The sequence below is a fragment of the Agrobacterium sp. CG674 genome, assembly GCF_053521645.1.
Window position 1 is genome coordinate 1 of the sequence record NZ_JBNWDZ010000001.1, and the last position, 229,027, is coordinate 229,027.

Sequence of the window (229,027 nt, forward strand, 5' to 3'; positions counted from 1 at the left end):
GCACCCGTTCCCATTCCGAACACGGCCGTGAAACGCCCCAGCGCCAATGGTACTCCGTCTTAAGACGCGGGAGAGTAGGTCGCTGCCAGGTCTGCAAAACGCAACGCATCATAAAAACAGTCTTCTCAACACACTCCTTCGGCCCAGCCGATACAAAGGGCCGCGCAAGCGGCCTTTATGCATTTAAGCGCACTGCTCATAAGGCACTTGTTCAGCCCTCTGAGTTCTAACAACGGTATTTTGCCAACGCAAAAACCGGACCAAGACGACATTTTGCCCTAGGCAAAAGTCGGGTAGAGACGCAAACTCAAAGAGTTTGCTCTGGCGGTTTTTGCAAACGCAAAAACCTGGTAACGCGGGGTGGAGCAGCCCGGTAGCTCGTCAGGCTCATAACCTGAAGGCCGCAGGTTCAAATCCTGCCCCCGCAACCAAAAACCATCCCAGATAATCAAAATCAGAACCAGACAAATTCCACGCAGACAGATTGGTCTCATCGGCTATTATGCGCGGACTAAAACCAATCAGCTCAGCCGCCGAAGTAAGCCCAGAGAGGTTTATTTCTTCTCAACATCAACGGGCACTTATGGGGCAGGTACGCCCACGAAGTCCCATACGCATTTACGACATAGACCGTGACTCAGCTCACAAAGAGACGGCGGACCACGCCCGCCGCATCCTATGAAACTTCCCCGGCTTACGCCGTCAGCACAACTTTGATGCATTCATCCTTCTTGTCACGGAAGGTTTCGTAGAGTGCAGGTCCGTCTTGGAGCTTTGCCCGGTGGGTAATGATGAAGCTTGGATCGATCTCGCCTTCTTCAATACGGCGCAGCAGGTCTTGCGCATAGCGGTTCACATGGGTTTGGCCGGTGCGAATGGTCAGCCCTTTGTTCATCGCGGCACCGAATGGGATTTTATCGAGCATTCCGCCATAAACGCCCGGAACTGATACGATCCCACCCGGTCTGCAGGCCATGATCGCGGTGCGCAGGACATGTGGACGGTCGGTTCCAAGGAAGGTGGCTGCCTTCACCTTGTCGATAACAGCGTCGAAGGATGCGGTAGCGTGGGATTCAGCACCGACTGCATCGATACACTTATCGGCGCCATGACCACCCGTCATATCCTTGATGAAATCGGGAATCGTTCCATCAATCTGGTCGTAGTTGATGATCTCAGCCCCTGCCGCTTGCGCCAGCGCCAGACGCTCCGGCACGTTATCGATGGCGATGACGCGTTCCGCACCCTGCATGAAGGCGCTTTTGATGCAGAACTGGCCAACCGGGCCGCAGCCCCAGATCGCAACGATGTCGGTGGGCTCGATTTCACAATTTGCCGCAGCCATCCATCCCGTGGGGAAGATGTCGCCCAGAAAAAGCGCCTGCTCGTCGGTCATGCCGTTCGGTATGATGATGGGTGAGACATCTGCATAGGGTACGCGTACGAACTCTGCCTGACCACCTGGGATGCCGCCAGTCAGATGAGAGTAACCAAACAGGCCGGCAGTCTGGTAGCCGAAGGCCTTGATGCCGTTTTCCGGTTTGGGGTTGGATCGTTCACACACGGACCAGTTGCCTTTGCGGCACTGAATGCATTCGCCACAGGAAATGGTGAAGGGCACCACCACCCGGTCGCCAACTTTCAGATTCTTGTTGTCGCGGCCAACGTCCACGACTTCACCCATGAATTCATGGCCCAGAATGTCGCCTTTTTCCATGAACGGAATATATCCATCCATCAGATGCAGGTCAGAGCCGCATATGGCGCAGGCGGTCATTTTGATGATGACATCGCGCCCGTCCTGGAGTTGCGGTTCGGGAACGCTGTCGCAACGAATGTCGCCTTTGCCGTGCCAGCAGAGAGCTTTCATGGTTCTTTCCTCGTCATTGTCGGTTTCGATGCCGCGTCGCGCGCTGTCTTAGCAATAGCAGGCGTTGCGCTGGTGTTAGCGTCCGAACCGAAGTGGAGGGCAGAAGTTCCGTTGGCCCTTGAACGTTATGGCAAAGGCGGGCGCCAGCCTCAGGAAGGCTGGCGGTTCTGTTTGCGAAAGCGCGGCTTTTTGATGAGCTTTGAGAGCCTGCCCCGCTTTTGATGGCGCTGCATGAGGCCGATATCACTGACCAGCTTTGCGCCACCCTCGCGTTTTTCCAAGGTGATCTTGCGGGTGTGAAACGCTTCAAGCTCGACGCGGTGCGCAACGCTGAGAACGGTCGCGTCGGGAAGCTCTTCGATCAGCATGGCCATGATCTTGTCCTGCGTCTTGTCATCAAGCGCTGATGTCGCCTCATCCAGCACAATGATATTTGGCTTGTGGAGCAGAAGCCGGGCGAAGGCGAGGCGCTGCTTTTCACCGCCCGACAAGGTGTGGTCCCATGGAGCCTCTTCCTCCATCTTTTCACCCAGTTCGCCAAGACCAACCTTGTCCAGTGCAATCTGGATTTCCTCCTCGCCCCAGCTATCGGCGGGGCGGGGATAGGAGACGGCACGGCGAAGAGTGCCGGTCGGAATGTAAGGCTTTTGCGGCAGCATGAAGAGCTGATGCTCGGGATGAAAATCAACACGCCCACCGCCCCAAGGCCAGAGGCCGGCAATGGCCCGCACCAGCGTGCTCTTGCCAGAGCCGGATTCACCGGCCACCAGAACCCGCTCGCCCGGCTGGATCTGCACTTCGGTCTCCTTCACCACCGCCGTGCCATCTCCCAGCGAAACCGAGAGGTCGCTGAGGCTGAGCATCGTATTGTCAGTGGTTTCGCCGCGCTGGATGCGCCCGACCGTATCGCTCTTTTCCGCCTGCTCGAGACCATCGAGAGACATCATCAGCGATGCGACACGGCGTGCGCAGGCGTTCCAGTCTGCCAGACGTGGATAGTTGTCGACCAGCCAGCCAAACGCGCCCTGCACAATGGTGAAGGCGGATGCGGCCTGCATGACTTGGCCGAGCGACATGCTTCCATCCAGAAACTTCGGCGCACAGAGCAGTACCGGCACCACAGGCGCAATTAGCATGGAACTGTGGGACACGAGGGAGGTGCGCATATACTGGTTGGACAACAGCCGCCACTGCGTCCTGACGTTGAAAAACCGGCGGTCGAGGTCATCGCGTTCCTCTTCCTCACCGCCTAGCAGGGCAATGCTCTCACCATTTTCACGCACCCGCGTCAGCGTATAGCGAAACTCCGCCTCAACCTGGTTTTTGGTTTCGGAAACCTTGACGAAATTGCGCCCGATAAACGCAATCGCACTCGAGGTGATGATGGCATAGACTACAGCGGCGATGACGAGGAATCCGGGTATCGTGACGCTCGAGCCAGCTATCTGCAACGTCAGCGCGCCGCCGATGGTCCACAAGACGACGATGAATGTCGAAGCCGAAACAAAGGCGGAAATGACACCTGCGGTGAAATCAACAGGTGCCTCGGTGGCAATGCGCATATCTTCGGAAATGCGCGCTTCCGGGTTCTGGTGGTCGCCATCAATCAGGTTCAGCTGGTAGTAACGGCCACTGGCAAGCCAGCGCCCGGTCAGCCCCTTCGTCAGCCAGGAGCGCCAGCGCCTTTGCATGCGCATGCGCACATAGACCTGCGAACTCACCAACGCCACGCTGCCCAGAACGAGAAATGGAAAGATCGAGCCGAGCGAATAGACGCCGTCTGCGTTGCGCTGCTCAATCGCGTCGAAAAGCCCACGGTTCCAGACATTGATACCATATTGAAAACCGACATTGATGCCGATCATGACCAGAAGCCCGATGGACAACGGCCATGCCAGGCGGTCACCTTGCCGGCCCCAGAAGCCACGCGCACTGATCCAGAAGCGTTTGAGAAGGAAGGCCTTGCGGGCCTCTTCCACTTCTTCGGGCGTCATATCGTGATGGGTAATGGAGGCGTCCGAAGACACTGAGGGATCAGAAACCATTCTCACTCCTGGTCAAATGTGAGGGCGACGTGGGGAGCAAAAAATGTTCCCGCTATCAACGGCGCGGCCCCGATCTGGTTCCAGCTTTATAATGGTTTTCAGATGTAAGAATGAGGCGCAGACGCGTAACGTCTGGGCCTGACAATCATGCTTTACTGATTGCGCGCTTCCAGGCGGCGCTTGTCGCGCTCCACATAGTCGAAGCCGAACTGCGTCAGGCGAAACTGGCGCTTTTGAAATTCACCGCGAATGGAAATGTAGCCTTGCTCTTCGGCTTCGCCCAATGTCTTGAGGCTGGTGCCTTTGGGCGGCGTTTGCCATTCCATGCCTTTGGCGCTGTGTAGCAGAACCATTATCTTTATAATCTGAGTCTCTCCATCGTCAAAAAATGCTCGCCGACGCTATCGGGCGCATAGATACACAAACTCCGGCGGGCAGCCTGTGCGCACCGGAGCTTGTTGTCGCAAGTGAATGCGTTACTTCTTTTTGGTCGAGCTTTCGCTGGCCTTGACCTGAGAGCCGAGCGTTGGCGCGGCTGCTGGAGCAACCTTGTCCTTCTTCGGCTTTCTGACTTCTTTGTTGCTGCGGACCTGACCCTTAGCCATGGAATGTCTCCTTGTTTGTCTTGCAGATTAGCGATGATGTGGATGGTAAAGGCAAGACATTTTTGATCGCAAACGCACTCCGGCGCCATTCTCGGGTGACTATGCCTGTTTGTGCGGGTGCAGCACGCCAAGCTCGCGCCATTGCCGCCCGTCGCGCTCGATAAGCTCTTGCGCACATTTCGGCCCCATGCTGCCCGGCTCATATGCTTCGGGATGCCCTTGCTTGGCCCAGAGATCGAGGAAGGGTTGAACCACGGCCCAGCCGGCTTCGATGCCATCGGCCCGCTGAAACAGTGTCTGGTCGCCGACAAACAATTCGTAGAGCAGCGATTCGTAGCCGGTCGTTTTGCCGATATCGAACCGGTCCGCATAGCGAAAGTCGAGCGACACCGGCACGGTATCGACGGTCTGGCCCGGTGATTTGATCGACATTTCCAGGCTGAGACCCTCATCCGGCTGAACCTGAATGACGAGCCGGTTCGGCGGTAGTTTCGGTCTGGAATCCGACTGTCGAAACTGGGTGAAGGGGACATTCTTGAAGGTCACGACAATTTCTGTGTCGCGGGCTGTCATCGCCTTGCCGGTGCGCAGGTAAAAGGGAACGCCCGCCCAGCGCCACGTATCGGCATAGATTTTCAGCGCGACGAAGGTTTCCGTGCTGGAGCCCGGTGCGACATCCCTAGTGTCCTGATAGGCCGGAATGGAAACGCCGTTCAACGTGCCTGCGGTGTAGACACCGCGTGCGGAATGGCTTGGCGCTTCCTCCTCCGTATAGACCCGCAAGGCCGCTAGCAGCTTGCTTTTCTCATTGCGGATGGCCTCCGCATCGAAACTGTTCGGTGGCTCCATCGCGACCATGGCCAGAAGCTGGAAAAGATGGTTCGGGATCATGTCGCGAAGAGCGCCAGTGGCATCATAGAACTTGCCGCGCGTGCCCACATCCACGGTTTCGGCGGCGGTAATCTGCACATGGTCGATGTAATTGCTGTTCCACAGCGCCTCGATCATCATATTGGCAAATCGCGCCGTCATCAGGTTCTGGACGGTCTCCTTGCCGAGGAAGTGGTCGAGGCGATAGACCTGTTTTTCGGCGACGATGCCCAGAATTTTCGCATTGAGCGCGCGGGCCGAGGCAAGGTCTGTCCCGAAAGGCTTCTCGATGGCGATACGCCTGAAAGCGTCGTCCTTCTCGGTCACCATCCCATGTTGACCTAGCTTCTCGACGATTGTGCCGAAGAACTGCGGCGGAACGGCCAGATAAAAGGCGGCATTTCCCGTTTCAGACTGGGCAAGCCTGCGGGCGATTTCGACAAAGACCTCGTCTTTGGTAAAGTCGCCGCTGATATAGGAAATGCGTTTCTTCAGTCGCAGCCATGCCTGATCGGCGGAAACGGGCTCGTCACCCCCAAGTCCCGCGAGAAAACCATCCAGCTTTTCAACCAGCACCGCATCGTCGCCGGGCTCTATGCCCACGCCGATAATGTGAAGGTCATCCGCCACCAGTCCGCTGCGGGTGAGGTTGATGAGCGCAGGCACCAGAAGGCGGCGCGTCAGATCGCCAGTGGCACCGAAGATGACAAGTGTAACCGGAGGGGCAGGTGCAGCGTCCAAAGCAATGTCTCCAACTGTCTGAATTGGCCCTGAACTTAGAACATCCTTCGGACCGGATTATGTCTGGTTCCAGCTCCTGATGACCGGTTCACTCAGATCGTGCTCGTACCCAAGAATACTGATGCTGGTCGTATCGAGAACGAAAAACAGACCCGCTTCGGGGCCTAAGCCAAGCCATCTGGCCGCCAGCACGCGCAAGAAGTGGGAGCTGGAAAAAATCAGCACATCGCCGGCGACAGCTCTGATCTTTTCGATGACTGCATCGGCTCTCAGCGCCACATCCGCGCCCGTTTCTCCGTTAGGGCATCCATCACGAAAGAGGTTCCAGCCGGGTTGTTGCTTGTGAATATCCGGCGTGGTCATGCCTTCATATTGTCCGTAATCCCATTCGGCCAGATTGTCGTCGATCTCTGCGCGGGAGCCATAGCCCGCGAGTTCGCAGGTCTTGCGGGCGCGCTGGGATGGGCTGGTCAAAACCGCATCGAAGGCAAGGGGCGGCAGGCGTTCCACCAGCCACGACGCTGCGGCCTCGCCTTTCTCCGTCAGGGGAATGTCGCTGCGCCCGGTATGCCGACCGGATTTCGACCATTCCGTCTCGCCATGCCTGACGAGGAAAATCTGCGGAAATTTCTTGTTCATCGATTTGGCCTCATAGGATACCCAATTCCTGCCGCAGCTTCCTGGTCAGTCCTGCCGCAACAAGTTGGTAGGACCGCTGGATATAATGTTCCAGCTCTTCCTGCCCGAGCGGAGAGTGGTCGGAAATGGAAATCCATTTGCGCTTGGCAAAATAGGGTGCCTGGGCGATGCCCTCGAGCGAGGTCAGGATCTCAAAGCTCTCTTCGGTGCATTTGAGAACGAGACGCCAGTTTTCGCGCTGCCCCAGAACAGCAAAGACCTTGTCTCCAACCTTTGCGACACGGGAATCCCACTGATCGACAAAGCCGACGCCGGGCCAAGCCGCAAGGATCGCGTCGAAGGAGCTGCGCTCGAAAAAGCTCATTCCGCTTTGTCCGAGATCATGGTCGCAATCATCGACGCAAGCCGTTTTGCCACCTCTGCCTTGTCGAGATCGGGCCATGGCTCGATGCCATCTTGGGAAATGATCTTCACGCTGTTGCGGTCCCCGCCCATGATGCCGGTGGAGGCCGAGACGTCATTGGCAACGATGATATCAGCACCCTTGCGCGCAAGCTTGGCGCGGCCATTGGTTTCCACATCCTGCGTTTCCGCCGCAAAGCCGACGACGATTGCAGGCCTTTGCGCATGGTGGCCAAGGGTTTTGAGAATATCCGGGTTTTCGGTGAGCTGCAGGGCAGGCGGCTCATCGCCGGGCTGTTTCTTGATCTTCTGGTCTCCAGCTGTTGCCACACGCCAGTCGGCAACGGCGGCAACCATCACCGCGATGTCACAAGGCAGCGCCGAAAGCACCGCATCCAGCATCTCCTGCGCCCGCTCCACATGGACCGTCACGACACCTGCGGGATCGGGAAGCGTGACCGGGCCAGAGATCAGCGTGACCTCTGCCCCAAGCTCCGCCAGTGCGGCTGCAATGGCATGTCCCTGCTTGCCGGAAGAACGGTTGGCGATGTAGCGCACCGGATCGATCGGCTCATGCGTCGGGCCTGATGTGACGATGGCCTTCTTTCCCGAAAGCGGCTTCGGCCCATCATACAGCGCCTTCTCGACAGCCTCGACAATCTGCAAGGGTTCCGCCATGCGGCCAAGGCCCACCTCGTTCTTTTCCGCCATTTCTCCAGCCATGGGGCCGATGAAGGCAATGCCATCAGCCTCAAGCGTCGCGATATTGCGCTGCGTTGCCTTGGCGGCCCACATTTTGGGGTTCATGGCGGGGGCTACCAGCACCTTGCGGTCGGTGGCCAGCAGAATGGTGGAGGCCAGATCATCGGCCAGACCATGGACCATTTTCGCCATCAAATCGGCAGTGGCAGGGGCCACGACAATCAGATCGCAATCCCGCGCCAGCCGGATATGGCCAACATCCTGCTCATCCTGACGTGAGAACAGCTCGGTAAAGACGTGGGTGGCCGAGAGCGCGCCAACGGCAAGCGGCGTCACGAATTGCTGCGCACCTGATGTCATCACAGGTGTCACCCGCGCACCGCGCTCTTTCAGACGGCGGATGAGATCAAGGCTCTTATAGGCCGCGATGCCACCTGAGATGATGAGAAGAATATGCTTGCCCGAAAGTGTCATGATGCCGACCAGTATCCTGTTTGGGACGGAGCCTAAGCCCTTGGCTTTCAAAGTGCAATCGCAGCGGACGCGGTTGCACGTTCACGCGGCGCTGTGCGCCCGTGGCATTCTGTTCAACCCGGAGAGGCCACGCAAATGCGGTAGGTGTCTAGGCCAAGGTATTGCAGGTAGTGCCGCATCTGCGTGGGCCTGCCGCTGTTGCTGGAGACCGGATCGTGAATGATCCGGTCTCCAAGCTTTTGAGGTGCATCCGGCAAGCCGTCCTGCCCTGCCACCGAAAGCCGTGAATGGTCTTTCGGGTCGAGGTGGTCCAGCCAGCCGGTCATGTCATCGCATTCTGATGCCTGCCCGCACGTCTGCGTCCATCCACCAGCCTCCCGCCCGCGTCCATGTCTCGCGAAAACATGGCGCGTCGGAAGTGGGGAGATTGTAGGCATGGGTCCGCTCGTCATTGAGAAAGCGTTTGGACGTTTTTTTGTTATTTTTGCATTTTTTGAACAAGCATCTGATTTTGCTCAGATGTTTTGCATTTCCGGCTCTTAGCCGATGCGCGTTGCCACCACGGGTGCGGCGATAAAGGGCTGATCCGAACAGCCGAGCGCATCGAGCACCCGAGCTCTTGCGCGTTCTGCATCTTCGCTTGAGGCTGCGTGTACGGTGGCAATCGGCTGGCCTTTTTCGACCTTGGTGCCGAGCGGCAGAATATGGGACAGGCCCACCCGGTGATCGATGGCGTCACCGGGATGGCGGCGGCCACCGCCGAGTTCGACTACGACCATACCAAGATCGCGTGTCTTCCACGAAGACAACGATCCGGCGTCCGGTGCGTGAACAGGCAGAATATGGGGCGCGGGATTGAGATAAGCGTGAGGCCGGTCAACGAAATCAGCGGGACCGCCAAGTGCTGCGATCATCTGCCCGAATCGCTCCATGGCATGACCGCTGTTTAACGCCTGCCGCGCCTGCCGCTCGCCTTCAGCAAGGCTGGAGGCGAGGCCCGATTGCACCAGCATTTCTGCCGCGAAGGCAAAGACTGTCGTATCGATGCGGGTCCCGGCTTTCTCGCCGCGCAGAAAATCGAGGCAATGGATGATTTCAAGCGCGTTACCGGCGGTATCGGCCAGAGGCTCGTTCATATCGGTGATGAGGGCGGATGTCTTCACGCCTGCGCCATTGGCGACCTCGACCAGAGACCGCGCCAATCGCTCGGCTTCATCAACGCTTTGCATGAAGGCGCCATTGCCGAATTTGACGTCCAGAACCAGCGTTTCCAGGCCAGCGGCGAGTTTCTTCGACAGGATAGAGGCGGTAATCAGCGGGATGGAATCCACCGTCGCGGTCACGTCGCGGATAGCATAGAGCCGCTTGTCGGCGGGGGCGAGATCGCCCGTCTGGCCGATAATGGCGCAGCCGACATCCCGGACTGTGCGGCGGAAGAGAGCCTCGTCAGGCATGATATCATAGCCTGCTATGGATTCGAGCTTATCCAGCGTGCCGCCGGTGTGGCCAAGGCCCTTGCCCGAAATCATCGGCACCGCAAGCCCACAGGCAGCAACGATGGGGGCCAGCATCAGCGAGACATTATCGCCGACGCCGCCGGTGGAATGCTTGTCGGCAATGGGTTTGCCGATATCGGCAAAGGACAAAACATCGCCGCTATCGCGCATGGCAAGCGTCAGTGCCACGGTTTCATCCCGGCTCATGCCGCGAAAGAACACGGCCATGGCGAAGGCTGCGGCCTGTCCTTCCGAGATCGTGGCCTTGGAAAGCCCAGCGATGAAAGCGGAAATCTCATCCGCCGTCAGCACTTCACCGTCCCGTTTGCGGCGGATGATTTCCTGCGGAATCATGGGCGGCTCAATATCCGCTGGATGCCTTGGAGGGTTCACCACCGGCCATCACGTTCAAAATATCGTCCAGAACGCCGGATGCGCCGAAACGGAAAGTGGATGGCATGGCCCAGTTGGGCCGCATGATGGTTTCTGCCAAGCGCAGATAAAGCGTCGCATCTTCCACGGTGCCGATGCCGCCAGCGGGCTTGAAGCCGACATTCTTCCTGCTGTCGCGGATGGCCTGCAACATGATATCCGCAGCCTCAAGCGTGGCATTGATGGACACCTTGCCAGTGGATGTCTTGATGAAATCAGCACCCTCGACAATGGCGATCTCGGATGCGCGGCGGATCAGTACCTTGTCCTTCAATTCACCGGTTTCAAGGATAACCTTGAGCAGTGCAGGGGATGGGCATGCGTTGCGAACGGCTGAGACCATCTCGCTGACGGCATTTTCATCGCCTGCTATGAATTTTTTGTAGGGAATGACCAGATCGATTTCATCTGCGCCATCGGCAATCGCACGCTCGGTCTCGGCAACAACTGTTGCGACATCGAGGTCACCGGACGGGAAGTTGACGACGGTTGCGATGCGCACCGATGTGTCTTTTCCAAAGGCGGCACGGGCCTGTGCCACAAAGCGCGGCCAGATGCAGATGGCGGCTGTGGTGCCATAGGGCGTATGGGCCTTCTGGCACAGCGCAGCGATCTGCTCCGGCGTGCAATCTTCCTTCAGATTGGTGAGGTCCAGCAAGGACAGGGCGAGAGCGGCGGCTTCGCGCGGGCGCTGAAGTTCCATGCTCAATTTCCTCCTGAAATCATTTCCGTTAAAATCGCGGCCAATCGCTTGCCGCCAATGGGTGCCATGTCTTTGGTTTCTTCATGGCTCAGTTCGGCACCGGTCATGCCGGCACCGTAATTGGTAATAACGGAAGCGGCGGCGATGCGCATCCCGAAAAAGCGCGCAAGGATAACTTCCGGCACGGTGGACATGCCGACGGCATCCGCACCCAGCGTGCGGGCCATGCGGATTTCCGCTGGTGTTTCAAAGCTTGGGCCCGAAAACCACATATAGACGCCTGAGAACAGCGGAACGCCCGCGCGGATGGCAGAATTGCGCATCGCAATCGATAGATCTGCATCGTATGCGTTGGTCATGCCCACGAAGCGGCGGTCGCTGTCTTCGCCAATCAGCGGGTTCATGCCGGAATAGTTGATGTGATCGGTGATCTGCATGACCGAGCCGGGTGGCATATCCTGCCGCACGGAACCTGCCGCATTGGTAAGAATGAGCGACTGCACGCCAATGCCGCAGAGAGCCTCGATGGCCGGGCGCATGGCGCTGGCATCACCCTGCTCATAATAATGGACGCGACCCGCCAGCATGATGACAGGCTGGCCACCCAGATATCCCGCCACCAGTTCGCCCGCGTGGCCGGAAACCGCACTTTCGGGAAAGCCGGGAATTTCGGCATAGGGAATGTGGATGGCGTCCGTCACCTCATCCACCAGCGAGCCGAGGCCGGAGCCAAGCACGATGGCGGTGCGTGGCATCAAGCCGTTCAGCCGGTCAACGAGAACATCGATGATCGCGTGGTCCATCAGGCAAGCTCTGTCTTGAAGCTGAAGGGCAAAAGCTCGTCCATGGTCATGACCTTCTGCACGCCAGCCTCGTCACAGAGATAGATTTTGGTGTCAGCAGACGCAAATTCCGCGATTTTCTGGCGGCAACCGCCGCAGGGCGGGCAAAGCGCCAGCTTTTCGGCAATCACGGCGATTTCAGTGATCTTCCGGGCCCCGCCCATGACCATGGCGCTTATGGCGGAAGGTTCCGCGCACCAGCCCTGCGGGAAGGACAGGTTCTCGATATTCGCGCCCTTGTAGATCTTGCCGTCTTCGGCGCGGATGGCCGCACCGACGGGGAACTTCGAATAGGGTGCGTGGGCAAAGGCCATGGCCTCGCGGGCTGCCTCGAACAATTCGTGCGACATGGTTTAACGCTCCTTCGAATAGGCAACGCCGCCAGCCTTTGGCGGCTTGGCAACGCCGATGAAACCGGCCAGCAGAATGCAGGTGAGAATGTAAGGCATCGCCTGGAAAATCTGCACCGGTACTTCACCGATGCCGGGAATGGCCTTGCCCTGCATGAAGTTTGCGACCGCATCCAGAAAACCGAACAGCAGGCAGGCGAACATGACCGGAACTGGCTTCCACTTGGCAAAGACTAGGGCAGCAAGCGCGATGTAACCCTTGCCTGCAGACATGTTGGCAATGAAGGCGGCTGACTGTGCCACGGCAAGATACGTCCCTGCAAAGCCGCAGAGAAAACCTGCGACCATGACGGCGCGAAAGCGCATCCAGGTGACGGAAATGCCTGCGGTATCGACCGCACCGGGATTTTCACCCACGGCGCGCAGGCGCAGACCGAAACGGGTGCGGTAAAGAACCCACCAGGAAAGCGGCACCGCGATGAAGGCGATATAGGTCAGGATGTTGTTACCGGAGATGACATTTGCGTAGAGCGGGCCAATGAAGGGAATTTCCCGCATGGCATCCACGCCCGGCAGAATGATCGGCGTGAAACGGCCTTCGCCCGGGATCTGCGGCGTGCGGCCGCCCTGGCCGAACCAGGCCTGCCCGAGAACGACCGTCAGACCGGCCGCGACGAAATTGAGCGCCACACCTGAGACGATCTGGTTGCCCCGGTTGGTGATGACGGCAAAGCCGTGCACCAGTGAGAAGAAGATCGACACACCGATACCGGCGGCAAGACCTGCCCACGGGTCGGCGGTCAGATAGGCGACGCAGGCGGATGCAAAGGCCGCCGCCAGCATCTTGCCTTCAAGGCCAATGTCGAACACGCCTGCGCGTTCGGAAAACAGACCGGCAAGGGCTGTGAACAACAGCGGAATGGTCAGGCGAACGGTCGAACCGAGAATGCTGACCAGCATATCGAAGGTGTCCATGGGCCTTACCTCTTCACGAATTGTTGGTAGATGCGCACCAGCGCGGGGCGGTACATATATTCGAGCGCGCCTGCAAAGAGGATAACGAGACCCTGAATGACGACGATCATCTCGCGGGTGATATTGGGCATCTCAAACGAAAGATCCGCGCCACCCTGATAGAGAATCCCGAACAAAAGGGCTGCAAAGACGATTCCGACCGGGTGGCTTCGCCCCATGAGGGACACGGCAATGCCGACGAAACCGGCACCGCCGACAAACTCCACCTGCAACCGTGCCGATGCGCCCATGACCGGGTTCAGCGCCATCATGCCCGCCAAGCCACCTGAGATGAGCATGGCGATGATGACGGTGCGGGAATAGGGAATGCCCGCATAGGAGGCGGCAGACGGGCTGATGCCGAGCGTGCGCATTTCATAACCCAGCTTGGTGCGCCAGATGAGCACCCAGACGAGGAATGCGGCGACCAGCGCGATGATGAAGGACACGTTGAACGGTGCCGGACCGAGCTTCAACCCGAACATCGCCATCAACCAGTCCAGCTTCGGCAATTGGCCACCGGGCAGGAATGTACGGGTTTCAGGCGCCATCTTGCCGGGAACGATGAAGACGTTGACCAGCAGGTACACCATCAGCGCGGCTGCGATGAAGTTGAACATGATGGTGGTGATGACCACGTGGCTGCCGCGCTTGGCCTGAAGCCAGCCGGGAATGAACGCCCACGCCGCACCAAACAGCGCAGCACCGATAATGGCAAAGGGCATGGTGACATACCACGGCACGTAACGATCCAGCGCCAGCGCCACCAGAGCAGCGCCGAGACCGCCAATATAGGCCTGTCCTTCCGAGCCGATGTTGAAGAGGCCAGCGTGGAAGGCAACGGCGACCGAAAGGCCGGTAAAGATGAAGCTGGTGGTGTAAAACAGCGTGAAACCAATGGCATCACCCCGGCCGAGCGCACCTTCGACCAGAAGTCGCAGGGCGGCGAACGGGTCTTCACCGATGCCCCAGACCACCAGGCCGGAGATGAACAAAGCGGTGGCGAGGTTGAGCAACGGCAGAAGGCCGTAGGACATCCAGTTGGGAAGAGGGACGGAAGCTGTACTCATGAGCTTTAAAGCCTTTGCCTTATGCGGCGATGCCGGCCATCATCAGGCCAAGCGTCTGTTCTTCGGCTTCCGCCGTTTTTTCTCCGACGATCCGACCTGCGAACATGACCAGAATACGGTCTGACAGGGAACGGATTTCATCAAGCTCGACCGATACGAGCAAAATGGCCTTGCCCGCATCCCGCATCTCGATGATGCGGCGGTGAATGAACTCGATGGCCCCGATATCCACACCGCGTGTCGGCTGGCCGATGATCAGCATCTTCGGGTCGCGCTCGATTTCGCGCGCAACGACGATCTTCTGCTGGTTGCCACCGGAAAAGTTGGCGGTCTTCAAATTCGCATTGGGTGGACGGATGTCGTATTTTTCGATCTTCTCGATGGCGTCCTTGCGGATGGCTTCCGGGTTGAGGAACATGCCCTTGCCGTAGCGGTCATCGCGGTGATAGCCGAGAATGGAGTTCTCATATTCCTCGAATTTCAGAACCAGCCCCATATGGTGGCGGTCTTCGGGAATATGTGCGAGGCCCAGCTTGCGCAGGATGGCGGGATCGACCTTGTCCACCGTCTTGCCGCCCATCAGGATCTCGCCGGAATGGGGCTTGCGAATGCCCGCAATGGCTTCCAGCAATTCCGACTGGCCATTGCCGGCCACACCGGCAATGCCGACGATTTCACCGGCGCGCACATCGAAGGAGACATTGTCGACCATGGTCACGCCACGGCTGTCTTTGACGGTGAGATTGCGGACGGAAAACAGAACTTCGCCCGGATTGGCTTCACCTTTTTCCACCCGCAGAAGCACGCGGCGACCGACCATGAGTTCGGCCAGTTCCTCAACCGTCGTTTCAGAGGTCTTGCGTGTCGCCACCATCTCGCCGCGGCGCATGACCGAAACGTCATCGGTAATGGCCATGATTTCGCGCAGCTTGTGGGTGATGAGGATGACGGTCTTGCCCTGATCGCGCAACACGCCGAGGATCTTGAACAAGTGATCAGCTTCGGCTGGCGTCAACACGCCTGTCGGCTCATCAAGAATGAGAATTTCTGCGCCGCGATACATAGCCTTCAATATTTCGACGCGCTGCTGCAGGCCAACCGGCAAATCCTCGATGATCGCATCGGGATCGACTTCCAGCCCATAGTCGTTTTCCAGCCGCTTCAGCTCCTTGCGGGTGGCAGCCGTGCCCTTGGCCAGCAATGCGCCGCCTTCGGCTCCCAGCATGATGTTTTCCAGAACCGAGAAGTTCTCGACCAGCATGAAATGCTGATGCACCATGCCGATGCCGGCATCGATAGCCGCCTGGCTGTCTTTGATGTTGACGGCTTTGCCATCAATGCGGATTTCACCGGAATCGGCGGAATAGAAGCCGTAAAGGATCGACATCAATGTCGATTTCCCAGCTCCGTTTTCCCCGATGATGCCATGGATCGTACCCTTGGCAACGGTGAGATTGATATTCTTGTTGGCGTGCACGGTGCCGAATTTTTTATCGATACCGACAAGCTCGATTGCAGGTTCCATCGTCAACCCAACGTCTCCGGAGGCTGGATATGAAAAGGGCGCAACGCGAGATCCGCGATGCGCCCCTTGTCATAAAATCACATCACTTTGGGCAAGAATTGTCGGACATGTAGTCGTGAACCTTGACGGTACCGGCAACGATGTCAGCCTTCGCCTTATCGACGGCAGCCATCATTTCCGGCGTGATCAGCGCCTTGTTGTTGTCGTCAAGCGCGTAGGCAACGCCATCTTCCTTGACGCCGAGCGAGGTCACGCCAGCGGTGAACTTGTCGTCCTTGGTGTCCTTGAAGGCGTTGTAAACGGCCAGATCGACGCGCTTGACCATGGAGGTCAGAACAGAGCCGGGGTGCAGGTGGTTCTGGTTTGAGTCCACGCCGATGGAGTATTTCTTGTTATCGGCAGCTGTCTGAAGCACGCCAAGGCCTGTTGCACCGGCTGCCGCGTAAACAACGTCAGCACCCTGATCGAGCTGGTTCTTCGTCAGCTCACCACCGCGCACCGGGTCGTTCCAGGCCGCTCCGGTCGTGCCGGTCATGTTCTGGAACACTTCGATCTTGGCGTTGGCAGCCTTGGCACCCTGGGCGTAGCCGCAGGCGAATTTGCGGATCAACGGAATGTCCATGCCGCCGATGAAGCCGACCTTGCCGGTCTTGGATGCCATGCCGGCCAGAAGACCAACGAGGTAAGAACCTTCTTCTTCCTTGTAGACGACGGAGCGCACATTTGGCAGCTCAACGACGGAGTCAACAATGACGAACTTGGTATCAGGGAACTCGGCTGCAACCTTTTCCATGGCCGATGTCCACGCGAAGGATACGGCGACAACCGGGTTGAACCCGCGGCTGGCGAAGTTGCGAATGGCCTGCTCACCCTGCGTGTCGCTGGTTGGCTCGAAATCGCGGAATTCGGTGCCGGTTTCAGCCTTGAACTTCTCGGCGCCCGCGGCAGCGGCTTCGTTGAACGACTTGTCGAATTTACCGCCCGTGCCATAGACCAGCGCAGGCTTGATGTCCGCAGCCAAAGCGGAAGCCGACATCGCAGCCAGCGCGAAAAGCGTCAGAAGGGATTTTTTCATTGTGCAGCCCTGTTGTTACAGTTTGGTTTTTTAAAGGGTCCTCCCGCAAACCCGGTTACGGGCATGTCTGCGGAACTGCCAGCCTTTTCTAGACTGTGCGCGAGGATACTTGCATGCCTGCAAGAAAAATTCATCCGGTTTTTTTGACCCGATGGAAAAACCGTTAACTGCTGTTCTTTTGAGCCTGTGCAACAGGCATCTGCAAAAAAGAAAAGCGCGCCTCAGGCCGGTGAGAGCCTGAGAACGCGCTTTTGAAGATATGTTAGACAGGTCTATCAGCCGATGTTGCAGCTGACGCCTGTTCCGCGAAGGCCGCAATAGCCGCCGGGATTCTTGGCCAGATATTGCTGATGATAATCTTCGGCATAATAGAAGATATCCAGCGGCTCGATTTCGCTCGTGATCACTTGGGAATGGCCCGCTGCCTTCAAGGCTTGCTGGAACGTGTCGCGCGCCGCCCTGGCCTGCGCCAGTTGCGCGTCGCTGGTTGTATAGATCACGGAGCGGTAGGTCGTGCCGATATCATTGCCCTGGCGCATGCCCTGGGTGGGGTCGTGCTCCTCAAAGAATGTCTTCAAAAGCGCAGCCAACGATACTTTTGCAGGATCGTAGACCACTTTTACGACTTCCGCGTGGCCGGTGAGCCCCGTGGTCGTTTCCTCATAATGCGGATTGCGGGTGATGCCACCGGAATAACCCGCAGCCGTGACCCACACGCCCGGCGTCTGCCAGAACAGGCGTTCCGCACCCCAGAAGCAGCCCATGCCGAGATAGACCGTTTCCAGATGGTCGGGGTAGGGGCCCTTTAACGGGTTGCCATTGACGAAGTGGTGCTCATTGACCTTTACCTCCGCATCGCGACCGGGATAGGCGGTCTCAGGCGTCGGCATCACGGTCTTCTTGGAACTGCTATTCAATCCGAACATTGCATTCTCCTTGCGGCCGTAGGGGCCGCGCTCTGGTTTCTGCATTCATGGTCGTGACGATGACCGCATTTAAGCGGAAAAGCGGCCCAATGCCCGGCGCTTGCTATATCCCGCCATCCAGAACAGGAGGGAAAGGGCAAGAAAAACCGCAAAGGCCGGAACAATCGAGAGGCCGTTTTCCAGCCACCGCCACGCTTCGGGATGAATATAGTGATCGAAACCGGCCTGTACCATGGCAAGTGAGGAAGGAAAATACTGGAACCAGGCATCGCGGGTGCTCAACAGATCGACGGAAGAGGTCGAAACCGAGCGGATCGAATCATAGACGCCAATGCTCACCGCTGCCGCAAGACACAGAAGACTGATGAGCCGAAAAATCGATTTCACGAAAAAAACCTCTGCCGATGGCTTTGCGCGGCTGCGCGGATCAAATCTGTTCCATACAAGCCTGTTCCCCCACTGGATAAAGGTGCCAAACCCCCTTTGCAATCACGCCAATCGCATCTAATTGCCCGGCAAATAAAAAAACTCACGAATTTGGGTTGATCCGCGCGAATTCATCGGTATATATCGCGCCGTTCCAGTGATTTGCAGTTTTCCAAACATGCAGACGTTTATTAGGACAGGTGGCCGAGTGGTTTAAGGCGCACGCCTGGAACGCGTGTGTGCGTGAAAGCGTACCGTGGGTTCGAATCCCACCCTGTCCGCCACCCTCTCGGGTATATAGCTGATTTTCCTGTAAAGTTTTTGACGAGCCAAAACTGGCCCGCCAGTCTCTGCTTAGAACGCGACAATCGCCGCACCCATTCTCTCGTTCGGCGGAACGTCGGTGCTTTGAGCCGATCTGCTACGTTTGAGGCTTAAAAGCTGCCATCTGTCGAACCGCCTTCCGTCGTAACGAGGATTGCCGCAGGTGGTGACGCGTGACGCGAGGCAGGCGCACGCCATCTTCGCAATACCGGTCTGTGGAGCTGTTTACAAGAATGCACGGCTGTGCAAATGTTACGCATCGTATTTTTGGATGACGCTGATGCTCAACGACAAGGCGGATTTCTGCAGACAAATCATCATTCGCGCGGGCGAACTGGTGATGCATGGTTTTGGGCAGGCCCGATCTGTGCAGATGAAGGGCCGCCAAGACTATCTGACTGAGTTCGACGGGCGCTGCGAAGAGTTCCTGCGCCAAGCGATTGCCGAAGCCTATCCGGACGATGGTTTCTTTGGCGAGGAGGGTGGCGGCGGCGACGCGGCCACACTCTGGGTCGTCGATCCGATCGATGGCACGGCCAATTTTGCCCGCAACATCCCGCATTTCTGTATCGCAATCGCCTATGTCGAAAAAGGGCGGACCGAATTCGGCGCGATCTACAATCCGGTGCTGCGTGAACTTCACTTCGCCCGGCGCGGCCTTGGCGCAACACTCAATGGGCGGCCGATTCATGTATCCAGCGTTGCTGCAGCAGAGGCTGCAACGGTGGAGCTTGGGTGGTCTTCGCGCATTGAAAAGCAGGACTATCTTGGTGTGATGGATGGTTTGCTTGAGTTCGGCTTCAACGTTCGCCGAGCAGGCTCCGGCGCACTGGGGCTGGCTTACGTCGCGGACGGACGCAATGAAGCCTATGTCGAGCGCCACATGAATTCCTGGGATTGCATGGCTGGATTGCTGATGGTCGAAGAGGCAGGCGGGAGGGTCTGCTTATTTGAAGGTCGCGAAAAGATCCTGCACGGTGGTCCTGTGCTGGCATGTGTTCCGGACCTTGCCGAACCAATCAGCGATATTATGCGGATACCACTTGCCACGTCTCGGGAGGAGGCGCGTTAAGGCACCTTCTGTCATGTCAGGAAAGGTGTCATAAAATCGTTGCACGGCTGTGCAATGTTCATTGGTATTGGAGGGACCGATGGAAGGCTACCTGAATATATCGCAGACCCGCGTGCGCTACGGTGAGAACGAGATTCTGAAGGGGATCGATCTATCCGTGCGCAAGGGCGAGTTCGTCGCTCTGCTCGGCTCGTCCGGTTGTGGCAAAACAACGTTGTTGCGAACCGTTGCGGGCTTCAACACGCCTACCCAAGGCACAATTTCCATTGGCGGCCGCGACGTTACGCGCCAGCCGCCAGACAAGCGTGGCATGGCGCTGGTGTTTCAGTCCTATGCGCTCTGGCCGCATATGACGGTCGATCAGAATATCGGCTATGGTCTCAAGTTGCGTCGCGTCGAGCCGAAATTGGCTCGCCAGCGCATCGACGAGATGAAGGCCCTTCTCGGACTGCAGGCGTTAGGCAACCGCAAGCCCGCCGAACTTTCCGGCGGCCAGCGCCAGCGAGTAGCACTTGGCCGTGCACTGGCCATCAATCCGGACATCTTGCTGCTCGACGAGCCGCTTTCCAACCTCGACGCGCGCATCCGCCTCACTGTTCGTCACGAAATCAGTGCGTTGCAGCGCCGGCTGGGCATCACCGCCGTGCACGTTACCCACGACCGTGAGGAAGCCATGGTCATGGCCGATCGCATCGTCATCATGAATGGCGGCGAGATCGCCCAGGCTGGCACCCCGCACGAGGTTTACAACCAGCCGAACTCGGACTTTGTGGCGGCTTTCATGGGCGCAGAAAACATCGTCGAGCTCGACGTCGAGGTTTCCGGCAATAGCATTTGCATCGCAGAAGGCCGGAACAACCACAAAGCCGTGATCAACCGCGGCGATCGACGGCTTGCTTCGGGGCCCGCGATTGCCCGTTTCCGCAGCGAAACGTTGCGGATGACCGCGGCGGACGCTGCGTCTGGTTCGGAGCGGGATGGCCTTGTGTTGACCGGTAAGGTTGCGCAGGTCAGCTATCCCGGCGGGCTCTGGCGCCATGTCGTCCATCTCGGCGAAACCAGCCTGATTGTGGATGCCACCACGCGCTTCGAAGAGGGCGCGCCCGTCGAAATCACGGTGCCCGAACTTGCACTCTATATCTTCCCGCACCCGTAATCGCGTGAAGTGGGAGCCCTTGAGGGCTCCTGCAAGACCCTTTCCCTGCCTCGCATACGCTTTGAATGTCTGTAATTACCTCGAAAAGGACTGATGACATGAAAACCCTCGCCTATTCCCTACTGGCCCTCGGGCTGACAACCTCGCCGCTCATGGCTGAAGAGCTGACCGTCATGACGGCTGGTGACCAGAACATGGTCGACTACGTCAACGACTATCTGGGTCCGCTGTTTGAAAAGCAGAACCCCGGCGTCACTGTTCGCGCCGTTGGCACAGGCCCCGGTGATGCCGGATCGCAGAAAATCCTGGAGCGCTTTGACGCGCAGGCTGGCGCCAACGTTGCAACCTGGGATGCCGACATTGCCGTGGTGCATGAAAAGTTCGTTGGTCCGATGGTCGAGAAAAAGTATCTTGCAAAGTACCGAGACAAGATCGAGAGCGGCAAGCTGGTGACGCGCGAGAATGCCAAGATGGCGCTCGGCACCAATGTCGATGGTTATGTCATGCCGATGTTCAACAGCCAGACGGCCCTTGCCTACAACCCGGCGCTGGTTGCAACGCCGCCGAAGAGCTACGAGGAACTCGTTGCCTGGGCCAAGGAACACCCCAAGCAGTTCGGCTATAACGGTATCAAGGGCGGCGCCTCCGGCGTCAGCTTCGTCATGGGCTGGATCTACGCCTTTGCAGGTGACGGCGACAAGCTGCAGCAGGGGCCATTCGAGGCAAGTGAAGCCGAAAAGTGGGCACCTGCCTTTGCCAAGCTCAAGGATTTCACCACGAATGCAACGTTGACGCCCGGCAATGCCGGGACGTTGGATATGCTGAGCCGCGGCGAAATTGCCATCGGCCCGGTCTGGGTGGACATGTTCTATAGCTGGAAGGCCACCGGCAAGCTGCCGCCGGACATGAAGCTGGTTCTTCCTTCCCCCGGCATGCCCGGCCAGCCGATGCATTACACCATTCCGGAAAAGGCGCCTCACAAGGAGCTAGCTGAAAAGTTCGTCAACCTGGCCACCAGCCCTGAAGTCCAGGCCAAGGGCATTGTCGAGCGCTTCAACTGGTATCCGGGCATTGACGCGCAGCACGTTCAGGCCAAGCTCGAAAAGGCAACCTGGGAAAAGCTCTTCACCGATATCGGCCCGGCCGACCTCGCCAAGAACGGCAAGGCCTTCCCGATCGCACCCTACAACAAGGCGATTCTCGAAGCGTACGAGCGCCAGGTTGGCAACTGATCGAAGACCTGCCGGGCGACGTGAAATCGCCGCCCGGCAATCTTGCTGCCAGAAATGGCAAAACCTGATTGAAACACGAATTCGGTGAAACCCATGCCGATCCCGCTTCTCGGACTTTTGCTGGTCATGCCAGCACTGGTCATCGTGCTGCTTCTCTTCATCGTGCCTCTGGTGAGTTCCATCGCCGGGGCTTTTGCGGTGGACGGCAAGTTCGGCTTTGCCAATTTTCAAAAGGCATTCGAACTCTACAGTGGCGATATTGCCTTCACGATTGTGATCGTCAGTCTATCTGCGATATTGATCGGGCTTCTGTCCGTCGCGATCGGCGGGTATCTGACGCTTGGCTCCAACCCTCGCGCAGTGGCGATCCTGCGTTGGCTCTACCGCTGGCCACTTTTCGTGCCGTTCATCGTCGTTGGCCAGATTCTGAGAACCTTTCTCGCCAAGAACGGATTGATGAACAGCCTTCTCATGCAGGCGGATATTCTAACACCCATGCAGACGACCAGCTTTCTCGATTGGCGCGGCATTGTCATTGCATTCGTCTGGAAGCAAACGCCCTTTGTTACCTTGCTACTGGCTGGCGCGATGGCCTCGCTCGACCGCTCCATGATCGAGTCCGCTCGCAATCTGGGCGCAAGCCGTTTGCGTATTCTTATCGAAATCATCCTGCCGCAGGTACTTCCCACCCTGCTCGTGGGGCTCATTCTGAGCTTTGTCACTATGATGTCGGTTCTCTCCGTGCCGCTGATGATCAACGCGCAATCGCCCACCATGATCACGGCCAGCATGGCCTTCCGCATCAACGCCTATGGAGATTATGGCGTCGCCAATGCACTTGGTGTGATCTCGCTCTTGACGACCAGCCTCGTGGGATGGGTCTATCTACGCCAGACGATGAGGGAACATCGATGAATACGACCATGATTGACCTCAAGTGGATACCCCGCGCCATTGGCCTGGGGCTCCTTGCCTTCGCCATCTTCGGCCCATTGACCAATCTTGTACTCTGGGCCGTGGCGGAGAAATGGTATTTCCCCCATGCGCTACCTCTGCAATACGGCTTTTCCTACTGGGTGAGCGTCTTTTCGCCGCGCGGCAATGCCACGACGTCGCTGACCATGAGCGTGATCATTGCCTGCCTCACCGTCATCTTCTCGATTGGCCTTGCTATCCCTGCGGGCTATGCGCTGGCGCGGCTAAAACTGCCGTTCCGTGGTGCCATCCTGCTTATACTTCTGATCCCACAGGCGTTTCCGAACCTGCCGGTCTATGTGAATATCGCTCGTCTTTTCTATCAGCTGGGGTTGAACGGCACTGTCGTCGGCGTCGTCCTCGTCCATGTCACGCATGGCCTCGTCTACGCGGTATGGATCGCTACGGCGGCTTTTTCTGCTATCGACCGCGAGCTTGAGGAAGCGGCGCGCTCCATGGGTGCCTCGGCGTTCAAAACCTTTTGCGATATCACGCTGCCAATCGCAGCCCCAGGCCTGCTGGCAAGCGCCATCTTCGTCTTTCTGGAATCGCTCGACGAATTTACCGGCACCTATTTCGTCGGTGCACCCGATATTTCTACCCTGCCGCTGCTGCTCTACACCGCAGGCTCGGGTGGAAACTACCAGATCGCCTCGATCACCGCGCTGATCCTGCTGGTTCCGTCCATCGTCTTCATGATGTTCATCGAACGGTTTCTAAAGGCGGATGTGCTTTCGAAGGTGGGGCGCTGATGCGGGAGAAAGAAGATACGGAAATCTCAGGCCTGCCACGCTATATCAGCGCCCATGAGGTGGCCGAGCGCGCTGGCGTCTCCCGTTCCGCTGTCTCGCGTACCTTTACCCACGGCGCCAGCGTTTCTGTGGCAACGCGCGAGAAAGTCATGCGTGCCGCTGAGGAGTTGGGTTATCAGGTCAACGATCTGGCGCGCGGGCTTCTCGCCAACCGCAGCCAGTTGGTCGGCATGATCGCCTCCGATACCGAAACGCCTTTCCGCTCGCTGCAGATCTCGACGCTCTCCCGTCTGCTCATTGAAAGCGGTCGCATGCCGGTTCTCATTGCCACAGATAGCACTGCGAGAGGGCAGGCGTCTCACGCCAATCTGCTGCGCTATCGGGCCCAGGCCACGGTGGTTCTATCGGGCATGCCATCGCCCGCCTTCATCGAGCTTGCCCAGCGCAACGGTCAGCCGCTCATTGCCATCGGCCGAAATGAAGAAGGACCTGACCACATCCGCGTCAACAACAAGATGGCCGCCGCTACGGCCGTGCAGGTCTTTGCGGCGCGAGGAATGCAGCGCGTTGGCATGGTCACATCGGCCGTGGGCAGCCCCAACCTTCTGGAGCGCGAGCAGGCCTATGTCGAAGCCGCCCGCACAGCAGGGCTAGACGTCTTCGTGGAGCGTGCCGAGCGAACGGATTACGAGGGTGGCAGCCTGGCCGCCTCGCTGCTGCTCTCTCCTGCACGGCGCGTCGAAGGCGTGTTCTGTGTTAACGACCTGATGGCGCTCGGGCTCATGGATTATGCCCGCAACATGCTGGGTTTGCGGCTCCCCGAAGATCTCTCGGTCATCGGTTTCGACGACATCCCGGAGGCCAGCTGGGGCGCCTACAGGCTGACGACCTTCCAGCAAAGTGCCGAAAAACAGGCCCGCGAAATCGTGCGCATTCTCGATCAGCGGCTGGCAAATCCCTCCGCCCCGCCCATCGTAACGCAGCTGGATGTGCCGCTCATCATGCGCGACACGGTGCGGTCGATGAAGGTGGACCGGACAGCGCCCGCACCGTGAAGGACGAAAGACATCAAAGCATGAGCGATTGGCATTCCATTTGGCTGCAACCCGCAGACACTGATTTTGAACGCCTTCAGGCAACCATCAACCGCCTCGCTGACCAGTTCGGTACGCCGCGCTTCATGCCGCATCTGACGTTGGTCGAGGACATGCAAAGAACAGCCGAAGATCTTGCCGGTGTTCTCGATGCGAACTTTGCCGGGGAGATCGCCTTCTCGGCCCCTGTCACCATCATCCACGGGCTGCCGCAGTTCTTCCGCTCGCTCTATGCGGGCTTCGAACCGGCCGGTCGGCTCAGGCATCTTAAAACCCGTGCGGTCGAGGCTTTCGGTACCGGCTCTGTTGATACGTTCATGCCGCATATCTCGCTCGCTTATGGCGTGACGGTCGAGCAGCGAGCGAGCGTACTTGCCGCCCTTAAACAGGAATTTTCAGGTGAAACCATCCGCCTTGACGCCATCGCCGTCATCAGTTCGGCACAATCCGTGCCGATTGAGAACTGGAAGATCGTTCACACGCTGAGGCTCGGCTAGACCAACTCCAGCAAGAGCGGGCGCTGGATTTGCGCCGGTGCAGCCTTTGGCACTGAGATGTAAACCGGGCATCGGTCAGAATGTGGGATCTGGCTGGATGACCAGATTTGCGCTTGATCCTCTTTATCGTCGCCATCGATTTCCATTGGAGAACCCGTGGCGCTGCGCAATGGCGGTTCTGCCGGAAGCTTATCGGAGGTGATACGCGGGCACTGGTGCATCATGGGAGCATTGCAGCTTCATCTTGTCCTGTATCTGGTCAAAGGCCGTCGCGATGGCCTGGAATTTGATCGCCTGCCAGTGAACATAGGCTTGCAGCAGTGTGGGGGAGACATGGAGGTCGCCGCGATTGCCGGGAAGGCTCCACACAAGATGGCCTTCCGATTTGGCTCGGGAAAATACCCTCTGCACATGGCCGCGGGAAAGGGTGTGTCGTGTCGAAACTTCACTCGCACGCAGCGGGCCGAGACAGACCGGTCCATCAATGACCTGAAGACCGGCCGGTAACCGGCAGATAAGCTCATGCAGGATGTTGCTTCCAGATTCCGTGCGAACGAACATATTCACGCTCAATGGTGGGCGTGACCAGTGCGGGTTAAAGACAAGGGCGCGAACTGCCAGGGGGTGAATACAGGAAAGTTGGCGTTTATCGCTGCCGAATGTGGATGCCCGATTGCCTCCGTCGAGCCGATCGAGAGCGGAAAGATGGCGTTCCAGCCATTGGCCAATCAGGGCCTCGGCACTCATACTCAGTTGCAGTGGCTTCAGGCGCTTGTCCCGACTTTCCTGTTGAACCAGCAGGCCATAGGCGCGCATTTCCGCAACATGCGCAGTCAGCGTATTTTTGCTGAACAACTCCTCATAAGAAAAGAACTCGATCAATGCTCCAGCGGTGAGGGGCGGGCATGCCTGGTCTTGCTGTCGCTCAAAATGCAAAGCGACGATTGCTTGTGTTATCAGCCACTTCTGCATGCTGGCAACATAGCGCACGATCCGGGGCGAGACGTCATGTATGGCAAGCAACTCTTCTGCGACATCGCGCAGGACCGCAAAGAATGTGGGCTTGCTGCTGAGTAGCATGGAAGTAAAATCGTCTTTCGGTCCTGAAAAAGTCCTGGGTCGGTCGACTCAAAGCCTGGCGCCCTACCAAACCAGTGTCGCACCGCCACGCCGCTGCGTCATCCCCGTGACTCAATTTTGGGTGCATCAACCCACAGCTTGTTTCTTCTGTTGATCATGACTTTCCCCAGTCGCTATGTGAAGTCGGGTTCTTGGGGAAACATCATGAAATCAATTCTTTGTCGGCTGCGCGCAGGCTGCGCCACAGCCTTGCTGATGTCGTCTGCGGCGATGGCGCAAGACGTTCAGGCTGAATTCGACAGCCAGTCGGGTCTTCGAATGATTTGTGTCGATAAGGCGCTCGAAAAAGCCCTTGACGGGATGAATGTTTCTTTTGAAGAGGCAAGGTTGGCATGAAGCTGGATACGGCCTTGTCCTTGATTTCGGCGTTTTTGATTGCCGTCATTCTCTTTATCGGCGGTATGGTCACGCAATATAGTCAACGCGCGCTTTTAAACGAAGCCGAATTTGCCCAGATTGAGGACGCTTCGACAGTGCTGTCGACCGCGATGGAGCAGGCAGCCAAGCTGTCCGCAACCCATTCCGAAGCGATCGCCGCGGACGCGCGCGTCGCCGAGATGGTCAAGTCGGGCGACCGCCAAGCCTTGCTAGACTATAGCGCGCCACTTTTTGCACGTTTGAATGCCGGCGGTGGCATCGATGTCATGCACTTCCATACTGCTGATATGAAATCGTTTCTGCGGGTATGGGAACCGGACAATTTCGGGCAGGACCTGTCGAAGTTTCGACCGATGATTATTGCGGTGAATCACAACAAGCGGACCCAGAAAGGGCTGGAACTTGGAGTGAAAGGCTTGTCACTGCGGGCCGTGTCGGCGATCGATTCAACGCAAGGCTTCGCGGGCACTGTTGAAATCGGCGTCGATCTCACCTCGCTCCTGCACCTCGCCAAGGCGGCGACCGGTGCGGACTACGCGCTTTTCCTCGATCCTGCTGCCGCCTTGCGGGAAGACGGAACGAAAGTTGACGGCAAAGCCGGCCTGTCCATCGAAGCGGCGACAGACGCCTCTTTCTTCGGTAACCTGCAACAGGCAAATCCAGTCCGGCTATCCCGTGCACCGCATCTGACCCGATATTCAACCGACGAACGTATCTTCGGGGTCATGGGCAGGCCCCTGCTGGACTATAGCGGCAACCTTATCGGAACAATCGTGATTGCGCGTGATTTTTCGAAGTTGGAAAGCCATCTTTCACGCTCGCTCGTAACCATCTGGGCAATCTCCATTTGCGGTTTTCTGATTGTTTTCCCGGTGTTTATGATCACCATCCGCGCCTTCGTCATCCGTCCTCTGAATGACCTTGCGACCTGTTGCGTTGCCGATGACGCCGAGCCTCTTTCGCCTCCGTCAAGCAAGCTGCGCGAATACCGCAATCTTCATGCGCGGATCGAAAATCTGCGCGCAAAACGACATGAGGCACTCGATACGCGGGGGCCAGTGGGATGAGACAGTTCTGGTTTCCTAAGCTGCTGATCGCATTGATCCTCGGTTCCATGTTTTACGGCGGAACCAGCAAAGCCGATACGACGCTTCCGCAATCCATTCCGTTGCCCGTGCGCGTGCATATTGCGTTCCGTGTCCTTGATGTGTCGAAGATTGAAGTGACGACTGGCCTGATGTCGGCTGTTGTCGAACTCACGCAGCGCTGGAACGATCCGTCGCTGCGATTTGACCCTGTGCAATATGGCGCGGGGCGCAAGGATTTCACCGAAGGACAGGCCACCGAAAAACTAAGCAACATGTGGAGCCCAACGGTTGCGCTTGAGAACCAGATCAGTGTCGCGCGCATCGACGCGGCATCCCTATCCGTTTTTGCCAATGGCGATGTCATGCTGATTCGGAAACTCGATGCGGATTTTCGTGCGCTGATCGAACTTTCGGCATTCCCTTTTGATACCCAGCAGCTTGTCTTTCCGTTGACGTCTCGTCTACATGCAGCCGATGAGGTGATCTTTATCGTAGATGACAGGGACCGAGAGCTGTCCGCACTGGCCCAAAGCCTGACGGATTCCGACTGGACACCGGGCCGGCTTGAGTTTTCCCTTGAGCAGTTTTACGGCTGGAACTCCAAACCCTTCATGCGGGTGAATGCGACGGCGATCGTCAGCCGCGACTGGTCGCGCTATGTGCTTCGGATATTCGTTCCGTTTATCGCTGTTCTCAGTGTATCGCTGTTTGTGTTGTGGGCGCCACGGGGCTTTGTCAAAGATATACCGGGGGTCACATATTCCGCCCTGCTGGCCCTTGCGGCCCTGAGCTTTACCTTCGAGGCGAGCTTTCCCGGCAGCATGTCGGTGAGTTCACCGATCGCCTTCATGATCTCACTCGGCTATTTCTATCTCATACTCGCATTGATGGCCGATCTGATATTGGAGAGCGGCAAATTGCCGTTCAAGACGGCCTACCCCTATCTCTCAGAAGAGGCACGACGCTACGTCCGCTATATCGTGCCGGGCATATTCGCGACGATCTGCGTCGGAACCATTTTGAGGGCGCTTGCCTGATGCTGCGCCACCGCTTCAAACCATCGGCGGATGCCAAAATGACCAACTCCCGGCACGGGAGGATCATCCAATCCTCACCGGGCGTCCGGCCCTTTCGACCCAATGTCAGGAGATTAGCATGCGGTTCATTGCGTTACTTCTATGTATGATCTTTGCCTCCAAGGCCTATGCGGCATCCCCATGCGAGATGTCGTCAATCGCGGGGTGCACCAACACCAACCAGTTGGTCTGGGCTAAATCCTTCGAGCCCGCCCTTCGCAGTTTTCTCGACAAGAAAAAAGTGGCCTGGCTTGGACAGAGACAAGACGCTGCCGAAGCCGTCCAGGAGGTCTTGAGCGGTGCGCCGGACGACGTGGTAAAAGTCATGAATGGTCTGCTGAGGTTTTCCGCGGTCCGGCACCAGAGCGCGACGGAGCGTGGTGCAATCTTTATTTCCACGGACGGAAAAATCGAGGCGATTGGCGTTCTGCATTTCAATTGCCAACATCGATGTGAAAAGACCTATTCGCTCTCAACGCTGCTGAAGCACAAGGATGCCCGGCTTGCATCATTGGTGCAGGCCTGGGGCGATGAGCAGATGAAGATCAACAAGGAAAGAGGTCTGGAGGAGAACCTCACGACCATCGGCCACTTCGAAGTGCTGACGCGTAAACACTAGATTTTCATGCGCATTCCGGCGCGCGCACATGCGGAAGGTCCTTACCACCTGCGTCTGGCGCCAACACCTCTTCATGAACCGAACTGGACCCTGTCATATGATCAAACTCCGTTGCCTGCTCGTCGCCCTGCCATTGCTCGCGCACTCCCCGGCGAGAGCTGACGAACCCGTTGATACCGTTCGCGTTCTTATCGAGATGGCTGCGCATAATTCCGCTGATCCCGTCGACGGCAAATATGTCCAACAGGAATATTTCTCGGCCAACATGCTTCTTCGTTTCTTTAGTGAGGACTTCACGAAGACTTTCGCAACCGCTCTGCTCAAGACAAATGAACGGCGTCATGAGTTGATGATTGATTGGGACCCGATCATAGGCGGTCAGGATAATTGTCCTTTGCAGAACATCGTCTACGGCCCTACCAAGAAAAAGAACGCCAAGTTCGAGATCACAGTTGCCTTCAAAGCAAAGGCCTGCTTTGGCGCTGACAGCGGGGCCAGTGATGTCAGCAAAGTCAAGTTCACTTTGGAGAAGGAGGAGCCCGTGCCGGGGTCTCCGATCTATCTTATCGATGATATATCTCATTCAGGCGAGCCGTCACTCAAAACGACACTGCATGAAATCGCGAGATAGCTGGCATAGCTGTTCCGGCAGCAACTGAGCTCTGAACAACAATGTCCAGTGTGTCTGGTTAAAATGAACAGCGACGGGCTCCGATCGGTGGGGAGGGGCCGTCAAAGCCGGATGCATGTGTGGGATTGACCCTGAAGCGGTCGCGCGGGCGCTGGACAGGAGCCGCGTCCGTCTACGGTTTGGTCGCGCAAGGTTCCCCTGTCCAGCGTCGCCGAGGTTCAGGGTTACCCATGCGATGGGCAACTCGATCCCGTGTTGATCGAGTTGACGATCTGATCCTGTCTGGTTCTATCGATCAATACAGCATAGGCAATGCCAGGTTGCTGGTTTGGTCGTCTCCCCGAATTCGCAGGAGATGAGACATTTCCCTTAAGGTATGATGCATGAACACGGACGCAATTTTTTCTGCATTGCGTTGCTCGAGCATATCTTCATGAGAGCAGTCAAGTTCGTACGGATAGACATCACCAGTTGTATAGGGATGCCATGCTTCCACACTGTAATTCAGAATTTTGTGAAGCGTCTCCGACGGTGTTGCGGTTGCGCTGAAGAAACGTATATCGGCATTGATGCTGCCGGGAACGAAACGTTGCGCGAGGTCCAGGTGGTGAAGAATGACGCTGTGCAGACGCTCCAGAAATGCCGGGTCCTGCCGCAACACTTCCTTGAAAAACACGTTTTCGCGAAGCCCGTATTGCTGCGTTAAAAACTCGCTCAGAGCTGCGAATGCAGGTGTCTCTCCAATGATGTTCTCATCGAAACCAAGAAAGCTAAGGGCGGCTTTGGCAAGCACGCTTTCGTCGTTAAACACGGCACCCGAAGGTGGCATGAACGGGTAGGAGTCTAGAAGAGCGAGAAAAGCGACTTCACTCCCATTTTTCTCCAATTGCCTCGAAATCTCGTGTGCAACCAGTCCACCAAAAGACCAGCCAATAATATTGTAAGGCCCTTCAGGTTGAATCTCGCGAATTCGGCTGAGATAGAGCCGCGCCATATCTTCAATTGATGCTGGCATCTCAACGTTGTTGTTAAGCCCGTCTGCCTGCAAGGCAAAAATGGGTATGTCCTCATGAATATACTGGCTCATTGACGTGAAAGCCAAACCGAGCCCCATGACGGGATGGATGCAAAACAAGGGTGAGTGCTCTCCCTTAGCGCGGATGGGCAGAACGGGGGCCATTGACGCCTTTTGCTGACGCGGGCCATCAATATGCTTTGCAAAAGTGGCAATGGTCGGCGTATCCACAAAGCTTGTCCACGCGATATCTCCATCGAACCTTCGGCTTAAAGCCGACAGCATGGACGCTGCCGCGAGGGAGTCTCCTCCCAATTGGAAGAAATCATCATGGATGCTCACGGTCTCCAGTTCGAGCACGTCGCACCAAAGTTTAGCCAGCAAAGTTTCCGTGGGGGTGCTGGGTGCAACATGGTTGTGTGAAACCCGTGCCTTCGGTGGTGGCGGAAGGGCGTTGCGATCAATCTTTCCATTGGTATTCAACGGAAGCTCTTTCAGGACGACATAGATCGCAGGCACCATATGCGGCGAAAGGACTCCGGCGAGACGATTGGCGAGGTGCTCGGTGTCGACCGTCTCGCCAGGCAAGGGCGCGAGATATGCCACCAACTGTTTGTTTTTGCCCGATGTCTCTCGCAAAACGACCACAGTCTGGAGCACCGTACCCTCCGACATGATCGCAGCCTCGATCTCGCCAGGTTCGACACGAAAACCACGGATTTTGATTTGGTTGTCGTTTCGCCCGAGATACTCGATTACCCCATCGCTGCGCCACTGTGCCAGGTCGCCGGTGCGATAGATGCGTTCCAAGCCTGTCTTGAATGGGTTCGGCAGAAAACGTTCGGCCGTCAGATCGGGGTTGTTGAGATAGCCCTTCGCAACGCCAGCGCCTCCAATATACAGCTCTCCCACACTGCCCGGAGGAACAGGTCGGCCCATCTTGTCCAGCACATAAAGCTGTGTATTTCGGATCGGCCTGCCGATTGGAACGCTGTCCAGATCAGCGCCAGTCAGTGGCATGCAAGCAGACCAGACCGTCGTTTCTGTGGGACCATAGAGATTAACAACCGGGTGTCCCAGTTTTTCCATCAAACGCGCCAGATCACGCGGCAAAGCTTCGCCGCCAACAAGCGGACGCAGGCCTCTCAGTTGTGCGGGAAATTCGCTCAACAGCATGCGCCACAATGATGGTGTTGCCTGCATGAGCGTGACTGCGTTGCTTTTTATCAGGCGGCAGAGCGCTGTAGGATCTTTCACCACGCAGCGTGTGGCAATGACCGTGGCCGCGCCCGTTGTCAGTGGCAGAAAGAGTTCGAGGACAGCAATGTCAAACGCAATCGTCGTGACGGCGGCGATGCGGTCTTGCGGCGTGAGTGCGAGCAACTCCTGCATGGCTTGTAAAAAGTTGAGTTTGGATGCGTGGGAGATCTCAACGCCCTTCGGGCGCCCTGTCGAGCCGGAGGTGAAAATCACATAGGCTGTGTCTTGCGGTCCGGGGCGTGTAGCAATCCTTTCGCTTGAAACAGGCTCAGGCATTCCGTCCAACAGCATGATGGGTGCGGCAGTAACAGGAAGCGAAACACGAGCAGCGGATGTTGACAGAACGAGGCTCGGCGCTGCGTCTTCAAGGATCTTCGATAGGCGGTCGCTCGGATCGGAGGGATCAAGCGGCAGATAAGCAGCACCCGTTTTTGCAACCGCCATGAGCGCTACAAGCATCTGCTCGTTTCGAGGCGTTGCAATTGCTACCAGGTGCCCACGTTCGACACCGCATTCTCTCAATATCGCGGCCAGGTCATCGGAAGCTTTATCCAGCTCCTTGTAGGTGAGCTCTCGGCCCTCCAAGATAACCGCTGCTGCATCTGGCTGCCGCTTAACCTGCCTGTCGAACAAGTCGAGCCAAGTGATATCCTCAGCTGGCGCCTCGGTTTCATTCCAATCATATACAATGCGTTGGTGTTCGCTTGCTGAAAGCAGTGAGATATCGCAGACGGGCCTGTCCGGTTTGGCAAGTATAGTGGAAATCAATTGTAGGAACCGGTCTTTGTGCTCCTCCAGTTCCTCAAGAGTATAGAGCGCTGGATTTGCATCAAAATCGATGTGCAGATCGCCACCATCGCCACGATCATAAGCGAAGATCGTGAAATCTGTCATGGTGCCGTTCGACAGATTGTGCGCAGTCACGGCATGTCCATCAAACCTAAGATCGTAGTCAAAAGGCTCGATGTTGACACCCAGACGTGCGATCTGCTGATCCTGGCCGGCGAAATCGAGATCGCGCCGCATGTCTTCATAGCGATATCTCTGGTAACGCAGAGCGCGCATCATCTGACCGGACGATTGTTTGACCATGTCCTGCCATGAAAGTTCCGGCGTGATCTTGAAACGGAGTGGGACTGCATTGGCCACCATGCCGGGTATTCGGCGCACGGCTCCACTGATGCGTCCCGTGACCATCGTGACCATCGTCAGATCATAACAATCGGTCGCACGGGCGTAATAGGCTGCAACAGTTGCGATCAACGCTTGCGGTAGGCTCGCCCCGAGCTCTTTCGCCTTGTGTTGCAACCGTTTGACGTCATCGTGACCAACCGTCGTACGCAATCTCAACAGGCCGCCGGAAGGAGCCTCGGCTCGCCTGGCCAGCGTGACTGGCGGCGAAATTCCCTTCAGTTGCTCAAGCCAGTAGCTTCGGTCACGTTCGAAATGCACAGAACGGCGATAATTATCTTCACTTTCCAGGAGTTCGAAAATCGATCCGAAGTCGCATTCCGCAATGGCTTCGCCACGGACCATCGATGTGTAAATCTGAGCCTGGCGACGCGCGAGCAATCCACCGGAGAAGCCGTCGAACAGAATATGGTGAACCCTGTGATACCAAATCCAGTGATCGTCCTGAATTTTGAGAAGGACACTTGACCAGAGATCATCTTGCTCCAGATCAAGGAAGCCTGCCAACTCCGAGCGCATCCATGCGTATGCACTTTCCAGTGGTGTACCATCACTGCTGAAATCAAGGACTTCGAAATCTCGCCCTACATATGGGGTAATGACCTGTCGAGGCTTTCCGTCGATTTCCACAATCTGGAGACGCGTCGCTTCGATCTCTTCACTCAACCGCCCCAGAGCCTTGCAAAAAATCTCCGGTGAAACGGGTCCATGGATTTCCAGAGCCTCAGCGAGCACAAAACTCAGATCCGGTGGCGACAATTTCTCTTTCACCCACATGCCTGTTTGCGCAACCGATAGTGGATGAGATTCAAAGTGCATATCCATCAATTAACCCTCAAAAACGCGAGTAGGCGAAAGAACTGTGCTACACTCGCACGTGCGCAAAACGGCATTGAGCTCGCGCCAATGCTGCTGTGCAGGTGCTTTGATTTTTTGTAATTTGCAGAGTGGAGGGGTGGACGGTCCAACTCACTTTGCTGCGATGCAACCTACAGAGGCCGTGTTAATTTACAAGCCATCGGTGCATTAATATAATATACCATTCAGAGTTTACCGTTGACATGTAAGGCCGGAGTTAAGCCTAAACCCTCGTAATCAAGGGAAGATCTCGCAACGAAACGAGATAGATTATTTGCGTTTTCGCAAGTTTCCAGCAAGAAACGCATTTCATAAAAATGCAATCATTAGTGTTATAAAAGATGATCTCGAACATTACGGGTGATTTTTTGTGCGACGCAATGTGCGATGGAAATTGCCTGAACAGGCGTTGCGTCGATGCACCCTGCGTGCCTGGCCTACCGCAGGCTTGTGGCACTTGCCATTCTACCGAAGGATGCTGCTAGTAGCCCGTGACGCGTTGACTGGCATCTCTTGCGGGAGAGGGAATGGTCAGTGATGCGCCATTCACACATGGCCAGCTGCAAGCAGTGATTTCTTAGGTCGTAGTCGAGGTTGGATAGCCGTATGTTGAAGGCCATGCGGCAATAAAGCGCGTGCGCATGGATCTTTCCTTGCTCACCGGGCTCACCCGGTCGTTTCCTTGAACAGCACGTTCTGGTCCAGCAGGTAGCGTGAGAAGAGCGGCAGGCTGGCGCCGCCTATGGCGCGGGCCTGGCTGCCGACGGAGCCTTCCATGATTTCGGGGACCGATACGCCCTGAAGATCGTGCAAGTCCAGTGCTTTCTTGGTGGCGGAGGTGATGCGTTCGCGCACCCAAGCGGGAAAGCCGCCATCGATGATGACGGATGCGAAATCGATGATCGAGGCGGCGGCGAGCACGGCTTGGGCCAGCGCTGCGGCAGTGTTCTGTATCCAGCGTTCCAGAGGCTCACCGAAATCCACCCAATCATCGGGCGAAAACCAGAGCGGCTTGGGGTCGATATGGTTTTCGCGCAGCATGTCTTCCAGAACGAAGATCGAGGCGATCTTGAGCAGGGGTACGGTGGAGCCATCCCGGCCCTGAACGGGCAGGGGGCCGATGGCACCGGCTGCACCCGTTCGCCCGGAAAACAGCGCTGAATTCAAGACGACGCCGCCGCCGATGAAGGAGCCGATGAAGACATAGAGAAAATCGGGATATTGCTGGCCAAGGCCAAAGACAAGTTCGGCGCCGCAGGCGCTGGTCGCGTCATTTTGGAGGAATACCGGATAGCTGACCTTGGCGGCAATTTCGGCGCGCAGATCGAACCCGCGCCAGCGGTCCATTTCCTGTTGCGGCGCGCCCACCTCTGCCGCCCAGCTCCACATTTCAAAGGGTGCAGCAATGCCGATCCCTGCAATTCTCTCGCGCATTTCAGGTGTCAGCCGCGCTTCCAGCTCTGCCATGCCATTGATGACGAAGGGCAGGATCCATTCTGGCATGGGATAGGGATAGGTGTTGCGAAGTTTCAGCCGGATGCGCCCGACAAAATCCATCAGCACGAGATCGACACTGCGACGGCCGATTTTCACACCGAAGGAAAGCACCGCGTCGGGGTTAAGCCGCATGGGCGTGGATGGCTGGCCAACCTTGCCGCGAAGGGGCTCGCCTCTGATAAGAAGCCCGTCGCTTTCCAGCGAGCGCATGATGACGGACACGGTCTGGGCCGACAGGCCGCTGCGGCGCGCAATCTCGGCCTTGGACATGCCGCTGTGTCGCCGCACCAGCGACAGGACCAGACGTTCATTATAAGCGCGCACACGGACCTGGTTGGCACCTCCGCTCAAATCCGGTGCAGTTGCTGCTGGTTGCTGCAGCGGCTCGCTTTCGCGTTTCATGTGGCATTCCCTCCCGGCCGGCAATGGTTTTTCGCCGGCTGCATATGCTCTCCACATCCTTGTTTTGTCTGGAAATAGGGCGTCCTCCCACCAAATTTCCCTAGATGCGGAATTCATAAAATGCCACAAAGAATTAATAATTCAATTGGATTTATTTATTGACAGAGGATTGTTTTGGTGTTTCCATCTGTCGCAGTGGCCCCGCTCTTGGAGGAGAAGGGTCGCAACAGTCGCTTCAACAGGAAGCACTTGTCTCATCATCGGGAGGACTACATGAAAAGCACTGTTTCCGCCATTCTCGGCGCGCTCGCGCTCGGCGTTTCCTTTGGGTCCGTCGCTTCGGCTGCCGATACGTCGGTTTGCCTCATCACGAAAACAGATACCAACCCCTTCTTCGTCAAGATGAAGGAAGGCGCAACGGCCAAGGCCAAGGAAGTTGGCGTGAAGCTGAAGTCCTACGCCGGCAAGATCGACGGTGATTCCGAAAGCCAGGTTGCTGCTATCGAATCCTGCATCGCCGATGGCGCCAAGGGCATTCTGATTACCGCATCCGACACCAAGGGCATTGTGCCGACCATCAAGAAAGCCCGCGAAGCAGGCCTTCTCGTTATCGCGCTCGACACACCACTTGACCCTGTCGATTCCGCTGACGCAACATTCGCAACCGACAACCTGCTTGCCGGCAAGCTGATTGGCCAGTGGGCCAAGGGCACGATGGGCGACGCCGCAAAGGACGCCAAGGTTGGCTTCCTCGATCTGACGCCAGACCAGCCAAGCGTTGACGTTCTGCGCGACCAGGGCTTCATGATCGGCTACGGCATCGACCCGAAAGACCCGAACAAGATCGGTGACGAAAACGATCCACGCATTGTTGGCCACGATGTGACCAACGGCAATGAAGAAGGCGGCCGCAAGGCCATGGAAAACCTTCTCCAGAAGGATCCAGGCATCAACGTCATCCACACTATCAATGAACCGGCTGCTGTCGGTGCCTACCAGGCACTCAAAGCTGTTGGCATGGAAACGAACGTGCTGATCGTTTCCGTTGACGGCGGTTGCCCAGGCGTGAAGTCTGTTCAGGATGGCGTCATCGGCGCAACATCGCAGCAGTACCCGCTGATGATGGCAGCGCTTGGCGTGGAAGCGATCAAGAAGTTCGCTGACACCGGCGAAAAGCCAAAGCCAACCGAAGGCAAGTCCTTCTTCGACACGGGCGTTTCGCTCGTAACCGACAAGCCGGTTGAAGGCGTACCTTCGATCAGCGTCAAGGAAGGCCTTGCCAAGTGCTGGGGCTGATCCCTTAACCTTTGACAAAACCAGGCCAGCCGGAACCCGCGTTCCGGCTGGCTTTGCCCATAAGTTTTCGCAGTCAGATTATCCGGCTAAGGATCGAGCCCCGCAGCGGGCAGACGCTGGCGAGCGGGAGGAGGAAACATGAGCGGAATACAGGAATTCGAGCGAGTGCTTGATGGCAGCGACAAGAATGTCGCGTCGTTCGAACAGCAAAAAATTTCACCGTTGAAACGCGCGCAGCATTTTCTGCATTCGACGCCCGCGGCTGTGCCGCTGATCGTTCTGGTGATGTCGATCGCCATTTTCGGTCTGACCATCGGCGGACGTTTCTTTTCATCCTACACGTTGACGCTGATTCTGCAGCAGATTGCCGTTGTCGGCATTCTCGGCTCAGCCCAGACGCTGATCATTCTGACCGCCGGTATCGATTTGTCGATCGGCGTTGTCATGGTGATCTCATCGGTGGTGATGGGTAATGTGGCCGTAAACTACGGATTGCCGAGCGGCGTTGCCGTTCTGGCGGGCTTCGTGGTTGGCGGATTGTGTGGCTTCTTCAACGGCTTTCTGGTTTCCGTGGTCAAGTTGCCGCCGTTCATCGTGACGCTGGGCTCATGGAACATCGTCATGGCGACGAATTTCATCTATTCGGCCAACGAGACCATCCGCGATACGGATGTTGCGGCGAATGCACCGCTTCTCCAGATTTTCGCCACCAATTTCCGTATCGGCAGCGCCATCCTGACGCTCGGCGTTATCGCCATGGTCCTGCTTGTCGCTCTGCTGTGGTATATTCTCAACCACACCGCCTGGGGCCGCCACGTCTATGCCGTGGGTGACGATCCTGAAGCAGCAAAGCTGTCCGGTATTCAGACCCGCAAAGTCCTTCTCAGCGTCTACACGGTTGCCGGCATTATCGCAGCCTTTGCTGCCTGGGTGGCCATTGGCCGTAACGGCTCGATTTCGCCGTCCGCTGCCGTGACCGACTATAATCTCCAAGCCATCACGGCAACGGTGATTGGCGGCATCTCGCTGTTTGGCGGGCGTGGCTCCATCCTCGGCACGCTGTTTGGCGCGATGCTGGTGGGTGTTGTGTCCATGGGCCTCAATATGCTGGGTGCAGACCCCCAATGGAAAGTCATGTTGACAGGCTGGCTGATTATCGCCGCCGTCGCAATTGACCAGTGGATCCGAAAGGCAGGCGTGTGATGACCGTTGATTACAAAAGGAAACCCATTCTTTCCGCTCATGGTCTCGTCAAGCGTTATGGCCGCGTGACCGCCCTCGACCATGCGGATTTCGATCTCTATCCGGGCGAAATCCTTGCCGTGATCGGCGATAACGGCGCGGGCAAGTCCTCGCTGATCAAGGCTCTTTCAGGCGCGGTGCGCCCAGACGAAGGCGAGATCAGGCTGGATGGCGAAGTCGTTCAGTTCAAGACGCCGCTCGAAGCCCGCGATGCTGGCATCGAGACGGTCTATCAGAACCTCGCGCTGTCGCCCGCTTTGTCGATTACCGACAACATGTTCCTGGGACGTGAGCTGAGAAAGCCCGGCATCTTGGGCTCGGTTTTCCGCAAGCTCGACCATGCTGCCATGGACAAGTTTGCCCGCAGCAAGCTGTCTGAACTGGGCCTGATGACCATTCAGAACATCAACCAGTCGGTGGAAACGCTCTCTGGTGGCCAGCGTCAGGGCGTTGCCGTGGCAAGAGCGGCAGCCTTCGGCTCCAAAGTCGTCATTCTCGACGAACCAACGGCGGCGCTGGGCGTGAAGGAAAGCCGGCGCGTGCTGGAGCTTATTCTCGACGTCCGCTCTCGCGGAATGCCGATCGTGCTGATTTCGCACAACATGCCGCATGTGTTCGAGGTTGCAGACCGCATTCACATCCACCGGCTTGGCAAGCGCCTGTGCGTCATCAACCCGAAGGAATACACCATGTCCGACGCGGTTGCCTTCATGACAGGCGCGAAAGAACCGCCGAAAGAGATACTTGCCGCATGACGATGACACTTGATGCGCTGGCTGATGACATCATCCAGCGCGCGTCAGACGCATCCCGCTTCATGGTTGCCATTGCCGGTCCCCCAGGGGCCGGCAAGTCCACGCTGGCAGATGCGCTGCATGGCGAATTGATCCGACGCGGCGAAAAAGCCGAAGTCCTGCCCATGGACGGGTTTCATATGGATAACGGCATTCTGCAACATCGCGGATTGCTGGCCCGCAAAGGCGCGCCTGAGACATTCGATGTGCGCGGCTTCTCAGATATTCTGGCAGCGGTTCGCAGAGCGGACCAGGAGGTTCTGGTTCCGGTGTTTGACCGTTCGCGGGAAATCGCCATCGCCTCTGCAAGGGCCGTTTCGCCTGAAACGCGGTTCATTCTGGTGGAAGGCAATTATCTCCTCCTCAATGAAGAGCCTTGGGCAAAGCTGAAAGACAGCTACGATTTTACCCTTTTCGTTGGTCCCACCGTCGAGGTTCTCGAGCAGCGTCTGCGCGACCGCTGGGTCGGCTACGGGCTTGATGAGGCTGGCATCAAGGCCAAGCTCTATGACAACGACCTGCCAAACGGCAAGCGTGTGGTGGAGAACTCCGTTCGCGCCGATATCAGCATCGATATCTGGGAATAGCAGCGTCAAAGCCTGCAGCAATATGCGGTTTGTCTGAAAATCCATTCCGATTTTGAGCCGCATGTTGTAGGTCATGATCCCATGACGATTCTGGATGCGGCATGACTGCCAAGGTTTTCCTCTCCCGGCTGACACTGACCGAGTTTCGCAATTACGCGGAGGTCTCGCTGCGCCTTGATGACCGGCATGTGGTTCTGACAGGCGATAATGGGTCGGGCAAGACCAATCTTCTGGAAGCCATTTCCTTTTTGTCGCCGGGCCGTGGGTTGCGGCGTGCCACGCTTTCCGATGTCACGCGGGTGGGCGCGCAAAGCGCGGGCTTTTCCATCTTCGCTGAAGTGAGCGGGATGGATGGCGAGGTGGCCATCGGCACCGGGCTGGAAGGCGAGGGCGAGACCTTGGCGCGCCGCCTGCGTTTGAACGGCACGTCGGTCAGATCTGTAGACGAGTTGACTGATCATCTGCGTGTGCTGTGGCTGACGCCCTCCATGGATGGACTTTTTACCGGCTCCTCATCCGACCGCCGCCGCTTTCTCGATCGGCTGGTGCTGTCGCTGGACCCCGGCCATGGCCGCAGGGCCAGTGATTTTGAAAAAGCGATGCGCGGTCGCAACAGGCTTTTGTCGGATGGCCGGTTCGATCCGGTCTGGCTGGAGGGCATCGAGAAGCAGATGGCCGAGCTTGGCATTTCCATGGCCGTGGCCCGCCACGAAATGCTGGGCTTGCTGACGGCGCTGATCGACAGCCGCAGCGATGACACGAATTTCCCGACTGCATCGCTGACGCTGTCAGGCTTCATGGATGGCCAGTTTCACCGGCCCGCGGTTGATCTGGAAGACGAATATCTGGCGGCGCTGAAGGATAATCGCTACCGCGATGCTAGCGCCGGGCGCACGCTGGAAGGTCCGCACCGGGCCGATCTGTTCGTGCGCCATGCGGAAAAGGACATGGATGCCGGGCGCTGCTCAACGGGCGAGCAGAAGGCGCTCCTCGTTGGCCTTGTTCTGGCCCATGCGCAACTCACCGCGAATATGACAGGCCATGCGCCGGTGCTGCTGCTGGATGAAATTGCTGCCCATCTGGATGAGGGACGGCGCGCAGCTCTGTTTGATCTCATCCATGCGCTGGGTGGGCAAAGCTTCATGACCGGCACCGATGCGGCCATGTTTGCAGGGCTTGGCGACCGGGCGCAGTTTTTCGATGTTTCCCATGGACGCATCGGGTGATAGTTCTTGGACCCTGTTGAGATTGCCGGGAGACGACACTTTGGACCCCCTAACGCCAGATGAAATCGAACGTTACAAGCGCCATATCCTGCTGCCGGAAATCGGCGGCGTCGGCCAGCAGCGCCTGAAAGCGGCGAAAGTGCTTGTCATCGGTGCGGGCGGGCTAGGCGCACCGGTGCTGTATTATCTGGCGGCTGCGGGTGTCGGAACGCTCGGTATCATCGATGACGATGTTGTCTCGCTGTCCAACCTTCAGCGTCAGGTCATTCATGACACGGGCACGCTGGGAGACCTGAAGACCGAAAGCGCCCGCCGGTCCATCGCGCGGCTGAACCCGCATGTGCGAACCATCAGTTTCGAGGAACGTTTTTCACTCGTCTGGGCGCATGACCATCTGAAAAGCTTTGATCTGGTCATCGATGGCTCCGACAATTTCGATACGCGCTATGCCGCAGCCGATGCGGCCGAAACCTCAGAAATTCCGCTGGTCACGGGTGCCGTCGGGCGCTTCGATGGGTCGGTGACAGTTCTCAAACCCTATGAAGCCGGTGCCGACGGGATGTTGTTTCCACGCTACAGAGATCTCTTCCCCATGCCGCCGCCGCAGGGCGTCGTTCCGTCCTGCGCAGAAGTGGGTGTGATTGGTGCCCTGACCGGCGTGATTGGCACAATCATGGCGATGGAGGCAATCAAGCTGGTCACCGGCACGGGTGAGCCGTTGATCGGCCGATTGCTGCTCTATGATTCGCTTTCAGCGCGGTTCGATACGATGCGATACAAACGCAGGGCCAGCAAAGCATGATCGATATCATCAGGCTCGATGACGGTTTTTCACGCTATGCGGATTTGTTGGCGCTGATCCTGTCGTCCTTTGCCTATATGGATGGGGTGATCGATCCGCCTTCTTCGGCCCATCGGCTGACGCTGGATAATTTGGCGCAGAAAACCCGAGACGAAATCGCCTTCATCGCGCTGGATGGGGAGGATTTGCAGGGCTGCATCTTCTGCAAGCCGGAAACGGCAAGCCTCTATGTCGGCAAGCTTGCCGTTTCGCCTTCGTCGCAGGGTAAGGGTGTTGGCACGGCATTGCTGGGACAAGCCGAGGAGGTTGCCCGTGATCTTCGGCTCCCGGCGCTGCGGCTTGAAACCCGCATCGAGCTTACTGGAAACCATAGCCGGTTCGCTGCCTGGGGTTTTGTCAGGACGGCAGAAAATTCCCATCCCGGCTACAGCAGAGTGACCGCCATCGAGATGATGAAGGTCTTGACTGAAACCGTTTAGCTTCGTCCCGGCAGAACGCGGTTTGGTGGGCGGTGGCCATCAAAAAAAGCGCGGATGTTGATGATGACCTTGTCACCCATGTCGATGCGGCCTTCGATGGTGGCAGAGCTCATATGCGGCAACAGCACCACCTTGCCCTCTTTGGCGAGCTTGATGAGCTTGGGATTGACCACAGGTTCGTTTTCGAACACGTCCAGTCCCGCACCGGCAATCTTGCCATCCATCAGGCACCGGATCAAAGCTGGCTCGTCGATAATATCGCCACGCGCTGTGTTGACGATGTAGCTCGTGGGCTGCATCAGTGCCAGATGCCGGGCCGAAATCAGGTGGTAAGTGGCAGGCGTTGACGGGCAATTGACGGAAACGATATCCACGCGAGCCAGCATCTGGTCGAGGCTGTCCCAATAGGTCGCCTCAAGCTCCGCTTCCGTGGCCGGGTTGACGCGCTTGCGGTTGTGATAATGGATCGATAGGCCAAACGCCTTGGCGCGACGGGCAACGGCCGTGCCGATGCGGCCCATGCCGACAATGCCGATGCGCTTGCCCGAGAGACGGCGGCCCAGCATCCATGTGGGTGACCAGCCGCGCCACTCATCCGAGCCGTTGGCCAAAACGCGTGTGCCTTCCACCAAGCGGCGCGGTACGGCCAGAACCAGAGCCATGGTCATATCAGCGCTGTCTTCGGTCAGAACATTCGGGGTATTGGTAACGGTGATGCCTTTGCGGGCCGCGGCATCCACATCGATATGGTCAATACCGTTTGAAAATCCGGCGATCAGTTTTAGTTGGGGACCGGCCTGTTCGATCATCTCTGCGGTGATGCGATCCGTGACGGTTGGCACCAGCACGTCCACCTTCTGCATGGCGGTAATCAGCTCTGCCTTGCTGCGAGGGGCGTCTTCGATGTTCAATTCCGCATCAAACAGCTCACGCATACGGGTTTCGACCAGATCCGGCAACTTGCGTGTCAAATAGACGCTCGGTCTCTTCTTATTCGTCATTGTCAGCAGGTACCTTGTTCAGAGGTCGTTAACCAAAAAGAGCGATAATTTAGTTTGTCACGGGCGTTTCTACCAGACCCACCGGCGAAGACAAACAAATCTCGCATGTTGCTGGTGTCGACTTTCATAATGGTCGTCTCGTTCGTCTGCTTGATTATTGAACTGCTAGGAAACGGAAACCGGCATGCGTAGCGTTGTCTTTACTGTCTGCATTGCATTGTCGCTGGGTTTTCTCGACGCTGCAAGCGCGCCCGTTTTGGCACAAGGTGCCGCCAAGGGTGCAAGCGGCCTGCCGTTGCCACGCTTTGTCAGCCTCAAATCAAGACGCGTCAACATGCGCATCGGCCCCAGCACCGATTATGCTGTGTCTTGGATGTATATGAGGTCCGGCATGCCGGTGGAAATCATTCAGGAATATGAAAACTGGCGGCGCATTCGCGATGCCGATGGCACGGAAGGCTGGGTCAACCAGGCGCTGCTCTCTGGTGAGAGAACGGCCCTTGCAGCACCGTGGATGCGTGGCAAAGGCAAGGACGTTTATGTGAACATGCGCCGCGAGTCACAGTCGGGTGCGCCTGTTGTCGCCAAGCTCGAGCCCGGCGTCCAGATCAGCATTGGCGAATGCAATGGCGACTGGTGCAAGGCGCAGGCCGGTCAGGTGACCGGCTGGGTGTCTCAGGGGGAAATATGGGGTGCGTACCCCGGAGAAGCCTTCAAGTAGCTGAAGGCGCTCCTTTAACGGCCTTAGATAAGGCCGTGCTTCTCTGCCAGCGCCTTCAATGAAGACATGGGGCGGGGCCCAATCTGCTGGATGACGGCTGCGGCCGCGAGGCATCCAAGCTTGCCGCTATCTTCCAGCGAACGGCCCTGCGTGTAACCATAAAGAAAGCCCGAGGCAAAAAGATCGCCTGCACCCGTCGTGTCCACCACGTCGAAGACAGGGTAGGCCTCAACCTTCACGCGCTCGGTGCCACGAACAATGGTGGCACCTTCTTCGCTCATGGTCACGGCAGCGATCTTGCAATCGGCGGCAATCTTGGTCAGCGCCAGCTCGAAATCGTCAGTCTCATAGAGCGAGAGCGCTTCCTGCTTGTTGGCGAAGACGATATCGACGGTGCCGGAGCGCATCAGCTCCAGAAACTCTTCACGGTAACGGCCAACGCAGAAACTGTCGGAGAGTGTCATGGACACTTCGCGGCCATTTTCGTGGGCAATGCGGGCGCAATCACGGATGGCATCCTTGGCGCGTGGCGGATCCCACAGGTAACCCTCGAAATAGGTGACCTGCGATTCCGCAACGACGGATGGCTCCACATCTTCAGGGCCAAGTTCCACGCAGGCACCCAGATAGGTGTTCATCGAACGTTCGCCATCTTCGGTGACGAAGATCATGGAGCGGGCCGTAGGAGGGAATGTGCCTTGCGGTTTGGTTTCGAAGTGAACGCCCTGGGCGCGGATATCGTGCTGGAAAATCTCGCCAAGCTGGTCTTCGGCCACCTTGCCGAAATAGGCCGCACGTCCGCCGAAATTGGCGATGCCCGCCGCCGTGTTACCGGCACTACCGCCCGATGCTTCAAGCGCCGGTCCCATCAGGGAATAGAGCAGTTCGGCACGCTCGGCGTCGATGAGGTTCATCGCGCCCTTGGTGATTGCGTTCTCATTGAGAAACCCATCATCACAGCGGGAAATGATATCCACAATGGCATTGCCAACTGTCAGTACGTCGAATTTTGTCATGGGCCTCTTGTCCGGGATGCATCTTTGGATGCGTTATATACCATCCGGTCTTAAAGAATTTTACCGTCAAGAAAAGCCAAAACCGTGTGCCATCATCTTGAGCGAGAAAAGAGTACGCGTCATGTGTCTGTCATAGTGAATTGTTATAGAATGCGCATTGCGTCACCACGGATGTACTGGTGGGGCAAGCGGATGAAAGCGGGGCTGACCCCGCTTTTTTCTTTTGTGCAGACCGCTAGCGTTGTTAGCTTACGACAGATGCGCTAGACCGGAAGCCTTCTGTAAGGGCCTGCGAAAGTACCTCCGCAATGTATGCTGTCGCCATCAATGTCGCGCCAATCTTTCTTCTCATTCTCATTGGCTGGATGACGGTGAAGGTGAAGCTGTTCAAGGCGGATGCGAGCGATGTTCTGAGTGACTTCGTGTTCAAGGTCGCCGTGCCCACGCTGATCTTTCGAACCCTTGCCACGGCTGATTTTCACGGCGCATCACCCTTCAAACTCTGGATTACCTATTTCTTTGGCGTTGCCATTACCTGGGCGGCGGGGCAGCTGGTCACGCGCCATGTGTTTAAGCAAGACCTGCGGATCAGCGTGATCGCCGGTATTTCATCCGCCTTCGCCAACAATATCTTTATCGGTCTGCCGCTGGTCGGTCGCTCCATCGGCAGCGATGGCATCGTGGCCATCTCCATCCTGCTTGTCGTGCATCTGCCGATCATGATGATTGCGGGCACAATTTTGATGGAAAATGCCACGCACAAGGTGATTGGCGGAGAAAAGCGCAGTGCATTTGCCGTGTTGAAGCAGGTGGGGCGAAACCTCGCGCAGAACCCGCTGGTGATTGCGCTTGTGCTGGGGCTGAGCTTCAATATGACAGGTTTCGCGATGCCTGAGGTGATGACGACGGTGATCGATCAGATTGCCGGTATGGCAGGGCCTGCGGCGTTGATTTCGTTGGGCATGGCGCTGACGAAATACCCCATTCGCGGCAATCTGCGCGTCGCGATGACGATGACCGCTCTCAAACTGATCCTGATGCCAGCCTGTGTGTGGCTGATGGCCCACGCGCTGGGCCTGAGCCCCGCATGGACTGCGGCGCTGGTTCTCACATCCTGCGTGCCGACGGGTATCAATTCCTGGCTGCTGGCCAACCGCTTTGGCATTGGCCACAGCATTGCCGCCTCCACGATCAGCATTTCCACCCTGTTTGGTGTGCTGACCGTGTCGTTCTGGGCGTGGCTCTTGAGCTGATTACTTCTGTGCGCTCAAAACTTTGAAGCGCGAATTGCGGCACACTTCCTGGCTGGAGCGGAACTCGGTGGAGAGCACCGTCTCGTAAGGCATGCCGCGATTGGCGACCATCAGCAGCTTTCCGCCGCTGCGAAGTGCGGTGGCCGCTGTCTTGATCATGGCCTGGCCGAGAGCTGGCTCTGACGCCTGCCCATTGGCGTGGAAGGGCGGGTTCATGATGATGAGATCGTATTTTTCCTTCGGCGGCTCTGCCACCAGATCCTGCCAGAAGAAGCGCGTTGTCAAACGCGGGCAGTTTTCCAGCATGTTGGTCTTGGCAAATTCCAGCGCGTTCCAGTCCGCTTCGAAGAGATCGATACGGGCCGTGCGTGGGGATTTTTCAGCCAGCATGACGGAGAGATAGCCCCAGCCTGCGCCGTAATCGGCGGCGTTGCCATCGAAATCCGTTGGCATGCGCGATGCCAGAAGCTCCGAGCCGCCATCGACGCGGTCGTGCGAGAACATGCCGGGCATGGCTGTAAAGCGACTATCGACGGTCACAGCACCCTGCTGGAGCTTGGCAACAGCCGCAGTCACATCTTCAGGGCGGCGGAACCAGATGGCGACGCCGTGATATTTCGGCGTCGATTCTGCTTCGATGCCGAGTTTCGACAAGGTCTTGCGCAGCGTGACGATGCCGTCTTCCTTGGAACCGGCGGCGACGATAAGGCCGCCGGCCTTGACGCGCGTCAGCGCCTGCGCCAGACGGTTTTCGTTTTCGCCACGGTGCTTGCCACCGATAAGAAGTGCGACATCATAATCTTCGCCGGAAATATCTGGGGTAACTTCGACGCCTTGCGCATGCAGTGCGCGGTAGAGCGGGCGAAGGTTCTGAACGGCAGTGATACTGGCCTCAAACCCTTCCACACGCGGCGCATCGGCTTCTGCGCCCAGAAACAGGACGCGCTCGCCCGCTTTCGGGATCGCCAACATGTCTGCGGCAAAGGGATGGAACAGGGTTTTGACAGCGTCACGGCTCATGGGGTCGGTCCTAAGTTCAAATAGAAAAAAGGCGCGGGGAGATGCCCCGCGCCTCGATATCGGTTAGCGCATGCAGCCTTACTCGGCAGCTTCGCCTTCGCTCTTCTTTTCAGTGGCTTCCTTGCCGGTTGCCTGATCGACAACCTTCATGGACAGGCGAACCTTTCCACGCTCGTCAAAGCCCATCAGCTTGACCCAAACCTTGTCGCCTTCTTTGACGACGTCGGAGGTCTTGGCAACGCGATCGGATGCCAGCTGCGAGATGTGAACCAGACCGTCACGGGCGCCGAAGAAGTTGACGAATGCGCCGAAGTCAGCGGTCTTCACGACCGTGCCTTCGTAGATCATGCCAACTTCAGGCTCTGCCACGATGGAGTGGATCCACTTGCGAGCTGCTTCGATTTCCTTGCCGGAAGACGAAGCGATCTTGACGGTGCCATCGTCTTCGATGTTGATCTTGGCGCCTGTCTTTTCAACGATTTCGCGGATGACCTTGCCGCCGGAGCCGATGACTTCACGGATCTTGTCGACCGGAATGTTCATGACTTCGATGCGTGGTGCAAACTCGCCGAGCTGCGAACGTCCTTCGGTGATGGCATTGGCCATTTCGCCGAGAATGTGCGTACGACCGCCCTTTGCCTGCTCCAGAGCGACCTTCATGATCTCTTCGGTGATACCGGCGATCTTGATGTCCATCTGCAGCGAGGTGATGCCGTCAGCTGTACCGGCAACCTTGAAGTCCATATCGCCGAGGTGATCTTCATCACCCAGGATGTCGGACAGAACGGCGAAGCGTTCGCCTTCAAGGATGAGGCCCATGGCAATACCGGCCACTGGCTTGGCAAGCGGAACGCCTGCATCCATCAGCGCAAGCGATGTGCCGCAAACGGTTGCCATCGAGGACGAGCCGTTGGACTCGGTGATCTCGGAGACGACGCGCAGCGTGTAAGGGAACTGTTCGACCGATGGCAACATCGGGCGGATAGCGCGCCAAGCGAGCTTGCCGTGGCCGATTTCGCGGCGGCCTGGGGAGCCCATGCGGCCTGTTTCACCAACCGAGTAGGGAGGGAAGTTGTAATGCAGAAGGAAGCGTTCCTTGTACATGCCCGTCAGGCTGTCCACATACTGCTCGTCTTCGCCGGTGCCGAGTGTGGCAACAACGATGGCCTGTGTTTCGCCGCGTGTGAACAGCGCCGAACCGTGGGTGCGTGGCAGCAAGCCAACTTCAGAAACGATTGGGCGAACCGTGGACAGGTCACGGCCGTCGATGCGGCTCTTGGTGTCCAGAATGTTCCAGCGAACGATCTTCGCCTGCAGGTGCTTGAAGACAGCGCCGATAACTTCGTTGGTGTACTTTGGCTCTTCGCCTTCTGGGAAGAAGTGAGCCTTGACCTTGCCCTTGACGACGTCAACAGCTGCGTAACGTGCAGCCTTTTCAGTGATCTTGTAGGCGTCGCGCAGTTCAGCTTCGGCCAGGCCGAGCATTTCAGCTTCGAGAGCGGAGAAATCTTCCGGTTCGAATTCGCGTGGTTCCTTGGCAGCAACTTCAGCCAGCTTGATGATCGCATCGATCACAGGCTGGAAACCGCGATGACCGAACATCACAGCGCCGAGCATGATCTCTTCGTTGAGTTCCTTGGCTTCGGATTCCACCATCAGGACGGCGTCCTGCGTACCGGCAACAACCAGATCCAGAACCGATTCGTCCATCTCGTCGAGATGCGGGTTCAGAACATACTCGCCGTTGATGTAGCCAACGCGCGCGCCGCCGACGGGGCCCATGAAAGGAACGCCGGACAGTGTCAGCGCAGCAGAGGCTGCAACCATCGACAACACGTCCGGGTCATTTTCGAGATCGTGCTGAATGACAGTGACGACAACCTGTGTGTCGTTCTTGTAGCCTTCAGGAAACAGCGGGCGGATCGGGCGGTCGATCAGGCGGGAAACCAGAGTTTCCTTTTCAGAAGGACGACCTTCGCGCTTGAAATAGCCACCGGGGATCTTGCCGGCTGCGTATGTCTTTTCCTGGTAGTTGACGGTCAGCGGGAAGAAATCCTGACCGGGCTTAGGAGACTTTGCAGAAACAACGGTCGCAAGAACCATGGTCTCGCCGTAGGTTGCGATAACCGCACCATCGGCCTGACGGGCAACCTTGCCTGTTTCAAGTCTAAGCGGGCGGCCTGCCCACTCGATTTCGACGGAATGTTGATTGAACATTTCTTGTCCTCAAATGTAGCCTCGGTTCTCACAGCAAAGGAAAACGCGGCGGCTTTAACACGTCACGGGCAAGACAGCGGGAGGCTTAAACGCGAATGTCTTTGAAGACATACGGCAACGCGTCAAGCGCTGCAAAAGCATCCGGCAATCCTGCCCCATGACAGGTCTTCGGTTTGTTTCAGACGGCACCGGCCCATCCGGCCCATCTTCGTTTCTGGCGTTCTTGAAGAACAGCCTAAAGAAAAACCGGCGGGAACCTCTATTGAGACCCGCCGGGATCTGTTTTTAGCGGCGAATGCCGAGTGCGCTGATCAGCTTGGTGTAACGGCCTTCGTCCTTCTTCTTGACGTAGTCGAGAAGCGAACGGCGGCTGGAAACCAGGGTCAGAAGGCCACGACGCGAGTGGTTGTCCTTCTTGTGATCCTTGAAGTGGCCAGTCAGGTTGTTGATCCGTTCGGTCAAAATTGCGACCTGAACTTCCGGCGAACCGGTATCACCTTCCTTGATGGCATATTCCTTGATGAGGGCGGCTTTGCGCTCTGCAGTAATCGACATCGGACGATCCTTTCTATTTTAAGGAAAAACGGGACGCCAAGCGCCGGGATGTCGTCCAGCACTGGCCATGTATAGCGCGGGCGCTGCCCAAGCTGCCCCGCCTATAAACCAATTGCACCATAAAGGAAAGAGGCGATTAAAACCGCCTCTTTCAGGATAACACGCATAGAGTGATCGGGAGGCGGCAGGGCCTAGCCGAAAACCCGCTTGGGGCGAAACTCGCCTTCGGCAATCTCGCCAATCGCAACCAGCTTGCCGCGGGCTGTGGCATAGGCTTCCATTTCCGCCGTCGGTGCATCGCGCCCGCGCAAGAGGATGGCGTTGCCCATCTTCAAGCGGTGGGCCTGATCATCATTGATGATGAGGTGGGGTAGGGATGACAGCGCCTCAGACGTATCGATCAGATAGGCATCCAGTGCCGCCAGTCTCTCGTCACGGTCTTCAATGGCTTCGAACTCGATGAGCTTGGCCAGTGGCACCATGGCGTCTTCGGCAAACGGCGCAACCATGGAGCGGCGCAGCTGCGAAATAAAACCATAGCAGCCGAGATCGCGGCCGAAATCGCGGGCCAGCGCACGCACATAGGTGCCCTTGCCGCATTCAACTTCAAAATGCGCGGTATTGGCATCCGGGCAGGCCAGAAGCGTGATGCGGTGAATTTCCACTTCACGAGCCGGGATTTCTACCACCTCGCCACCGCGGGCAATATCATAGGCGCGTTCGCCAGCGATCTTGATGGCGGAAAACTGCGGCGGGATCTGCATGATCGTGCCGGTATAGTTGGGCAGGATATCACGGATCGCCTGCTCATCGGGACGGTTTGGCGATGTGTTGAGCACTTCGCCTTCCATATCGTCGGTGGTGCGCTCTTCGCCCCAGGAGACGGTGAATTCATAGATCTTGCGGCCGTCCATCACATAAGGAACGGTCTTGGTCGCATCGCCCAGCGCAATTGGCAGCATGCCGGAGGCTAGCGGATCAAGCGTGCCAGCATGGCCAGCCTTCTGGGCGTTGAAAAGCCATTTGATCTTCGAAACGGCCTCTGTCGAGCCGAAATCGAAGGGTTTATCGAGAATAAGCCAGCCGGAAATATCCCGGCCTTTCGGCTTGCGGTGCTGCTGTTTGCGTGGTTTGGACATGCTTCAGTTCTGCTCGTCGTCTTTATCGGTTGAAGGTCCCAGATCGCGCAGGACCTCCGGTGAGCGCAAAAGCGCGTCGATCTTCTTGTAATTGTCGAAGCTGGTATCGTCGCGGAAGCGCAGTTCCGGCACGTATTTCAGCTGCCTGATATGCGGGCCGAGGCGGCCACGCAGGAACTTGGCGTGACGGTTCAGGGCTGCAATCGTATCTGTGTGGTCGTCGACACCGATAGGGGTCACAAAGGCGGTCGCGATCTTGAGATCGGTCGACATGCGCACTTCCGAGATGGAAATGACGGTTTTCTCGATCAGATCGTCACGCACTTCGCCACGCTGCAGGATCTGGGTCACCGCTGCGCGAACCTGCTCGGCAACACGAAGCATGCGTTGTGTGGGCGCGGAAGATGATGCTTTTGCCATTTTGTCTTAGCCTCAAACAAAGCAGCGCCGGTTAGAAAATTTCCAATGGACAGGAAACCATCTAAGCCGGCGGCCGCAAGTTTTATTTTGTGTACGGCAAAACGCTTAGAGCGTTCTGGTGATGTGCTCTACGCGGAAGCACTCGATGGTGTCGCCAGCGCGGATGTCTTCGTAGTTTTCGAATGCCATACCACACTCCTGACCAACCGGCACTTCGCCGACTTCGTCCTTGAAGCGCTTGAGCGTCTTGAGCTTGCCTTCGTGGATAACGACGTTGTCGCGCACCAGACGAACACCTGCACCACGTTCCACCTTGCCTTCGACGACACGGCAACCGGCAACCTTGCCGACCTTGGTGATGTTGAAGACTTCCAGAATTTCGGCGTTGCCGAGGAAGGTTTCGCGACGTTCCGGAGACAGAAGGCCCGACATCGCAGACTTCACGTCATCCACCAGATCGTAGATGATGTTGTAGTAGCGAATTTCGATGCCAGCGCGCTCGGCCGCCTGACGTGCCTGAACATTGGCGCGAACGTTGAAGCCGATGATGGCTGCGTTCGATGCTTCTGCCAGAGAGATGTCAGACTCGGTGATACCACCGGCGCCCGAATGGATGATGCGTGCACGAACTTCATCTGTTCCAAGCTTGTCCAGCGATGCGATGATCGCTTCGACAGAGCCCTGCACGTCAGCCTTGATGAGCAGCGGGAAGTCCTTGCGGCCTGTCGCCTGCAACTGCGTCATCATCTGTTCCAGCGAGCCGCGCTGGCCAGTCTGACGGGCAACGGCCTTGTCACGGGCCAGACGCTGACGGTACTCGGAAATTTCACGAGCGCGACCTTCGTTCTCGACAACCGCGAAGCGATCACCGGCAGATGGTGTGCCCGAAAGACCGAGAACCTCGACCGGCATAGCCGGACCAGCTTCCTTGACGTGTTCACCCTTGTCGTTGACAAGCGCGCGCACACGGCCCCACTGGTCGCCAGCCACGATGATCTGGCCCGGACGCAGCACGCCCTTCTGAACCAGGATCGTTGCCACGGCACCACGGCCACGGTCGAGTTCGGCTTCGATGACCGTACCTTCCGCGGTGCGGTTGAGGTTTGCCTTCAGGTCGAGAATTTCAGCCTGGAGCAGGACGGCTTCGAGAAGCTTGTCGAGGTTGATCTTGTTCTTGGCAGAGACTTCCACGTCAAGAACTTCACCACCCATGGATTCCACGAAGACTTCGTGTTGCAGAAGCTGCTGGCGAACTTTTTCAGGGTTGGCCTCATGCTTGTCGATCTTGTTGATCGCCACGATGATCGGAACACCCGCTGCCTTGGCATGGTTGATCGATTCAATCGTCTGCGGCATCACGCTGTCATCGGCTGCAACCACCAGAATGGCAATGTCGGTTGCCTGTGCACCGCGGGCACGCATGGCCGTAAAGGCGGCGTGGCCCGGGGTGTCGATGAAGGTGATCTTGTGACCGTTCTTCTCGACCTGATAGGCACCGATATGCTGGGTAATGCCACCGGCTTCACCGGAAACAACGCTGGTTTGACGGATGGCGTCGAGCAGCGAGGTCTTGCCGTGGTCGACGTGACCCATGATGGTAACGACAGGAGGACGCGAAACCAGTTCGCCGCCATCATCGTCGGAGACGTTGAAGATACCTTCTTCAATATCGGATTCCGATACACGCTTGACGGTATGGCCGAAGTCCACTGCGATGATTTCAGCCAGATCGGCGTCGATGACGTCGCCCGGCTTCATCATCTGGCCTTCCTTCATCAGGTACTTGATCACATCGACGGCCCGTTCGGACATACGCTGCGACAGTTCCTGAATGGTGATGGTCTCAGGCAGAGTAACTTCGCGCAGCACCTTTTCGCGCGTTTCCTGCATCTGGCCGCGGCGGAATTTCTCCTGGCGGCGACGCATGGCAGAGAGCGAGCGGCCACGGGCCTGACCGTCTTCTTCCAGATTGGAGGTGACTGTCAGCTTGCCGCGACGACGCTCTTCTTCTGTCTTGAGGCGAGCCGCAGGCTTGGCAGGAACGGGAGCCGTTACCTTGCCGCGAACCGGCACGCCGCCGCGACGTGCGCCACGATCGTCACTTTCTTCTTCACCACCGGGACGACGGCCACGAGGACCGGCATTGTCGATGGGAGTAGGAACAGCGGCTGGTATTGTGCGTGTGGTTGTCTGCGAGCGTGTATCGCCACGACCGGCGCCGGCAGGAGACCTGGCGGCAACAGGAACGGGCGCTGCTTCGACCGGAGCCGGAGTTGGAGCAGGGGCAGGCGCGGACTTGGCGGCCAGTGCCTCTTCAGCGGCGCGGCGCGCAGCTTCTTCCTTCTCGGCAATAGCGCGAGCTTCTTCTTCTACCTTGCGGCGTGCTTCATCTTCGGCGCGCTGCTTGGCTTCGATGATATCGCGAGCCTGAGCTTCTGCCAGAGCGCGGCGACGCGCATCCATTTCGCCAGCCGAAAGGTCATGCAGAACGGCGCCGCGTGGGCGCTCCGGCTGACGCGAAGGCTGCGATGGCGCAGAACGGTTCTGATTGTTGTTCTGGTTGCCAGACTGATAAGGGCGCTGGCCCTGTGGCTGCTGACGCGGGGCAGGCGCTGCCGGTGCGGCAGGTCTTGCCGCCTGCGGTGCAGCCGCTGGCGTAGCAGTCGCAGTAGGCGTTACAGGTGTAATGGGCTTCTCGTCTTCTGGACGCAATGGGCGGCGCTTGCGGGTTTCCACCACAACCGCGTTGGTGCGACCACGACCCATATCCTGACGCACAGTTCCAGTAGACGCTCCACTCGGTTTCAAAGTGAGAGTCTTCTTGGGCTGTGCGTTGAGTGTCTTGTCGTCGTTGTTATCGGTCATTCCGTTCCCGTTCCTTCAAACGAGAGCCGGATGACATTCATCTGGCCTCGTCTTTAACTAGCTGCATCCGTACGCGGTGGCGGAAATTGTCCGATGACCGCGTCATTGTTCTGTCCGGGCAGCGTCTAAATCCACTTGAGGTCTATCGCCATGGCGATACCGCTCGAGCATCTTTGCGCGCTTCACTACACCCTCACCCGCCTGTCCTGCAAGCGCGCAGGCATGGATAAAAGCATTCTGGCCCATCAGTTCGTCCATTTCCTGCTCACTGAAGAGCTGGAACGCTGGTATTTCGCTCTCGGCTCCAGAGCCGAGCGTCCAGGCCTTGCGGGCCTGGCTTATCTTTCTCACGCCATCTGGCGCTGCATCGGTTGCGTGAAAAACCGCAAGCACTTGGCCAGACCGGACCGACGCATCGACTTTCGTCGCGCCGGAAATGAACTGGCCCGCCTTGCGCGCCATGTTCATCATTCCCGTCAGGTTCTGCGCCATCAACCGGTCCATCATGTCCAGAAGGTCCGGTCCGGCTTTCACATCCGTCTTCAAGGCGCGTGCAAAGAGCTTCTTCGCAATTGCCTTCTCTATCAGGGCGCGCTCGGGTGTGACCCAGCAACCGCGCCCCGGTAATTGGCGTTTCAAGTCCGGAACAACGCTCTGGTCCGGGCCTGCGACAAAACGGATCAACTCATCCGGTGTTCCGATTTGTCGTGTCACAATGCACATCCGCTCGCTGGCGGTACCTTCGAACGGCTCGTCGTCGAGCAGCTCGTCCGGCTCATGCGCCTGCGATGTCATTCCTGATCGGCGGTATCCGCCTCCTCGGTCGCTGCAGCTTCCTGCTGGGCAGCAAGATCTTCAGCGGTGATCCAGCCAGCCAGAAGGCGGGCCTGAACAATCATGTTTTCAGCTTCAACACGAGAAACGTCGAGCTTGGAGAAAGTTCCCTCGAATTTCTTCGTCTCGCCGTCCTTGCGCTCGCTCCAGCCAACCAGATCGTCAGCGGCGCAGCCTGCAAAGTCTTCGATGGTCTTGACGCCTTCTTCACCAAGAGCGACCAGCATCTGCGAGGTCAGGCCTTCGATCTGTCGCAACTCGTCGGCTACACCAAGTTCCTTGCGCTTGGCGTCCATTTCGGTCTCGATACGCTCGAGATATTCCTTGGCGCGGGTCTGGATTTCGACAGCAGTGTCTTCATCGAAACCGTCAATGGACGAGATTTCGCTGAGGTCCACATAAGCCAGTTCCTCGACCTGGGCGAAGCCTTCGGATGCGAGCACCTGACCAACCATTTCGTCCACATCCAGCGCTTCCATGAAGATGCCGGTACGTTCGTTGAATTCCTTCTGACGGCGCTCGGACTCTTCGGCTTCCGTCATGATGTCGATGTCCCAGCCGGTCAGCTGGGAAGCAAGGCGCACGTTCTGGCCGCGACGACCGATGGCGAGCGACAGCTGCTCATCCGGCACGACGACTTCGATGCGCTCGGCTTCTTCATCCAGAACCACCTTGGCGACTTCAGCAGGCTGAAGAGCGTTGACGATGAAGGATGCCGGATCCTGGGACCACGGAATAATGTCGATCTTTTCACCCTGAAGCTCGGCAACGACGGCCTGAACACGGCTACCGCGCATACCGACGCAAGCGCCGACCGGATCAATCGAGCTGTCATTGGAGATAACAGCGATCTTTGCGCGCGAACCTGGGTCACGGGCAACCGACTTGATCTGGATGATGCCGTCGTAGATTTCCGGCACTTCCATGGTGAAAAGCTTGACCATGAACTGCGGGTGGGTACGCGACAGGAAAATCTGCGGGCCACGCTGTTCGCGGCGCACATCGTAAACGAAGGCGCGAACGCGGTCGCCATAGCGCAGGTTTTCGCGAGGAATCATCTCGTCGCGACGGATGATGCCTTCGCCACGGCCGAGATCGACGATGACGTTGCCATATTCCACGCGCTTGACAGTGCCGTTGATGATTTCGCCGATGCGGTCCTTGAACTCGTCAAACTGGCGATCACGCTCGGCTTCACGAACCTTCTGGACGATGACCTGCTTGGCGGACTGGGCAGCGATACGGCCAAAATCCATCGGTGGCAGTGGATCGGCAATGTAATCGCCAATCTTTGCATCGACGTTGCGGTCGCGGGCCAGCTCCAGAGGGATCTGCGTGCCGTAGTCCTCAGCCTTCTCGACAACTTCGAGCAGACGCTGCAAGCGGATCTCGCCGGTCTTGGAGTTGATGTCGGCGCGGATGTTGCTCTCGGAACCGTAACGCGAGCGGGCAGCCTTCTGGATGGCGTCGGCCATCGCGGCGAGCACGATTTCGCGGTCGATGACCTTTTCGCGCGCCACAGCATCGGCGATCTGCAGAAGCTCAAGCCGGTTAGCACTTACTGCCATTTTTATGTCTCCGTAAGTCGTTTTGCCCGCGTATCAGGGCTTACGTTGGGAATTAGTCTTCGTCTGCTTCTTCGTTCTGGTTGGCGGCAGCGGCCTTGGCCTGCTTGTCCGCCTTCAGCGCCTCGCGAATCAGTTCATCGGTCAGAATCAGCTTCGCGTCGGAAAGGGTATTGAACGGGATCATCACCACAGGCTCTTCACCATAGGCGATCTGGTCACGTTCCAGTCTGAAGCCGTCCTCTTCGACACTGGCGATCTTGCCGCGGAAACGCTTGCGGTTATCAACCAGAATGGATGTCTCGACTTTGACAATATGGCCCTGCCAACGGACAAAATCCACCTTGCGCACCATCGGCCGGTCGATGCCGGGCGATGACACTTCAAGATGATACGCCGTTTGAACGGGATCTTCTACATCCAGAACCGGAGAAATGGCGAGCGACACCGCTTCGCAATCCTGCACGGTCATGGTTCCGTCTTCACGCTCGGCCATGACCTGCAAGGTCGAGCCGTTCTGATTGGACAGGCGAACCCGCACCAGCAGATAGCCCATGCCTGTCAGCACCGGCTCGATAATTTCGGCGATGCGCTGGTCAACGCCTGTTTCGGTTATCAGTCTAGGTTCGGCTTCTGCCATTGTGGCCTTCCGGTCTCATGTCCAAACCGGCTTTTGGGCCGGTTTTCAGGGCGCCTAACGAAAAAGAGCGGAGCCTTTCGGCCCCACTCTTCATCAGACGATCAAGAATTTGAATGCCCGTATAGACCCTTATCTGCGATATTGCAAGGATGGGCTGCAAAACGAGCAAAATTGCCCGCCGTCACAATTTCACCGTCCCGGGGCTTGAAACAGTAGCATCCTCTCAAATGGCGTCTATAGTGTGACCCGGATGAGCCATTGCATCAATTGGACTGCCCGTGCCTGATAGAAAATCCCCCCTGCTGCCATTGCGCCACCAGACGTACAGAACGATCTGGTTTGCGAGTATCGCGTCGAATTTCGGCGGGCTTATTCAGGCGGTGGGCGCGGCATGGATGATGACCGCGCTATCGTCGTCTGAAAACATGATTGCGCTTGTGCAGGCATCGACATCCCTGCCCATCATGCTGTTTTCGCTGGTGTCTGGCGCATTGGCCGATAGTTTCGACCGTCGCCGCATCATGATTTCAGCCCAGTTCCTGATGCTGACCGCCTCCGTCATGCTGACGGTTTTTGCATGGTTCGGCTGGCTTTCGCCATGGCTCCTGCTGTTCTTCACCTTCATGATCGGCTGTGGAACGGCGCTCAACAACCCATCCTGGCAGGCATCCGTGGGAGAAATGGTGCCGCGCGAGGATCTGCCCGCAGCCGTGACGCTGAACAGTGTCGGCTTCAACATCACCCGCAGCGTTGGCCCGGCCATTGGTGGTGTCATCGTGGCGGTTGGCGGCGCGGCAGCGGCGTTTCTCGTCAACACCTTCAGCTATTTCGCGTTGATCTACGCGCTGGTGAAATGGCAGCCGCCGAAAAGCACGTCTACCCTGCCACGCGAGCAACTGTTCGCGGCCATTTCCGCCGGCATGCGCTATGTGGCCATGTCGCCGAATATCGGCAAGGTGCTGGTGCGCGGCTTCCTGTTCGGCCTGTCAGCCAGTGCCATTCTGGCGCTGATGCCGCTGGTTGCGCGGGATCTGGTGCAGGGCGGGCCGTTGACCTATGGCATTATGCTGGGTGCTTTCGGTGTGGGTGCCGTGGGTGGTGCTCTGATCAGTGCGCGTCTTCGCGAAATGTTGAGCAGCGAATGGATTGTGCGCGTCGCCTTCCTCGGCTTTGCCCTGAGCGCTGGTGTGACGGCCATCAGCACCAATGCAATCGTGACGGCGCTTTTCCTCACCATCGCTGGCGCGAGCTGGGTGCTGGCGCTGTCGCTGTTCAACACCATCGTGCAACTGTCCACGCCGCGCTGGGTCGTGGGGCGTGCGCTGTCGCTCTACCAGACTCTCACCTTCGGCGGCATCGCACTGGGCAGCTGGCTGTGGGGATCTCTGGCCGAGGATTATGGCTTAACCTATTCGCTGCTCTGTTCGTGCGTGCTGATGCTGCTCGGCGTCGTCGTCGGTTTCAAGCTGACGATGCCAGCCTTTGCCTCGCTCAATCTCGATCCGCTCAACCGCTTCGTGGAGCCGAACCTGCTTCTCGACGTCAAGCCTCGCAGCGGCCCGATTGCCATTCTCGTTGATTACGAGATCGATGATGCGGATCTGGCGGAATTCATGACCATCATGGTGGAGCGCCGACGCATTCGCCTGCGCGATGGTGCACAGAACTGGACCTTGATGCGGGATCTCGAAAACCCTGACATCTGGACGGAAATCTACCACGTGCCGACATGGGTCGAATATGTCCGGCACAACCAGCGCCGCACCCAGGCGGATGCGGAAAGCTGGGACAGTATTTTAAAGCTGCACCGTGGTGCGACCCGCCCTCGCGTCCACCGGATGATCGAACGTCAGGCGATACCGCCGCAGGACGATATTTTCCACAAGGCGCATATCGAGCCGCATTGAGGTTCTTCTTCACTACCCGCGAAGTGCCTCGGCGGGTGACTGGCGATAGGCAAGCCATGCCGGAAGAACGGCAAGAGCTGCTGCAACGGCGAGCAGCACCGCCGCCTGCGTTGCATCCGCCTGTGCAAATTCCACCGGCATGACGACGCCGCTTTTGGCGACAAGCAGGCCGGTGATAACTTTGGCCGCCGCAAAACCGATGGCGAAGCCAAGCGCTATACCTGTTGCAAACAGTGCAAACAGCTCCGTCCAGACGATCAGCGAGATGGACGACCGGGGCGCACCGAAGGCCCTCAAGGCACCGATCTGTTTTCGCCTTTGAACGATATGGGTCAAGGTCACGAGAATGAGGGATGCACCCACCAGACCCTGCGCACCGATGGCGACGACAGACAGCACCTGGCGTGCGTCACCCAGCGTGGCATAGAGTTTCGTCAGCACCTCACCGGGAAAGACCGCAAGCGTGTTGCCCTGCCGGTATTCCTGCCGCAGCTTATAGGCATCGGCGATTGTCTTTGGCTTCACCAGAATAGCCGGAACACCGGGCGTTTCGGTCGTGAAGGTTTCGTCCAGTCCGCCTTCTTCGTGGGCATGGGCGTCATGGTCATGAGCCTCATGATTGTGTGCATCACGATCGTGCGGTTCGGACGAATGCGCCGCATGGCCCTCGGCTGCATGCTCATGCCCTTCATGATCGTGAGCATGCTCTCCGGCTTCCATGCCGTGAATGTGCCAGACGGAGCTGATGGGCACCAGAATGGCGCGATCCCACGGCGTGCCCGTTGGCTTCAGCCGCCCCTGAACATGATAGACGATTTCAGTGTGGGTGTGGCCGCCTTCTTCCGCCGTGCCATGCATCGGCTTGATCTCTGCGCCGATGGGCAAATCAACGGCAGAGCCGATCACGGCATCTTCACCATCGGCGAAACCCTGACCTTCCGTCAGACCGCCTGACGTGTTGTCGATGAGCGCGGTGGTCGTTCCAACAATCGGGTAGCCGGCAAAGGAATCGCCGAAGCCGACCGGTCCGGCTCATGCGACGCGGGGATCTTTGGCCAGCTTTGCCAATGTCTCACCACCGACCAGCGGCAGGGGTGCAGCCTGTAGAAAGACCGAGGAAAGCACGAGTTGCGTTTCGCTACCGGCAGCGCCGATGACGAGATCGAATTTATCGGCAGCGCGGGCGGTTCCCAGTCGAAGCGCGCGCTCCTGCAAGGTCACGGTCACACCGAGCGCCGTTGCGAGCGAAACAAGGAGCACGACGACGAGAGAACCGGCCCAGAGGCGCTTTAGATCGGAGAGAATAAAACGGATCATATCAAGGGTTCCCGGCGGTGTCGTTCAGGATACGGCCATTGGCGAGTTCCAGACGGCGGTCGAGGCGTTCTGCCAGAAGCCTGTCATGGGTGATGACGATCAGTGTCGCGCCTTCCGCCCGGGCCAGATCGACCAGCAGGTGGCCGATGGCCTCGGCATGATCGGGGTCGAGGCTTGCGGTGGGCTCATCGGCAACGATGACGCCGGGCTTTCGCAACAGCGCACGCGCAATGGCCACGCGCTGCATCTCGCCGCGCGACATGGTGTCGATGGACTGGTCCGGTCGTTTCAAACCGGTCTTTTTCAGCAATTTGCCTGCCCGCTTGCCGTAATCCCTAGACATTGCGCGGCTGAGGCGAACGGGCAGAAGCACATTCTCGATGGCGGACAGACCGGGCAGCAAGTGAAAATCCTGCATGACGAGGCCGACATTCTGGCCGCGCCACTGGTCTCGTCTGGTTTCGGTCAATCCGGCAATGTCATCATCGCTCCAGACCACCTTGCCCTGGCAAACCCGCTCCAGCCCGGTGATGATATTGACGAAGGTGCTTTTGCCCGAACCGGATGCACCCGAGATTGCCACCATCTCACCAGCAGCAATGCTCAGCGCATCAATGTGAAGGACGGGTTTGGCAAGGCCGGGATAGGAAACGGCAAGGTCTTTTATGGTGAGGGACAGCATGGTCAGGACACCGCATATTGTGCGTCACGAATGCGCACGAGGCTGACGAAACCCGTTTCCGGGTCTGTCCATGAGCCGTGTTCAAGGATGCCGGTGACATCGATGGTCGTGCTCGGCTGGACGAAAGTCTGCTTTTCGGAGAGGTAGACGACGACGATATTATCCGGCCAGTCGGAATCGGACGAGCAGAACGGGCAGAGCGCCATGGGAATTTCCGTCAGCACGAAGAAGGCAGCTTCCGCCTTCAAAGGCGGCGCCATGAAGCCCTTCATGCGGATTTCCTTGCCGCTCAACTGCTTCAGCTTTTCGGAAAATTCCAGGCCCAGCACACCGATCTTGCCATACATCTCATCGAAGGTGAGCGGCGAGGGTGCCGCGAGAGACGGCCCTGCCCAGAGGGAAAAACTCGCCAGACCGGCGAGTTGAAGCGACTGCCTGCGTGTGAGCGTTGGGGAGGGGTGCGCCATGGCGATCTCCGATCTGACCTGTCCGGGTTAGTCTTAAACGAGATAATCCGGCCCGCAGGCTGCGAGCCGGATCATGATCAGCAAAAGCGGTGCTTACTGCGTCTGCTTTGTGCCGAGGGCGAATGTGTCGGCCAGCACGCGGTAAACGTCGCTCTGTTCCATGTAGCCCTTGAACTCTTCAGAGCCGGGACCTGTGGACTGGAGGACGACATCATCAACGGCGTGAACGCCGCTATCGCCATCCTTGGGAATGTTGCCCTGAACGAAGACAGCGCCTGGAACATTCTTGTAGGCTTCGTTGGCGATATATTCCTTCTTTTCGTTCTGGATTGCCGGAACGAAAGGACCATCCATCTTCGGACGGAATGTTTCGTAATGGTCAGGACCATTATTGGCGCTCAGGAACAGGCGACGGCTGACGTCGATCCGGTCAGGATAGCCATCATTGTTTTTGTCTTCATAGTTCGGGAAACCGGCTTCGGCATAGGTGCCGACCTTGGCGCGCATTTCATCGCCCGGCTTTTCGTCATCGACAGTGCCGATGATGGAAACGCCATGGGCGTGGTCGCCGGTAACGACGATCAGCGTATCCGGATTCTTGGCCGCGAATTCACGGGCAACGCCAACGGCCTTGTCGAATTCGATGGTGTCCATGACGGCGCGGTCCCAATCCAGCGGGTGGGACATTTTATCGATGTTGGCCGCTTCGACCATCAGGAAGAAACCGTCCGGGTTCTTGGACAGTTCACCGAGCGCTGCCTTGGTCATATCGACGAGGCCTGGCTGGTTTGGAAACTTCTCGACAGTGCCCTTCTTGAGGAAGTCGCGGTCGAGAAGCGTGTCCATGTTGCCGGTGTGGAACAGCCCAAGAAGCTTGCCGGTGTTGGAACCTTCAGCCTTTTCAAGTTCTGTCTTGTTGGTTGCGAGCGTGTAGCCTGCATCCTTGAACAGCTTGATATAGTCCTTGTCGTCCTTGCGCTTGGAACCGGGTGTTTCCTTGCCGAGGAAATAGGCCGAACCGCCACCGAGAGCCACGTCTGGCTTCACGTCCAGCATCATGCCGGTGATTTCCGCCTTGTCGGCGCGCTTGCGGGTGTGGGAAACGATGGCCGCAGGCGTCGCATCCTGTAATTCGGATGTGGTCACGATGCCGATGGACTTCTTCGTCTGGCGGCGCAGGGCCTCACCCAGCGTTTCGACCTTCGGGTCGTCAAGGCTGGAAGGCGTGCGGTCGCCATAAACGCCAAGAGCGTTCACAGGAGCCTTGTGGCCGGTCATGTAGGCAGACATGGTGTTGGCGCTATCGGTCGCGATGGCTTCCGTGGACGACGTGCCGATGAAAGCCATGCGGTCCATCTCGTCCATGTTGAGGCGACCGTTCGCCTTGCCTTCGGTCATGCCCTTGGACATGATGCGGGCAGCGGTGCGGTGCGCAACGGAAAGGCCATCACCCAGAAGGAAAATGATGTTCTTTGCCTTTGGTGCTTCCGGCGTGCCGTAAACGGTCCAGGTGACATTCTTGGTTTCAGAACCGGCAGAAACTTCGACCTTATAATCGCCAGCCTTTGCAATCTTGAGGCCGCGGAGCGTAACGGCCGAACCGAGGATCTTGTCTTCCTTGCCCTTTTCTTCCGCAACAAATGTCACGTCAGCGCCGAACACAGCCTTGTAATCCTGACCATTGACCATGATCTTGATGTCATCGGCCTTGACCACGCTCTTGAACTCGACCTTGAAGTCGAAAGGCGAGCCGGTCAGGATCGTGGCACGATCCAGGGGATAGACGGTCGCGGCCTGGGCAGCACCGGCAAGAACGGTGGTTGCAACAAGCATGGCGAGAAATTGGCGCATGAGAACCTCGCGGGATGGGTGTTTCGTTGAAGATGTACACGCCTATAGGCAAGGTGCATGACAACGACGTGACGGTTCACGCCACATTGCTTCGGGCGCTGAAAGGGCGAAGTTTTCGGCATTGCGATGCGGTGCGCCGGTATGGGGGTGCCTCAATTGGTTATGAAGGCTTCATTTCTTCATTTTTGCGCCCCTCAGCAGCGGTATCGCCTTGCAGGCAGAAAAATCGCTCCTTATATACCCCGCAGACCAGCAGAAATGCTGCCCAAACCGGAAGACCATCCAAGTCAAGGAGTTGTCAGTGGAATGCCTCCCGGGGTTCCGACAATTCGCTTCAAGGAGAGAAGAAAAATGGCAAAAGTAATCGGTATCGACCTTGGCACGACCAATTCCTGCGTTGCAGTGATGGACGGCAAGGACACCAAAGTTATTGAAAACGCAGAAGGTGCACGCACGACCCCTTCCATGGTTGCATTCAGCGACGATGGCGAGCGTCTGGTCGGCCAGCCTGCTAAGCGTCAGGCTGTCACCAATCCAACCAACACTCTCTTTGCCGTAAAGCGCCTTATCGGTCGCCGTTACGAAGACCCGACCGTTGAAAAGGACAAGGGCCTCGTTCCGTTCGATATCGTCCGGGGTGACAATGGCGACGCCTGGGTACAGGCACAGGGCAAGGGTTATTCCCCTTCGCAGATCTCTGCCATGATTCTTCAGAAGATGAAGGAAACGGCTGAATCCTACCTCGGCGAAAAGGTCGAGAAGGCCGTCATCACCGTTCCCGCCTACTTCAATGACGCGCAGCGCCAGGCAACCAAGGATGCAGGCCGCATCGCCGGTCTTGAAGTTCTGCGCATCATCAACGAGCCAACGGCTGCCGCATTGGCTTACGGCCTCGACAAGACCGAAGGCAAGACCATTGCCGTATACGACTTGGGCGGCGGTACCTTCGATATTTCCGTTCTGGAAATCGGCGACGGCGTCTTCGAAGTGAAGTCCACCAACGGCGATACGTTCCTTGGCGGCGAAGACTTCGACATGCGTCTGGTCGAGTATCTGGCTGGCGAATTCAAGAAGGATCAGGGCATTGACCTCAAGGGCGACAAGCTTGCGCTTCAGCGCCTGAAGGAAGCGGCTGAAAAGGCAAAGATCGAGCTGTCTTCTTCGCAGCAGACAGAAATCAACCTGCCCTTCATCACCGCAGACGCAACAGGTCCAAAGCACCTGACGCTGAAGCTGACACGCGCCAAGTTCGAAAACCTGGTCGATGACCTGGTTCAGCGCACTGTTGCGCCGTGCAAGGCAGCGTTGAAGGATGCAGGCGTCACTGCCGCTGAAATCGACGAAGTCGTGCTGGTAGGCGGCATGAGCCGCATGCCGAAGGTTCAGGAAATCGTCAAGCAGCTGTTTGGCAAGGAACCCCACAAGGGCGTGAACCCTGATGAAGTCGTTGCCATGGGCGCGGCCATTCAGGCTGGCGTTCTGCAGGGTGACGTCAAGGACGTTCTGCTTCTCGACGTAACGCCTCTGTCGCTTGGCATCGAAACGCTGGGTGGCGTCTTCACACGTCTGATCGACCGTAACACGACGATCCCGACCAAGAAGAGCCAGACCTTCTCGACCGCTGAAGACAACCAGTCTGCCGTGACCATTCGCGTCAGCCAGGGCGAGCGCGAAATGGCGCAGGACAACAAGCTTCTCGGCCAGTTCGACCTCGTTGGCCTGCCACCATCGCCACGCGGCGTTCCGCAGATCGAAGTTACCTTCGATATCGACGCCAACGGCATCGTGCAGGTATCGGCCAAGGACAAGGGCACCGGCAAGGAGCAGCAGATCCGCATCCAGGCATCTGGTGGTCTGTCTGACGCCGACATCGACAAGATGGTGAAGGACGCCGAAGCCAATGCCGAAGCCGACAAGAAGCGTCGCGCCGGTGTGGAAGCCAAGAACCAGGCCGAAAGCCTGATCCACTCCTCCGAGAAGTCGGTGAAGGAATATGGCGACAAGGTTTCCGAAACCGACCGCAAGGCCATCGAAGATGCCATCGCTGCGCTGAAGGTGTCTGTCGAAGCGTCCGAGCCGGATGCCGATGACATTCAGGCCAAGACCCAGACCCTTATGGAAGTCTCGATGAAGCTCGGTCAGGCTGTCTACGAAGCCCAGCAGGCTGAAGGCGGCGAAGGCGCTGGCGAAGGTCATAAGGACGACGTCGTTGACGCAGACTACGAGGAAATCAAGGACGACAAGAAGTCCGCATAAGCGGCTTTTGAAATCCAATTGATGCTTGACTGAAATCCGGCTGCCTCGTGCAGCCGGAAATCCATTTCCCGGGGCTTGTTATTTAATGGCGAAACCAGACTTTTACGAAACACTCGGCGTTGGCAGAACAGCTGACGAAAAAGAGCTGAAAAGCGCCTTCCGCAAACTCGCGATGAAGTATCATCCCGACAAGAATCCTGGCGACGCTGAGTCCGAGAGAAAATTCAAAGAACTCAACGAAGCCTATGAGACACTGAAAGACCCGCAGAAGCGCGCGGCCTATGACCGTTTCGGTCACGCGGCCTTCGAGCAGGGCGGCATGGGCAATGCTGGCGGCGGCTTTGGCGGTGGCGCAAGCGGTGGCTTCTCCGACATCTTCGAAGACATTTTCGGCGAGATGATGGGCGGTGGTCGTGCGCGTCGTTCCAGCGGTGGCCGTGAACGCGGTGCCGATCTTCGCTACAACATGGAAATATCGCTGGAAGAAGCCTTTGCGGGCAAGACAGCGCAGATCCGTGTACCGACATCCATCACCTGTGACGTTTGCACCGGCTCCGGCGCAAAGCCCGGAACGCAGCCAAAAACCTGCGGCACCTGCCAGGGTTCAGGCCGTGTGCGTGCAGCGCAGGGTTTCTTCTCGGTCGAGCGCACCTGCCCGACCTGCCATGGTCGCGGCCAGACGATCACCGACCCCTGCACCAAGTGCAACGGTCAGGGCCGTGTGACGGAAGAGCGTTCGCTTTCGGTCAATATTCCCTCGGGTATCGAGGACGGCACCCGCATTCGCCTGCAGGGCGAGGGCGAGGCCGGTATGCGCGGTGGTCCATCGGGCGACCTCTACATCTTCCTCTCGGTGCGGCCACATGAGTTTTTCCAGCGCGATGGGGCTGATCTCTATTGCGCGGTTCCGATCTCCATGACGACGGCAGCACTTGGCGGCACGTTCGATGTTACGACGCTCGACAACACCAAGTCGCGGGTGACGGTGCCGGAGGGCACGCAGGCCGGAAAGCAGTTTCGACTGAAGGGCAAAGGCATGCCTGTGCTGCGTTCCGCGCAGCAGGGTGATCTCTACATCCAGATCCAGATCGAGACGCCGCAGAAGCTGACCAAGCGCCAGCGCGAATTGCTGCAGGAATTCGAGACGCTGTCGTCCAAGGAGAATAACCCTGAATCCGCAGGCTTCTTTGCCCGGATGAAGGAATTTTTCGACGGCTGATGGCTGAAGCTTATTGAGTTCAAAAACGCCGCGCATTCGAAGGGATGCGCGGTTTTTTTATGCCAGGGCTAATCCGGTCCGATGTTGCGGAGCATCAGTGCCGCCACCATTGCACGCCACGGGATCAGCCCGCAAATCCGCCTTCTTCCAGAAAGGCCAGCTCTTCCGCAGTGCTCTCACGCAACAGAATGTCATTGCGATGGGGGAAACGGCCAAAGCGTTCGATGATGTCGCGGTGCTCGATGGCGAATGGCAGGTAGCGTTCACTAAGGGGCTCACACAGTTTGCAGCACAATTGCTGATCTTCCAGCTCTTCCGAATGCATGAGCGGAAGATAGAAGAAAATCCGAAGCTCGGGGTCGATCGTCATGTCGTGCCCGCGCTGAAGGGCCTCTTGCGTATAGAGTCGCGCGAGCGGATCGGTGGCATACATATGTGCGGTGCCGCGAAAGCAGTTGCGCGGAAACTGATCCAGCAGCAGGAGAAGCGCAAGGCTGCTCTCAGGACCTTCAAGCAATAGTTCCAGATCGCGTCTGGCAGCAGCAAAATGCGCATCGCGAAAGCGGTCATGGAAGGTTGCGTCGAAATTCGCGTCCTTGTCGAACCATTTCTCCGGTCCGGCCTCTTTCCAGAATGTCATGATATTGGAAACAAGCGTCTCGGGGCGATCAAGAGGCACGGCGCTCTCCTAAATAATGCAAATTAGTAATGTGGGGGCTTTGTGATGGCAGGGGCCTCGAGCGATTGCTCCTCGAGGTTCAGGAACCGGTCGGTCAGGCGATCCAGCTTGGCGCGGGTCTGCTCGACGACTTTCCACTGTTCGGTCAGCTGATCGGACAGTTCTTCGATGGTTTTAGCCTGATGCGCCACGGTTTCTTCGAGCGCAATGATACGGTTTTCGCTGTCGTCAGCCATGGTCACCTCTTTATTCCTGCCCTGCTTTGCCAGCTTTGTGCCCCGCAGACAAGGCAAAGGCCGGATACGATGCCCGGCCTTTGCGTGTTTCAGGGGATGGGTGAGCGATCAGTCTTCTTCCTGGAAGACCTCTTCGCGCTTTTTCTTGACGCTTGGCAGGAAGACGACGACGAGGACGGCCACGGCAATCAGCAGCAGCGTGGCGCTGATGGGGCGGGTGACGAAGGTCGTCGCATCGCCACGCGACAGGATCATCGCCCGCCGCAGGTTTTCTTCCAGCAAAGGCCCCAGCACGAAGCCCAATAGAAGCGGTGCCGGTTCGCACCGCAGCTTGACCAGCGCATAGCCGATGAGCCCGAAGAAGGCGACGGCATAGAGGTCGTAGACGTTGGAGTTGACGCTGTAGACCCCGATGGCGCAGAAGGCCATGATGATCGGGAACAATACATAGTATGGGATGGTCAGAAGCTTCACCCACAGCCCGATGAGCGGCAGGTTGAGAATGACCAGCATCAGATTGCCGATCCACATGGAGGCGATGATGCCCCAGAACAGCGCGGGCTGCTCGGTGGCGACATTGGGACCTGGAACGATGCCCTGAATGATCATGGCACCAATCATCAGCGCCATGACGGGGTTGGCGGGAATGCCGAGCGTGAGCAGCGGAATAAACGATGTCTGCGCACCCGCATTATTGGCGGATTCTGGTCCCGCCACACCGGCAATCGCGCCATGGCCGAACTCTTCCGGATGCTTGGAAACACGCTTTTCAACCGTATAGGAGGCAAAAGCCGCAAGAATGGCACCGCCACCCGGCAGGATGCCAAGCGCTGAGCCGATGGCCGTGCCGCGCAGAACCGGACCGACCATCTGCTTGAATTCTTCCTTGCTGGGCAGGAGGCCGCTGACCTTTGCCATCAAGACCGAGCGGGTCTTTTCACTTTCGAGGTTTCGCAGAATTTCGGCAATACCGAAGACACCAACGGCAACCGCCACGAAGTTGAGGCCATCGGCGTATTCGCGGATGCCCAGCGTAAAGCGTGGCGTGCCGCTATAAATATCCGTGCCGACGAGGCCGAGCAGCAGGCCAAGAACCACCATGGCCAAAGCCTTGATGATGGAGCCATGGGCAAGCGCGATGGAGGAGACAAGGCCAACGACCATCAGCGAGAAGTATTCGGCGGCACCGAAATTAAGCGCGATGGCTGTAAGCGGTGGAGCGAAGATCGCAACCAGAAACGTCGATACCGTGCCAGCAAAGAAGGAGCCAAGGGCTGCGACGGACAGAGCGACGCCCGCCTTGCCCTTGCGCGCCATCTGGTAGCCATCGATAGCGGTGACTGCGGACGAGGATTCGCCCGGCATGTTGATGAGGATGGCTGTGGTCGAGCCGCCATATTGCGCACCGTAATAAATACCGGCGAGCATGATGAGGGACGAGACCGGTTCCAGCTGGAAGGTGATGGGCAGCAGCATGGCAATGGTTGCCGTGGCACCGATGCCCGGCAAAACGCCGATCAATGTTCCCAGAATGACGCCGATGAAGCAGAAGAACAGGTTGTCGAGAGAAGTAGCGGTGGAGAAACCAAGCGCGAGATTATTAAACAGTTCCATCATGCACCTCAGAAATTGAGCCAGGGGCCGAAGCGCTGGAAGGGCAGACCAAGACCGTAGTCGAAGACTGCGACGGAAAAGACGGTGATGCCGACCGACAGGATGAGCGCCATCAAGGGGTTCATCTTATGCGATGCAAAGGATGCGATCAGCGCGCTGGTGAAAAGGGCAGGCACGAAGCCGAGGCCGCGCACGGTCATGCCGAAGATGATCGGCGCAGGCAGAATGAGGAAGATGCCGCGCCACGCGATGGGGCCTAGGGGCTCGCCCTGCACCTTGCCCGCCCGAACAAGAATGAGTGTGCCGAGCCCAACGAGAATGAGCGACAGCACCAGCGGGAAATATCCCGGGCCCATGCGAAAGGCTGTTCCCAGCTCAAGTCCATAGGATTGCCAGGCAAAGAAAATGCCGAGCACTATGAAGAAGGCGCCACAAACCGCCTCTGTTGCATCGAAAGAAAGTGATTTCATATTTTGGTCCCCCCGCTAACGAGTGAAAACCGGTGGCTTTTGCGGCCACCGGTTGGGTGCTTGAGAGCAGGCTTAGTCGGCGTACTGGCCAGCCGCTTCGATGACCGTCTTCCAGCGCGTGATTTCGCTTTCAAGCTTTGCCTTCAGCGCCGCAGGCGTGCCATCTGCCGCCGAAGACGGCGTGGTGCCGAGTTCAGCAAAGCGTGCTGCGACATTCGGGTCTTTCAGAGCGACCTGAAGCGACTTGGACAGGCGCTCATTGACATCGGCAGGTGTGCCCTTTGGCGTATAGACGCCATGCCAGACACCCACTTCAAAGTTCGGCAGACCGGCTTCAGCCGAGGTCGGCACGTTTGGCAGCACGTCCAGACGCTTCGGCGTGGTGACGGCGTAGGCTTTAACCGTGCCGCCCTGGATCTGCTTGGTGGTGTTGGTCGTCTGGTCGCACATGATATCGACCTGACCGCCGAGAAGATCGGTCATGGCAGGGCCGGTGCCCTTGTAAGGCACTGTCACGAGCGGGGTCTGAATGGCGCTCATGAACAGCATGCCGCACAGATGCGAGGCAGCACCGATACCGGCATTGGCAACGGTGACCTTGTCCTTGTTGGCCTTGGCGTATTCGATCAGGCCCTTGAGGTCTGTGGTCTCAAGCGTCTTGCGCGACAGAATGGTCATCGGCACTTCGGTAACGAGGCCGACATATTCGAATGCTTCGAGCGTGTTATAGGCCAGCTTGCGGTAAAGCGTGGCGCTGGTGGCCATGCCGATATGGTGGAGCAGAACGGTGTAGCCATCCGGATCAGCGGCGGCAACGCGGCCTGCACCCAGCGTGCCACCGGCACCGCCAACATTTTCCACGATGATCTGCTGTCCAAGATCCTTGGACATGGATTCAGCCACAAGGCGGGCAACGGTATCCGTCGGACCACCTGCGGCGAAGGGAACGACCATGGTGATGTTGCGCTGCGGGTAGGTCTGGGCAGCGGCGGACAAGGCAAACAGCGATACGGCAGCAAGAGCCACGGCACCTGTGACGGTCTTGAGAATTTTCATCTTTTCCTCCCGATGAAATATGGCCTCATCGACCGGCGCACTCCTATTGCGGTCGGTCGGGGTGACACACTTTGAATTGGGTCCTTGCGCGCACGCAATGGCGGCACAGAACAACCGTCACAAAAGCCGTCTTATTTCGGCCCCAATGGGTGGAAATCGAAACATTAGACATGGTGCATGGGTGGAAATCCGCCCATGGTCTGAGCCGCTGCCGTCAAGACAGGGTTTTGAGGTCTTCGCCAACGGAACCATGTTTGGTCAGCGCGTATTTCTGCATTTTCTCATAGAGCGTCTTGCGCGATATCCCGAGCGTTTCATAGACGGCTTTCAGATTGCCGCGATGCGCTGTGATCGCCCGCGCCAGAATGGATTTTTCGAACTCGGCGACCTTGGCCGACAGGCTCGCCGGGTTTTCCGACACCGTCTGCGGCCCGTCCGAAATGCTGCCATCCAGCCCCAGCACAAGCCGGTCTGCCGCATTTCGAAGCTCCCGCACATTGCCGGGCCAGTCGCGCATGGAAAGGCTCGAGACAATATCGGATGGGACATCGAGATCATCGCGGCCATAGCGCGCCGCGGCCTCGCGCACCAGCTGGAGGAAGAGGAGCGGAATATCGGCGCGGCGTTGCGCAAGCGATGGCACATGCACGGTTGCGACATTGAGCCGATAGAGCAGATCCTGCCGAAAGCGACCCGCCAGCGCCTCCTGCGCCAAGTCCGCCTTGCTGGTGGCGATGAATCGCACATCGAGCTCCACGGTCTCGTTGGAGCCGAGGCGGGTGATCGTACGCTCCTGCAACACTCGCAGCAGCTTGCCCTGCATGTCAAAGGGCATGGAGCCGACTTCATCGAGAAGAACCGTACCGCCACGTGCATGTTCGAACTTGCCATAGCGGGGGCGAAGCGCGCCGGAAAAAGCGCCAGCTTCATGACCGAACAATTCGCTTTCGATGAGATGCTGCGGCAGCGCTGCGCAATTGATGGCAACGAAGGGCTTGTCCGCGCGGGCGCTGACATCGTGAAGGGCGCGGGCAACGACCTCCTTGCCCGCACCCGTATCACCGATGATGAGCGTATCGGCATCAGCGGCACCAATGGCCCGGATGCGATAGCGCAGATCGACCATGACCTGCGTGCGACCGGGCAGGCGGGTTTCCAGATCATCGCGCTTGCCAGCGACGGCGCGCAGGCGGCGATTTTCCAGAACCAGCGAACGGCGGTCTATCGCCCGCTTGATGATGCCAGCCAGATATTGAACGCTGAACGGCTTTTCGATGAAGTCATAGGCGCCGTTGCGCATGGCGCTGACCGCAAGCTGCACATCGCCATGGCCGGTAACGAGAATGACGGGGATTTCCGCATCCAGCTCGCGCACCTTTTGCAACAGCGTCATGCCATCCATGCCCGGCATGCGGATATCGCTGACGATAATGCCATCGAAACTGTAGCCGATCAGCTCGAACACATGGTCGGCATTATCGACGGTGACGACATCCAGACCGGCAAGCTCCAGCGCCTGCGCGGTAGAAAGCCGCAGATCTTCTTCGTCATCGATTAGCAAAACGCGGGACGTGGTCATTCGGCAGCAATCTCCATCGGCACTTCGGCATCCAGCTCGATATCGAACCGCGCACCACCTCCGGCCAAGTTGGTGACACTCAGACGCCCGCCGAAATCCTTGACGATATTGTAGGAGATGGAAAGCCCCAGACCCAACCCCTTGCCCACGCCCTTGGTGGAAAAGAACGGATCGAAAATGCGCTCCATGATCGCAGCAGGCACGCCGGGGCCATGATCGGAAACGGAGAGGATGACCTTGGCACCCTCCTGACGGGCGGTGAGATCGATGCGTCGGTCCTCAAGCCCTTCCACGGCATCAGCGGCGTTGGAGATGATGTTGACCAGCACCTGCTGAAGCCGCACGGGACCGGCTTTCACCTGAAGAGGTGCCGGTCCCAAATCGACGCTCAAATGCGCATCCGCCGCCTTTAGCCGCGCATTAACTATTTCCAGCGTGTCGCTGACCACGGCATCAAGCGGCACGGGACCGAGTTTCTCGTTGGGTTTGCGCGCGAAATTGCGCAGGTGCTTGCCAATGGCGGCCATGCGATCAATCAGCACCGAGATGCGTTTGAGATTATCCGAGGCTTCGCTGACCCTGCCGCGCTCGATCAGTAAAGAGGCACTTTCCGCATAGGTTTTGGCAGCGGCGAGAGGCTGGTTGAACTCATGGGAGAGGGCTGCCGACATCTGCCCTAGTGCAGCCAGCTTGCCAGCCTGGATCAGATCCTTCTGGGTTTTGCGCAATCGCTTTTCGGTCTGCCGTCGCTCGGCAATCTCATGCTTGATAACGACATTGACGCGGGCAAGATCTGCGGTGCGCTCTTCCACCCGCCGTTCCAACTCAGCCTGCGCTTCCGCCTGGTGGACCAGCCGGTCCTGAAGCCTCTTGCGCCGCTGCAGCATGGCGGCGATGACAGCGCCTGCAAGGCAGAGGCACAGCACAATGGCGATCATGGTCGTCTGCACTTGCGTGCGCACCGAACTGGTGTCCATCAGCATATTGACCGTCCAGCCTGCATCCGGCATCGGCTGGGACAGAAAAATATACTCGCGGTCGGACTGTCCTTCGCGGATGGTCATCAGGTCATGGGTGCCGAAGGTGCTGCGGGTCAGGTCAAGCTGCGTGAGGTTGGCATTGGCATAGCGGCGCGAGCCTTCCGTACGCGCGATCCGGTCCGGCGTTAGCGGCTGGATGGCGGCGTAGAGCCATTCCGGCGTGCCCGTCATGAAGATGATGCCTTCGGGATCATTGACGAAAATCCTGTTTTCACCATTGCCGAAGGATGCCTCGATGCCTTCAATATCCACCTTGAAGACAATGACGCCCTTGATCTCCCCATTGAAGAGAATGGGGGAGGCGAAATAATAGCCGCGCTTGTGCGAGGTGGTCCCCAGCGCGAAGAACTTGGATTGCTGGCCTTTCGCGGCATCCTGAAAATATGGACGGTAGCTGAAGTTCTGGCCAACAAAGCTCGCCGGACCATCATAATTGCTGGCGGCAATCGTCTCGCCATCCAGCGTCATGATGTAGATATCGGAGGATTTCAGCAGGTCGTTGATGGATTTGAGGTAGATATTGGCGCGAAGCCGCAAGGCCTGATCCTGCGGGTGGGCGACAAGCTCCTCGATATCGTCGTGATCCGCCATCAATGCTGGCAGCGGCTCATAGCGGCTCAGATGCCCGCCAAGAGCCGAGACCGCCAGCCGCAGCGTCGTGCCGCCCTGTGCCGCAACTTCATCGAAATAGCTCTCTGCAACCAGATCGCTTCCCCGGGTCAAGGCAATGCCGCCAAGGCTGAGGCACACAAGCACAATGCCGATCCAGCGATATTTCACCGGTCTATTCCCTCCACATGCGGACTTATCAAGGTCCGCTCCCATGGAGAAGTCTAGAGCCATTCAGGCGCAAATGGAAACATCAGACCGCGCATATTTTCGTTGGCGCGAGAGAGGCGTGGCCAAAACAAAAAAGCCGACCCAAAGGCCGGCTTTCTCGAAAACTGTAGAATGCGCAGAAATTATGCGCTTTCCTTTGGCGTCAGAACCTGACGGCCACGATACATGCCTGTCTTCAGGTCAATGTGGTGTGGGCGGCGAAGTTCGCCGGAGTTCTTGTCTTCAACGTAAGTTGCGGACTTCAGGCCATCAGCCGAACGACGCATGCCGCGCTTGGACGGGCTTGTTTTTCTCTTAGGTACTGCCATTTGTGTAACTCCACTTGAGCGGCGAAACACGGGAACCAGTCAGAACAAAAGCCTGATATCTCATGTTTCTTTATTCGTAATTTTGGCGCGCTTATACATGCCTCCCAGGGCTTTGACCAGCCCCGGCGCATATTTTTTCGAGAATGTGCTGTTCACGTGGAAGGATCGTCACACGACCGCTTTCGAGCCTTCCCCAAGTAGGGCGGTGGTACCGCGATGACGCGGCTTCGTCAATGCGCCTCGTCCCAGTTGGTGGCGGCACGGGCATCCACCTTCAGTGGCACGCGCATGTCGATGGCAGGCATGGCCGCATTTTCCATAATGGAGACGACGAGGGGAAGCGTCTTGTCGATTTCGCCGTCCTCGACCTCGAAGATCAATTCGTCATGCACCTGCAACAACATACGTGCCGAGAGGTTGGCCTTTTCCAGCGCCGGTTCGATGCGGATCATGGCCCGCCTTATGATATCGGCTGCCGAGCCCTGAATGGGCGCGTTGATGGCTGCACGCTCGTTGAAGGAGCGCACCGAAGGGTTGGATGACCGGATCTCCGGGTAATGGATGCGGCGACCGAAGATGGTTTCGACATAGCCCATGTCGCGGGCATAGGCCTTGGTGCTGTCCATATAATCGCGAATGCCGGGGAAGCGCTCGAAATATTTCTTGATGTAATCGCCCGCCTCGCCACGGCCAATGCTGAGCTGATTGGCAAGGCCGAAGGCAGAAATGCCGTAGATAATGCCGAAGTTGATCGCCTTGGCGCGTCTGCGCACATCGGATGGCATGCCTTCCACGGGCACGCCGAACATTTCCGACGCCGTCATCGCATGAATGTCGATGCCTTCGGCAAAGGCGTTTCGCAGCTGAGGAATATCGGCGACATGGGCCAGAACCCGAAGCTCGATCTGGCTGTAATCGGCAGACAGGAGCTTGTGATCGGGCGTCGTGATGAAGGCGGTGCGAATCTTGCGGCCTTCGGCGGTGCGCACCGGAATATTCTGCAAATTCGGTTCTGACGACGAAAGGCGGCCCGTGGTGGTGGACGCCAGCGAATAGGAGGTGTGAACGCGCTTGGTTTCCGGGTGGACATAGCCGGGAAGCGCATCCGTATAGGTGGATTTCAGCTTGGTCAGCTGACGCCAGTCCACGATCTTGCGGGGAAATTCCGCACCTTCGGCGGCCAGATCTTCCAGCACCTGCGCAGAGGTGGACCATTGCCCGGTCTTGGTCTTGGACCCACCCGGCAAGCCCATCTTGCCGAACAGAATATCGCCGAGCTGCTTGGGAGAGCCGACATTGAACTTCTCGCCGGCAAGCTCGTAAATTTCGTCCTCATAGGCGGCGGCCTTCTGCGCAAGCTCGCCCGAAAGGCGCGACAGGATCTGCCGGTCGACGGTAATGCCACGCTCTTCCATGGCGGCTAGGACCGGAAGCAGCGGGCGCTCCAGCCGCTCATAGACCGTCGTCAGCCTGTCCGCTACCAGACGGGGCTTCAGCACCATCCAGAGCCGCAGGGTCACATCTGCATCTTCGGCGGCATAGGCGGTGGCCTTGTCGATATCGACGAAATCGAAGGTCACGCCGGATTTGCCGGAACCGGCCACATCCTTGTAGGCAATCGGTGTGTGGCCCAGCCACCGCTCAGACAAGGCATCCATGCCGTGCAGGCCCTTGCCCGCTTCCAGCACGTAGGACATGAGCATCGTATCATCAAAGCTCTGCATGGTGATGCCAAGGCGCTTGACCAGCAGATAGTCATATTTCAAATTCTGCGCGACCTTGAGGATAGAAGGGTCTTCCAGCAGCAGCTTCAACCGGTCAAGCGCATCGTTGAACGGGATCTGGTCTGGGGCAAGCTTGATACCATCGCTGAAAAGATCGCCCCCGGAGCCGGTCTTGTGGCTCATCGGCACATAGGCGGCGATGATATTTGCGCCGCTGGCATCCTTGCCATTATCGGCAATGGCTAAGGAAAAGCCGACCAGTTGCGCCTGCATGGGATCAAGCGATGTGGTTTCCGTGTCGAAGGCCACGACGCCGGTTTCCCGCGCCATGGCGATCCAGCGGTCCAGCTCCTCGACCGTGCGAATGGTCTGGTAGGAGGTCGTATCGATCTTGGATGCGGAGAAGATCGCTTCGCGCGAGGAAGCGAGGCCCGCAGGCGATGTGCCTTCCATTTTCGATGCGATGCCGGGTATGCCGACTGCACTTTCATCGAGCGAAATCGGCTGGTCAGCCGAGGCTGTTCCTGCAGCATCTAGATCAGGACCGCGAGCAAGCGCTCCGCGCTCGACCGCCACATGGGCGGCGTCGATGACGGCTGCGTCCGCACCTGTTGCTTCCGCAACGCGCCGTGTCAGCGTGGTAAATTCCATGGCCTTCAGGAAGGCGATGAGCTTGGGGCCATCCTGTGGCTCCAGCGTCAGGGCATCCAGCGCCATCTCAAGCGGCACATCGGTCCGCAGCGCTACGAGCTGGCGCGACAATCTGGCCAGTTCAGCATTGGCGATGATGTTTTCGCGCCGTTTCTGCTGCTTGATTTCGCCAGCCCGCGCCAGAAGCGTATCGAGATCACCGTATTCTTCCAGCAATTGCGCCGCCGTCTTCGGGCCGATGCCGGGAATGCCGGGGATGTTATCGGTGGAGTCACCGGTCATGGCTTGCAGGTCGATCATCTTTTCGGGCGCCACGCCCCACTTCTCGATGACATCGGGAACGCCGATCTGCTTGTCCTTCATCGCGTCGTACATGTGGACATTGGCGCTGACGAGCTGCATCAGGTCCTTGTCCGACGAGATGATCGTAACGTCAGCGCCGATGGCTTCGGCCTGACGGGCATAGGTGGCGATGATATCGTCTGCCTCGAAACCTTCGGTCTCGATGCAGGGCAGGTTGAAGGCGCGGGTCGCCTGGCGGATCAGGCCGAATTGCGGCACCAGATCTTCCGGCGGGGCCGAGCGGTTGGCCTTGTAAAGATCGTAAAGCTCATTGCGGAAGGTCTTGGACGAATAGTCGAAAATGACAGCGAAATGGGTCGGTGTGACCCCCACATCTGTGTTGCGAGCATCCTTCAACAGCTTCCACAACATGTTGCAGAAACCTGAGACGGCATTGACCGGCAGGCCATCCGATTTGCGGTTGAGCGCGGGGATGGCATGGAACGCCCGGAAAATGAAACCGGAGCCGTCTACGAGGAAGAGGTGATCGCCTTTTTTCATGGGAAGCATGGATAGCGTGGGCCATGGGTGCCGTCCAGACAAAGTTAACCTTGTCGACCCGCAACCCACTGTTTCCGAGTGGCTGAAACTCCTCCGAAGTGTTCACCTGAACGTTACAAATTTGTAATCCTGCCTTCCCTTGAAAAGCCTCATTTGGAGGCTCATTTCTTGGAGGACGGCGACTGATCACGCCGTAGTCTGATTGCAGGCATGTCCCCCGCCGCATCAGACCGGACAAAGGCCTATCCCCCCTCTCCGGGCCTTTGTCCTTCAACATAAACGCCATGGCTGTCCCCTCCCGGCCATGGCGTTTTTTTATGCCGCCGTTCAGGCCGGGCCTGCGCGCATGTTTCGCGAAAGCCTGCGTATTTACCCTATGGAAATGGACATTGCGGATGGCTGCCATCTGCGACCCCGGAAACGAAGAAGTGCGTTTTTCACGAAACGATTCGGCCACCTATCTTTCGGCACAATTGGCAAAGACCTTTTCGTCGGCGCTGAATGCACGCGCCCGGGCGCTTGGCTTCTCCCGAGGGCAATTTCCCGTGTTGCTGGAGCTGTGGTGCGAAGATGGGCTGACGCAACGACAATTGCTGGACCGGGTGGATGTGGAGCAGGCAACACTTGCCAACACGCTGGCGCGCATGGAACGCGACGGGCTGATCGAGCGAAAGCCCCACCCGCGTGACCGCCGCGCCCAGATCATAGAGCTGACGGCCAAGGGGCGGGGGCTGGAAGAAACCGCCATTTCCGCATCCATGGCAACAGATGATGCGGTTCTTGTCGGCTTTCTGAGGTTCGAGCGCCAACTTCTTCTGGAATATATGAGCCGGGCCATCGAGACCGCGAAAGCGCCTGACGCAAAAGCATGACAAAACGCGATGGCATGAAATGATTTTCCGGCTCGATACGGGAGCCGCTTTGCTTTATCCTGCGCCAATCTTCGCATGACAGGATCGCGTAATGACAGACATATCCCCCGTTCTCTCGGCGGTTGACGACAATCTCACAGCCAGCCTCGACAGACTTTTCGAACTCGTTCGTCTGAAGTCGATTTCGACAGACCCAAACTACAAGGCTGAATGCCGCAAGGCCGCCGAGTGGCTGGTGCGCGATTTGACGACGATCGGTTTCGATGCCTCGATCAGAGACACCGCTGGCCACCCCATGGTCGTTGCCCATCATGATGGCGCGCAGCCGGATGCGCCGCATGTGCTGTTTTACGGCCATTATGACGTCCAGCCGGTGGACCCGATCGAGCTATGGGAAAATGACCCGTTCGAACCCGCACTGAAAGACATTGGCGGTGGCCGCAAGGTCATGACGGGCCGTGGCACATCCGACGACAAGGGTCAGTTGATGACCTTCGTGGAAGCATGCCGGGCTTACAAGCAGGTGCACGGCTCCCTACCGCTGCGCATCACCATCCTGTTCGAGGGTGAGGAAGAATCTGGCTCGCCATCGCTGAAGCCATTCCTGGATGCCAATGCAGACGAGCTGAAGGCGGAATATGCGCTGGTGTGCGACACCAGCATGTGGAACACGGAAACGCCTGCCATTGCTGCGGCGCTGCGTGGTCTGGTCGGCGAGGAAATCGTCGTGACCGCCGCCGATCGTGATCTTCACTCCGGTCTGTTCGGTGGTGCGGCTGCCAACCCCATCCATATCCTGACGAAAATTCTCGCCGGATTGCATGACGAGACCGGCAAGGTCACGCTTGCAGGTTTCTACGATGGTGTCGAAGAAACACCGTCCAACATCAAGGCATCCTGGGATAATCTCGGCCTGACGGCGGAAGGTTTTCTGGGCGGCGTCGGCCTGTCTGTTCCATCAGGCGAAAAGGGCCGTTCGGTTTTGGAGCTGACCTGGGCGCGCCCGACGGCTGAGGTGAATGGCATCACCGGCGGTTACACTGGTGAGGGCTTCAAGACGGTGATCGCTGCCAAGGCTTCCGCCAAGGTCTCCTTCCGCCTGGTGGGCAACCAAGACCCTGCGGCCATCCGCGAAAGCTTCCGCGCCTATGTCCGCTCGCAGATCCCGGCCGATTGCTCGGTGGATTTCCATGAGCATGGCGGCTCGCCTGCGATCCAGCTGTCCTATGATTCGCCAGCACTGACGAAGGCCAAGAACGCGCTTTCGGACGAATGGGCAAAGCCCGCCGTCGTTATCGGCATGGGTGGGTCCATTCCGATTGTGGGCGATTTCCAGACCATGCTGGGTATGGATTCGCTGATGATCGGCTTCGGCCTGACCGATGACCGCATCCATTCGCCAAACGAAAAATACGATCTTCAATCCTTCCACAAGGGCATCCGCTCCTGGGTGCGGATCCTGTCGGCGCTGAGCGTCAAGTAACAAAAAAGGCGCCGTCCCGGGATAGGGGTGGCGCCTTTATAGAGATCAAGTCTCTTGAAAACAAAAAGGCCGGGCAAGCCCGACCTTTCATTCCGTTTTTTGCTTCAGTGCCAGTACATCCGTGGTCAAAGTGCAAGAAACGGCTTGGTGTTTCAGCGCGGCGACAACACTTGGTTGTCTCTCGCGTCTTCCTATACATGTTTGCGCTGCTTCGGTTAAGTTTTGGTTAACGCGTGAACTGCAAACATGCGATCTGTGACCAGATATTCAGAATATTCTGAAACACTCATGAAGCTGTATATCGGAAGGCGTCATACGGATTACAAGGCCGCCATCGAAAATTTCCTCGACGGCTGATTGCGCAGGGCGAGGATAAGGTCGAGCCGAAATAGAAAAAGGCCGGGAAGACCCGGCCTTTAAAGTCTGCATCATCGGTCTCAAGACCGATGAAAGCTCCAATTAGGAAGCAACGATGCTGTCAGCAGACATCTTGCCAGAGCGGCGATCCTGAACCAGTTCGTAGGTGATCTTCTGACCATCCTTGAGGCCGTTCAGGCCAGCGCGCTCAACAGCAGAGATGTGTACGAACACGTCCTGTGCGCCATCATCAGGCTGAATGAAGCCGTAGCCCTTGGTTGCGTTGAACCACTTTACTGTACCAGTCGCCATAACGATGTTCCTTCCGTTGGCAAATTACTTGTGCACTGAACGTCAGTGCGGGTGTTCTCGATTTTGAAGGAAAGATCGTCGTATGCGCCTGTAAAGACACCGAAGCTCTGGTCGTCAAACAAATATCGATGGCGAAACACCTAAAATGACAAAGCGGATAAGTCAAGTTTGTTTGACGCGCATCAGAACGAGAAAAAGCAGGCTTTACCGCCTTTTAAGCGAAGCCTGTGGGGGGTCGCATCGAGCGACAGGACTTGAAGAATGCCAGAAAGCAAAAACCCGGCGCGGGAGGAGGTGCGCCGGGTTCTTGATACTGACTGACAACTGGGAGGAGGAGTGCTGTCAGTCCAATCTAGCGACGCTGGGAGGAGGAGTGCATCGCTTCGATGTTTTGAAGATACAATAAAATTTGACAAAGAACAGGCCATACATTGCAGCGCAGCATTGCGCGTTTTGCATAGCTTTCTTTAGAATACTTGATTTTAAGAGCGGTAACGCCTAAAGATTGCGCATGACGATTGCATCCGTTCGAGACTATTTCGCGGCATACGCGCCTGATATCAACGTCATCGAGACGGATGAGAGCTCCGCCACGGTGGAATTGGCCGCGTTGGCACACAAGGTGGAGCCGGACCAGATTGCCAAGACGATTTGCCTGCGAGCTGGCGACACCATTCTTTTGCTCGTTACCGCTGGCACGAGAAGGCTCGACAACCGGAAATTCCGGGACCATTTCGGCACCAAGCCTCGCATGCTCGCCGGTGAAGAGGTGGTTGAAGTGACCAGCCATCCGATTGGCGGCGTCTGCCCTTTCGGACTGCCAACGGCACTGCCAATCTATTGCGACGTGTCATTGGAGAACCATGCCAAGGTCGTGCCTGCGGCAGGAGCAACCAATTCGGCTGTCGTGATCACGCCTGAGCGCATGGCGGAGCTGACGGGTGCACAATGGGTTGATGTCTGCCAGTAATGGCGGTGTTCCGGCGTTAGCCGGACTTAACCCCACCTTAAATCGCCGCATTTAAGCTTCATCTCGATAGAACCAACACCCGCAACCGCGCATGGCGCGCCTCTCGTTCACGGAGCAATTTCCCGCATATGGCAGGACCCGGTAAATCAGGCCAGCGTGTAGAACCTTCTTTCGGAGATTTTCACGAGTCCGGTGATGACCTCCGCTTGAACGAAGGCGACCGGATCAACGGCACCAAGGGCGGTGGTAAAAAGGCGTCCGCTTCTAGGCCTGAGAAACCGCAAAAGCGTGAGCGGGCGAAACCGCGCCGTGAAAGAGGCAGCGCACGTGCATCGCGAGGTGGCGGCATCACGGGCTTCATCCGATCTTTCACCTATTGGTGCATCGTGCTGGGCATATGGGGCGGCATCGGTGTTGCCGGTATTGTGGCCTATTATGCCGCGCGCATGCCCAGTGCCAGCAGCTGGACCATTCCCGAGCGTCCGCCCAATCTGAAAATCGTGGCGGTGGATGGCTCCGTTCTTGCAAATCGTGGCACGACAGGCGGCGAGGCGCTGGCGCTTGAGGATATGTCGCCTTACCTGCCGCAAGCCGTTATGGCCATCGAAGACCGGCGCTTCTATTCGCATTTCGGCATCGACCCGCTGGGGCTTGGCCGCGCCATCCTCACCAACATCATGAGCGGTCGAACCGTGCAGGGCGGCTCGACGCTGACGCAGCAGCTGGCGAAGAACCTGTTCCTGTCTCCAGACCGCACGATTGAGCGCAAGATCCAGGAAGTTCTGCTCGCCTTTTGGCTGGAGCAGAAATACACCAAGGATCAGATCATGGCGATGTATCTGAACCGCGTCTATTTCGGCTCCAATGCCTATGGTGTGGAAGCGGCGTCGCGCCGTTATTTCAACAAGTCGGCCCGGGACGTCAATTTGGGCGAAGCTGCATTGCTGGCGGGATTGCTGAAAGCGCCATCGCGCCTTTCGCCCGCGCGCGACCCGCAGGCAGCCGAAGAGCGTGCGCAGGTCGTACTGCAATCCATGCAGGATGTCGGTTTCATCACCGAAGATGAAATCAAGACGGCCATGTCGCAGCCGCCGACAAAGGCCAAGCGTTTCTGGTCCGGTGCAGAACACTACGCTGCCGATATGGTGCTGGACGAAGTCCGTATGCTGGTGGGCGATGTGAAGCAGGATCTGGTGGTGGATACCACCATCGATCTCGATCTGGAGAAGGAAGCCGAAAAGGCGCTGTCCAATGTGTTGAGCACCGAAGGCAAGAAGCTTGGCGCATCACAGGCGGCACTCGCCTCGATCGATGGTACGGGCGCGATCCGGGCCATCGTCGGCGGTGCCGATTATTCGCAGAGCCAGTTCAACCGCGCCGCCAAGGCCAAGCGTCAGCCCGGCTCGGCCTTCAAGCCCTTCGTCTATATTGCGGCGCTGGAAAATGGGCTGACCCCGAATTCGGTGCGCAACGACGCGCCGGTCAAGATCGGCAAATGGACGCCTGAGAACTACGATCAGAAATATCGCGGCGAAGTCACGCTCGCAACGGCGCTGGCCAATTCTCTGAACACCATCGCCGCCCAGCTGGTGATGGAGGTCGGCCCGGATCGCGTGGCCCAAGTGGCGCACCGCATGGGCATTGAATCGGACCTGCAAGCCAATGCCTCCATCGCGCTCGGCACATCGGAAGTGTCTCTTCTGGAGCTGACTTCGGCCTATGCCCCGATGATGAATGGCGGCTTTAAGGCGACACCGCACATCGTCAAGCGAATCACAGATCCGGACGGCAAGGTTCTCTATGAGAACAAATACGACAATCCGCCGCGCGTGCTGAGCGAAGCGATTGCCGCGACCATGAACAGCATGCTGACCGGGGTCATCAACGAAGGCACGGGCAAGGCCGCGAAGTTGAAGGGCTGGCAGGCGGCAGGCAAGTCCGGCACCACGCAATCCTTCCGCGACGCTCTGTTTGTGGGCTATACGAGCACGCTCACCACAGGTGTCTGGTTCGGCAACGACGACGGCACCTCGATGAAAAAGGTGACGGGTGGCGGTCTGCCAGCCAAAGCGTGGAAGGAATTCATGACGGCGGCCCATTCCGGCCTCTCGCCATCTCCGCTCTTTGGTCTTGGCAACTATGGTGAACCCGAGCTTGGCCAGCCCATGGCCAACGCGCCGGAAGCCCTGCCACAAACGCTGACCGATATGATCTCCAATGCATTGGGCGGCAGCCAGGCTCCGGTGCCGCCAGACTATCCGGCAGCCCCTGTCGGGCGCGACCAGACAGCCTCCAACCCACAATATCCGCCGGTCGATGCGCCATCCCAGCAGTTTCCCCGGCAGCAGCCCTATGATGGCGGACCGGTACCGCCAGCCGATATTGGCGGCGGCGGTGGGCAGCAAAGGGAGGCTGCACCCAAGCAGACGACCCTGTTCGATATCCTGATGGGCAACTGACCTAGGAAATATTGACAATGCCTCCGCCGGACAGTCTTGATCGTACCGGAAACAGAGGCATGGGGATTATCGATGATAGTGGGTGACTGCCGTGTTTTCGCAATCGAAAGCGAGATAACTGAGGCTATAGAAAGTCTTTCCCAACTAGCTTTGGTTTTTTTCGTGGTCTACGTCGGCGGACGAGCTTTCGGGGTCAGGCGGCCCGATGCGTCAATGTTTGCATGCTCATTCAACGAAGTTGAACGTAGGTTGGGACGGCGCGGCATGCATGTGTCTCCTATTCCGCCCGATGTTCCAGCGTCTGAGGTTGCTGCAGCATACCTTGATGCTTTCTATCGAGATGAGACCCGGTCGGATTGCTTCGGGCTTTCGCAGCAGCAATTCGTCGATGGCTTGCTAGCCAGCGGGGCGATATGGGCTCCGGATGGGGATGAGGCCTTTGATGATGGAAGCCACATTCTGCAATTCGATGTAGGTGATCGCGTGCGCATTATCGCATTTTTGAATACACAAGCGCCCGACGATTTTGCTCAAACCATCTGCGAGGAATGGATGAATGCCGATCTTTTCTATGCCATTGTTTCTGGCTGGAAGACATTATTCGCCGTGGAGCGAACAAGTCTGCTGGAGGCGAAAGCCACTCGCTCGCCTGCTGTTGGACGTAGGATTCCCAAATAGAAAGAATAATGATTCAACACTGCTTTTTGGATGCGATGCGACCTGACTTTAACGACAGGACCTTGAACATCGCCATTCAAGAATGAAACGCTTTGGTTGCTGAGAAACGGTCGTCCAAACAGCAAAAAGCCCGGTCGAGCCGGGCTTTTCTTGTATCAGTTGATGACTTCAGGTGCCGCATTTGGATCCGGCAACGGTGCCGGGCTGGCAGAGAGCGTTCTGAGATACGCGATGAGATCGGCGCGCTCGGTTTCCTTCTTGATACCTGCAAAGCCCATGGCCGTGCCTGCAACATGCTTCTTGGGTGCTTCGATGAAGTAGCTGAGGTGGTCATAATCCCACTTCACGGTGCCGCCCTTGGAGAAATCCTTCATGGCTGCCGAATAGCTGAAGCCTTCGTGGCTGGCGATGGGGCGGTTCACGATTTCGAAGAGATTGGGGCCGACCTTGTTGGCGCCTCCGCTCTCCCCGGTGTGACAGCTCGCACATTTCTTGAAGGCCGTTTCGCCCTTGGCAGCGTCGGCGCTGGCCAGCAGCTTGGCAATAGGAGTGGCAGCGGCCGCAGGTTCACCGGCAGCACTATCAGCGCTCGTTTCGGCAACAATGGCAAAACCTTCCTTTTCCGGTGCCGGCGCGTGGAAAATTCCCTCGGACGCGATCGATACCGACATCAGGACGAAGATCGTGCCCAAGAGGGCGCCGACCGCCATGTTAACACGTGAATTCATTGATTTGCGCTCCCTCACACCGTTCGCATAAAACGGACATCTTGAAATTGCTCGAAAGCTATGGCTTTTGCACAGCGCGTGCAACTTGAATATGCTCCCCGCACCGTGACCTATTGCCACTTTTTCGCCGGGATTTGAAGGGTGTTGGATGAATAATCGGAATTTTGAAAAGGCAGTCGTGTTGATTCCGGCTCGAATGGCCTCTACACGCCTGCCTGGCAAGCCTCTGGCCGATATTGGCGGCCATCCAATGATCGTTCAGGTTGCGATGCGCGCACGCGAAGCCGGTGCCCAGCGAATCGTTGTCGCCGTTGATGACGAGCGCGTGTTTCAGGCCGTGAAAAACGCAGGTTTTGACGTGACCATGACCCGCAATGACCACCAGTCCGGCTCCGACCGCATCTTTGAAGCCCTGCAAAAGGCTGATCCAGACGGCAATGCCGAGTTCATCATCAATGTGCAGGGCGATCTGCCTACCATCGAGCCGGAAACCATCCGCGCATCGCTTCGCCCGATGGAAAATGCATCGACCGACATTGCGACGCTGACCGTTGAAATCACCGATGAGGACGAGAAGACGAACCCGAGCATCGTCAAGATCGTCGGAAGCCCGATTTCCCCATCGCGCCTTCGCGCACTGTATTTTACCCGTGCGACAGCGCCTTACGGTCAGGGGCCGCTTTATCACCACATCGGGCTTTACACCTATCGCCGCGCCGCGCTGGAGAAGTTCGTGTCGCTTAAGCCATCGACGCTGGAGCTGCGCGAAAGCCTCGAACAATTGAGAGCGATCGAAGCGGGAATGCGCATCGATGCGGAAATCGTCAACTCGGTTCCGCTGGGTGTCGATACCCAGGCGCAACTCGATAAGGCCCGCGAAATTCTCGCCAACAGATAGATTGATCATCATGAGCAGCAACCGCATTGCCTTTCAGGGCGACTTTGGCGCAAATTCCGACATGGCTTGCCGCGACGTGTTTCCGGATATGGAGCCGCTGCCATGCCCCACATTTGAGGACGCGTTTAACGCGCTGGAAAATGGTGAGGCCGATCTGGCCATGATCCCGATCGAGAACACGCTTGCCGGGCGCGTTGCCGATATTCATCACCTTCTGCCCGAATCGCGCCTCCACATCATCGGCGAATATTTCATGCCGATCCGCTTCCAGCTGATGGTGTTGCCGGGCGTTGAAAAGCACGAGATCAAGACGGTTCACAGCCACATCCATGCGCTTGGCCAATGCCGCAAGATCATTCGCTCCAATGGCTGGAAGCCTGTCGTGGCGGGCGATACCGCCGGTGCAGCAAAGCTGGTTGCCGAGCTGGGTGACCGCAGCATGGCAGCGCTCGCGCCAAGGCTGGCATCCGATCTCTATGGTCTCGAGATCCTGGCCGAAAATGTCGAGGATTCGGAAAACAATGTGACGCGCTTCGTCGTCCTTTCGCGGGATGAAGCTTGGGTGAAGCGGACGTCACCGGATGAGGTGATCGTCACCACATTCGTCTTCAATGTCCGCAACATTCCGGCAGCCCTCTACAAGGCCATGGGCGGCTTTGCGACAAACGGCATCAACATGACCAAGCTGGAAAGCTACCAGCTGGGCGGAAAATTCGTGGCGACGCAGTTTTACGCCGACATTGAAGGCCATCCCGAAGACGGCTCCGTGCGCCATGCGCTGGACGAGTTGCGGTTCTTCTCGGAGAAGGTCCGCATTCTCGGCGTCTACAAGGGCCACGCCATGCGCCGCAAGCTCAACTTCGCCTGACGTCAATCAAGCAGGCTTGCCCCAATCGATCCAGTCGCGCATCAACCGTTGCGCGATGGCCCCACGTGGAGGTGGTAGACGGCCATCGGCAGACGTCGCGTTCAACAACGCTTCCGTCTCCTCACGGGTGAACCACCGGCAATCCTCAAGCTCGGCTTCGTCACGGGTGATGTCGCGGCTCAGCGCTTCCGCATAGCAGCCAATCATCAGCGTGTGCGGCATCGGCCATGGCTGCGAGGCGTGGTAACGCACGCGGCCAACCTCGATATTGGCCTCCTCGCGGGTTTCACGGCGTACGGCATTTTCGATGGTTTCGCCCGGCTCCACAAAGCCGGCAAGGCAGGAATACATGCCGGGCGCAAAATGCGGGCCACGGCCCAAAAGGCACAATTCGCGCTCGATATCGATGGTCAACATGATGACCACGGGGTCGGTGCGCGGAAAGATGGTGTGCTCGCAGGCAGCACAGATGCGCTTGTAACCACCGATGCGGGTTTCCATCGTGCCGCCACAGCGCCCGCAGAAATGGTTGTCCCTGTTCCAGTTGATGAGCGCGACGGCCTGCGCCACCTCGCCCAGAAGCTCATCGCCAATCAGCTGATCGCGGTAAAGCGTGCGGGCATCCACCGCCTTGTAATGGCTGGCGAGGGCTTCCGCCGCGATGCCGACAGGCACGGCGATGCGCGGCTCGCCATTATCCTTGTGGCCCAAGAGGATGGCGTCATCGAATGAAGGCTCAAGCTCTGCCAGCTCATAGGCGGCAAATAATGGGTCGAGGACTTGATCGTCATGCTTCAGGATCAGCTTTGCGCCCGAAAATGCCAGAAGATGCGTGCCTTCCACCTTCAGGGCATCGATTACGCAATCTTCCGTGCGCTTTTCCGCCAGACGGTCGAGACCGTTCTGGGAAAATGCCGTCATCGTGCTGGGTTCGGGATGGGGAGCGTTGGTGGTGAAAATGCTGCTTGATGTCATCAGAGTGCGCCGGCGAGTTTTTTCATGAAATCGTGTCTGTCATTGTCGGAGTAGGGCTCAGGCGTGCCTTGCCCCCAGATTGGACCTGGCCAGCATGGATCACCCGCGGTGCGGGCAATGATATGAACATGGAGTTGCCGCACGATATTGCCAAGTGCGCCGACATTGATTTTGGTCGCGCCGGTCAGTTCCTTGAGGGCAGAGGCGACTTGATTCGTTTCGAAAGACAGCATGGCCTGATCGAGCGGGGTGAGTTCAAACAGTTCGCTCACATCGTTTCGCTGTGGCACGAGCACCAGCCACGGCCAGCGTTTATCGTTTTGAATGCGCAATTGGCACAGGCCCAGCTTGGTAATCAGTTCGCTGTCGCGAGCCAGTCTCTCGTCAAGCCGGAATGTGTGCAAGGCGTCCTCCCAATTTGTTTTGGTCGTGATAGCAGTTTTTTATCAGCTTGGCTTGCATTTGGTTTTATTATTGCCGATATGTGCCTCCGGGAGGTTGGTGGTGGACGAGCCACTCGCCAACCGGGTCAGGTCCGGAAGGAAGCAGCCCTAACGAGCCAGGCACGGGTCGCCGTGCCAGCCTCCCACCTTTTTCTTTTCGAAGACGTGCTCAGGTTTCGCCGGGCCAGTTCGGCCACTTAGCGGGCAGCACCCAATCACTGGCGAGGCGATGAGCGAAACCGTAACCAATATGCCCCAGACCAAAGAGCAGGGTACAGGTTACCGGGTTCTGGCGCGCAAATATCGCCCGAAAGACTTTTCCGATCTGATGGTTGGCCAGGAGCCGATGGTTCGTACGCTGACCAACGCGTTCGAAACCGGCCGCATTGCGCAAGCCTACATGCTGACGGGCGTGAGAGGCGTGGGCAAAACCACGACGGCGCGCATTCTGGCGCGTGCGCTCAACTACAAGACCGATGAGATCGACAAGCCGACGATTGATCTGCGCATTCCCGGCGAACATTGCCAGGCCATCATGGAAGGCCGCCATGTCGACGTGATCGAGATGGACGCCGCCTCCCATACGGGTATCGATGACATCAGAGAGATCATCGAACAGGTGCGCTACCGCCCGGTTTCGGCGCGCTACAAGGTCTACATCATCGACGAAGTGCACATGCTGTCCACGCAGGCCTTCAACGGTCTTCTGAAGACGTTGGAAGAGCCGCCGGAGCATGTGAAATTCATTTTCGCAACGACCGAAATCCGCAAGGTTCCGATCACGGTCCTGTCGCGCTGCCAGCGTTTCGACCTGCGTCGCATCAGTGCTGCCGATCTCGTGGGCCTGTTTACCGCCATTGCATCAAAGGAAGGCTTTGAGGCCGAGCCGCAGGCGCTGGCGATGATCGCCCGTGCGGCTGAGGGATCGGCTCGCGATGGTCTGTCCCTGCTGGATCAGGCCATTGCCCATGGGGCAGGGCGGGTCGAGGCGGACGCCGTTCGCGGCATGCTGGGCCTTGCCGACCGCGCCCGCATCGTTGACCTGTTCCACCACGTGGTAAAGGGCGATGTCGCCTCTGCGCTGGAAGAATTTACCGGGCAATATGAGGCCGGTGCCAATCCGGTCGTCGTCTTGAACGACCTTGCGGATTTCACCCATCTTGTGACCCGCATGAAATATGTGCCCGACGCGGCAGACGACCCATCCCTGTCTGAGGTGGAGCGCACACGCGGCGCCGATTTTGCCGATACGATTGCGGTGTCCACCCTGTCTCGCATCTGGCAGATGCTGCTGAAGGGCATTCCCGAGACAGAAAATGCCTCGCGCCCTGCCGGTGCAGCCGAGATGGTGCTGATCAGGCTCTCCCACGCCGCCAATCTGCCAGCGCCTGAAGACGCGGCCCGTCGCCTATTGGAGCTTTCCAGTGGTGAAGGCGGTGGCTCCGGCAATGGAGCGCCGTCTGGCAACGGCAATGGCAATGGCGGCGGTGCACGCGCCTATTCCTCCACGCAAGCCGTGGCATCCGCCCATTCGTCTCCTCAACGACAAGCTGCGCCGCAACCGACCGCCATGCTGCGCGCCGTGCCGGACAGCCGCCCGCAGGATATGCAGGTGGCCGCTCCAAAGCCGGAAGAACGGCCAGAGCCGAAGGTTCCGGTCAATGTCCTTCAGGATGTGGTCGATCTCTGCACCAAGAACCGCGATCCGCGCATGAAGGCGCTGGTGCGCAATTTCGTGCGGCTCGTGCGGCTGGAGCCCGGCAGGATGGATATGCGGCTGGCCGAGGGTGCACCGGGCTCACTGCCGGGCGAGCTTGGCGTGAAGCTGAAGGAATGGACCGGTATCCACTGGCTCATCAGCCTCAGCAAAGAACAGGGTGAGGCCACGCTCGTTGAGGCCGAAGGCAATGCGCGCGACGCACGTCTTGTCGATGCGCGGCAGGACCCTGATGTTGCCGCGATCATGGCGCAGTTTCCGGGCGCGAAGATCACCGATGTGCGCATCAGGACACCGGTGCCTGATGATATCGAGGAAATTGCGCCGCCATCCGTGGCAGAGTCGAGCGAAGGCGACATTCTTCCCGGCGACGACATAGAATTCTAGGAGCAATTCCAGCAAAAGTGGGAACCGGTTTTGCGTGCGGAATTGCGTAAAAACAAATAGCTCTAGAGAAATGACAGGAGTTTCGTATGCGTGACATCATGGGCATGATGGGCAAAGTCAAGGAAATGCAGGCCAAGATGGAGAAGATGCAGGAAGAGATTTCTGCGCTTGAAGTCGAAGGCAAATCCGGTGGCGGTCTGGTAACCGTGAAGATGAGCGGCAAGGGCTCTCTGCTCGGCGTGAAGATCGATCCGTCCCTGCTGAAAGAAGACGAAGTCGAAATTCTGGAAGACCTGCTGGTTGCTGCCCACAATGATGCCAAGCAGCGTGCTGAAGCGGTGACAGCCGAAAAGACCCGCGAAATCACCGCCGGTCTGCCAATCCCGCCCGGCATGAAGCTGCCGTTTTAATTACCTTCAGCCTTCCAGCATGGCCCTGAAGCGGCTGGCAAGCGGTGTGGTGAGATAGGCCTCGCGTTCCGCTTGCGACAGCCTTTGCGGCCTGAAGCGTTGAAGAATGACGGGAATGGGCAGTTGGATGCCTTGATAGGGCGTCAAGGTGACCGTCTCCTCAGGCGCGATCATGCCGCCCTTCAACACACGGCAATAGAAGCCGGGCTGTCCCGCCTGTTTGAAGCGGGGCGCGAAGTTTGCATCACCGACTCGCGCCGACAGCGTTGCGCAGGGAATGCGGGCGGCGGTGACTTCCAACTCCACTTCTGCGGCCACCAGCTGATCACCGACATGCATCTTGGCGCTGTCGAGACCGTCAATCACAATATTCTCTCCGAAATATCCAGGCTCGACGGCAAATCCGAGGGCGTCTGACCAGAAATCGAGATCGACAGAGCCCATCACGTAGATGGCCTGATCCGGTCCGCCATGATGTTTTTTGTTCAGCACGGCATCACTGACGATCCCGGCCTGATCGATGAGAACCGCACCCTGCACCGGATGTTTGAAAATCCCGGTCTTTGAGGTTTTTCCGGGCAGGACTTCTGCATCGCCCCGGCAGACTGCGCGTATTTTCATGGAATGCCTTCTGCTTGTGATTCCCGTTATGACATTTATGCAGTAGAAAGCGCTCATGGCAAAACGAGTCACCGGCCCCGAAATCGAAAAACTCATTCAGCTTCTGGCAAAAGTGCCGGGGCTTGGTCCCCGTTCGGCGCGACGTGCCGCACTTCACCTGATCAAGAAGAAAGAGCAACTGCTTGGCCCGCTGGGTCACGCCATGGGCGATGCCTATGACAAGGTGAAGGTCTGTTCGCGTTGCGGCAATGTCGACACCATGGACCCTTGCACCGTGTGCACCGACGACCGGCGTGACCAGACGGTCATCATCGTTGTCGAAGACGTGTCCGATCTCTGGGCGCTGGAGCGTTCGGGCGCCATGAACACCGCCTACCACGTGTTGGGCGGTACGCTTTCGCCGCTAGATGGCGTGGGTCCGGAAGATCTCAATATCAAAGGTTTGATCGAGCGTGTGAGCGAAGGCGGTATTCAGGAGCTCATCATCGCGGTAAACGCAACGGTCGAGGGCCAGGCGACGGCCCATTACATCACCGACCGGCTGAACGATCTCGGCGTCAGGATCACCCGGCTGGCGCATGGCGTTCCGGTTGGCGGAGAGCTCGACTATCTGGACGAGGGCACGCTGACCGCCGCATTGCGCGCCCGCACCCTGATCTGAAAGGAATACACATGCGCTCCACGATATCAGGCCCGGTCCTTGCCGCGGTCATCTGCGCATTATCAGCAGGCCCGTCTTTGGCGCAAACGGTGCCGACGGGTGCTGCCGCTGCCAGATATGATGCGCAGTTCAATGCCTGGCTAAAGCAGGAAATCTGGCCTGAGGCGCGCAAGGCGGGTATTTCGCAGAACACGATCGAGACGGCACTTTCAGGCCTTTCCATCAACTGGAAACTGCCCGATCTCGTCATTCCCGGCCAGAAGCCACCGAAGGAGCAGGCGCAAAGCCAGGCGGAATTTTCCTCACCCGGCGCCTATTTTTCCGAGCAGCGCTTGCAGGGGCTGGCAGCATCAGGGCGCTCGCTGGCGGCCACCCATGCCGCAACGTTAAAGCGCATCGAGGCGAAGTATGGCGTTCCCGGCAATATATTGATCGCCGTCTGGGGTCGTGAATCCGGTTTCGGGCGGGCAAAGCTGCCCAATGCCGTGATCGACGTTCTGGCCACCAAAGCCTATACATCCACCCGCAAGGACATGTTCCGCGTTGAGCTGATCGACGCCCTGAAAATCGTAGAGCGTGGCGATATTGAAGCGTCGAAAATGATGGGTTCATGGGCAGGCGCACTCGGCCAGCCGCAATTCATGCCCTCAAGCTATCTGAAGTATGCCGTCGATTTCGATGGGGATGGCCGTCGCGATATCTGGAACTCCGTGCCGGATACGCTGGCATCCATCGCCAACTATCTTTCCACGCGGGGCTGGCAGCGCAATCGCGACTGGGGCTTTGAAGTTTCCATACCTGACGCTGTATCCTGTGCGCAGGAAGGGCCGGATCTTGCTCGTCCCGTTGCGGAATGGGCCAAGCTCGGCATTAGCAGAATCTCTGGAAAAGCATTTCCGGCCAATGATTTGAGCGCTGACGGAATGATGCTTGTGCCAGCAGGGCGCAATGGGCCTGAGTTCGTGGTGACGCCAAATTTCTACGTCATCAAGGAGTATAACAACTCTGATCTTTACGCGCTCTTCATCGGAAATCTGGCAGATCGCATCGCCTACAACGCCGGGCCGTTCCAGGCAAAATGGGGTGATGTCGGCTCCATGTTGCGCTCCGACGTGCTGTCCATGCAAAAAGCGCTTGTCGCCAAGGGCTATGATGTGGGCAAGGCTGATGGATTAGCGGGCTTCAAAACGCGCCGTTCCCTCGGCGACTGGCAGGCCAAGAATGGCATGCGCCCGACCTGCTTCCCGGATGCGTCCTTGAAGACGAAGCTCAGATAGAGCTTCGTCTTATTAACTGATCCTGATAGCGATATAGATGAGCGTGAGCGCGATGACCCAGAGTGCGGCGCGTCCCCATTTTGTGTGGCGCGCTTCCGCCTTGCCGATGGCTTCCGCCGTGCTGGCATCGAAACGCAGGCCATGTTCGCTCATATAGACCAGATCGGCATGGAGCTTCTCCGTCTTTGCGGCGATCTCGGGCGCGGCTTCGGCAAGCTTGACGGCGGCTTTCAGCCCGTCCTTGATGTCGGTGACGATGCGCTTTGGTCCGAGATTGTCTCTGATCCAGGCACTGACGACAGGGTCTGCCGCCTTCCACATGTTGAAGCGCGGATTGAGAATGCGTGACACGCCTTCGACCACGACCATGGTCTTTTGCAGCATGACGAGTTCTGGCCGCGTTTCCATATCGAACAGTTCTGTGACTTCAAACAGAAGCGTGAGCAGCTTGCCCATGGAGATGGTTTCTGCCGGTTGCCCATGGATCGGCTCGCCAATGGCGCGGATCGCCTGCGCAAAGCTTGCCATGTCGTGATGGCCGGGCACGTAGCCCGCTTCGAAATGCACTTCCGCCACGCGCATGTAATCGCGGGTAATGAAGCCATAGAGAATTTCTGCCAGAAACCGGCGTTCCTTTTTGCCCAGCCGCCCGGCAATGCCCATATCCACGGCCACGATCATGCCCTGCGGGTCCACGAACAGGTTTCCGGGGTGCATATCGGCATGGAAAAAGCCGTCGCGCAGGGTGTGGCGCAGGAAGGACTGAATGAGCGTATCGGCCAGTGCGTCGAGATCGTGACCGGCCGCCCTCAGGCCTTCCACGTCAGACATTTTGACGCCATCGATCCACTCCATGGTGACGACGTCGCGGCCCGTGCGCTCCCAATCCACCTCCGGCACGCGAAAGCCGGGATCATCTTTGGTGTTCTCGGCGATTTCTGAGAGAGCAGCCGCCTCAAGCCGCAAATCCATCTCGATCTTGGTCGTCTGTTCCAGCGCCCGCGTGACTTCCACCGGGCGGAGACGCCGTGCAGAGCGAATAAACCGCTGCTGCAGATCGGCAATCAGATACATGGCCTCCAGATCATTCTGGAAACGCTGGCGCACGCCGGGGCGGATGACCTTCACGGCCACCTTTTTTTGGCCATTTGGCGTGCGCACCATGGCCGGGTGCACCTGCGCTATCGACGCTGCGGCAATCGGCTCGCCAAACTCGAGGTAGAGATCCGCCATTGGGCGCCCGAGCGATCCCTCGATATTGGCTCTGGCCGCAGCATTCGGGAAGAAGGCCATGCGATCCTGCAAGCGCGACAGGTCTTCGGCAAAATCGGCGCCGACAACATCCGGGCGGGTGGCCAGAAACTGGCCCATTTTCACATAGGATGGACCCAGCCGCTCGACGGCTGTTGCCAACCGGTCGCGGCGCTCCGTGTGTTTGGCGCGGTTGCGGGCAAAGGGCTTGAGCAGCGCTTTTGCAAACTTGGCCATGGGTGGAAGGTCTTGCGAAGGCAGGGCAAGAACCACGCCTTCGCGCACCAGAACCCAGCCAACCTTGGCCAGGCGTAAATATGCACCGGGCGTGCTCATGCGAATGCCTTCTTCCTGCTACCAGCCATCATGTCGATCAAAGTTTCCAGCCGGAATGCAGCGCGGCAATGCCGCCTGTGTAATTGGTATAGGTGACGCGCGAAAAACCAGCCGTGCGGATCATGGCCGCGAAATCATCCTGATTGGGGAATTTGCGGATCGATTCCACCAGATACTGGTAGGGCTCGGCATCGCCGGTGATCATCTTGCCGAACTTCGGAATGGCGTTGAACGACCAAGCATCATAGACCTTGTCGAGGAGCGGCATGTCCACTTCGGAAAACTCCAGCACCAGAAGGCGTCCGCCACGCTTGAGAACCCGGTGCGCTTCCTTCAGCGCCACATCGATGCGCGGAACGTTGCGAATGCCGAAGGCGACCGTATAGGCATCGAAGCTTTTATCCTCGAAGGGAAGTTCCTCGGCATTGGCCTCCACAAAGGTCACATTGTCGGACAGCTTCTTCTTGGCGGCGCGCTCTTCTCCCACGGCCAACATCGAGCCGTTAATGTCGAGCACAGTAGAATGGGCAAGCCGGTTGGAGGCTTCGACGATGCGGAAGGCGATATCACCCGTGCCACCCGCCACATCCAGCGTCTTGTAGGTGGGATCCTTGCGCGGGTTGAGCGCGGCAATCATCGCGTCTTTCCACAAGCGGTGCATGCCCGCCGACATCACGTCATTCATGATATCGTAGCGTTTGGCGACCTTGTGGAAGACCTCGTTGACCATGCCCTGCTTCTGGCCTTCATCAACCTTGTGAAACCCGTAGGAGGTTTCCATGCCGCCATTGGCGGTTGTGCGGGCTTCGGTCATCGGCGGTCTCCATCTTTAATTACGGGGCGCACCATAGCGGAAACAGGAATGCGACGCTATCTGTTGCGGCAGTTTATGCCTGCGACATGTATGTCCGCAGGATTTAGATCGCAAGACCGTCGCGGTAAACATGTGAGTTGAGCAGATGCCAGAATTGCCCGAAGTGGAAACCGTCAGACGCGGCCTCGCGCCGACCATGGAAGGTGCGCGCCTTGAAAAGCTTGTGCTGGGTCGTCCGGACCTGCGCTTTCCCTTCCCGGAAGGGTTTTCGGAGCTGGTGGAGGGCAAACGCATCATCTCCCTGGGGCGGCGGGCGAAGTATCTGCTGATCGAGCTGGAGGACGGGCTGACGATCGTTTCGCATCTGGGCATGTCCGGCTCCTTTCGCATCGAGGATGAGATGCAGGAGACGGATGCGCCCGGTGCGTTCCACCATCCGCGCTCCAAGGATGGCAAGCACGACCATGTCATATTCCATCTGGATACGGACGGAAGGCACGCACAGGTCATCTATAATGACCCACGCCGTTTCGGCTTCATGCATCTGGTGGAGCGATCCAACATTGATCTTTACCCCGCCTTTGCCGATCTTGGGCCGGAGCCAACAGGAAACGCGCTGAGCGCCGATTATCTGGCGCGCCGTTTTGCCGGAAAAAGCCAGCCGCTCAAAAGCGCGCTGCTGGACCAGAAGGTCATTGCGGGACTGGGCAATATCTATGTTTGCGAAGCGCTGTGGCGTGCGCATCTCTCTCCTTTAAGAGCCGCGGGCACGCTGGTCACGAAAACGGACAAGCCGAAGGCATCCCTGATCGACCTCACGGAGAAAATCCGCGAGGTGATTGCCGATGCCATCGCCGCCGGTGGCTCGTCCCTGCGCGACCATATCCAGACGGATGGCACGCTTGGCTATTTCCAGCATTCCTTCTCGGTCTATGATCGGGAGGGTCATGCTTGCCCCACACCCGGTTGCGGGGGTACGGTTGAGCGGATCGTACAGGCGGGGCGCTCGACATTCTATTGTGCCGCTTGCCAGAAATGACGCCAGACGTAACAGGAGAGGACCCTCACCATGGATTATGAAACGCTGATCGTTGAGAAGCGCGACAATGTCGGCGTCATCACGCTCAATCGCCCGCAGGCGCTGAATGCGCTGAATGCCGCCTTGCTGAAAGAGCTGCGCCATATATTGGCGTCTTTTTCGACAGATGATTCCATCGGAGCGATTGTCATAACGGGTTCGCAAAAGGCCTTTGCGGCTGGCGCCGATATCAAGGAGATGCAGGCGCTTGATTTCGTCGATGCCTATCTCGGTGATTTTCTGGGCGGCTGGGACGATGTGGCCGCAAGCCGCAAGCCGGTCATTGCAGCAGTATCCGGCTTTGCGCTGGGCGGTGGCTGCGAGCTGGCGATGATGTGCGATTTCATTATTGCCTCGGATAGCGCCAAATTCGGACAGCCAGAGATCACCCTGGGCATCATTCCGGGCATGGGCGGCTCCCAGCGTCTCACGCGGGCCGTGGGCAAGGCCAAGGCCATGGACATGGTGCTGACAGGCCGCAAGATGGATGCGCAGGAGGCAGAGCGCGCAGGGCTTGTTTCCCGCATCGTGTCGCAGGAACGGCTGATGGATGAGGCTGTGGAAGCCGCTGGCGTCATCGCGTCCCTGTCCCGCGCCTCGGTGCTGATGGCAAAGGAAAGCGTCAATCGATCCTTCGAGGGCACGTTGAGCGAAGGTCTGCGGTTTGAGCGCCGCCTGTTCCAGTCGCTCTTTGCTACGCAGGATCAGAAGGAAGGCATGGCGGCTTTTGCGGAGAAGAGAAAACCCGTCTTCAGAAATCGCTAGGTGAAACCACCTGCGATGCTCTAGAGAACTTCATGTGTTTTGAGTCCGCTTCGCTCCAAGGATTCGGAATATCAGCGTTTTTACTGCAAATGCGCGTTGACGGGCAGCTGCTTTAAGGCTATATGCCCGCCCACGGTTAGGAAAAGCCATCCGGCTTATTCCAATTACTCCCGCACTCTTTGGAACGCGAGGTCTTTGAAGGACCTGATCCTGTGGTTGCGGATTTTGGTTTGAATTCGAAGAGAGGCATACATGGCCAATACAACTTCGGCGAAAAAGGCGACTCGCAAGATCGCTCGCCGTACTGAAGTCAACAAGGCTCGCCGTTCGCGCGTTCGTGGTTTCATTCGCAAGGTCGAAGAAGCCATCGCAACAGGTGATCTGGCAGTTGCAACAGAAGCGCTGAAAGTAGCGCAGCCTGAGATCCAGCGCGCTGCTACTCGCGGCGTTATGCCTGGCAACACGGCAGACCGTAAGGTGTCCCGTCTTGCACAGCGCGTGAAGGCACTGATGGCCTAATCCGGCTAACACATTTTCATCCAAAAAAAGCCCGGTCTCGCGACCGGGCTTTTTTTCGTTTGTCATAGATCTTTAACGATCATCGCAAAAACATGATGCTTCTGCGTCAATGAGATGACGGAAAAGTACCTTAAAAATCAATGACTTGTGAAAGGTAATGAAAATACGATCTTCTTTACGTAGGGGAAGACGAGGCAAAGATTGTGTCAAGAGAATTTTTATTTTTCTCCCAAATCGGCCCTTAAAAAAGACAGGAAATTGAATCTCATTGATTCATAAGAGATTCTCCAGACGGGCATGAAGGCGATGCAAAACGGCCCCTGTGAGTCAATGGTCGATCTTCCGAATCAAAGAAATATCGGCATTGATCTCCCACCCTGATCCTGCCTAAATGGATCTCGACAAGGGGCAAGGATTTCTATCCACAAGCTATCTCGATCCTTGAGTATCGAAGGCACATGCTTCTTGCGGACGAATTCTGTTTGGGTTCGTTTTTTCAAGTATTGGGGTCGTTTTGGTCGCAATCCTATAGGTTGTGGAAATGCGAAACCGCGCCTCGGCGTTTGAATAATGTGTGCTGCAGGAGTTCGTAGATGAGTAATCGCAGGCCTCTCCATGATGTAGAGGATAATGGGATAACCGGCTCGCGGTGAGATAAGTGGCTCAAGGACATACTTTCGAGGGGGATGTCTGAGAGAGAATAAGAACGAGGGGTATCCCTGACGGGCGTTGGTTCGTCAGGCTATGATTGGCAATTTGAAAGGCGGCAATATGCAAATGAATTTGATGGGTGCGGTATCGAACGGGGACCGCACACCGAAGGCATGTGATGCAGCTGAGACTGATGCGGCAGGGGACAAGCAAGCTATGAAGCATGACGCGCTGTTTGAACGTTTTAGCGCGCGCCTCAAGGCACAGGTTGGACCGGAAGTATATGCAAGCTGGTTCGCACGTCTGAAACTTCACTCGGTTTCAAAAAGCGTCGTGCGTTTTACGGTTCCGACGACATTTTTGAAATCCTGGATCAACAATCGCTACATCGATCTCATCACGACGCTCGTCCAGAGCGAGGATGCCGATGTCTTGAAGGTCGAAATTCTGGTTCGCTCGGCCAGCCGTCCTGCACGGCCAGCGCCAGTCGAAGAGGATGTGGTGCCCGCATCTGATATCAGCACCTCCATCCAGAGAGCGAAGCCCTTCCTGCCGCCGCAGCCGGTTGCGAACGTCCAGATGTCTGGCGCTTCTGCAACGCTCACGCGCCATTCCGGCTCCGGTCCACTGTTCGGATCGCCGCTCGACAGCCGTTTCACCTTTGATACCTTTGTCGAAGGATCGTCCAACCGCGTGGCATTGGCAGCTGCCAAGACCATTGCCGAGGCTGGTGCCGGTGCGGTACGGTTCAATCCGCTCTTCATCCATGCCGGTGTTGGCCTTGGAAAGACGCATCTTCTTCAGGCGATTGCCAATGCCGCCATCGACAGCCCGCGCAACCCGCGCGTCGTCTATCTGACGGCTGAATATTTCATGTGGCGTTTCGCGACCGCGATCCGTGATAATGATGCGCTGACGCTGAAGGACACGCTGCGCAATATCGATCTTCTCGTCATCGACGACATGCAGTTCCTGCAGGGCAAGATGATCCAGCACGAATTCTGCCATCTGCTTAACATGCTGCTCGACAGTGCGAAGCAGGTTGTCGTGGCTGCAGACCGTGCGCCATGGGAACTGGAATCGCTCGACCCACGTGTTCGCTCGCGTCTTCAGGGCGGTATGGCCATCGAGGTCGAAGGTCCTGATTACGAGATGCGTCACGAAATGCTCACACAGCGCATTGCAGTCGCCCGTCAGGAAGACCCAGGCTTCGATATTCCCGAAGAAATCGTCTCCCATGTGGCACGCAGCGTAACCGCCAGCGGCCGTGAGCTGGAAGGCGCTTTCAACCAGCTGATCTTCCGCCGTTCCTTCGAGCCGAACCTTTCGGTCGAGCGTGTCGATGAACTTCTGGCCCATCTGGTGGGTTCGGGCGAGCCAAAGCGCGTGCGCATCGAAGACATTCAGCGCATTGTTGCCAGACATTACAATGTCTCGCGCCAGGAGCTGGTCTCCAACCGCCGCACGCGCGTCATCGTCAAGCCTCGCCAGATCGCCATGTATCTCGCCAAGATGCTGACACCGCGTTCCTTCCCGGAAATCGGCCGTCGCTTCGGCGGACGCGATCACACAACGGTTCTGCATGCGGTGCGCAAGATCGAGGAACTGATCGGCGGTGACACGAAGCTCGGCCACGAGGTTGAGTTGCTCAAGCGCCTGATCAACGAAAACAACGCATAAAGACGGCGGGCGGGAAACCGGCCCCCTGAATATCTGCATGCCACATCAAGACCGGCTCTCGCATCAACAGCGACGGCCGGTCTTTTTTCTTGTAGCTATGCATTGCGCGTGATTATCTCATACTCGGGAACAGTGTTCATATCGCTCCCTCCTGTCGGGGGCGCGAAATGCGTTTGAATCTGTTATCGTGATTTGAAATGATGGAAGGGCATAGCTTGGGAAGTTCGTCGTATTGGCACTGGATCATCATCCTAGTCCTCATTTTCTTCCCATTGATTTTCGTCTTCAGGCCACCGCCATCTGGCCCCAACAGGTTTGGGGCGGCACCCATGCCGATGAGTTTCGGTGAGGCCATTGCCAGTTTTTTCAGAAACCTTGTCAACTTCCAAGGCAGGGCGGCTCGCTCGGAATATTGGTTCTCATTTCTTTTCGTTTTCTGCAGTTCGATTGTTGTCGAGATCATTGATAATAGCGGGATTATCAGCCTGATCTGGTCGCTCATCCTGTTTTTACCGTCGATTGCAGTTGCTGCCCGCCGCCTTCACGATATCAACCGCAGCGGCTGGCATCAGCTTCTCTATTGTTTCGCCCCGGTCGGGCTCATCGTCGTCATCGTCTGGTACTGCACCCCGGGTCGCGACGAGACCTGATGGACGAGGCGACTGTGCGATCTGCGCATCGCTACCCACAGATGGGTGATGGGGACGAGCAGCGTGCTGCCACCCATGAAGACATAAGGGAAGCCCGCCCATCCATGATCGCTGAACCCGATGCTTGCCATGATGCTTGTGGTGAAGATGAGTGGCGCGAGCCCGCAATAAAAGCCGATCCGGAAATCCCGCCGGTGTTTTGAGAGTTCGTCGCTCCCCTTGAAGAGATAGAGGATTGAGAGCCTTGCCAATTTCCAAAGTGCGATCAAGCCGGTCACGGAAAGGGCTGCGGCTAGGATGACGGCTGTTCCTATGATCAGAACCGATGTGATCTCGCCGTTCGCATCCGCCAGATAGCTGGCAAGCCAAACCGGACTGAACAGCAACAGCGCGCCCGCATAGGGCACGCTGACAACGGTCAGCAGGCCATAGGTCAGATAGAATGGCGCTGCGAAGATCAATATTTCCACGAAATACACGGCACGCCCGACGATGTGCGATGGCTGGCGATCGCTCATGGCAAGACCTCCAACCGCTTTTCCGCCGCTTGCGCCTCGCTGCTCAATCTGCGCCAGTTTTTCGAGGCATAGCGGTGTGCCTGTTTCAGCGCGAGCCAGAGCGCCAGTTGCTTGATGGGTGCCATCCATCCATCCGCAGTGAAGTCGCTGCGGCGTTCGACGCGGGTCACGTTCTCACCCACGGGAACCAGGGTGAATTCATCCTCTAAATTGCCGATCCAGTCCTGGCACCAGACGGTGCTGGCGATCATGCGGTAACGAAGCTTCTGATTGGGCACATAATCAAGAATACGTTGGTCGATGGTGCCACGATCGGTGGTGCACTGGCGGGTGTTGCCAAGGGCGCCATACCCTTCCAGAACCTTGCAACTGACGGGTTTCGGCACCCCGAGGCGAAACAGGAGCGGCTTCGTATTATCCATCTTTGCATGAAGAAAATGCGGCCAGATGTGATGCGGTGCGCAGTTGAAAATCCATGTCGAGTGAAGCTGCATGATCGTATCTCCTTCATTTATACATTTAGGTAATCGACTAATTGTAATCCTGTCAATAGTTAGTTGATTGCCTAATTGATTAATGGTAGAAGGTGCCATGTCCATTCAGTTGATTTTCGAGGCGCTTGCCTCCCCCGTCAGACGCAAGATCCTGGCCTATGTCGCGCATCACGAGATGAATGCAGGCGATATAGCGGCGCGCTTCGACATGTCGAAACCCTCTATTTCGCAGCATTTACAATTGCTTGAGCATGCAGGACTGGTGGCGTCTGAAAAGCGCGGCAAGTATGTCTATTATCGCCAGGCGTCAGACACGCTGGCCAATAGTCTGACGGGTTTCGTGCAGGATATCTGCCCGATCGGCGCGCCTTTGCGCCGCGAAAGTGCCGAGAACGCCCGCAAAGCGAAGGGGCCAGAGGCAGGCGATCCCGTAGAACAGGGGTGAGCCTGATCGCGCCAAATAGATGATGATGGCCGAAGCAGGCCTCAGCAGGCCAGATCGGCGACGACCGAATCCAGAATGAGCATGCCGGAGGGTGTGCAGCGTAGGCGGGAATTGCCCAGGCGCTCTATGAAGCCGTGCTTCAGTAAAAACTCTTCCTTGTCCGGGTCCAGATCGCGGCCGGAGAGGTCGCTCCAGCGTGCGAGATCGACGCCTTCGCGCAGGCGAAGGCCCATGAGCAGCAGCTCGTCGGACTGTTCTTCAACGCCCAGAAGCTCCTGATCCAGAATGCCATGGCCATCTCGCTCGACGGTTTCGAGCCATGTTTCCGGCTGACGTTCGGTCGCTGTCGCCAGTTTCGCGCCACCGGTGGTGAGACGCCCATGGGCGCCGGGGCCGATACCGGCGTAATCGCCATAGCGCCAATAGGTCAGATTATGACGGCTTTCTGCGCCGGGCCTTGCGTGGTTGGATACCTCATAGGCGGGCATGCCGTGGCGGGCGGTGATCTCCTGCGTTGCCTCGTAAAGCAGCGCGGATTGGTCGCCATCGGGCACGATCAGCTTGCCAGCCTTGTGCAGACCGTAAAAGGCGGTGCCTTCCTCAATCGTCAACTGGTAGAGCGACAGGTGATCGACGGCATAGGAAATGGCTTCGACAAGCTCCTTCTCCCACTCGTCCACCGTCTGGTTGGGGCGGGCATAGATGAGGTCGAAGGACATGCGCGGGAAAATCTCGCGGGCAAGTCGGATGGCTTTCAAGGCGTCCGCCACATCATGCAGACGGCCCAGAAATTTGAGGTCACGGTCGTTCAATGCCTGTACGCCCATGGACACGCGGTTGACGCCAGCTGCCCTGTAGCCGCGAAAGCGCTCCGCCTCCACGCTGGACGGGTTGGCTTCCATGGTTATCTCGATACCATCAGGCACATGCCAGAAACGGGCAATGCCATCCAATATGGCACCCACGGTCTGCGGGTCCATCAGCGATGGCGTGCCGCCGCCGAGAAACACGCTGGAAACGACTTTGGCGCCGCTCAATTGCCGCATGGTTTCCATCTCGCGCAAAAAGGCGGAGACAAACCGATCCTGATCCACCGGCTTGTGGCGGACATGGCTGTTGAAATCGCAATAGGGGCATTTGGCGGCGCAGAAGGGCCAATGCACGTAAATGCCGAAACCGGGTTCGCCGGTATCTGGCAGCAGCGTCGCATCGGGGGCAGGGGAGAACCTGCTCCCAAGATCGATCATCATGCGTCCAGACAGGTTTCGACAAATATCTTGAAGGCGCGGGCGCGGTGCGACAGCGCCTGCGCATCCCCCGGCTTCCAGCCATGCTTCTGCCCGGAGGTCATCTCGCCAAAGGTCGTTTCATAGCCTTCCGGCTGAAAGATGGGGTCATAGCCGAAGCCACTTGCGCCACGCGGTGGCCATGCGACAATGCCTTCGATCTCGCCGCGGAAAAACTCCGTGTGGCCATCCGGCCAGGCCAGGCACAGCACGCTAACAAAGCGGCAAGTGCGGGCCGATGCTTCCGTCGCACCCTGCTTCTGAAGGGCGTCTTCCACCTTTTGCATGGCCAAGGCAAAATCGCGCGTGCCGTCAGCCGTTTCCGCCCAGTTGGCGGTGTACACACCGGGGGCACCATCGAGCGCATCGATCACCAGACCGCTATCGTCGGAAAGGGACGGCAGCCCAGAGGCTTTTGCAGATGCAAGCGCCTTGATGGCCGCGTTTTCCTCAAATGTCGTGCCTGTCTCATCCGGCTCGGCGAAATTCAGCTCAGCGGCGGATTTCGCGGAAAAGCCGAGCGGACCGATCAGATCGGAAATCTCGGCAATCTTGCCCTTGTTGTGGCTGGCAACGACAATGGTTCTGGTGTCGAGTTTGCGCATGGTTTTAACGTCCCTGATCAGGCAATCGCCTGCTTCTGCATCTCAACGAGTTCCGCGCAGCCGGTCTTGGCAAGGCCCAGCAGCGTCAGGAATTCTGTTTCGCTGAAGGGTGCGCCTTCGGCTGTGCCCTGAATTTCGACGATGCCGCCGGAGCCGGTCATGACGAAGTTCGCGTCTGTTTCGGCAGAGGAATCTTCCAGATAATCCAGATCGATCACTGGCTGGCTGGCAAAGATGCCGCAGGAAATGGCGGCGATATGATCTTTCAAGACCTTCTCCACCTTGATCATGTTGCGGGTTTCCATCCACTTCAGGCAGTCATGCAAGGCAATCCAAGCGCCGGTGATGGAGGCTGTGCGCGTGCCGCCATCTGCCTGGATAACATCGCAGTCGATGCTGATCTGACGCTCACCCAGCGCCTGAAGGTCAACCACCGCCCGCAGCGAGCGGCCGATGAGACGCTGGATTTCCTGCGTGCGGCCACCCTGCTTGCCGGTAGACGCTTCGCGGCGCATCCGCTCATGCGTGGAGCGCGGCAGCATGCCGTATTCTGCGGTAACCCAGCCCTTGCCGCTGTTGCGCAGCCATGGTGGCGTCTTTTCTTCAAGGCTGGCCGTGACGAGCACATGCGTATCGCCGAATTTCACCAGACAGGAACCCTCGGCGTGTTTGGAGAAATTGCGCTCGAAAGAAACTTTGCGCATCTGATCGGTTTTTCTGCCTGAAGGCCGCATAGGGGTCGTCTCCGTTTTAATCTCCGCGTCTTAAGGCCGTGACACCGGTTTTGCAAAGGAAAAGCGGCCCATGGCTATGGCATATGCAATTTCCATTGTCACTTAACGACGCGAACGACTATATTCCATATGTTACTGACAGAACGAAGAGTTGAGTGAATGGGCGTTTCTCATCCGAGCGGAAAAGAACCGGGCGCGCTGCTGGATGATCGCTCACGCGAAATTTTCCGCCGCATCGTGGAAGGCTATCTCGAAAACGGTGAGCCGCTAGGCTCGCGCAGCCTGTCGCGCCTGTTGCCCATGTCGCTGTCGCCCGCATCCGTGCGCAATGTGATGAGCGATCTTGAGGAGCTTGGCCTCATCTACTCCCCCCATATCAGCGCCGGGCGATTGCCGACGCAGACGGGCCTGCGCTTTTTCGTGGATGCCTTCATGCAGGTGGGGGACTTGCCGGAAGAGCAGCGCGCCAGCATTGACCGTCAGATCGGCCCGGTCTCCGGGCGTGAACAGCCGATCGAGGGCCTGCTGACCGAGGCAAGCCGAATGCTTTCAGGCATGTCGCGCGGCGCGGGACTTGTGCTGACGACCAAAAGCGATGCGGTGCTGAAGCATGTCGAATTCATCAGATTGGAACCGACCAAGGGTCTTGCCATTCTGGTGGGAGACAACAACCAGGTCGAAAACCGCATCATTGAGCTGCCGGCTGGGATCACCTCCTCGCAACTCACCGAGGCGGCCAACTTCATCAATGCGCATCTGACAGGGCAAACATTGCCTGAACTGCGCACGCAGCTTTTGCAACAGAAGGATGCGTTGCAGACGGCTCTGAGCACATTGGCGCAGGATCTGGTCGAGCGCGGGCTTGCCGTCTGGTCTGGCGACAATGAAGAGGGCAAGCTCGGCCGTTTGATCGTGCGCGGACGCTCCAACCTGCTGGAGGGTCTGGCCGGTGAAGAAGACATCGACCGCGTTCGTTTGCTGTTCGACGATCTTGAGCGCAAGGACAACCTGATCGAGGTTCTCAACTTGGCCGAGACAGGATCGGGCGTCAGGATTTTCATCGGTTCGGAAAACAAGCTGTTTTCGCTATCAGGCTCTTCCCTCATCGTTGCGCCTTATCGGGATGATGAAAACCGGGTGGTGGGCGCCGTGGGTGTCATTGGGCCAACGCGGCTCAACTACTCGCGGATCGTGCCAATGGTCGATTACACCGCCCAGATCATGGCCCGACTGTCCAGCAAACGACGTTGATTGTGAAAACCTGCCGGTGAATAGGAGATGGTTTGCCTGCAAGCCTTGATTTTTGCTTGGCAAAGCTCGATATCGGGCACAACCCATAACAGATCTAAAGCTGGAGAACGTCATGACCGATGACACGAACAAGAACGGACCCGACGCAGACGTCGTCGACGAGGCACTTGAGGCGCTGGAAATCGATAATGATGCGCCTGAGCAGGGCGAGCCCGATCCGATTGATGTGCTGAAGGCGGAAAATTCCGAACTGCGCGACAAGTTCCTGCGCCTTGCCGCTGAAATGGACAATCTTCGTCGCCGCACAGAGCGTGAAGTCAAGGATGCCAAGGCCTATTCCGTGGCAGGCTTTGCCCGCGACATGCTGGCCGTATCCGACAATCTGCGCCGCGCACTCGACACCATTCCTGAAGAGTTGAAGACAAACTCCGAAGCTGGCATTGCCGGACTGATCGAAGGCGTCGATATGACGGAACGCTCGATGCTGTCAGCACTGGAGCGTCACGGTGTGCGCAAGATGGATGCGGAAGGCCAGAAATTCGACCCGAATTTCCATCAGGCCATGTTCGAGATCCCCAATACGGCCGTTGCCAACAACACGGTTGTGCAGGTCGTTCAGGCTGGTTTCACCATTGGTGACCGCGTCTTGCGTCCGGCTATGGTCGGCGTTTCCAAGGGTGGACCGAAGGGCGACGTGCCGACCACAGCTGAGCCAGGCACCTCAAGCGTCAACGAAAAAGACGCGTGATATCATTGGCCATCTCCATTTGAGGTGGCCGTGCGGCTTTTAATAGTCATTAGCCCCGCCACACCGGCGGGGTTTTTTGTGGATGCTTGTGGAGAGATTGGGGTGGGGTCCGATACCCCGAAGTAGCGTGTCAGGCCGCGTTGGCCTGTTCCTGGTTGAGGAAGGTGTAGATCGCTGTATCCGAATCCGTTGCGCGCAGTTTTGCCACCAACTCGGGATCGCGCAGCACGCGGGCGATGCGCGAAAGCGCCTTGAGGTGATCTGCACCGGCACCTTCAGGCGCCAGAAGCAGGAAGACCAGATCGACGGGCTGATCGTCCAGCGCTTCGAAATCGACGGCGTTTTCAAGGCGTGCAAAGACACCGACGATCGTATCGATGCTGGCGAGCTTGCCGTGGGGAATGGCGATGCCATGGCCGACGCCGGTCGAGCCCAGTCGCTCACGCTGCAGGATGACGTCGAACACTTCCCGTTCTGCCACACCCGTTATTCTGGATGCTCTCGCCGCCAGTTCCTGAAGCAGCTGCTTCTTGGAATTGACTCGGAGGGCGGGAATAATCGCATCGAGTTGCAGCAAATCTGCCAACGCCATTCTGTTTATCCTTCATGCGATCGAGGCGGGCCGGGAGTGCTGCCAAAATGCTGCACCCCCGACGCCTTTATCAGACTGTTCAGTTCTTGATCGTTGCCGCGTCGATCCAGCCGATGTTTCCATCGGTGCGACGATACACGATATTCAGTTCCTTGGCTGGGCTGCGGAACAGCAGCACCGGCTCATCCGTCATGTCGAGCGCCATGACAGCACTTGCGACCGTCATGGTTTTGACCTGCTTGGACGTTTCGGCAACAATCGTTGGCGCGAAATCTTCCGGCAGTTCGTCATCCTCATCCGGCACGGCATCCATCACGGTGTATGGAAATTCTTCCATCATGCCATTGGCCGAAGCACCGTTGTGGTGGTGGTCCTTCAATTTTCTCTTATATCTGCGAAGCCGCTTTTCGATGCGCTGGGCTGCAGCATCGAAGCTGGCCTGCGGGTCGTTGGCTTGCCCGGCTGCGTGCAGGACCACCCCGGTATCGAGATGGATCTTGCAATCGGCCGAGAAACCCGCGCCGGATTTCTCTACAGTAACTTGACCAGAATACCCCCCATCAAAGTATTTGGTAATCGCCAGGCTAATGTTGTCCTCGATCCTCTGACGGAACGATTCGCCGATATCCATATGTTTACCAGATACACGCACACTCATGGAATTTTTCCTTTTTCAGTGATTTGCGCATACCAGCTTACGTCAAGGAAGACGCTCATCCAAGCGTTTCGAAACACTTTAAGTGTCATTCCGGACTGGCGCCCCAGCGACGTGGTCAATTTAGCGTTGATGGGCCCTCAGCCATCTGTGCGGCGAGCTTCTAGCTGTGGTGGGGGCAAGAGTCAAACAACATTATTATCATTTTGAAATATATGAATATTTCGTTACGCCGTCGCAACTTTTGCCATGGCTTTTTTCTCTCTTCGTCTCTGGACGGAGGAGGGAATATTCATCGCTTCACGATATTTTGCGACCGTTCGCCGCGCCAGTTCGACGCCGGTTTTCTTGAGATTGTCGACAATATCATCATCTGAAAGAACACTGTCGGGCGCTTCCTGCGCAATCATAATCTTGATGCGATGGCGCACCGCCTCGGCCGAATGGCTGTCTCCACCCTCGACCGCGCCAATCGAAACGCTGAAGAAATATTTGAGCTCAAAAAGTCCACGCGGCGTCAGCATGTATTTTCGCGATGTGACGCGGCTGACGGTGGACTCATGCATCTTGATCGCATCGGCAACCTGCTTGAGGTTGAGCGGGCGAAGATGATCGACGCCATGGAGCAGAAAGGCATCCTGCTGGCGCACGATTTCGTTGGCCACCTTCATGATGGTTCTGGCGCGCTGGTCAAGGCTGCGGGTCAGCCAGCTGGCCGTCTGCATGCATTCGGACAGAAACTCCTCATCTTCGCCCTTGCGCGCCTTGACCTTGGACACTTCAGAAAAATAGGTGTGATTGACCAGCACGCGCGGCAAGGTTTCCGGGTTGAGTTCGATCAACCAGCCGCCATCGCTTGAGGGACGCACGATGATGTCGGGAATGATTGTATCGGCATTACCCGTTTCAAAGCCAGCGCCGGGACGCGGATTGAGCGACCTGATCTCGGCCAGCATGTCGAGAAGATCGTCTTCGCCCACGCCGCACAGGCGCTTGAGGGAGACGAAATCGCGCTTGGCGAGAAGCTCGAGATTGCCGACAAATGCCTTCATCGCCGGGTCGAGACGATCCTGCTGGGCAAGCTGAATGGAAAGGCACTCGCTGAGGGAGCGCGCAAAAATACCGGGTGGATCGAGGGTTTGTAACGCCTTCAGCACCGTCTCGATCTCGACCCTGGATGTGTTCAGGCGCTCTGAAATATCGTCCAGCGCATCGGCTGCGAGGTAGCCGGTCTCATCGAGATAATCCAGCAGCGCATCGGCAATGATACGCTCCCGCGGGAGCGATACGGTAAAGGGAAGCTGTTGGCCGATATGGTCTCGCAGGCTGGGTTTGCTCGCGACGAAATCATCCAGATCGTAGGATTCGCCCGCTTCGGCGCCCGGCATGGACTTCCACTGGCCGACAAGCTCTGGCGCATCAGCCTTGGCAGGGGCGGTGTCATCCTGAAAGACGTTTTCGAAATTGGTATCGAGCTGTTCGTTCAGCGTGCTGGCGCGATCCCCATACCATTCCTCCGTATCATGGGAGGCCTCGGAAACCGGCTCGGGCGGTTCGGGATGACGATCAAAGCCATCATCGGGCGCGGCTGTGACCAAATCCGTATCATTTGCCACTATTTCCAGCAGAGGATTCTTTTCGGCTTCCTGGGCAATGAATTGCGTCAGCTCAATATGCGTCATCTGAAGCAGTTGAATGGACTGCATCAGTTGTGGGGTCATGACCAGAGACTGGTTTTGACGCAACAAAAGACTGGCGGACAAGGCCATGGCGGACGCTAAACTCCCATAAACCCCTTCGTCGCCGACTTTTTTAAAAAAGTTTGGGCAGCGAAGTCTGACTTGGCCCAAAAATTGCTTTTTATTCTTGTTTGGTCAAGCTCACTTGGGGGCAGGGATAAAGAATCTTTGGCCCGGTGACGCTGGCTGCGTCACTTTTATGGGCCTATCCGTCAAAGGCTGAAGTTGTTGCCGAGATAGAGGCGGCGGACTTCCGCGTTGTCGACGATTTCCGAGGCCCGGCCATGGGTCAGAACCTCACCCGCATGGATGATGTAGGCGCGGTCAATCAGCCCGAGCGTTTCACGCACATTGTGGTCGGTGATGAGAACGCCGATGCCACGCGCCGTCAGGTGGCGCACGAGATTCTGGATATCGCTGACCGAGATCGGGTCAACGCCCGCAAAGGGCTCATCCAGCAACATGAAGGTCGGGTCTGTCGCCAGAGCTCGGGCAATTTCAAGACGGCGCCGCTCGCCGCCGGACAGGGCGACGGCTGGAGATTTGCGCAGGTTCGAGATGTGAAACTCTTCCAGAAGTTCATCGAGCTTGCGATTGCGCTTCGTCTCGTCGCGCTCATGCACTTCCAGAACCGCACGGATATTGTCTTCGACGCTCAAGCCACGAAAGATCGAAGCTTCTTGCGGAAGATAGCCGACACCCAGACGCGAGCGGCGATACATCGGCATGGACGTGACGTCATTGCCATTGATGGCGATCTTCCCGGCATCGACAGGAACGAGGCCCGTGATCATGTAGAAGCATGTCGTCTTGCCAGCGCCGTTGGGGCCAAGCAGGCCCACGGCTTCTCCGCGACGAACGACGAGAGAGACGCCATTGACAACGCGGCGCGTGTTGTAGGTCTTGGTCAGGCCTTGGGCAATCAATGTGCCCTCATAGCGCGCTTTGTCCGCGGACATGCTGTCCGTTTCCGATGCGCGCGCAGAGCCTGCGCCAAAAAGCTTTGAGATGGACTGGATTTTCACGGGGTAAAGACTACTGCTTTTTCTGTGATTTAGGATCGAGCATAATTCGAACCGGTCCGCCACAGCTTTCCAGCTTCGCTTCGCCTGTGTTCATCAGCACGGTCAACTTGCAACCGGTAAAGACGTTCGTGTCCTGCGACAGAACCACCTGCTTGCCCGACAGAATAAACGTCTGCGCTGCCATGTCGAACTCACCCTTGTCGGCGGTCGCTTTTTGCGTGCCAGACGTCAGGTATACGGAGTTGTCTACGAAAATCTTGTCGATATCTGCACCACCGCTGGTGATGGAAGAGCTTGCAGCACCGCCCTCTGACTGGCTCTTGTAGAGCACGGTCATCTTGCCAGCCTGCAGGGTCGTCGTGCCCTGCACAACCTTAACATTGCCGGTGAAATAAGCCTTGCGCTCCTGGTCCCGAACTTCAAGCTGATCGCTTTCGATGGCGATTGGCTGATCGTTGGAAAGCTTCAGGCCCTCCATGCTGGTCGCGGTCTGCGCGGCTGCGGTGCCAGCAAGGCATGAAAGAGCAACAGCTGCGAAGCAGGCGGTGTTGGCGTAGCGGGTTGTGCGCAAAATCTGCATCATTTGTGTCGGGCTCTCACTTGCCGGCGTTCTGAATGGTCGATGCAGCTATACGAGCTCGTACCTGCCCCGTAAATGTAATCGTTTTACCATTATCTGCAATGCGTAAACTTTCCGCATTGATCGACCCTTCCTTGGTCTTGATGGCAACGGGTTTGTCCGTATCCATCGTTCCGGCCTTCAGGTCGACATTTGCAGACTGGAATTTCGCTTGTAATCCATTGCTCAGATTGATGTCAAAGGGGGCCGTCATCTGCAACCGGTTCGTTGCGCGATCAAACAGGCCTTCCTGCGCCACCACCTGCGCCACGATGTCATTCATCGGCACTGCCGCCAGCACTTTTTCAAGCGTCATAAGGTTTGGGCTGTCAATATCCTGCAGCGCTCTTTCGGCATTCATCGAATAGTCGAAGCCCTGATTGTTGCGGCCTGCAAGGGCGGGCTTTTCCATGACGATCTTGCCGTCCTCGACCTTCGAGCTTTCAAGCGTTACCTCGTCCGGCACCCAGGTTCGGATCAGAGAAACCGCAATGAAGGACAGCGATATGATGGCCGCACCGAGTGGAAGAATGACCTTGAGCCTTCGCACCCGCGCAGAGTGGCGCACCGCCTTGATATAGGCGTTCTCCTGTCCGTGGGACAGCGCAAGACTGGGGCTGGGTTGGCTTAGTCGCTCAAGCATTCTGAAGGATCCGGGGGTCAAGACTGTCGCATCATCAGGTTGAAGCGACCTTACTCACTCTAACATTGGGTCTGGCGCGAGGCCATGCCCTGCCAATATGGTTTTTCTCTGCAGTATCGCAAGGGTTACGTTATTTTTCTCAAAAGGATGCTTTCCCGTTTGTTTCCTTGCAAGAGGTGGCTACAAGGCTCATATGGCGAAGTTGAAGCGCTGTGGCGAGTGTTGGGCGAAAGGAAGCACATGGATCAGATGGCAATCGCAGACCGCAGACAATTGCGGCGCAAGCTGACCTTCTGGCGCGTCGCTGCCGTTTTCCTTCTGGTGGTCGGTGCCTTTGCACTCTACCGTTTTGCCCTGACGCCTCCGCAGCAGAGCGCCCGCCCGCACCTTGCGCGCATCGAGATTACGGGCCTGATCCAGGACGATACCGAGTTGCTGGAGCGGCTGAAGAAGATTGAAGAGAGCGACAGCGCCAAGGGGCTGATCGTTTCCATCTCCTCGCCCGGCGGGACCACCTATGGCGGCGAGCGCATTTTCAAGGCGATCCGCGCCATTGCCGAAAAGAAGCCGGTCGTCTCGGATGTGCGCACTCTGGCCGCCTCCGCTGGCTATATGATCGCGGCGGCTGGCGATACGATCATCGCAGGTGACACGTCGATCACCGGTTCCATCGGCGTCATCTTCCAGTATCCGCAGGTCGGACCATTGCTTGAAAAGCTTGGCGTCTCGCTGCAGGAAATCAAATCCTCGCCGATGAAGGCCGAGCCATCGCCTTTCCATGAACCGCCGGAAGAATCCAAGACCATGATCCGCAATATGGTCATGGACAGCTATGGCTGGTTCGTTGATCTGGTGGCCGACCGCCGCAAGCTGCCGCGCGATGAGGTTTTGAAGCTTGCCGATGGCTCGATCTTCACCGGACGACAGGCCCTTGCCGTCAAACTCATAGACACATTGGGTGGCGAAAAGGAAATTCGCGCCTATTTCGATGGCCGCGATGTTGCCAAGGATCTGCCCATCGTCGAATGGACCGCGCCTTCCCAGCGTTCGCCCTTGGCGCTCTTCAGCATCGCTGGCCTTGCAAAAATGCTGGGCTATGATGAATTTCTGCCATTTAACGTGCCGCGCCAACTGGGAGCCGACAAGTTGTTTCTTGACGGTCTTGTCTCTGTTTGGCAGGTTAGAGAACGTTAAAAATCCAATCCTTTCAGGGGGCAACCGTGATTAAGTCTGAACTGGTGCAGATCGTGGCTGCGCACAACCCGCACCTTTACCATCGCGACGTCGAAAATATCGTCAACGCCGTTCTGGATGAAATCACGGATGCGCTCGCTGCCGGCAACCGCGTGGAGCTTCGCGGCTTCGGCGCTTTTTCCGTCAAGAACCGTCCTTCACGCTCCGGGCGCAACCCGCGCACGGGTGAATCGGTTTTCGTCGAGGAAAAGTGGGTTCCCTTCTTCAAGACCGGCAAGGAACTGCGTGAGCGGCTCAACCCGGGCATGAGCGACGTCGAAGACGAAGACTGAGGCGGGATCCGCAATGCAATCGGTCAGCAACGGTTGAGCCGGAGCAATCGGCGTCCTATGTGATGTCCATGCAGTCTGAAGGCCCCTAAAGACGGAGTATCGTTGGATGCCCAAAAAGATCATCAACCTTCTGGTTCTCGTGCCGCTCGCCATCATTCTGGTGGTCTTGTGTGTGGCCAACCGGCAATCTGTGACGCTGGCGCTCAATCCCTTCAAGCCGGACGATGTGCTGATGTCATTCTCGGCGCCATTTTTCGTATTCATCTTCCTGTCGCTCATTCTGGGTGTGGTGCTGGGCTCTCTGGTCACCTGGTTTTCTCAGGGCAAGTACCGCAAGCGGGCGCGCACCGAAGCCAAGGAAGCGGTGCGCTGGCACGATGAGGCCAATCGTCACAAGGCGGCTGCCAATGCGGTTGTTGTCAGCACGCCAACCAGCGCGCAGATCGCCGCCAAGTAAAATTCCGCGTGAAGCGATACGGGTTTCAGCCGCAGCCCTTTGATAATGGCGCGCCTTGATGATATTCGCTGTCGCATGAGATGCGGTCAGACCTGGAAAGAACCCCGTTGAAGAAAAAAGAAAACCGCCCGGGCGCCAAGCAGCGCGCGGGACAGGAACCTCGAAACAAAAGTGCTGCCAAGCCCGCTCGGCCCAAAAATGCCGAGACGCGGACGCGCACGCCTGATTACGTTCGCTCGGCCGGAGCCCCGCCGGTAAAGGCTGGCCCAAGGGACGCGCCGAAGGATGCCTCAAAGGCAAAAGCCAGACCGCAGGCGGCTGAGGCTGAACAGGTTCCGCCGCGTCCCCTGAAGGACCGCACCGGCGCTCTGCCTGCCGAAAATGTCCCCGTTATTCTGGAATCGCTTGGCGCGGGTGACTTCCACCTCATCGACAGCGGCAATGCGCTCAAGCTCGAGCAATATGGCCAGTACCGTATCGTGCGGCCGGAAGCGCAGGCCTTGTGGCGACCAACCTTGCCGCAGCGCGTGTGGGATAATGCCGATTCCATCTTCTCTGGTGATACGGATGAGGACGGCATGGGACGCTGGCGCTTTCCCAAGGAGCCGCTTGGAGAAACATGGCCGCTGTCCCTTCTCGGCGTGAATTTTCTGGGCCGCTTTACCGCCTTCCGCCACGTCGGTGTCTTCCCGGAACAGATCGTTCACTGGGAATGGCTGAAGGCTAAGATTGAAGCATCTGACCGGCCGCTTAAAGTTCTGAACCTGTTTGGCTATACCGGTGTTGCCTCGCTGGTGGCGGCTGCTGCCGGTGCGGAAGTGACCCATGTGGATGCCTCCAAGAAGGCAATCGGCTGGGCGCGGGAAAATCAGGCGCTGGCGGGTCTCGAAAATGCGCCAATCCGCTGGATCTGCGAAGATGCGATGAAATTCATTCTGCGCGAAGAACGGCGCGGCAACACCTACGACATCATTCTCACCGATCCGCCGAAATTCGGTCGCGGAACCCATGGCGAAATCTGGGAACTGTTCGACCACCTGCCGTTAATGCTGGATGTGTGCCGCGAAATCCTGTCGCCGAATGCGCTGGGACTTGTGCTGACGGCCTATTCCATCCGCGCCAGTTTCTATTCGATGCATGAACTGATGCGCGAAACCATGCGCGGCGCGGGCGGTGAAGTATCCTCCGGCGAACTCGTGATCCGCGAAGCTGGCCTTGATGGCAAGACGCAAGGGCGCGCCCTTTCCACCTCACTCTTTAGCCGTTGGGTGCCAAAATGAACGATGAGCGCCGTGAAAACAGACCGGGCCGGGTAGGGCAGGTCAAGGAGGTCACCAGCCTCTCCAATCCTATTATTAAGGACATCAAGAACCTGACCCAGAAGAAGGGGCGGGAAGAAACTGGCACCTTCATGGCCGAAGGTCTGAAGCTGGTCATCGATGCGCTGGAGCTGGGCTGGACGATCCGCACGCTGGTTTACGCCAAGAATGCAAAGGGCAAGTCGCTGGTTGAGCAGGTTGCGACAAAGACCGTTGCGTCCGGTGGCCTTGTGCTTGAGGTCACCGAAAAAATCCTGTCGTCCATCACCCGTCGCGATAATCCGCAGATGGTGGTGGGGATTTTCGATCAGAAATGGACTAACCTCCGGGATATCCAGCCGGAAAGCGGCCAGACCTATATCGCGCTGGATCGAGTACGCGATCCCGGCAATCTCGGCACCATCATCCGCACGGCGGATGCGGCAGGCGCTTCCGGCGTGATCCTGATAGGCGATTGCACCGATCCGTTTTCGCTCGAAACAGTGCGCGCCACCATGGGCTCGGTCTTTGCGATTTCGGTGGCGCATGCAACCGTCGAGGAATTTCTGAGCTGGAAAAAATCAGCCGGTGTCAGTGTTGTGGCGACCCATCTGGCCGGTTCGGTCGATTACAGAACCATCGACTATAAGAAGAGACCTACGGTGCTTTTGATGGGCAATGAGCAGGGCGGCCTGCCACCAGAGCTTGCCTCGAAGGCCGATCAACTGGCGCGCATTCCCCAGCAGGGCCGTGCCGATTCGCTCAATCTGGCGATTGCGACCGGTGTCATGCTGTTTGAAGCCCGCCGCCACCTTCTCGAACTTGCACCGGTGACATGATGGAAATAACAAAGCCCGCTTTGTTCTCAAGACTGGTTCCGGCTGTGTCGCTGATCGTGATCGCGCTGATCCTTGATCAGGTCATCAAGATTATGGTCGAAACCTATCTCCCCTTGCAGGAAATGGTGCCGGTCGTGCCGTTTCTGGCGCTATACCGCACCTATAATCTCGGCGTTGCCTTCTCGATGCTGGCTGACATGGAAGGCTGGTTCATCGTCACTATGCGCCTTGTCATCGTCGGCTTCGTCATATGGCTGTGGCGCAAGACTGACGCCGACCGCACCTTTGCCCATCTCGGTTTCGCGCTGATCATTGCCGGAGCGGCGGGCAATATCTTTGACCGTTTTCTCTATGGCCATGTGATCGATTATATTCTGTTTCATACGCAGACATGGTCCTTTGCGGTGTTTAATCTGGCGGATTCTTTCATCACCATCGGCGCGGCCTGCGTTATTCTGGATGAAATTCTTCACGCCCGGGCGAAGAAAAGCTAAAACTTTAATCTTCCTGCCAAGCCAATCCAAACAGCTTCCATGTTAGCACCGCTTGCATGAGCGAATTGGCAATACTGAAAGACCGGCTGTCCGAAACATTCGGTTCCGTTGAGGCGGATGAGGGACTGACCATAGCGTCGGCCGTTCCCGCCCGTGCGGAACGGCTGAGATCACCCCTTTATATCCGTTTGCTCCGCGCAATGACGCTGTTCACAGCCGGTTGCGGTTTTGCCTTCGCTAGCGCCGTCTATCTCGGCGGCAACGCTGCGCTCTACATGGCGGCGGTCTCGGTGGCGATCTGCGTGTTCTGCGCCGTCTACATGATGGTCCGCTCTTCCATGCTGCGCCAGGCATCCATGCAGCACGCCAATCTCCTCGATGCGCGCCACCGCCAGAACGCGGCCTTGATGGCGGAAATCCATGAGGCGATGGGCGACATTGTCGTGACACGCGATATGGACCGGCGCATCGTTAACGCCAACGTCGCCTTTTGCGAAATGACTGGCTGCGCGGAACCCTTCGGCAAGACCTGTGAGGAAATCGGCATCGCATTCCGCCCTGGTGGCAAGGCCCATTGCTATGATGTGGAAATTGCCACGCCCTACGGCCAGCGCATTTTCACATGGCATGATGTGGTGGCCAATGATCCGGCCAGCAGCCGTCTGGTCATTTCCAGCCTTGCGCGTGATGTGACCGATGAGCGCGCAGCGCTCAGAACCCGCGAAGACGCAAGACTGCGGGCTGAAAACGCCAATGCCGCAAAGGGCCGCCTTTTGGCCACCGTCAGCCATGAAATTCGCCTACCATTATCGGGCATTCTCGGCATGAACCATCTGCTGTCGCAGACGAAGCTAACGCAGGAGCAGCGCAATTATCTGGATGGCATGCGTCAATCCGGGCAGTCTCTGGTGCAACTCGTTGAAGACCTGCTGGATTTTTCCACCATGGAGGCCGGGCGGTTCAGGCTCAATCCGAGAGCGGAAAACCTGCGCCAGTTGATCGAGAGTGTGGTGGAAATGCTGGCTCACCGCGCCCATGAAAAAGGCATCGAGATCGCCTCTATCATCGCGGCAGACGTGCCGGATTGCCTCGATTTTGATCCGGCGCGGCTGCGCCAGGTGCTGTTCAATCTCATCGGAAATGCGGTGAAGTTTACGACCAAAGGCGGCGTGCTGGTGCGCGCCTCAATGAGCGGCGAGACGCTGTCCATTGCGGTTCAGGATACCGGCCCCGGCATCGGCAAGGCGGAACAGGCCCGCATTTTCGGCGAGTTCGAACAGGCGGGCTCCAGATCTCAGAAAAATGCTGGCACGGGCCTGGGACTTGCCATATCCGCCCGAATTATCAGAGAGTTTGGCGGCGCACTGATGGTGGAGAGCAGGAAGGGTGAAGGCAGCGTCTTTACCGCCACATTCAAGCCCGCCTCTGCACCCGTGCTCGATATGGCACCCAGCCGCGCGGCGGCGCTTGCCAGATCCAACGTTCTTTTGCTTGCGCCAGCAGGCGTTGCCGCTGTCGCGACAGCGGATGTGATACGGGCGTTGGGAGGCACCTGCACATTGCTCTCGACACCACGACAGTTGAAGGCGCACAGGCTGCAAGCGCCTGAAGAACTGGCCGACGTCACCGATATCATCATCGACCACCGTGTGGCCGCGTCGTTCCGCGACGCTTTGAAGAGCTGGCCATCCAGAGCTGATCGGCCCGTGCGCCAGATCCTGCTCGTCAATCCGGAAGAGCGTGCTGCCCAGCCCAAGGAAGATTTCGATGCCTGGTTGATCCGTCCGCTGCGCGAAAAATCGCTGGTCGACGTTCTCTGCGGTCGCCTGCGTGGTGTTGAACGGCGCGATGCCATCAATGACAACCAGCATCCGGGCTTCGGCTTCTCATCCGCGCTCGATAAAACATCCGACGAGCTTGATGTGCTCATAGCCGAGGACGATCCTGTCAACGCCCGTATTCTGCGGGCTGTGCTGGAAAAATCCGGCTGCCGCGTGCGAATGGTCACCGATTTCAAAGCCCTGACCAATGCTTTGACCGGGGAAAGCGCATCCTTGCCCGATCTCATCATTTCCGATCTTCACATGCCTTTCGGTGATGGGCTGGAGGTGCTGCCGCGTCTCAGCGCATCCTTGAACAGTCAAAAGCGCTTGCCCATCATGGTGCTGAGCGGCGATACGACGCCGGATACACAATCATTTTTGGCAGGGGCAGGCATCAGTGCCGTGCTCGCCAAACCGGTGGAACCCAAGCGTCTAATCGAAGAAGTGCTGCGACTGTTTCCACAAAATCGCACTGGTGTTTTTTAAGCCGGAACTGTTGCCTGTTACGCGGCTAACTGTCACTGTTTTGTCGTCAAGAAGTGATTTATGACAGCCAGAACAAACACGGTGGTGGGGCGATTCTCCATGGTCACGGAAATTCTTGAACACGACATTCGCGAACGCAATGTCATCGGAAATATCGGGCCGGTTTCGCCACCGCGCAACGACGACGTGTTCGGGCGCATTGGTCCGCTGGAGACCCGGCTTGCCCGCAACGAACGCGAGATCGATGCGGCGCAACATGTCCGCTTCCGGGTCTTTGTGGAAGAAATGGGTGCGCGGCTTCCCGCAGACGCCATGCGCCGCAACCGCGATATCGATGCGTTCGATGCGGTGTGCGATCACCTTTTGGTGCTGGACAACTCGATAGAGGGTGATCCGGAAGACCAGATCGTCGGAACCTACCGGCTGCTGCGCCAGGAAACGGCCTTTGCCTATAATGGTTTTTACTCGGCCAGCGAATTCGATATCGAAGGCCTGATCGCCCGCCATCCCGGCAAACGCTTCATGGAGCTTGGCCGCTCCTGCGTGCTGCCACAATATCGCACCAAGCGAACCGTCGAATTGCTGTGGCAGGGCAACTGGGCCTATGCCGTTCGCCACCGCATGGACGCCATGATTGGCTGTGCATCCTTTCCCGGTGTCCAGCCGGAAGCCCATGCGCTGGCGCTGTCCTTCCTGCACCACACCTGCGGTGCCAAGGGCGATTGGGCGGCGCAGGCGCTGCCGGAGCTTTACCGCGAGATGGACATGATGCCGGTTGAGGCGATCAATCCGCGCAAGGCGCTTGTGGGCATGCCACCGCTCATCAAAGGATACATGCGCCTTGGTGCCATGTTCGGCTCCGGTGCCGTCGTCGACCATGCCTTCAACACGACGGATGTTCTCGTCATCCTGCCTGTTTCATCGATTGCGGGTCGCTACATCAATTATTATGGCGGCGAGGCCTATCGCTTCAACGGGTAAGATTTGAACCTTCCTGTGGGCAGGCTGCTTGAGTGTGTTGTGGTGAAGGGGTGGGACCGTTAGTCTCTGTGCTCGTTTCCCCTAGACAACAGCGATATTGTAAAGCCATTGACGGACGTTCATTCCACCGCCTCGCTCGTTTCACCGGAAAGCCGCGCATCGGCCACGCCGATGATGGAGCAATATATCGAGATCAAAGCGAACAACCCCGGTTCGCTGCTGTTCTACCGAATGGGCGATTTCTACGAGTTGTTCTTCGATGATGCGGCGGAAGCGTCCCGCGCGCTGGGCATCACGCTGACGAAACGCGGCCAGCATCTGGGACAGGACATCCCCATGTGCGGCGTGCCCGTTCATGCAGCCGATGATTACCTGCAAAAGCTCATTCTGCGTGGATATCGCGTGGCCGTGTGTGAGCAGACGGAAGATCCGTCAGAAGCCAAAAAGCGCGGCTCGAAATCCGTCGTGCGCCGGGATGTGGTGCGGCTGGTCACACCGGGAACGCTGACGGAAGAAAAGCTGCTTTCGCCCGAGGAATCCAACTATCTGATGGCGCTTGCCCGCATCAAGGGCAGTTCCGAGGCGCAGTTTGCGCTGGCCTGGATCGATATTTCCACCGGTGTCTTTCGTCTGGCCGAGACAACGCTGACGCGGCTTCTGGCCGATATCTGGCGCATTGATCCACGGGAACTGATTGTTGCCGACAGCCTGTTTCATGATGAAGAGCTGAAAGCGGTTTTTGACGTTCTGGGCCGTGTGGCCGTGCCGCAGCCTGCAGTTCTGTTTGATAGCGCAACGGCGGAAGGCCGGGTTGCCCGCTATTTCGGCGTGACCACGCTGGATGGTTTCGGCACCTTTTCCCGCGTCGAGATGGCGGCGGCTGCCGCTGCCGTTGCCTATGTCGAAAAAACCCAGATCGCCGAGCGCCCACCTCTGGCCGCGCCTGAGCGGGAAAGTGCCGCCTCGACGCTGTTCATCGACCCCGCCACACGCGCCAATCTGGAGCTGACCAAGACGCTGTCGGGCGAACGCGACGGTTCTCTGCTTCACGCCATCAACCGCACGGTGACCGGTGGCGGTGCGCGTTTGCTTGCAGAGCGGCTGATGTCGCCCCTGACGGATGCCGACAGGATCAACGCACGCCTGGATGCGATCGGCTACCTACTGGATGATGTGTCGCTATCCGATGGTTTGCGTGATGCACTGAAACAGGTGGCTGATATGCCGCGCGCGCTGTCGCGGCTGGCGCTGGACCGCGGCGGGCCGCGGGATCTTGGCGCTATCCGGCTCGGCTTATCTGCCGCAGCCAATGTTGCCGACCTTCTGGATCAGGGCCTGTTGCCGGATGAGCTGGCCGAGGCGCTTGCCGCGCTGAAGGCGCTTCCGGTACCGCTTGAGGGCATGTTGAGCGCCATGCTTGCCGATGAGTTGCCATTGCTGAAACGCGATGGTGGTTTCGTGCGGGAGGGTTCCAACAGCGAACTGGACGATATCCGGGCGCTGCGCGACCAGTCCCGCCGGGTCATCGCCGGGCTGCAACTGCAATATGCCGAAGAGACGGGCATCAAGTCGCTGAAGATCAAGCACAATAATGTGCTGGGATATTTCATCGAGGTGACAGCAGGCAATGCCGATGTGATGATGACGGGAGACGAAGCCAAGGCGCGCTTCATTCACCGCCAGACCATGGCAGGCGCGATGCGCTTTACCACCACCGAACTTGCCGATCTGGAAAGCCGCATTGCCAATGCCGCTTCGCAGGCGCTCGCCATCGAATTGCAGGCCTTCGAGCAGATGGTCCAGGCCGTGGTGTCCAATGCGGAGGCCATCAAGGCAGGCGCGCAGGCGCTGGCCAGGATCGACGTCGCCACAAGTCTTGCACATCTGGCTGCCGAACAGGCCTATTGCCGCCCTGTGGTCGATGGCTCGATGATGTTCGACATCAAGGGCGGTCGCCACCCGGTGGTGGAACAGGCGCTGCGCCGCCAGTCCTCGGGTCCGTTTATTGCCAATCATTGCGATCTCTCGGCTGTGAACGGCAATCGCAACGGCGCGATCTGGCTGCTGACCGGCCCGAATATGGGCGGTAAATCCACCTTCCTGCGCCAGAATGCGCTGATTGCCATTCTGGCCCAGATCGGCTCCTTCGTTCCGGCGGAAGCGGCCCATATCGGCATTGTCGACCGCCTGTTTTCCCGCGTGGGTGCGTCGGATGACCTTGCGCGCGGACGCTCCACCTTCATGGTGGAAATGGTGGAAACGGCTGCCATCCTCAACCAGGCCACAGACCGCTCGCTGGTTATTCTCGATGAAATCGGGCGCGGCACGGCGACCTTTGACGGTCTCTCGATTGCATGGGCGGCAGTGGAGCATCTGCATGAGGTGAACCGTTGCCGTGGATTGTTTGCCACCCACTTCCACGAATTGACGGTGCTGTCTGAAAAGCTCGGTCGTCTGTCCAACGCCACGATGAAAGTGCGCGAGTGGGAAGGTGACGTGATCTTCCTGCACGAGGTTGGCCCCGGTGCGGCCGATCGCTCCTACGGTATCCAGGTGGCAAAGCTTGCCGGCCTTCCGGCGTCGGTCGTCGAGCGCGCGCGGGCGGTTCTCAACCAGCTTGAAGATGCCGACCGCAAGAACCCGGCAAGCCAGTTGATTGATGATCTGCCGCTGTTTCAGATTGCCGTGCGGCGAGAGGAAAGCCGCAGCAACGGCAATTCCAAGGTGGATGAGGCGCTGAAGGCGCTCAACCCGGATGAGATGACCCCCCGTGAGGCGCTGGATGCGCTTTATGTGCTCAAGAAACAACTTGGCAAGGCTTGAGCCTTACAGTGCGCCTTGTGAAGGGCACTGAACTTTAGATGTGCCTGTCCATCACGCCTAAAAATCGCTATAGGCCTATGCCGAATGCATAGACCGGATGAAATGGATATCGGCATCAATGGCCATGAAAGACCTGGATTTCTCATCGATACTGGATGTTGATGCGCTGAAGCGGGAATGCCAACTCGTCTTTCAGGGCGATGGGCAGCGCGTTTCCGATGTGCGCGCCGACCTGTTGCCGATTTTCAAGAAAGCCAGTGCGCAAGGCCGGGAAAAAGCGCGTGAATTGCTGGATACGGAAGGCGGCGGTATCGATTGCGCGCGCCGGATTTCATGGCTTCAGGACCGCTTGATCGAAGTGCTGTTTGACCTTGCCTGTGAGCATGTCTACCCCAATGATGCGTGCCAGATCGCAATCACCGCCGTTGGCGGCTATGGCCGTGGCACGCTGGCACCGGGCTCCGATATCGACCTTCTGTTCCTGTTGCCCTCCAAAAACACCCCTGAAATGACCAAGGCCATAGAGTTTGTTCTCTATATTCTGTGGGATATCGGCTTCAAGGTTGGCCATGCCACGCGCACGGTGGATGAGTGCATTCGCCTGTCCAAGGCCGATATGACGATCCGCACAGCCATTCTTGAAATGCGCGCCATCTGCGGCAAGCAATCGCTGGCCGATGAGCTGGAGCGGCGTTTCGAAACCGAAGTCGCGGCCAGCAGCGGGCCGGAATTCATTGCAGCAAAGCTTGCCGAGCGCGACCAGCGCCACCGCAAGGCAGGCGATACGCGCTATCTGGTTGAGCCGAATGTGAAGGAAGGCAAGGGCGGTTTGCGCGACCTGCACACGCTGTTCTGGATTGCCAAATATTACTATCACGTCCGCGACACGGCAGAACTCGTCAAGCTGGGCGTCATTTCAAAGCGTGAGCTCAAACTCTTCGAAAAGGCCGATGACTTTCTCTGGACCGTGCGTTGCCAGATGCATTTCATCACTGGCAAGGCGGAAGAACGACTATCGTTCGACATTCAGCGTGAGATTTCAGCCGCACTGAATTACCAGCCGCGCCCCGGCCTGTCTGCCGTTGAACGCTTCATGAAGCATTACTTCCTTGTGGCCAAGGACGTGGGAGACCTGACCCGCATTCTGTGTGCAGCACTTGAAGACAGGCAGGCCAAGGATGTGCCCGGCCTTTCGGGCGTCTTCAGCCGCTTTGCCCACCGGCTGCGCAAGATCCCCGGTTCCGATGAATTCGTGGAAGATCGTGGCCGCATTGCGCTGGCCAATGCCGATGTGTTTCGCAATGACCCTGTCAGCATCATCAGGCTGTTCCATGTGGCTGACATCAACAATCTCGAACTGCATCCGGATGCGTTGCGTGTCGTGACCCGGTCCATGGCCTTGATCAACCATGAACTGCGCGAAAGCGAAGAGGCCAATCGCCTGTTTCTTTCCATCCTGACATCAAGGCGTGATCCAGCCTTGACCCTGCGCCGGATGAACGAGGCGGGCGTTCTGGGCAAGTTCATGCCGGAATTCGGCAAGATCGTCGCGATGATGCAGTTCAACATGTATCACCACTATACGGTGGATGAGCATCTGATCCGCTCAGTGGCGGTTCTGTCGGAAATCGAAAAGGGGCATGCGGTCGATACCCACCCGCTGGTCAACCAGCTGATGCCGGCGATTGAAGACCGCGAGGTGCTCTATGTGGCGGTGTTGCTGCATGATGTGGCCAAGGGTCGGCAGGAGGATCACTCCATTGCCGGTGCGCGGGTGGCGCGCAAACTGTGCCAGCGCTTCCGCCTTTCCAGCAAGCAGACCGAAACGGTGGTCTGGCTTATCGAGCAGCATCTGCTGATGTCGATGGTGGCGCAGACCCGCGACCTGCACGACCGCAAGACGATCACCGACTTTTCCGACAAGGTGCAGTCGATGGAGCGGCTCAAAATGCTGCTGATCCTAACCGTCTGCGATATCAGGGCCGTGGGGCCTGATGTGTGGAACGGCTGGAAGGGCCAGCTTTTGCGCACACTCTACTATGAAACCGAGCTGTTGCTGTCAGGTGGCTTTTCGGAAACATCGCGCAAGGAGCGCGCCAAGGTCGCCCGTCAGGCGCTGTACGATTCGCTGACCGATTGGGGCCAGAAGGCACGGCGCAAATATACCGGCCTGCATTACGAGCCCTATCTTCTGTCTGTTGATCTCAACGACCAGATCCGCCATACGCGCTTTCTGCGCGAAACGGACAAGCAGGAAAAAGCACTGTCCACCATGGTGCGAACCCACTCGTTCCACGCCATCACTGAAATCACCGTTCTGGCTCCCGACCATCCACGCCTTCTGTCCATCATAACAGGGGCCTGTGCCGCTGCCGGTGCCAACATTGCCGATGCGCAGATCTTCACCACCTCGGACGGGCGTGCGCTTGATACGATCCTCATCAACCGCGAATTCCCCATCGATGAGGATGAGACCCGCCGCGCCAACACCATCGGCAAGATGATCGAGGAGGTTCTGGCAGGCAAAAAGGGCATTCCGGAAATCATCGCCACGCGCACCAAAAGCCGCAAGAAGAGCAAGACCTTCAACATTCCGCCCTCGGTCACCATCTCCAACGGCCTTTCCAACAAGTTTTCGGTGATCGAGGTGGAATGCCTCGACAGGCCCGGCCTGTTGGCGGATATGACGGCGGTTCTGGCCGATCTGTCGCTCGACATCACCTCTGCCCGCATCACCACCTTCGGCGAGAAGGTCATCGATACATTCTATGTGACCGATCTCTTCGGCCAGAAGGTGATGACCGACAACCGCCAGGCCAGCATCGCCTCACGCCTGAAAGCCGTGATGGCCGAGCAGGAAGACGAACTGCGCGACCGTATGCCATCGGGCATCATCGCCCATCCCGATGTCGCGGCTCTGCCCGCTGCACGCACCGCGAAGGCTTGACGACACAATGGGATTGATCGCGAAATTCGCAACCGTCGGCTTTGCTACACTCGGTAGCCGGCTATTTGGCTTCGGGCGTGAGATGCTGATGGCCGCAGCCGTGGGCACGGGGCCGGTGGCGGATGCCTTCAATGCGGCATTCCGTTTTCCCAACACGTTCCGCCGCCTCTTTGCCGAGGGCGCCTTCAACTCAGCCTTCGTGCCACTCTTTGCCAAGGAAATCGAAGCAAACGGCATGGAAGGCGCCAAGCGCTTTTCGGAAGAGGTTTTCGGCGTTCTCTTTACCGTGCTGATGGTGCTGACGATCCTCATGGAAGTGTCGATGCCGTTCATTGTGCGCACGGTGATCGCGCCAGGCTTTGTCGATGATCCCACAAAATTCGATAACACCGTTCGCCTCGCAACGATCATGTTCCCCTATCTTGCCTGCATGTCGCTGGCGGCGATGATGGGCGGCATGCTGAACTCGCTGCATCGCTATTTCGCGGCAGCCATTGCGCCTGTTTTCCTCAATATCATCCTTATCGGCGTGCTGGGTTTTGCCTGGTGGAAGAATTATGACCCGTTGCAGGTGGGCTTCGCGCTCTCCTGGGGTGTCATGGCGGCTGGTTTCGTGCAACTGGCCATCGTCTGGCTTGCGGTGCGCAATGCCGGTATCAAGATCGGCTTTCGACGTCCGCGCATGACCGGCAACGTCAAGCGCCTGCTGGTGCTGGCCTTTCCCGCAGCCATCACCGGCGGCATTACGCAGATCAACCTGTTGATCAACACCAACATCGCATCCGGCAAGGATGGCGTCATCTCGTCGATGGCCTATGCGGACCGCATCTATCAGCTGCCGCTGGGTGTTGTCGGCATTGCTGTGGCGACGGTGCTGTTGCCGGAGCTTGCCCGCGCATTGCGTGGCGGGCATCAGGTGGAAGCGGCCAATCTGCAAAACCGCTCCGTCGAATTCGTGATGTTCCTGACGCTGCCTGCCGCCGCCGCCCTGCTGGTCATGGCCGAGCCCATCGTGCGCTTCCTCTATGAGCGCGGCAACTTCTCCGCATCCGCAACCGGAACAGTAGCGGAGATCTTAGGCATTTATGGCCTTGGCCTTCCTGCCTTCGTGCTGATCAAGGCTTTCATTCCCGGTTTCTTTGCCCGCGAAGACACCCGCACTCCAATGATCTTTGCGGCCATTTCGGTTGTCGTGAACGTCTCGATGGCGCTCACCCTGTTTCCGGCCTATGGCGGCCCCGGCATTGCGACCGCCGAAATCACCGCTGGCTGGGTGAATGCGGCTCTGCTGTTCGGTATGCTTCTATGGCGCGGCCATTGGAAAATCGACCTCCCACTGTTGACCCGCATTCCCCGGCTTCTGATTGCGGCGGGACTCATGGCCTTGGCCATCCACTACGCGCTTGCCTATTTTGCATTCGAGCTGTCATCCGCCGCATCCATACCGGTCAGAGCCGGAACGCTTCTCGGCCTCGTTTTTGCCGCCGCAGTCCTTTATTTCGGACTGGCCTTTCTCTCAGGTGGAGCAAGCCTTGGCATGGTCAAGCGGGGACTGAAACGCAAGCCGAAGACCGTGGTCGAAGACAAGGAGACTTGATGGCCAGTTTTGTGTCGTCCAGACATCTCGCCCTCGTAACGCTTGTCGTTGATGACTACGACAGGGCGAAGGCTTTCTATTGCGATCTCCTGGGCTTCGACTGCGTGTCTGATGAGCCACTTCCCGACGGAAAGCGGTGGGTTGTGGTTACACCGAGGGAAACCCTTGGATTTGGGCTGCTGCTTGCGCAGGCCGATGGTCCACAACAAGATGCGGCCATCGGCAACCAGACGGGCGGGCGTGTCAGCTTCTTTCTACACACCGATGATTTTGCTGGCGATTTTGCGCTCATGACGGCAAGGGGCATCCAGTTTCTGGAGGAGCCACGCCACGAGGCATATGGCTCTGTGGCCGTCTTCGTGGATATCTACGGCAACAAATGGGATCTATTGCAGCCCGCGCGCTGAAATCACCGAAACTCCTTGATTACAGGCTGTTGCGGGTGCATAAGCGCGGCCAATTTGAAACATGAGGCAAGGCCCTCCACAAGCCTTTTCGAGGACGATCATGAACGCATTCAAGCCTTTGGTTTTCTCAGGCGTCCAGCCAACCGGAAATCTCCACCTCGGCAACTATCTCGGCGCGATCCGCAAATTCGTGGCGCTGCAGGAAGACAATGACTGCATCTATTGCGTCGTGGATATGCACGCCATTACCGCGCAACTGGTCCACAGCGATCTGAAGGCGCAGACGCGCTCGATTGCTGCGGCTTTCATTGCGGCGGGTATCGATCCGGTCAAGCACATCGTCTTCAACCAGTCTGCCGTTCCGCAGCATGCGGAACTTGCCTGGGTGTTCAACTGCGTGGCGCGCATCGGCTGGATGGAGCGCATGACGCAGTTCAAGGACAAGTCGGGCAAGAATGCCGAACAGGTTTCGCTCGGCCTGCTCGCCTATCCAAGCCTGATGGCCGCTGACATTCTGGTCTATCGCGCAACCCACGTTCCCGTGGGCGACGACCAGAAACAGCATCTTGAACTGGCACGCGACATCGCCCAGAAGTTCAATATCGATTTCAGCGACAACATCAAAAATGCAAACCTCGGCATCGACATCACCGTCGGTAACGAGCCGGTTCATGCCTATTTCCCGATGGTGGAGCCACTGATCGGTGGCCCGGCCCCGCGTGTTATGTCGCTCAAGGACGGCACGAAGAAAATGTCGAAGTCCGATCCGTCAGACCTGTCGCGCATCAATCTGATGGATGATGTCGATACGCTTTCGCGAAAGATCAAGAAGGCGAAGACGGACCCTGATGCTTTGCCGAGCGAAGTCGAGGGCCTGAAGGGCCGTGCGGAGGCCGAGAACCTTGTCGGTATTTATGCAGCCCTGTCCGACAAAACGAAGGCTGATGTTCTCACCGAATTTGGCGGGCAGCAATTTTCCGCCTTCAAGCCAGCCCTTGTCGATCTGGCCGTGAACGTACTCGCCCCGATCAACAGCGAGATGCGCCGCCTTCTGGATGATGTGAGCCACATTGACGCGATCCTCAAGCAGGGTGGCGAACGGGCAGGGGTTATTGCAGAAAAAACGATGAATGAAGTGCGCGACATCATCGGTTTCCTTCGCTAAGGCGAAGATCATTTCCCGTCTGTCGAAGCATTTTTAATCGCGGGAATTTGATATAAAGTCCGCCCGGGGCGTCGGGCGGCTTTGCCGTGACGGGGGAAACAGGAGTAGGCAATGGTATCGAAACGGCTTTCGCGTCTCGAAGGACACCGCCGGAAATTTCTGGTGGTCATCGACGGGACGCCAGAATGCGAAAGGGCCGTCCATTATGCCGGTCGCCGCGCAAAGAATTCCAACGGCGCTCTGGTGCTTCTCTATGTGATCCCGGAAGGTGACTTCCAGCAGTGGCTCGGCGTAGAGCAGATCATGCGCGCCGAGGCCCGTGAGGAAGCCGAGGCATCGCTGGCGAAAGTTGCGCAGAAGGTGCGCGAAAATGTGGGGCTGGAGCCCGAAGCTGTCATTCGCGAGGGCAGTGCGGCCGAACAGATCCACGGGCTGATCGAAGAAGACCGTGATATCGCCATCCTCGTTCTGGCATCAGGTTCGACAAAGGAAGGCCCAGGACCGCTGGTTTCGTCCATTGCCGGGCGCGGAACGGCGTTCCCCATCCCCGTCACGGTTCTGCCGGACAGTTTGACGGATGAGGAAATCGACGCGCTTTGCTGAGAAAGTGCCCGCCAGCCTGAAACAAGAGATGCTTATTTCTTGAATGGGTTTATCATGTCAGGACTTGAAGTCAGGCTTCGTCCGGCATACTTTGGAAGTATTCTAAATTCCGGGATAGCCAACGCTTGTCCCGTAGGAGATCGACATGTTCATTCAAACGGAATCCACACCGAACCCAGCCACCTTGAAGTTTCTTCCGGGCAAGGTTGTTCTTGAGAGCGGAACGGCGGAATTCCTGAATGCCGCGCAGGCGCAAGCCTCGCCACTGGCCTCGGTGCTGTTTGAAATTCCCGGCGTTACCGGCGTTTATTACGGCTTCGACTTCATCACCGTCAGCAAGGATGGTGCCGAGTGGCAGCATTTGAAACCAGCGATTCTCGGTTCAATCATGGAGCACTTCATGTCCGGTCGCCCGTTGATGGGCACGGCGGTTGCGGCTGAGATTTCCGATGAGGAAGAAGAATTCTTCGAGGCTGGCGATGAGACCATTGTCGCCACGATCAAGGAACTGCTGGAAACCCGCGTCCGCCCTGCCGTTGCGCAGGATGGTGGCGATATCACCTTCCGCGGTTTTCGCGATGGAACCGTGTTCCTTAATATGAAGGGTGCATGCTCCGGTTGCCCGTCCTCCACGGCAACGCTGAAGCACGGTGTTCAGAACCTGCTGCGCCACTTCGTTCCTGAGGTGCAAGAGGTCGAGGCCGTCTAACCAGAAGCGGCTTTTCAGATGATCGTTCTTTCCATCGACACATCAGGTGTGGATTGCTCTGCCTGTCTTTATGACAGCGCTGACGACGTCGTGCTGGGTGAAGTGACCCAAAACATCGGCAAGGGCCATGCGGAGCTGTTGATGGGCATCATCAACGATGCTTTAGGCCAGGCGTCCTTGACGCTTGATGCCGTGGAAAAGATCGGCGTGACCATCGGGCCGGGTTCTTTCACCGGCATTCGCGTGGGTGTCGCCGCAGCACGCGGCTTTGCCCTTTCACTCGGCGTTGAGGCCGTGGGCGTAACGACGCTGGAAACACTGGCGGCCCGTTATCTGCAAGACAATCCCGGTCTGGCCGTGGCCGTGGGGTTGGATGCCAAGCGCAATGAGGCCTATCTCCAGATGTTTGATGCGGATGGGCAACCCCTGAGCGATGCCGCGCTTCTGGATCTTGATGAGGCAAAAGCCGTGCTTGCCGATTTCAAGGGCGATATTATTGGTTCGGCCGCGCCGCTTTTTGCCGGTGCCGAAATCGGCTCCGGGCCCGATCATTTTGATATCGTGACGGTGGCCCGCATTGCAGCGAGCAAACCCCAGGGCATGCCCAAGCCCGCGCCGCTCTATCTGCGCGGACCCGATGCCAAGCCGCAGACCGGATTTGCACTGGAACGTCGCCCGGTAGCCTGATACGGGCAAGTCATGTGTAGCCGCGGATGAAACCCTGACATGTTTGACGACTATCTCAGCTGGAAACCCTATTTCGAAATTTTGGGTATGGAGCACTCCGATTGTGCTGACGTGGCCTTGCTCCATCAGGAGCGCTTCCCGCGCGCCTGGAGTGACGCGGAGTTCTCTGGCCTTCTCGGCCAATCCAGTGTTTTTGGCATGGTTGTGCGTCAGACCAATGCGTTTTTTAGCAAGCCGCTCGGCGGTTTCGTTCTGTGCCGTGAGGCGGCAGGCGAGGCGGAAATCCTGACGCTTGCTGTCAGCGAGAAGTTCGGTCGTTCTGGCCTCGGCTGGCGGCTGATGCAGTCTGTCATGCGCGAAGCGATGATGCGCGGTGCTGAGACCATGTTTCTGGAGGTTGATGGTGGCAATGTCTCGGCCATCGGCCTTTACAGGAAATTGGGCTTCAAAACCGTTGCCGAAAGACCGGCCTATTACACGGCAAAAGATGGGACAAAATCGACGGCGCTTGTCATGCAGTGTGATCTTCGCTAGTTCGTGTAAGGATTGAACGCAGCGCGTAAGCGCCATCCGAACGGAAGCATCTGAAAGCCAGACGACGTGATAGACCTTTCCAAAACCCTGGAAGAATTATGTGCCGAACGCGGTATGCGCATGACCGATCAGCGTCGTGTGATTGCGCGCGTGATCCAGGACGCCGACGATCATCCCGATGTCGAGGAGCTCTATCGCCGCTCGTCAGCGGTCGATCCCCGCATTTCGATTTCCACAGTCTATCGCACCGTCAAACTGTTCGAAGATGCCGGCATTATCGAGCGGCACGACTTTCGTGATGGCCGCTCGCGCTATGAGACGATGCCGGAAGAGCATCACGATCATCTGATCGACCTTAAGCATGGCGTGGTGATTGAGTTTCATTCGCCAGAGATCGAAGCGCTTCAGGAAAAGATCGCGCGTGAACACGGCTTCAAACTGGTGGATCACCGGCTGGAGCTTTATGGCGTTCCTCTCAAGCCTGAAGAGCGCTGAAACCCGAGGGAACCACAAGCGAATGCAGCGATGAAGTGGTTGCGGCTTATTTACCTGATCGCCGTTCTGACAGTGGCCACGCTGTTTCTGTTGCCGATACAGCTTGTTGGCCTCTGCTTCGATTGGCCAATCCGGCGTCGCCTGCCAAGAACGTGGCACAGGATTGCCTGCCACGCACTGGGCATCACCGTTCATACGCACGGGTCTGTTGAGGCTTCAAAGCCGCTGCTCCTTGTGGTCAACCACGTGTCGTGGACAGATATCATGATACTGGGCAGCGTCGCCGATGTTGCCTTCATCGCAAAGACGGAAGTGCGGGATTGGCCGGTTTTCGGGCTTCTGGCACGGCTGCAAAAAACCATCTTCATCACGCGTGAGCAAAAGCGCAGCGCCGGTGCGCAGGTCAACGAGATTGCCCAACGCATGGCAGATGATGAAATCGTCGTTCTGTTTCCCGAGGGAACGACGTCGGATGGCAACAGGCTGTTGCCGATCAAGTCCTCCCTCTTCGGCGCAGCATCGAGCGCCGCCGAGCAGGTGCCGGGGCAGATGGTCCATGTGCAGCCGGTGGCCATCGCCTATACCGGCATCAACGGCATGGCGATGGGCAGATACCACCGCAGCGTGATCGCGTGGCCGGGAACAATCGGACTGATTCCGTCGCTTTTCGCCTTGATGAAGGCGGGCGCTATCGATGTCGATGTTTCCTTTGGAGAGACCCTTGCCTTCCATCGCGGCGATAATCGCAAGGTCTTGAGTGCTAAGACAACGGCGTCGCTGAGGGAGCTGCTGAATTTCAGTTTGCGCGGCGGCTGGCGAAAGTCGCGGTGATCTCGCATTTTTCTGTTTAATGTAGCGGTTAGAATCATTAGATAACGGCCATGACCCAGGACATGATCGGCCTTGAGGCCGCCCCAAACACGCATTTCGACGGTACCAACAGCCGCAAGGTCTTCATCAAGACCTATGGCTGTCAGATGAACGTCTATGATTCCGTGCGCATGAGCGATGCTCTGACCAAGGACGGCTACGAGCCGACCGAGGACATTGACGAGGCGGATCTGGTGCTTCTCAATACCTGTCATATTCGCGAAAGGGCGGCAGAGAAGGTCTATTCCGCGCTTGGCCGATTGCGCGATATGAAAAAATCACGCGAAGAGCAGGGCCGGGAATTCGTGATCGGCGTGGCCGGTTGTGTGGCCCAGGCGGAAGGCGAGGAAATCCTGCGCCGCGCACCTGCCGTGGATGTCGTGATCGGCCCGCAGACCTATCACCGTCTGCCTGAGGCCCTGCGCCGTGTGCGCGGTGGCGAGCGCGTGATCGAAACGGATTATGCGGTCGAAGACAAATTCGAGCACCTTCCAGCGGCTGAACAGTCGAAGATCCGGGCGCGTGGCGTTACCGCCTTTCTGACGGTGCAGGAAGGCTGCGACAAGTTCTGTACCTTCTGCGTCGTGCCATACACGCGCGGGTCGGAAGTATCCCGGCCAGTGCAGCAGATCGTTGATGAAGCCAAGCGTCTGGCCGATTCCGGCGTGCGGGAAATCACGCTGCTTGGCCAGAACGTCAATGCGTGGCGATCCGCAGGACCGGATGGTCAGCAATGGGGTCTCGCCGAACTGCTCTATCGGCTCGCTGAAATTCCCGGCATTGCTCGCCTGCGCTACACCACCAGCCATCCGCGGGACATGGATGAGCGATTGATCGAGGCGCATCGTGACCTGCGCATCCTGATGCCTTATCTGCATCTTCCCGTGCAATCCGGCTCGGATCGAATTCTCAAGGCCATGAATCGTCGCCATACGGGCGATGAGTATATTAGGCTTATCGAAAAGATTCGTGGCGCCCGCCCTGATATTGCCATGTCTGGAGACTTTATTGTCGGCTTCCCAGGCGAGACGGATCGTGATTTCGAAGACACGCTGGCGATGGTGGAAGAGGTGAAATACGCGCAGGCCTTCTCGTTCAAATATTCGACACGTCCCGGTACGCCGGGTGCGGATTTGACCGATCAGGTGGCGGAAGATGTGAAGTCTGAGAGGCTCGAGCGCCTTCAGGCATTGCTTTTGAAACAACAGCATGAATTTGCCGGGTCGCTGGTCGGCAAAACCATGGATGTGTTGCTGGAGAAGCCGGGCCGCATGCCCGGTCAGTTGATCGGAAGATCTCCTTGGCTGCAATCTGTGAATCTTGATGCAAACGACATGAAAATCGGCGACATTATTCATGTACGAATCACCGCGACGGGTCCAAACAGCTTGTTTGCCGAGGTGGCATGAAGCTAGAGTGAGGGACCCACACTGATAAGAACGGGAGCCTGACCGCTTGAACGCAACCGAATTGGTATCACCCCCATCGCGCCAGCCACGCCCAGCCGCGACCGACGCCAATCACTTCGTCCTCACGTTCGAGAATAACAGGATAGCCGGAGAGCTATTCGGTCAGTTCGATCAGAACCTCAAATTGCTGGAACAGCGTTTGAACATCGACGCGCGCCCGCGTGGCAATTCTGTTGCCATCACAGGCGAGCTGGTAGCCACCAATCAGGCCCGCCGCGCTCTGGATAGCCTTTACGAGCGCCTTCAAAAAGGCGGCACCGTTGAAGTGTCCGACGTCGAAGGTGCCATCCGCATGGCCATGGCGGCTGATGATCAGCTGACCCTGCCGACGATGGAGCGCAAGGCCAAGGTTTCCATGGCCCAGATTTCCACCCGCAAGAAGACCATCGCTGCCCGCACGCCGACGCAGGATGTCTATATGCGGGCGCTGGAACGGTCGGAGCTTGTCTTCGGTGTTGGCCCCGCAGGCACCGGCAAGACCTATCTGGCCGTGGCCCATGCAGCGCAATTGCTGGAACGCGGCGTTGTGGATCGTATCATTCTGTCCCGCCCGGCTGTTGAAGCGGGCGAGCGTCTGGGCTTTTTGCCCGGCGACATGAAGGAAAAGGTCGATCCCTATCTGCGCCCGCTTTACGACGCGCTGTACGACATGATGCCGGGTGACAAGGTGGAGCGTGCCATTCAGGCGGGTGTCATCGAAATCGCGCCGCTTGCCTTCATGCGCGGACGCACACTCGCCAATGCGGTCGTCATTCTCGACGAAGCGCAGAACACGACCACGATGCAGATGAAGATGTTTCTGACGCGTCTGGGCGAAAATGGTCGCATGATCGTAACGGGCGACCCAAGCCAGGTCGACTTGCCACGCGGCATGAAATCCGGCCTCGTTGATGCCCTTCAGATTCTGACTGACGTCGAAGGTGTGTCTGTCGTTCGCTTCAAGGATGTCGACGTCGTTCGCCACCCGATGGTCGCACGCATCGTCCGCGCCTACGAAGCGCAGACCGCTGTGCCGGATGAAAGTCTGCCAAGGGGCAACTGAAGCAAGACATGACGTCACTGGATATTCAGATCAGCGTCGAAGCTGAAAAATGGCCATCGGAAGAAGAGCTTTTTGCGTTCAGCAGCCGGGTCTTGGATCTGGCTGTTGATTTTCTGAAAGCTGAAGAAGAACAGCCGTTTCCGCCTGTTCCGACCGAATTGTCGCTCGTCTTTACCGATGATGCGTCAATCCGCGAGATCAACGCGGAATGGCGCGACATGGACAAGCCCACGAATGTGCTGTCTTTTCCGGCCTATCCGCTGGAACCAGGTGGCATGCCCGGGCCGATGTTGGGCGATATCATCATCGCTTTCGAGACCGTGGAGCGTGAAGCACGCGATCTCGAAAAGAGTTTTGATGATCATTTGACCCATCTTCTGGTCCATGGATTCCTTCATCTTTTCGGCTACGACCACATCGAAACAAACGATGCGGAAGAAATGGAAGAGCTTGAGACTCGCATTTTGGCCAAGCTTGGTCTATCTGATCCTTATGCGGGCCAGGAACCGCTTTGATTTAACAGTTTGGGACCATGAGCGAACATTCGGCACGACCGCCCCTCGAGGGCAAAGACACCGGGGAACAATCCTCATCGGAGGAAGGCAGTAGTCCCTTACGTCAGGACTACCAGTCGAAACCCAGGGCAAGCATCTGGTCTCGCATCTCGCGGCTCTTGAAGCCATCGCAGGGCGAGCGTCTTCGTGAAGACATTACCGACGCATTGATGACAGACACCGAAATTGGTGCCGCATTCACGCCCGAAGAGCGAGCGATGCTCAACAATATCCTTCGGTTCCGGGAAGTGCGCGTCGAGGACATCATGATCCCGCGTGTGGATATTGATGGCCTTGATCAGGACATGACCGTTGGTGAAGCGATGATCCTGTTTGAAGAAACCGGTCGCTCGCGCATGCCTGTCTATGATGAGACGCTGGATAATCCCAAGGGCATGATCCATATTCGCGACCTGCTGGCCTTTATCGGCAAGCAGGCCCGCAACAAGCGCCGCGTCGGTTCACGGGGCGTTGCAAGCGAGGGCGTACGGGTCGCAAAGTCACCCCGCTCGAATTTTGACCTCGCCCGTGTTGATCTGGAAAAGACGCTGGCAGACGCTGGTCTGGTGCGCAAAATTCTCTTCGTGCCATCATCCATGCTGGCATCCACTTTGCTGAAAACCATGCAGGCCCAGCGCACACAGCTGGCATTGGTCATCGACGAATATGGCGGCACAGACGGTCTCGTGAGCCATGAAGATATCGTCGAGATGGTCATTGGTGACATTGACGATGAGCACGACAAGGACGAGACGATGTTCTCGCGCCTGTCGGATGGTGTGTTCATCGCTGATGCGCGCGCCGAGTTGACGGAGCTTGCCGAGGCCATCGGCCACGATTTCGACGTGCGTGAGCATATCGAAGAAATCGACACGCTGGGCGGGCTGATCTTCTTTGCGCTTGGCCGTATTCCGGTAAAGGGTGAGGTGGTTCGTGCCGTTCCCGGTTTCGAATTCCACATTCTCGACGCCGATTCTCGCCGCATCAAGGGTGTTCGTATCGTGCGCAATCAATCATCCGAAGGTGAAGATGACCAAGCGCCGGCCAATGCCGCAAGCCAGGTTGTTCTCTCTTTACCGGCACCGCAAAGCCGCTCTGACAATGCGACCGTTTGATCTCAGGCTCAAATAACGGAATATTGGAAACCCCTGACTTGTTTCCGGGGTTTTCGAAAGTGCCGCATGCCCGTTGCGGCAAGCCCTGGCCCTGGCGAGGCGGCGCGCGGTGGACGGGCGCTTTTTTTTACATTACAGCCGTAGGCGAGCGGTGTGTTTTTCCGTGGATCAACGCCTTGCGGCGCCTTCAGGCTTGGAGATGACATGGAACGGCTGGCGGGCAAGATCATGTTGAGCAATGGTTTTGGCCGGGTAGCGCTGACAACAGCCGCAGGCGCAATTGGCGCGCTGGCCCTTCCGCCCTTCGGTTTTTTTGCGGCTCTCTTTGTATCTTTCACGCTGCTTGTCTGGTTGATCGATGGCGCCACGGGCAATCCCGATGGTGGCGTGTGGTCGCGCGGCTGGAAGACATTCACCATCGGCTGGCTCTTCGGTTTGGGCTATTTCGTCGCCAGCCTGTGGTGGATGGGCAATGCGCTGCTTCTGGAAGCGGAAGAATTTGCCTGGGCCTTGCCGCTTGCCATTCTCGGCCTGCCTGCCTGTCTGGCCATTTTTTACGGACTTGCCGTGATGCTGGCCAATCTGCTTTGGTCTGATGGTTGGGGCAGGATTGCCGCGCTTGCCGCAGCCTTCGGTCTGATCGAATGGTTGCGCAGCTTCGTTCTGACCGGCTTTCCCTGGAACAGCGTCGGCTTTGGTTTGATGCCCGTGCCGTTGATGATGCAGACATCGAACCTGATCGGCATTTTCGGCATGTCGATGCTGGCAGTCTTCATTTTTGCCAGTCCGACGCTTCTGGGCACAAAAAAAGGCATGGTTCCCGGTCTGTGTATCGCCGTGGCAATGTTGGCAGGACATCTGGGCTATGGCGCCTATCGATTGAGCCAGCCGCTGGCGGTCGATAGCGATGCCTTGACGGTCAGGATCGTACAGCCTGACATCGACCAGTCCCGCAAGATGCTCAACGCCGACCGCGCCGAGATATTCAATGAACACCTGCGCCTCTCGGCTTTGCCACCAACGTCCGGGCAGAAAGTCCCAGACATCATTGTCTGGCCCGAAACATCCGTTCCTTTCATTCTCACCCAAAACCCGGACGCCCTTCAGGAAATCGCAAAGACCCTGTCTGACGGGCAGATTTTGCTGACGGGTGCCGTGCGGATGGAAGATGCAGGAGCTGGGCAGCAAACGCGTTACTACAATTCCGTCTATGCGATCGACAGCCAGGGCCAGATCATCGGCGCGACGGATAAGGTTCACCTCGTTCCGTTCGGTGAATATGTTCCGTTTGAAAATATCCTGCGCCGTTTCGGCATCGAGAATTTGATCAACCTTCCCGGCGGGTTTTCACCGGCTGCGACGCGTGAGCCGATCACGCTGCCATCGGGCAAGAAACTCTATTCGTTCATTTGCTACGAGATCATCTTCCCCGGCGAAGTACCAAAAGATATTGCGACATCGACCGCCATTCTCAATGTGACGAATGACGGTTGGTTTGGAAATACGCCGGGACCCTACCAGCATTTGCAACAGGCCCGCATCCGCGCAGTCGAGACAGGACTTCCAGTGATTCGCGCTGCCAACACCGGCGTTTCGGCAATAATAGACCCTGTGGGGCGAATTGCCGCAGGACTTGACTATGGTCAAAAAGGAATCATTGATTCCACTTTAAGTGGTGCGGCTACTGGTGTACTTATTGACGATATGCGACAAATATACTTTTGGTTGTTCTTTGCAATATTGCTCGTAATATCAGTGATTTCGCGGATAGGTTTGATGAAACGTAAGAATTGACCCAAAACCCCTAAAATTGCATAGTGAACTTGTCAGGTTGCACAACGCACATGATATATTGCGTGCGGTGACAATCCAGCAATTCAGGATTTGAACAGGCGTGTAGTCGATAAACCGAAGAACTGAATGTCAGGACCTTAATAAATGACAGAGAACAAGAAGAAGCCGAACCCGATCGACATTCACGTCGGAAGCCGCATCCGCCTTCGCCGGACCATGCTGGGTATGAGCCAGGAAAAACTCGGCGAAAGCCTTGGCATTACGTTCCAGCAAATTCAGAAATACGAAAAAGGAACGAACCGGGTTGGCGCGAGCCGTCTTCAGAATATTTCCGGTATCTTGAATGTGCCCGTGTCGTTCTTCTTTGAAGATGCGCCAGGCGATCAGGGTGTCACCCCAACTGGCATGGCGGAAGCCAGCAGCTCCAACTATGTCGTGGACTTCCTCTCTTCCTCGGAAGGCCTGCAGTTGAACCGCGCATTCGTCAAGATAACAGACCCGAAGGTGCGCCGCCGCATCGTAGATCTCGTCAAGGCCTTGGCTGCCGAAGGCGATACCGAGTAAAATCATCGGCTCAGTTGTTGCATCTCAAACGGTCCTTCGGGGCCGTTTTTTATTGGGCGGTACTGTTTCTGTTTGGGTAAGGATGATTTTAGGAATTCCGATATAAAGATATATTTATGTCGTTGTGTCCTTGTTTTTTCCACACAATTTGACTAACAAATCAGGACCGTTTCTTTGAGGGGAATCCCGCATGCGTGCCAACTACCTATTCACCAGCGAGTCCGTTGCTGAAGGTCACCCTGACAAGGTTTGTGACCGCATTTCCGATGAAATCGTTGATCTCATTTACCGCGAAGCAGCCAAGACCGGGGTTGATCCTTGGACTGTGCGCATCGCATGCGAGACGCTGGCCACAACCAACCGCGTGATTATCGCCGGTGAAGTGCGTGTTCCCGATACGCTTTTGAAGAAGGACAAGGACGGCAACGTCGTCAATGACGCAAACGGCCATCCCCTTATCAACCCCGCCAAGTTCAAGGCAGCAGCCCGCAAGGCCATCCGCGATATCGGTTACGAGCAGGACGGCTTCCATTGGAAGACCGCAAAGATTGACGTTCTGCTTCACCCGCAGTCGGCTGATATTGCGCAGGGCGTGGATAACGCATCCGACAAGCAGGGTGATGAAGGCGCTGGCGACCAGGGCATTATGTTCGGCTACGCCTGCAAGGAAACGCCTGATCTGATGCCGGCGCCGATCTATTATTCGCACCGCATCCTTCAGCTTCTGGCCACGGCGCGTAAAAGCGGCGAAGGTGAAGCTGCAAAGCTTGGTCCTGATGCCAAGAGCCAGGTAACCGTGCGTTACGTCGATGGAAAGGCGTCGGAAGCCGTTTCCATCGTCCTGTCGACGCAGCATCTGGACGCGAGCTGGGACTCCAAGAAGGTTCGCTCCGTCGTTGAGCCCTACATCCGCGAAGCATTGGGCGACCTGAAGATTGCCGATGATTGCCAGTGGTACATCAACCCGACCGGCAAGTTCGTTATTGGCGGTCCTGATGGCGACGCGGGTCTCACCGGCCGCAAGATCATCGTGGACACCTATGGTGGCGCGGCTCCCCATGGCGGCGGTGCGTTCTCCGGTAAGGACACCACAAAGGTTGACCGTTCGGCAGCCTACGCGGCACGTTACATCGCCAAGAACGTCGTTGCAGCAGGACTGGCAGATCGTTGCACGATCCAACTGTCTTACGCCATTGGCGTCGCTCAGCCTCTGTCCGTCTATGTTGATTTCCACCAGACCGGCACACTCAGCGAAGATGAAGTCGAAGCCGCGATCCGCAAGGTCATCGACCTCTCCCCATCGGGCATTCGTCGTCACCTCGACCTCAACAAGCCGATCTATGCCAAGACCTCTTCCTACGGTCATTTCGGCCGCAAGGCTGGCCGTGACGGCTCCTTCTCCTGGGAGAAGCTCGATCTGGTCAAGCCGCTCAAGGATGCTTTGAAAGCCGCATAAGGCTTGTCAATCATCGCTGATTGAGAGATACGGTTTGAAAAATCTGAAACCCGCGCGGTGCCATGGAAGGCACGGTGCGGGTTCTCCATTTGCATGAGAGTGTGGAAATGACGGAAGAACGACGCTCACGCTCAACGGAAGCGTTTTTTGGTCGGCGCAAAGGCAAGCCCCTGCGCGAGCAGCAGGCTGATTCCATCGAGAACCTCCTGCCATTGCTAAAGCTCGACCTTGCGACGCCGCCACCTCAGACACTCGCGGCACTGTTTCCGGCCGATGTGAAATCCATCCGGCTCGAAATCGGCTTTGGCGGCGGGGAGCATCTCATTCACCGCGCCGGTGAAAATCCGCATACGGGCTTTATCGGCGTCGAGCCCTTCGTCAATTCCATGGCAAAATTGCTGGGCTCGGTCCGCGAGCGGGAACTGATGAACATCCGCCTTTATGATGATGACGCGACGCAGGTGCTGGACTGGTTGCCGGATGCGTCCATTGATCACATCGATCTTCTCTATCCGGACCCATGGCCAAAGAAGAAGCACTGGAAGCGCCGTTTCGTCTCGGACGTCAATCTGGCGCGGTTTCACCGTGTGCTTAAACCCGGCGCGAAGTTCTGTTTCGCCTCCGATATCGATACCTATCTCAACTGGACACTTCAGCATTGCGCGCGCCATGGCGGTTTTGAATGGACGGCTGAGGTCTCTGCTGACTGGACGACGCCATTCGCAACATGGCCGGGCACGCGCTACGAGAACAAGGCGAAGCGCGAGGGTCGCAGCTCCGCCTATCTCACCTTTATCCGGACCTGATTGCCGATCAGATGTTCGCGTCCACCTCGGATGCGACAGGGATGGATGGCTGTGCGCCCGGACGGGTGCAGGCCAGAGAACCGGCAACGGCGGCGCGGCGCAGTGCCGCTTCAAAGTCGAGACCGGCATCGAGGCTGGCCGCGAGATAACCGCAGAAGGTATCACCAGCGCCGACCGTATCCAGGGGCTCGATCTTCAGGCCCTTTGCCTTGACCAGCTTTCCATTGCGAATGGCGATGACGCCTTCTGCACCCAGTGTGACGATGAGCGTCTGTCCGGTTTCATTGTGAAGAGAGACAAGTTCCTTTTCACGCTGTTCGGCGGAAAGATTGTCCTTGCGGATCAGAAGCTCGAACTCCGTCTCGTTGGCGATCACGATATCAGCCATGCGCGACAGGCGCTGCGCCTGCGATGTCAAAGGGGCCGTGTTGATGATGGTCGTGACGCGTTTTGCCTTGGCGGCCTTTAGCGCGGCCTCGATGGCATCTGCAGGCACCTCGAACTGTAGCATCAGAATATCGCCTGAAGCCATTTCAGAAATTGCGCGGTCTGCATCCTCAGCCGAAACTTCGCCATTGGCGGCGGGAATGACCGAAATCATGTTTTCCCCGCCTTCGCCAATCAGGATAACGGCGGTTCCGGTAGGCACAGCCACGGTCTTGATGAGCGACAGATCCGCTCTCGCATCGCGAAGAAGCGTCAAGGCGGGCGCGGCGAACGCATCATCACCAATGGCACCAGCCATCTTCACCGTGGCACCTGCGCGCCGTGCGGCCAGCGCCTGATTGGCTCCCTTGCCACCGGCGGCGGTCGAGAAGGATTTGCCGGTCACGGTCTCGCCGGGCTTTGGCAGGCGGTCGGATATGGCGACGAGGTCCATGTTGATGGAGCCGAAAACTGTGATCATGCGGGTCATTCCAAAGGGGGTAAAAACGAAGTCGAAACAGACGGCGACTTTGCCGGGTGTATCACTCGTCGTCAACCACCCTCAGCTTGGCAGCTCCGGCGCGAACCTCTGAAATGCGGCGCAGTTGCTCGGCTTCCAGATGGGCGATTTCCTTTTGCGAGGGCGCAAAATCCAGGCTCTCGATTTTGACACCGCGCGCCAGCACCTTGTCAGACGAGGTCAACATCATGTCCACATCCTTCTGCACCAGCCCGAAATGAGACTGCAATTTGCGCGTCCGCTCATCCAGTCGCCGCACATCATCCATCAACAGGGCCACTTCACCCTGAATGAGGTGGGCCTGTTCCCGCATACGCTGATCCTTCAGCACCGATTGGATGACCTGCACGGACAGCATCAGGAGGGAGGGTGATACAATGACGACGCGGGAGCGGTGCGCGCGCTGGACCAGATTTTCAAAATGCTGGTGAATATCGGCAAAGATCGATTCCGACGGCACAAAGATAAAGGCGGTGTCCTGCGTTTCACCCGAAATCAGATATTTGTCGGCGACATCACGAATATGCACTTCCATGTCCCGGCGAAACTGCTGCGTGGCGGCCCGCTTTGCCTCCGGCGAATCATCTGCTTTCAGCGCATTCCAGGCTTCGAGCGGGAATTTCGCATCGATCACCAGCGGCGGCGCATTGTTGGGCATTCTGATGGTGCAATCGGGCCGAAAGCCGTTCGAAAGCGTAGGCTGCAGGCTATAGGAGCCGGAGGGCAGCGCGTCGGCAATCAGAGCTTCCATGCGTGCCTGACCGAAGGCGCCGCGTGTCTGCTTGTTGGAAAGAATGGCCTGCAAGCCGATCACATCCTTGGCCAGATCCTGAATATTGCCCTGCGCGGCATCGATGACCGCAAGTCTTTCCTGCAACTTGCTCAGATTTTCATGCGTGGAGCGGGTCTGCTCAGTCAAGGTCGTGCCGATCCGCTGCGACATGCCGTCCAGACGGTCGTTCAGCGTCTGGCTCATTTCGTTCTGACGGGCGCTCAGGCTCTCCGTCATCGCGGCAATGCGCCCATGCAGTTCCGACTGAGTTCTTAAAAGCTCGGTGATCTCATCCCGCGACTGGTCAACCACCGGCGGCCTTCGCAAGATAAGGATCGCCGCGACAAGACATCCGACAAGGAGAAGGGCAAGCAGTGCGCCAACCGATATGTCGTTGCCACCAAGACTGAAAGCTGTCGTACCAAGTGCGTTAAAATCAATGTTCATAAGTAAATCTAACAGATTTCCCGTGATTCGTCAGATCAAAGCATGAACATTTCCACGGCGTAAATGAGTCTGCTTTTCCGTCTTTCAAGGAGCAGATGGTGCCTTCTATTTTTTGTTTCCTCGAAAGAAGAGATGCGTTATGGGGAAGCCATGACGATCAAACCTCTTATTATTTTGCCTGATCCTTTGCTGCGCCAACAATCCAAGCCCATCGAACAGGTGGATGCCGAGATCACGCGGCTGGCCGATGACATGCTGGAAACGATGTATGATGCGCCGGGCATTGGCCTTGCCGCCATTCAGATCGGTGTGCCGCGCCGCATGCTTGTCATCGATATTTCGCGTGAAGATGAGGACCGCAAGCCTGTCGTTTTCATCAATCCTGAAATCCTCACCGTGTCGGATGATGTTTCGACCTATGAGGAGGGCTGTCTTTCGATCCCCGATTATTATGCAGAGGTGGAGCGGCCCGCAGCCCTGACATTGGCTTACATCGACCGCGAGGGCAAAAAGCAGACGCTTGAGGCTGACGGTTTGCTGGCAACCTGTCTGCAACACGAAATCGACCATCTGAACGGTGTGCTGTTCATCGACCACATTTCCCGATTGAAGCGGGAAATGGTCATCAAGAAATTCACCAAAGCGGCCCGCGCAAAATTCTGATCCGCCGATCTCTTCAGATCGACGGGTACGTCTGCGGGACAGGGGGCATCCATGGCACTTCGCATCATTTTCATGGGTACACCGGACTTTTCCGTTCCCACCTTGCGCGCCCTTGTCGATGCAGGCCATGAGATCGTGGCGGTCTATACGCAGCCGCCACGTCCCGGCGGACGTCGCGGACTTGATCTGCAGAAATCACCAGTCCATCAGGCCGCCGAATTGCTCGGCATTCCGGTTCTGACACCTCTCAATTTCAAGGCAGAGGAAGACCGGGCAACGTTCAGGGACTTCAATGCCGATGTGGCGGTTGTCGTGGCCTACGGCTTGCTATTGCCGGATGCCATTTTGAGCGGCACGCGGCTGGGCTGCTATAATGGCCATGCCTCGCTCCTACCGCGCTGGCGCGGTGCCGCCCCCATTCAGCGTGCCATCATGGCAGGTGATGCAGAAACCGGCATCATGGTGATGCAGATGGAAAAGGGGCTGGACACCGGCCCTGTCGCCCTCACAGCCCGCGTCACGATTACGCCTGACATGACGGTTGGCGCGCTGCATGACAGCCTGATGCTGGCGGGTGCGCGGCTGATGCGCGATGCGATGCTGAAGCTCGAAGATGGCGATCTGCCTGTCACCCTGCAGCCAGACGAAGGTGTGGTCTACGCGGCAAAGATTGACAAGGGTGAAACCCGCATTGATTTTTCCCGCTCCAGTCAGGATGTACACAACCACATCAGGGGCCTCTCGCCCTTTCCTGGCGCATGGTTCGAAATGGATATCGGCGGCAAGGCCGAGCGGGTGAAGGTGCTGGAATCGCAGGTTGCGAGCGGCATGGGTGAGGCTGGTTCCGTTTTGGATGATGCGCTGACAATTGCCTGTGGCAGCGGTGCAGTTCGCCTTTTGCGCCTGCAAAAGGCCGGGGGCAAACCCATGCTGGCGGATGATTTTCTGCGCGGCACGAAGGTCTCTGTCGGCACGAGGCTCGGCTGATGCCACGCTTTCGCATGACCGTCGAATATGATGGTTCGCCCTATTATGGCTGGCAACGACAGACCAACGGCCCCTCCGTGCAAGGCGCGCTGGAGGCTGCGGTTTTCTCGCTGACAGAAGAAACCGTCAGCTTTCGCGGTGCTGGTCGTACCGATTCCGGCGTTCATGCCAAGGGGCAAGTCACCCATGTGGATCTGACACGGGAGTGGGAACCCTACAAGCTGCGAAATGCGCTGAACGCCCATCTGTCCATGGCGGGCGAAGCGGTCTCGATTCTTGATGTCGAGGCGGTCACAGAGGATTTCGACGCACGCTTTTCAGCCCTTCGCCGCCATTATCTGTACCGTATCATCTGCCGCAAATCGCGGCTGGCGCTTGAACACAAGCGCGCCTGGTGGGTATCGAAAGACCTTGACCATGAGGCCATGCACGCGGCAGCGCAGACTTTGGTCGGGCGACATGATTTCACGACCTTCCGCTCCGTGCACTGTCAGGCCAACAGCCCGGTGCGCACGCTTGACCGGCTGGATGTGACACGCGATGGCGACCTGATCGAGATCCGCGCTACGGCCCAAAGCTTTCTGCACAATCAGATCCGCTCCTTTGCCGGTACGCTGAAACTGGCGGGGGATGGCGGCATGACGGTGGATGATGTGAAGGCAGCCCTCGAGGCTCGGGATCGCAAGGCCTGCGGCCCTGTTGCGCCGCCCGAGGGCCTCTATTTCATGCAGGTGGATTATCCCGATGTGATACCGCCCAGAAAGCCACGACCTGAGGTTGCGGCTGACGGTGACGATCTATCGTGATCGCACCCGAGGATCAGCTCGGATAGACGCCGAGAAAACGTTGCAGTAGCTCCGAGAGAAGCATGCCGGGAATGAGCAGCGTCATGACGATCGCGGCCACCAGCACAGGCTGTTCACGCACGAAGAATTTGACGATGCGCGAGAAGCTGAACACCAGCGTCAGCAGCAGCGAGAACCACAGGATCGCAATCAGTCCCTGCAAGGAGGGGACGAGCAGCGCGATGAGGATCAGCGCCGCATAGGCATAGGAAAACGGCAGCGACAGCCAGTTGGCGACGACGATGAGCGCCGAAAACTTCTGCTTGGCGCCAAATGACATCAGCAAAAGCCCGATGAGGATCAACGGCACCATCCAGCAGATGGCCTCGACCATGGCCAACCGCACGAAGAACAGGCCGCCGGTGCCGACGCCCTTCGGCAAGACGGAAACATAGGCCTCATGCCACCAGTACCAGGATAGCGCCATGGATGGCAGGCAGAGAAGGGCGGCATAGAAGGACCGTGTCATTCCACGGTCGGTGAGGTCCAACAGACGTCCCCCGGCTGGATCGCCTAAAAACAGAAGCCACAGGCCTCTCATATAGAGCGCGACTTCACTACCCGATGGCATGGCTGAACCAGCGTTGCAGGAAGGTCTCATAGATGCGCGTCAGCGTTTCGAGATCGGCAACGGCCACGCGCTCGTCCACCATGTGCATGGTCTGGCCGACGAGGCCGAATTCCACCACCGGGCAATAATCCTTGATGAAACGCGCATCCGACGTGCCGCCAGTCGTCGATAGCTTCGGCTCATTGCCGGTGACTTCGGCCACAGCGCCTGAGAGCGATGAGATCAGGGCATTGTTGCGCGTCAGGAAGACATGAGCTGGACGATCTGCCCAGACGATATCGTATTTAACCGGCGTGCGATCCGGGCGAAGCGCGCCATCGGCGGCGGCCTCATCCAGACGGCGGATGATTTCGGCGCGGACAGTCTCGGCAGTCCACGTATCGTTGAAGCGGATATTGAAGGCAGCCGTTGCCTTGGCCGGAATGACGTTTGTTGCCGGGTTGCCGGTGTCGATGGTGGTCACTTCCAGGTTGGATGGCTGGAAATTATCGGTTCCCTGATCGAATTGCGGGTCCATCAGCGCGTGGGTGAGCTGCAACAGGCCGCGAACGGGATTGTCGGCCAGATGCGGATAGGCCGCGTGGCCCTGAACGCCATGGACGTTGATGCGACCGGACAGTGATCCGCGACGGCCGATCTTGATCATGTCGCCAAGGCGGTCGGGGTTGGTCGGTTCACCCACAACACAGGCGTCCCATGTTTCGCCCTTGGCAGCGGCCCATTCCAACAGCTTGGATGTGCCGTTGATCGATGGGCCCTCTTCGTCGCCGGTGATGAGAAAGGAAACCGACCCCTCAGGAGCACCGTGCTTTTCGATGTGGCGGGCAATCGCTGCGACGAAACAGGCGATACCGCCTTTCATATCCACAGCACCTCGGCCAAACATCTCACCATTAGCGATGTCTGCCGAAAAGGGCGGGTGGCTCCATGCCGCCTCATCGCCCACCGGCACCACATCGGTATGGCCCGCAAACATCAGATGCGGACCTTTTGTACCGATGCGGGCATAGAGGTTTTCGACGTCAGGCGTGCCATCTTCCGTCGCCATGACGCGCTCCACGGCAAAGCCCAGCGGTGTCAGCAGCGTGTCGAGCAGCGTTAGCGCTCCACCTTCTGCTGGCGTCACCGAAGGGCAACGGATGAGAGCGGCGAGATTGGCGACGGGATCGGTGGCATTCATGGGTCAGTTTACTCTTGTCAGTCGCGCAGCAACTCGTTGATACCGGTCTTGGAACGGGTCTTTTCATCGACAGTTTTGACGATGACGGCGCAATAGAGGCTTGGGCCCATCTCGCCATTCGGGAAGGGCTTGCCCGGCATGGCGCCAGCAACGACCACCGAGTAAGGCGGCACTTCGCCATAGGTGATGGAGCCGGTAGCGCGATCGACGATCTTGGTGGACTGTCCGATATAGACGCCCATGCCAAGAACCGCACCTTCGCGTATGATGCAGCCTTCAACGACTTCCGAGCGCGCACCGATGAAGCAATTGTCTTCGATGATGGTCGGTCCGGCCTGAAGAGGCTCCAGAACGCCACCAATGCCGACGCCGCCGGACAGGTGCACATGCTTGCCGATCTGCGCGCAGGAGCCGACGGTTGCCCACGTATCGACCATCGTGCCTTCACCAACATGGGCGCCGAGATTGACGAAGGATGGCATCAGCACAACATTCTTGCCGATGTAGGCAGAGCGGCGCACGACAGCATTTGGCACAGCGCGGAAGCCTGCTGCGCGAAACTGGTTTTCACCCCAGTTCTCGAATTTGGATGGCACCTTGTCCCACCAGGTGGATTCGCCCGGGCCGCCGGTCACGATGTCCATGTCGTTCAGACGGAAAGACAAAAGAACGGCCTTTTTCAGCCACTGGTTCACGGTCCATTTGCCGTCAGCCTGCCGTTCGGCAACGCGCACCTGACCGGCATCCAGCAGATTCAGGGAAGTCTCGACAGCATCGCGAATTTCGCCTTTGGTCGATATGTTGACACTGTCACGATTATCGAATGCAGATTCGATGATTGTTTCAAGAGAGCCAAGATCCGAGATGCTCATGAGGATTCCTTAAACTTCGCTGACTATCGTCACATAAAGGGAGTATCCGCACCGCTGGCCGGACATGGCCAATTGCTCTAAGCGAGTGTTTCAAGGGCGTCAATGTGATTTGGCGCAGGCAGACGAAAGGCATTGAGATGGCAAGATTGAAAAACGGCAAGTTGCAGCGCAAGGACGGCTCCTGGGACCCTTTGAAATCCAGTTCCGATGACAAGCGGCAGGCGGAGGGCGTTCCCCAGACACCGCAGTCGGTCTCGCCAACCTACCGTCTTGCCTATGCCGATCCTGACTTTCTGTGCCGGGAAGAACTGCGCCCCATCAGGTTGCAGCTGGAATTGATGAAGCCGGAAATGATCCTGTCTGAGCGCGGCATCAAGTCCACCGTCGTTCTGTTTGGCGGCGCGCGTATTCCCGAACCCGGTGGCAATGCCTGGGCGGCCCGCAATGAAACTCAGCGAAAAAACCTTGAGGCAGCATCAGTCTATTATGACGAGGCCCGCAAGTTCGCCAAGCTTTGTGCCAAGGAATCCGAAAAGCAGGATCACCGCGAATATGTCGTCATGACGGGCGGTGGCCCGGGTGTGATGGAAGCGGGCAATCGCGGTGCGGCGGAAGCCGGTGCGCCATCCATCGGCCTCAACATCCTGTTGCCGCATGAACAGGCGCCCAACCCGCATGTCACGCCGGAACTCAGCTTCAACTTCCACTATTTCGCCATTCGCAAGATGCATTTTCTTATGCGCGCCAAGGCGGTGGTGGTGTTTCCCGGCGGCTTCGGAACACTGGATGAGTTGTTTGAAACGCTGACCCTGATCCAGACCAAGCGCATGGCTCCCATCCCGCTGATCCTGTTCGGCGAGGCCTTCTGGCGGTCCATCATCAATTTCGATGCGCTTGCCGATTTCGGCACGATTGCACCCGATGATATGGACCTGTTGCATTTCGCCGAAACCGCCGATGATGCCTGGAAGGTCATTGCGGATTTCTATGAGCTTTGAGGTGGCCACTCGTCACCATTCCCGGGCTTGCCCCGGGGATGGTGACGAAAGGTGAGCCTGTTCAAATCCGGGCGAAACGCTCGGTCAGAAGTGCGAAGAAACCGTCGGCATCCACATCGCGCATGACGCGGGTGTTCGGCTCGCGGCCCGTCACCTTCCACCAATCAACCACAGTCATGCCGATGGTGAGTTCGGAATTGACCTCGATCTCGACGTTGCAATCGCGGCCATCGAAAAGCTCCGGCTTGATCAGATAGGCGATGACGCTCGGATCATGCAGCGGCCCGCCATCGGAGCCGTATTTTTCCACGTCGAAACGCTCGAAGAACTCCAGCATCTCCACCATGGCAATGGCAGGGCGCGTGCCGATTTCTCTGATGGCAGCAATGCGGGCCTTGGTGGTCAGCAGCTTGTGCGTCACATCGAGCGGCATCATGACCAGCGGAATGCCTGAGCGAAACACGATGTCTGCTGCATGCGGATCGACATAGATGTTGAATTCCGCCGCTGGCGTGATGTTGCCACCCTCAAAGAAGCCGCCGCCCATCAGCACCAGTTCCTTGATCCGTGGTGCAATGTCGGGCGCCTTCTGCAAGGCGGTTGCGATATTTGTCAGCGCGCCGAGCGTGCACAGCGTGATTGTGCCTTCCGGTTCACGGCGTATCGTTTCGATGATGAAGTCGATGGCGTTTTGGGATTGCGCGGCCAGAACCGGCTCCGGCAAGGTCGGGCCATCCAGCCCGGTGCTGCCATGCACGTGTTCGGCGGTAATGGAGTCGCGCACCAGCGGGCGCTCGCAGCCTTCGTAGACGGGAATGTCGGTGCGGTTGCACAGTTCCAGCATGATGCGAATGTTGCGGCTGGTCAGCTTCAGCGGCACATTGCCTGCAACGGCACAGAGGCCGAGAATTTCGATTTCCTCCGGGCTTGCCAACGCCAGCATGATGGCGGCTGCGTCGTCCTGTCCAGGGTCGGTGTCGATGATGATTTTTCTGCGCTCGGCCATGATTGTCCTGTTTCTTGTATGACATGCCTTTTCAAGCCTGTTTCGGAAGCTTGTCAAGCATGAGGCGGTTCAGACTTTTCCCGCCACGGCGTTCTTGCTTTGCAAACACCATATTACCATATGAAAGCATGCCGCCGTAAACGGGGCAGACGATCGTCGCTTGGGCACAAGGACTGAAGAGATATGAGCCGTATGACACCATTCACCCATCCGTTGATGCTGGGTTTCGATGCCATGGAAAAAACGCTGGAGCGGATGGCGAAGGCGAATGACGGTTACCCACCCTACAATATTGAACGGCTGGTGGCCGATGGCAAAAGTCCGGAGCGCCTGCGCATCACCATTGCCGTTGCCGGTTTTTCCGAAGATGATCTGGAAGTGACCACGGCAGACAATCAACTGGTCATTCGCGGACGTCAGCAAGAGCAGGATGCCAAGGACTATCTCTATCGCGGCATTGCCGCACGCCAGTTCCAGCGCGTCTTCGTGCTGGCGGATGGCATGCAGGTCAATGATGCGCGGCTGCGCAACGGCCTTCTTTCCATTGATCTTACACGACCAGAAATCTCTAGCGTGGTGAAAAAAATTAACATTTCCGTTTCACAATAGGATTCTGCACGCCAAGCGACGCACCGCGGCGCGACGTCTGAAGAATATGGAGGCCGGATTATGCTCTTGAAAGAAGCGCATGCGCGTTTGACTCAGTCACAGCTCGCTCACATCGGTGCAGGAGAAGTTGGATATATTCGCAAGATGCGTGCCGAGGAAGTAAACCGTTGCTTCCCCGAAGCGCCCAATATCGATCCCGGCCTTGATCTTTGGGCCCTCTTCGGCGCCGATGGCACGCCCATCCTTCTGACAGACAATCGCTCCAGCACGTTCTTCAAGGCAGCGGAAGACGAGTTGCGCACCATCAGTGTGCACTGAGCATTTCACATCTTATCGATGGTCTGTTTGAGGCGCCGAAAGGCGCCTTTTGCATGGAGGCTAGTGCGACCTACATGACGTCTTCAGGCGGTCTTCCGGGGCGGGGATGGTAGCGCGGGAATGTCCAGCCGAAAATCAGCGCACCGCTTCTAATGGCAAAGGCGGTGAGCACGCCGGCGGCAGACGCGACGAGAAGTGGCAAGCCGATGGCATGGGCTGCGGTGAAGACGCAGGCGCCCGCCAAGGCGCAGCTGATATAGATCTCCGGCCTCAAAAGTACCGAGGGTTCGCCAGCCAGAATATCACGCAACAGACCTCCAAACGTCGCGGTCATGGTGCCGGTCACGATGGCCACGGTGGGTGAGCCGGTAACGGCAAGGCCTTTGGCGGCTCCCATCACGCAATAGGCGGATAGTCCCACGGCATCCAGCCAGATCAGAAGCCGGTAACGGGATTCCAGCAGATGGGCCGTCAGATAGACGAGGGCTGCGATGACGGCGCAGACGAGAATATAGGTCGGGTTGATGACCCAGAACACCGGTGCGCGGCCGAGAACAAGATCGCGAAGTGTGCCGCCGCCAATGCCGGTGACGGCTGCAAAAAACAGAAAGCCAATGAAATCCAGTTGCTTGCGGGAGGCAGCGAGAGCGCCCGTTGCTGCAAAAACAGCAACGCCCGCATAATCGAGAAAGGCCAGAAGGGTCATCGAAAGGCGCTCCTCGAATGTTTGCGCGGTCAGTGTGACGCAAGGGCCGCCGGATAGGATCCACAGCCGGATCAAATATGACATGCCCCATGCCGCCGCATCCATAGCGGAAACAGACCCAAAGGAAAATGCCGTGAAACGCCTTCTCTTCGTTACGCTTCAAACGCTTGTCCTTCTGGCGTTTCCCATGATGGCGCAGGCCCAGCAGCAATTGGTCAGCGACCCCGAGATTTACGAGAAAGACCACTTTCGCAACGAGTGCAAAGTGGCTGAGTTCGGCCCCGGTTTCGTGACCCGCCTTGATATCAATAATGACGGGCTGATGGACGCACTGACCAACCGTGGCGAATTGACCTGCGACGGCGAAAAGGGACGCAGCTGCAACGAGGATGGCTGCCCCTATAATTTCTATGTGCAGGTCAAGGAAGGCGGCTATCTGATGATCGCGACCGCCACGATCTACGGCTATGACTTCATCATGCGTTTCGGCAACATGGTCTTCGAGTTCAAGATGCATCCGCGTTTTTGCGAGCGCACCGACACCGCACCCTGCATCATGACCGTGCGTGTACGCGGCACGAAATTCGTGACGATTTCCGCTAAATAGCGCTTATTTCCGCCTGACGGTTCCGGTGACCACATTGGCCTGGAACCGGCGGCTTAGCGCGTGGGGCATAAGCAGGCTGGCGAGCGCGAGGGCAAAGATCAGCATAGCGACGATCAGGAGCGCCTGAGCCTGAAAGAAGGTCGCAAGAATTGCGCCTGAAATGGCGCCTGTCACCATGCCGATCCAAGGCACGATCTGTATGGTCCAGTCCAGCTTGCGCTCACCCAGAATGAAACGGCCAATGCCGCGCCCGAAGCGGGAAAGTGCGCCGGTCACATAGGTGAGCCCAATGGGCAGGCCTTCGACATGCTCAACTGCAGCATTGATCATGCCCATGGCGAAAACAACGAGATAGAATGCCCCCAATGTCATGTCGCGGGTCTGCAACAGCGCGGCGCAGGCCATAGCAAGGCTGACCGAGCACAGAACGGTGAAAAGCCGCCGCTGCGATGTTTGCGCGATAATGACGCCACCCGCATTACCCGCCACGAAAATCAGAATCGCGAGCAGGAGGATCAGGCCATGGCCGATATCGCCCGATTGCAGAGAGAGCGCTGCGCGGGTCGTGTTTCCGGTCATGAAGGATACGAAATCTCCCGACATAGTCACACCGATCGCATCCGTCATGCCCGCGATGAAGGAAATGGCGGCAACAAGCGCTACCCCAGCTGCCGTGCGTCTTGCGCGGATGATTGTGCGGCGTCTCTGTCGAGTCATGAGGTCTCGCATGTCGTGTTCGGACCCTTGCGATGTGCGTGCCCGGAACGATGTGAGTGTAAGCCCGCCGCCACGCGATTTTCAACCAAGATGATGCACGATATGGCTAAGCGGGTTGGGGAATGATATTACCACACGATGCAACAGGACGAACGAACTTATGACTGATGCCCCTCGGGTTCAGGAAAAATCGCTGCATGAGCGGATTATGGGCGATGTCGAAGGGCGTATTCTGTCCGGCGAATGGCCACCGGGCCACCGCATTCCCTTCGAGCACGAACTGACGCTCGACTATGGCTGCTCACGGATGACCGTGAACAAGGCCTTGGGCGAACTGGTGAAGAAAGGTCTGATCGAGCGCCGCCGCCGTTCCGGCTCCTTCGTCACGCAGCCGCACGCGCAATCCGCCGTTCTGGAAATTCAGGACATTCAGCGCGAGGTGCAGGCGCTTGGCCTGATCTACGCTTACCGGCTTGATCGTCGCCAATTACGGACAGCGACCGCAGCCGACCAGGCCATGCTGGGCGTGGATGCGGGCGCCTCGGTCCTTTCGTTGACCTGCCGCCACTTTGCCGCCGACGCGCCCTTCTGCCTTGAAGAGCGGGTCATCAACGTCTCAACCGTGCCCGAAGCAAAGGATGCCGATTTTTCCACGACGGGGCCGGGCTCATGGCTGTTGCAGATGGTGCCCTGGAGTGCAGCCGAACATCGCATCCGCGCAATAGCGGCAGACAAGCGCGTGGCTGAAGCGCTGGCCATTCCCAACGGAACGGCCTGTCTGGTGATTGAGCGCCGAACATCGAACGGGCTGGCCTATATCACTCACGTAAAAGTGACCTATCCCGGAGATCGTCACGAGCTGGTGGCGCAATTCATGCCGTCGCAGCAGATCTAAGCCTTCTCTCCCACAGTCTTTTTACATAAGGCGAGTTTGCGGATCATATTTTCCTGATCTATTAGTTGTCTTTCCCAGTCAACTTTGTTAGCGAGACAAGCAGACACGATTGCATCCGAGATTTTTCGAGGCATGCAGGTTGTGGCTTTCAAATCTTCGCTTTTACGAGATCCGGGATTATGATGATGGCACCTGATAGAATGACCTTTTTGTCAAACTCCACTGCTTTGTCGAAAAAACGGTGCAGGTCTGTTGTCATCACGCTGTCTCTGGCTGCTGGCCTTTTCGCCGGTGCAGCTCTGGCCCAGACGCCTCAGCCACAAACTTCGCAGGTGCCACTTTCAACAGAGCCAGCGCCTGTTGTGCAGGACGCAGCGCCATCGACGCCAACACAGGTCAATCCAGCACCAGTAGAGCCCACTCCGGCACCTGTTGCGCCTACACAGTCAGACGTCGCGCCCGTGCAGCCCCAACCACAGCCACAAGCGGCACCTGCAGCCGCAAATGATGCGCCGCTTCAGCCGACGCTCGCAGATCCTCAGGCAGCTGAGGCGCCCGCCACCGGCACAGCTGATGCACGCACGGATATTCCGCACAACCTGTCCCCATGGGGCATGTTCATGGCCGCCGACTGGGTGGTCAAGAGTGTGATGATTGGGCTAGCCGTCGCATCGCTGATGACATGGACCGTCTGGATTGCAAAGACCATCGAGCTTGCCGGTGCGAGCATTCGCGCCAAGTCCACGCTCAAGATCGTTCACAAGTCGAAGACCCTGGCGGAAGCCACAGACGCGCTGGAGAAAAAGGGTGGTCCCGGCGCGCTCATGCTGCGCATGGCGACCCATGAAATGCAGCTTTCCGACGCTGTTGTGGAGCACACGGATGGCGGCGGCATCAAGGAGCGCGTTTCTTCCGTTCTCGGCCGGATCGAGACCCATGCGGGTCGCCGCATGTCACGGGGGACGGGCGTTCTGGCAACCATCGGTTCTGTTTCGCCCTTCGTCGGCCTGTTCGGAACGGTCTGGGGCATCATGAATTCGTTCATCAGCATCTCGGAATCGCAGACGACCAATCTCGCCGTCGTGGCACCCGGTATTGCCGAAGCCCTTCTGGCAACCGCCATCGGTCTGGTTGCCGCCATTCCGGCAGTGGTGATCTATAACGTCTTTGCCCGTTCCATCACCGGCTACCGCCACTTGCTGGCCGATGTCGCTGCCGGTGTCGAGCGCCTCGTCAGTCGCGATCTTGATTTCCGCCGCATTCCGCCGGGCAGTTCTGCGCGGCCTGCCGTTTCGCTCGTGGGGCGCTGATCATGGCTGGCGGTATTCGTGAAGGCGGGGGAGACGAACTCTCCGAGAACCACGAGATCAATGTTACGCCCTTTATCGACGTGATGCTGGTGCTGTTGATCATCTTCATGGTGGCGGCACCTCTGGCAACCGTCGATGTGAATGTCGATCTGCCCGCATCCAGCGCAAAGCCCGCAGAGCGTCCCGAAGAGCCGCTCTACCTCACCGTCAAGGATGACCTCTCGCTCAATCTTGGCAATGACGCGGTCTCAAAGGATGCGCTGGCTGCGAGCCTTGATGCGCGCACAGGCGGCAAGAAAGACACTCGTATTTTTCTGCGTGCCGACAAGGCGGTCGACTACGGCCACTTCATGGAAGTCATGAACATGCTGCGTGACAGCGGCTATCTGAAGATCGCGCTGGTGGGCCTTGAGGGTGCGGCGGCTGCAAGCCAGCCTTCCACCGCGCCTGCACCCGGTGGAGCCACGCCATGAGTGACGGCTCCTTCCCCATTCCCGGACGCTCCCGGTTGGGAGAAGTTGCCCTCTGGGCGGTTGCGGGTCTGTTGACGCTTTCTGTCCATGCGGGTGGCGCCTACTACCTCATGCAGGAACCAGCAGAGCAAGAAGTCGATGGCGGCCCACCAGCGGCCATCATGATTGAACTTGCTGCGCTTCCGGAAGCCGTACAGACGGAAGAAACGATTGAAACCAATGATGTGGAGGACGTTCAAGACGTCAAAAGCATCGTCCCCGAGACGGTAGATGATGTGCCTCCCCCTGAAATGCCTCAGCCCATGCCAGAGCCGATCGCAGAGGAAACACCACCTGAGCCTGAGCCAATGCCGGAACCTCCGCAAGAGGTGGTAGAACCCTTGCCGGAAGAACCGCTCGAGCCGGTAGAAGAGATCGACCCGATACAGGAACAACAGATGGCGGCGCTCGAAAACGTCGAAGTGCCGCTGCCGGTCTTGCGCCCGCCACCGCCGCCTGTTGCCGAAAAAAAGAAGGAAGAGGTCGAAAAGAAAAAGGTTCAGCGCAAGCCAACCGCTGCGCCTCCCGCATCCGCCGAAAAAACCGCCGCCAGGGTGGAGACGACACAATCGGACCGAACGGCAGCGCCGAAAACCAGCGCAGGTTTGTTCTCGTCTGCGGTTTCGCCCGCAAAGTGGAACTCCCGGGTCCGTTCCGCCGTCTCGCGTCGCGTGTCACGTGAGGGCTCCAAGGGAATGGCCGTCACTGTCGCTTTTAACGTGAGCGGTGGTGGCTCTATCGGTGGCGTTCGTGTCCTGGGCTCCACGGGAGATGCGACGGTGGACAGGAAGATCGCCGGTTCTATCGAGGGCATATCCGTACCCCAGCCGCCGCCGGGTTCTCAAACTTCATTTCAGGTCAGAATAGAGATCCAGTGAGACCCACCCCGTGCGGGTCCACCTGTTTTCGCTATTGCCTTATGGCTTTCTGACGCAGGAATGGGGTATGCCTGTTTCTTCATCAGGAAATAGTCATAGTCATGAAATTCAGCATTGAGCAGGCGGAAGAGCTGGTATCTTCCATATTCGAGAAAAACGGCGTTCTGCCACACAATGCGCGATCTGTCGCCCGCGCCCTCATTGCAGCAGAGGCCGCAGGGCAGGGTGGCCACGGTATCCGCCGGCTCACCGCCTATATCAGCCAGCTTCATGTCGGCAAGGTCGATGGAAAAGCCGAACCGGTGGTGACGCTGCTTCGTCCCGCCGTTCTTTCCGTGGATGCGGGCCATGGCTATGCTTACCCGGCTATCGATGCTGCCGTCGAGCGCCTTCCCGACATGGCAAGATCGCAAGGCATTGCCCTGGCGGTCATCGGTCGATCGCACCATGCAGGCGTCATGGCGTTGACGGTGGAACGCTTCGCAGAGATTGGCCTTGTCGCCTTCATGGTTGCCAATGCGCCAGCCTCCATGGCCCCTTGGGGTGGAACCAAGCCGCTTTACGGAACCAACCCGATTGCGTTTGCAGCCCCGGTCGAGGGCGCCGATCCGCTGGTGATCGATCTCGCCTTGTCCAAGGTCGCACGCGGCAAAATCATGGCTGCCCGCCAGAAAGGTGAGAGCATTCCCGATGATTGGGCGCTGGATGCCAACGGCCGCCCGACCACTGACGCCGATGAAGCGATCAATGGAACGATGGTGCCCGCGGGAGATGCCAAGGGGGCGGCACTTGCGCTGATGGTGGAGGTGATGGCCGCAGGACTGACGGGCGGGAACTTCGGTTTTGAGGCGTCATCCTTGCTCGACGACACCGGCGCAGCGCCCTCGCTGGGTCACACCATTATCGTCATCGACCCGTCCATTGCCGGCGATCATGTGTTCGCCCGCCGGCTGGCCATGATGGCAACCGAGATCGAGGGGCAAGACAATGTCCGACTGCCGGGCCGCCGCAGCCAGGGTCTTCGTCGACAGTCGCTGGAGCAGGGGATTGTCATCGACGATGACATCATGACCCAAATCCGGGCGCTCTGATCAGGTGCCCGAGCGGATGTGCTCATTCAGCAGCTCGGCGAAAGCCGCGCCTGATGTGTCCAAAGCGCCGCTATTGTCAATTGTCGTGACGTCGAAGTCACCGCAGACATCGAGCGAACTGCGCTGGAGCCGAAGAAGAATCTCTTCCCGGCTTTCGCGGCCCCGGCTTTCCAGCCGCGCAGCGAGAACATCGAGCCGTGCCACGACATTCACCACCTTCATGGTTGCGAAGACGGATTTGAACTCACCAAGGGCGGAGCGGGAACCGTTGGCAACAACGGTTTCGCCCCGGGCAAGCCTGTCCTTTATCGAGGCCGGTATGCCGTAGCTCAGGCCATGCGCCTCCCAGGACACGCAAAACTCTCCCAATGCTGCCCTGCGCGCAAATTCTGCCTCGCTGACGGCATCATGGTTTTCCCCACCCGCATCATGACTTCGGGTGATGACGCGACGGGCAAAATGGATGCCATCATGCTTTTCGAAACGGCGCGCAGCGAAGTCCATCAGCGTGTCTTTTCCAGCACCGCTCGGTCCGACCACGACAATCATGACGCCGGCGCGCTTGGAAATACTGCTCATGCAACGCGCCCGCCTTGCCGCCACACGCCTCTCACAACCGGCACATCTTCGTCGCGATGAACGCGGATGATATCGGCGCGCAGACCGGTGGCAATGCGGCCGCGATCCGATAGCCCGACCGTGCGGGCAGGGGTTGCCGTGACCATCGAAAGCGCCTTTGGAAGCGACATGCCATCGACCTGATCGGCGAGAAGGAACGGCGCATAGAGAAGGCTGAACGGCACGTAATCCGACGACAGAACGTCGAGAACATCGAGTTCGGCCAGATCGCGAGCGGCAATATTGCCGGAATGGGATTTGCCGCGCACGATGTTGGGTGCGCCCATCAGCACGCTCATGCCTGCCCCATGCGATGCCTTGGCCGCCTCGACACTGGTCGGAAACTCGGCGAGCTTCACGCCGTGGCTGATCGCCTCATCGACATGGGCATGCGTTGCATCATCATGGCTGGCAATGGTGATGCCGCGCTTGAGGCATTGCGCGGAGAGATAATCGCGATGCTTGCTGGAATATTTAGCCGATGCCGCGACGCGACGATCCATGAACGCCTTGAAAACCTCATCGCTGAGGCCGCGCTTCTTCTGATAGAAGACGATATATTGGTCCATCGTCTGGAACTGGCGCTGGCCCGGAGAATGGTCCATCAGCGAAATCAGCTTCACTTGCGGGTCGTTTTCGAAGTCTTCGAAATGCTCAAGAACGTCTGATGAGGCCACCTCGCAGCGAAGGTGCAGAAGGTGGTCGGCGCGCAGGCGGTTGTCGCTCTGAGCCTTTTCGATGGCATCGGCCATCTCGCGCATCTCGCCGCGTGCAAAGCCGCCATCTTCGTCGGAACCCAGCCGCAGGCAATCGAACACGGTGGTGATGCCAGATGATGCGACCTGCGCATCATGGGCCTGAATAGCGGCCGTCTTGTTCCACGTTACACCCGGACGCGGCGAATAGTGCTGCTCCAGATGATCAGTGTGCAGTTCCACAAGCCCGGCAATGAGGTAATCGCCCTCGAAATTCTCACCAAGATGGGATGACCCCGTGCTGATATCGGAAATTAGCCCATCCTTGACCAGCACGGAGCCTTCCATAATCTCGTTATCGAGCGCGATGCGTGCATTGCTGAAAACCTGCTCGGTCATGGAAATACTTCTTTCTGGACGGAATTCTGGTGTTCATTTGCGTTCAAAAGCGGCAACCAAGTGTGAACGCGAAACGGTTGACCGCGTGCCGGCTCAACAAACAGGCCAAGGCCCGAGATGGACAGCGAACGATCGGTGAAATCGGCAAATTCTGCATTGAGAACCTCAGACATATGCGCACGGTTCGACATATCCACGGGTCCCGTCAGTGTCATGTGGAAGCGGAAATCGTCCATGACATGCGGATAGCCCCAATCCACCAGATTACGCCTCTGGCTCTCGCTCAGATCCTGCGGCCTGCGCCTTGCGATATCGGCGTCGGACAAGGGGGCACGGAATGGCTCGAAATGCGTCACCACGTCAGCCGCAAAATTCTGGAGCGGCTGGTGCGTTTCGTCTGGCACGATTGCGAAGAATGGCCCGAGATTGCCTATGATGACTTTCGGAATATCGAAGGCGTGCCGGCTGCGGACAAAACTCTCCAGAGCTGCGAGAAGCTCATCCTCGTGGCGATCGTCAGCAAGGGTAAACGGCGCTTTCAGCGTCGCGTGAAATCCATAGCGTCGCGGCTCTGCGGTTATTTCGGCATGGTCGCTGTGGTCGTTATGGATGGTGTCGTTAAAGGCGTCACGCCCAAGCCAGCGGGAGGCTTTGCGGGTGAGCGCATCGTTTTCGGCGGGGGTAAAATAGATCGCGTAGCGCACTCAATCGCACTTTCAGCTATCCGCAGTAACGGAACTGTTAAGGTCATACGCCCTTGCCGTGCAAGACCGCAATGGCCAACTAGCCCTTTCGCGTGACGGAATGATGATGGGCTACGAGAATTTTCTACCTGCCAAGACGTTTGCTGGGGTCGAATAAGCCGGGAAACGAGACCGTTACCAGCATACGTGCAGCAGCGATGAAACTTCTTCAAGCTTTGTACGTTGTATCTGCACAGTCTTCACCAACGGAAGGAGTAAAGGCTAATGGAAATCGAAATGATTATTGCGCTTTTCTTCGCTGTATTCGCCACGTCAAGCGTCGCTTGTGCCTATTGGTTTGGTGAACGTCGCGGTCTTTGAGATCCTGCAGCGGGGAGACTATTTGATTTTTTAAAAGCGCTGGAAGCATAACTTCCAGCGCTTCTTGCATGAGAGCTTAGTGTGCTGCCGACATGTCGCCGAGAACTTCTTTCAAAGCGACGGTTGAATCTGCGTTCAACTTATAAACCATCGGTACGCCTGTCGCGAGATTGAGCTTCAGGATTTCTTCCTTGCTCATCTTGTCCAGCACCATCACCAGCGAACGGAGAGAGTTTCCGTGTGCTGCGACCAGAACGGTTTCGCCTCTCAAAACGCGGGGCAAAATCTCGGTCAGGTAGTAGGGCCAGACGCGGGCGCCCGTGTCACGCAGGCTTTCGCCGCCTGGAGGTGGAATGTCGTAGGACCGGCGCCAGATATGAACCTGATCTTCGCCCCACTTTTCGCGGGCATCATCCTTGTTCAAACCGGAAAGATCGCCGTAGTCCCGCTCGTTCAGTGCTTCATCGCGGATGGTTTCGAGGCCGGACTGACCGACATTGTCGAGAACCATCTGGCAGGTTCTCTGGGCACGGATCAGCGACGATGTATAGGCAACATCGAATTTGATGCCGTAATCTGCAAGCGCCTTGCCACCAGCATTGGCTTCCTGGACGCCGAGTTCCGTCAGGTCCGGGTCGCGCCAGCCGGTAAACAGGTTTTTCAGGTTCCAGTCACTTTGGCCGTGACGAACGAGGACGAGTGTTCCGCTCATATCGATTGCTCTCCCAGAGGTTGATTATGTGGCGTCAGCCAGACCGAGAACGTCCAGCATGGAATAAAGACCAGGCTTTTGATCCCTGGCCCAGAGGGCTGCAGAAATTGCGCCGCGTGCGAATATGGAACGGTCGGCGGCGTGGTGGACGAGCGTAACCTGCTCACCTTCGCCTGCAAAAATAACGGAATGATCACCGACGACAGAACCGCCACGCAATGTTGCAAAACCAATTGTGCCGGTCTCGCGCGCCCCGGTATGTCCGTCACGAACGCGAACCGAGTTGGCCGAGAGGTCGATATCACGACCCTGCGCTGCCGCCTCTCCCAGAAGGAGGGCTGTGCCGGATGGGGCATCGACCTTATGCTTGTGGTGCATTTCCAGGATTTCGATATCCCAGTTTGTGCCATCGAGCGCCCGTGCAGCCTGCTTGGTCAAGACACCGAGCAGATTCACGCCAAGGCTCATATTGCCTGATTTGACCACTCTCGCATGACGAGCGGCGGCCTCGAAACGTGCCTCGTCCTCATTTGAGCAGCCTGTCGTTCCGATAACGTGGACAATGCGTGCCTGTGCGCTGAGCGTTGCAAATTCTACGCTGCTCTTCGGAGACGTGAAATCGATCACACCATCCGCATGAAGGAAAGCCGCAAGCGCATCGCTTGTGACTGAAACACCTGTTAGACCCAGCCCGGACAATTCGCCCGCGTCGCGCCCTATGAAGGGCGAGCTTTCACGCTCGACGGCTGCATGAAGTTCCACGCCTGGAGTCTCATGGATCACCCGGATAAGGGTCTGGCCCATGCGCCCGGCCGCGCCAACGACCACCAGTTTCATGACATTGTCGCTCATCGGGTCCTACCGTTGGTTCAAAGGGCGCGAACGCCCGTCGCCTGGAGATTGTTGAGACGAGCGTAAAGACCATCTTCCCGACGCGCAAGCGTCTCATGATCGCCCTCTTCCACGACAAGGCCTTCGTTCATCACGACGATCTTGTCAGCCTTGACGACGGTCGAAAGGCGGTGCGCAATGACGATGACGGTGCGCCCAGACATTGCTGTGTCGAGGGCCTTCTGGACGACGGCCTCCGATTCGGTATCGAGCGCAGACGTGGCCTCATCCAGAAGAAGGATAGGGGCGTTACGCACCAGAGCACGCGCAATCGACAGACGCTGACGCTGGCCGCCGGATAGCGACATGCCGTTTTCGCCAATCGGTGTGTCATAGCCCTGCGGCTGCGCCAGAATGAAGTCGTGCGCATAGGCAAGCCTTGCCGCCTCTTCGATCTCGGCGTCGGTCGCTTCAGGCCGTCCATAGCGAATGTTGTCGCGGATGCTTCCTTCGAAAAGGTAAGGCTGCTGCGAGACATAAGCGAGGTTCTGGCGCACCGAATGTGTGGTGACGTCAGCAATATCCTGCCCATCGACGAGGATCGAGCCGCTGCTCGGATCGTAGAAACGGGGAATGAGATTGATGATCGTCGACTTGCCGGCGCCCGATGGTCCCACCAGAGCCGTTGTTTTGCCACCCTCCGCGATGAAACTCACGCCTTTGAGGATCGGCCCGCCTTCCTTGTAGGAAAATACGACATCCCGCAGTTCCACCGTTGCATTGGAAACCTTCAGCGGTTGGGCATCCGGCTTCTGCCGCTGTACAGGCTGCATGTCGAGAATTTCGTAGATCATCTGAGCGTTCACGACGGCGCGTTCCAGCGTGATCTGCACGCGGGCCAGACGACGTGCCGGGTCATAGGCCAGAAGAAGTGCGGTGACAAAGGCAAAAAAAGCACCCGGAGGCACATTGTCATAGATGGCGCGGTAGGCTGCATAAGCCAGAACGCCTGAAACGGCCAGTCCTGCCAGAGTTTCCGTCAAGGGCGCACTTTTTTCGGTCAGCCGTGCAATGCGGTTTGCGCGCCCCTCGGCGGAGTCGATGACCTTGTCGACGCGCTCCTCCAGTTGCTTTTCCATGGTGAAAGCTTTGACGATTGCGATGCCTTGCAGGGTTTCCTGCATGGCGCCCAACACGCGGCTGTTGAGGATAACGGCGTCACGCGTGGCCTGGCGCAGACGTTTGGAAATATAGCGAAGCCCCAGCACGAGTGGCGGAACGATGAAGACGATGACGATCGAAAGGACCGGATCTTTGACGATCATCACGGCAACGAGTGCAATAAAGGTGAGAAGGTCGCGGGCAACCGTCGTGACGGTCAGGTTCATGACATCCCTGATGCCACCGATATTCTGGCTGACCTGCGCTGCCAGATGCGCGGAGCGGGATTCACTCAAGAAGCCGACAGACAACGTCATCAGGTGGGCATAGAGCCGCTTCTGGTAACGTGCGACGATGTTGTTACCGATCTTCGACAGCGCCACGGATTGGCCATATGTCGCAAAGCCGCGAATGAAGAACGCCCCGAAGATGGATGCGCAGATGATCCAGACAAGGTCGGCCCGCCGGTTGACGAAGGCCTCGTTGATGATGGAATCCATGATCCATGCGGTAAAGGCCGTGGTGCCTGCGACGGCGAGCAGGCAGAAAATTGCAAATGCATAGCCTCCGATATGATCACGCGCATTTTCAGCGAAAATGCGCTTCAAAACTGACGTGATCGTATCGGGATCCACGGGATGCCGTTTTTTGGCAGTCTTCAAGTGTTCATCCACCTTAAGCTGTTGAGGCGGACACGCCGCCCATTCAATCGGCGTCTATATCCACTCAAGCCGGTTTTGACCAGTGCTGACGTTCTATCAGGCCTGCCAGCGCCTGCCATCCAGTGTCAGACCAAAATCAGACGGCGTGCGCGCATAGGCCGAAAGTCCTGCCAGCGCCGCCTGAGGATGGGTGACGACATGGGTGGGAATGCTGCGCATCAGCGCCTTGTGCGGAGCCTTGTCTTCGAAAGCTGCCCGGAACTCCGGCAGTCTCAAGGCGGGAATGATCTTTTGCGATATGCCACCGGCCAGGTAGACCCCGCCACGCGCCATGAAGATCAATGCCATATCGCCAGCGATGCGGCCAAGATAGGTGCTGAACAGCGACAGGGTTTCCTGCGCCTGGACGTCCTCGCCACTGAGGCCCTTGGCTGTGACGTCTGCGGGATCGGAAAAGACGGGCGTGACACCATCGGCAAGGCAGATCGCACGGTAAAGATTGACGAGACCGCGACCACACAGGATCTGCTCGCCCGCAATACGGCCTTCAATGGTGTCGAGATGCGGAAACACCTTATAGTCACGCGCGCTGCGTGGGCCGATATCCACATGACCACCTTCGCCGGGGACGGGAAACCAAATGTTTCGGGCGTGGACCAGCCCCGCGACACCCAGGCCAGTGCCGGGTCCCAGAACGACGCGAGAGGCGATCATATCCGGACGCTGAGGCCCGATTGTTTCCCTGTCGTCGCTGCCCAAAGTCGCAATGGCTAGAGCCTGCGCTTCGAAATCATTGATAACAATAACATCTTTCAAGCCGAGATTGGTCAACATCTCCTTTGGCTTAACCACCCAGTCGCAGTTTGTCAGCGGTATTTCGTCGGTCTCTATGGGACCGGCAACGGCGAGGATTGCAGAAACGGGCAGTAATGGTGTGTGATCCAGCACTGCGCTGCGGATAGCCTCGTCAATCGTCTTGAAATCGGCGGTCTTGACGCTTGTCAGCTGTGTCGGCTCGGATGTCGCATCCGGTACGATGCTGAAGCGCGCATTGGTGCCGCCGATGTCTCCGATGAGAATCGGAAAGGAAAGTGTGTCGGTCTGCGTGGACATCGCTGCTCCTGGGTCGCCGGCATTTTAGTGTTTTGAATGAAAATCAGTCAGCTGTTCGGCCGTGGCGCGGTTGAGGGCCATCGGAATATCATAGACGGTCGCAAGCCGCGTCAGCGCTTTTACGTCAACGTCGTGGGGTTGGGAAGACAGCGGGTCGATGAAGAAGATCAGCATATCCACGTCACCTGTTGCGATCATCGCGCCAATCTGCTGATCGCCACCCAGCGGACCACTCTTCAACCGCACCACGGACAATCCCGGACACGCATCCTGTATGCGCCCACCGGTGGTACCCGTGGCGACAATTCTGAATTGGGACAGTGCATCTTGATGCTGGCGGGCAAAATCCGCCATGTCATCTTTCTTTTGGTCATGCGCGATCAAAGCGATACAGCGTTGCCCGGTCATTTGGTCCGCACCCCAGCCTTATTCAGATGGCATCTTTAAATCGATTTGAAGCTTCTACAGCAACTTCGCATCGTTTGAAAAGCCGCAGGGGTTCAATTCGATGAGGGCCGAGACGATGGGCGCGGTACATCGGCGGGCGGCACCGGTCCACCCGAACCGAAGCCCTGAGGAGCAGCTTCCTGCAACTGCGGCTGCACGGGGGTGGGCGCGTAGCTATTTTGAGCCGCACTGCTCGCCCTGCCAGCCGCAGGGGCTGCGGCGACGACCGCGCAGGCTTTCGGCAGGTCCGATACCATCATCGGGCGCGGCGGTTTTGGCGGCTTGGCATTCGGGTCTTTCTTGGGAGCGGCCCAGGGTTCTTTGCTGAACCACCATGCCAGAGATTTATCGCAGCCATCGCCCGCGCCCACGGGCGCCTGCGGCTTGCAGTTGGGCGCACCCGGCGGGCATTCCAGACGCACGTGGAAATGCTCATCATGTCCGTAGATCGGCCTGATCTTGCCCATGAAGGTGCGGTCGCCCGTCCATGTCTGACATAGCTTCTGCTTGATGGCCGGGTTAACGAAAATGCGTTCCACCTGCGGATAGCTTGCCGCCATCATGACAAGTTTGGCATTGAGCGGTGACCATTTGCGATCATCCACAGTCAGGAATTTGCTTTTGTCGAGCATGGAAATGAACGGCGTGCTTTCGCGCTGTTCGGCGCTCATGATCTGATTTGGCATCTGCCGCCACCAGATATCGACATCAAGACCGATCTGGTGGGAGGCATGACCCGTCAGCATTGGCCCGCCACGCGGCTGGGAGATGTCACCGATCAAAAGGCCCGGCCAGCCGATCTTTTGGGCGTCCTGCGCGAAGCGTTCGATGAAAGAGACCAATTGCGGCTGGCCCCAGCGCCGGTTGCGGGAAAGCCGCATCGCCTGAAAACCTTGGCCCTCGGTGGGAAGCGCGACAGCGCCGGACTGGCAGCCCTTGGCGTAGGAGCCGTAAGAGGCGGAGGGACCGGCGGATGGCAGCGCCATATGGCCGAAAACCTGCTTGGCTGGCGCATCCTGTGCAAAGGCCGAAACTCCATCCACAGCCATCATGGACATTACCGAAAGTGCCAGGAGTGATGCCTTGCCCACGCCCCTTGAATGTTTTGCCATGTCGTCCGCCGCCTGCAATGCCTGAAATGATTCTCTGGAAATATTACGCTGGAACGGGAATTTGGTGAAAGCATGTTTGCTGGATTTCGAAGTCATAAACGGCTTGTGAGGAGAGCCCCCTATATTTTGCCAATGTTTGTCTTATTGTGCGCAGCAATGAAAAGTAAAAAGGACTATCGCCCTATGGCATTGGCAAGGTTGAAATCCGGTTTGTTGGCTCTGGCTGCTCTGTCGTCCTTTGCTGCGCCGCTGGGCGCTGCAGCGCAGGATGGTGAAGTCTGGCGCAGCGGGATTTCGACAATTGGCGAGCTGAAGCATCCAAACGGCTTCGAGCGTTTCGACTATGTCAACCCCGATGCACCGAAGGGCGGCACATTGCGCTTGTCGACTTCAGGCACGTTCGACACGGTAAATCCTCTTTTGGCAAAGGGCGAATTGGCAACGGGCCTCGGCCTTGTTTTCGATACGTTGATGAAGTCTTCGGAAGAGGAGCTCTCCGCATCTTATGGCCTTCTCGCGGAAGCGGTCAGTTTTCCCGATGATATCTCCAAGGCCAGTTTCCGCCTGCGGGAGCAAGCAAAATGGGCCGATGGGCATCCTATTACGCCCGAAGACGTCGTTTTCAGCTTTGAAAAATCCAAGGAACTCAGCCCACAACTTGCGACCTATTACACGCATGTGACGAAGGCCGAAGTGACCGGCGAGCGTGAGGTGACATTCACCTTTGATGAGAAGAACAACAAGGAACTGCCGCAGATCGTCGGTCAGGTCCTGGTCGTGCCAAAGCATTGGTGGCAAGCCAATGGCGCAGACGGCAAGCCTCGCGATATTTCTCGTGGTACGCTTGAGCCTGTCATGGGATCGGGCCCCTACAAGATCGCGTCCATCTCGCCCGGCTCGACCATTACCTATGAGCGTCGTGACGATTATTGGGGCAAGGACATCAACGTCAATGTCGGGCTCTATAATTTCAAGACGGTGAGTTACACATTCTATACCGACCGCGACGTCGAGTTTCAGGCCTTCAAGGCTGGGAATTCAGACTTCTGGCATGAGAACTCCGCAGGTCGCTGGGCAACAGGCTATGATTTCCCCGCCGTCAAGGACGGTCGCATCAAGCGGGAAGAACTGCCCAATATCTATCGTTCGGTTGGAATCATGCAGGCGTTGGTGCCGAACGGGCGACGCGACAAGTTCAAGGATCCGAAGGTACGGAAGGCTTTGAACTACGCCTTCGATTTCGAAGACATGAACCGCACGCTGTTTTATAACCAGTACCAACGCATCAACAGCTTTTTCATGGGCAGCGACCTGGCCTCGTCCGGGCTGCCGCAGGGCAAAGAGCTGGAGATTTTGAACGAGGTCAAGGACCAGATTCCGCCGGAGGTGTTTACGAAAGAATATCGAAACCCTGTTAGTGGCGACCCTGCCAAACTGCGGGACAATCTTCGTGAGGCCGTCAAGCTCATGAAGGAAGCAGGTTACGAGCTTCGCGGCAGTCGCATGGTCAACGCCTCCACCGGCCAACCTTTCGATTTTGAAATTCTGGTTGATTCTGCGGCCATGGAGCGTGTGGTCGTGACCTACACGCAGAACCTGAGAAAGATCGGCATCAACGCGACGGTGCGGCTTGTCGATACGTCGCAATACACCAATCGCACGCGCTCTTTTGACTATGACATGATTGTCAATCTCTGGGCTCAGAGCGCCAATCCGGGCAATGAGCAGGCCGATTATTGGGGCTCCAAGGCGGTCGAACGCCAGGGCTCCAAGAATTTCGCCGGTATCAGCAATCCCGGCATCGATGCTATTGTTCGCAAAATCATTTTTGCCGGAAGCCGGGATGACCAGGTTGCGGCGGTAAAGGCGCTGGACCGCGTGCTTCTGGCGGGAAACTACGTCATCCCGCAATTCTATCGCGGAGAAATGACGCTCGCTTACTGGAACACGCTGGTGCAGCCCAAGGAGCTTCCGCGTTACGGCATCGGTTTTCCCGATGCCTGGTGGTCTGCGGCTGCGGCAAAATAATGCGGGCCTTGCTTTATAAGCCAAGCCTTGATTCACATGAGCCATTACGAATCACGCTGCCTGCGGTAGAGACCGCAGGCCCGAAAGGAAACGGTTTGACGAAGCCGATGACATCAAGACCTCGTGCCATTGGGCGGAGCGCCTGATGGGAGCCTATATTCTGCGGCGTCTTGCCCTGATGATACCGACCATCATCGGCATCATGGGCATTTCCTTTCTCGTCATCCAGTTTGCGCCGGGTGGTCCGGTGGAGCAGGTCGTTGCTCAGCTTTCGGGCTCTGGCGATAGCGCCTCCGACCGCTTGTCGGGCGGCGGCGACCTCATGGGGCAGGGCGGTCTGGATGAGAGCGGATCGAAATATCGCGGCGCGCAGGGGCTTGACCCGGAGCTGATCGCCAAGCTCGAAAAGCAGTTTGGTTTCGACAAGCCGCCGCTCACCCGCTTTCTCGATATGATGTGGAATTACATTCGCTTTGACTTTGGCGACAGCTTCTTCCGCAACTCCTCCGTCATCGATCTCATCATCGACAAGCTGCCGGTCTCCATCTCGCTCGGCTTCTGGATCCTGATCATCTCCTACGCGATCTCCATACCACTAGGCATAAAGAAGGCCGTTTCCGATGGCTCGACATTCGATGTCTGGACATCGGGCATCGTGATCGTCGGTTATGCGGTGCCGAGCTTCCTGTTCGGCATTCTCCTGATCGTGGTGTTTGCGGGCGGCTCGTTCTTCGACTGGTTCCCCTTGCGCGGGCTGACCTCTGACAATTTCGCCGAGCTGTCATGGTGGCAGAAGATCATCGACTACTTCTGGCACTTGGCACTGCCGCTGACGGCGCTCGTTCTCTCGGCCTTTGCCACGACGACACTTTTGACCAAGAATTCCTTCATCGATGAAATCAAGAAGCAATATGTGGTGACGGCGCGCGCCAAGGGTCTGTCGGAAAACAAGGTGCTGTATGGCCATGTGTTCCGCAATGCGATGCTGATCGTCATCGCCGGTTTCCCCGGAGCCTTCATCTCGGCCTTCTTCACCGGCTCGCTTTTGATCGAAAACATCTTCTCGCTCGATGGTCTCGGACGGTTGGGCTATCTGTCCATCGTCAACCGGGATTATCCGATCGTGTTCGGAACGCTGTTCATCTTCTCGCTCATGGGTCTGGTGGTCAGCCTGATATCCGACATGATCTACACCTGGATCGACCCGCGCATCGACTTTGACCGGAGGGATGTGTGATGACCATTGCTGCTCCCGCCCCAGCCGATGCACCGCCACAGAAACGTCCGTTCTTCTCCCCGACAAGCGTTCGGCGCTGGCAGAATTTCAAGGCAAACCGCCGCGGTTACTGGTCGTTCTGGCTGTTCCTGCTGATTTTTGGCCTCAGCCTGTTTGCCGAGTTTCTGGCCAATGACAAGCCGATCATCGCCTCCTACAAGGGCGAGATTCTGGTGCCTGTCATGGTGGATTATCCGGAAGAAAAATTCGGCGGCTTTCTGGCCCAGACCGATTACAAATCATCCTTCATTCAGGATGAGATCAATGCCAATGGCTGGATGATCTGGCCGCCGATCCGCTATTCCTACCAGACGGTCAACTCCAACATTCCGCATTCTGCCCCGACGCGGCCATTCTGGCTGATGGACGAGCAGCAGCGTTGCTCGGCCTATCCGCAAGGCGCCGCCGATCCCGCCTGCACACTTGGCAATCTCAACTGGCTGGGCACGGACAATCAGGCGCGTGATGTGGCCGCCCGCGTTATCTATGGCTTTCGTATCTCCGTTCTGTTCGGCCTGGCGCTCACCATCGCCTCTGCCATTGTCGGCGTGACCGCCGGAGCCGTGCAGGGATATTTCGGCGGCTGGACCGACCTTTTGATGCAGCGTTTCATCGAGATATGGTCATCCATGCCGGTGCTTTACATTCTGCTGATCATCGCAGCCATTCTGCCACCCGGCTTCTTCGTGCTGCTCGGCATCATGCTGTTGTTCTCATGGGTCGGCTTCGTCGGCATCGTGCGCGCCGAGTTTCTACGCGCCCGAAACTTCGAATATGTCAACGCCGCACGCGCATTGGGGGTTGGCAATGGCACCATCATGTACCGCCACCTTCTGCCCAATGCCATGGTGGCAACGCTGACCTTCCTGCCGTTTATCCTGTCGGGATCGATCACCACCCTGACCTCGCTCGATTTCCTTGGCTTTGGCATGCCGCCCGGCTCTCCATCGCTGGGCGAACTGATTGCGCAGGGCAAGAACAACCTTCAGGCCCCATGGCTGGGCCTCACGGCCTTCTTCACCATGTCGATCATGCTGTCCCTGCTGATCTTCGTCGGCGAAGCCGTGCGTGATGCCTTCGATCCGCGAAAGACCTTCCGATGAGTGCCATGACGGACCAGATGACAACGCCGCTTCTTTCCGTCCGTGACCTTTCTGTCGCCTTCCATCAGGGCGGCAAGGAAACCGTGGCTGTTGATCACGTGTCGTTCGATATCATGCCCGGTGAAGTGGTGGCGCTGGTAGGCGAGTCAGGTTCCGGCAAATCGGTGACCGCGAACTCGATCCTGAAGCTGCTGCCTTACCCTGCCGCAAGCCATCCATCCGGCCAGATCCTATTTGAAGGCAAGGATTTGCTGAGCGCCTCGATGCGTGACCTGCGCTCTGTGCGCGGCAACGATATCACCATGATCTTTCAGGAGCCGATGACCTCGCTCAATCCGCTGCACAGCATCGAGCGGCAGATCGGTGAGATACTCGAGCTTCATCAGGCCCTATCGGGGGCTGAGGCGCGTAAACTCATCTTGGAATTGCTGTTGCAGGTCGGTATACGTGAGCCGGAAAAGCGCTTGAAGGCCTATCCGCACGAGCTGTCAGGTGGCCAGCGCCAGCGCGTGATGATTGCCATGGCACTCGCCAACCGCCCGAAGCTGCTGATTGCCGATGAGCCAACGACCGCACTCGACGTCACTGTGCAGGCCCAGATTCTCGAACTTCTAGGCAATCTGAAAAACCAGCATGGCATGTCCATGCTGTTCATCACCCATGATCTCGGTATTGTGCGAAAATTCGCAGACCGTGTCTGCGTGATGACCAAGGGTCAGATCGTGGAAACGGGCACGGTTGCGCAGGTTTTCAACGATCCGCAGCACGCCTACACGCGCCATCTTCTGGCGGCCGAGCCAAAGGGCGAGCCGCCGCATTCCGATAGCAGCAAGCCTGTCGTCATGCAGGGAGACGACATCAAGGTCTGGTTCCCAATCAAGGCCGGTTTGATGCGCAAGGTTGTGGATCACGTCAAGGCGGTGGATGGCATCGATATTACCCTGCGGGCAGGGCAGACGGTGGGCGTGGTTGGCGAATCCGGTTCGGGCAAGACCACGCTTGGTCTGGCGCTATCGCGGCTGATCGCATCCAAGGGCCGCATTTCGTTCCTCGGTCAGTCCATCGAAGGCTATTCCTACGGCATGATGAAGCCGCTCAGAAACCGGCTTCAGGTGGTGTTTCAAGACCCGTACGGCTCGCTCAGCCCGCGCATGTCTGTGGGCGAGATCATTGCCGAAGGCTTGCGCGTGCATGAGAAATCCCTGTCTGCGGATGAGCGGGACAGGCGTGTGGCGCAGGCTTTGGACGAGGTGGGCCTGGATACCGCTACACGCTGGCGCTTCCCGCATGAATTTTCCGGCGGACAAAGACAGCGTATTGCCATCGCGCGCGCCATGGTGCTGAAACCCCGCTTCGTGATGCTGGATGAGCCGACATCGGCGCTCGACATGAGCGTGCAGGCGCAGGTCGTGGACCTGTTGCGTGACCTGCAAGCGAAACACGATCTGGCCTATCTCTTCATCAGCCATGATCTGAAGGTTGTGAAGGCGCTTGCCAACGACATGATTGTGATGCGTCACGGCAAGGTGGTGGAGAGCGGTCCGGCCAAGACCATCTTTGAAGCTCCAGCCCAAGACTACACCCGTGCGCTGATGGCAGCGGCCTTCAATATCGAGGCGGTGAAGACGGCTGCGGTCAGCGAATAGGGAATTTCAAGAACAGGCTGGCCTTCTGCGCTCAGCCCACGTACGATGTGGTATCAACGTGGGAAACAATGAGGCGTAATGTCATCATGACGGCGCGATATCTTATTTATCAGCTTGTGGATGCTTTCCGTTAGCGACTCTGCCGCGAACCGAAGCTGAAACAACATGCTGGTGAATAATGGTCGATATTGAATACGCGAAGAAATTTTTCGAAGAAAATCCCGATATTGAAATTCTGGAAGCCTTTGTCATTGACGTCAATGGCGTGCCGCGCGGCAAATGGATACCGCGCGAGCGTGCCATTGATGTGCTGGAAAAAGGCATGGCGGTCCCGCGCTCGGTCTATGCGCTGGATATATGGGGCCGCGATGTCAATGCCGCAGGTCTTGCCGAAGGCACCGGCGATCCCGATGGCCTTTGCGTTGCTGTGCCGGAAACCCTGTCTCGCGTAACGTGGCTTGGACGTCCCACGGCGCAGGTTCTGCTGGCCATGAAAGACCCTGACGGCAACGGCTTTTATGGAGATCCGCGCAATGTGCTGGCGCAGGTGCTGGCCGGTTTTACCCGGCGCGGCCTGACGCCTGTCGTTGCGACTGAGCTGGAATTCTACCTGATCGATCCTGTTCGTTCCGCGCTGGACCCGGTCCGCCCGCCGCGCAGCCGCGAAGGACGCTGGCACACGGGCCAGACGCAGGTTCTCTCCATCTCGGAATTGCAGGATTTCGAAGGCGTGTTCCACGATATCTCGACCGCGTGCCGTGCCCAGAATGTTGGTGCCGACACGACGCTTCGGGAAAACGGGCCGGGCCAGTACGAAATCAACCTCAACCATGTCCCCGATGCTCTTCAGGCCGCAGATTATGCGGTCTTTTTGAAGCGCATCGTCAAGGGCGTGGCGCGCAAGCATGACCTTGACGCAACCTTCATGGCCAAGCCTTACGGCATGCAGGCAGGCAATGGCATGCATGTGCATTTCTCCATGCTGGATGCCGATGGTAACAACATCTATGCGGGCGAAAACGGCCCTTCCGAAGCGTTGATGCATTCCGTTGGCGGTCTCTTGGAAAATATGGGGGAGAGCATGGCGGTGTTTGCGCCCCATGCCAATTCCTACCGCCGTCTGCGCCCGAGCGAACATGCGCCGACCTACGCTTCCTGGGGTATCGACAACAGGTCTGCTGCGGTGCGCGTGATTGTGGCCAACAAGCACGCAACCCGCATCGAGCACCGGGTGGCGGGGGCAGATACCAATCCCTATCTGGTGCTTGCCATGATCCTCAGTGCGGCACTTGCCGGCATGAAGGAAAAGCGGCAGCCGGGCGGTGCGATCTCTGGCGATAGCCACGCCGTCAATCATGAGCCGCTGCCGACAAACTGGGATTACGCGCTTCAGCGGTTCACTCGTTCCAGCTTTGCCTATGCAACCTTTGGGCAGAAATATCGAACGCTCTATTCGGCCTGCAAGCAGCAGGAATTGTCGGAATTTTCGCTCCGCGTGACCGACGTCGAATATGACGCATATATCAGGACGGTTTAACATGGCAGCTGTAACGACCACTCCCAATTCCGGCCACGCCCCCTCCTGGTACGCCGCGTCTGCCAACAGCAAGACCGTGCGCACCGCTTTGCAGGGCGATCAGGATGCAGATATCTGCATCATTGGCGCAGGGTTCACCGGCCTGTCTGCAGCGCTGGAACTGGCGGAAAAGGGTTTCTCCGTCATCGTTCTGGAAGGCGAGCGGGTGGGCTTTGGTGCTTCCGGGCGCAATGGCGGGCAGATCGTCAATGGTTACAGCCGCGATCTCCACACAGTTGCCAGACGTTATGGCGCGCAGAAAGCCGCACAGCTGGGCGCAATGTCGCTTGAGGGCGGAAACATCATCCGCGAGCGGGTGGCGAAATACGGGATCGATTGCGACCTTGTCGATGGTGGCTTCTTCGCTGCCTTTACGCCCAAGCAGATCACCGAAATGGCGGCCAACAAGGCCAATTGGGAAAAGCACGGCCATACCGGTCTTGAAATGGTGTCCAAGGCCGAGGTCGGCAAATATGTGAAGTCGGATCGCTATGCGGGCGGCATGATTGACCGTTTCGGCGGCCATATCCACCCGCTGAACTATGTTCTGGGCGAAGCTGAAGCCATCGAGCGGCTGGGCGGGCGCATCTTTGAAAATTCCCGCGTCATCGCGGTCGAACAAGGTGCAAACCCGGTTGTGCGAACCGCGCAGGGCAAGGTCGCGGCCAAATATGTTCTGGTCTGCGGCAACGCCTATCTCGGCGGTCTGCTGCCGGAAATCGGCGAGCGCATGATGCCGGTGTCAAGCCAGGTCATGGCAACTGAGCAATTGGATGCTGGCTTGATCGAGGAGCTTCTGCCTGCCAATTATTGCGTCGAGGACGCCAATTACATCCTCGACTATTATCGCCGCACCTCTGACAACCGTCTGCTTTATGGGGGTGGTATCGGTTATGGCGGGACCGATCCCGATGACCTGACCAGCGTCATCCGCCCCAATATGCTGAAGACCTTCCCGCAATTGCAGAACACGAAGATTGAGTTCGCATGGAGCGGCAATTTCGCGCTGACGCTGACCCGTATTCCCCATATCGGACGTCTGTCACCCAACGTCTATTTCTCCCACGGCGATAGCGGTCATGGCGTGACCACAACGCAATTGCTGGGCAAGATATTGGGTGAAGCGGTGGCCGGACATGCGGAACGCTTCGATGTCTGGTCTTCCTTGCCGAACTACCCGTTCCCGGGCGGCAAGACCTTCCGCGTGCCGCTCACCATGCTCGGCGCATGGTGGTACGGCTTGCGTGACAGGCTGGGTGTGTAGCGTTAAATTGCTGCCAAGCCCTTCCAGGCGTTTTCGGTGATTTCTTCCGGAGACGCGTCGATGCTGACGGTGACGACACCGGGTTCGCCGGTTGGCACTTCCAGCGTTGCGAGCTGGGTTTGCAACAGGGACAGCGGCATGAAATGGCCAGTGCGGGCGCCCATTCGCTCGGTCAAAAGTGCCTCGCTGCCATCAAGGTAGACGAAGGCGAGGGGACCGCCGCAGGCGTCGCGCAGACGTTCCCGGTAGATCTTCTTCAGCGCCGAGCAAGAGATAACGATACCGTCGGCCTCATAGCCCTTGCGCAGTTCGGCACCAACAAGATCAAGCCACGGCCAACGGTCATCATCGTTCAACGGCGTTCCGGCAGCCATTTTCTCGACATTGGAGGCGGGGTGAAGCTTGTCACCCTCCATGAAGGGAATGCCGAGCTTTTCCGCCAGCGCCTCGCCAACGGTCGACTTGCCACAGCCGCTGACGCCCATGACGATGATTGCCTGTTTCATGAAGTCCTCCGCATTTCCAAAATCATGTGGCTATCGCCTACAACATCCTTGCTGCGATGCCAAAACTTTTTCTGCAGCGACGCCTTGAGAGCATCCCGTCTCAATAGCCTGCCCGTCGCGCTGCTTTCGCTTCCAGCATGGAGAGCGCGGTATGGATCAGCACAGCGAGTGCCGCGACAACAAGGCCACCTTGCAGGATGAACGCCAGATTGTTGGATTGCAGCCCGGCAATGATGACCTCACCCAGCGTTTTCGCGGCCACCGTTGAGCCGATGGTTGCGGTAGAGAGGCTGATGACGGCAGACAGCCGGATGCCAGACAGAATGGCGGGCAGTGCCAGCGGGAATTCCACGCGCCAGAGGCGCTGAAAACCTGTCATCCCAGTGCCCCGTGCTGCCTCCATAATGGTAGGGGGCAGGGTGGTGAGGCCAGTCACCGTGTTCTCGAAAATCGGCAGCAGGGCGTAGAGAAAAAGCGCAATCAATGTCGGCTTTTCGCCAAAGCCGATCATCGGCACGGCCAGCGCCAGCACGGCCACGGGCGGAAACGTCTGGCCGATATTCACGATGCTGCGCGAAAGGGGCAGAAACGCACGACCGAACGGACGCGTCACCAGAATAGCAAGCGTTCCGGCAATCACGATGGCACCCGAAGTCGCGATTGCTACGGTTTGGAGATGGGAGAGGGTCAAGGACAAAAGATTGGCCTGCGTGTAAATGGCCGGTGCGTTGGTCTGGACGAGGGGCCGGAAAACCGGCTCGAACGCTTCCGGCCACACAAGAAATGTGGCTAGAATGACAATCAGCGTTGCCAGCAGGAATGGTCCAATTCCAATCTTCATGCGGAGCCAGCGGCGTTTTGCAAGAGGGTCTCGCGGCGGATGCGGCCTGTAACGGTACCCGTTTCATCGGTGACCGGCAGGGTGTCCCGCCCGGCCCAAAGCATGGCAGACAGCGCATCGCGCTGGCTGGTTGACGAGGGCAGGGCCTCGCCCTCCGATTGCCCTGGCTCGACAATGTCACCGACCGTCGCGACGGATAGCAAGCGCAGGGGCCTTTCGCGCTCTCCGATCATCGTGCGTACGAAATCGGTTGCCGGCTTCAGAACCAGCTCCGCAGGCCGCCCGTATTGCACGATCTTTCCCTTGTCCATCACGGCAATACGGTCTGCCAGATGAAAGGCCTCATCCATATCGTGCGTTACAAGAACGATGGTGACACCGAGCTTCTTCTGGATTGCCAGCAGATCGTCCTGCGCCTTTGCACGGATGATGGGATCGAGCGCGCCGAAGGGTTCATCCATAAGAAGAATGTTCGGCTCAGCGGCGAGCGCCCGGGCAACGCCCACTCGCTGCTGCTGCCCACCTGACAGTTCCGATGGGAAACGGTTGGCATAGAGGGCGGGATCGAGCTGGAAGAGATCGAGAAGCTCGCCCACCTTGGCATCGATCCGCGCTTTGTCCCAGCCAAGCAATTCCGGCACGGTGGCGATGTTTTGCGCTACGGTTCTATGGGGAAAAAGTCCGTGACCCTGAATGGCGTAGCCGATGCTGCGGCGAAGCTTGTAGCCGGGCATGTCGAGAACATCCTGCCCGTCGATGCGGATGATGCCTGACGAGGGTTCTACCAGCCGGTTGATCATGCGCAACAATGTCGTCTTGCCAGATCCCGAGGTGCCGACAATCACGGTTATGCTGCGTGCTGCGATGGTCAGCGACACATCGTCAACCACGACCGTTCCGTCATATTCTTTTGTGAGATTGACGACCTCGATCATGCGCGGGATCTCCCGTTGAAGCTGTTGTGCTCGATGATGGCATCCAGCAGGATTGCGGCACTGAAGCCCAGGATCACAGTGGGAATGGTGCCAAGGAGAACGAGATCCATGGCCGTCTGGCCGATACCTTGAAAGACGAACACGCCAAAGCCGCCGCCGCCGATCAGCGCGGCGATGGTCGCAAGCCCGATATTTTGGACCAGAACGATGCGAATGCCAGTGAGAATAATGGGCAGAGCCAAGGGGAAATCAATTTTGATAAGCCTCTGCGCTGCCGTCATCCCAAGGCCGCGAGCCGCCTCGCGCACAGAATTCGAAACACCGTCCAGCCCAACCACCGTGTTGGAAACGACCGGCAGCAACGAATACAAAAACAGCGCGACGAAGGCCGGTGCCATGCCGATGCCGCGAATGCCAAGTGCCGATGCACCGGGAATATTGGCCGCAATCCAGCCAAGCGGCGCAATCAACAGGCCAAACAGTGCGATGGAGGGAATGGTCTGAATGATGTTGAGGCTGTTCAAAACGCCGGCCCTCAAGCGTGCTACCTTGTAGCAGAGGATGCCCAGCGGAATGCCCGCAAGTGTCGCGGCAAGGAGAGAGCCGATGGCAAGCTGCACGTGTCGACCTGCTTCAGTCCAGAAAATATCCTGACGGCTTTGATATTCCTTGAGAATGGAAAGCGCGTTCCAATGTCCAGAAAAGAGTGTGGCCGCTAAGACGCCCAGTGCCAGAACGAGCAAAATGACCTTCGTTGCGGGTCGAGGGCGAAGGCGGGTGATGGCATCTGTTGCCATCAGGATCAAACCGGCGGCCAGAAGCCAGAAACCGCTGGCAGGCGATACCCGCGCATAGCTGTTGCCGGCGGGGGTTAGATGAGTGGCTGCAACCCCCATTGTGACGCCAAGAACGGCAAGGCTTGCCATGGCGACGCCAAGTCTGAAACGCGCGTCAGTTCGAAAAACCGCTATTGCGATTGCGATGCTCATCACCGCAATCAGCAGGTAAGACCATGCCAGCGGCATTGCCTCCAGAATGCTGCGCACCTCACCCTGAACGATCCGATTGGCGCGCAGCGTTGCAAACGGCAAAGCGGCAAGCGCATAGGCCAAGAGCGCCCCGATGAGCGCTCCGACCTTGTCCGGTTTAGGAATCGGCCAGTGTGCGGCGCGCTGCAACACGGCGCCTTATTTCACCAGGCCGTTTTTCGTCAAGAAGTCCAGCGCCACGGCCTTTGCCTGCTCGCCACCCACCTGCACACGACCGTTAAGATCCTGAAGTGTTACAAGATCCAGCTTTTCGAAAACTGGCTTCAGCAGAGTTTCGATTTCAGGATGCTTCTTCAGCACCTCTTCGCGCACGATGGGCGCCGGCTGGTAGACAGGCTGGACGTTTTTGTCATCTTCCAGCACAACGAGCCCCGATGGAGCGATGCCACCATCTGTTCCGTAAACCATAGCGGCATTGGCATTGTTTGTCTGGTTGGCGGCGGCTGAAATGGTAGCCGACGTATCGCCACCGGCCAGAGTGATGAGCTGATCGGCCTTTAGGGTGAAGCCATAGGTTTTCTGGAAGGCCGGAAGTGCTGCCGCAGAGTTGACGAATTCCGACGATGCCGCCAGCACAACCTGGCCACCATCAGCAATGTATTTGCCGAATTCGCTCAGCGTCTTCAGATTGTTCTTTTCTGCCACATCCTTGCGGATGGCAATGCCCCAGGTGTTGTTGGCAGGAGATGGCGTCAGCCAGACGATCTTGTTGGCATTGAAGTCCAGCGTCTTGGCTTCTTTATAGGCCTTGGCAGCATCTTTCCAAAGCGGGTCTTCGGCCTTCTCAAAAAAGAAGGCGGCATTACCGGTATATTCTGGATAAATGTCGATCTCGCCAGCCGTGATCGCCTTGCGGACAACAGGCGTTGCGCCGAGCTGGATACGGTCTGTGGTCTGGATGTTGTTCTTGCTGAGAACTGTCATGATGATATTGCCGAGGACGGAGCCCTCGGTATCGATCTTAGATCCAACGACGACCTGAGCCTGTGCGAGGGAAGCATAAAGGGCGAGTACAAGGCCCGCGCCGGTGAGTTTCATCAAACGCTTCATCCACATTCTCCATTTCAACGAGAGCTCAGGAGGGAAATTCATCCTCATGTCGATATGCAAGCGCACTTCCCCGGTCCGGTTTGAGAAACGAACGGCGCTCACAATAGTTGCATGGAATTTCAGTGAATTCAAACTTTTCAGGCTGCCATGCTGAAACTTAGGCGGCAGGTTTCTTTCGCAGGACCCATGGCATGAGCACGGACAAAAACAGCAGGCGCAGAACATGGTGCGAGCCGACATAGGCGGCATCGGCATGCATCATCACGGCCATGGCGGCCATCGTTTCCAGCCCTCCTGGCGCAAAGGCGATCATGACCGCGTTGAGCGGGACGCCGATCAGGCGGGAAATGAGGACAGCGACGATTGAGGCAAGCAGAACCACGGCCACGGTGACAACGCCGCCTGCCAGAAAAGCCTTGCGCATATCCCGAACGGAAGCGCGTGAAAAACGCGTGCCGATCAGGCTTCCTAGAACGATGTAAGTGGGCTGGCTCAGCCAACTCGGTACACCGCCACTGGTCAGGCCGGTAATATGAATGAAGATCGACACCGCAACGCCACCCAGAAGCAAGGCGGCGGGGAACCGCCAGCGCATGAAGATCCAACCAACCGCCAGCGAGCCGAGAATGGTAAGGCCTAGAACAAGGGGTGGCATGGGTGAGATGAGAACAATCGGCTCGATGCTGACGAGATCTAGATACTCGACCAGCAGCGGCACAGCCAAGGTCAACGCCAGAACGCGGACACTTTGAATGACGCTGACGCTGGCCAGATCGCTTTTCGTTTCCGCCGTTAGGCTGATGATATAGCTGAGGTGACCGGGCGAGGCCGCCAGCATGGCCGTGTTTCGGTCATATCCGAAGCCATGGTGCAGGATCCAGTAAGCGACATAGAGCAGGATAACCACGGTCACCAGCACGGCCAGAAAGCTGAGAGGCCATGTTTTTGCAGCGTCGATCACATCAGGTGTGACGCTTGTTCCCATGGAAATGCCGACCACGACGAATGTGGCATTGCGCAGGGATTTCGGTACGGAAAGCCTTAAACCGGCAAGTCCAGCGGCGGTGACAGCAAGGGCAGGGCCGCACAAAAAGGGCGCCGGAAGGCCCAGCATGAACGCGACCAGCGCGCCAAGACCGCCAATGATGGCGGTAAGAAAGAAGCTTTTGAGGTCTGGACTGATGATCATTTCAAATTATGCAAGCAATGCTGGAACGCTGTTTTCGCTTGGCAGTTGCGCCCTTTTCGGCGTAATCGTCAACCGTCATCCGCGCAAAAAGAAACCCGCAAACAGTGTTTGCGGGCTGGATGCGTCAAAGAGTGGGCTTCATACTGCCGGTATGGCAGGGGCTGCGGCCTGGCCGCCAACCGGGCGACGCTTGGCCATCGTTTCTTCAAGGCCGAGCAGGAAGCTGATCTGTGGGCGTGCCTTAACCAGATCATCGATGGAATATTGTGTCAGCACTTCGAAAAACGCGTTGAGCGCCTTGCGAAGCGCCGAGTTCAATCCGCAGCTGTCTACCAACGGGCACTCAACGGCGCCATCTTCAAAACATTCCGCCATCGCGAAGCTGTCTTCGGTGACCTTGACGACATCGAACAGGCTGATCGTGTCCGCTGGCTTGCCAAGTCTGACTCCGCCATTGCGGCCGCGCACGGTTTCCACGAGGCCTGCCTTGTTCAAGGGCTGAAGGATTTTGAACAGGAAGAGTTCTGAAACGCCATAGGCGTTGGCAATCTCGGGTATGCGGCTGAGGTTGCCCTCATTGGCAGCGCAATACATCAACATGCGGACGGCGTAATTTGTTTGTTTGGTCAAACGCATGCTGATCTCCTGACACCTTCGAATGTGGAGTCATATAGTTGCTTTTTCACTTTAGAACAATTCCAGAATTAAAAAATTCTACATCAGCCATTTCGAACTGAGAATTGTTCCGTTGACCGTTCGTCCGATTCATGAACAAACAACTCAACTATCTAATTTATCGGAGGCGCTGGTCGTGGCAAGATCGAAATTCCTGATTTGTGCAATGACATCGATGATTTCGGTTGTTGGTGGCGGAATGTCCACAGCTTTTGCGGGTGGGGAGGTTAATGTCTACTCCTACCGCCAGCCCGAGCTTATCCAGCCGCTTCTCGATGCCTTCACCAAGGAAACCGGGATCGAAGCCAATGTGCTGTTTCTGGACAAGGGCCTGGTGGAGCGCATTCAGGCCGAGGGCGTCAATTCACCCGCCGATATTCTGTTAACGGTTGATATTGCCCGCCTCGTCGAGGCAAAAGAGGGCAAGGTTACCCAACCAGTTCTCAATGATCCCATCATCGAGAAAGATATCCCGGCCAATCTGCGTGATCCTGAAGGGGAGTGGTTTGGGCTGACCACCCGTGGCCGCGTCGTTTACGCTTCCAAGGAGCGTGTGAGCCAGAAAGACATCACCTATGAGGAGCTTGCCGATCCCAAATGGAAGGGCAAGATCTGCATACGCGATGGCCAGCATTCCTATAACATCGCGCTTTTTGCATCGATGATTGCCCATCACGGCGTGGATTATACCCGCACATGGCTGACGGGCCTCAAAAACAATCTGGCCCGCAAGCCTGATGGCACGGACCGCAGCCAGGCAAAATCAATCTATTCGGGCGAGTGCGATATTGCGCTGGGCAACACCTATTATGTGGGTCTGATGCTGACCAATGAGCAGGAACCCGAAGAAAAAGTCTGGGGCAATGCGGTGAGGGTGATCTTCCCCAATGCGCAGGATCGCGGCACGCATGTCAATATCTCTGGCGTCGCCATGACCAAATACGCCCCCAACCGGGACAATGCGTTGAAGCTTATGGAATTCCTGGCATCCGGTGAGGCGCAGGAAATCTATGCGCGGCAGGTTTTCGAATATCCTGTGCTTCCCGGCGCCCAGCCATCGGATGTCGTGAAGAATTTCGGCCCGATCAAGCCGGACACACTTTCTCTGACTGACATTGCAGCTCAGCGCAAAAAAGCATCCGAGCTTGTCGATGAGGTTGGCTTCAACGACGGCCCGTCGAACTGAAAATGCGATGTTGGGATCATCCATGCCACGCAGGTGGCATGGTAGCAGACGTCATCAGCGCTTGCGACGAAGGCGGATGACCACGTCCACATGGGCAATCTCCATGCCCTCGGGTGGCTCCGGCAGGTTGCCGATTTCCAGATTGTTGACCGGAATATCGAGAACCTCATTTTCACCTTCGACATAGAAGTGATGGTGATCGGAGACGTTTGTATCGAAATAGGTCTTTGCACCTTCCATGGCCAGCACGCGGATCAGGCCAGCTTCGGTGAACTGGTGCAGCGTGTTGTAGACGGTGGCCAGCGAGATCGGCACGCCAGCATTGACGGCTTCGTCGTGCAATTCCTCGACGGTGAGATGCCGGTCGCCCTTTGCGAACAGAAGATCGCCCAGCGCAACACGCTGACGCGTGGGGCGAAGGCCAAAACGGCGCAACCTGGTTCCGATATCTAATGTTGCGTCAAATGCCATGCAATCCGGCCTCAAATGCGATAAATTATTCCAATCCAAGTAGCATATAACTTTTACGCGCAATGCTTTCAATAGTTTCCGCTGTCACAGGCGCGGCAATTGGCGGCAAACAAGGGTATTTTGTAAATTTCCTCTGGTTCGGGCCTTACGCTTCCTGTATGCGGGCGCCATGTTAAGGCAGACTTCGGCACAAAACATGAGCAGTCACGGGTGCAAGTTGCCCTTGTGGAGCTTCATTTTGCGCCTAACTTGTTCTACAGAAGTCTTTCAACACGTGAAAACGGGGAAACGGATACAACATGGCAACGAGGCAATCGAGCTACAATTACGAGGAACTTCTGTCTTGCGGACGTGGCGAACTGTTCGGCCCCGGCAATGCGCAGCTTCCCCTGCCTCCCATGCTCATGGTTCATCGCATCACGGAAATTTCTGAAACCGGCGGAGAGCACGACAAGGGCTTCATTCGCGCCGAATACGATGTTTCGGCAGATGACTGGTATTTCCCATGCCACTTCCAGGGCAACCCCATCATGCCCGGCTGCCTTGGCCTTGATGGCATGTGGCAGCTGACCGGCTTTTTCCTCGGCTGGCTGGGTGAAGAAGGCCGTGGCATGGCGCTTTCCACCGGCGAAGTGAAGTTCAAGGGCATGGTTCGCCCGGAAACAAAGCTCTTGCAATATGGCATCGATTTCAAGCGCGTCATGCGCGGTCGCCTGGTTCTCGGCACTGCCGATGGCTGGTTGAAGGCCGATGGCGAAACCATCTACCAAGCGTCGGACCTGCGTGTCGGCCTGTCCAAAGAAAAGACCGCCTGATCTTTGATCGTTCAGCGTCAGGTCGGCCAAGTCGGCCTGATGCGGCACACATCGCGCGGCAAACACAGAAAAGGTCAACTTCATGAGAAGAGTTGTAGTCACCGGCCTCGGTATCGTTTCATCCTTTGGCAATGACGCTGCAGAAGTTACGGCGTCCTTGAGAGATGCGAAGTCGGGCATTACGTTTTCGCCGGATTTTGCCGAGCATGGCTTCAAGTGCCAGGTCTGGGGCAAGCCGTCGCTGGACCCGACCGAACTGGTTGACCGTCGCGCCATGCGCTTCCTGTCTCAGGGCGGTGCTTGGAACCATGTGGCCATGAAGCAGGCGATTGCCGATTCCGGTCTGGAAGAAAGCGTCATCAGCGGCAATGAGCGCACCGGCATAATCATGGGTTCGGGCGGTCCATCCACCCGCACCATCGTTGAAGCTGCCGACATTACGCTGAAGAACAACAGCCCCAAGCGCATTGGACCCTTTGCGGTTCCAAAGGCAATGTCGTCTACGGCATCTGCAACGCTTGCCACCTGGTTCAAGATCCACGGCGTCAACTATTCCATCTCGTCAGCCTGCTCGACATCAGCGCATTGCATCGGCAACGCTGCTGAGATGATCCAGTGGGGCAAGCAGGATGTGATGTTTGCCGGTGGCCATGAAGACCTCGACTGGTCCATGTCGAACCTTTTCGACGCCATGGGCGCCATGTCATCCAAATATAACGACACGCCATCGCTTGCCTCGCGCGCCTATGACGCCAATCGTGACGGCTTCGTCATTGCTGGCGGCGCTGGTGTTCTCGTTCTGGAAGAGCTTGAGCACGCCAAGGCGCGCGGTGCCAAGATCTATGCGGAAATCGTCGGTTACGGCGCAACATCTGACGGTTACGACATGGTCGCACCATCGGGCGAAGGCGCGATCCGCTGCATGCGTCAGGCACTTGCCAATGTGCAGGGAGAAGTCGATTACATCAACACCCACGGCACATCCACGCCTGTCGGCGACAGCAAGGAAGTCGGCGCGATCCGCGAAGTCTTCGGCTCGAAAATCCCGCATGTCCAGTCCACCAAATCGCTGACCGGCCACTCGCTGGGTGCCGCTGGCGTTCAGGAATCCATCTACGGCCTGTTGATGATGCAGGAGCGTTTCATCGGCGAAAGCGCCCATATCGAAACGCTGGATCCGGAATTCGAAGGCGTGCCGGTCGTTCGCAAGCGCATCGACAATGCCAAGATCGACACGGTTCTTTCCAACTCCTTTGGATTCGGCGGCACAAACGCTACGCTCGTCTTCCAGCGTTACAACGGATAATTGCCCATGAACGGCATCATGCAGGGTAAGCGCGGCCTCATTATGGGCGTTGCAAACAACCATTCCATCGCCTGGGGCATCTCCAAGGCGTTGGCTGCTCAAGGGGCAGAACTGGCTTTCACCTATCAGGGTGAAGCCTTGGGCAAGCGCGTCAAGCCGCTGGCGGCCGAAGTCGGCTCAGACTTCATCGTTCCCTGCGACGTTGAGGATATCGCCTCGGTTGATGCGCTGTTTGAAGCGGTGCGTGAGCGTTGGGGCTCTCTCGACTTCGTGGTTCATGCCATCGGCTTTTCCGATAAGAATGAACTGAAGGGTCTCTATGCAGACACCACGCGGGAAAACTTCAGCCGCACAATGGTGATTTCCTGCTTCTCATTCACGGAAATCGCAAAGCGCGCGGCAGCCTTAATGAGCGATGGTGGTTCCATGCTGACGCTGACCTATAATGGGTCGCAGCGCGTCATCCCTAACTACAATGTCATGGGCGTGGCTAAGGCTGCTCTGGAAGCGTCTGTGCGCTATCTGGCTGCGGATTACGGTCCAAAGGGCATTCGCGTCAACGCCATCTCTGCTGGCCCCGTGCGCACATTGGCCGGTGCCGGCATCTCCGATGCACGCGCCATCTTCTCCTGGAACCAGAAGAACGCGCCTTTGCGCCGCACGCCCGATATCGATGATATTGGCGGCTCGGCACTTTATCTTCTGTCCAGCCTGTCGCGCGGCGTGACCGGCGAATGTCATTATGTCGATGGCGGTTTCAACATCACCTCGATCCCGACACTCGACGTTCTCTATAACGCCGATAGCGAATAGACTGAAAATCGCTAGAGAACTGATAAAGCCCGGTCATGCCGGGCTTTTTGGTTTTTTGGCTTAGAGTGCATTGAAGCCGAAGAGTTGTTCAGGGTTGGTCACCAGCGCCTTCCGGCGCGCTTCATCGGAAGGCAGCCATGATAGAACCGTGTCCAGCAGGTCCGCGTCATCAGGGTATTCTTCCGTGGTCTTGGCATTGTTGTGAGGCCAGTTGGTGCCCCAGATGATGCGATTCGGCGCATAATCGGCGATATGGCGGGCGACAGTGGCAATATCTTCGAAGTCAGGTCCGCCGACACGGCTGGATTCGTAGCAGCCCGCGAATTTGAACCAGCAATTGCCCCTGTCAATCAACCGCTTCAGAGCCGCGACCTGCTCGCTTTCAGGCGTCACGCCTGCAAAAAACTTGCCGTGGTGATCGAAGATCCAGCGGCTCTTGACGGCGGCCAGACGGGGCTCGTGGTCCAGAATGTTGGAGCCATCGAACTGAATGGCCACGCACCAGCCGAGTTCCTGGGCGATGCTGTCGACCTCTTCCAGATGGGCGAGATCAACGGCACCACCGGGCAAATCCATAATGCGCGCACCGACGACACCGACGCTGACCAGTTCCTCCAGCTCTTCGATCGGTGTGTCACGGGTAACGACAGCCACGCCACGCGCCACGCTGCCCATGTCCCGCAGGCATGCGATCAGATTTCCATTGTCGCGTTGATGCGCATTGCCTTGGGTAATCACCACCCGCTCGATGCCGATCCATGTCATCATGCGGCGATATTCATCCGGTCCCGGCGTGCCCTCTGGGATGGCGGGTCCACCGGCCTGTTGTGGAAACTTGGGCAGATACATGTGCATCTGCGTATCGATTGCCCCTTTCGGCATGGCGGTTCGGGGCTTCTGGCCGTCGAATGTTCTTGTGATCGTCATGAAATCCTCCTCGGCATCGCTCACTTGATCCCGCAACGGTAGCAGGAGTGCTCACGCACGGCCTAAGACCGGCGGTTGGAATTTCTAGCGATCGACCTGCCGCAGCATGGCGCGGTAGCGTTGCTGGCTGCCCTTCAGATGCAGCCGCATCGCCTCGCGGGCAGCCGTTGCGTCTCCGTCAGAAATGGCTTGCACGATGACATCGTGCTCTTTCTGCAGTTGCTGCAGGTAGGACGCGGCTGTCTTTTCCGATTGCGAGGACCGCAGAGCCGCACGCGGAATGATGTTTTGCCCCATCACTTCCAGAAACTCGCGAAAGCGCGGATTGTTGGTGGCGTCAGCAATGGCGAGATGCAGTTTGAAATCCGCTTCGGCGGTAGGGTCGCCCTTGTCTATACAGGCCTGAACCGCGGAGAGACAGCGCATGATGGCTTCCTCCTGCGCTGGCGAGCGGCGTACAGCGGCAAGCTCCGCCGCTTCGGTCTCCACGGCTGCCCGCAATTCGAGAAGCTCGATGATCGATGAGATGCGGTCGTGATCTACATCCTGAAACGGTTGCGGCTGCTGTGTGGGAAGCGTCAGCACGAAGATACCCGCGCCGTGACGGGCCTCCACCAGCTTATCGGCACGCAATGCCGCCACAGCCTCGCGCACAACGGTTCTGCTGACCTTGTAAAGCTCCGTCAGTCCCGCTTCGCTCGGCAGCTTGTCGCCAGGCTTGTACTCGCCCGAAAGAATGGCATGACGCAGAGCATCTGCGGTCTGGCTGACGAGTGAGCCGCCGGCGCGCCCGAGCGGTGCCTGTGCTGTCGCATTGCTATCGGCGTTTTCGTTCAAGCTGGCCAAAATTTACTCCGTGTCATCAGAGGTATCGCTTGAGAAGCGCAGCCTCCGCTAAAGATCTATGTGTGCAAATATTCCGTAATTGCCGGAAATTGGCAATATTTATATTATTTCCGCTGTCCATTGATATGATCTCCTGACGCGGGTGCCAAGCCCTGAAATCATCCCAATAAGGGAAATGCGAAGCTTTCGGGAAAGACAATTTAAACGAAGCCACGATACAGTTCCATCGCATAAAGCTTTGCGGCAGACATGCGTTCCCGTCATGAAGATAGAAAAAGCTAAATGCGATCATTGGTATCAAAGGCAAAACTTGGCAAAAAGTTTTTGCGCTCCCGGGATGGCTCCGCTGCCATTGAATTTGCCATTCTCGCAATTCCCTATTTCATGGTCGTTTTCGCCATCATCGAGACCTTTCTCGCGCTGGTTGGCGAACAGCTTGTGATCAACGCGACGGATACGATGGCGCGCAAGTTGCGCACGGGGCAAATTACCAGCACAATTACCAAGGAAGAGTTCAGAACGCAGTTTTGTGCGGAAGTCTCTATCCTGATTACCTGCTCTGCCGATGAGATCAGGACACCGCAGCAACTCTATGTCGACCTGCGCCGCTTCAACGCCTTCGCCGATATTCCAAAGACGATACCGTTGACGCCGAATGGTGAGTATTTCGATCTCGATGTTTCGGCTTTCGGATTTTCACCCGGTGGACCCAAGTCCATCAACATGCTGCGCGTCTATTACCGCTGGCAGGTGACGGCGGATCTGGTGCGACCCTTCCTCACCAGAATCCGTCCGAAGGATGGTTCGATGCCGTCTCATTTCCTGATCGTCGCGACGGATGCCTACCAGAATGAGCCGTACCAGTGAGCGCGACAACATGAAAAGACGATCACACACGACCTGGCGAGCGCTTGTAGAGACGTTGAAGCGTCTGAAACGCGACAAGCAAGGTGTGGGGGCTGTCGAATTCGCCATCATATTTCCGCTTCTGCTGGCGCTCTACATCACGGCTTTCGAACTGACGATCGGCTTCAGTGTCTATAAGCGCGCAACCCGTGCGGCTGGCGCTGTCGCAGACCTGGCCTCCCAGCCCCAGACCGTGAACAAGGCTTATCTCGGCTCCATGCGGGATGTGACTGCTGCGATTTTCGCGCCCTACTCCACAACAGGGCTGAAACTAAAAATCAGCGGCATCGAGGTGGATGCAAACAAGGTGGCGAAGATCAAGTGGTCTTGGGATGAGGGTGACAAGCGACCTTACGCTGTCAACTCGATTGTCAATATTCCCGATAATCTCAAGCAACCCGGCGCATTTTTGGTTCATTCCGAGCTGACGAAGCCCCATACGCTTTTGATGTTCATGTCATCCCTGTCATCGAACCTGACATCGATTACCATCGGTCGTGACTATTATTTCGCAAAGCGTGAGGCCGACGCCATCACCTGCTCGGACTGCTAAGGCTCAAACATAACGATTTGGTCCATCAAAAAAGCCGCTGGTGTCTTTCAACCAGCGGCTTTGTCTTTGTGGTGAGATGACTTACTCGGCAGGCATATCCAGCGTTCGGCTGAAGTAAAGCGCGACCAGCGTGCAGAGTGCGCCTGACAGCAGGTAGATGCCAACGGCAAACAGGCCAAACTTCGAGGAGAAGCCGAGCGCCACCAGCGGCGCAAAGCCAGCGCCAATCAACCATGAGATATCCGAGGTCAGGGAGGCCCCTGTATAGCGGTATTCACGGCTGAAGCGTGATGCCAGCGCCCCGCCGGATTGGCCGAAGGACAGGCCAAGCAGCGAGAAGCCGATGAGCACGAAGAGATAGCGGCCAATATCGCCCGATGACAGAAGCACAGGTGCGACGAAGCTGAACACCGCGATCATGGCAGCTGCGATGCCGAGCAGCTTGCGACGGCCGATCTTGTCAGAGACCACGCCGGAAACGACGATCATGCCCCCGGCAATGATGGCGCTGACGAATTGCACGAACAGGAAGTCGGAGACCTTCTGATCCGTGTTGAGCGACACCCAGCTGAGCGGGAAAACGGTGACGAGGTGAAACAGCGCAAAGCTGGCAAGCGGAACGAACGCACCTGTCAGAACCACGCGCGATTGTTTACGCAGCATCTGGAACATGGGCTTGGGCTCCAGCTCATGCTGTTGCAGCATAGTCTGGAATTCGGGTGTTACGATCATGCGCAGGCGGGCAAACAGCGCCAGAACATTGAGTGCCAGTGCCACGAAGAACGGGAAGCGCCAGCCCCAGGCCAGAAATTCCGGGTTGGAAAGCTGCGTTGTGAAGATAATGAAAAACGCGCTTGCAAGACCAAAGCCCATGGCCGCGCCAAGCTGCGGCATCATGGCATACCAGCCGCGCTGTTTTTCCGGTGCATTCATAGCCAGCAGGGAAACCAGTCCATCCCAAGCACCACCCAGGCCAATGCCCTGACCGATGCGGAAGACGGCCAAGAGAATTGGGGCGATCATGCCGGCTTCGGCATAGGACGGCAGAAAGCTGATCGCCATCGTCGAACCACAGAGGGTAAACAGCGCAGCGGCCAGTTTGACGGCGCGCCCGAATTTGCGGTCGACCTGCAGGAAGATGAGCGAACCGATCGGCCGCGCGATGAAGGCCAGCGAGAACACGGCGAAGGAATAGAGCGTGGCTGTGAGGGGATCGACGAAGGAGAAGAAGACATGAGGGAACACCAGCGCGGAGGCAATGGCATAGACGAAGAAGTCGAAAAACTCTGTCATTCTGGCCAGAATGACCGCGATGGTAATGCGGTCAGGATCGACAGCGATTGGCGCTGAAGACTTGCCATTCGGTCCTCTGTGTTCGTGAAAGGCCGTATCAGTATAACTCATGAAAATTCCCTCCTGCGTAGGCGTAAGCCTTAGTTCAAACGCAGCGCCTCCTCTTGCGTTGCGTTCTATGCGGCGGATTGTCACACAGGGGTGTGATGCCGTCAATTGGAGAATGCGGGGGAGGGCTTGCCCGGGCCAAAACATGTGCGATAATACGGCAATACCAGCATTTCGACGTGAATTGCATGTGCCGCGATTGCTGCAAAAAATAATCCATGCTGCACCGCGACAAACTACCTCATGTCATTTATGACGTTTGCCAATTATACCCGACAATACAAGAAACAGTACGAGTATCAGAACGTGCGCACGCTCATGAAAATTCCATCTGCCCTCGTGGCCATTTCGTCTTTGCTTCTGCTCAGCGGCTGCAACCTCGTTGTGATGAACCCTGCGGGTGATATCGCTGTTCAGCAGCGCGACCTCATCATCACCTCGACGGTGTTGATGCTGCTCATCATCGTTCCGGTTCTCGCACTCACGCTGTTTTTTGCGTGGAAGTACCGTGCATCCGCCAAGGCGGAAGATTACGATCCGGAATGGCATCACTCCACGCGCCTTGAAATGGTGATCTGGTCGGCTCCGGTCGCCATCATCCTGATGCTTGGCACCGTGACATGGATCGCGACCCACCGTCTTGATCCCTATCGTCCGATCGAGCGTCTGGATGAGAACCGCGAAGTGACGGCGGATATGAAGCCTCTGACGGTTGAAGTCGTGGCAATGGACTGGAAGTGGCTGTTCTTCTACCCCGAGCTTGGCATTGGCAGCGTCAACGAATTCGCAGCGCCCGTTGATGTTCCAATCAACTTCAAGATTACTGGCACCACGGCCATGAACTCGTTCTTCGTTCCAGCCCTTGCTGGTCAGATTTACGCCATGGGCGGCATGCAGACGAAGCTTCACGCTGTTATCAACAAGCCCGGCGTTTACGATGGCTTCTCGGCTAATTTCTCCGGTCCCGGCTTCTCGCACATGCGCTTCAAGTTCCATGGCCTGAGCCAGGAAGGCTTTGACCAGTGGGTTGCCAAGGCGAAAGATGGCGGCAAGGGCTTCGGCCGCATGGAGTATCTCGAATTCGCCAAGCCAAGCGAGCGCGAGCCCGTGCAGTATTTCGCCAGTGTTGACCCGCAGCTTTACGACGCGATCCTCAACCGCTGCGTCGAGCCCAACAAGCTTTGCATGCGTGACATGATGCATATCGACGCCAATGGCGGTGGCGGCAAGGAAGGCATTGATATTGCCAAGGCGCTGAACTCCGTGGTTTGCACACCGCTTTCGCCCTATGGCGTGGCGATGGGTCCACAGTCGACGCCTGCGGCTATCCAGGGCCAGACATTCGAGCCAGCAGCTTTGCCTGCCTCGAAGGCCACTGCACCCAATGCCAGCAAGAGTGCTGGTTGATACGAGAGTTGCCTGCGGCGCGATTTCCGCGCTGCTCTGAACGCTTCGGTCTGTTCGAGGCGTAAATTCAATGACTTGGGAATGTGTGTCTTGTTCAGTGGAATGAGCGGCATTCTAAAAATCGCAAGAGGCTAAAATGGTCGTCAATACCGATCAAACGTCATTTCTCTTCGGGAAGCTGACGTGGGACTCCATCCCCATCCATGAGCCCATTCTCATCGTGACCTTTGCGGTCGTGGCGCTTGGTGGCGCAGCCGTTCTGGGCGCGCTCACCTATTTCCGGCTCTGGGGTTATCTCTGGAAGGAATGGTTCACGAGTATCGATCACAAAAAGATCGGTATCATGTACATTATCCTGGCACTCGTCATGCTGATGCGCGGCTTTGCCGACGCCATCATGATGCGTATCCAGCAGGCCATTGCCTCTGGCGGTTCGGAAGGGTATCTGAACGCCCACCACTATGACCAGATTTTCACCGCGCACGGTGTCATCATGATCTTCTTCATGGCGATGCCAATGATCACGGGCTTGATGAACTACATCATTCCGTTGCAGATCGGCGCCCGTGACGTCTCGTTCCCGTTCCTCAACAACTTCTCCTTCTGGATGACAACGGCCGGTGCTGTCATCACCATGATCTCGCTGTTCATTGGTGAGTATGCACAGACCGGCTGGCTGGCCTATCCGCCACTGTCAGGCATTCAGGGAAGCCCGAGCGTTGGCGTGGACTACTATATCTGGGGCCTGCAGATTGCCGGTGTAGGAACCACGCTGTCGGGTATCAACCTGATCGTTACCATCATCAAGATGCGCGCACCCGGCATGACGATGATGCGCCTGCCGATCTTCGTGTGGACATCGCTGTGTTCCAACATCCTGATCGTGGCCTCGTTCCCGATCCTGACCGGTACGCTCGCACTTCTGACCCTTGACCGTTACGTTGGTACGAACTTCTTCACCAACGATCTTGGCGGCAATCCGATGATGTACGTCAACCTCATCTGGATCTGGGGTCACCCGGAAGTCTACATTCTCGTGCTACCAGCCTTTGGTATTTTCTCCGAGATCGTATCGACTTTCTCCAACAAGCGTCTCTTCGGTTATGCTTCGATGGTCTATGCGACAGTGGTCATCACCATCCTGGCCTATGTCGTGTGGTTGCACCACTTCTTCACCATGGGTTCCGGTGCCAGCGTCAATGCCTTCTTCGGCATCACGACGATGATCATCTCGATCCCGACAGGCGCGAAGATCTTCAACTGGCTGTTCACGATGTATAAGGGTCGCATCACCTTCGATGTGCCCATGCTGTGGGCCATCGGCTTCATGATCACCTTCGTCATCGGTGGCATGACCGGCGTTCTGCTGGCCGTTCCTCCAGCCGACTTCGTGCTGCACAACTCGCTGTTCCTGATCGCCCACTTCCACAACACAATCATTGGTGGCGTGGTGTTCGGTGTGCTCGCCGGTATTGCCTACTGGTATCCAAAGGCCTTCGGCTATCGTCTCGACCCATTCTGGGGCAAGATGTCCTTCTGGTTCTGGTTCGTCGGCTTCTACTTCGCCTTCATGCCGCTCTACGTTCTTGGCCTGATGGGCATTACCCGCCGCCTCAGCCAGTTCGAGGACACATCGCTTCAGCCGTGGTTCCTCGTGGCAGCCTTCGGTGCATTCCTCATCGCATTGGGTATCGCATCCTTCATTATCCAGCTCGTCGTCAGCTTCCTGCGTCGCGAAGAACTGCGTGATACCTCGGGCGATCCCTATGGCGGTCGTACGCTGGAATGGTCTACGTCTTCTCCACCGCCTGCCTACAACTTCGCTTTCACGCCTGTCGTGCATGAAATCGATGCCTGGGCGCATATGAAAAAGCACGGCGCCGAGCGCCCCGTCGATGGCTTCATCCCGATCCATATGCCGAAGAATACCGGCACGGGTGTCATCATCAGCGCCATCTCCGTCGTGCTTGGGTTCGCACTGGTGTGGCACATCTGGTGGCTGGCAATTGTTTCTCTGGTGGCCATCATCGGGGTCTCAATTGCCCACACCTTCAACTACAATCGCGACTATTACATCCCCGTATCGGATGTGACGGAAGTCGAAGCAGAACGTACGAAGCTGCTGGCAACTCAGGCGTAAAAGAATGTCTCAAGCACCTGCCCAGAGCGCCAATGGCGCGGAAAAGCCGGTCTTCTACCTGAAGGAAGACCACCACACAGAAAACGGTACATCCATCGGTTTCTGGCTGTATCTGATGAGCGACTGCCTGATCTTCGCAACGCTCTTTGCAACCTATGCCGTTGTCGGTCGCAGCTATGCGGCCGGCCCATCCGGTGCCGATCTGTTCGACCTCAAGCTGGTGGCGATCAACACGGCATTCCTGCTGTTGTCGTCCATCACCTACGGCTTTGCCATGCTGGAAGCGCAGAAGAAGAAGATCAACTCCACGCTGATCTGGCTCGGCATCACCGGCCTCTTCGGCTTGGCGTTCCTCAGCCTGGAACTTTACGAGTTCTACCACCTCATTCATGAGGGCGCGACGCCACAGCGTTCGGCCTTCCTGTCTGCCTTCTTCGCGCTGGTCGGCACGCACGGTCTGCACGTCACCTTCGGTGTCATCTGGCTCGTCACGCTCATGGTGCAGATCAAGAAGTTCGGTCTGCATGCTGCAAACATGCGCCGCCTGACCTGCCTTTCCATGTTCTGGCACTTCCTGGACGTGATCTGGATCGGCGTCTTTTCCTTTGTTTACCTGGTTGGAGTTCTGTGATGGGTTCAAACACACACGAGCATAACCACGCGCACGGTCATGACCATGCACATAATCATGACCATCATGACAGCGGCGAAGATCATGGCTCGTTCAAGAGCTACATGATCGGCTTCATCCTCTCGGTCATCCTGACGGCGATCCCGTTCTGGCTGGTCATGAGCGATGTTCTCGAAAACCGCACGACAACCGTCATCGTCATCATGATCTTCGGTGTCATTCAGGTCTTCGTGCACATGATCTACTTCCTGCACATGAACACCAAGTCGCAGGGCGGCTGGACCTTCATGTCGCTGCTGTTCACGCTTGTGGTGGTCATGATCACCCTCGTCGGCTCGCTCTGGGTCATGTACAACATGAACAAGAACATGATGCCGACCATGACGATGGAGCAGATGCGCAACATGCCGTAACCGGCGGCGTCTGCCACGATCTAGCGGCCCGCGACAGCGGGCCGTTCCTCTCCGAGAGACACGAAAACCCATGAATCGGAGAGCGGATTCATGGGGTTTTGTGTTGAGCGAGAAGCCAAATGACCATTCAGAACAAAGAAGCATCGGCTCGAAAGGGCATCCGCCCTGCGGCAATCGCCGTCATGGTCATGACCATCATCCTGACCGGCTGTTTGCTGGCGCTGGGCACATGGCAGGTCAACCGTCTGGCGTGGAAGAAGGATCTGGTTGCGCGCGTCGAAGAACGTGCACATGCAGCGCCGGTCGAGGCGCCCGCCGCTTCCGAGTGGCCTGCGCTGACGGACCCCGCGCAATATGAATATCGCCGCGTGAAAATTGCCGGCACCTTCCGCCATCAGGATGAGGTTCAGGTCTATACCGTAACGGATCTCGGTCCCGGCTATTGGGTCCTGACCCCGTTTGAGCGGCAGGACGGAACCCGGGTCATCATCAACAGAGGCTTTGTGCCGACCGATAAGCGCGCTCCTGAAACCCGTCCTGAAGGCGAGATCGCGGGCACAGTCGAGGTCATCGGACTGATGCGTGCGCCGGAGACCGGCGGGCTCTTCCTGCGCACCAACGATCCGCAAAACGACCGCTGGTATTCACGCAACATCGCGCAGATCACGGACGCAAAAAAGATCGAGAATGCCGCACCCTTCTACATCGATGCGGATGCGACCGCCAATCCAGGCGGCCTGCCGGTGGGCGGCAAGACCATGCTGACCTTCCCGAACAACCATCTCTCCTACGCCGTTACATGGTATATTCTGGCTGGAATGGTTGTTGCGGCGGGATGGTATGTGATGCGCAATCTGAATGCGCCAAAAGCCAGGGATGAGTAACGAGTCGCATGAACCTCGTCAGCCTCGTGCTTAAATAAAGCATTTCCCCTTTATGCGCTGGGTGATTATATCACCGTGTTGTGAGAGCGGCCGCAAGAGCCGCAGTTTTTGTGGTGATATATGGCACGCGCTTTTCTTCTGCTTCTCGATTCCTTTGGTGTGGGTGGCGCACCGGATGCTGAATCTTACGGCGATCTGGGATCGAACACGCTCGGCCATATCGCCGAGTTTTGTGCCGCCGGTGCGGCGGATCGAGCAGTCCTGCGCGCTGGTCCGTTGAAGCTGCCAAACATGTCGGCGCTCGGGCTTCTGAATATTGCGCACCTTGCCAGCGGTGAACGCCCTGCGGGCATGGAGCCACCAGAGCGCATCTATGGTCTTCACGGCTGCGCCAGCGAGGTTTCCAAAGGCAAAGACACGCCATCTGGCCATTGGGAAATCGCCGGTACACCCGTTCTGTTTGATTGGGGTTATTTCCCAACTGAGGGTGATGCTTTTTCGGAAGAGCTTGTCGCAGGAATCTGCGCGGAGGGCGAGGTATCAGGCATACTCGGCAATTGCCACGCATCCGGCACTGACATCATCGCGCGTTTTGGTGCGGAACACATCAAAACCGGAAAGCCGATCTGCTACACCTCGTCGGACTCCGTGTTCCAGATTGCCGCACATGAAGAGCATTTTGGCCTTGAGCGGCTGATTGCCTTATGCCAGACCGTGCGAAAGCTTGTCGATCCGCTCAATATCGGCCGTGTTATCGCCCGCCCGTTTAGAGGCGAGACACCGGCGACATTCGAGCGAACCGGCAATCGACGCGATTTTTCGGTTCTGCCGCCAGAGCCAACGCTGCTGGATCGGCTTGTCGAAAAAGACCGCAAGGTGCTGGCCATCGGCAAGATCGGCGATATCTATGCCCATCAAGGCGTGTCCCGGGTCATCAAGGCCAATGGCAACGAAGCGCTGATGGATGCGACCTTACAGGCTATGGACGAGGCCGAGAACGGTGATCTCGTCTTCACCAATTTCGTCGATTTCGACATGAATTATGGCCACCGCCGCGATGTCGCAGGCTATGCCGCAGCACTCGAAGCCTTTGATGCGCGCCTGCCGGAAATTCACCGCAAGATGCAGCCCGGCGATGTCGCGATCATCACCGCCGACCATGGTTGCGACCCGACATGGCGCGGCACGGATCATACACGCGAGCGCGTGCCGATCATGGCCTTCGGCCCCGGCATCCGCGAACGCAGCATCGGCATCCGCCCGACCTTTGCCGATATCGGCGAAAGCATCGCCGCCCATCTTAATATACCGACCGGTCGCCACGGCAGGAGCTTCATGTGACATCCCACCTTCTGAAAGCCGAGATCCATTGCCATCTGGAAGGGGCTGCGCCGCCAGCACTCGTGGAAGAGCAGGCGCGAAAATATGGCATCGATACCACTCCGTTTCTGCTCGATGGCGCTTACATATGGTCCGATTTCGCCGAGTTCATAAAATGCTATGATGCCGTGGCCCAGGTCTTCAAGACGGATGAGGATTATGCGCGCCTGACCGAGGCCTATCTGACGGAACTCGCGGGTGAAAATACCATCTATAGCGAGTTGATCATTTCACCTGATCACGGCGACCGCATCGGTCTGGGCGCAGACGCCTATCTGGCCGGTATTGCTGAAGGCATAGCGGCGGCGAAGCAGAAGACCGGCATCGAAGCGCGCATCATCGTCACTGGCGAGCGCCATTTCGGCCCCGAAAGCGTCATTGCCGCTGCGGAATATGCGGCCCGGGTCAAGCATCCGCTCATCACCGGCTTCAACATGGCGGGCGAAGAGCGCATGGGGCGGGTGGCAGACTATGCCCGCGCCTTTGATATCGCCCGCGATGCGGGGCTTGGGCTTACCATTCATGCGGGCGAGGTTTGCGGTGCATTCAGCGTGTCTGACGCGCTTGACCTCATAAAGCCGCAGCGCATTGGTCACGGCGTACGTGCCATCGAGGATGATGCGCTGGTTGCTCGACTGGCAGAGCTTGGCACGGTTCTGGAAGTCTGCCCCGGCTCCAACATCGCGCTGAATGTCTACCCGGATTTTGAAAGCCATCCGTTGAAGCGCCTGCGGGATGCGGGCGTTCGGGTCTGCGTCAGTTCTGACGACCCACCCTTCTTCTCCACGTCGCTGGCGCAGGAATATGAGATCGCCCGCCATGCCTTCGGTTTCAGTGACGCCGAGATCAATGCAATGACCCGCACTGCCATCGAAGTGGCCTTTGTGGATGAGGAAACCCGCACCCGACTGCTCGGCCTGTTGGATACACCATCTGCTTCATAGAAACAGGCAAGGACGGAGGCGCAAAATGTGCTTCCGGTCTTGCGAAACCGGTTCATTCGGTGAAATACAGAGACATCAGAGATCAAAGAAAAGGCCAGGTTCATGGACGGCGTCACCGTTATCGCTCACCCGCTCGTGCAGCACAAACTTACCATCATGCGCAAGAAGGAAACCTCGACTGCTGGTTTCCGCCGTCTGCTGCGCGAAATATCGACGCTGTTGTGCTATGAAGTGACGCGCGATCTGGAAATGACGCAGGAAACCATCGAAACACCGATGCAGACCATTCAGGCGCCGGTTCTGGAAGGCAAGAAGCTCGTTTTCGCCTCCATCCTCCGCGCCGGTAACGGCCTGCTGGAAGGCATGCTGGAGCTCGTTCCATCCGCCCGCGTCTCGCATATCGGTGTGTACCGCGATCACGATACGCTTGAGGCCGTGGAATACTTCTTCAAGGCACCCGACAATCTCGATGCACGCCTGATTATCGTTGTGGACCCGATGCTGGCAACGGGCAATTCGTCCATCGCAGCCGTCGATAAGCTGAAGGAACGTGGCGCAAAGAATATGCGCTTCGTGTGCCTTCTCGCTGCCCCTGAAGGCATCAAGAACTTCCGCGAAGCACACCCGGATGTTCCGATCTTCACGGCTTCCATCGACAGCCACCTAAATGAACAGGGCTACATCATGCCCGGTCTGGGTGACGCGGGCGACCGCATGTACGGCACGAAATAAGCAGTCCATGCGCCCCCGGTTCAACCGGGGGCGCAAATCTCGATTACTTCATCGTCGGCATGACGAATTCTGCACCAGTCTTGATGCCAGACGGCCAGCGCGTCGTGATCGTCTTGGTCTTGGTCCAGAACTTGATCGAATCCGTGCCGTGCTGGTTGAGGTCACCGAAGCTCGATGCCTTCCAGCCGCCGAAGGAATGGTAGGCCAGCGGAACAGGGATTGGCACGTTGATGCCGATCATGCCGATATTGATGCGGCTGGCAAAATCACGGGCTGCATCACCATCGCGGGTGAAGATCGCAACGCCATTGCCATATTCGTGCTTCATCGGCAGTTCCAGGGCTTCTTCATAGTTCTTGGCGCGAACGACCGACAGAACCGGTCCGAAGATCTCCTGTTTGTAGATGTCCATATCTGTGGTCACGTGGTCGAACAGGCAGCCGCCGACGAAATAGCCGTTTTCGTAACCCTGCAGCTTGAAATCCCGGCCATCGACGAGGAGTTCGGCACCCTGCTCGACACCGCTGTTGATCAGGCCCTGAACACGGGTCTGCGCTTCCTTAGTGATCAGCGGCCCCATATCGGCCTTGTCGTCCGTATAGGGGCCGATCTTGAGTGCTTCGATCTGCGGGATCAGCTTTTCGATCAGACGATTTGCCGTGTCTTCACCAACCGGTACAGCAACGGAGACCGCCATGCAGCGCTCACCGGCAGAACCGTAACCGGCACCCATCAGTGCGCTGACGGCCTGGTCGAGATCGGCATCCGGCATGATGATCATGTGGTTCTTGGCGCCGCCAAAGCACTGCGCGCGCTTGCCGTTCATCGCAGCCGTGCCGTAGACATAGCGTGCGATCGGCGTGGAGCCGACGAAGGAAACCGCGCCGATATCCGGGTTGGTCAGAAGGCCGTCAACGGCGCTCTTGTCGCCATTGACGACGTTGAGGATGCCCGCAGGCAAACCGGCTTCGATCATCAGTTCGGCAAGACGGATCGGCAGGGAAGGGTCGCGCTCGGAAGGCTTCAAAATGAAGGCGTTGCCGCAGGCGATTGCCGGTGCAAACATCCACATCGGGATCATGCCGGGGAAGTTGAAAGGCGTGATGCCAGCGCCGATGCCAACCGGCTGGCGGATGGAATACATGTCGATGGCAGGACCAGCACCTTCGGTGAACTCACCCTTGGAAAGATGCGGGATGCCGCACACGAATTCGCAGACTTCCAGGCCGCGAATAATATCGCCTTTGGAATCTTCCACCGTCTTGCCGTGTTCGCTGGAAAGCAGCACAGCCAGCTCGTCCATGTTCTGGTTCAACAAGTCTACGAACTTGAAGAACACGCGGGCGCGGCGCTGCGGGTTGGTCGCGGCCCATTTTGGCTGGGCCTTCTTGGCGCTCTCAACAGCCGCCAGGATCTCCGCATCGCTGGCCAGCGAAACCGTTGCCTGCACTTCGCCTGTTGCCGGATTGTAGACATTCGATGTGCGGCCGCTGGTGCCGCTCACGTGCTTGCCGTCGATGAAATGGCCGATTTCTTTCATGGGTAGTCCTCCAGATTTGATGCCGCACCTTCGCGCTTTGAATTGCACAAATCAATCACCTGGAATAATCATCCGTTGTGCATAATTCGACATTAGGGGTGGGGTATGAACTGGGACGATGTGCGCGTATTCCTCAGCGTTGCGCGAAGCGGGCAGTTTCTCGCCGCTGCCAGAAAGCTCGGTGTCAACCATGCGACGCTCAGCCGCCGGGTGTCCGCACTGGAGGAAGCACTCGGCTGTCAACTGTTCCTGCGCAGCACGACCGGATGCGAGCTGACCGAGGATGGCACCCGCTTTCTGGCCTCGGCGGAACGGATGGAAACGGAAATGCTTGGCGTGCGGGCTGATCTGGGGCGAGGGGATTCGGCCATCAGCGGCACGGTGCGCATCGGCGCGCCGGATGGTTTCGGCGTGTCATTTCTCGCGCCGCGTCTTGGCGCGCTGACGGCGATGCACCCGGACCTGAAAATAGAGCTTGTGCCGGTGCCGCGATCTTTCTCGCTGTCACAGCGTGAGGCAGACATTGCCATAACCATCGAAAGGCCGGAGCAGGGAAGGCTCGTTTTGTCCAAACTCACCGATTATTCGCTGGGTCTTTATGCGTCGGACGCCTATCTGCGCATGAATGGCGTGCCGGATACCATCGAGGCGTTGAAGCTTCACCGCCGCATCGGCTATGTCGAAGACCTCATCTTTTCACCATCGCTGAATTATACGGGCGAGGTGATGCGCGACTGGAATGCGAGCTTTGAAATCTCAAGCGCCATCGGCCAGACAGAGGCGGTGCGCTCCGGCGCTGGCATCGGCATCCTGCATGATTACATTGCCCGCAATCACCCCGAGCTCACGCGCATCATGCCTGACGTCACAATCTACCGCTCCTACTGGACCGCATTTCATGAAAATGCCCGCCAACTGGCGCGTGTGCGAACCGTGGTGCAGTTTCTTCAGGACATTGTCGCAAGCGAGCGCCACATATTCAGCCCTGCGGCGTGATGCGGATGAGGTAGCAAAGGGTGTGATTGGCTTCTATCTTTATCGTTTCGGCGACCTCGACAGCATCCAGTGCGGCCATCTCTAGCGTCTGCTTCCCCGATATCGCCAAGGCATCTCCCGTAACAAGCACGAGAACCATCTCACCAAAAGCCTCCCTGCTGACTGCAAAGCGCCCCGTTATCCGTTCGACGCTGTGACGATAGCGCCCGCGCCGGGTCATGACATTGAGGTCGGTCACGGGCCCATCGGGAAGCGTGGCCGCCACTGCAATATCTGCTGCGAAGGACAATGGCAGGCTTGCGCCATTCAGCGCCACGTCTTCCCCGCCCTCCATCGCCAGCGACATTCCGGCACCATCCACAATGGACAAGGTCCGATCAATGCCGGGGAAGATGGAGAATGGCCCGTCGCTGGCGACGGTCGCCATGCTGATGCGCCAATCAAAGCTATCGACTGAAGAACCGGGCGGAAAGACGGCGATTTCCACCGTCTCTCCACCACCATTCTTCCATGGCATGCGCTTGTGTTCGCTGGCGCGGTAGAGCTTCATGGCTTTCAGTTACCCAGAATACCGGGCAGGCGAAGGCCCTTTTCCTTCGCGCAATCCAGAGCGATGTCATAGCCTGCATCGGCGTGGCGCATGACGCCGGTTGCCGGGTCGTTCCACAACACACGATCCAGACGCCGTGCTGCGTCGTCTGTGCCATCGGCGCAGATGACGACGCCCGAATGCTGGGAAAAGCCCATGCCGACGCCGCCGCCATGGTGCAACGAAACCCACGTGGCGCCCGATGCAGTGTTCAGCAGCGCATTCAGAAGCGGCCAGTCGGAAACGGCGTCAGATCCGTCCTTCATCGCTTCCGTCTCCCGGTTGGGAGAGGCAACGGAGCCTGAATCGAGGTGGTCACGACCGATCACGACGGGCGCTTTCAGCTCGCCGCTCTTCACCATCTCGTTGAAGGCGAGCGCCAGCCGGTGCCTGTCGCCAAGACCCACCCAGCAGATGCGGGCGGGTAAGCCCTGAAAGGCGATGCGGTCACGCGCCATATCCAGCCAATTGTGCAAATGGGTGTTGCCGGGGGTCAGTTCCTTTACCTTGGCGTCTGTCTTGTAGATATCCTCAGGATCACCCGAAAGTGCTGCCCAGCGGAATGGGCCGATGCCTCGGCAAAACAGCGGACGGATATAGGCTGGCACGAAGCCGGGGAAGGCGAAGGCGTTTTCCAGCCCCTCTTCCTTGGCGACCTGGCGGATGTTGTTGCCATAATCCAGCGTCGGCACACCCGCATTCCAGAAGTCGACCATCGCCTGAACATGCTGCTTCATCGAAGCGCGGGCGGCAACTTCCACCGCCTTGGGGTCGCTTTCCTGTTTCGCGCGCCACTCACCAACCGTCCAGCCGAGGGGCAGGTAGCCGTGGATCGGGTCATGGGCTGAGGTCTGGTCGGTCACGATATCGGGGCGTGGACCGCCAGCCTGCATGCGCTTGACCAGCTCCGGGAAAACCTCCGCAGCATTGCCGATGAGGCCGACGGATTTCGCTTCGCCAGCCTTTGTCCATTGGTCGATCAGATCAAGGGCTTCATCCAGCGTGTGAGCTTTGGCATCGACGTAACGGGTGCGCAGACGAAAATCGACGCGGGTTTCATCGCACTCCACCGCAAGGCAGCAGGCGCCAGCCATCACGGCGGCCAGCGGCTGTGCGCCGCCCATGCCACCCAGCCCCCCAGTCAGGATCCATTTGCCCTTAAGGTTGCCTTCGTAATGCTGCCGTCCGGCCTCCACGAAAGTCTCGTAGGTTCCCTGCACAATGCCCTGCGTGCCGATGTAGATCCACGAACCGGCGGTCATCTGGCCATACATGGCCAGCCCCTTCTTATCCAGCTCGTTGAAATGCTCCCACGTTGCCCAATGCGGCACGAGGTTGGAATTGGCGATCAGTACACGCGGCGCATCCTTGTGGGTGCGAAACACGCCAACCGGCTTGCCGGATTGCACCAGCAGCGTCTCGTCCTCGTTGAGGTCCTTCAGCGTGGCGACGATGCGGTCGAAATCCTCCCAGGTGCGGGCGGCGCGGCCAATGCCACCATAGACAACCAGATCATGCGGGCGCTCGGCGACATCAGGGTCGAGATTGTTCATCAACATGCGCAGCGGCGCTTCGGTCATCCAGCTTTTGGCGTTCAGTTCCGGGCCTCTGGGGCTGCGGACTTCGCGTTCATTGTGGCGTGGATTGTTCATGATGGTCTCCCCTTGTCGTTGGCATGAAGCGCGAAATCTTCCAGGCGCCTCAGAATGTCTTTGAGGTGAATGCGAAGGCGCGTCGCCTTTTCGCGGTCATAGGCAAATGGTGGTGTTTGCTTGGTGAGATGGGTGGATTGTGCCAGTTCCATCTGGATGGCGTGAACGCCGGTTTCCGGCTTTCCGTAATGGCGGGTTGTCCAGCCGCCCTTGAAGCGTCCGTTCAGAACGAACGTGTAGCCTTGTGCCGCAGCCGCACCATCGCGGACGATGGTTTCGATGGCAGGGTCGCATGTCCGGCCCATATCCGTGCCGATGTTGAAATCCGGCAGCACGCCGTCAAACAGAAACGGAATGTGAGAGCGGATCGAGTGGCAATCATAGAGAATGGCGATGCCGTGTATGGCCTTCACCCGCGCAATTTCCGCCGAAAGGGCTGCGTGGTAGGGCGCGTGAAACTGTTTCAGCCGCTCTGCGATATCCGCATCGGTCGGCTCCTCGCCCTCGTTCCAGATGGGATTGCCATCAAAATCCGTTGTCGGCACCAGCCCCGTCGTATTCTGTCCGGGGTAGAGGCTCACACCCGCAGGGTCGCGGTTCGCGTCGATGACATAGCGGTGGAACGTGGCGCGCACGGTCGTCGCGTCATCCAGCAGTCCGGCATAGAGATCGTGAATGTGCCAGTCGGTATCGGCAAGGGTTTTGCCATTGCTGTTCAGCCGTTCCAATATGTCCGCTGGCACCTCGGTGCCGGTGTGCGGCAACCCCAAAATGATGGGCGATGACCCTTGATGCAGTTCGAAAACAGACATGCTCAGACCTCCAGCTTCGGCAGGATGCCATCTGAAATGACCGAGATTAGTGCGCCTGACGCGATCAACTCCGATGCTGCCTTCAGATCGGGCGCCATGTAGCGATCATCATCCAGCGAGGGGATGACGCCGCGCAGCACAGCCATTGCTTTTTGCAGCTCCGGACTGGTTTTCAGCGGTCCGCGCAGTTCCACGCCCTGAACAGCGGACAGGGCCTCGATGCCGAGAATGGCAAACAGGTTTTCCGTCATTGCCAGCAGGCGGCGCGCGCCGTGGCAGGCCATGGAAACGTGGTCTTCCTGATTGGCAGAGGTCGGCGTGGAATCGACCGATGCCGGGTGCGACATCTGCTTGTTTTCGCTCATCAGCGCAGCCGAAGTCACCTCGGCAATCATCAGGCCGGAATTGAGGCCAGGTTTTTTCGAGAGAAACGCAGGAAGGCCGTAAGACAGCGCCGGGTCCACCAGCAAGGCGATACGGCGCTGGGCAATCGCGCCGATCTCGCAGATGGCAAGGGCCGTCTGGTCTGCCGCGAAGGCAACGGGCTCTGCGTGGAAATTGCCGCCGGACACAACGGAATTGTCGGAAAGGACCAGCGGGTTGTCGGTGACTGCATTGGCCTCGATCTGCAAGGTCTGGGCAACGTGGCGCAGAAGGTCGAGGCAGGCACCATCCACCTGCGGCTGGCATCGGATGCAATAGGGATCCTGCACGCGCTCATCGCCCTCGATATGGCTGACGCGGATCTCGGAACCGTCAAGCAGATTGCGAAGGGCAGCCCCGGCATCGATCTGACCTTTGTGGCCACGCAATGTGTGAATGTCGGGGTGGAATGGCGCGGATGAGCCCATGGCTGCATCGGTGGAGAGAGCGCCTGTTATCAGCGCCGCTTGGGCTGCCCGGTGGGCGCGGAACAGTCCTGCCAGCGCGAGAGCCGTAGAGGTCTGCGTGCCGTTTATCAGCGCTAGACCCTCTTTCGCGGCCAGCACGACAGGCGTCAGACCAGCTTTTGCGAGCGCCTCTGCTGCTGGCATCAACGCACCCTCATAAAACGCTTCGCCTTCACCCATCATGACAGCTGCCATATGTGCCAATGGTGCAAGGTCTCCCGATGCGCCGACCGAACCTTTTTCCGGTATGGCGGGAATGACGCCTTTTTCCAGCATCGCTTCAATCAATCGCACCAGTTCCAACCGCACACCGGATGCGCCGCGACCGAGCGAAATCAGCTTCAGCGCCATGATGAGCCGCACGATATTTTCCGGAAGCGCTGCACCCACGCCGCAGCAATGCGACAGGATGAGATTGCGCTGGAGCGTGGCGAGATCGGCAGCATCGATCTTGATCGAGGCCAGTTTGCCGAAGCCTGTATTGATGCCATAGACCGGGGCATTGCCAGCGGCAATTTCCGCTATGCGTTTTGCGGCTTTTTCGATGCCGGCATCGAAAGACGGATCAAGCTTAGCCGAACCGTTGTTCCAATAGATATCGGCCAGATCGGCAAGCTGCACGGAGCCGGGGTGGAGAGTGATGGTCATGATGTGATCCGTCCCTTGAAAATACGGGCATGAAGCGGGTTGAACCCGATGCGGTAGACAAGCTCGGCGGGCCGCTCGATATTCCAGATGGCAAAATCGGCGGATTTTCCGGCTTCGAGCGTTCCGGTTTCAGAGGAAATCCCCAGCGCTTTAGCCGCATTGCGTGTGGTGGCTGTGAGGCATTCTTCAACCGTCAGCCGGAACAGCGTCGCACCCATATTCATGGTCAACAGCAGCGAGGTCAGCGGCGAGGTGCCGGGATTGCAGTCTGTGGCAAGCGCCATATTGGCCCCCGCATCCCGCAGGGCCTGCACCGGCGGCACTTTCGTTTCGCGCAATGTGTAGAATGCGCCAGGCAATAGCACAGCAACGGTCCCGGCTTTGGCAAGGTCAACTGCTCCTGCTTGATCAAGATACTCCAGATGATCGGCAGACAATGCGCCATAGGATGCCGCCAGTTGCGAGCCACCCAGATTGGAAAGCTGTTCGGCATGCAGCTTGAGCGGCAAGCCGAGCGACACGGCCTTCTCAAAGACAATGCGCATCTCCTCAACGGAAAAGGCGATACCTTCGCAAAAACCATCGACGGCGTCGATCAAGCCTTCGGCATGGCCGCGCTCCATGCCGGGCAAAACAACATCGGCTACGTAATCTGCGTTGCGGCCTTTATAGTCAGCCGGGGTCGCGTGGGCGGCGAGGTAGGTGGTGAGAATACGCACTGGGCGCAACGTTCCGAGGTTGCGCGCAACGCGCAGCATCTTCAGTTCGGTTTCGATATCCAGTCCGTAACCGGATTTGATCTCGATGGTGGAAACGCCCTCGGCCAGAAGCGCGTCCAGTCGCGGCAGCGCCTGCGCAATCAGTTCATCCTGCGACAACGCACGCGTCTCACGCACGGAAGAGACGATGCCGCCGCCTGCTCTGGAAATCTCTTCATAGCTTGCGCCATTCAACCGCATCTCGAATTCCATGGCGCGGTTGCCGCCAAAAACGAGATGGGTGTGGCAATCGATCAGGGCAGGGGTGATCCAGCGTTCATCGCAATCAAACACACGGGCGGCGCTTGCATAGTCTTGCCGCAGCTCCGCCTCGGGACCCGCAAACAGGATACGCCCGTTGCGCACGGCGATGGCTCCTTTTTCGACAATTCCAAGGCCTTGAGACATTGGTGCAAGCGTTGCAATCCGGGCGTTGCGCCAGAGAGAAATTGCGGTCTGATCGGTGGTCTGGTCTGGAATGAAGGTGCCAGTCATGCTCAAATTTCCCTTCCCATATGTTTAATATGTATATACATAATGCACTACGAGGCAAGAGCTGTCATTTGAAAATGAGGAGCCGACATGTACCTTCATGCTGAAACCGCTTTCCTGTCAGACGGTTGGGCCAAAAATATTCGCCTGAAAATTGCGGATGGACGGATTGCCTCTGTTGAAACCGGCGTGGAGGCTGCTGCCGGTGATGAGCGGGTTAAGGTGATCGTCCCAGCCATGTCGAACCTGCACAGCCATGCTTTTCAGCGGGCCATGGCGGGCATGGTGGAAACGCGGGGGGCCACGCAGGATAGTTTCTGGAGCTGGCGCACGCTGATGTACCGCTTCGCCCTGACGATGACGCCGGACCAGATGGAAGCGGTCGCCGCACAGCTTTACATGGAAATGCTGGAGGCGGGCTTCGGTCGTGTCGGCGAGTTTCACTATCTCCACCACGATACGGATGGCGGGCATTACGCCAATATCGCCGAGCTTGCGGAGCGGATCGCAAGCGCAGCCTCTCAGACCGGCATCGCGCTGACGTTGCTTCCCGTGCTCTATGCCCATTCGGGTTTTGGCGGGCAGGAACCTCTCGAAGGCCAGCGCCGCTTCATCAATTCCACCGATGATTTTGCGCGCCTGTTCGAGGGCTGCCAGAAGGCGGCATCCGCCCTGCCAAACAGCATCCTCGGGCTTGCTCCCCACAGCCTGCGGGCGGTGACGCCGGAGCAACTGGCAATGGCAGCCCAGCTTGCGCCCGACGCGCCTCTGCACATCCACATTGCCGAGCAGGTGAAGGAAGTCGAAGATTGCATTGCGTGGTCCGGACAGTGCCCGGTGCAATGGCTGCTGGAACATGCTGATGTGACAGATCGCTGGTGCCTCATCCACGCCACGCATATGACGGCAGAGGAAACGGTTGCCGTGGCAAAAACCGGTGCGGTCGCGGGTCTTTGCCCCATCACCGAAGCCAATCTGGGCGATGGCACATTTTCCGCGCCGGAATTTCTCGCCTCTGGCGGTGCGTTCGGCATTGGGTCCGATAGCAATGTGCTCATCGGTGTCAGCGATGAATTGCGCCAGCTGGAATATTCTCAACGGCTGTCGCAGCGCGCCCGCAACGTCATCGCGCCCGCAAACGGCTCCACCGGGCGTGCGCTGTTTGATGCTGCATTGAGCGGTGGCGCACAGGCACTCGGCGCACGATCTGGCATCGTGCAGGGTCATCCGGCAGATTTCGTGTCTCTGAATGTCGATAACGCCCCCTATCTGGAGGGCGATCATCTGCTGGACGGCTGGATTTTCGGCAATCTCGTCAAACCGGATCAGGTCTGGATCAATGGCCGCTCAGTGGTGCGGAATGGCCGTCATGTTTTGCGCGAAACGATCTCGCAACGGTTCCGGCAGACAATGACGCAGCTTTTGTCCGTGTAGAAACTGCGGACACGCTAATACATGTTTCCGCTGGGCTTGACTTGATGCGGTGGCTCACGGAGTCATGGGCAGTCAGGGAGTTCGAGATCACAATGCCAAAATTCCTCCGCCAGCTTTCGCCCACCGGTATGGGCGTGGCCGTCATGCTGCTCGGCATGCTTTTGTTTGCGCTGAACGACGCCATGGGCAAGTGGCTGGTCTCGACCTATAGTCTGGGGCAGGTCGTGCTGGTGCGCAGTGGCGCTGCCATCATTGTCTTGCTGTTTATTCTTCTGCGGTCGGGGATGACAAAGCTGTGGCGTGTCGAGCGACCCGCGCTTCAGGCGGCCAGAGTGTTTTTCTCCACCGCCGAGCTCTTCTGCTTCTACTTCGCCGTGACCGCACTGCCCCTGGCCGATGTCATGACCTATTGGCTGGCCGCTCCCATCTATGTTGCGGCGCTTTCGCCATTTCTGTTGGGCGAAAAAGTCGGCTGGCGTAGATGGACCGCGATTGGCGTCGGTTTTGTCGGCGTTGTGATCGCGCTCCAGCCAAGTTCGGCATCCCTGACATCTGCTGCCTTGTTCTCGATCCTCGGAAGTGCGGCCTTCGCCTTCATGATGCTATCGGGACGACAGCTGCGAAACACACCGGATACGGTTCTCGCATTCTGGCAGGTCGTGGGTGCAGGCCTTGCGGGCGCCGTGGCGCTTGCCATTGCGCCATCCGGCTGGGTGCCACTGAAATCAGGCTTTGATCTCTCGCTTCTCGGCCTCTTGGGTATCGTTGCGATGACAGCGCATGTTCTGGTCAATCGCGCCCTCAAGCTGGCCGATGCCGCAACTGTCGCGCCGCTTCAATATACATTGCTGCTCTGGGCAGTGGTGTTTGGTTGGCTGATTTTTGGCGATGTGCCCCAGACCAGCATTGTCATCGGTGCGGGCCTGATCGTCTTGTCAGGCCTCTACATCTTTTTCCGCGAGAATGCCCTCAAGCGCAGACAGGCCAGAACGGCAAACCCGCCCCTCGACGACATCGTCTAAAGGTTTTAGGCGCTTAGCGCGCCATCCACCCACCATCCACGGGCAGAACCGTGCCGTGGACATAATTTGACGCGGCTGAAGCGAGAAACACGGCCGCGCCGCCGATCTCTTCCGGCTTACCCCAATGCCCAGCGGGAATGCGTGCCAGAATGGCGGCGTTGCGGTCTGGATCGTTGCGCAGGGCTTCGGTGTTGTTGGTATCGAAATAGCCGGGCGCGATGGCGTTGACGTTGATGCCTTTGCCCGCCCATTCGCAGGCCAGAAGACGCGTCAGGCCCGCAAGTCCGCTCTTGGAGGCGGTGTAAGAGGGAATGCGAATTCCACCTTGGAACGACAGGAGCGAGGCGATATTGATGATCTTGCCTGGCTTGCCTTGCGCAACAAGATGACGGGCAAAGGCCTGGCTGAGGAAGAACACCGTCTTCAGATTGACATCCATCACCGCGTCCCAGTCAGCCTCGGTAAAGTCGAGGGAGTCAGCGCGTTTGATGATGCCCGCATTGTTGACGAGGATATCGGCACCGCCGCAATGGCGCACCGTTTCTTCCATGATCGCGTCGACGGGGGCAATGCTGGAAAGGTCGGCCTTGATGCTGTGGCTTTTCCCACCGATGGCGGCGATCGCATCTTCCGTCTCCGCCATCGAAGAACGCCCGACGAGGACCGCGGTCGCTCCTGCACCGGCCAGAGCAATCGCGATGCCCTGTCCAAGTCCCGTATTGGCCCCGGTGATGATCGCAGTCTTGTCGGTCAGGTCGAAGGAAACGGTCATCCGGGATCTCCATCCATTGGCATCGGCTCTGCGCTATCTACCGCAACCGGGCTGCAGGTTCAAGAAACAAATAGTACCAATTTATAAAATCATATGATGACATGGCCTCGGACAACCATGGTTTGCAAATGGAGGCCGCCTCAGGTCAAAATCAGGCGAAACCGTTGCGAGCACAACTTTGAGCTTGACGAAGCAGGCGAGTTGCGAGACTACAAATATATTACCAGCGCCCTGACATCGGGCTTTGGAAGATGAACTTAGGTGCCGGGCCCCTCTGGCGAGAGTTTTACGGCGCTCTCGTGATGTCGGTACCGCCTGCTTATTACGCCGGCGGATTGTAACCCATGAAAAATCTGACCATGCATTCTGTGCGTGCGCTTTCTGTCACGTCTGCGCCGCGTTTTCCTGTTCGCACATCGTTGCTGGGAGCGCTGTAATGACCACAAGCACAAAATCCACACTGACCTACTTCAAGTGGGCCTTTATCGTCACCGTTGTCGGCCTCATTCTGGGCGGCTATCTCGGCTGGCAGATGACAGGTACCGTCAGCGGTACCGCCACGATCTTCTTCATTTGTGCGGTTCTGGCTGTTCTCGAAATCTCGCTTTCCTTCGATAACGCCATCGTCAATGCCAACAAGCTGAAAGACATGACGCCGGAATGGCAGCATCGCTTTCTGACATGGGGCATTCTCATTGCCGTCTTCGGCATGCGTATCGTCTTCCCGCTGCTCATCGTCGTTGTTGCTGCTAATGTTGGTCCTTGGACAGCCATGGTCATGGCGGCAACAGAGCCGGATCGTTACGCGCAGATCATGAAGGACGCGCATCTGCCGATTGCTGCCTTCGGTGGCACGTTCCTGATGATGGTCGGCCTCAGCTTCTTTTTCGATCACGAAAAAGACGTGCACTGGGTCCGCTGGGTCGAAGAGAAAATTGCGACCTATTCCTCCATCAAGGGCATCGAGATCGCTTTTGTGCTGATCGTCATGCTCGTCTTCTCGCGCATCATCGCGGGCAGCGCTGACCCGAAGCTCGGGCCGGAAGCAGCAAACGTGTTCTTCAGCTCAGCTATCTGGGGTCTCCTGACCTTCCTTCTGGTGGAAGTTCTGGGTGGTATTCTGGACCGCAGCCAGCAGGTGCTGGAAGGTGCTGCCAAGGGTGGTTTCGGCGCATTCCTTTATCTTGAAGTGCTCGATGCAAGCTTCTCCTTCGATGGCGTGATCGGTGCCTTCGCGCTCACCTCCAACCTGTTCATCATCGCCATCGGCCTTGGCATCGGTGCCATGTATGTCCGCTCGATGACGATCATGCTGGTCGAAAAGGGAACGCTGGCGGAATACCGCTATCTGGAGCACGGCGCATTTTATGCCATCCTCATCCTGTCGGTGATCATGTATGTCCAGAGCCTTGTCCATATTCCCGAAGTCATTACGGGTCTGGGCGGCGCGACACTCATCGGTATCTCGCTGTGGTCCTCTATCCGCTACAACAAGCGCGAAAGAGCCCATGAGCTGGCCGCTGGACATAGCACCAAGCATTAAGCGACTTGTTCGCGATGCTTCTCAGATGGCGCATCGCTTAAAAAATGAGCTTCGGTGGCTGAATTGCCGAAGCAACTTACCCTCTGAATGCGATTTTCGGCGTGTAACTGGCAGTTTTTCATCTGGCACGTTTCATGCATGTCTATTGCCAAGTCCAGAGGGGACATAAAAGCTCGATAACGGGCAAAGAGACCGCCGACACTGCTCTGTACCAAACGGATACAGAATGGATGTCGGCGGTTTCATTTTGTTCACGGTTTTGCGAGACTATGCTCCGGTCATTATCCCCTGCGGAACCAATGAATGGAGCCGAGTGTGTCTTTCGAACTGTCGCCGTCGCAAGCGCTGAGCCTTTGGCACCGGGTGGTGCTGGCGCAGGTCGAGGATGATGGGCCGGACCTGACATCCCGCCAGATGGCGATCCTTCTGCATATTTATCTTGTGCCTCCTCCCCATACGGTTCGCGGCCTGGCCGCCGTGCTGGGCGTAACCAAGCCGGTCATAACCCGCGCTTTGGACAGCATGGGCGCGATAGGGCTTGTGGAGCGTGAGCGCGACCCGCGCGACCGCCGCAACGTCATCATCAAGCGCACCGTCACAGGTGCGCTCTATCTGGAAAAATTCGGAGATCTGGTTATCGCGCAGGCACGAACGATATAGGTTGGCAATCATTGGACCGTGCATAAACCGAGGACACAGCAATATGACATCCCCAGACATGCCCCTTGACCAGCGCCTCAACATCTTCCGGGCCGATCTTGCCGATGAGCGACTGCGGGGCAAGGTGGAGGCTCAACGTTATGTCACCGGCACCCCTGCCAGCGTCATCCTTCCCGTCATCGGCCTTCGCCCCAAGCCGGATTTGGCATGCGGCATTGATACCGAGTTGCTGCTGGGAGAGGCGGTGCGTGTCTTTGACAGGGCAAATGGCTGGGCCTGGGTTCAGGCCGATGCGGATGGCTATGCTGGCTATGTGCCGGAAGCGGCCATCGGGGAAACGGTCGCCCCGACCCACCGTATCATCGCACCCCGCACCTTTCTCTACCCGCAGGCCGAGCTGAGAAAGCCGCCCGTCGCTGCGCTCTCCATGGGCAGCCTTGTCACTGTTGTTGGAGAGGAAGAGACGCGCGGAACGCGCTATCTGATGACCGCAAAAGGCGAAGGCATCATCGCCGCCCACTGCATGGCTGTGAACGAATGCGTAGCGGATGATTACGTGTCTGTCGCCCTACGCTTTCTGGAAACACCCTATCTCTGGGGCGGACGCTCCGGTTTCGGTATCGATTGCTCCGGTCTGGTGCAATTGTCTGCCGCGATGGTTGGCAGATCGGTCCTGCGCGATACGGATATGCAGGTCAGCACGCTCGGTACTGATATCAGCCGGGATGAATTGCGCCGGGGCGATCTCGTCTTCTGGAAGGGCCATGTCGGCATCATGGAGGACGAACAGACGCTTCTCCACGCCAACGGCCACACCATGAATGTATCACGGGAGAACCTTGATGGGGCCATCAAGCGGATCGGCTGGCTCTATGAGATGCCCACGGCCTTCCGCCGTCTCTAGACTTTCACGAAAACGTTTGGCTTCTGCACTGTTCCGGTGCCGGGGTGGCTTCTATATGAAGGCAGGCAGTTTAATACGGGTCATCGATATGGCAAGATTGGCATCATGCGCCGCAGCTCTGGGTATAGCCGTCATTTCGTTTTCAACGATTGCGCGGGCGCAGACGGTTTACGAGAAGGGCTTCATGCCCGCGCCGGATGCTTACACCAATCTGCCGGGCGTCAAGGACCCGAAGACGCTTCGCCCGAAAGAGCGGTATAATTGCTATTCCACATCCGTTCAGTCCGGTTACCCTGATGGCGCTTACCGGGATGTTTTCGGCAGTCAGGGATTGCCAGTTCAGGGCTACCGCTGCACCGGCTCAGCCGGAGGTTCCGCCACTGGCACGCGTGCTCCCACCTCTAGAGACTGGTATCCGGGGATCAACCCGCCAGCTGTGGATTTTTGAAACATTCGCTATCCCTCATTCACGGAACTGTCTTTGCCTGAACCGGTCTGGACTTGATCCTGTTTTCAGATAAGTCTCTGATTGGAGAGCGAATAAGGCTCATCACGATGTCAAGCCTTTGGTAACGCGCAAGGGGTGTCGGCTCGGTCGGCACGGGGGATTTCAGCAGCAATGACGAAGATAGATATCGCAACCCGTGTTCACAATCATGCCTGGAAGCTGGATCCGATTGTGCGCAGCCTCATCGATACGGACTTCTACAAGCTGTTGATGTTGCAGATGATCTGGAAAATCTATCCAGAGGTCAACGCGACTTTCTCACTCATCAACCGTTCCAAGACGGTCAAGCTGGCCGATGAAATCGATGAGATGGAGCTGCGCGAGCAGCTTGACCACGCCCGCAGTCTGCGGCTTTCCAAGAAGGAAAGCATCTGGCTAGCCGGCAACACATTTTATGGTCGTGCCCAGATTTTCGAGCCCGAATTCCTGTCCTGGCTGGATAGCTATCAATTGCCGGAATATGAACTGTTCAAGCGTGATGGCCAGTATGAACTGAATTTCCACGGTCGCTGGATGGACACCACGCTATGGGAAATTCCAGCGCTTGCAATTATCAACGAGTTGCGTTCGCGCAGCGCCATGCGCTCGCTTGGGTATTTCACGCTCGATGTTCTCTATGCCCGCGCCAAGGCAAAAATGTGGGCGAAGGTGGAGCGCCTGCGGGAATTGCCGGGCCTGCGCATTTCCGATTTCGGCACGCGCCGCCGCCACAGCTTCCTGTGGCAACGCTGGTGCGTCGAAGCTTTGAAAGAAGGCATCGGTCCGGCCTTTACCGGCACCAGCAATGTGTTGCTGGCCATGGATTCGGATCTGGAGGCTGTCGGCACCAATGCGCATGAATTGCCGATGGTGGTGGCCGCTCTGGCCCAGAATGACGAAAGCCTCGCCGCCGCACCCTATCAGGTGATGAAGGACTGGAACCGTCTTTATGGCGGCAATCTGCTGATCGTCCTGCCAGATGCGTTCGGCACAGCGGCGTTCCTGCGCAATGCACCTGAATGGGTGGCGGACTGGACAGGCTTTCGACCCGATAGCGCACCGCCTATCGAAGGCGGCGAGAAGATCATCGACTGGTGGCAGAAGATGGACCGTGACCCAAAGAAGAAGCTTCTGATCTTTTCTGACGGTCTGGACGTCGATGCCATCATCGACACCTACAAGCATTTCGAAGGCCGCGTCAGAATGAGCTTCGGCTGGGGCACCAATCTGACGAATGATTTCGCAGGCTGCGCACCCAATACCATTGAAAGCCTGAAGCCGATTTCTATCGTCTGCAAGGTTATCGATGCCAATGGCCGTCCGGCCGTCAAGCTCTCCGATAACCCGCAAAAGGCAACCGGAGAACCGGGAGAGGTGCAACGCTACCTGAAATTCTTCGGTCAGGAAGACCGCAAGGATCAGGACGTGCGCGTATAGAGCGTTTCCGGTGAACACGGGTTCACCGGAAACGCTCTATCGCTTTGTTTTCACGCAATTCCGGACGCAAAACCGGTTCCCACTTTTGCTGGAATTGCTCTAAAGGGGCGGTTTTCCGCCCCCATTCCCATGCTAGTTCTTTGCGAAGTTACGCGAGATGTAATGGAACAGTGCCCGAATGCCCTGCGCTTCGCCACCGATGGATGAATGCGGGCGCTCGCTAAGCGACCAGCCGTAAATATCTAGGTGCGCCCAGCTCTTCGTCTGCGTGACGAAACGCTTGAGGAAGAGGGCGGCGGTGATGGAGCCAGCCATGCCGCCAGCAGGCGCATTGGTAATGTCTGCTGCGCGGGAGCGGATATCCTTGTCATAGCCCATGTAGAGCGGAAGGCGCCACAACGGGTCATCAACATCCATGCTCGCATCCGCTATGCCGTGGGCCAGATCCTCGTCATCGGTGAAGAAAGGCGGAACATCGGGACCAAGTGCGACGCGGGCAGCACCCGTCAGTGTCGCCATGTCGATCATCAGATCAGGCGCATCTTCATCCGCACAGGCCAGAGCGTCCGCCAACACGAGACGACCTTCCGCATCGGTATTGTCGATCTGCACGGTCAGGCCCTTGCGGCTCTGATAGATGTCGCCGGGGCGGAAGGCGTTCGAGGAAATGGAGTTTTCCACCGCAGGCACGAGGACGCGCAACTCGATCGGCAACCGGGCATCCATGATCATCAAGGCGAGACCCAGCACATTGGCGGCTCCACCCATATCCTTTTTCATCAGCGCCATGGAAGAAGACGGCTTGATGTCGAGGCCGCCCGTGTCGAAGCAGACACCCTTGCCGACTAGCGTGATGCGCGGATTGCCCTTCTTGCCCCAGCGCATGTCCAGAAGGCGAGGCGCACTTTCGCTGGCGCGGCCAACGGCGTGAATCAGAGGGAAGTTTTCCTTCAGCAGGTCCTCACCGGCCACGACCTTAACCTGCGCCTTATAGTGGGCGGCAAGGCTGCGGAAAGCGATTTCAAGCTGGTCAGGCCCCATATCATTGGCAGGTAGGTTGATGAGATCGCGGGCCAGATAGACGCCAGCCAGAATGCGCTTGATCTCAGCATCTGCCGCATCGCGGGGCATGAGCAGCTTTGCGCCACTGCTTTTCAAGGTGCGGTACTTGTCGAAACGATAGGCGCCCAGACCAAAGCCGAGCATCAGGCGGTTGACGGTGAGAGGTGCCGTTTCAATATGCCATTCGCCTTCCGGCAGTTCACGCGCCAGTTTGCCGGTAATGAAGGGAAATTCCGAAGGGTTGGTGCCTAGCCCCAGCAGTGCTCCACCCAGAGCACCCTCTGCCGAGGGCACCAGAAGGATAGCACCGGCATCGCCCTTAAACCCCGCTTTGCGCGCCCAGTCCAGCGCAATAGGGTCAATCGCAGCCTGTTCGATATGGGCAGGCGTGACCGCAAAGACCGGCAGTGTTTTTCCCCCCTTGGACGTGAAAGGCGTGGCGCGTTCGATATATTGGTAATGGGACATGGGATGCTCTCGAAAGGGGTGCTGGAACGGTCAAATTAACATTCTGTTAGGGTTAACAGATTATTGCTGGAGCGAGGGTTGCGTCGAGAGAAATCGCGCTGCGTTGCCCGTATAGATTTAATCCAGGAGCCGGGGGCAATGTCGTGATTGCTGTTTCTTCCCTTTCAGCGCGCCATTCATTGTTGGTACGCGGCGTTTACGCCGCAGCACTTGCCTTGTCGCTTGCCGGATGCGCTACCAACAAACCCGATCGCATGTCCACCGGCTCCATTCCGGCGGTGTCCCATTCCTATGACCAGATGAACATGGACCAGCTGCGGCAGGCCGAGGCTTCCGTCGGTAAGTCCTATGAGCGCAACCCCAAGGACCGCAATACGGGCTTGAACTACGCCAATGTGCTGATGATGACCGGCAAGAACACGCAGGCTCTCGCCGTCATGCAGCAGGTTGCCATCGCCTACCCATCCGACCGTGAGGTTCTGGCGTCCTACGGCAAGGCGCAGGCGGCTGCCGGGCAGCTGGAACAGGCGCTGAGCACCATCACGCGCGCGCAAACGCCCGATCGGCCTGACTGGCGTCTCTATTCTGCTGAAGGTGCGGTTCTCGATCAACTGGGCCGTTCGGGAGAAGCGCGGGCGAAATACCGTCAGGCGCTTGATCTGAAGCCGAATGATCCGAGCATTCTATCCAATCTTGGAATGTCCTACGTTCTTCAGAATGATCCACGCACGGCGGAAACCTATATGCGCTCTGCGGCCTCCCAGCCCGGTGCCGATAGCCGCATCCGGCAGAACCTTGCACTCGTCGTCGGACTTCAGGGACGCTTCGAGGAAGCGGAACGCATTGCCATGCAGGAGCTTTCTGCACAGCAGGCGCAGGCAAATCTGACCTATCTGCGCGGCATGCTGTCCCAGCAGAACGCATGGTCGCAGCTTTCCGACAAGAACAAGAAGACGGCGACCAACTGATTGCCGAACTGATCTGAATGAATGCAAAAGGCGCCCTGCGGGGCGCCTTTTTGGTGTCTACAGCTCTTTAAAATGTGTCAGAGACGCGAATGCCAGCTGGCCCGAGAATGACGGCGATCAGCACCGGTAGGAAGAAAATGATCATTGGCACGGTGAGCTTGGGCGGCAGTGCCGCGGCCTTCTTCTCCGCTTCATTCATGCGCTCGTCACGGCCTTCCTGCGCCAGAACACGCAGGGCCTGTGCCAGCGGTGTGCCGTAACGCTCTGCCTGGATCAGCGCCTGCACCACGCTTTTCACGCCATCCAACTGCGTGCGAATGCCCAGATTCTCAAGGGCGGTGCGCCTGTCCTGCAAGAACGACAGCTCCGCCGTGGTCAGCACCATTTCTTCGGCAAGTTCGGGAGACTGATCGGCCATCTCCTCGGCAACTCGGCGCATTGCCGCTTCCATCGATACCCCGGATTCCACACAGATCAGCATCAGATCCAGCGCATCCGGCCATGCCCGCTTGATGGATTTCTGCCGTTTGGACATCTGGTTGGAAATGAAGATGTTGGGCGCGTAGAAGCCGAGATAACCAAAGCCAAGAACGGCCATCAGCCGCAGGCCGAAGGGTCGTGTCGCCAGATTGCCCATGACGAAGACCCACAGGAATGCCAGCAGCAGAAAGATGAAGGGAAGAATGAAACGCGCCGCCAGAAACGTGTTCAATGCGTTCTGGGAACGGTAGCCCGCGGCCCTCAGCTTGTTGACGGTATTGGCATCCACCAAGGCTTCGCGCAGGTTGAAGCGCTCGACGATCCGCGTTGCAGATTTGTTGTTGTTGGCGCGCAGCGTCGTTTTTCCACCCTTGGCCGCCTCGGCCATGCGGTCACGTTCACGAATTCTGATCTGGTCCCGCTCGGTGGAGACCGCCTTCATGCGCTTGCTGAGGTCGCCCTTTTCAAAATAGGGCAGGGCAAGCGTATAAAATGTTGCAAAGACGGCCACGCCGACGAGGAGGGCGATGATGAGGTGCGGGTTGACGAGGCTGGCGATCAGTTCCTGTGACATTGCTCTTGCGCCTCAAATATCGAAGTTGATCATTTGGCGCATGACAACGATGCCGATGAGCATCCAGAACCCGGATACGCCGAGAATAAGATGCCCGCGCGGATCGCTGAAAAGCACCGCGATGTAGTCCGGCGATGTCAGGTAGACGAGGAGACCCACTATGAAGGGAAGCGCGCCAATGATGACCGCCGATGCCTTGGCCTCCATGGAGAGTGCGCTGACCTTGGCCCGCATTTTGCGACGTTCACGCAGCACCTTGGACAGGTTGGCAAGCGCCTCCGAGAGGTTGCCACCGGCCTGCGCCTGAATGGTGATGACGGTGCCGAAGAAGTTGACCTCAGACAAAGGCATGGTCAGCATCATGCGGTTGATGCCTTCGGGAATGCTCATGCCCACCTGCTGGGCTTCGACAACCCGCTGAAACTCGGTCTTCACAGGCTCTTGCCCGTCTGACGCGATCAGCCGGACGGAATCATTAAGCGGCAGGCCCGACTTGATGGAGCGGTACATGACATCAAGCGCGTTGGGAAATTCTTCCAGAAACTTGTTCTGCCGACGTTTGACCAGAAAGCCGAGGATCCAGCGCGGCAGACCAAGTGCGCCTACCATTCCGCCGCCAAGAGCAAGCAGAAGCGGTGCGCCATAGAGAAGTGATACCAAAAAGACGGCAAGCCCAAGCCCGCCGCCCATGAGGTAGAATTTCTGGATGGATATGGACAGACCGGCCTGAACGAGCTTGCCGCGAACGCTGTTATCGCGCCGGTGCTTTGATTTCTCGTTCTGCTTTTTTTCGAGATCCTTGAGTGTGTCCTGCACCGATTTTCGGCGCTTGCTCATCTCCTGCACGCGGTCTCGCGCAGCCTTGATCTTGATGCGGTCGGTTTCAGCAGCCTTTACCCGGCTCACACGGCTTGCTGTCTTCTTTTCGACCTCGATCTGAGGGAACAGGAAGACATAGGCCATCGCTCCTGCCGAAACGGCGACGAGGATCACGAGCAACAGCACCGTCATGTTCATTGTGCATTCCGCCTTGGTCTTGGCTATTGAGACTGTTTTTCCATCTCGTCGAGAGCGGCGGCGAGCCGCTTTTCCTCGTTGAAATAGCGTGCACGATCCCAGAAATATGGTTTGCTGATTCCCGTCGAAACATGGCGACCGATCAGACGTCCGTTGGCGTCCTCGCCTTCCATTTCGTAGCGCATCAGATCCTGGGTGATGATGACATCACCCTCCATGCCGAGCACTTCGGTTACCTGCGTTATGCGGCGCGAACCATCGCGAAGGCGGGCTGCCTGAATGATGACATCGACGGAAGACGAGATGATTTCCCGCACTGTCTTGGCCGGAAGGCTGAAGCCGCCCATGGCAATCATCGATTCCATGCGGCTCAGGCATTCACGCGGCGTGTTGGCGTGTATGGTACCCATGGAGCCGTCATGGCCGGTGTTCATCGCCTGCAGAAGGTCAAAGACTTCAGGGCCACGCACTTCGCCGACGATGATGCGTTCTGGCCGCATACGCAGGCAGTTCTTGACGAGGTCACGCATGGTGATTTCGCCTTCGCCTTCAATGTTGGGCGGGCGGGTTTCGAGCCGCACGACATGCGGTTGCTGAAGCTGCAGTTCGGCTGTGTCTTCGCAGGTAATGACGCGCTCAGTCTTGTCGATATAGCTCGTCAGGCAGTTCAAAAGCGTGGTTTTGCCCGAACCCGTGCCGCCTGAAATGACGACGTTGCACCGCACGCGCCCGATGATCTGCAGGAGAACCGCACCCTCCTGGCTGATCGCACCAAAGCGTACCAGTTGGTCGAGTGTCAGCTTGTCCTTCTTGAACTTTCGGATCGTCAGCGCGGGGCCATCAATGGCAAGCGGTGGGGCGATGACGTTGACGCGCGATCCGTCGGGCAGGCGGGCGTCGCAAATCGGGCTCGATTCGTCCACGCGACGGCCAACCTGGCTGACGATGCGCTGGCAGATCGACAGGAGCTGGGCATTGTCACGAAACCGGATGTCGGATTCGATGGTCTTGCCGTTGACTTCGATAAAGGTCTGGCCCGACCCGTTGACCATTATGTCGGCAATATCGTCGCGTGCCAGCAGCGGCTCCAAGGGACCATAACCCAGAACGTCGTTGCAAATGTCTTCCAGCAGCTCTTCCTGCTCGGAAATCGACATCGCAAAATTCTTGATAGTGATGATGTCGTTGACGATATCGCGAATTTCTTCGCGGGCGCTTTCCGTGTCCAGTTTCGCCAGTTGCGACAGATCGATCGTATCGATCAGGGCTGAGAAAACCTGCGCCTTTGTCTGGTAGTATTCATCCGTGCGAACGCGCTTGCGCACCTGGGGTGGAGCTGCATGGGTTGGCGGCGCGGGTGGGGCCATGACAAGCATGTCCGTCTGCTCGGCGCGTGGTGCCGTTGCAACAGGAGGCGGTACAGGTGCAGATGGTGCTGCCTGCCCGCTATATGCGCCCCTTGCGGGACCTTCGTTGCCACGTTTTCCGAACATTTGTGTCTTCCGGTATGTTTCACGGCCAAGCCGTGCATCACTTGCGTTTTATAAGATCCATGAACTTGCCAAGTCCGGCCCGCTTTGCTTTGCGCGCGGCAGAACGGCCCGTAACGATGTGTGAAATCTGCGAGAATGTTTCGGCAATCGATGATTTCGCGTCGATTTCGCTGATCATCCGTCCGCTATTGGCGGCATTTCCAAAAAGCTGCACATCGAACGGAATGATGGCAATCGGCTCTATTTCCAACGGTTCGAAGAAATCGGCAGGGGCGATCTCCGGACGCTTGAGCATGCCGACCTGATTGAGCACAAGGTGCGGCACCTTGTCGTTCGGTCGCAGTTTTTTCAGGGCATCCAGCAGGTTCTTGGTGTTTCTGAGGTTGGCGAGGTCAGGCACAGCCGTAATCACCACCTCGTCAGCGTCGGCCAGCACCGTCTGCGTCCAGTCGGACCAGATGTGAGGTACATCCAGAACCGCAACCGGGGCACTGCGCTGCAAAAGCTCCAGAAGCGGCTGAAAGGCCAGGCGCTCGAAATCATAAGGCCGGTCCAGAAGCGACGGTGCGGCGAGCAGAGAAAGATGCTCGGAGCATTTGGTCAGCAACCGGTCGAGAAACACTTCATCCAGACGTTCCGGGGCATAGACCGCCTCGGCAATGCCTTGAGCCGGGTCCTGATCAAAGTCGATATTGGCGGTGCCGAACGGCAGATCGAGATCGGCAAGAATGGTTTCTGTCGAAAACAGGTTGGAAATGCCGAAGGCGCAATTATGCGCGATGGTCGATGACCCGACGCCGCCCTTTGCGCCGATGAAGGCGATATTGCGGCCAAGCGGCTCTGCTTCCGGGTCAACGAAAATGGCAGAAATCGACGCCAGCAGGTCCGGCATCGTCACCGGCGCGACGAGGTATTCCGAAATGCCGTTGCGGATCAGATCCCGGTAGAGCGCGATATCGTTGTGGCGACCAATGATGATGACGCGTGTCGTGGGGTCGCAGACCTCAGCCAGAGGAGCAAGGTCGCTCAGCAGGTTAGACGGTTCACGCGCCGTTTCCAGCACGATCAGGTTTGGCGTTGGGCTGGATGAAAACATCGTCGCTGCCGCTTCGATTTCGCCATTGGTGACGCGCAGGCTGACCTTGTTCATGCGTCGGTCGCCCGAAAGGCGCTCCATCAGCCGCTGAATGCCTTCGCTTTCGCAAAAGGCATGGATGGAGATGCGGGGCAGGGGTCTCAAGCCGTCCAGATCGCCCATGCGCAAGGGTTCCTCGGAATAGGACTCTTGCGGATTGGCCTGTTGAATATCGTAATTGACCGGGCTCATTGTTTTTCCTGTTGCCGCGTGCGTTCTCGTCGGTATCAGTCCGCCGTGGAGGTGTTCTTGCCTGCGCGATAGTTACCGATCACCACGGAGCGGCGCTCAGCATCGATTGCGCTCATGCCACGTGGACCGACGAGGTCCATCGGGTTTGCCACCTGCGCGGCGAGATTGTTTTGCGATGCGCAGCCAAAATTGTACCAGTTCTTATTGGAATAGGTGTTGTCGGAAAGGTCTTCCGGCCATTGTCCGCACTGCCCTGTCATAGCCGTCATGGCAATGTAGCTCAGGCGAATGGGAGCAGCATCGCCCGTTGGTGCTGCGCGGTAATGGGTTTCCACGATCTTGCTCGACGCTATGCCGGAATTGCTCAGCACGGAGCGGATCTGGCGCTTGAGAATCGACGCGGCGGCAGAATTGGCCGATCCCGTCGGCACCTGGATCTGCACCAGCCCGGAGGAAACCGCGGTATAGCTCTGCGCAAACCCCTTGATGGTATCGGCCATGCCGATGGTCAGACGGTTGTCGCCAGCAGAAACCGGAATATCCAGCGAGTGCTGCGCTTCCGAAAGGGTGATCGGGTGACGGGTTCTGTAGTCATCGGGAATGGCGCCAGTCGACATCGGGTCGCGCGCACATCCCTGAAGCAGCAGGGTTGCGGTCAGCAATGAGAGGGTGATCCCGGCTCTGCGAAGGCGGGAAGTGTTTCTGGACGGGGTCATTGGGTGCATTTTCATCATTTGTAAATAAACCCTACCGAGCCCTGATAGGGCTGTGTGTGAGCCTGCTGCCGGTTTCCATAGACTTTGTTGACGCGGTTCATGAAATACATGCCGGCATCATTGTCCGGGTTGAAGTTGTCATCCGGGCGGGCGATTTCGTTGCGCGCCACCGGTCGCACCAGATAGGGCGTCGCGATGATGACAAGCTCGGTCTCGTTTCGGATAAAGTCCTTGCTGCGGAACAATGTGCCGAGGATGGGCACCTTGGAAGCTCCGGGCAGGCCGGACATGGCCTGGCGAACATTGTCCTGCACAAGACCGGCAATCACGATGGAACCGCCGGATGGCAGCTCCACGCTTGTGGAAGCTTCGCGCTTGCGGATCGACAGATAGGTGCTGCCGGGAATGCTGACGCTACTGCCGTTGCCGGTGACGGCGCTGCCCTCATAGGTGGGCTCTGAGACATTGGTCTCGATTTTGAGGCTGATACGTCCGGGTGACAGCACGACGGGACGGAAATTCAGTTCGATGCCATAATCGACCGTATCTGTGGTGCGCGTCACTGTGGGCCGACCGGTCGTCCCGTCAATAGCCACTTCCTGTTCCGCAGGCAGGCGGAACTCGCCGCCAACATAGAATTTCGCCTGTTCGCCAGAGATGGCTGTCAGGCTCGGTTCTGCCAGTGTGCGCATGACACCGGCCTGCTCCATGGCATTGAAATAGCTGCCCAGCGTGACCTTGCCGATGGTTCCAGCAATATTACCTGTGCCAGCAAGGCCGATTGCGTTGCCAAGGTTCGATGGATTGGAAAAGGAGATGCGGCCGCTGGCGTCACTGCCGGAACCGCTGATGGAGCCGTTGAAGCCGAGTTGCTTGAGAACCTGCCGGCTGACCTCCGCAACCGTCACCTTCAACGTGACCTGGTCTTCACCCTCGATTGTCAGCATATTGACGATGGATGATGCCTGGCGGTCTTCCGCAAAGATGGCAACTGCACCATCGCCGTTGCTCTGGCTGGTCTCGGTAATATTGCGCGTGGTTGCCTCACCGCCCTTCAGGAAGGCGGATGCAAGCTGAACGGCACGGGCGGAATCCTGAGGCGTGCGCACACTTCCAGACAAGACGATATTGTCCGATACGATTTCAACACGAATGTCGGATTCTGGAATGAAGCGACGAAGATTGGCTTGCAGGCCGGTAATATCTCGCTCGACCTCCAGATCGAGGCTGACAATTTCCTGCCCCTGATCTCCGAAGATGAAAATATTGGTCTGGCCGACCGCCTTGCCGAACAGGTAGATACGCCGTGAACTGCGCGTCACGGCATCTGCCATGCTGGGGTCTGCAACCAGAATATCATGGGCGTCCTGCGGCAGGTCGATGACCAGCGCCTTGTTAAGCCCAAGCTTTAGCCGCTTGCGAACACCCTGGCCGCTTTCATTGATCCGTACGATGCTGGCGCTCTGGGCCAGTGCTTCGTGTGTCGCTAGGCCCGGAGGCGCGTTCAAACCGGGAAAGCCCGAGAATGCGATGCAGAACGCCAGTCCGCCCGTAACGGACGAGCGCATGGCTTTTGTCAGGCAGGAAATTGCGCGGTGTCTGGTCATTGTGCCGACCCTCCCTGTCCGTCCCGGACGATTGAGCCGGATTTGATGATCTGGATAGCCGGTTTTCCCGAGCCCCCACTCAGGAGATAGTCGGCAGATGTGGTGTCGCTGTCCTGCGCGTCAGCAACCGAGCGCAGCGAAAGTGTCAGGCGATCCGCCATCTGCTGCGCCACCGTCATGATCTTTGCCTGTTCCGGCGTTAGTTCCAGCGTGGCCGTTGCACCAACGACGGCGGTGGTGCCGTCTTCGCCTTCCTTGATCTGCTGGTCGATGGCCAGAACACGGACATTGTTGAGAACGTTTTCGGTCAGGAAAGCCCCCGCATCACCCTTTCGAACCATGATCACGTCGACACGGTCGTTGGGAAGCACGAAACCACCTGCTCCCGTAGCAACGGAAATTTCCGTCGCCA

General features: G+C 57.7%; 217 protein-coding genes, 2 tRNA genes, 1 rRNA gene, 1 other RNA gene and 1 pseudogene (1 of these 222 cut by a window edge). 114 read left to right on the plus strand and 108 right to left on the minus strand.

What is annotated here, in order from left to right:
* Together rrf and ACQZ51_RS00010 are read left to right on the plus strand one after the other, a co-directional pair.
* A 5S ribosomal RNA gene (rrf, locus tag ACQZ51_RS00005) occupies positions 1-91 on the plus strand; the annotation flags it as partial.
* 263 nt (positions 92-354) lie between these two features.
* A tRNA-Met gene (locus ACQZ51_RS00010) sits at positions 355-431 on the plus strand.
* A 263-nt stretch (positions 432-694) separates the two neighbouring features.
* Here ACQZ51_RS00010 and ACQZ51_RS00015 read toward each other — a convergent pair.
* The 19 genes from ACQZ51_RS00015 to ACQZ51_RS00105 form a co-directional block, all read right to left on the minus strand.
* Positions 695-1,870, minus strand: a complete 1,176-nt coding sequence (locus tag ACQZ51_RS00015; protein WP_448774318.1) for a zinc-dependent alcohol dehydrogenase — start codon at positions 1,868-1,870, stop codon at positions 695-697.
* 149 nt (positions 1,871-2,019) lie between these two features.
* Entirely contained in the window at positions 2,020-3,915 is a 1,896-nt protein-coding gene (locus ACQZ51_RS00020; protein WP_448774320.1) for an ABC transporter ATP-binding protein/permease, read from the minus strand.
* Positions 3,916-4,067: 152 nt separating this feature from the next.
* A complete protein-coding gene (locus ACQZ51_RS00025; RefSeq protein WP_042616125.1) occupies positions 4,068-4,268 on the minus strand; it encodes a hypothetical protein in 201 nt (66 codons plus the stop codon).
* 123 nt (positions 4,269-4,391) lie between these two features.
* The gene (locus tag ACQZ51_RS00030; protein ID WP_269082218.1) at positions 4,392-4,520 is read right to left on the minus strand and encodes a hypothetical protein; all 129 of its coding nucleotides are present in this window, start codon (positions 4,518-4,520) and stop codon (positions 4,392-4,394) included.
* A 99-nt stretch (positions 4,521-4,619) separates the two neighbouring features.
* Positions 4,620-6,131 carry a glucose-6-phosphate dehydrogenase gene (gene zwf / locus ACQZ51_RS00035; protein WP_448774322.1) on the minus strand — a complete coding sequence of 504 codons (1,512 nt, stop codon included), beginning with the start codon at positions 6,129-6,131 and terminating at the stop codon, positions 4,620-4,622.
* Positions 6,132-6,188: 57 nt separating this feature from the next.
* Positions 6,189-6,770, minus strand: coding sequence for a histidine phosphatase family protein (locus tag ACQZ51_RS00040; RefSeq protein ID WP_448774324.1), 582 nt, complete (start codon positions 6,768-6,770; stop codon positions 6,189-6,191).
* Positions 6,771-6,780: 10 nt separating this feature from the next.
* Entirely contained in the window at positions 6,781-7,134 is a 354-nt protein-coding gene (locus tag ACQZ51_RS00045; RefSeq protein ID WP_448774326.1) for an MmcQ/YjbR family DNA-binding protein, read from the minus strand.
* Complete coding sequence (gene coaBC / locus ACQZ51_RS00050; RefSeq protein WP_448774328.1) at positions 7,131-8,348, minus strand: bifunctional phosphopantothenoylcysteine decarboxylase/phosphopantothenate--cysteine ligase CoaBC; 1,218 nt, start codon at positions 8,346-8,348, stop codon at positions 7,131-7,133. Before coaBC ends, ACQZ51_RS00045 begins: the two co-directional genes overlap by 4 nt.
* 113 nt (positions 8,349-8,461) lie before the next feature.
* Complete coding sequence (locus ACQZ51_RS00055; RefSeq protein ID WP_448774329.1) at positions 8,462-8,785, minus strand: hypothetical protein; 324 nt, start codon at positions 8,783-8,785, stop codon at positions 8,462-8,464.
* 102 nt (positions 8,786-8,887) lie between these two features.
* A complete protein-coding gene (gene deoA / locus ACQZ51_RS00060; RefSeq protein WP_448774331.1) occupies positions 8,888-10,198 on the minus strand; it encodes a thymidine phosphorylase in 1,311 nt (436 codons plus the stop codon).
* Between the two features lie 7 nt (positions 10,199-10,205).
* Positions 10,206-10,979: a deoxyribose-phosphate aldolase gene (gene deoC, locus ACQZ51_RS00065; protein ID WP_448774333.1), complete on the minus strand. Its 774-nt coding sequence runs from the start codon at positions 10,977-10,979 to the stop codon at positions 10,206-10,208.
* A gap of 2 nt (positions 10,980-10,981) precedes the next feature.
* The gene (locus tag ACQZ51_RS00070) at positions 10,982-11,782 is read right to left on the minus strand and encodes a purine-nucleoside phosphorylase (protein WP_448774334.1); all 801 of its coding nucleotides are present in this window, start codon (positions 11,780-11,782) and stop codon (positions 10,982-10,984) included.
* A complete protein-coding gene (locus ACQZ51_RS00075) occupies positions 11,782-12,171 on the minus strand; it encodes a cytidine deaminase (protein WP_448774336.1) in 390 nt (129 codons plus the stop codon). Before ACQZ51_RS00075 ends, ACQZ51_RS00070 begins: the two co-directional genes overlap by 1 nt.
* A gap of 3 nt (positions 12,172-12,174) precedes the next feature.
* Positions 12,175-13,146: an ABC transporter permease gene (locus ACQZ51_RS00080; RefSeq protein ID WP_448774338.1), complete on the minus strand. Its 972-nt coding sequence runs from the start codon at positions 13,144-13,146 to the stop codon at positions 12,175-12,177.
* A 5-nt stretch (positions 13,147-13,151) separates the two neighbouring features.
* Positions 13,152-14,255 (minus strand): ABC transporter permease, encoded by a 1,104-nt coding sequence (locus tag ACQZ51_RS00085; RefSeq protein WP_448774339.1) that lies wholly within the window; start codon positions 14,253-14,255, stop codon positions 13,152-13,154.
* Between the two features lie 19 nt (positions 14,256-14,274).
* Positions 14,275-15,780, minus strand: a complete 1,506-nt coding sequence (locus ACQZ51_RS00090; protein WP_448775685.1) for an ABC transporter ATP-binding protein — start codon at positions 15,778-15,780, stop codon at positions 14,275-14,277.
* 82 nt (positions 15,781-15,862) lie between these two features.
* A complete protein-coding gene (locus ACQZ51_RS00095; RefSeq protein ID WP_448774341.1) occupies positions 15,863-16,855 on the minus strand; it encodes a BMP family lipoprotein in 993 nt (330 codons plus the stop codon).
* A 275-nt stretch (positions 16,856-17,130) separates the two neighbouring features.
* Positions 17,131-17,781: a peptide-methionine (S)-S-oxide reductase MsrA gene (msrA, locus tag ACQZ51_RS00100; protein WP_448774342.1), complete on the minus strand. Its 651-nt coding sequence runs from the start codon at positions 17,779-17,781 to the stop codon at positions 17,131-17,133.
* A gap of 69 nt (positions 17,782-17,850) precedes the next feature.
* Positions 17,851-18,168: a hypothetical protein gene (locus ACQZ51_RS00105; protein ID WP_448774344.1), complete on the minus strand. Its 318-nt coding sequence runs from the start codon at positions 18,166-18,168 to the stop codon at positions 17,851-17,853.
* Between the two features lie 233 nt (positions 18,169-18,401).
* Here ACQZ51_RS00105 and ACQZ51_RS00110 point away from each other — a divergent pair.
* From ACQZ51_RS00110 to ACQZ51_RS00145, 8 genes are all read left to right on the plus strand, one after another.
* Positions 18,402-18,491, plus strand: a tRNA-Ser gene (locus tag ACQZ51_RS00110).
* 320 nt (positions 18,492-18,811) lie between these two features.
* The gene (locus ACQZ51_RS00115) at positions 18,812-19,603 is read left to right on the plus strand and encodes an inositol monophosphatase family protein (protein ID WP_448774345.1); all 792 of its coding nucleotides are present in this window, start codon (positions 18,812-18,814) and stop codon (positions 19,601-19,603) included.
* Between the two features lie 79 nt (positions 19,604-19,682).
* Positions 19,683-20,759 (plus strand): ABC transporter ATP-binding protein, encoded by a 1,077-nt coding sequence (locus ACQZ51_RS00120; RefSeq protein ID WP_448774347.1) that lies wholly within the window; start codon positions 19,683-19,685, stop codon positions 20,757-20,759.
* Between the two features lie 98 nt (positions 20,760-20,857).
* A complete protein-coding gene (locus ACQZ51_RS00125) occupies positions 20,858-21,991 on the plus strand; it encodes an ABC transporter substrate-binding protein (protein WP_448774349.1) in 1,134 nt (377 codons plus the stop codon).
* A gap of 93 nt (positions 21,992-22,084) precedes the next feature.
* Positions 22,085-22,906 carry an ABC transporter permease gene (locus tag ACQZ51_RS00130; RefSeq protein ID WP_448774351.1) on the plus strand — a complete coding sequence of 274 codons (822 nt, stop codon included), beginning with the start codon at positions 22,085-22,087 and terminating at the stop codon, positions 22,904-22,906.
* Positions 22,903-23,718, plus strand: a complete 816-nt coding sequence (locus tag ACQZ51_RS00135; RefSeq protein WP_448774353.1) for an ABC transporter permease — start codon at positions 22,903-22,905, stop codon at positions 23,716-23,718. The genes ACQZ51_RS00130 and ACQZ51_RS00135 overlap by 4 nt, the downstream gene beginning before the upstream one ends.
* A complete protein-coding gene (locus ACQZ51_RS00140; RefSeq protein ID WP_448774355.1) occupies positions 23,718-24,773 on the plus strand; it encodes a LacI family DNA-binding transcriptional regulator in 1,056 nt (351 codons plus the stop codon). The genes ACQZ51_RS00135 and ACQZ51_RS00140 overlap by 1 nt, the downstream gene beginning before the upstream one ends.
* A 20-nt stretch (positions 24,774-24,793) precedes the next feature.
* Positions 24,794-25,309, plus strand: a complete 516-nt coding sequence (locus ACQZ51_RS00145) for a hypothetical protein (protein ID WP_448774357.1) — start codon at positions 24,794-24,796, stop codon at positions 25,307-25,309.
* A 189-nt stretch (positions 25,310-25,498) separates the two neighbouring features.
* Here the strand turns inward: ACQZ51_RS00145 and ACQZ51_RS00150 are convergent, their stop codons facing one another.
* Positions 25,499-26,281 (minus strand): hypothetical protein, encoded by a 783-nt coding sequence (locus ACQZ51_RS00150; protein ID WP_448774359.1) that lies wholly within the window; start codon positions 26,279-26,281, stop codon positions 25,499-25,501.
* 312 nt (positions 26,282-26,593) lie between these two features.
* Between ACQZ51_RS00150 and ACQZ51_RS00155 the strand changes: the two genes are divergently transcribed.
* From ACQZ51_RS00155 to ACQZ51_RS00170, 4 genes are all read left to right on the plus strand, one after another.
* Positions 26,594-26,785, plus strand: a complete 192-nt coding sequence (locus ACQZ51_RS00155) for a hypothetical protein (protein WP_448774361.1) — start codon at positions 26,594-26,596, stop codon at positions 26,783-26,785.
* On the plus strand, positions 26,782-27,894 hold the full coding sequence (locus ACQZ51_RS00160; protein ID WP_448774363.1) for a cache domain-containing protein: 1,113 nt from the start codon (positions 26,782-26,784) through the stop codon (positions 27,892-27,894). Before ACQZ51_RS00155 ends, ACQZ51_RS00160 begins: the two co-directional genes overlap by 4 nt.
* The gene (locus tag ACQZ51_RS00165) at positions 27,891-28,952 is read left to right on the plus strand and encodes a neurotransmitter-gated ion-channel ligand-binding protein (protein ID WP_448774364.1); all 1,062 of its coding nucleotides are present in this window, start codon (positions 27,891-27,893) and stop codon (positions 28,950-28,952) included. Before ACQZ51_RS00160 ends, ACQZ51_RS00165 begins: the two co-directional genes overlap by 4 nt.
* A 118-nt stretch (positions 28,953-29,070) precedes the next feature.
* Entirely contained in the window at positions 29,071-29,610 is a 540-nt protein-coding gene (locus tag ACQZ51_RS00170; protein WP_448774366.1) for a hypothetical protein, read from the plus strand.
* 4 nt (positions 29,611-29,614) lie between these two features.
* Here the strand turns inward: ACQZ51_RS00170 and ACQZ51_RS00175 are convergent, their stop codons facing one another.
* The 3 genes from ACQZ51_RS00175 to ACQZ51_RS00185 form a co-directional block, all read right to left on the minus strand.
* Entirely contained in the window at positions 29,615-30,193 is a 579-nt protein-coding gene (locus ACQZ51_RS00175; RefSeq protein WP_448774367.1) for a hypothetical protein, read from the minus strand.
* 343 nt (positions 30,194-30,536) lie between these two features.
* On the minus strand, positions 30,537-34,532 hold the full coding sequence (locus ACQZ51_RS00180) for an amino acid adenylation domain-containing protein (protein WP_448774369.1): 3,996 nt from the start codon (positions 34,530-34,532) through the stop codon (positions 30,537-30,539).
* A 699-nt stretch (positions 34,533-35,231) separates the two neighbouring features.
* Complete coding sequence (locus ACQZ51_RS00185; protein ID WP_448774370.1) at positions 35,232-36,464, minus strand: ROK family transcriptional regulator; 1,233 nt, start codon at positions 36,462-36,464, stop codon at positions 35,232-35,234.
* 273 nt (positions 36,465-36,737) lie between these two features.
* On the opposite strand from ACQZ51_RS00185, the gene ACQZ51_RS00190 reads away from it, so the two are divergent.
* From ACQZ51_RS00190 to ACQZ51_RS00220, 7 genes are all read left to right on the plus strand, one after another.
* Positions 36,738-37,760 (plus strand): substrate-binding domain-containing protein, encoded by a 1,023-nt coding sequence (locus tag ACQZ51_RS00190; RefSeq protein ID WP_448774371.1) that lies wholly within the window; start codon positions 36,738-36,740, stop codon positions 37,758-37,760.
* A 138-nt stretch (positions 37,761-37,898) separates the two neighbouring features.
* Entirely contained in the window at positions 37,899-38,963 is a 1,065-nt protein-coding gene (locus ACQZ51_RS00195; RefSeq protein ID WP_448774372.1) for an ABC transporter permease, read from the plus strand.
* A complete protein-coding gene (locus tag ACQZ51_RS00200) occupies positions 38,963-39,757 on the plus strand; it encodes an ATP-binding cassette domain-containing protein (protein ID WP_448774373.1) in 795 nt (264 codons plus the stop codon). Before ACQZ51_RS00195 ends, ACQZ51_RS00200 begins: the two co-directional genes overlap by 1 nt.
* The gene (locus tag ACQZ51_RS00205; protein ID WP_448774374.1) at positions 39,754-40,383 is read left to right on the plus strand and encodes a nucleoside triphosphate hydrolase; all 630 of its coding nucleotides are present in this window, start codon (positions 39,754-39,756) and stop codon (positions 40,381-40,383) included. Before ACQZ51_RS00200 ends, ACQZ51_RS00205 begins: the two co-directional genes overlap by 4 nt.
* A gap of 101 nt (positions 40,384-40,484) precedes the next feature.
* The gene (recF, locus tag ACQZ51_RS00210) at positions 40,485-41,609 is read left to right on the plus strand and encodes a DNA replication/repair protein RecF (RefSeq protein WP_448774376.1); all 1,125 of its coding nucleotides are present in this window, start codon (positions 40,485-40,487) and stop codon (positions 41,607-41,609) included.
* Between the two features lie 40 nt (positions 41,610-41,649).
* The gene (locus tag ACQZ51_RS00215) at positions 41,650-42,411 is read left to right on the plus strand and encodes a molybdopterin-synthase adenylyltransferase MoeB (RefSeq protein ID WP_448774377.1); all 762 of its coding nucleotides are present in this window, start codon (positions 41,650-41,652) and stop codon (positions 42,409-42,411) included.
* Positions 42,408-42,890, plus strand: a complete 483-nt coding sequence (locus ACQZ51_RS00220; RefSeq protein WP_448774378.1) for a GNAT family N-acetyltransferase — start codon at positions 42,408-42,410, stop codon at positions 42,888-42,890. The genes ACQZ51_RS00215 and ACQZ51_RS00220 overlap by 4 nt, the downstream gene beginning before the upstream one ends.
* Here the strand turns inward: ACQZ51_RS00220 and ACQZ51_RS00225 are convergent.
* Positions 42,887-43,891 (minus strand): 2-hydroxyacid dehydrogenase, encoded by a 1,005-nt coding sequence (locus ACQZ51_RS00225; protein ID WP_448774379.1) that lies wholly within the window; start codon positions 43,889-43,891, stop codon positions 42,887-42,889. The genes ACQZ51_RS00220 and ACQZ51_RS00225 overlap by 4 nt on opposite strands.
* A gap of 184 nt (positions 43,892-44,075) precedes the next feature.
* On the opposite strand from ACQZ51_RS00225, the gene ACQZ51_RS00230 reads away from it, so the two are divergent.
* The gene (locus tag ACQZ51_RS00230; RefSeq protein WP_448774381.1) at positions 44,076-44,612 is read left to right on the plus strand and encodes an SH3 domain-containing protein; all 537 of its coding nucleotides are present in this window, start codon (positions 44,076-44,078) and stop codon (positions 44,610-44,612) included.
* 23 nt (positions 44,613-44,635) lie between these two features.
* Here the strand turns inward: ACQZ51_RS00230 and ACQZ51_RS00235 are convergent, their stop codons facing one another.
* Positions 44,636-45,628: an adenosine kinase gene (locus ACQZ51_RS00235; protein WP_448774383.1), complete on the minus strand. Its 993-nt coding sequence runs from the start codon at positions 45,626-45,628 to the stop codon at positions 44,636-44,638.
* 308 nt (positions 45,629-45,936) lie between these two features.
* On the opposite strand from ACQZ51_RS00235, the gene ACQZ51_RS00240 reads away from it, so the two are divergent.
* On the plus strand, positions 45,937-46,881 hold the full coding sequence (locus tag ACQZ51_RS00240) for an AEC family transporter (protein WP_448774385.1): 945 nt from the start codon (positions 45,937-45,939) through the stop codon (positions 46,879-46,881).
* On the opposite strand, the gene ACQZ51_RS00245 is transcribed toward ACQZ51_RS00240, so the two are convergent.
* The 9 genes from ACQZ51_RS00245 to rimP all read right to left on the minus strand — a co-directional run bounded on the left by ACQZ51_RS00245 (position 46,882) and on the right by rimP (position 58,136).
* A complete protein-coding gene (locus ACQZ51_RS00245) occupies positions 46,882-47,901 on the minus strand; it encodes a class I SAM-dependent methyltransferase (protein WP_448774387.1) in 1,020 nt (339 codons plus the stop codon).
* A gap of 78 nt (positions 47,902-47,979) precedes the next feature.
* Entirely contained in the window at positions 47,980-50,118 is a 2,139-nt protein-coding gene (gene pnp / locus ACQZ51_RS00250) for a polyribonucleotide nucleotidyltransferase (RefSeq protein WP_448774388.1), read from the minus strand.
* Between the two features lie 285 nt (positions 50,119-50,403).
* On the minus strand, positions 50,404-50,673 hold the full coding sequence (gene rpsO / locus ACQZ51_RS00255; RefSeq protein WP_448774390.1) for a 30S ribosomal protein S15: 270 nt from the start codon (positions 50,671-50,673) through the stop codon (positions 50,404-50,406).
* A gap of 191 nt (positions 50,674-50,864) precedes the next feature.
* Complete coding sequence (truB, locus tag ACQZ51_RS00260) at positions 50,865-51,812, minus strand: tRNA pseudouridine(55) synthase TruB (RefSeq protein ID WP_448774392.1); 948 nt, start codon at positions 51,810-51,812, stop codon at positions 50,865-50,867.
* Between the two features lie 3 nt (positions 51,813-51,815).
* Positions 51,816-52,232, minus strand: a complete 417-nt coding sequence (rbfA, locus tag ACQZ51_RS00265) for a 30S ribosome-binding factor RbfA (protein WP_042616157.1) — start codon at positions 52,230-52,232, stop codon at positions 51,816-51,818.
* Positions 52,233-52,337: 105 nt separating this feature from the next.
* Entirely contained in the window at positions 52,338-55,097 is a 2,760-nt protein-coding gene (gene infB / locus ACQZ51_RS00270; RefSeq protein ID WP_448774393.1) for a translation initiation factor IF-2, read from the minus strand.
* A 102-nt stretch (positions 55,098-55,199) separates the two neighbouring features.
* Positions 55,200-55,892 carry an RNA-binding protein gene (locus ACQZ51_RS00275; RefSeq protein WP_448774395.1) on the minus strand — a complete coding sequence of 231 codons (693 nt, stop codon included), beginning with the start codon at positions 55,890-55,892 and terminating at the stop codon, positions 55,200-55,202.
* Positions 55,889-57,499: a transcription termination factor NusA gene (gene nusA, locus ACQZ51_RS00280; RefSeq protein WP_192063131.1), complete on the minus strand. Its 1,611-nt coding sequence runs from the start codon at positions 57,497-57,499 to the stop codon at positions 55,889-55,891. Before nusA ends, ACQZ51_RS00275 begins: the two co-directional genes overlap by 4 nt.
* A gap of 52 nt (positions 57,500-57,551) precedes the next feature.
* On the minus strand, positions 57,552-58,136 hold the full coding sequence (gene rimP / locus ACQZ51_RS00285; RefSeq protein ID WP_448774397.1) for a ribosome maturation factor RimP: 585 nt from the start codon (positions 58,134-58,136) through the stop codon (positions 57,552-57,554).
* A 278-nt stretch (positions 58,137-58,414) separates the two neighbouring features.
* On the opposite strand from rimP, the gene ACQZ51_RS00290 reads away from it, so the two are divergent.
* A complete protein-coding gene (locus ACQZ51_RS00290) occupies positions 58,415-60,043 on the plus strand; it encodes an MFS transporter (protein WP_448774399.1) in 1,629 nt (542 codons plus the stop codon).
* A 12-nt stretch (positions 60,044-60,055) separates the two neighbouring features.
* Here the strand turns inward: ACQZ51_RS00290 and ACQZ51_RS00295 are convergent.
* From ACQZ51_RS00295 to ACQZ51_RS00310, 4 genes and pseudogenes are all read right to left on the minus strand, one after another.
* Positions 60,056-61,360, minus strand: a pseudogene (locus ACQZ51_RS00295) (FtsX-like permease family protein).
* A gap of 1 nt (position 61,361) precedes the next feature.
* Positions 61,362-62,042 carry an ABC transporter ATP-binding protein gene (locus tag ACQZ51_RS00300; protein ID WP_448774401.1) on the minus strand — a complete coding sequence of 227 codons (681 nt, stop codon included), beginning with the start codon at positions 62,040-62,042 and terminating at the stop codon, positions 61,362-61,364.
* Between the two features lie 2 nt (positions 62,043-62,044).
* Entirely contained in the window at positions 62,045-62,509 is a 465-nt protein-coding gene (locus ACQZ51_RS00305) for a hypothetical protein (protein WP_448774403.1), read from the minus strand.
* Between the two features lie 93 nt (positions 62,510-62,602).
* The gene (locus ACQZ51_RS00310) at positions 62,603-64,360 is read right to left on the minus strand and encodes an alkaline phosphatase (protein WP_448774405.1); all 1,758 of its coding nucleotides are present in this window, start codon (positions 64,358-64,360) and stop codon (positions 62,603-62,605) included.
* Positions 64,361-64,711: 351 nt separating this feature from the next.
* Here ACQZ51_RS00310 and dnaK point away from each other — a divergent pair, with 351 nt between their 5' ends.
* Together dnaK and dnaJ are read left to right on the plus strand one after the other, a co-directional pair.
* The gene (dnaK, locus tag ACQZ51_RS00315) at positions 64,712-66,616 is read left to right on the plus strand and encodes a molecular chaperone DnaK (protein ID WP_042616167.1); all 1,905 of its coding nucleotides are present in this window, start codon (positions 64,712-64,714) and stop codon (positions 66,614-66,616) included.
* An 85-nt stretch (positions 66,617-66,701) separates the two neighbouring features.
* Entirely contained in the window at positions 66,702-67,835 is a 1,134-nt protein-coding gene (dnaJ, locus tag ACQZ51_RS00320) for a molecular chaperone DnaJ (protein WP_042616168.1), read from the plus strand.
* A gap of 124 nt (positions 67,836-67,959) precedes the next feature.
* Here the strand turns inward: dnaJ and ACQZ51_RS00325 are convergent, their stop codons facing one another.
* The 9 genes from ACQZ51_RS00325 to polA all read right to left on the minus strand — a co-directional run bounded on the left by ACQZ51_RS00325 (position 67,960) and on the right by polA (position 78,875).
* Positions 67,960-68,475: a DUF924 family protein gene (locus ACQZ51_RS00325; RefSeq protein WP_448775686.1), complete on the minus strand. Its 516-nt coding sequence runs from the start codon at positions 68,473-68,475 to the stop codon at positions 67,960-67,962.
* Between the two features lie 62 nt (positions 68,476-68,537).
* Positions 68,538-68,750: a SlyX family protein gene (locus tag ACQZ51_RS00330; RefSeq protein ID WP_042616170.1), complete on the minus strand. Its 213-nt coding sequence runs from the start codon at positions 68,748-68,750 to the stop codon at positions 68,538-68,540.
* Between the two features lie 108 nt (positions 68,751-68,858).
* Positions 68,859-70,364: a tripartite tricarboxylate transporter permease gene (locus ACQZ51_RS00335; protein WP_192063140.1), complete on the minus strand. Its 1,506-nt coding sequence runs from the start codon at positions 70,362-70,364 to the stop codon at positions 68,859-68,861.
* An 8-nt stretch (positions 70,365-70,372) separates the two neighbouring features.
* Positions 70,373-70,834, minus strand: coding sequence for a tripartite tricarboxylate transporter TctB family protein (locus ACQZ51_RS00340; protein WP_448774408.1), 462 nt, complete (start codon positions 70,832-70,834; stop codon positions 70,373-70,375).
* A 72-nt stretch (positions 70,835-70,906) separates the two neighbouring features.
* Positions 70,907-71,890, minus strand: a complete 984-nt coding sequence (locus ACQZ51_RS00345) for a tripartite tricarboxylate transporter substrate-binding protein (protein WP_448774410.1) — start codon at positions 71,888-71,890, stop codon at positions 70,907-70,909.
* A gap of 214 nt (positions 71,891-72,104) precedes the next feature.
* Entirely contained in the window at positions 72,105-73,469 is a 1,365-nt protein-coding gene (locus ACQZ51_RS00350) for a sigma-54-dependent transcriptional regulator (RefSeq protein WP_448774411.1), read from the minus strand.
* Positions 73,466-75,289, minus strand: coding sequence for a sensor histidine kinase (locus tag ACQZ51_RS00355; protein WP_448774413.1), 1,824 nt, complete (start codon positions 75,287-75,289; stop codon positions 73,466-73,468). Before ACQZ51_RS00355 ends, ACQZ51_RS00350 begins: the two co-directional genes overlap by 4 nt.
* Before the next feature lie 182 nt (positions 75,290-75,471).
* Positions 75,472-75,657 (minus strand): 50S ribosomal protein L32, encoded by a 186-nt coding sequence (gene rpmF / locus ACQZ51_RS00360; protein ID WP_003507205.1) that lies wholly within the window; start codon positions 75,655-75,657, stop codon positions 75,472-75,474.
* A gap of 230 nt (positions 75,658-75,887) precedes the next feature.
* Complete coding sequence (gene polA / locus ACQZ51_RS00365; protein WP_448774415.1) at positions 75,888-78,875, minus strand: DNA polymerase I; 2,988 nt, start codon at positions 78,873-78,875, stop codon at positions 75,888-75,890.
* Positions 78,876-79,270: 395 nt separating this feature from the next.
* Between polA and ACQZ51_RS00370 the strand changes: the two genes are divergently transcribed.
* Together ACQZ51_RS00370 and ACQZ51_RS00375 are read left to right on the plus strand one after the other, a co-directional pair.
* Positions 79,271-79,747: a MarR family winged helix-turn-helix transcriptional regulator gene (locus ACQZ51_RS00370; RefSeq protein ID WP_448774416.1), complete on the plus strand. Its 477-nt coding sequence runs from the start codon at positions 79,271-79,273 to the stop codon at positions 79,745-79,747.
* A 91-nt stretch (positions 79,748-79,838) separates the two neighbouring features.
* Complete coding sequence (locus ACQZ51_RS00375) at positions 79,839-81,230, plus strand: M20/M25/M40 family metallo-hydrolase (protein ID WP_448774418.1); 1,392 nt, start codon at positions 79,839-79,841, stop codon at positions 81,228-81,230.
* 459 nt (positions 81,231-81,689) lie between these two features.
* On the opposite strand, the gene ACQZ51_RS00380 is transcribed toward ACQZ51_RS00375, so the two are convergent.
* Positions 81,690-81,899, minus strand: coding sequence for a cold-shock protein (locus tag ACQZ51_RS00380; RefSeq protein ID WP_042616177.1), 210 nt, complete (start codon positions 81,897-81,899; stop codon positions 81,690-81,692).
* A 511-nt stretch (positions 81,900-82,410) separates the two neighbouring features.
* On the opposite strand from ACQZ51_RS00380, the gene ACQZ51_RS00385 reads away from it, so the two are divergent.
* The 3 genes from ACQZ51_RS00385 to ACQZ51_RS00395 all read left to right on the plus strand — a co-directional run bounded on the left by ACQZ51_RS00385 (position 82,411) and on the right by ACQZ51_RS00395 (position 86,006).
* On the plus strand, positions 82,411-82,869 hold the full coding sequence (locus ACQZ51_RS00385) for a YbaK/EbsC family protein (RefSeq protein ID WP_448774419.1): 459 nt from the start codon (positions 82,411-82,413) through the stop codon (positions 82,867-82,869).
* 128 nt (positions 82,870-82,997) lie between these two features.
* A complete protein-coding gene (locus ACQZ51_RS00390) occupies positions 82,998-85,328 on the plus strand; it encodes a PBP1A family penicillin-binding protein (RefSeq protein WP_448774421.1) in 2,331 nt (776 codons plus the stop codon).
* A 72-nt stretch (positions 85,329-85,400) separates the two neighbouring features.
* Complete coding sequence (locus ACQZ51_RS00395; protein WP_448774423.1) at positions 85,401-86,006, plus strand: Imm42 family immunity protein; 606 nt, start codon at positions 85,401-85,403, stop codon at positions 86,004-86,006.
* Between the two features lie 155 nt (positions 86,007-86,161).
* Here ACQZ51_RS00395 and ACQZ51_RS00400 read toward each other — a convergent pair whose 3' ends face one another.
* A complete protein-coding gene (locus ACQZ51_RS00400) occupies positions 86,162-86,734 on the minus strand; it encodes a c-type cytochrome (protein WP_448774424.1) in 573 nt (190 codons plus the stop codon).
* A gap of 148 nt (positions 86,735-86,882) precedes the next feature.
* Between ACQZ51_RS00400 and ACQZ51_RS00405 the strand changes: the two genes are divergently transcribed.
* The gene (locus tag ACQZ51_RS00405) at positions 86,883-87,632 is read left to right on the plus strand and encodes a 3-deoxy-manno-octulosonate cytidylyltransferase (protein ID WP_448774426.1); all 750 of its coding nucleotides are present in this window, start codon (positions 86,883-86,885) and stop codon (positions 87,630-87,632) included.
* A 10-nt stretch (positions 87,633-87,642) separates the two neighbouring features.
* Positions 87,643-88,500, plus strand: a complete 858-nt coding sequence (locus tag ACQZ51_RS00410) for a prephenate dehydratase (RefSeq protein ID WP_448774427.1) — start codon at positions 87,643-87,645, stop codon at positions 88,498-88,500.
* A gap of 6 nt (positions 88,501-88,506) precedes the next feature.
* On the opposite strand, the gene nudC is transcribed toward ACQZ51_RS00410, so the two are convergent.
* Together nudC and ACQZ51_RS00420 are read right to left on the minus strand one after the other, a co-directional pair.
* Positions 88,507-89,475, minus strand: coding sequence for an NAD(+) diphosphatase (nudC, locus tag ACQZ51_RS00415; RefSeq protein WP_448774429.1), 969 nt, complete (start codon positions 89,473-89,475; stop codon positions 88,507-88,509).
* Positions 89,475-89,879: an HIT domain-containing protein gene (locus ACQZ51_RS00420; RefSeq protein ID WP_448774431.1), complete on the minus strand. Its 405-nt coding sequence runs from the start codon at positions 89,877-89,879 to the stop codon at positions 89,475-89,477. Before ACQZ51_RS00420 ends, nudC begins: the two co-directional genes overlap by 1 nt.
* Positions 89,880-89,968: 89 nt before the next feature.
* On the opposite strand from ACQZ51_RS00420, the gene ffs reads away from it, so the two are divergent.
* The 3 genes from ffs to ACQZ51_RS00435 all read left to right on the plus strand — a co-directional run bounded on the left by ffs (position 89,969) and on the right by ACQZ51_RS00435 (position 92,432).
* Positions 89,969-90,065: signal recognition particle sRNA small type (ffs, locus tag ACQZ51_RS00425), an RNA gene on the plus strand.
* 82 nt (positions 90,066-90,147) lie between these two features.
* Positions 90,148-92,022, plus strand: coding sequence for a DNA polymerase III subunit gamma/tau (locus tag ACQZ51_RS00430; RefSeq protein WP_448774432.1), 1,875 nt, complete (start codon positions 90,148-90,150; stop codon positions 92,020-92,022).
* 86 nt (positions 92,023-92,108) lie between these two features.
* A complete protein-coding gene (locus ACQZ51_RS00435; protein WP_042616185.1) occupies positions 92,109-92,432 on the plus strand; it encodes a YbaB/EbfC family nucleoid-associated protein in 324 nt (107 codons plus the stop codon).
* A 6-nt stretch (positions 92,433-92,438) separates the two neighbouring features.
* On the opposite strand, the gene ACQZ51_RS00440 is transcribed toward ACQZ51_RS00435, so the two are convergent.
* Positions 92,439-93,053: an MOSC domain-containing protein gene (locus ACQZ51_RS00440; protein ID WP_448774434.1), complete on the minus strand. Its 615-nt coding sequence runs from the start codon at positions 93,051-93,053 to the stop codon at positions 92,439-92,441.
* Between the two features lie 55 nt (positions 93,054-93,108).
* Here ACQZ51_RS00440 and recR point away from each other — a divergent pair, with 55 nt between their 5' ends.
* Together recR and ACQZ51_RS00450 are read left to right on the plus strand one after the other, a co-directional pair.
* On the plus strand, positions 93,109-93,714 hold the full coding sequence (recR, locus tag ACQZ51_RS00445; protein WP_042616187.1) for a recombination mediator RecR: 606 nt from the start codon (positions 93,109-93,111) through the stop codon (positions 93,712-93,714).
* 11 nt (positions 93,715-93,725) lie between these two features.
* On the plus strand, positions 93,726-94,991 hold the full coding sequence (locus ACQZ51_RS00450; RefSeq protein ID WP_448774436.1) for a lytic murein transglycosylase: 1,266 nt from the start codon (positions 93,726-93,728) through the stop codon (positions 94,989-94,991).
* A gap of 12 nt (positions 94,992-95,003) precedes the next feature.
* On the opposite strand, the gene ubiB is transcribed toward ACQZ51_RS00450, so the two are convergent.
* Positions 95,004-96,578, minus strand: coding sequence for a 2-polyprenylphenol 6-hydroxylase (gene ubiB, locus ACQZ51_RS00455; RefSeq protein WP_448774438.1), 1,575 nt, complete (start codon positions 96,576-96,578; stop codon positions 95,004-95,006).
* A 37-nt stretch (positions 96,579-96,615) separates the two neighbouring features.
* Complete coding sequence (gene ubiE / locus ACQZ51_RS00460; protein ID WP_448774440.1) at positions 96,616-97,392, minus strand: bifunctional demethylmenaquinone methyltransferase/2-methoxy-6-polyprenyl-1,4-benzoquinol methylase UbiE; 777 nt, start codon at positions 97,390-97,392, stop codon at positions 96,616-96,618.
* Between the two features lie 145 nt (positions 97,393-97,537).
* Here ubiE and mutM point away from each other — a divergent pair, with 145 nt between their 5' ends.
* The 5 genes from mutM to ACQZ51_RS00485 all read left to right on the plus strand — a co-directional run bounded on the left by mutM (position 97,538) and on the right by ACQZ51_RS00485 (position 102,735).
* Positions 97,538-98,431, plus strand: coding sequence for a bifunctional DNA-formamidopyrimidine glycosylase/DNA-(apurinic or apyrimidinic site) lyase (mutM, locus tag ACQZ51_RS00465; protein ID WP_448774441.1), 894 nt, complete (start codon positions 97,538-97,540; stop codon positions 98,429-98,431).
* 30 nt (positions 98,432-98,461) lie between these two features.
* Positions 98,462-99,235 carry an enoyl-CoA hydratase gene (locus ACQZ51_RS00470; protein ID WP_448774442.1) on the plus strand — a complete coding sequence of 258 codons (774 nt, stop codon included), beginning with the start codon at positions 98,462-98,464 and terminating at the stop codon, positions 99,233-99,235.
* Between the two features lie 252 nt (positions 99,236-99,487).
* Positions 99,488-99,754: a 30S ribosomal protein S20 gene (rpsT, locus tag ACQZ51_RS00475; protein WP_042616193.1), complete on the plus strand. Its 267-nt coding sequence runs from the start codon at positions 99,488-99,490 to the stop codon at positions 99,752-99,754.
* Positions 99,755-100,621: 867 nt separating this feature from the next.
* Entirely contained in the window at positions 100,622-102,085 is a 1,464-nt protein-coding gene (gene dnaA / locus ACQZ51_RS00480; RefSeq protein WP_448775687.1) for a chromosomal replication initiator protein DnaA, read from the plus strand.
* 215 nt (positions 102,086-102,300) lie between these two features.
* Positions 102,301-102,735 carry a DUF805 domain-containing protein gene (locus ACQZ51_RS00485; RefSeq protein WP_448774443.1) on the plus strand — a complete coding sequence of 145 codons (435 nt, stop codon included), beginning with the start codon at positions 102,301-102,303 and terminating at the stop codon, positions 102,733-102,735.
* Here the strand turns inward: ACQZ51_RS00485 and ACQZ51_RS00490 are convergent.
* Together ACQZ51_RS00490 and ACQZ51_RS00495 are read right to left on the minus strand one after the other, a co-directional pair.
* Positions 102,663-103,253, minus strand: coding sequence for a hypothetical protein (locus ACQZ51_RS00490; protein ID WP_448774444.1), 591 nt, complete (start codon positions 103,251-103,253; stop codon positions 102,663-102,665). The genes ACQZ51_RS00485 and ACQZ51_RS00490 overlap by 73 nt on opposite strands.
* Positions 103,250-103,747, minus strand: a complete 498-nt coding sequence (locus ACQZ51_RS00495; protein WP_448774445.1) for a hypothetical protein — start codon at positions 103,745-103,747, stop codon at positions 103,250-103,252. The genes ACQZ51_RS00490 and ACQZ51_RS00495 overlap by 4 nt, the downstream gene beginning before the upstream one ends.
* A gap of 97 nt (positions 103,748-103,844) precedes the next feature.
* Here ACQZ51_RS00495 and ACQZ51_RS00500 point away from each other — a divergent pair, with 97 nt between their 5' ends.
* Positions 103,845-104,192 carry a metalloregulator ArsR/SmtB family transcription factor gene (locus tag ACQZ51_RS00500; protein ID WP_448774446.1) on the plus strand — a complete coding sequence of 116 codons (348 nt, stop codon included), beginning with the start codon at positions 103,845-103,847 and terminating at the stop codon, positions 104,190-104,192.
* A 41-nt stretch (positions 104,193-104,233) separates the two neighbouring features.
* On the opposite strand, the gene hemW is transcribed toward ACQZ51_RS00500, so the two are convergent.
* From hemW to rph, 3 genes are read right to left on the minus strand one after another with little or no spacing between them, the layout of a single operon-like run.
* Positions 104,234-105,439, minus strand: coding sequence for a radical SAM family heme chaperone HemW (gene hemW / locus ACQZ51_RS00505; protein WP_448774447.1), 1,206 nt, complete (start codon positions 105,437-105,439; stop codon positions 104,234-104,236).
* Positions 105,439-106,083, minus strand: coding sequence for a non-canonical purine NTP pyrophosphatase (locus ACQZ51_RS00510; protein ID WP_448774448.1), 645 nt, complete (start codon positions 106,081-106,083; stop codon positions 105,439-105,441). Before ACQZ51_RS00510 ends, hemW begins: the two co-directional genes overlap by 1 nt.
* A 17-nt stretch (positions 106,084-106,100) precedes the next feature.
* Positions 106,101-106,817, minus strand: a complete 717-nt coding sequence (rph, locus tag ACQZ51_RS00515; protein WP_042616197.1) for a ribonuclease PH — start codon at positions 106,815-106,817, stop codon at positions 106,101-106,103.
* Positions 106,818-106,976: 159 nt separating this feature from the next.
* Here rph and hrcA point away from each other — a divergent pair, with 159 nt between their 5' ends.
* Entirely contained in the window at positions 106,977-108,068 is a 1,092-nt protein-coding gene (gene hrcA / locus ACQZ51_RS00520; RefSeq protein ID WP_448774450.1) for a heat-inducible transcriptional repressor HrcA, read from the plus strand.
* Positions 108,069-108,180: 112 nt separating this feature from the next.
* A complete protein-coding gene (gene grpE / locus ACQZ51_RS00525) occupies positions 108,181-108,816 on the plus strand; it encodes a nucleotide exchange factor GrpE (RefSeq protein ID WP_448774451.1) in 636 nt (211 codons plus the stop codon).
* Positions 108,817-108,946: 130 nt separating this feature from the next.
* Here grpE and ptsN read toward each other — a convergent pair whose 3' ends face one another.
* The 6 genes from ptsN to lptC all read right to left on the minus strand — a co-directional run bounded on the left by ptsN (position 108,947) and on the right by lptC (position 114,089).
* A complete protein-coding gene (gene ptsN / locus ACQZ51_RS00530) occupies positions 108,947-109,408 on the minus strand; it encodes a PTS IIA-like nitrogen regulatory protein PtsN (RefSeq protein WP_042616200.1) in 462 nt (153 codons plus the stop codon).
* 79 nt (positions 109,409-109,487) lie between these two features.
* A complete protein-coding gene (gene hpf / locus ACQZ51_RS00535) occupies positions 109,488-110,066 on the minus strand; it encodes a ribosome hibernation-promoting factor, HPF/YfiA family (protein ID WP_042616201.1) in 579 nt (192 codons plus the stop codon).
* A 224-nt stretch (positions 110,067-110,290) separates the two neighbouring features.
* The gene (rpoN, locus tag ACQZ51_RS00540; RefSeq protein ID WP_448774453.1) at positions 110,291-111,832 is read right to left on the minus strand and encodes an RNA polymerase factor sigma-54; all 1,542 of its coding nucleotides are present in this window, start codon (positions 111,830-111,832) and stop codon (positions 110,291-110,293) included.
* Between the two features lie 182 nt (positions 111,833-112,014).
* Positions 112,015-112,761, minus strand: coding sequence for an LPS export ABC transporter ATP-binding protein (gene lptB / locus ACQZ51_RS00545; RefSeq protein WP_162196011.1), 747 nt, complete (start codon positions 112,759-112,761; stop codon positions 112,015-112,017).
* Between the two features lie 76 nt (positions 112,762-112,837).
* Positions 112,838-113,410 (minus strand): LptA/OstA family protein, encoded by a 573-nt coding sequence (locus ACQZ51_RS00550; protein ID WP_448774455.1) that lies wholly within the window; start codon positions 113,408-113,410, stop codon positions 112,838-112,840.
* Positions 113,411-113,423: 13 nt separating this feature from the next.
* Positions 113,424-114,089: an LPS export ABC transporter periplasmic protein LptC gene (gene lptC, locus ACQZ51_RS00555; RefSeq protein WP_448774457.1), complete on the minus strand. Its 666-nt coding sequence runs from the start codon at positions 114,087-114,089 to the stop codon at positions 113,424-113,426.
* A 240-nt stretch (positions 114,090-114,329) separates the two neighbouring features.
* Between lptC and sppA the strand changes: the two genes are divergently transcribed.
* The 27 genes from sppA to trmB all read left to right on the plus strand — a co-directional run bounded on the left by sppA (position 114,330) and on the right by trmB (position 143,630).
* Positions 114,330-115,283 carry a signal peptide peptidase SppA gene (gene sppA, locus ACQZ51_RS00560; protein WP_448774459.1) on the plus strand — a complete coding sequence of 318 codons (954 nt, stop codon included), beginning with the start codon at positions 114,330-114,332 and terminating at the stop codon, positions 115,281-115,283.
* Positions 115,284-115,285: 2 nt separating this feature from the next.
* Entirely contained in the window at positions 115,286-115,615 is a 330-nt protein-coding gene (locus ACQZ51_RS00565) for an integration host factor subunit beta (protein WP_269082219.1), read from the plus strand.
* Between the two features lie 106 nt (positions 115,616-115,721).
* Positions 115,722-116,072 carry a LapA family protein gene (locus ACQZ51_RS00570; RefSeq protein ID WP_448774460.1) on the plus strand — a complete coding sequence of 117 codons (351 nt, stop codon included), beginning with the start codon at positions 115,722-115,724 and terminating at the stop codon, positions 116,070-116,072.
* A 107-nt stretch (positions 116,073-116,179) separates the two neighbouring features.
* Positions 116,180-117,352 (plus strand): class I SAM-dependent methyltransferase, encoded by a 1,173-nt coding sequence (locus ACQZ51_RS00575; RefSeq protein ID WP_448774461.1) that lies wholly within the window; start codon positions 116,180-116,182, stop codon positions 117,350-117,352.
* Positions 117,349-118,209: a TrmH family RNA methyltransferase gene (locus tag ACQZ51_RS00580; RefSeq protein ID WP_448774463.1), complete on the plus strand. Its 861-nt coding sequence runs from the start codon at positions 117,349-117,351 to the stop codon at positions 118,207-118,209. Before ACQZ51_RS00575 ends, ACQZ51_RS00580 begins: the two co-directional genes overlap by 4 nt.
* Entirely contained in the window at positions 118,206-118,703 is a 498-nt protein-coding gene (lspA, locus tag ACQZ51_RS00585; protein ID WP_448774464.1) for a signal peptidase II, read from the plus strand. Before ACQZ51_RS00580 ends, lspA begins: the two co-directional genes overlap by 4 nt.
* Before the next feature lie 56 nt (positions 118,704-118,759).
* Positions 118,760-121,012 carry an ATP-binding protein gene (locus ACQZ51_RS00590; RefSeq protein ID WP_448774466.1) on the plus strand — a complete coding sequence of 751 codons (2,253 nt, stop codon included), beginning with the start codon at positions 118,760-118,762 and terminating at the stop codon, positions 121,010-121,012.
* Positions 121,013-121,111: 99 nt separating this feature from the next.
* Positions 121,112-121,993: a l-ornithine N(alpha)-acyltransferase gene (gene olsB / locus ACQZ51_RS00595; protein WP_042616390.1), complete on the plus strand. Its 882-nt coding sequence runs from the start codon at positions 121,112-121,114 to the stop codon at positions 121,991-121,993.
* 171 nt (positions 121,994-122,164) lie between these two features.
* Entirely contained in the window at positions 122,165-124,816 is a 2,652-nt protein-coding gene (gene mutS / locus ACQZ51_RS00600) for a DNA mismatch repair protein MutS (protein WP_448775689.1), read from the plus strand.
* Positions 124,817-124,934: 118 nt separating this feature from the next.
* Positions 124,935-127,763: a [protein-PII] uridylyltransferase gene (locus ACQZ51_RS00605; RefSeq protein ID WP_448774468.1), complete on the plus strand. Its 2,829-nt coding sequence runs from the start codon at positions 124,935-124,937 to the stop codon at positions 127,761-127,763.
* Between the two features lie 7 nt (positions 127,764-127,770).
* Positions 127,771-129,360, plus strand: a complete 1,590-nt coding sequence (gene murJ / locus ACQZ51_RS00610; protein WP_448774469.1) for a murein biosynthesis integral membrane protein MurJ — start codon at positions 127,771-127,773, stop codon at positions 129,358-129,360.
* A complete protein-coding gene (locus tag ACQZ51_RS00615) occupies positions 129,360-129,767 on the plus strand; it encodes a VOC family protein (protein ID WP_448774471.1) in 408 nt (135 codons plus the stop codon). Before murJ ends, ACQZ51_RS00615 begins: the two co-directional genes overlap by 1 nt.
* 100 nt (positions 129,768-129,867) lie before the next feature.
* Positions 129,868-130,932: a tryptophan--tRNA ligase gene (trpS, locus tag ACQZ51_RS00620; protein ID WP_448774472.1), complete on the plus strand. Its 1,065-nt coding sequence runs from the start codon at positions 129,868-129,870 to the stop codon at positions 130,930-130,932.
* Between the two features lie 111 nt (positions 130,933-131,043).
* Positions 131,044-131,535 carry a universal stress protein gene (locus ACQZ51_RS00625; protein ID WP_243256857.1) on the plus strand — a complete coding sequence of 164 codons (492 nt, stop codon included), beginning with the start codon at positions 131,044-131,046 and terminating at the stop codon, positions 131,533-131,535.
* 145 nt (positions 131,536-131,680) lie between these two features.
* Positions 131,681-132,244 carry a NifU family protein gene (locus tag ACQZ51_RS00630; protein ID WP_042616219.1) on the plus strand — a complete coding sequence of 188 codons (564 nt, stop codon included), beginning with the start codon at positions 131,681-131,683 and terminating at the stop codon, positions 132,242-132,244.
* Positions 132,245-132,262: 18 nt separating this feature from the next.
* Positions 132,263-132,931, plus strand: a complete 669-nt coding sequence (tsaB, locus tag ACQZ51_RS00635) for a tRNA (adenosine(37)-N6)-threonylcarbamoyltransferase complex dimerization subunit type 1 TsaB (protein WP_448774474.1) — start codon at positions 132,263-132,265, stop codon at positions 132,929-132,931.
* A gap of 39 nt (positions 132,932-132,970) precedes the next feature.
* A complete protein-coding gene (locus tag ACQZ51_RS00640; protein WP_448774475.1) occupies positions 132,971-133,465 on the plus strand; it encodes a GNAT family N-acetyltransferase in 495 nt (164 codons plus the stop codon).
* Between the two features lie 66 nt (positions 133,466-133,531).
* Complete coding sequence (locus ACQZ51_RS00645) at positions 133,532-133,960, plus strand: Fur family transcriptional regulator (protein WP_448774476.1); 429 nt, start codon at positions 133,532-133,534, stop codon at positions 133,958-133,960.
* A gap of 30 nt (positions 133,961-133,990) precedes the next feature.
* The gene (gene olsA / locus ACQZ51_RS00650) at positions 133,991-134,791 is read left to right on the plus strand and encodes a lyso-ornithine lipid O-acyltransferase (RefSeq protein WP_448774478.1); all 801 of its coding nucleotides are present in this window, start codon (positions 133,991-133,993) and stop codon (positions 134,789-134,791) included.
* Positions 134,792-134,841: 50 nt separating this feature from the next.
* Complete coding sequence (miaB, locus tag ACQZ51_RS00655) at positions 134,842-136,239, plus strand: tRNA (N6-isopentenyl adenosine(37)-C2)-methylthiotransferase MiaB (protein WP_192063183.1); 1,398 nt, start codon at positions 134,842-134,844, stop codon at positions 136,237-136,239.
* A gap of 46 nt (positions 136,240-136,285) precedes the next feature.
* Positions 136,286-137,341, plus strand: coding sequence for a PhoH family protein (locus ACQZ51_RS00660; protein WP_192063184.1), 1,056 nt, complete (start codon positions 136,286-136,288; stop codon positions 137,339-137,341).
* A gap of 8 nt (positions 137,342-137,349) precedes the next feature.
* On the plus strand, positions 137,350-137,856 hold the full coding sequence (gene ybeY / locus ACQZ51_RS00665) for an rRNA maturation RNase YbeY (protein WP_448774480.1): 507 nt from the start codon (positions 137,350-137,352) through the stop codon (positions 137,854-137,856).
* A gap of 17 nt (positions 137,857-137,873) precedes the next feature.
* Complete coding sequence (locus ACQZ51_RS00670) at positions 137,874-139,010, plus strand: hemolysin family protein (RefSeq protein ID WP_448774482.1); 1,137 nt, start codon at positions 137,874-137,876, stop codon at positions 139,008-139,010.
* A gap of 204 nt (positions 139,011-139,214) precedes the next feature.
* Positions 139,215-140,804 carry an apolipoprotein N-acyltransferase gene (lnt, locus tag ACQZ51_RS00675; protein ID WP_448774484.1) on the plus strand — a complete coding sequence of 530 codons (1,590 nt, stop codon included), beginning with the start codon at positions 139,215-139,217 and terminating at the stop codon, positions 140,802-140,804.
* Positions 140,805-140,948: 144 nt separating this feature from the next.
* The gene (locus ACQZ51_RS00680; protein ID WP_042616229.1) at positions 140,949-141,368 is read left to right on the plus strand and encodes a helix-turn-helix domain-containing protein; all 420 of its coding nucleotides are present in this window, start codon (positions 140,949-140,951) and stop codon (positions 141,366-141,368) included.
* 190 nt (positions 141,369-141,558) lie between these two features.
* The gene (gene metK, locus ACQZ51_RS00685; protein WP_448774487.1) at positions 141,559-142,824 is read left to right on the plus strand and encodes a methionine adenosyltransferase; all 1,266 of its coding nucleotides are present in this window, start codon (positions 141,559-141,561) and stop codon (positions 142,822-142,824) included.
* A gap of 107 nt (positions 142,825-142,931) precedes the next feature.
* Positions 142,932-143,630, plus strand: coding sequence for a tRNA (guanine(46)-N(7))-methyltransferase TrmB (gene trmB / locus ACQZ51_RS00690; protein ID WP_448774489.1), 699 nt, complete (start codon positions 142,932-142,934; stop codon positions 143,628-143,630).
* Positions 143,631-143,637: 7 nt separating this feature from the next.
* Here the strand turns inward: trmB and ACQZ51_RS00695 are convergent, their stop codons facing one another.
* Together ACQZ51_RS00695 and ACQZ51_RS00700 are read right to left on the minus strand one after the other, a co-directional pair.
* Positions 143,638-144,537: a ribokinase gene (locus ACQZ51_RS00695; RefSeq protein WP_448774491.1), complete on the minus strand. Its 900-nt coding sequence runs from the start codon at positions 144,535-144,537 to the stop codon at positions 143,638-143,640.
* Between the two features lie 61 nt (positions 144,538-144,598).
* Positions 144,599-145,795, minus strand: a complete 1,197-nt coding sequence (locus tag ACQZ51_RS00700; protein ID WP_448774493.1) for a DNA recombination protein RmuC — start codon at positions 145,793-145,795, stop codon at positions 144,599-144,601.
* A 150-nt stretch (positions 145,796-145,945) separates the two neighbouring features.
* Between ACQZ51_RS00700 and def the strand changes: the two genes are divergently transcribed.
* Genes def through truA form a run of 3 tightly spaced genes read left to right on the plus strand, consistent with a single transcriptional unit; the run spans position 145,946 to position 148,251 of the window.
* Positions 145,946-146,458 (plus strand): peptide deformylase, encoded by a 513-nt coding sequence (gene def, locus ACQZ51_RS00705; RefSeq protein ID WP_448774495.1) that lies wholly within the window; start codon positions 145,946-145,948, stop codon positions 146,456-146,458.
* A gap of 51 nt (positions 146,459-146,509) precedes the next feature.
* Positions 146,510-147,445, plus strand: a complete 936-nt coding sequence (gene fmt / locus ACQZ51_RS00710; protein ID WP_448774497.1) for a methionyl-tRNA formyltransferase — start codon at positions 146,510-146,512, stop codon at positions 147,443-147,445.
* Positions 147,445-148,251 (plus strand): tRNA pseudouridine(38-40) synthase TruA, encoded by an 807-nt coding sequence (gene truA / locus ACQZ51_RS00715; protein ID WP_448774499.1) that lies wholly within the window; start codon positions 147,445-147,447, stop codon positions 148,249-148,251. The genes fmt and truA overlap by 1 nt, the downstream gene beginning before the upstream one ends.
* Before the next feature lie 13 nt (positions 148,252-148,264).
* Here the strand turns inward: truA and ACQZ51_RS00720 are convergent, their stop codons facing one another.
* The 3 genes from ACQZ51_RS00720 to dapD are packed head-to-tail and all read right to left on the minus strand — an operon-like array spanning position 148,265 to position 150,913.
* Entirely contained in the window at positions 148,265-148,861 is a 597-nt protein-coding gene (locus tag ACQZ51_RS00720) for a hypothetical protein (protein WP_448774501.1), read from the minus strand.
* A complete protein-coding gene (gene dapE, locus ACQZ51_RS00725; RefSeq protein ID WP_448774503.1) occupies positions 148,848-150,041 on the minus strand; it encodes a succinyl-diaminopimelate desuccinylase in 1,194 nt (397 codons plus the stop codon). Before dapE ends, ACQZ51_RS00720 begins: the two co-directional genes overlap by 14 nt.
* A gap of 17 nt (positions 150,042-150,058) precedes the next feature.
* On the minus strand, positions 150,059-150,913 hold the full coding sequence (gene dapD, locus ACQZ51_RS00730; protein ID WP_448774505.1) for a 2,3,4,5-tetrahydropyridine-2,6-dicarboxylate N-succinyltransferase: 855 nt from the start codon (positions 150,911-150,913) through the stop codon (positions 150,059-150,061).
* Between the two features lie 137 nt (positions 150,914-151,050).
* On the opposite strand from dapD, the gene ACQZ51_RS00735 reads away from it, so the two are divergent.
* Complete coding sequence (locus ACQZ51_RS00735; RefSeq protein ID WP_448774507.1) at positions 151,051-151,911, plus strand: LOG family protein; 861 nt, start codon at positions 151,051-151,053, stop codon at positions 151,909-151,911.
* 61 nt (positions 151,912-151,972) lie between these two features.
* Here ACQZ51_RS00735 and ACQZ51_RS00740 read toward each other — a convergent pair whose 3' ends face one another.
* A complete protein-coding gene (locus ACQZ51_RS00740) occupies positions 151,973-152,917 on the minus strand; it encodes a nucleoside hydrolase (protein WP_448774509.1) in 945 nt (314 codons plus the stop codon).
* A 183-nt stretch (positions 152,918-153,100) separates the two neighbouring features.
* On the opposite strand from ACQZ51_RS00740, the gene ACQZ51_RS00745 reads away from it, so the two are divergent.
* Together ACQZ51_RS00745 and ACQZ51_RS00750 are read left to right on the plus strand one after the other, a co-directional pair.
* The gene (locus ACQZ51_RS00745; RefSeq protein WP_448774510.1) at positions 153,101-153,526 is read left to right on the plus strand and encodes an Hsp20 family protein; all 426 of its coding nucleotides are present in this window, start codon (positions 153,101-153,103) and stop codon (positions 153,524-153,526) included.
* Between the two features lie 60 nt (positions 153,527-153,586).
* Entirely contained in the window at positions 153,587-153,844 is a 258-nt protein-coding gene (locus ACQZ51_RS00750; protein WP_448774512.1) for a BQ00720 family protein, read from the plus strand.
* A 70-nt stretch (positions 153,845-153,914) separates the two neighbouring features.
* Here ACQZ51_RS00750 and ACQZ51_RS00755 read toward each other — a convergent pair whose 3' ends face one another.
* Positions 153,915-154,550, minus strand: coding sequence for a trimeric intracellular cation channel family protein (locus ACQZ51_RS00755; RefSeq protein WP_448775691.1), 636 nt, complete (start codon positions 154,548-154,550; stop codon positions 153,915-153,917).
* Positions 154,551-154,737: 187 nt separating this feature from the next.
* On the opposite strand from ACQZ51_RS00755, the gene ACQZ51_RS00760 reads away from it, so the two are divergent.
* Positions 154,738-155,157, plus strand: coding sequence for a hypothetical protein (locus ACQZ51_RS00760; RefSeq protein WP_448775693.1), 420 nt, complete (start codon positions 154,738-154,740; stop codon positions 155,155-155,157).
* A 3-nt stretch (positions 155,158-155,160) separates the two neighbouring features.
* Here the strand turns inward: ACQZ51_RS00760 and ACQZ51_RS00765 are convergent, their stop codons facing one another.
* Complete coding sequence (locus ACQZ51_RS00765) at positions 155,161-155,874, minus strand: YoaK family protein (protein ID WP_448774514.1); 714 nt, start codon at positions 155,872-155,874, stop codon at positions 155,161-155,163.
* Between the two features lie 160 nt (positions 155,875-156,034).
* Between ACQZ51_RS00765 and hutC the strand changes: the two genes are divergently transcribed.
* The 5 genes from hutC to ACQZ51_RS00790 all read left to right on the plus strand — a co-directional run bounded on the left by hutC (position 156,035) and on the right by ACQZ51_RS00790 (position 160,560).
* Positions 156,035-156,769, plus strand: a complete 735-nt coding sequence (gene hutC / locus ACQZ51_RS00770; protein WP_448774516.1) for a histidine utilization repressor — start codon at positions 156,035-156,037, stop codon at positions 156,767-156,769.
* A gap of 185 nt (positions 156,770-156,954) precedes the next feature.
* The gene (exbB, locus tag ACQZ51_RS00775) at positions 156,955-158,079 is read left to right on the plus strand and encodes a tonB-system energizer ExbB (RefSeq protein ID WP_448774518.1); all 1,125 of its coding nucleotides are present in this window, start codon (positions 156,955-156,957) and stop codon (positions 158,077-158,079) included.
* Between the two features lie 2 nt (positions 158,080-158,081).
* Positions 158,082-158,552, plus strand: coding sequence for a TonB system transport protein ExbD (gene exbD / locus ACQZ51_RS00780; RefSeq protein ID WP_448774520.1), 471 nt, complete (start codon positions 158,082-158,084; stop codon positions 158,550-158,552).
* Positions 158,549-159,469 (plus strand): TonB family protein, encoded by a 921-nt coding sequence (locus ACQZ51_RS00785; protein ID WP_448774522.1) that lies wholly within the window; start codon positions 158,549-158,551, stop codon positions 159,467-159,469. Before exbD ends, ACQZ51_RS00785 begins: the two co-directional genes overlap by 4 nt.
* 101 nt (positions 159,470-159,570) lie before the next feature.
* Positions 159,571-160,560 carry an Ldh family oxidoreductase gene (locus ACQZ51_RS00790; protein ID WP_448774524.1) on the plus strand — a complete coding sequence of 330 codons (990 nt, stop codon included), beginning with the start codon at positions 159,571-159,573 and terminating at the stop codon, positions 160,558-160,560.
* On the opposite strand, the gene phnN is transcribed toward ACQZ51_RS00790, so the two are convergent.
* The 9 genes from phnN to mepA form a co-directional block, all read right to left on the minus strand.
* Positions 160,561-161,139 carry a phosphonate metabolism protein/1,5-bisphosphokinase (PRPP-forming) PhnN gene (phnN, locus tag ACQZ51_RS00795; RefSeq protein WP_448774526.1) on the minus strand — a complete coding sequence of 193 codons (579 nt, stop codon included), beginning with the start codon at positions 161,137-161,139 and terminating at the stop codon, positions 160,561-160,563.
* Positions 161,136-162,272, minus strand: a complete 1,137-nt coding sequence (locus ACQZ51_RS00800; RefSeq protein ID WP_448774528.1) for an alpha-D-ribose 1-methylphosphonate 5-triphosphate diphosphatase — start codon at positions 162,270-162,272, stop codon at positions 161,136-161,138. The genes phnN and ACQZ51_RS00800 overlap by 4 nt, the downstream gene beginning before the upstream one ends.
* Positions 162,269-162,976 carry a DUF1045 domain-containing protein gene (locus ACQZ51_RS00805; protein WP_448774530.1) on the minus strand — a complete coding sequence of 236 codons (708 nt, stop codon included), beginning with the start codon at positions 162,974-162,976 and terminating at the stop codon, positions 162,269-162,271. The genes ACQZ51_RS00800 and ACQZ51_RS00805 overlap by 4 nt, the downstream gene beginning before the upstream one ends.
* A gap of 436 nt (positions 162,977-163,412) precedes the next feature.
* Positions 163,413-164,048: a 2,3-bisphosphoglycerate-dependent phosphoglycerate mutase gene (locus ACQZ51_RS00810; RefSeq protein WP_448774532.1), complete on the minus strand. Its 636-nt coding sequence runs from the start codon at positions 164,046-164,048 to the stop codon at positions 163,413-163,415.
* A gap of 24 nt (positions 164,049-164,072) precedes the next feature.
* Positions 164,073-164,900 (minus strand): 4-hydroxy-tetrahydrodipicolinate reductase, encoded by an 828-nt coding sequence (gene dapB, locus ACQZ51_RS00815; RefSeq protein ID WP_448774534.1) that lies wholly within the window; start codon positions 164,898-164,900, stop codon positions 164,073-164,075.
* Between the two features lie 17 nt (positions 164,901-164,917).
* Entirely contained in the window at positions 164,918-166,702 is a 1,785-nt protein-coding gene (locus ACQZ51_RS00820) for an ABC transporter ATP-binding protein (RefSeq protein WP_448774536.1), read from the minus strand.
* Positions 166,703-166,798: 96 nt separating this feature from the next.
* Positions 166,799-167,815, minus strand: a complete 1,017-nt coding sequence (locus tag ACQZ51_RS00825) for a glucokinase (RefSeq protein ID WP_448774538.1) — start codon at positions 167,813-167,815, stop codon at positions 166,799-166,801.
* A 24-nt stretch (positions 167,816-167,839) separates the two neighbouring features.
* The gene (locus ACQZ51_RS00830) at positions 167,840-168,223 is read right to left on the minus strand and encodes a methylglyoxal synthase (protein WP_448774540.1); all 384 of its coding nucleotides are present in this window, start codon (positions 168,221-168,223) and stop codon (positions 167,840-167,842) included.
* A 92-nt stretch (positions 168,224-168,315) separates the two neighbouring features.
* Positions 168,316-169,374: a penicillin-insensitive murein endopeptidase gene (gene mepA / locus ACQZ51_RS00835; protein WP_448774542.1), complete on the minus strand. Its 1,059-nt coding sequence runs from the start codon at positions 169,372-169,374 to the stop codon at positions 168,316-168,318.
* 183 nt (positions 169,375-169,557) lie between these two features.
* Between mepA and ACQZ51_RS00840 the strand changes: the two genes are divergently transcribed.
* The 6 genes from ACQZ51_RS00840 to ACQZ51_RS00865 all read left to right on the plus strand — a co-directional run bounded on the left by ACQZ51_RS00840 (position 169,558) and on the right by ACQZ51_RS00865 (position 178,267).
* Entirely contained in the window at positions 169,558-171,402 is a 1,845-nt protein-coding gene (locus ACQZ51_RS00840; protein WP_448775695.1) for an extracellular solute-binding protein, read from the plus strand.
* A gap of 145 nt (positions 171,403-171,547) precedes the next feature.
* Positions 171,548-172,639: a microcin C ABC transporter permease YejB gene (locus ACQZ51_RS00845; RefSeq protein ID WP_042616254.1), complete on the plus strand. Its 1,092-nt coding sequence runs from the start codon at positions 171,548-171,550 to the stop codon at positions 172,637-172,639.
* The gene (locus tag ACQZ51_RS00850) at positions 172,636-173,781 is read left to right on the plus strand and encodes an ABC transporter permease (protein WP_448774545.1); all 1,146 of its coding nucleotides are present in this window, start codon (positions 172,636-172,638) and stop codon (positions 173,779-173,781) included. Before ACQZ51_RS00845 ends, ACQZ51_RS00850 begins: the two co-directional genes overlap by 4 nt.
* The gene (locus ACQZ51_RS00855) at positions 173,778-175,427 is read left to right on the plus strand and encodes an ABC transporter ATP-binding protein (protein ID WP_448774547.1); all 1,650 of its coding nucleotides are present in this window, start codon (positions 173,778-173,780) and stop codon (positions 175,425-175,427) included. Before ACQZ51_RS00850 ends, ACQZ51_RS00855 begins: the two co-directional genes overlap by 4 nt.
* Before the next feature lie 175 nt (positions 175,428-175,602).
* Positions 175,603-176,964 carry a glutamine synthetase family protein gene (locus ACQZ51_RS00860; RefSeq protein ID WP_448775696.1) on the plus strand — a complete coding sequence of 454 codons (1,362 nt, stop codon included), beginning with the start codon at positions 175,603-175,605 and terminating at the stop codon, positions 176,962-176,964.
* Position 176,965: 1 nt separating this feature from the next.
* Positions 176,966-178,267 (plus strand): NAD(P)/FAD-dependent oxidoreductase, encoded by a 1,302-nt coding sequence (locus ACQZ51_RS00865; protein WP_448774548.1) that lies wholly within the window; start codon positions 176,966-176,968, stop codon positions 178,265-178,267.
* A gap of 2 nt (positions 178,268-178,269) precedes the next feature.
* Here ACQZ51_RS00865 and ACQZ51_RS00870 read toward each other — a convergent pair whose 3' ends face one another.
* The 7 genes from ACQZ51_RS00870 to rirA form a co-directional block, all read right to left on the minus strand.
* Positions 178,270-178,773 carry a gluconokinase gene (locus ACQZ51_RS00870; protein WP_448774550.1) on the minus strand — a complete coding sequence of 168 codons (504 nt, stop codon included), beginning with the start codon at positions 178,771-178,773 and terminating at the stop codon, positions 178,270-178,272.
* A 100-nt stretch (positions 178,774-178,873) separates the two neighbouring features.
* A complete protein-coding gene (locus ACQZ51_RS00875) occupies positions 178,874-179,614 on the minus strand; it encodes an ABC transporter permease (protein ID WP_448774552.1) in 741 nt (246 codons plus the stop codon).
* Positions 179,611-180,549 (minus strand): ABC transporter ATP-binding protein, encoded by a 939-nt coding sequence (locus tag ACQZ51_RS00880; protein ID WP_448774554.1) that lies wholly within the window; start codon positions 180,547-180,549, stop codon positions 179,611-179,613. Before ACQZ51_RS00880 ends, ACQZ51_RS00875 begins: the two co-directional genes overlap by 4 nt.
* Positions 180,546-181,727 carry an ABC transporter permease gene (locus ACQZ51_RS00885; protein ID WP_448774556.1) on the minus strand — a complete coding sequence of 394 codons (1,182 nt, stop codon included), beginning with the start codon at positions 181,725-181,727 and terminating at the stop codon, positions 180,546-180,548. Before ACQZ51_RS00885 ends, ACQZ51_RS00880 begins: the two co-directional genes overlap by 4 nt.
* A 9-nt stretch (positions 181,728-181,736) precedes the next feature.
* Complete coding sequence (gene osmF / locus ACQZ51_RS00890; protein ID WP_448774558.1) at positions 181,737-182,654, minus strand: glycine betaine ABC transporter substrate-binding protein OsmF; 918 nt, start codon at positions 182,652-182,654, stop codon at positions 181,737-181,739.
* A gap of 151 nt (positions 182,655-182,805) precedes the next feature.
* Positions 182,806-183,837 carry an AbrB family transcriptional regulator gene (locus ACQZ51_RS00895; protein WP_448774560.1) on the minus strand — a complete coding sequence of 344 codons (1,032 nt, stop codon included), beginning with the start codon at positions 183,835-183,837 and terminating at the stop codon, positions 182,806-182,808.
* A 138-nt stretch (positions 183,838-183,975) separates the two neighbouring features.
* Complete coding sequence (gene rirA, locus ACQZ51_RS00900; protein ID WP_448774563.1) at positions 183,976-184,473, minus strand: iron-responsive transcriptional regulator RirA; 498 nt, start codon at positions 184,471-184,473, stop codon at positions 183,976-183,978.
* A 205-nt stretch (positions 184,474-184,678) separates the two neighbouring features.
* Between rirA and ACQZ51_RS00905 the strand changes: the two genes are divergently transcribed.
* On the plus strand, positions 184,679-185,698 hold the full coding sequence (locus ACQZ51_RS00905) for a Fe(3+) ABC transporter substrate-binding protein (RefSeq protein WP_448774565.1): 1,020 nt from the start codon (positions 184,679-184,681) through the stop codon (positions 185,696-185,698).
* A 54-nt stretch (positions 185,699-185,752) separates the two neighbouring features.
* On the opposite strand, the gene irrA is transcribed toward ACQZ51_RS00905, so the two are convergent.
* The gene (gene irrA, locus ACQZ51_RS00910) at positions 185,753-186,169 is read right to left on the minus strand and encodes an iron response transcriptional regulator IrrA (RefSeq protein ID WP_448774567.1); all 417 of its coding nucleotides are present in this window, start codon (positions 186,167-186,169) and stop codon (positions 185,753-185,755) included.
* Positions 186,170-186,468: 299 nt separating this feature from the next.
* On the opposite strand from irrA, the gene fabA reads away from it, so the two are divergent.
* The 3 genes from fabA to fabI all read left to right on the plus strand — a co-directional run bounded on the left by fabA (position 186,469) and on the right by fabI (position 189,103).
* On the plus strand, positions 186,469-186,984 hold the full coding sequence (fabA, locus tag ACQZ51_RS00915) for a 3-hydroxyacyl-[acyl-carrier-protein] dehydratase FabA (RefSeq protein ID WP_448774568.1): 516 nt from the start codon (positions 186,469-186,471) through the stop codon (positions 186,982-186,984).
* 82 nt (positions 186,985-187,066) lie between these two features.
* Positions 187,067-188,290 (plus strand): beta-ketoacyl-ACP synthase I, encoded by a 1,224-nt coding sequence (fabB, locus tag ACQZ51_RS00920; protein WP_448774569.1) that lies wholly within the window; start codon positions 187,067-187,069, stop codon positions 188,288-188,290.
* Positions 188,291-188,296: 6 nt separating this feature from the next.
* Positions 188,297-189,103: an enoyl-ACP reductase FabI gene (gene fabI / locus ACQZ51_RS00925; protein ID WP_042616268.1), complete on the plus strand. Its 807-nt coding sequence runs from the start codon at positions 188,297-188,299 to the stop codon at positions 189,101-189,103.
* A 60-nt stretch (positions 189,104-189,163) separates the two neighbouring features.
* Here fabI and ACQZ51_RS00930 read toward each other — a convergent pair whose 3' ends face one another.
* Both ACQZ51_RS00930 and ACQZ51_RS00935 read right to left on the minus strand, forming a co-directional pair.
* On the minus strand, positions 189,164-190,030 hold the full coding sequence (locus ACQZ51_RS00930) for an amidohydrolase family protein (protein WP_448774571.1): 867 nt from the start codon (positions 190,028-190,030) through the stop codon (positions 189,164-189,166).
* Between the two features lie 84 nt (positions 190,031-190,114).
* Positions 190,115-190,876: a FadR/GntR family transcriptional regulator gene (locus ACQZ51_RS00935; protein WP_448774573.1), complete on the minus strand. Its 762-nt coding sequence runs from the start codon at positions 190,874-190,876 to the stop codon at positions 190,115-190,117.
* A 282-nt stretch (positions 190,877-191,158) separates the two neighbouring features.
* On the opposite strand from ACQZ51_RS00935, the gene ACQZ51_RS00940 reads away from it, so the two are divergent.
* Both ACQZ51_RS00940 and ACQZ51_RS00945 read left to right on the plus strand, forming a co-directional pair.
* Complete coding sequence (locus tag ACQZ51_RS00940; RefSeq protein ID WP_448774574.1) at positions 191,159-191,743, plus strand: TadE/TadG family type IV pilus assembly protein; 585 nt, start codon at positions 191,159-191,161, stop codon at positions 191,741-191,743.
* The gene (locus tag ACQZ51_RS00945) at positions 191,727-192,335 is read left to right on the plus strand and encodes a TadE/TadG family type IV pilus assembly protein (protein ID WP_448774575.1); all 609 of its coding nucleotides are present in this window, start codon (positions 191,727-191,729) and stop codon (positions 192,333-192,335) included. The genes ACQZ51_RS00940 and ACQZ51_RS00945 overlap by 17 nt, the downstream gene beginning before the upstream one ends.
* A gap of 81 nt (positions 192,336-192,416) precedes the next feature.
* Here ACQZ51_RS00945 and ACQZ51_RS00950 read toward each other — a convergent pair whose 3' ends face one another.
* On the minus strand, positions 192,417-193,739 hold the full coding sequence (locus ACQZ51_RS00950) for an MFS transporter (protein ID WP_448774577.1): 1,323 nt from the start codon (positions 193,737-193,739) through the stop codon (positions 192,417-192,419).
* 315 nt (positions 193,740-194,054) lie between these two features.
* On the opposite strand from ACQZ51_RS00950, the gene cyoA reads away from it, so the two are divergent.
* The 8 genes from cyoA (at position 194,055) to upp (ending at position 202,267) form a co-directional block, all read left to right on the plus strand.
* Positions 194,055-195,143: a ubiquinol oxidase subunit II gene (gene cyoA / locus ACQZ51_RS00955; protein ID WP_448775698.1), complete on the plus strand. Its 1,089-nt coding sequence runs from the start codon at positions 194,055-194,057 to the stop codon at positions 195,141-195,143.
* Positions 195,144-195,279: 136 nt separating this feature from the next.
* Positions 195,280-197,283 carry a cytochrome o ubiquinol oxidase subunit I gene (cyoB, locus tag ACQZ51_RS00960; protein WP_042616272.1) on the plus strand — a complete coding sequence of 668 codons (2,004 nt, stop codon included), beginning with the start codon at positions 195,280-195,282 and terminating at the stop codon, positions 197,281-197,283.
* 4 nt (positions 197,284-197,287) lie between these two features.
* Positions 197,288-197,914 carry a cytochrome o ubiquinol oxidase subunit III gene (cyoC, locus tag ACQZ51_RS00965; protein WP_448774578.1) on the plus strand — a complete coding sequence of 209 codons (627 nt, stop codon included), beginning with the start codon at positions 197,288-197,290 and terminating at the stop codon, positions 197,912-197,914.
* On the plus strand, positions 197,914-198,327 hold the full coding sequence (gene cyoD / locus ACQZ51_RS00970) for a cytochrome o ubiquinol oxidase subunit IV (RefSeq protein ID WP_448774580.1): 414 nt from the start codon (positions 197,914-197,916) through the stop codon (positions 198,325-198,327). Before cyoC ends, cyoD begins: the two co-directional genes overlap by 1 nt.
* Before the next feature lie 119 nt (positions 198,328-198,446).
* A complete protein-coding gene (locus ACQZ51_RS00975; protein WP_448774581.1) occupies positions 198,447-199,211 on the plus strand; it encodes an SURF1 family protein in 765 nt (254 codons plus the stop codon).
* A gap of 120 nt (positions 199,212-199,331) precedes the next feature.
* On the plus strand, positions 199,332-200,552 hold the full coding sequence (locus tag ACQZ51_RS00980; RefSeq protein WP_448774583.1) for a phosphopentomutase: 1,221 nt from the start codon (positions 199,332-199,334) through the stop codon (positions 200,550-200,552).
* Positions 200,549-201,535, plus strand: a complete 987-nt coding sequence (locus tag ACQZ51_RS00985) for an adenosine deaminase (RefSeq protein ID WP_448774585.1) — start codon at positions 200,549-200,551, stop codon at positions 201,533-201,535. The genes ACQZ51_RS00980 and ACQZ51_RS00985 overlap by 4 nt, the downstream gene beginning before the upstream one ends.
* Positions 201,536-201,637: 102 nt before the next feature.
* Positions 201,638-202,267 (plus strand): uracil phosphoribosyltransferase, encoded by a 630-nt coding sequence (upp, locus tag ACQZ51_RS00990; RefSeq protein ID WP_042616278.1) that lies wholly within the window; start codon positions 201,638-201,640, stop codon positions 202,265-202,267.
* Positions 202,268-202,310: 43 nt separating this feature from the next.
* On the opposite strand, the gene ACQZ51_RS00995 is transcribed toward upp, so the two are convergent.
* Entirely contained in the window at positions 202,311-203,807 is a 1,497-nt protein-coding gene (locus tag ACQZ51_RS00995; protein WP_192063229.1) for a CoA-acylating methylmalonate-semialdehyde dehydrogenase, read from the minus strand.
* 105 nt (positions 203,808-203,912) lie between these two features.
* Here ACQZ51_RS00995 and ACQZ51_RS01000 point away from each other — a divergent pair, with 105 nt between their 5' ends.
* Positions 203,913-204,803, plus strand: coding sequence for a LysR family transcriptional regulator (locus ACQZ51_RS01000; RefSeq protein WP_448774586.1), 891 nt, complete (start codon positions 203,913-203,915; stop codon positions 204,801-204,803).
* Here ACQZ51_RS01000 and ACQZ51_RS01005 read toward each other — a convergent pair.
* The 5 genes from ACQZ51_RS01005 to hutI are packed head-to-tail and all read right to left on the minus strand — an operon-like array spanning position 204,787 to position 210,647.
* Positions 204,787-205,353 (minus strand): HutD/Ves family protein, encoded by a 567-nt coding sequence (locus ACQZ51_RS01005; protein WP_448774588.1) that lies wholly within the window; start codon positions 205,351-205,353, stop codon positions 204,787-204,789. The genes ACQZ51_RS01000 and ACQZ51_RS01005 overlap by 17 nt on opposite strands.
* Before the next feature lie 5 nt (positions 205,354-205,358).
* Positions 205,359-207,044 (minus strand): urocanate hydratase, encoded by a 1,686-nt coding sequence (gene hutU, locus ACQZ51_RS01010; RefSeq protein ID WP_448774589.1) that lies wholly within the window; start codon positions 207,042-207,044, stop codon positions 205,359-205,361.
* Positions 207,041-207,856 (minus strand): N-formylglutamate deformylase, encoded by an 816-nt coding sequence (gene hutG / locus ACQZ51_RS01015; protein WP_448774591.1) that lies wholly within the window; start codon positions 207,854-207,856, stop codon positions 207,041-207,043. Before hutG ends, hutU begins: the two co-directional genes overlap by 4 nt.
* A 2-nt stretch (positions 207,857-207,858) precedes the next feature.
* Entirely contained in the window at positions 207,859-209,394 is a 1,536-nt protein-coding gene (gene hutH / locus ACQZ51_RS01020) for a histidine ammonia-lyase (protein WP_448774592.1), read from the minus strand.
* Positions 209,391-210,647 carry an imidazolonepropionase gene (hutI, locus tag ACQZ51_RS01025; protein ID WP_448774593.1) on the minus strand — a complete coding sequence of 419 codons (1,257 nt, stop codon included), beginning with the start codon at positions 210,645-210,647 and terminating at the stop codon, positions 209,391-209,393. The genes hutH and hutI overlap by 4 nt, the downstream gene beginning before the upstream one ends.
* An 87-nt stretch (positions 210,648-210,734) precedes the next feature.
* Here hutI and ACQZ51_RS01030 point away from each other — a divergent pair, with 87 nt between their 5' ends.
* Entirely contained in the window at positions 210,735-212,078 is a 1,344-nt protein-coding gene (locus ACQZ51_RS01030) for a formimidoylglutamate deiminase (RefSeq protein ID WP_448774595.1), read from the plus strand.
* 92 nt (positions 212,079-212,170) lie between these two features.
* Positions 212,171-213,100: a DMT family transporter gene (locus ACQZ51_RS01035; RefSeq protein ID WP_448774596.1), complete on the plus strand. Its 930-nt coding sequence runs from the start codon at positions 212,171-212,173 to the stop codon at positions 213,098-213,100.
* A 13-nt stretch (positions 213,101-213,113) separates the two neighbouring features.
* On the opposite strand, the gene kduD is transcribed toward ACQZ51_RS01035, so the two are convergent.
* Complete coding sequence (gene kduD, locus ACQZ51_RS01040) at positions 213,114-213,872, minus strand: 2-dehydro-3-deoxy-D-gluconate 5-dehydrogenase KduD (protein ID WP_448774597.1); 759 nt, start codon at positions 213,870-213,872, stop codon at positions 213,114-213,116.
* Positions 213,873-214,308: 436 nt separating this feature from the next.
* Between kduD and ACQZ51_RS01045 the strand changes: the two genes are divergently transcribed.
* The 5 genes from ACQZ51_RS01045 to pncB all read left to right on the plus strand — a co-directional run bounded on the left by ACQZ51_RS01045 (position 214,309) and on the right by pncB (position 218,903).
* Positions 214,309-215,415 carry a DUF475 domain-containing protein gene (locus tag ACQZ51_RS01045; protein WP_448774598.1) on the plus strand — a complete coding sequence of 369 codons (1,107 nt, stop codon included), beginning with the start codon at positions 214,309-214,311 and terminating at the stop codon, positions 215,413-215,415.
* 315 nt (positions 215,416-215,730) lie between these two features.
* Positions 215,731-216,075 (plus strand): MarR family winged helix-turn-helix transcriptional regulator, encoded by a 345-nt coding sequence (locus ACQZ51_RS01050; protein WP_155398727.1) that lies wholly within the window; start codon positions 215,731-215,733, stop codon positions 216,073-216,075.
* Positions 216,076-216,133: 58 nt separating this feature from the next.
* Positions 216,134-216,979: a C40 family peptidase gene (locus ACQZ51_RS01055; protein ID WP_448775700.1), complete on the plus strand. Its 846-nt coding sequence runs from the start codon at positions 216,134-216,136 to the stop codon at positions 216,977-216,979.
* 88 nt (positions 216,980-217,067) lie between these two features.
* A complete protein-coding gene (locus ACQZ51_RS01060) occupies positions 217,068-217,427 on the plus strand; it encodes a hypothetical protein (protein WP_448774600.1) in 360 nt (119 codons plus the stop codon).
* A 171-nt stretch (positions 217,428-217,598) separates the two neighbouring features.
* Complete coding sequence (gene pncB, locus ACQZ51_RS01065) at positions 217,599-218,903, plus strand: nicotinate phosphoribosyltransferase (RefSeq protein ID WP_448774601.1); 1,305 nt, start codon at positions 217,599-217,601, stop codon at positions 218,901-218,903.
* 132 nt (positions 218,904-219,035) lie between these two features.
* On the opposite strand, the gene ACQZ51_RS01070 is transcribed toward pncB, so the two are convergent.
* Positions 219,036-220,433: a leucyl aminopeptidase family protein gene (locus tag ACQZ51_RS01070; protein ID WP_448774603.1), complete on the minus strand. Its 1,398-nt coding sequence runs from the start codon at positions 220,431-220,433 to the stop codon at positions 219,036-219,038.
* A gap of 254 nt (positions 220,434-220,687) precedes the next feature.
* Between ACQZ51_RS01070 and ACQZ51_RS01075 the strand changes: the two genes are divergently transcribed.
* Entirely contained in the window at positions 220,688-221,401 is a 714-nt protein-coding gene (locus ACQZ51_RS01075) for a tetratricopeptide repeat protein (RefSeq protein WP_192063827.1), read from the plus strand.
* A 67-nt stretch (positions 221,402-221,468) separates the two neighbouring features.
* Here ACQZ51_RS01075 and ACQZ51_RS01080 read toward each other — a convergent pair whose 3' ends face one another.
* The 7 genes in view from ACQZ51_RS01080 to cpaB are tightly spaced (at most 37 nt apart) and all read right to left on the minus strand, a layout consistent with a single transcriptional unit that may run on beyond the window.
* Positions 221,469-222,455: a type II secretion system F family protein gene (locus ACQZ51_RS01080; protein WP_448774605.1), complete on the minus strand. Its 987-nt coding sequence runs from the start codon at positions 222,453-222,455 to the stop codon at positions 221,469-221,471.
* Positions 222,456-222,467: 12 nt separating this feature from the next.
* Positions 222,468-223,472, minus strand: coding sequence for a type II secretion system F family protein (locus tag ACQZ51_RS01085; RefSeq protein ID WP_448774606.1), 1,005 nt, complete (start codon positions 223,470-223,472; stop codon positions 222,468-222,470).
* 23 nt (positions 223,473-223,495) lie between these two features.
* The gene (locus ACQZ51_RS01090; protein ID WP_448774608.1) at positions 223,496-224,965 is read right to left on the minus strand and encodes a CpaF family protein; all 1,470 of its coding nucleotides are present in this window, start codon (positions 224,963-224,965) and stop codon (positions 223,496-223,498) included.
* A gap of 37 nt (positions 224,966-225,002) precedes the next feature.
* The gene (locus ACQZ51_RS01095; protein WP_042616297.1) at positions 225,003-226,292 is read right to left on the minus strand and encodes an AAA family ATPase; all 1,290 of its coding nucleotides are present in this window, start codon (positions 226,290-226,292) and stop codon (positions 225,003-225,005) included.
* Between the two features lie 35 nt (positions 226,293-226,327).
* Entirely contained in the window at positions 226,328-227,008 is a 681-nt protein-coding gene (locus tag ACQZ51_RS01100) for a CpaD family pilus assembly protein (RefSeq protein WP_448774609.1), read from the minus strand.
* A 14-nt stretch (positions 227,009-227,022) separates the two neighbouring features.
* Complete coding sequence (locus ACQZ51_RS01105; RefSeq protein ID WP_448774611.1) at positions 227,023-228,615, minus strand: type II and III secretion system protein family protein; 1,593 nt, start codon at positions 228,613-228,615, stop codon at positions 227,023-227,025.
* A protein-coding gene (cpaB, locus tag ACQZ51_RS01110; RefSeq protein WP_448774613.1) for a Flp pilus assembly protein CpaB crosses the window boundary here: on the minus strand, positions 228,612-229,027 show its 3' portion. Its footprint extends 394 nt past the window's final position; the window shows 416 of its 810 coding nt (coding positions 395-810); its start codon lies off the right edge, out of view; it ends in the stop codon at positions 228,612-228,614. The genes ACQZ51_RS01105 and cpaB overlap by 4 nt, the downstream gene beginning before the upstream one ends.

Coding starts and splice junctions, on each gene's coding strand:
- ACQZ51_RS00015 (WP_448774318.1), bottom strand. CDS start 1,870: ATGAAAGCTCTCTGCTGGCACGGCAAAGGCGACATTCGTTGCGACAGC.
- ACQZ51_RS00020 (WP_448774320.1), bottom strand. CDS start 3,915: ATGGTTTCTGATCCCTCAGTGTCTTCGGACGCCTCCATTACCCATCAC.
- ACQZ51_RS00025 (WP_042616125.1), bottom strand. CDS start 4,268: ATGGTTCTGCTACACAGCGCCAAAGGCATGGAATGGCAAACGCCGCCC.
- ACQZ51_RS00030 (WP_269082218.1), bottom strand. CDS start 4,520: ATGGCTAAGGGTCAGGTCCGCAGCAACAAAGAAGTCAGAAAGCCGAAG.
- ACQZ51_RS00040 (WP_448774324.1), bottom strand. CDS start 6,770: ATGAACAAGAAATTTCCGCAGATTTTCCTCGTCAGGCATGGCGAGACG.
- ACQZ51_RS00045 (WP_448774326.1), bottom strand. CDS start 7,134: ATGAGCTTTTTCGAGCGCAGCTCCTTCGACGCGATCCTTGCGGCTTGG.
- coaBC (WP_448774328.1), bottom strand. CDS start 8,348: ATGACACTTTCGGGCAAGCATATTCTTCTCATCATCTCAGGTGGCATC.
- ACQZ51_RS00055 (WP_448774329.1), bottom strand. CDS start 8,785: ATGCCTACAATCTCCCCACTTCCGACGCGCCATGTTTTCGCGAGACAT.
- deoA (WP_448774331.1), bottom strand. CDS start 10,198: ATGATTCCGCAGGAAATCATCCGCCGCAAACGGGACGGTGAAGTGCTG.
- deoC (WP_448774333.1), bottom strand. CDS start 10,979: ATGGAACTTCAGCGCCCGCGCGAAGCCGCCGCTCTCGCCCTGTCCTTG.
- ACQZ51_RS00070 (WP_448774334.1), bottom strand. CDS start 11,782: ATGGACCACGCGATCATCGATGTTCTCGTTGACCGGCTGAACGGCTTG.
- ACQZ51_RS00075 (WP_448774336.1), bottom strand. CDS start 12,171: ATGTCGCACGAATTGTTCGAGGCAGCCCGCGAGGCCATGGCCTTTGCC.
- ACQZ51_RS00080 (WP_448774338.1), bottom strand. CDS start 13,146: ATGGACACCTTCGATATGCTGGTCAGCATTCTCGGTTCGACCGTTCGC.
- ACQZ51_RS00085 (WP_448774339.1), bottom strand. CDS start 14,255: ATGAGTACAGCTTCCGTCCCTCTTCCCAACTGGATGTCCTACGGCCTT.
- ACQZ51_RS00090 (WP_448775685.1), bottom strand. CDS start 15,780: ATGGAACCTGCAATCGAGCTTGTCGGTATCGATAAAAAATTCGGCACC.
- ACQZ51_RS00095 (WP_448774341.1), bottom strand. CDS start 16,855: ATGAAAAAATCCCTTCTGACGCTTTTCGCGCTGGCTGCGATGTCGGCT.
- msrA (WP_448774342.1), bottom strand. CDS start 17,781: ATGTTCGGATTGAATAGCAGTTCCAAGAAGACCGTGATGCCGACGCCT.
- ACQZ51_RS00115 (WP_448774345.1), top strand. CDS start 18,812: ATGCTCAACGACAAGGCGGATTTCTGCAGACAAATCATCATTCGCGCG.
- ACQZ51_RS00120 (WP_448774347.1), top strand. CDS start 19,683: ATGGAAGGCTACCTGAATATATCGCAGACCCGCGTGCGCTACGGTGAG.
- ACQZ51_RS00125 (WP_448774349.1), top strand. CDS start 20,858: ATGAAAACCCTCGCCTATTCCCTACTGGCCCTCGGGCTGACAACCTCG.
- ACQZ51_RS00130 (WP_448774351.1), top strand. CDS start 22,085: ATGCCGATCCCGCTTCTCGGACTTTTGCTGGTCATGCCAGCACTGGTC.
- ACQZ51_RS00135 (WP_448774353.1), top strand. CDS start 22,903: ATGAATACGACCATGATTGACCTCAAGTGGATACCCCGCGCCATTGGC.
- ACQZ51_RS00140 (WP_448774355.1), top strand. CDS start 23,718: ATGCGGGAGAAAGAAGATACGGAAATCTCAGGCCTGCCACGCTATATC.
- ACQZ51_RS00145 (WP_448774357.1), top strand. CDS start 24,794: ATGAGCGATTGGCATTCCATTTGGCTGCAACCCGCAGACACTGATTTT.
- ACQZ51_RS00150 (WP_448774359.1), bottom strand. CDS start 26,281: ATGCAGAAGTGGCTGATAACACAAGCAATCGTCGCTTTGCATTTTGAG.
- ACQZ51_RS00155 (WP_448774361.1), top strand. CDS start 26,594: ATGAAATCAATTCTTTGTCGGCTGCGCGCAGGCTGCGCCACAGCCTTG.
- ACQZ51_RS00160 (WP_448774363.1), top strand. CDS start 26,782: ATGAAGCTGGATACGGCCTTGTCCTTGATTTCGGCGTTTTTGATTGCC.
- ACQZ51_RS00165 (WP_448774364.1), top strand. CDS start 27,891: ATGAGACAGTTCTGGTTTCCTAAGCTGCTGATCGCATTGATCCTCGGT.
- ACQZ51_RS00170 (WP_448774366.1), top strand. CDS start 29,071: ATGCGGTTCATTGCGTTACTTCTATGTATGATCTTTGCCTCCAAGGCC.
- ACQZ51_RS00175 (WP_448774367.1), bottom strand. CDS start 30,193: ATGAGATATATCATCGATAAGATAGATCGGAGACCCCGGCACGGGCTC.
- ACQZ51_RS00180 (WP_448774369.1), bottom strand. CDS start 34,532: ATGGATATGCACTTTGAATCTCATCCACTATCGGTTGCGCAAACAGGC.
- ACQZ51_RS00185 (WP_448774370.1), bottom strand. CDS start 36,464: ATGAAACGCGAAAGCGAGCCGCTGCAGCAACCAGCAGCAACTGCACCG.
- ACQZ51_RS00190 (WP_448774371.1), top strand. CDS start 36,738: ATGAAAAGCACTGTTTCCGCCATTCTCGGCGCGCTCGCGCTCGGCGTT.
- ACQZ51_RS00195 (WP_448774372.1), top strand. CDS start 37,899: ATGAGCGGAATACAGGAATTCGAGCGAGTGCTTGATGGCAGCGACAAG.
- ACQZ51_RS00200 (WP_448774373.1), top strand. CDS start 38,963: ATGACCGTTGATTACAAAAGGAAACCCATTCTTTCCGCTCATGGTCTC.
- ACQZ51_RS00205 (WP_448774374.1), top strand. CDS start 39,754: ATGACGATGACACTTGATGCGCTGGCTGATGACATCATCCAGCGCGCG.
- recF (WP_448774376.1), top strand. CDS start 40,485: ATGACTGCCAAGGTTTTCCTCTCCCGGCTGACACTGACCGAGTTTCGC.
- ACQZ51_RS00220 (WP_448774378.1), top strand. CDS start 42,408: ATGATCGATATCATCAGGCTCGATGACGGTTTTTCACGCTATGCGGAT.
- ACQZ51_RS00225 (WP_448774379.1), bottom strand. CDS start 43,891: ATGACGAATAAGAAGAGACCGAGCGTCTATTTGACACGCAAGTTGCCG.
- ACQZ51_RS00230 (WP_448774381.1), top strand. CDS start 44,076: ATGCGTAGCGTTGTCTTTACTGTCTGCATTGCATTGTCGCTGGGTTTT.
- ACQZ51_RS00235 (WP_448774383.1), bottom strand. CDS start 45,628: ATGACAAAATTCGACGTACTGACAGTTGGCAATGCCATTGTGGATATC.
- ACQZ51_RS00240 (WP_448774385.1), top strand. CDS start 45,937: ATGTATGCTGTCGCCATCAATGTCGCGCCAATCTTTCTTCTCATTCTC.
- ACQZ51_RS00245 (WP_448774387.1), bottom strand. CDS start 47,901: ATGAGCCGTGACGCTGTCAAAACCCTGTTCCATCCCTTTGCCGCAGAC.
- pnp (WP_448774388.1), bottom strand. CDS start 50,118: ATGTTCAATCAACATTCCGTCGAAATCGAGTGGGCAGGCCGCCCGCTT.
- rpsO (WP_448774390.1), bottom strand. CDS start 50,673: ATGTCGATTACTGCAGAGCGCAAAGCCGCCCTCATCAAGGAATATGCC.
- truB (WP_448774392.1), bottom strand. CDS start 51,812: ATGTCCAAACCACGCAAACAGCAGCACCGCAAGCCGAAAGGCCGGGAT.
- rbfA (WP_042616157.1), bottom strand. CDS start 52,232: ATGGCAAAAGCATCATCTTCCGCGCCCACACAACGCATGCTTCGTGTT.
- infB (WP_448774393.1), bottom strand. CDS start 55,097: ATGACCGATAACAACGACGACAAGACACTCAACGCACAGCCCAAGAAG.
- ACQZ51_RS00275 (WP_448774395.1), bottom strand. CDS start 55,892: ATGACATCGCAGGCGCATGAGCCGGACGAGCTGCTCGACGACGAGCCG.
- nusA (WP_192063131.1), bottom strand. CDS start 57,499: ATGGCAGTAAGTGCTAACCGGCTTGAGCTTCTGCAGATCGCCGATGCT.
- rimP (WP_448774397.1), bottom strand. CDS start 58,136: ATGGCAGAAGCCGAACCTAGACTGATAACCGAAACAGGCGTTGACCAG.
- ACQZ51_RS00300 (WP_448774401.1), bottom strand. CDS start 62,042: ATGCTGTCCCTCACCATAAAAGACCTTGCCGTTTCCTATCCCGGCCTT.
- ACQZ51_RS00305 (WP_448774403.1), bottom strand. CDS start 62,509: ATGGCGCACCCCTCCCCAACGCTCACACGCAGGCAGTCGCTTCAACTC.
- ACQZ51_RS00310 (WP_448774405.1), bottom strand. CDS start 64,360: ATGCGCCAATTTCTCGCCATGCTTGTTGCAACCACCGTTCTTGCCGGT.
- dnaK (WP_042616167.1), top strand. CDS start 64,712: ATGGCAAAAGTAATCGGTATCGACCTTGGCACGACCAATTCCTGCGTT.
- dnaJ (WP_042616168.1), top strand. CDS start 66,702: ATGGCGAAACCAGACTTTTACGAAACACTCGGCGTTGGCAGAACAGCT.
- ACQZ51_RS00325 (WP_448775686.1), bottom strand. CDS start 68,475: ATGACATTCTGGAAAGAGGCCGGACCGGAGAAATGGTTCGACAAGGAC.
- ACQZ51_RS00330 (WP_042616170.1), bottom strand. CDS start 68,750: ATGGCTGACGACAGCGAAAACCGTATCATTGCGCTCGAAGAAACCGTG.
- ACQZ51_RS00335 (WP_192063140.1), bottom strand. CDS start 70,364: ATGGAACTGTTTAATAATCTCGCGCTTGGTTTCTCCACCGCTACTTCT.
- ACQZ51_RS00340 (WP_448774408.1), bottom strand. CDS start 70,834: ATGAAATCACTTTCTTTCGATGCAACAGAGGCGGTTTGTGGCGCCTTC.
- ACQZ51_RS00345 (WP_448774410.1), bottom strand. CDS start 71,890: ATGAAAATTCTCAAGACCGTCACAGGTGCCGTGGCTCTTGCTGCCGTA.
- ACQZ51_RS00350 (WP_448774411.1), bottom strand. CDS start 73,469: ATGACCACGTCCCGCGTTTTGCTAATCGATGACGAAGAAGATCTGCGG.
- rpmF (WP_003507205.1), bottom strand. CDS start 75,657: ATGGCAGTACCTAAGAGAAAAACAAGCCCGTCCAAGCGCGGCATGCGT.
- polA (WP_448774415.1), bottom strand. CDS start 78,875: ATGAAAAAAGGCGATCACCTCTTCCTCGTAGACGGCTCCGGTTTCATT.
- ACQZ51_RS00370 (WP_448774416.1), top strand. CDS start 79,271: ATGGCTGCCATCTGCGACCCCGGAAACGAAGAAGTGCGTTTTTCACGA.
- ACQZ51_RS00375 (WP_448774418.1), top strand. CDS start 79,839: ATGACAGACATATCCCCCGTTCTCTCGGCGGTTGACGACAATCTCACA.
- ACQZ51_RS00380 (WP_042616177.1), bottom strand. CDS start 81,899: ATGGCGACTGGTACAGTAAAGTGGTTCAACGCAACCAAGGGCTACGGC.
- ACQZ51_RS00385 (WP_448774419.1), top strand. CDS start 82,411: ATGACGATTGCATCCGTTCGAGACTATTTCGCGGCATACGCGCCTGAT.
- ACQZ51_RS00390 (WP_448774421.1), top strand. CDS start 82,998: ATGGCAGGACCCGGTAAATCAGGCCAGCGTGTAGAACCTTCTTTCGGA.
- ACQZ51_RS00395 (WP_448774423.1), top strand. CDS start 85,401: ATGATAGTGGGTGACTGCCGTGTTTTCGCAATCGAAAGCGAGATAACT.
- ACQZ51_RS00400 (WP_448774424.1), bottom strand. CDS start 86,734: ATGAATTCACGTGTTAACATGGCGGTCGGCGCCCTCTTGGGCACGATC.
- ACQZ51_RS00405 (WP_448774426.1), top strand. CDS start 86,883: ATGAATAATCGGAATTTTGAAAAGGCAGTCGTGTTGATTCCGGCTCGA.
- ACQZ51_RS00410 (WP_448774427.1), top strand. CDS start 87,643: ATGAGCAGCAACCGCATTGCCTTTCAGGGCGACTTTGGCGCAAATTCC.
- nudC (WP_448774429.1), bottom strand. CDS start 89,475: ATGACATCAAGCAGCATTTTCACCACCAACGCTCCCCATCCCGAACCC.
- ACQZ51_RS00430 (WP_448774432.1), top strand. CDS start 90,148: ATGAGCGAAACCGTAACCAATATGCCCCAGACCAAAGAGCAGGGTACA.
- ACQZ51_RS00435 (WP_042616185.1), top strand. CDS start 92,109: ATGCGTGACATCATGGGCATGATGGGCAAAGTCAAGGAAATGCAGGCC.
- ACQZ51_RS00440 (WP_448774434.1), bottom strand. CDS start 93,053: ATGAAAATACGCGCAGTCTGCCGGGGCGATGCAGAAGTCCTGCCCGGA.
- recR (WP_042616187.1), top strand. CDS start 93,109: ATGGCAAAACGAGTCACCGGCCCCGAAATCGAAAAACTCATTCAGCTT.
- ACQZ51_RS00450 (WP_448774436.1), top strand. CDS start 93,726: ATGCGCTCCACGATATCAGGCCCGGTCCTTGCCGCGGTCATCTGCGCA.
- ubiB (WP_448774438.1), bottom strand. CDS start 96,578: ATGAGCACGCCCGGTGCATATTTACGCCTGGCCAAGGTTGGCTGGGTT.
- ubiE (WP_448774440.1), bottom strand. CDS start 97,392: ATGACCGAAGCCCGCACAACCGCCAATGGCGGCATGGAAACCTCCTAC.
- mutM (WP_448774441.1), top strand. CDS start 97,538: ATGCCAGAATTGCCCGAAGTGGAAACCGTCAGACGCGGCCTCGCGCCG.
- ACQZ51_RS00470 (WP_448774442.1), top strand. CDS start 98,462: ATGGATTATGAAACGCTGATCGTTGAGAAGCGCGACAATGTCGGCGTC.
- rpsT (WP_042616193.1), top strand. CDS start 99,488: ATGGCCAATACAACTTCGGCGAAAAAGGCGACTCGCAAGATCGCTCGC.
- dnaA (WP_448775687.1), top strand. CDS start 100,622: ATGAAGCATGACGCGCTGTTTGAACGTTTTAGCGCGCGCCTCAAGGCA.
- ACQZ51_RS00490 (WP_448774444.1), bottom strand. CDS start 103,253: ATGAGCGATCGCCAGCCATCGCACATCGTCGGGCGTGCCGTGTATTTC.
- ACQZ51_RS00495 (WP_448774445.1), bottom strand. CDS start 103,747: ATGCAGCTTCACTCGACATGGATTTTCAACTGCGCACCGCATCACATC.
- ACQZ51_RS00500 (WP_448774446.1), top strand. CDS start 103,845: ATGTCCATTCAGTTGATTTTCGAGGCGCTTGCCTCCCCCGTCAGACGC.
- hemW (WP_448774447.1), bottom strand. CDS start 105,439: ATGATCGATCTTGGGAGCAGGTTCTCCCCTGCCCCCGATGCGACGCTG.
- ACQZ51_RS00510 (WP_448774448.1), bottom strand. CDS start 106,083: ATGCGCAAACTCGACACCAGAACCATTGTCGTTGCCAGCCACAACAAG.
- rph (WP_042616197.1), bottom strand. CDS start 106,817: ATGCGGCCTTCAGGCAGAAAAACCGATCAGATGCGCAAAGTTTCTTTC.
- hrcA (WP_448774450.1), top strand. CDS start 106,977: ATGGGCGTTTCTCATCCGAGCGGAAAAGAACCGGGCGCGCTGCTGGAT.
- grpE (WP_448774451.1), top strand. CDS start 108,181: ATGACCGATGACACGAACAAGAACGGACCCGACGCAGACGTCGTCGAC.
- ptsN (WP_042616200.1), bottom strand. CDS start 109,408: ATGGCGTTGGCAGATTTGCTGCAACTCGATGCGATTATTCCCGCCCTC.
- hpf (WP_042616201.1), bottom strand. CDS start 110,066: ATGAGTGTGCGTGTATCTGGTAAACATATGGATATCGGCGAATCGTTC.
- rpoN (WP_448774453.1), bottom strand. CDS start 111,832: ATGGCCTTGTCCGCCAGTCTTTTGTTGCGTCAAAACCAGTCTCTGGTC.
- lptB (WP_162196011.1), bottom strand. CDS start 112,761: ATGTCCGCGGACAAAGCGCGCTATGAGGGCACATTGATTGCCCAAGGC.
- ACQZ51_RS00550 (WP_448774455.1), bottom strand. CDS start 113,410: ATGATGCAGATTTTGCGCACAACCCGCTACGCCAACACCGCCTGCTTC.
- lptC (WP_448774457.1), bottom strand. CDS start 114,089: ATGCTTGAGCGACTAAGCCAACCCAGCCCCAGTCTTGCGCTGTCCCAC.
- sppA (WP_448774459.1), top strand. CDS start 114,330: ATGGATCAGATGGCAATCGCAGACCGCAGACAATTGCGGCGCAAGCTG.
- ACQZ51_RS00570 (WP_448774460.1), top strand. CDS start 115,722: ATGCCCAAAAAGATCATCAACCTTCTGGTTCTCGTGCCGCTCGCCATC.
- ACQZ51_RS00580 (WP_448774463.1), top strand. CDS start 117,349: ATGAACGATGAGCGCCGTGAAAACAGACCGGGCCGGGTAGGGCAGGTC.
- lspA (WP_448774464.1), top strand. CDS start 118,206: ATGATGGAAATAACAAAGCCCGCTTTGTTCTCAAGACTGGTTCCGGCT.
- ACQZ51_RS00590 (WP_448774466.1), top strand. CDS start 118,760: ATGAGCGAATTGGCAATACTGAAAGACCGGCTGTCCGAAACATTCGGT.
- olsB (WP_042616390.1), top strand. CDS start 121,112: ATGGTCACGGAAATTCTTGAACACGACATTCGCGAACGCAATGTCATC.
- mutS (WP_448775689.1), top strand. CDS start 122,165: ATGATGGAGCAATATATCGAGATCAAAGCGAACAACCCCGGTTCGCTG.
- ACQZ51_RS00605 (WP_448774468.1), top strand. CDS start 124,935: ATGGCCATGAAAGACCTGGATTTCTCATCGATACTGGATGTTGATGCG.
- murJ (WP_448774469.1), top strand. CDS start 127,771: ATGGGATTGATCGCGAAATTCGCAACCGTCGGCTTTGCTACACTCGGT.
- ACQZ51_RS00615 (WP_448774471.1), top strand. CDS start 129,360: ATGGCCAGTTTTGTGTCGTCCAGACATCTCGCCCTCGTAACGCTTGTC.
- trpS (WP_448774472.1), top strand. CDS start 129,868: ATGAACGCATTCAAGCCTTTGGTTTTCTCAGGCGTCCAGCCAACCGGA.
- ACQZ51_RS00625 (WP_243256857.1), top strand. CDS start 131,044: ATGGTATCGAAACGGCTTTCGCGTCTCGAAGGACACCGCCGGAAATTT.
- ACQZ51_RS00630 (WP_042616219.1), top strand. CDS start 131,681: ATGTTCATTCAAACGGAATCCACACCGAACCCAGCCACCTTGAAGTTT.
- tsaB (WP_448774474.1), top strand. CDS start 132,263: ATGATCGTTCTTTCCATCGACACATCAGGTGTGGATTGCTCTGCCTGT.
- ACQZ51_RS00640 (WP_448774475.1), top strand. CDS start 132,971: ATGTTTGACGACTATCTCAGCTGGAAACCCTATTTCGAAATTTTGGGT.
- olsA (WP_448774478.1), top strand. CDS start 133,991: ATGAAGTGGTTGCGGCTTATTTACCTGATCGCCGTTCTGACAGTGGCC.
- miaB (WP_192063183.1), top strand. CDS start 134,842: ATGACCCAGGACATGATCGGCCTTGAGGCCGCCCCAAACACGCATTTC.
- ybeY (WP_448774480.1), top strand. CDS start 137,350: ATGACGTCACTGGATATTCAGATCAGCGTCGAAGCTGAAAAATGGCCA.
- ACQZ51_RS00670 (WP_448774482.1), top strand. CDS start 137,874: ATGAGCGAACATTCGGCACGACCGCCCCTCGAGGGCAAAGACACCGGG.
- lnt (WP_448774484.1), top strand. CDS start 139,215: ATGGAACGGCTGGCGGGCAAGATCATGTTGAGCAATGGTTTTGGCCGG.
- ACQZ51_RS00680 (WP_042616229.1), top strand. CDS start 140,949: ATGACAGAGAACAAGAAGAAGCCGAACCCGATCGACATTCACGTCGGA.
- metK (WP_448774487.1), top strand. CDS start 141,559: ATGCGTGCCAACTACCTATTCACCAGCGAGTCCGTTGCTGAAGGTCAC.
- trmB (WP_448774489.1), top strand. CDS start 142,932: ATGACGGAAGAACGACGCTCACGCTCAACGGAAGCGTTTTTTGGTCGG.
- ACQZ51_RS00695 (WP_448774491.1), bottom strand. CDS start 144,537: ATGATCACAGTTTTCGGCTCCATCAACATGGACCTCGTCGCCATATCC.
- ACQZ51_RS00700 (WP_448774493.1), bottom strand. CDS start 145,795: ATGAACATTGATTTTAACGCACTTGGTACGACAGCTTTCAGTCTTGGT.
- def (WP_448774495.1), top strand. CDS start 145,946: ATGACGATCAAACCTCTTATTATTTTGCCTGATCCTTTGCTGCGCCAA.
- fmt (WP_448774497.1), top strand. CDS start 146,510: ATGGCACTTCGCATCATTTTCATGGGTACACCGGACTTTTCCGTTCCC.
- truA (WP_448774499.1), top strand. CDS start 147,445: ATGCCACGCTTTCGCATGACCGTCGAATATGATGGTTCGCCCTATTAT.
- ACQZ51_RS00720 (WP_448774501.1), bottom strand. CDS start 148,861: ATGCCATCGGGTAGTGAAGTCGCGCTCTATATGAGAGGCCTGTGGCTT.
- dapE (WP_448774503.1), bottom strand. CDS start 150,041: ATGAATGCCACCGATCCCGTCGCCAATCTCGCCGCTCTCATCCGTTGC.
- dapD (WP_448774505.1), bottom strand. CDS start 150,913: ATGAGCATCTCGGATCTTGGCTCTCTTGAAACAATCATCGAATCTGCA.
- ACQZ51_RS00735 (WP_448774507.1), top strand. CDS start 151,051: ATGGCAAGATTGAAAAACGGCAAGTTGCAGCGCAAGGACGGCTCCTGG.
- ACQZ51_RS00740 (WP_448774509.1), bottom strand. CDS start 152,917: ATGGCCGAGCGCAGAAAAATCATCATCGACACCGACCCTGGACAGGAC.
- ACQZ51_RS00745 (WP_448774510.1), top strand. CDS start 153,101: ATGAGCCGTATGACACCATTCACCCATCCGTTGATGCTGGGTTTCGAT.
- ACQZ51_RS00750 (WP_448774512.1), top strand. CDS start 153,587: ATGCTCTTGAAAGAAGCGCATGCGCGTTTGACTCAGTCACAGCTCGCT.
- ACQZ51_RS00755 (WP_448775691.1), bottom strand. CDS start 154,550: ATGACCCTTCTGGCCTTTCTCGATTATGCGGGCGTTGCTGTTTTTGCA.
- ACQZ51_RS00760 (WP_448775693.1), top strand. CDS start 154,738: ATGATGGCGCAGGCCCAGCAGCAATTGGTCAGCGACCCCGAGATTTAC.
- ACQZ51_RS00765 (WP_448774514.1), bottom strand. CDS start 155,874: ATGACTCGACAGAGACGCCGCACAATCATCCGCGCAAGACGCACGGCA.
- hutC (WP_448774516.1), top strand. CDS start 156,035: ATGACTGATGCCCCTCGGGTTCAGGAAAAATCGCTGCATGAGCGGATT.
- exbB (WP_448774518.1), top strand. CDS start 156,955: ATGGCACCTGATAGAATGACCTTTTTGTCAAACTCCACTGCTTTGTCG.
- exbD (WP_448774520.1), top strand. CDS start 158,082: ATGGCTGGCGGTATTCGTGAAGGCGGGGGAGACGAACTCTCCGAGAAC.
- ACQZ51_RS00785 (WP_448774522.1), top strand. CDS start 158,549: ATGAGTGACGGCTCCTTCCCCATTCCCGGACGCTCCCGGTTGGGAGAA.
- ACQZ51_RS00790 (WP_448774524.1), top strand. CDS start 159,571: ATGAAATTCAGCATTGAGCAGGCGGAAGAGCTGGTATCTTCCATATTC.
- phnN (WP_448774526.1), bottom strand. CDS start 161,139: ATGAGCAGTATTTCCAAGCGCGCCGGCGTCATGATTGTCGTGGTCGGA.
- ACQZ51_RS00800 (WP_448774528.1), bottom strand. CDS start 162,272: ATGACCGAGCAGGTTTTCAGCAATGCACGCATCGCGCTCGATAACGAG.
- ACQZ51_RS00810 (WP_448774532.1), bottom strand. CDS start 164,048: ATGAGCGGAACACTCGTCCTCGTTCGTCACGGCCAAAGTGACTGGAAC.
- dapB (WP_448774534.1), bottom strand. CDS start 164,900: ATGAGCGACAATGTCATGAAACTGGTGGTCGTTGGCGCGGCCGGGCGC.
- ACQZ51_RS00825 (WP_448774538.1), bottom strand. CDS start 167,815: ATGTCCACGCAGACCGACACACTTTCCTTTCCGATTCTCATCGGAGAC.
- ACQZ51_RS00830 (WP_448774540.1), bottom strand. CDS start 168,223: ATGACCGGGCAACGCTGTATCGCTTTGATCGCGCATGACCAAAAGAAA.
- mepA (WP_448774542.1), bottom strand. CDS start 169,374: ATGGCAAAACATTCAAGGGGCGTGGGCAAGGCATCACTCCTGGCACTT.
- ACQZ51_RS00840 (WP_448775695.1), top strand. CDS start 169,558: ATGGCATTGGCAAGGTTGAAATCCGGTTTGTTGGCTCTGGCTGCTCTG.
- ACQZ51_RS00845 (WP_042616254.1), top strand. CDS start 171,548: ATGGGAGCCTATATTCTGCGGCGTCTTGCCCTGATGATACCGACCATC.
- ACQZ51_RS00855 (WP_448774547.1), top strand. CDS start 173,778: ATGAGTGCCATGACGGACCAGATGACAACGCCGCTTCTTTCCGTCCGT.
- ACQZ51_RS00865 (WP_448774548.1), top strand. CDS start 176,966: ATGGCAGCTGTAACGACCACTCCCAATTCCGGCCACGCCCCCTCCTGG.
- ACQZ51_RS00870 (WP_448774550.1), bottom strand. CDS start 178,773: ATGAAACAGGCAATCATCGTCATGGGCGTCAGCGGCTGTGGCAAGTCG.
- ACQZ51_RS00875 (WP_448774552.1), bottom strand. CDS start 179,614: ATGAAGATTGGAATTGGACCATTCCTGCTGGCAACGCTGATTGTCATT.
- ACQZ51_RS00880 (WP_448774554.1), bottom strand. CDS start 180,549: ATGATCGAGGTCGTCAATCTCACAAAAGAATATGACGGAACGGTCGTG.
- osmF (WP_448774558.1), bottom strand. CDS start 182,654: ATGTGGATGAAGCGTTTGATGAAACTCACCGGCGCGGGCCTTGTACTC.
- ACQZ51_RS00895 (WP_448774560.1), bottom strand. CDS start 183,837: ATGATCATCAGTCCAGACCTCAAAAGCTTCTTTCTTACCGCCATCATT.
- rirA (WP_448774563.1), bottom strand. CDS start 184,473: ATGCGTTTGACCAAACAAACAAATTACGCCGTCCGCATGTTGATGTAT.
- ACQZ51_RS00905 (WP_448774565.1), top strand. CDS start 184,679: ATGACATCGATGATTTCGGTTGTTGGTGGCGGAATGTCCACAGCTTTT.
- irrA (WP_448774567.1), bottom strand. CDS start 186,169: ATGGCATTTGACGCAACATTAGATATCGGAACCAGGTTGCGCCGTTTT.
- fabA (WP_448774568.1), top strand. CDS start 186,469: ATGGCAACGAGGCAATCGAGCTACAATTACGAGGAACTTCTGTCTTGC.
- fabB (WP_448774569.1), top strand. CDS start 187,067: ATGAGAAGAGTTGTAGTCACCGGCCTCGGTATCGTTTCATCCTTTGGC.
- fabI (WP_042616268.1), top strand. CDS start 188,297: ATGAACGGCATCATGCAGGGTAAGCGCGGCCTCATTATGGGCGTTGCA.
- ACQZ51_RS00930 (WP_448774571.1), bottom strand. CDS start 190,030: ATGACGATCACAAGAACATTCGACGGCCAGAAGCCCCGAACCGCCATG.
- ACQZ51_RS00940 (WP_448774574.1), top strand. CDS start 191,159: ATGCGATCATTGGTATCAAAGGCAAAACTTGGCAAAAAGTTTTTGCGC.
- ACQZ51_RS00945 (WP_448774575.1), top strand. CDS start 191,727: ATGAGCCGTACCAGTGAGCGCGACAACATGAAAAGACGATCACACACG.
- ACQZ51_RS00950 (WP_448774577.1), bottom strand. CDS start 193,739: ATGAGTTATACTGATACGGCCTTTCACGAACACAGAGGACCGAATGGC.
- cyoA (WP_448775698.1), top strand. CDS start 194,055: ATGAAAATTCCATCTGCCCTCGTGGCCATTTCGTCTTTGCTTCTGCTC.
- cyoB (WP_042616272.1), top strand. CDS start 195,280: ATGGTCGTCAATACCGATCAAACGTCATTTCTCTTCGGGAAGCTGACG.
- cyoC (WP_448774578.1), top strand. CDS start 197,288: ATGTCTCAAGCACCTGCCCAGAGCGCCAATGGCGCGGAAAAGCCGGTC.
- cyoD (WP_448774580.1), top strand. CDS start 197,914: ATGGGTTCAAACACACACGAGCATAACCACGCGCACGGTCATGACCAT.
- ACQZ51_RS00975 (WP_448774581.1), top strand. CDS start 198,447: ATGACCATTCAGAACAAAGAAGCATCGGCTCGAAAGGGCATCCGCCCT.
- ACQZ51_RS00980 (WP_448774583.1), top strand. CDS start 199,332: ATGGCACGCGCTTTTCTTCTGCTTCTCGATTCCTTTGGTGTGGGTGGC.
- upp (WP_042616278.1), top strand. CDS start 201,638: ATGGACGGCGTCACCGTTATCGCTCACCCGCTCGTGCAGCACAAACTT.
- ACQZ51_RS00995 (WP_192063229.1), bottom strand. CDS start 203,807: ATGAAAGAAATCGGCCATTTCATCGACGGCAAGCACGTGAGCGGCACC.
- ACQZ51_RS01000 (WP_448774586.1), top strand. CDS start 203,913: ATGAACTGGGACGATGTGCGCGTATTCCTCAGCGTTGCGCGAAGCGGG.
- ACQZ51_RS01005 (WP_448774588.1), bottom strand. CDS start 205,353: ATGAAGCTCTACCGCGCCAGCGAACACAAGCGCATGCCATGGAAGAAT.
- hutU (WP_448774589.1), bottom strand. CDS start 207,044: ATGAACAATCCACGCCACAATGAACGCGAAGTCCGCAGCCCCAGAGGC.
- hutG (WP_448774591.1), bottom strand. CDS start 207,856: ATGTCTGTTTTCGAACTGCATCAAGGGTCATCGCCCATCATTTTGGGG.
- hutH (WP_448774592.1), bottom strand. CDS start 209,394: ATGACCATCACTCTCCACCCCGGCTCCGTGCAGCTTGCCGATCTGGCC.
- hutI (WP_448774593.1), bottom strand. CDS start 210,647: ATGACTGGCACCTTCATTCCAGACCAGACCACCGATCAGACCGCAATT.
- ACQZ51_RS01030 (WP_448774595.1), top strand. CDS start 210,735: ATGTACCTTCATGCTGAAACCGCTTTCCTGTCAGACGGTTGGGCCAAA.
- ACQZ51_RS01035 (WP_448774596.1), top strand. CDS start 212,171: ATGCCAAAATTCCTCCGCCAGCTTTCGCCCACCGGTATGGGCGTGGCC.
- kduD (WP_448774597.1), bottom strand. CDS start 213,872: ATGACCGTTTCCTTCGACCTGACCGACAAGACTGCGATCATCACCGGG.
- ACQZ51_RS01045 (WP_448774598.1), top strand. CDS start 214,309: ATGACCACAAGCACAAAATCCACACTGACCTACTTCAAGTGGGCCTTT.
- ACQZ51_RS01055 (WP_448775700.1), top strand. CDS start 216,134: ATGCCCCTTGACCAGCGCCTCAACATCTTCCGGGCCGATCTTGCCGAT.
- ACQZ51_RS01060 (WP_448774600.1), top strand. CDS start 217,068: ATGGCAAGATTGGCATCATGCGCCGCAGCTCTGGGTATAGCCGTCATT.
- pncB (WP_448774601.1), top strand. CDS start 217,599: ATGACGAAGATAGATATCGCAACCCGTGTTCACAATCATGCCTGGAAG.
- ACQZ51_RS01070 (WP_448774603.1), bottom strand. CDS start 220,433: ATGTCCCATTACCAATATATCGAACGCGCCACGCCTTTCACGTCCAAG.
- ACQZ51_RS01075 (WP_192063827.1), top strand. CDS start 220,688: ATGTCCACCGGCTCCATTCCGGCGGTGTCCCATTCCTATGACCAGATG.
- ACQZ51_RS01080 (WP_448774605.1), bottom strand. CDS start 222,455: ATGTCACAGGAACTGATCGCCAGCCTCGTCAACCCGCACCTCATCATC.
- ACQZ51_RS01085 (WP_448774606.1), bottom strand. CDS start 223,472: ATGAACATGACGGTGCTGTTGCTCGTGATCCTCGTCGCCGTTTCGGCA.
- ACQZ51_RS01090 (WP_448774608.1), bottom strand. CDS start 224,965: ATGTTCGGAAAACGTGGCAACGAAGGTCCCGCAAGGGGCGCATATAGC.
- ACQZ51_RS01095 (WP_042616297.1), bottom strand. CDS start 226,292: ATGAGCCCGGTCAATTACGATATTCAACAGGCCAATCCGCAAGAGTCC.
- ACQZ51_RS01100 (WP_448774609.1), bottom strand. CDS start 227,008: ATGACCCCGTCCAGAAACACTTCCCGCCTTCGCAGAGCCGGGATCACC.
- ACQZ51_RS01105 (WP_448774611.1), bottom strand. CDS start 228,615: ATGACCAGACACCGCGCAATTTCCTGCCTGACAAAAGCCATGCGCTCG.